The organism is Rhizobium sp. TAL182, from assembly GCF_002117725.1.
Taxonomy (GTDB): domain Bacteria; phylum Pseudomonadota; class Alphaproteobacteria; order Rhizobiales; family Rhizobiaceae; genus Rhizobium; species Rhizobium esperanzae.
In genome coordinates, this window is record NZ_CP021024.1 from 2,421,410 (window position 1) to 2,646,653 (window position 225,244).

The 225,244-nt window shown below is 61.3% G+C and carries 223 protein-coding genes, 2 pseudogenes and 1 riboswitch (2 of these 226 cut by a window edge); of the genes and pseudogenes, 103 read left to right on the forward strand and 122 right to left on the reverse strand.

Translation table 11 applies throughout. The features are described from left to right. The 4 genes from gcvP to Tal182_RS12175 form a co-directional block, all read left to right on the forward strand. A protein-coding gene (gene gcvP, locus Tal182_RS12160; RefSeq protein WP_085859579.1) for an aminomethyl-transferring glycine dehydrogenase crosses the window boundary here: on the forward strand, positions 1-1,068 show its 3' end. The gene continues 1,797 nt to the left of window position 1, outside the view; 1,068 of the gene's 2,865 nt are visible here — the last part of the coding sequence; its start codon lies beyond the left edge, outside the window; its stop codon occupies positions 1,066-1,068. 208 nt (positions 1,069-1,276) lie between these two features. Further along, complete coding sequence (locus Tal182_RS12165) at positions 1,277-2,317, forward strand: GH25 family lysozyme (protein ID WP_085859580.1); 1,041 nt, start codon at positions 1,277-1,279, stop codon at positions 2,315-2,317. Positions 2,318-2,454: 137 nt separating this feature from the next. Then, the gene (locus Tal182_RS12170; RefSeq protein WP_085859581.1) at positions 2,455-2,760 is read left to right on the forward strand and encodes a flagellar basal body rod C-terminal domain-containing protein; all 306 of its coding nucleotides are present in this window, start codon (positions 2,455-2,457) and stop codon (positions 2,758-2,760) included. Between the two features lie 152 nt (positions 2,761-2,912). Next, positions 2,913-3,527, forward strand: a complete 615-nt coding sequence (locus Tal182_RS12175) for a hypothetical protein (RefSeq protein ID WP_085859582.1) — start codon at positions 2,913-2,915, stop codon at positions 3,525-3,527. A gap of 82 nt (positions 3,528-3,609) precedes the next feature. On the opposite strand, the gene sufA is transcribed toward Tal182_RS12175, so the two are convergent. The 8 genes from sufA to Tal182_RS12215 all read right to left on the reverse strand — a co-directional run bounded on the left by sufA (position 3,610) and on the right by Tal182_RS12215 (position 10,896). After that, positions 3,610-4,002, reverse strand: a complete 393-nt coding sequence (gene sufA, locus Tal182_RS12180; RefSeq protein ID WP_064802812.1) for a Fe-S cluster assembly scaffold SufA — start codon at positions 4,000-4,002, stop codon at positions 3,610-3,612. Positions 4,003-4,094: 92 nt separating this feature from the next. Continuing rightward, positions 4,095-4,475: an SUF system Fe-S cluster assembly protein gene (locus Tal182_RS12185; RefSeq protein ID WP_064705069.1), complete on the reverse strand. Its 381-nt coding sequence runs from the start codon at positions 4,473-4,475 to the stop codon at positions 4,095-4,097. Between the two features lie 12 nt (positions 4,476-4,487). Next, positions 4,488-5,729, reverse strand: a complete 1,242-nt coding sequence (locus Tal182_RS12190) for a cysteine desulfurase (RefSeq protein ID WP_085859583.1) — start codon at positions 5,727-5,729, stop codon at positions 4,488-4,490. 13 nt (positions 5,730-5,742) lie between these two features. Continuing rightward, positions 5,743-7,017, reverse strand: a complete 1,275-nt coding sequence (gene sufD, locus Tal182_RS12195; RefSeq protein ID WP_085859584.1) for a Fe-S cluster assembly protein SufD — start codon at positions 7,015-7,017, stop codon at positions 5,743-5,745. Positions 7,018-7,041: 24 nt separating this feature from the next. Further along, positions 7,042-7,800, reverse strand: a complete 759-nt coding sequence (gene sufC, locus Tal182_RS12200) for a Fe-S cluster assembly ATPase SufC (protein ID WP_085859585.1) — start codon at positions 7,798-7,800, stop codon at positions 7,042-7,044. 80 nt (positions 7,801-7,880) lie between these two features. After that, positions 7,881-8,114 (reverse strand): hypothetical protein, encoded by a 234-nt coding sequence (locus Tal182_RS12205; protein WP_085859586.1) that lies wholly within the window; start codon positions 8,112-8,114, stop codon positions 7,881-7,883. 1 nt (position 8,115) lies between these two features. Next, on the reverse strand, positions 8,116-9,585 hold the full coding sequence (sufB, locus tag Tal182_RS12210; RefSeq protein ID WP_064802824.1) for a Fe-S cluster assembly protein SufB: 1,470 nt from the start codon (positions 9,583-9,585) through the stop codon (positions 8,116-8,118). A gap of 144 nt (positions 9,586-9,729) precedes the next feature. After that, positions 9,730-10,896: a cysteine desulfurase family protein gene (locus Tal182_RS12215; RefSeq protein WP_085859587.1), complete on the reverse strand. Its 1,167-nt coding sequence runs from the start codon at positions 10,894-10,896 to the stop codon at positions 9,730-9,732. Positions 10,897-11,113: 217 nt separating this feature from the next. Between Tal182_RS12215 and Tal182_RS12220 the strand changes: the two genes are divergently transcribed. Continuing rightward, positions 11,114-11,791, forward strand: coding sequence for an alpha/beta hydrolase (locus Tal182_RS12220; RefSeq protein WP_064705075.1), 678 nt, complete (start codon positions 11,114-11,116; stop codon positions 11,789-11,791). A 33-nt stretch (positions 11,792-11,824) separates the two neighbouring features. On the opposite strand, the gene Tal182_RS12225 is transcribed toward Tal182_RS12220, so the two are convergent. Next, positions 11,825-12,361, reverse strand: coding sequence for a GNAT family N-acetyltransferase (locus tag Tal182_RS12225; protein ID WP_064802828.1), 537 nt, complete (start codon positions 12,359-12,361; stop codon positions 11,825-11,827). After that, on the reverse strand, positions 12,358-13,470 hold the full coding sequence (locus Tal182_RS12230) for an anhydro-N-acetylmuramic acid kinase (protein WP_085859588.1): 1,113 nt from the start codon (positions 13,468-13,470) through the stop codon (positions 12,358-12,360). The genes Tal182_RS12225 and Tal182_RS12230 overlap by 4 nt, the downstream gene beginning before the upstream one ends. A 131-nt stretch (positions 13,471-13,601) precedes the next feature. On the opposite strand from Tal182_RS12230, the gene tyrS reads away from it, so the two are divergent. Next, complete coding sequence (tyrS, locus tag Tal182_RS12235) at positions 13,602-14,858, forward strand: tyrosine--tRNA ligase (protein ID WP_085859589.1); 1,257 nt, start codon at positions 13,602-13,604, stop codon at positions 14,856-14,858. Positions 14,859-15,193: 335 nt separating this feature from the next. On the opposite strand, the gene Tal182_RS32730 is transcribed toward tyrS, so the two are convergent. Continuing rightward, positions 15,194-15,475, reverse strand: coding sequence for a hypothetical protein (locus Tal182_RS32730; RefSeq protein WP_064802834.1), 282 nt, complete (start codon positions 15,473-15,475; stop codon positions 15,194-15,196). 197 nt (positions 15,476-15,672) lie between these two features. Here Tal182_RS32730 and Tal182_RS12255 point away from each other — a divergent pair, with 197 nt between their 5' ends. Beyond that, positions 15,673-17,334 (forward strand): alpha-amylase family protein, encoded by a 1,662-nt coding sequence (locus Tal182_RS12255; protein ID WP_085859590.1) that lies wholly within the window; start codon positions 15,673-15,675, stop codon positions 17,332-17,334. Between the two features lie 12 nt (positions 17,335-17,346). Here Tal182_RS12255 and Tal182_RS12260 read toward each other — a convergent pair whose 3' ends face one another. After that, the gene (locus tag Tal182_RS12260; protein ID WP_085859591.1) at positions 17,347-20,745 is read right to left on the reverse strand and encodes an AsmA-like C-terminal domain-containing protein; all 3,399 of its coding nucleotides are present in this window, start codon (positions 20,743-20,745) and stop codon (positions 17,347-17,349) included. 125 nt (positions 20,746-20,870) lie between these two features. Here Tal182_RS12260 and Tal182_RS12265 point away from each other — a divergent pair, with 125 nt between their 5' ends. From Tal182_RS12265 to Tal182_RS12285, 5 genes are all read left to right on the forward strand, one after another. Further along, positions 20,871-21,344: a peroxiredoxin gene (locus Tal182_RS12265; RefSeq protein WP_064802838.1), complete on the forward strand. Its 474-nt coding sequence runs from the start codon at positions 20,871-20,873 to the stop codon at positions 21,342-21,344. Next, positions 21,341-22,168: a ferritin-like domain-containing protein gene (locus Tal182_RS12270; RefSeq protein WP_085859592.1), complete on the forward strand. Its 828-nt coding sequence runs from the start codon at positions 21,341-21,343 to the stop codon at positions 22,166-22,168. Before Tal182_RS12265 ends, Tal182_RS12270 begins: the two co-directional genes overlap by 4 nt. 104 nt (positions 22,169-22,272) lie before the next feature. Next, a complete protein-coding gene (locus Tal182_RS12275) occupies positions 22,273-23,586 on the forward strand; it encodes a peptidoglycan DD-metalloendopeptidase family protein (RefSeq protein WP_085859593.1) in 1,314 nt (437 codons plus the stop codon). Positions 23,587-23,743: 157 nt separating this feature from the next. Then, on the forward strand, positions 23,744-25,243 hold the full coding sequence (locus Tal182_RS12280) for a DEAD/DEAH box helicase (RefSeq protein WP_064810468.1): 1,500 nt from the start codon (positions 23,744-23,746) through the stop codon (positions 25,241-25,243). Between the two features lie 7 nt (positions 25,244-25,250). After that, positions 25,251-25,673: an NUDIX domain-containing protein gene (locus Tal182_RS12285; protein WP_064810469.1), complete on the forward strand. Its 423-nt coding sequence runs from the start codon at positions 25,251-25,253 to the stop codon at positions 25,671-25,673. Positions 25,674-26,023: 350 nt separating this feature from the next. Here Tal182_RS12285 and Tal182_RS12300 read toward each other — a convergent pair whose 3' ends face one another. Then, positions 26,024-26,344, reverse strand: coding sequence for a TfoX/Sxy family protein (locus tag Tal182_RS12300; protein WP_064802848.1), 321 nt, complete (start codon positions 26,342-26,344; stop codon positions 26,024-26,026). Between the two features lie 31 nt (positions 26,345-26,375). Continuing rightward, the gene (locus Tal182_RS12305; RefSeq protein WP_085859594.1) at positions 26,376-26,870 is read right to left on the reverse strand and encodes a flavin reductase; all 495 of its coding nucleotides are present in this window, start codon (positions 26,868-26,870) and stop codon (positions 26,376-26,378) included. A gap of 277 nt (positions 26,871-27,147) precedes the next feature. Here Tal182_RS12305 and Tal182_RS12310 point away from each other — a divergent pair, with 277 nt between their 5' ends. From Tal182_RS12310 to purB, 5 genes are all read left to right on the forward strand, one after another. Beyond that, positions 27,148-28,230, forward strand: a complete 1,083-nt coding sequence (locus Tal182_RS12310) for an ABC transporter substrate-binding protein (protein ID WP_085859595.1) — start codon at positions 27,148-27,150, stop codon at positions 28,228-28,230. A gap of 63 nt (positions 28,231-28,293) precedes the next feature. Continuing rightward, entirely contained in the window at positions 28,294-28,971 is a 678-nt protein-coding gene (rpe, locus tag Tal182_RS12315) for a ribulose-phosphate 3-epimerase (protein ID WP_064802854.1), read from the forward strand. Further along, the gene (locus Tal182_RS12320; protein WP_085859596.1) at positions 28,968-29,693 is read left to right on the forward strand and encodes a DUF2259 domain-containing protein; all 726 of its coding nucleotides are present in this window, start codon (positions 28,968-28,970) and stop codon (positions 29,691-29,693) included. Before rpe ends, Tal182_RS12320 begins: the two co-directional genes overlap by 4 nt. Before the next feature lie 2 nt (positions 29,694-29,695). Continuing rightward, complete coding sequence (locus Tal182_RS12325; RefSeq protein WP_064810471.1) at positions 29,696-30,196, forward strand: hypothetical protein; 501 nt, start codon at positions 29,696-29,698, stop codon at positions 30,194-30,196. Positions 30,197-30,324: 128 nt separating this feature from the next. Continuing rightward, positions 30,325-31,632, forward strand: a complete 1,308-nt coding sequence (purB, locus tag Tal182_RS12330; protein WP_085859597.1) for an adenylosuccinate lyase — start codon at positions 30,325-30,327, stop codon at positions 31,630-31,632. 55 nt (positions 31,633-31,687) lie between these two features. Here the strand turns inward: purB and Tal182_RS12335 are convergent, their stop codons facing one another. The 3 genes from Tal182_RS12335 to Tal182_RS12345 all read right to left on the reverse strand — a co-directional run bounded on the left by Tal182_RS12335 (position 31,688) and on the right by Tal182_RS12345 (position 33,582). After that, a complete protein-coding gene (locus Tal182_RS12335) occupies positions 31,688-32,098 on the reverse strand; it encodes a hypothetical protein (RefSeq protein WP_085859598.1) in 411 nt (136 codons plus the stop codon). Positions 32,099-32,154: 56 nt separating this feature from the next. Further along, positions 32,155-32,634: a low affinity iron permease family protein gene (locus Tal182_RS12340; RefSeq protein ID WP_085859599.1), complete on the reverse strand. Its 480-nt coding sequence runs from the start codon at positions 32,632-32,634 to the stop codon at positions 32,155-32,157. Between the two features lie 144 nt (positions 32,635-32,778). Then, positions 32,779-33,582: a DUF2189 domain-containing protein gene (locus Tal182_RS12345; RefSeq protein WP_064802864.1), complete on the reverse strand. Its 804-nt coding sequence runs from the start codon at positions 33,580-33,582 to the stop codon at positions 32,779-32,781. Positions 33,583-33,754: 172 nt separating this feature from the next. Here Tal182_RS12345 and Tal182_RS12350 point away from each other — a divergent pair, with 172 nt between their 5' ends. The 7 genes from Tal182_RS12350 (at position 33,755) to Tal182_RS12380 (ending at position 39,754) form a co-directional block, all read left to right on the forward strand. Continuing rightward, positions 33,755-34,309, forward strand: coding sequence for an alpha/beta hydrolase (locus Tal182_RS12350; RefSeq protein WP_064802867.1), 555 nt, complete (start codon positions 33,755-33,757; stop codon positions 34,307-34,309). Between the two features lie 94 nt (positions 34,310-34,403). Continuing rightward, a complete protein-coding gene (locus Tal182_RS12355; protein WP_085859600.1) occupies positions 34,404-36,701 on the forward strand; it encodes an EAL domain-containing protein in 2,298 nt (765 codons plus the stop codon). Positions 36,702-36,971: 270 nt separating this feature from the next. Beyond that, positions 36,972-37,736, forward strand: a complete 765-nt coding sequence (gene purC, locus Tal182_RS12360; RefSeq protein WP_011425538.1) for a phosphoribosylaminoimidazolesuccinocarboxamide synthase — start codon at positions 36,972-36,974, stop codon at positions 37,734-37,736. A gap of 15 nt (positions 37,737-37,751) precedes the next feature. Continuing rightward, positions 37,752-37,994 (forward strand): phosphoribosylformylglycinamidine synthase subunit PurS, encoded by a 243-nt coding sequence (purS, locus tag Tal182_RS12365; protein WP_085859601.1) that lies wholly within the window; start codon positions 37,752-37,754, stop codon positions 37,992-37,994. A 48-nt stretch (positions 37,995-38,042) separates the two neighbouring features. Continuing rightward, positions 38,043-38,597, forward strand: coding sequence for an RNA 2'-phosphotransferase (locus tag Tal182_RS12370; protein ID WP_064810476.1), 555 nt, complete (start codon positions 38,043-38,045; stop codon positions 38,595-38,597). Next, a complete protein-coding gene (gene purQ, locus Tal182_RS12375) occupies positions 38,594-39,265 on the forward strand; it encodes a phosphoribosylformylglycinamidine synthase subunit PurQ (protein WP_085859602.1) in 672 nt (223 codons plus the stop codon). The genes Tal182_RS12370 and purQ overlap by 4 nt, the downstream gene beginning before the upstream one ends. A 90-nt stretch (positions 39,266-39,355) precedes the next feature. After that, the gene (locus Tal182_RS12380; RefSeq protein ID WP_064802874.1) at positions 39,356-39,754 is read left to right on the forward strand and encodes a hypothetical protein; all 399 of its coding nucleotides are present in this window, start codon (positions 39,356-39,358) and stop codon (positions 39,752-39,754) included. Positions 39,755-39,775: 21 nt separating this feature from the next. Here Tal182_RS12380 and Tal182_RS12385 read toward each other — a convergent pair whose 3' ends face one another. After that, on the reverse strand, positions 39,776-40,030 hold the full coding sequence (locus tag Tal182_RS12385; RefSeq protein ID WP_064802876.1) for a DUF1127 domain-containing protein: 255 nt from the start codon (positions 40,028-40,030) through the stop codon (positions 39,776-39,778). Between the two features lie 81 nt (positions 40,031-40,111). Here Tal182_RS12385 and Tal182_RS12390 point away from each other — a divergent pair. The 4 genes and pseudogenes from Tal182_RS12390 to Tal182_RS12405 all read left to right on the forward strand — a co-directional run bounded on the left by Tal182_RS12390 (position 40,112) and on the right by Tal182_RS12405 (position 44,886). Beyond that, positions 40,112-41,528: pseudogene (locus Tal182_RS12390) on the forward strand (PLP-dependent aminotransferase family protein). 122 nt (positions 41,529-41,650) lie between these two features. Continuing rightward, the gene (locus Tal182_RS12395; RefSeq protein ID WP_085859603.1) at positions 41,651-42,229 is read left to right on the forward strand and encodes an acyloxyacyl hydrolase; all 579 of its coding nucleotides are present in this window, start codon (positions 41,651-41,653) and stop codon (positions 42,227-42,229) included. 172 nt (positions 42,230-42,401) lie between these two features. Next, complete coding sequence (purL, locus tag Tal182_RS12400; RefSeq protein ID WP_085859604.1) at positions 42,402-44,633, forward strand: phosphoribosylformylglycinamidine synthase subunit PurL; 2,232 nt, start codon at positions 42,402-42,404, stop codon at positions 44,631-44,633. Positions 44,634-44,652: 19 nt separating this feature from the next. After that, entirely contained in the window at positions 44,653-44,886 is a 234-nt protein-coding gene (locus tag Tal182_RS12405; protein ID WP_011425547.1) for a BolA family transcriptional regulator, read from the forward strand. Positions 44,887-45,059: 173 nt separating this feature from the next. Here the strand turns inward: Tal182_RS12405 and Tal182_RS12410 are convergent, their stop codons facing one another. The 10 genes from Tal182_RS12410 to Tal182_RS12455 are packed head-to-tail and all read right to left on the reverse strand — an operon-like array spanning position 45,060 to position 52,424. Then, on the reverse strand, positions 45,060-46,097 hold the full coding sequence (locus Tal182_RS12410; RefSeq protein WP_064810479.1) for a Gfo/Idh/MocA family oxidoreductase: 1,038 nt from the start codon (positions 46,095-46,097) through the stop codon (positions 45,060-45,062). A gap of 2 nt (positions 46,098-46,099) precedes the next feature. Further along, positions 46,100-46,549, reverse strand: a complete 450-nt coding sequence (aroQ, locus tag Tal182_RS12415) for a type II 3-dehydroquinate dehydratase (protein ID WP_064802885.1) — start codon at positions 46,547-46,549, stop codon at positions 46,100-46,102. Between the two features lie 31 nt (positions 46,550-46,580). Further along, on the reverse strand, positions 46,581-46,949 hold the full coding sequence (locus Tal182_RS12420) for a 5-carboxymethyl-2-hydroxymuconate Delta-isomerase (protein ID WP_064802887.1): 369 nt from the start codon (positions 46,947-46,949) through the stop codon (positions 46,581-46,583). A gap of 15 nt (positions 46,950-46,964) precedes the next feature. Continuing rightward, positions 46,965-47,825 carry a shikimate dehydrogenase gene (locus Tal182_RS12425; protein WP_064802889.1) on the reverse strand — a complete coding sequence of 287 codons (861 nt, stop codon included), beginning with the start codon at positions 47,823-47,825 and terminating at the stop codon, positions 46,965-46,967. A gap of 18 nt (positions 47,826-47,843) precedes the next feature. Further along, on the reverse strand, positions 47,844-48,617 hold the full coding sequence (locus Tal182_RS12430; protein ID WP_064802891.1) for an amino acid ABC transporter ATP-binding protein: 774 nt from the start codon (positions 48,615-48,617) through the stop codon (positions 47,844-47,846). A gap of 7 nt (positions 48,618-48,624) precedes the next feature. Continuing rightward, positions 48,625-49,449, reverse strand: a complete 825-nt coding sequence (locus Tal182_RS12435; RefSeq protein ID WP_085859605.1) for a transporter substrate-binding domain-containing protein — start codon at positions 49,447-49,449, stop codon at positions 48,625-48,627. 43 nt (positions 49,450-49,492) lie between these two features. Beyond that, entirely contained in the window at positions 49,493-50,143 is a 651-nt protein-coding gene (locus tag Tal182_RS12440; RefSeq protein WP_085859606.1) for an amino acid ABC transporter permease, read from the reverse strand. A gap of 9 nt (positions 50,144-50,152) precedes the next feature. Further along, the gene (locus tag Tal182_RS12445; protein ID WP_064802896.1) at positions 50,153-50,821 is read right to left on the reverse strand and encodes an amino acid ABC transporter permease; all 669 of its coding nucleotides are present in this window, start codon (positions 50,819-50,821) and stop codon (positions 50,153-50,155) included. A gap of 47 nt (positions 50,822-50,868) precedes the next feature. Then, the gene (locus Tal182_RS12450) at positions 50,869-51,690 is read right to left on the reverse strand and encodes a sugar phosphate isomerase/epimerase (RefSeq protein ID WP_085859607.1); all 822 of its coding nucleotides are present in this window, start codon (positions 51,688-51,690) and stop codon (positions 50,869-50,871) included. After that, positions 51,690-52,424, reverse strand: coding sequence for a GntR family transcriptional regulator (locus tag Tal182_RS12455; RefSeq protein ID WP_064802900.1), 735 nt, complete (start codon positions 52,422-52,424; stop codon positions 51,690-51,692). Before Tal182_RS12455 ends, Tal182_RS12450 begins: the two co-directional genes overlap by 1 nt. Before the next feature lie 242 nt (positions 52,425-52,666). On the opposite strand from Tal182_RS12455, the gene Tal182_RS12460 reads away from it, so the two are divergent. From Tal182_RS12460 to Tal182_RS12475, 4 genes are read left to right on the forward strand one after another with little or no spacing between them, the layout of a single operon-like run. Next, positions 52,667-53,560 (forward strand): dioxygenase, encoded by an 894-nt coding sequence (locus tag Tal182_RS12460; RefSeq protein ID WP_085859608.1) that lies wholly within the window; start codon positions 52,667-52,669, stop codon positions 53,558-53,560. Between the two features lie 21 nt (positions 53,561-53,581). Continuing rightward, positions 53,582-54,364 carry a 2-oxo-hept-4-ene-1,7-dioate hydratase gene (gene hpaH, locus Tal182_RS12465; protein WP_085859609.1) on the forward strand — a complete coding sequence of 261 codons (783 nt, stop codon included), beginning with the start codon at positions 53,582-53,584 and terminating at the stop codon, positions 54,362-54,364. 7 nt (positions 54,365-54,371) lie between these two features. Next, complete coding sequence (gene hpaI, locus Tal182_RS12470; protein WP_064810482.1) at positions 54,372-55,136, forward strand: 4-hydroxy-2-oxoheptanedioate aldolase; 765 nt, start codon at positions 54,372-54,374, stop codon at positions 55,134-55,136. A gap of 13 nt (positions 55,137-55,149) precedes the next feature. Next, positions 55,150-55,830, forward strand: coding sequence for a transporter substrate-binding domain-containing protein (locus Tal182_RS12475; RefSeq protein WP_085859610.1), 681 nt, complete (start codon positions 55,150-55,152; stop codon positions 55,828-55,830). Between the two features lie 90 nt (positions 55,831-55,920). Here the strand turns inward: Tal182_RS12475 and Tal182_RS12480 are convergent, their stop codons facing one another. Beyond that, positions 55,921-57,111 carry a hypothetical protein gene (locus Tal182_RS12480; protein WP_085859611.1) on the reverse strand — a complete coding sequence of 397 codons (1,191 nt, stop codon included), beginning with the start codon at positions 57,109-57,111 and terminating at the stop codon, positions 55,921-55,923. 164 nt (positions 57,112-57,275) lie between these two features. Here Tal182_RS12480 and Tal182_RS12485 point away from each other — a divergent pair, with 164 nt between their 5' ends. The 5 genes from Tal182_RS12485 to Tal182_RS12505 all read left to right on the forward strand — a co-directional run bounded on the left by Tal182_RS12485 (position 57,276) and on the right by Tal182_RS12505 (position 61,178). After that, entirely contained in the window at positions 57,276-57,506 is a 231-nt protein-coding gene (locus tag Tal182_RS12485; protein ID WP_085859612.1) for a hypothetical protein, read from the forward strand. Positions 57,507-57,675: 169 nt separating this feature from the next. Continuing rightward, positions 57,676-58,011 (forward strand): Grx4 family monothiol glutaredoxin, encoded by a 336-nt coding sequence (grxD, locus tag Tal182_RS12490; RefSeq protein ID WP_009994514.1) that lies wholly within the window; start codon positions 57,676-57,678, stop codon positions 58,009-58,011. Positions 58,012-58,148: 137 nt separating this feature from the next. Then, a complete protein-coding gene (locus Tal182_RS12495; protein WP_085860920.1) occupies positions 58,149-59,354 on the forward strand; it encodes a multidrug effflux MFS transporter in 1,206 nt (401 codons plus the stop codon). A 35-nt stretch (positions 59,355-59,389) separates the two neighbouring features. Beyond that, the gene (locus tag Tal182_RS12500; protein WP_085859613.1) at positions 59,390-60,670 is read left to right on the forward strand and encodes a multidrug effflux MFS transporter; all 1,281 of its coding nucleotides are present in this window, start codon (positions 59,390-59,392) and stop codon (positions 60,668-60,670) included. Between the two features lie 34 nt (positions 60,671-60,704). Further along, positions 60,705-61,178 carry a GNAT family N-acetyltransferase gene (locus tag Tal182_RS12505; protein WP_085859614.1) on the forward strand — a complete coding sequence of 158 codons (474 nt, stop codon included), beginning with the start codon at positions 60,705-60,707 and terminating at the stop codon, positions 61,176-61,178. A 43-nt stretch (positions 61,179-61,221) separates the two neighbouring features. Here the strand turns inward: Tal182_RS12505 and Tal182_RS12510 are convergent, their stop codons facing one another. From Tal182_RS12510 to Tal182_RS12555, 10 genes are all read right to left on the reverse strand, one after another. After that, positions 61,222-62,046, reverse strand: a complete 825-nt coding sequence (locus Tal182_RS12510) for an inositol monophosphatase family protein (RefSeq protein WP_085859615.1) — start codon at positions 62,044-62,046, stop codon at positions 61,222-61,224. A 33-nt stretch (positions 62,047-62,079) separates the two neighbouring features. Beyond that, on the reverse strand, positions 62,080-62,907 hold the full coding sequence (locus tag Tal182_RS12515; RefSeq protein WP_085859616.1) for an inositol monophosphatase: 828 nt from the start codon (positions 62,905-62,907) through the stop codon (positions 62,080-62,082). 48 nt (positions 62,908-62,955) lie between these two features. Continuing rightward, positions 62,956-63,828 (reverse strand): tRNA 2-thiocytidine(32) synthetase TtcA, encoded by an 873-nt coding sequence (gene ttcA / locus Tal182_RS12520; RefSeq protein WP_085859617.1) that lies wholly within the window; start codon positions 63,826-63,828, stop codon positions 62,956-62,958. Positions 63,829-63,886: 58 nt separating this feature from the next. Then, the gene (locus Tal182_RS12525) at positions 63,887-64,816 is read right to left on the reverse strand and encodes a glutaminase (RefSeq protein WP_085859618.1); all 930 of its coding nucleotides are present in this window, start codon (positions 64,814-64,816) and stop codon (positions 63,887-63,889) included. Between the two features lie 72 nt (positions 64,817-64,888). Next, positions 64,889-65,506: a 30S ribosomal protein S4 gene (gene rpsD, locus Tal182_RS12530; RefSeq protein WP_011425572.1), complete on the reverse strand. Its 618-nt coding sequence runs from the start codon at positions 65,504-65,506 to the stop codon at positions 64,889-64,891. A 224-nt stretch (positions 65,507-65,730) separates the two neighbouring features. Next, positions 65,731-67,242 (reverse strand): ATP-binding protein, encoded by a 1,512-nt coding sequence (locus tag Tal182_RS12535; protein WP_085859619.1) that lies wholly within the window; start codon positions 67,240-67,242, stop codon positions 65,731-65,733. 71 nt (positions 67,243-67,313) lie between these two features. After that, the gene (murI, locus tag Tal182_RS12540) at positions 67,314-68,171 is read right to left on the reverse strand and encodes a glutamate racemase (protein ID WP_085859620.1); all 858 of its coding nucleotides are present in this window, start codon (positions 68,169-68,171) and stop codon (positions 67,314-67,316) included. Next, on the reverse strand, positions 68,152-68,982 hold the full coding sequence (locus Tal182_RS12545; protein ID WP_011425575.1) for an RNA methyltransferase: 831 nt from the start codon (positions 68,980-68,982) through the stop codon (positions 68,152-68,154). The genes murI and Tal182_RS12545 overlap by 20 nt, the downstream gene beginning before the upstream one ends. Positions 68,983-68,986: 4 nt before the next feature. Next, entirely contained in the window at positions 68,987-71,026 is a 2,040-nt protein-coding gene (locus tag Tal182_RS12550) for an FUSC family protein (protein ID WP_085859621.1), read from the reverse strand. A 95-nt stretch (positions 71,027-71,121) separates the two neighbouring features. Next, the gene (locus Tal182_RS12555) at positions 71,122-71,664 is read right to left on the reverse strand and encodes a hypothetical protein (protein ID WP_085859622.1); all 543 of its coding nucleotides are present in this window, start codon (positions 71,662-71,664) and stop codon (positions 71,122-71,124) included. Positions 71,665-71,855: 191 nt separating this feature from the next. Between Tal182_RS12555 and Tal182_RS12560 the strand changes: the two genes are divergently transcribed. The 3 genes from Tal182_RS12560 to Tal182_RS12570 all read left to right on the forward strand — a co-directional run bounded on the left by Tal182_RS12560 (position 71,856) and on the right by Tal182_RS12570 (position 74,299). Continuing rightward, on the forward strand, positions 71,856-73,067 hold the full coding sequence (locus Tal182_RS12560; RefSeq protein ID WP_020921416.1) for an NADP-dependent isocitrate dehydrogenase: 1,212 nt from the start codon (positions 71,856-71,858) through the stop codon (positions 73,065-73,067). Positions 73,068-73,137: 70 nt separating this feature from the next. Further along, the gene (locus Tal182_RS12565; RefSeq protein WP_085859623.1) at positions 73,138-73,584 is read left to right on the forward strand and encodes a GNAT family N-acetyltransferase; all 447 of its coding nucleotides are present in this window, start codon (positions 73,138-73,140) and stop codon (positions 73,582-73,584) included. 88 nt (positions 73,585-73,672) lie between these two features. Beyond that, complete coding sequence (locus tag Tal182_RS12570; RefSeq protein WP_064802942.1) at positions 73,673-74,299, forward strand: glutathione S-transferase family protein; 627 nt, start codon at positions 73,673-73,675, stop codon at positions 74,297-74,299. A gap of 52 nt (positions 74,300-74,351) precedes the next feature. On the opposite strand, the gene Tal182_RS12575 is transcribed toward Tal182_RS12570, so the two are convergent. Further along, the gene (locus tag Tal182_RS12575) at positions 74,352-75,203 is read right to left on the reverse strand and encodes an AraC family transcriptional regulator (RefSeq protein WP_085859624.1); all 852 of its coding nucleotides are present in this window, start codon (positions 75,201-75,203) and stop codon (positions 74,352-74,354) included. A gap of 285 nt (positions 75,204-75,488) precedes the next feature. Here Tal182_RS12575 and Tal182_RS12580 point away from each other — a divergent pair, with 285 nt between their 5' ends. Further along, on the forward strand, positions 75,489-75,866 hold the full coding sequence (locus tag Tal182_RS12580; protein ID WP_085859625.1) for a hypothetical protein: 378 nt from the start codon (positions 75,489-75,491) through the stop codon (positions 75,864-75,866). 320 nt (positions 75,867-76,186) lie between these two features. Here Tal182_RS12580 and alaS read toward each other — a convergent pair whose 3' ends face one another. Both alaS and recA read right to left on the reverse strand, forming a co-directional pair. Then, positions 76,187-78,841, reverse strand: coding sequence for an alanine--tRNA ligase (gene alaS, locus Tal182_RS12585; RefSeq protein WP_064802953.1), 2,655 nt, complete (start codon positions 78,839-78,841; stop codon positions 76,187-76,189). Positions 78,842-78,996: 155 nt separating this feature from the next. Then, entirely contained in the window at positions 78,997-80,085 is a 1,089-nt protein-coding gene (gene recA, locus Tal182_RS12590) for a recombinase RecA (protein WP_085859626.1), read from the reverse strand. 229 nt (positions 80,086-80,314) lie between these two features. Here recA and Tal182_RS12595 point away from each other — a divergent pair, with 229 nt between their 5' ends. Continuing rightward, on the forward strand, positions 80,315-81,259 hold the full coding sequence (locus tag Tal182_RS12595; RefSeq protein ID WP_064810490.1) for a carbohydrate kinase family protein: 945 nt from the start codon (positions 80,315-80,317) through the stop codon (positions 81,257-81,259). Positions 81,260-81,347: 88 nt separating this feature from the next. Then, positions 81,348-82,274, forward strand: a complete 927-nt coding sequence (locus tag Tal182_RS12600; RefSeq protein WP_064806159.1) for a pseudouridine-5'-phosphate glycosidase — start codon at positions 81,348-81,350, stop codon at positions 82,272-82,274. A gap of 265 nt (positions 82,275-82,539) precedes the next feature. Here Tal182_RS12600 and Tal182_RS12610 read toward each other — a convergent pair whose 3' ends face one another. Then, the gene (locus Tal182_RS12610) at positions 82,540-85,140 is read right to left on the reverse strand and encodes a PAS domain-containing sensor histidine kinase (protein WP_085859627.1); all 2,601 of its coding nucleotides are present in this window, start codon (positions 85,138-85,140) and stop codon (positions 82,540-82,542) included. Positions 85,141-85,444: 304 nt separating this feature from the next. On the opposite strand from Tal182_RS12610, the gene Tal182_RS12615 reads away from it, so the two are divergent. Then, positions 85,445-86,461, forward strand: a complete 1,017-nt coding sequence (locus Tal182_RS12615; protein ID WP_170965885.1) for a flagellar biosynthetic protein FliO — start codon at positions 85,445-85,447, stop codon at positions 86,459-86,461. 403 nt (positions 86,462-86,864) lie between these two features. Next, the gene (locus tag Tal182_RS12620; protein WP_085859629.1) at positions 86,865-87,500 is read left to right on the forward strand and encodes a DUF1062 domain-containing protein; all 636 of its coding nucleotides are present in this window, start codon (positions 86,865-86,867) and stop codon (positions 87,498-87,500) included. A 90-nt stretch (positions 87,501-87,590) separates the two neighbouring features. On the opposite strand, the gene dksA is transcribed toward Tal182_RS12620, so the two are convergent. Then, a complete protein-coding gene (dksA, locus tag Tal182_RS12625) occupies positions 87,591-88,010 on the reverse strand; it encodes an RNA polymerase-binding protein DksA (protein ID WP_085859630.1) in 420 nt (139 codons plus the stop codon). Positions 88,011-88,285: 275 nt separating this feature from the next. Here dksA and Tal182_RS12630 point away from each other — a divergent pair, with 275 nt between their 5' ends. The 4 genes from Tal182_RS12630 to Tal182_RS12645 all read left to right on the forward strand — a co-directional run bounded on the left by Tal182_RS12630 (position 88,286) and on the right by Tal182_RS12645 (position 92,168). Beyond that, complete coding sequence (locus Tal182_RS12630; protein WP_064802963.1) at positions 88,286-88,780, forward strand: histidine phosphatase family protein; 495 nt, start codon at positions 88,286-88,288, stop codon at positions 88,778-88,780. Between the two features lie 75 nt (positions 88,781-88,855). Further along, the gene (locus tag Tal182_RS12635) at positions 88,856-90,331 is read left to right on the forward strand and encodes a YcjX family protein (RefSeq protein WP_085859631.1); all 1,476 of its coding nucleotides are present in this window, start codon (positions 88,856-88,858) and stop codon (positions 90,329-90,331) included. Continuing rightward, positions 90,328-91,407 carry a TIGR01620 family protein gene (locus Tal182_RS12640; RefSeq protein WP_085859632.1) on the forward strand — a complete coding sequence of 360 codons (1,080 nt, stop codon included), beginning with the start codon at positions 90,328-90,330 and terminating at the stop codon, positions 91,405-91,407. Before Tal182_RS12635 ends, Tal182_RS12640 begins: the two co-directional genes overlap by 4 nt. Positions 91,408-91,616: 209 nt before the next feature. Then, positions 91,617-92,168, forward strand: coding sequence for a hypothetical protein (locus tag Tal182_RS12645; protein ID WP_064802969.1), 552 nt, complete (start codon positions 91,617-91,619; stop codon positions 92,166-92,168). Between the two features lie 62 nt (positions 92,169-92,230). Here the strand turns inward: Tal182_RS12645 and folK are convergent, their stop codons facing one another. The 3 genes from folK to folP are packed head-to-tail and all read right to left on the reverse strand — an operon-like array spanning position 92,231 to position 93,973. Further along, positions 92,231-92,749: a 2-amino-4-hydroxy-6-hydroxymethyldihydropteridine diphosphokinase gene (gene folK / locus Tal182_RS12650; RefSeq protein ID WP_064802970.1), complete on the reverse strand. Its 519-nt coding sequence runs from the start codon at positions 92,747-92,749 to the stop codon at positions 92,231-92,233. After that, positions 92,742-93,107, reverse strand: a complete 366-nt coding sequence (gene folB / locus Tal182_RS12655) for a dihydroneopterin aldolase (protein WP_008525873.1) — start codon at positions 93,105-93,107, stop codon at positions 92,742-92,744. The genes folK and folB overlap by 8 nt, the downstream gene beginning before the upstream one ends. Continuing rightward, entirely contained in the window at positions 93,104-93,973 is an 870-nt protein-coding gene (gene folP / locus Tal182_RS12660) for a dihydropteroate synthase (RefSeq protein WP_085860921.1), read from the reverse strand. The genes folB and folP overlap by 4 nt, the downstream gene beginning before the upstream one ends. Before the next feature lie 102 nt (positions 93,974-94,075). On the opposite strand from folP, the gene Tal182_RS12665 reads away from it, so the two are divergent. Next, positions 94,076-94,702 carry a DUF922 domain-containing protein gene (locus Tal182_RS12665; protein WP_064802972.1) on the forward strand — a complete coding sequence of 209 codons (627 nt, stop codon included), beginning with the start codon at positions 94,076-94,078 and terminating at the stop codon, positions 94,700-94,702. Between the two features lie 357 nt (positions 94,703-95,059). Here the strand turns inward: Tal182_RS12665 and Tal182_RS12670 are convergent, their stop codons facing one another. Beyond that, a complete protein-coding gene (locus tag Tal182_RS12670; protein WP_011425597.1) occupies positions 95,060-95,380 on the reverse strand; it encodes a 2Fe-2S iron-sulfur cluster-binding protein in 321 nt (106 codons plus the stop codon). A gap of 206 nt (positions 95,381-95,586) precedes the next feature. Then, complete coding sequence (locus tag Tal182_RS12675; protein WP_064802974.1) at positions 95,587-95,970, reverse strand: Hpt domain-containing protein; 384 nt, start codon at positions 95,968-95,970, stop codon at positions 95,587-95,589. A gap of 464 nt (positions 95,971-96,434) precedes the next feature. Here Tal182_RS12675 and Tal182_RS12680 point away from each other — a divergent pair, with 464 nt between their 5' ends. Both Tal182_RS12680 and Tal182_RS12685 read left to right on the forward strand, forming a co-directional pair. Continuing rightward, positions 96,435-103,409: a hypothetical protein gene (locus Tal182_RS12680; RefSeq protein ID WP_085859633.1), complete on the forward strand. Its 6,975-nt coding sequence runs from the start codon at positions 96,435-96,437 to the stop codon at positions 103,407-103,409. Positions 103,410-103,512: 103 nt separating this feature from the next. Continuing rightward, positions 103,513-104,073 carry a cysteine hydrolase family protein gene (locus Tal182_RS12685; protein WP_085859634.1) on the forward strand — a complete coding sequence of 187 codons (561 nt, stop codon included), beginning with the start codon at positions 103,513-103,515 and terminating at the stop codon, positions 104,071-104,073. Positions 104,074-104,154: 81 nt separating this feature from the next. Here Tal182_RS12685 and Tal182_RS12690 read toward each other — a convergent pair whose 3' ends face one another. Next, on the reverse strand, positions 104,155-104,904 hold the full coding sequence (locus tag Tal182_RS12690; protein WP_085859635.1) for an aminoacyl--tRNA ligase-related protein: 750 nt from the start codon (positions 104,902-104,904) through the stop codon (positions 104,155-104,157). A 369-nt stretch (positions 104,905-105,273) separates the two neighbouring features. Here Tal182_RS12690 and Tal182_RS12695 point away from each other — a divergent pair, with 369 nt between their 5' ends. Then, positions 105,274-106,149: a D-alanyl-D-alanine carboxypeptidase family protein gene (locus Tal182_RS12695; protein WP_085859636.1), complete on the forward strand. Its 876-nt coding sequence runs from the start codon at positions 105,274-105,276 to the stop codon at positions 106,147-106,149. A gap of 126 nt (positions 106,150-106,275) precedes the next feature. Here Tal182_RS12695 and Tal182_RS12700 read toward each other — a convergent pair whose 3' ends face one another. The 4 genes from Tal182_RS12700 to Tal182_RS12715 are packed head-to-tail and all read right to left on the reverse strand — an operon-like array spanning position 106,276 to position 110,308. Beyond that, positions 106,276-106,887, reverse strand: coding sequence for an ABC-type transport auxiliary lipoprotein family protein (locus tag Tal182_RS12700; RefSeq protein ID WP_085859637.1), 612 nt, complete (start codon positions 106,885-106,887; stop codon positions 106,276-106,278). Between the two features lie 25 nt (positions 106,888-106,912). After that, complete coding sequence (locus tag Tal182_RS12705) at positions 106,913-108,283, reverse strand: MlaD family protein (RefSeq protein WP_064802985.1); 1,371 nt, start codon at positions 108,281-108,283, stop codon at positions 106,913-106,915. A gap of 8 nt (positions 108,284-108,291) precedes the next feature. Next, on the reverse strand, positions 108,292-109,137 hold the full coding sequence (locus tag Tal182_RS12710) for an ABC transporter ATP-binding protein (protein WP_064802987.1): 846 nt from the start codon (positions 109,135-109,137) through the stop codon (positions 108,292-108,294). Between the two features lies 1 nt (position 109,138). Next, complete coding sequence (locus tag Tal182_RS12715) at positions 109,139-110,308, reverse strand: MlaE family lipid ABC transporter permease subunit (RefSeq protein ID WP_170965884.1); 1,170 nt, start codon at positions 110,306-110,308, stop codon at positions 109,139-109,141. Between the two features lie 100 nt (positions 110,309-110,408). Here Tal182_RS12715 and dgcA point away from each other — a divergent pair, with 100 nt between their 5' ends. Then, the gene (dgcA, locus tag Tal182_RS12720; protein ID WP_085859639.1) at positions 110,409-111,392 is read left to right on the forward strand and encodes an N-acetyl-D-Glu racemase DgcA; all 984 of its coding nucleotides are present in this window, start codon (positions 110,409-110,411) and stop codon (positions 111,390-111,392) included. Here the strand turns inward: dgcA and Tal182_RS12725 are convergent. Beyond that, the gene (locus Tal182_RS12725; protein WP_085859640.1) at positions 111,344-112,561 is read right to left on the reverse strand and encodes an MFS transporter; all 1,218 of its coding nucleotides are present in this window, start codon (positions 112,559-112,561) and stop codon (positions 111,344-111,346) included. The genes dgcA and Tal182_RS12725 overlap by 49 nt on opposite strands. Positions 112,562-112,725: 164 nt before the next feature. Then, positions 112,726-113,568: a UDP-2,3-diacylglucosamine diphosphatase gene (locus tag Tal182_RS12730; protein ID WP_064802994.1), complete on the reverse strand. Its 843-nt coding sequence runs from the start codon at positions 113,566-113,568 to the stop codon at positions 112,726-112,728. Positions 113,569-113,814: 246 nt separating this feature from the next. Here Tal182_RS12730 and Tal182_RS12735 point away from each other — a divergent pair, with 246 nt between their 5' ends. Continuing rightward, positions 113,815-114,147, forward strand: a complete 333-nt coding sequence (locus Tal182_RS12735) for a hypothetical protein (protein WP_064811699.1) — start codon at positions 113,815-113,817, stop codon at positions 114,145-114,147. 185 nt (positions 114,148-114,332) lie between these two features. Continuing rightward, positions 114,333-115,082, forward strand: a complete 750-nt coding sequence (locus Tal182_RS12740) for a phosphoglycerate mutase family protein (RefSeq protein WP_085859641.1) — start codon at positions 114,333-114,335, stop codon at positions 115,080-115,082. A gap of 167 nt (positions 115,083-115,249) precedes the next feature. On the opposite strand, the gene Tal182_RS12745 is transcribed toward Tal182_RS12740, so the two are convergent. Further along, complete coding sequence (locus tag Tal182_RS12745; protein WP_064811700.1) at positions 115,250-116,689, reverse strand: FAD-binding oxidoreductase; 1,440 nt, start codon at positions 116,687-116,689, stop codon at positions 115,250-115,252. Positions 116,690-116,928: 239 nt separating this feature from the next. On the opposite strand from Tal182_RS12745, the gene Tal182_RS12750 reads away from it, so the two are divergent. Beyond that, the gene (locus Tal182_RS12750) at positions 116,929-119,241 is read left to right on the forward strand and encodes an NADP-dependent malic enzyme (RefSeq protein ID WP_085859642.1); all 2,313 of its coding nucleotides are present in this window, start codon (positions 116,929-116,931) and stop codon (positions 119,239-119,241) included. A 21-nt stretch (positions 119,242-119,262) separates the two neighbouring features. Here the strand turns inward: Tal182_RS12750 and Tal182_RS12755 are convergent, their stop codons facing one another. The 6 genes from Tal182_RS12755 to Tal182_RS12780 form a co-directional block, all read right to left on the reverse strand. Beyond that, positions 119,263-119,556 carry a MurR/RpiR family transcriptional regulator gene (locus Tal182_RS12755; protein WP_085859643.1) on the reverse strand — a complete coding sequence of 98 codons (294 nt, stop codon included), beginning with the start codon at positions 119,554-119,556 and terminating at the stop codon, positions 119,263-119,265. A 54-nt stretch (positions 119,557-119,610) separates the two neighbouring features. Continuing rightward, positions 119,611-120,630, reverse strand: a complete 1,020-nt coding sequence (locus Tal182_RS12760; protein ID WP_085859644.1) for a Gfo/Idh/MocA family oxidoreductase — start codon at positions 120,628-120,630, stop codon at positions 119,611-119,613. Between the two features lie 28 nt (positions 120,631-120,658). After that, a complete protein-coding gene (locus Tal182_RS12765) occupies positions 120,659-121,453 on the reverse strand; it encodes a TIM barrel protein (RefSeq protein ID WP_085859645.1) in 795 nt (264 codons plus the stop codon). 87 nt (positions 121,454-121,540) lie between these two features. Next, positions 121,541-122,329 carry an ATP-binding cassette domain-containing protein gene (locus Tal182_RS12770; RefSeq protein WP_085859646.1) on the reverse strand — a complete coding sequence of 263 codons (789 nt, stop codon included), beginning with the start codon at positions 122,327-122,329 and terminating at the stop codon, positions 121,541-121,543. After that, positions 122,329-123,450: an ABC transporter permease gene (locus Tal182_RS12775; RefSeq protein WP_085859647.1), complete on the reverse strand. Its 1,122-nt coding sequence runs from the start codon at positions 123,448-123,450 to the stop codon at positions 122,329-122,331. The genes Tal182_RS12770 and Tal182_RS12775 overlap by 1 nt, the downstream gene beginning before the upstream one ends. Before the next feature lie 126 nt (positions 123,451-123,576). Then, positions 123,577-124,530 carry a sugar ABC transporter substrate-binding protein gene (locus tag Tal182_RS12780; RefSeq protein ID WP_085859648.1) on the reverse strand — a complete coding sequence of 318 codons (954 nt, stop codon included), beginning with the start codon at positions 124,528-124,530 and terminating at the stop codon, positions 123,577-123,579. Positions 124,531-124,708: 178 nt separating this feature from the next. Between Tal182_RS12780 and Tal182_RS12785 the strand changes: the two genes are divergently transcribed. Next, positions 124,709-125,704, forward strand: a complete 996-nt coding sequence (locus Tal182_RS12785; protein ID WP_085859649.1) for a LacI family DNA-binding transcriptional regulator — start codon at positions 124,709-124,711, stop codon at positions 125,702-125,704. Between the two features lie 465 nt (positions 125,705-126,169). Here the strand turns inward: Tal182_RS12785 and Tal182_RS12790 are convergent, their stop codons facing one another. From Tal182_RS12790 to Tal182_RS12805, 4 genes are all read right to left on the reverse strand, one after another. Continuing rightward, entirely contained in the window at positions 126,170-126,703 is a 534-nt protein-coding gene (locus tag Tal182_RS12790) for a ribonuclease H (RefSeq protein WP_085860922.1), read from the reverse strand. 166 nt (positions 126,704-126,869) lie between these two features. Further along, positions 126,870-127,241, reverse strand: a complete 372-nt coding sequence (locus Tal182_RS12795) for a hypothetical protein (protein WP_085859650.1) — start codon at positions 127,239-127,241, stop codon at positions 126,870-126,872. 76 nt (positions 127,242-127,317) lie between these two features. Then, positions 127,318-128,556 (reverse strand): DUF6596 domain-containing protein, encoded by a 1,239-nt coding sequence (locus Tal182_RS12800; protein WP_085859651.1) that lies wholly within the window; start codon positions 128,554-128,556, stop codon positions 127,318-127,320. Beyond that, positions 128,553-128,915, reverse strand: coding sequence for a YciI family protein (locus Tal182_RS12805; RefSeq protein ID WP_085859652.1), 363 nt, complete (start codon positions 128,913-128,915; stop codon positions 128,553-128,555). Before Tal182_RS12805 ends, Tal182_RS12800 begins: the two co-directional genes overlap by 4 nt. A 281-nt stretch (positions 128,916-129,196) precedes the next feature. Here Tal182_RS12805 and Tal182_RS12810 point away from each other — a divergent pair, with 281 nt between their 5' ends. Next, positions 129,197-130,294, forward strand: coding sequence for a DUF2865 domain-containing protein (locus Tal182_RS12810; protein WP_085859653.1), 1,098 nt, complete (start codon positions 129,197-129,199; stop codon positions 130,292-130,294). A 3-nt stretch (positions 130,295-130,297) separates the two neighbouring features. Here Tal182_RS12810 and bluB read toward each other — a convergent pair whose 3' ends face one another. After that, positions 130,298-130,987: a 5,6-dimethylbenzimidazole synthase gene (gene bluB, locus Tal182_RS12815; protein ID WP_085859654.1), complete on the reverse strand. Its 690-nt coding sequence runs from the start codon at positions 130,985-130,987 to the stop codon at positions 130,298-130,300. Positions 130,988-131,028: 41 nt separating this feature from the next. Further along, positions 131,029-131,215, reverse strand: a riboswitch (cobalamin riboswitch). Between the two features lie 376 nt (positions 131,216-131,591). On the opposite strand from bluB, the gene Tal182_RS12820 reads away from it, so the two are divergent. Beyond that, a complete protein-coding gene (locus Tal182_RS12820) occupies positions 131,592-132,656 on the forward strand; it encodes a 3-deoxy-7-phosphoheptulonate synthase (protein ID WP_085859655.1) in 1,065 nt (354 codons plus the stop codon). Here Tal182_RS12820 and Tal182_RS12825 read toward each other — a convergent pair. Further along, positions 132,653-133,480, reverse strand: a complete 828-nt coding sequence (locus Tal182_RS12825) for a TolB family protein (RefSeq protein WP_064810511.1) — start codon at positions 133,478-133,480, stop codon at positions 132,653-132,655. The two genes, Tal182_RS12820 and Tal182_RS12825, sit on opposite strands and share 4 nt — an antisense overlap. A gap of 26 nt (positions 133,481-133,506) precedes the next feature. Continuing rightward, a complete protein-coding gene (locus Tal182_RS12830) occupies positions 133,507-135,186 on the reverse strand; it encodes an NAD+ synthase (protein ID WP_085859656.1) in 1,680 nt (559 codons plus the stop codon). Positions 135,187-135,375: 189 nt separating this feature from the next. On the opposite strand from Tal182_RS12830, the gene Tal182_RS12835 reads away from it, so the two are divergent. Further along, positions 135,376-135,906, forward strand: a complete 531-nt coding sequence (locus Tal182_RS12835) for a DUF1003 domain-containing protein (RefSeq protein ID WP_064803015.1) — start codon at positions 135,376-135,378, stop codon at positions 135,904-135,906. Between the two features lie 17 nt (positions 135,907-135,923). Here Tal182_RS12835 and Tal182_RS12840 read toward each other — a convergent pair whose 3' ends face one another. Continuing rightward, positions 135,924-136,325: a GFA family protein gene (locus Tal182_RS12840; protein ID WP_085859657.1), complete on the reverse strand. Its 402-nt coding sequence runs from the start codon at positions 136,323-136,325 to the stop codon at positions 135,924-135,926. Between the two features lie 285 nt (positions 136,326-136,610). Between Tal182_RS12840 and Tal182_RS12845 the strand changes: the two genes are divergently transcribed. After that, the gene (locus tag Tal182_RS12845; RefSeq protein ID WP_085859658.1) at positions 136,611-138,449 is read left to right on the forward strand and encodes an ABC transporter ATP-binding protein; all 1,839 of its coding nucleotides are present in this window, start codon (positions 136,611-136,613) and stop codon (positions 138,447-138,449) included. 57 nt (positions 138,450-138,506) lie between these two features. On the opposite strand, the gene Tal182_RS12850 is transcribed toward Tal182_RS12845, so the two are convergent. Then, a complete protein-coding gene (locus Tal182_RS12850) occupies positions 138,507-139,880 on the reverse strand; it encodes a 3-deoxy-7-phosphoheptulonate synthase class II (protein WP_085859659.1) in 1,374 nt (457 codons plus the stop codon). 188 nt (positions 139,881-140,068) lie between these two features. Here Tal182_RS12850 and Tal182_RS12855 point away from each other — a divergent pair, with 188 nt between their 5' ends. Continuing rightward, positions 140,069-141,352, forward strand: coding sequence for a pilus assembly protein TadG-related protein (locus Tal182_RS12855; RefSeq protein WP_064810515.1), 1,284 nt, complete (start codon positions 140,069-140,071; stop codon positions 141,350-141,352). A gap of 6 nt (positions 141,353-141,358) precedes the next feature. On the opposite strand, the gene gor is transcribed toward Tal182_RS12855, so the two are convergent. Further along, on the reverse strand, positions 141,359-142,744 hold the full coding sequence (gene gor, locus Tal182_RS12860) for a glutathione-disulfide reductase (protein ID WP_085860923.1): 1,386 nt from the start codon (positions 142,742-142,744) through the stop codon (positions 141,359-141,361). Between the two features lie 188 nt (positions 142,745-142,932). Here gor and Tal182_RS12865 point away from each other — a divergent pair, with 188 nt between their 5' ends. Further along, positions 142,933-143,166, forward strand: a complete 234-nt coding sequence (locus tag Tal182_RS12865; RefSeq protein WP_020921455.1) for a hypothetical protein — start codon at positions 142,933-142,935, stop codon at positions 143,164-143,166. Positions 143,167-143,206: 40 nt separating this feature from the next. On the opposite strand, the gene Tal182_RS12870 is transcribed toward Tal182_RS12865, so the two are convergent. From Tal182_RS12870 to rpiA, 3 genes are all read right to left on the reverse strand, one after another. Continuing rightward, complete coding sequence (locus tag Tal182_RS12870; RefSeq protein WP_064803023.1) at positions 143,207-143,491, reverse strand: acylphosphatase; 285 nt, start codon at positions 143,489-143,491, stop codon at positions 143,207-143,209. A 95-nt stretch (positions 143,492-143,586) separates the two neighbouring features. Further along, positions 143,587-144,162, reverse strand: a complete 576-nt coding sequence (locus Tal182_RS12875) for a DUF2059 domain-containing protein (protein WP_064803025.1) — start codon at positions 144,160-144,162, stop codon at positions 143,587-143,589. A gap of 15 nt (positions 144,163-144,177) precedes the next feature. Then, positions 144,178-144,876 (reverse strand): ribose-5-phosphate isomerase RpiA, encoded by a 699-nt coding sequence (gene rpiA / locus Tal182_RS12880; protein WP_011425639.1) that lies wholly within the window; start codon positions 144,874-144,876, stop codon positions 144,178-144,180. Positions 144,877-145,120: 244 nt separating this feature from the next. Here rpiA and Tal182_RS12885 point away from each other — a divergent pair, with 244 nt between their 5' ends. After that, a complete protein-coding gene (locus Tal182_RS12885; protein WP_085859660.1) occupies positions 145,121-145,825 on the forward strand; it encodes an HAD family hydrolase in 705 nt (234 codons plus the stop codon). Positions 145,826-146,130: 305 nt separating this feature from the next. On the opposite strand, the gene Tal182_RS12890 is transcribed toward Tal182_RS12885, so the two are convergent. Beyond that, entirely contained in the window at positions 146,131-148,032 is a 1,902-nt protein-coding gene (locus Tal182_RS12890; protein ID WP_085859661.1) for a murein L,D-transpeptidase, read from the reverse strand. Between the two features lie 68 nt (positions 148,033-148,100). Further along, positions 148,101-148,436, reverse strand: a complete 336-nt coding sequence (locus Tal182_RS32240) for a hypothetical protein (RefSeq protein ID WP_164517745.1) — start codon at positions 148,434-148,436, stop codon at positions 148,101-148,103. Between Tal182_RS32240 and fumC the strand changes: the two genes are divergently transcribed. Beyond that, entirely contained in the window at positions 148,435-149,826 is a 1,392-nt protein-coding gene (fumC, locus tag Tal182_RS12895) for a class II fumarate hydratase (RefSeq protein WP_085859662.1), read from the forward strand. The two genes, Tal182_RS32240 and fumC, sit on opposite strands and share 2 nt — an antisense overlap. Before the next feature lie 200 nt (positions 149,827-150,026). On the opposite strand, the gene Tal182_RS12900 is transcribed toward fumC, so the two are convergent. Continuing rightward, entirely contained in the window at positions 150,027-150,854 is an 828-nt protein-coding gene (locus tag Tal182_RS12900; RefSeq protein WP_085859663.1) for a VCBS domain-containing protein, read from the reverse strand. A 246-nt stretch (positions 150,855-151,100) separates the two neighbouring features. On the opposite strand from Tal182_RS12900, the gene Tal182_RS12905 reads away from it, so the two are divergent. Then, positions 151,101-152,708: a fumarate hydratase gene (locus Tal182_RS12905; RefSeq protein ID WP_085859664.1), complete on the forward strand. Its 1,608-nt coding sequence runs from the start codon at positions 151,101-151,103 to the stop codon at positions 152,706-152,708. 213 nt (positions 152,709-152,921) lie between these two features. Here Tal182_RS12905 and Tal182_RS32245 read toward each other — a convergent pair whose 3' ends face one another. Next, entirely contained in the window at positions 152,922-153,086 is a 165-nt protein-coding gene (locus tag Tal182_RS32245; RefSeq protein ID WP_164517788.1) for a hypothetical protein, read from the reverse strand. Between the two features lie 349 nt (positions 153,087-153,435). On the opposite strand from Tal182_RS32245, the gene Tal182_RS12910 reads away from it, so the two are divergent. Further along, positions 153,436-154,503 (forward strand): GGDEF domain-containing protein, encoded by a 1,068-nt coding sequence (locus Tal182_RS12910; RefSeq protein ID WP_064803042.1) that lies wholly within the window; start codon positions 153,436-153,438, stop codon positions 154,501-154,503. A 198-nt stretch (positions 154,504-154,701) separates the two neighbouring features. Here the strand turns inward: Tal182_RS12910 and Tal182_RS12915 are convergent, their stop codons facing one another. Continuing rightward, on the reverse strand, positions 154,702-155,313 hold the full coding sequence (locus tag Tal182_RS12915) for a pyridoxamine 5'-phosphate oxidase family protein (RefSeq protein WP_064810520.1): 612 nt from the start codon (positions 155,311-155,313) through the stop codon (positions 154,702-154,704). Between the two features lie 36 nt (positions 155,314-155,349). Then, the gene (locus Tal182_RS12920; RefSeq protein WP_085859665.1) at positions 155,350-156,324 is read right to left on the reverse strand and encodes an alpha/beta fold hydrolase; all 975 of its coding nucleotides are present in this window, start codon (positions 156,322-156,324) and stop codon (positions 155,350-155,352) included. Positions 156,325-156,371: 47 nt separating this feature from the next. On the opposite strand from Tal182_RS12920, the gene Tal182_RS12925 reads away from it, so the two are divergent. Continuing rightward, complete coding sequence (locus Tal182_RS12925) at positions 156,372-156,839, forward strand: MarR family transcriptional regulator (protein ID WP_064803048.1); 468 nt, start codon at positions 156,372-156,374, stop codon at positions 156,837-156,839. Here the strand turns inward: Tal182_RS12925 and Tal182_RS12930 are convergent, their stop codons facing one another. Beyond that, entirely contained in the window at positions 156,840-158,030 is a 1,191-nt protein-coding gene (locus Tal182_RS12930; RefSeq protein ID WP_085860924.1) for a low temperature requirement protein A, read from the reverse strand. A gap of 28 nt (positions 158,031-158,058) precedes the next feature. Then, positions 158,059-158,433 carry a DUF971 domain-containing protein gene (locus tag Tal182_RS12935; RefSeq protein ID WP_064803049.1) on the reverse strand — a complete coding sequence of 125 codons (375 nt, stop codon included), beginning with the start codon at positions 158,431-158,433 and terminating at the stop codon, positions 158,059-158,061. 182 nt (positions 158,434-158,615) lie between these two features. Here Tal182_RS12935 and moaA point away from each other — a divergent pair, with 182 nt between their 5' ends. Continuing rightward, complete coding sequence (gene moaA / locus Tal182_RS12940; protein WP_085860925.1) at positions 158,616-159,662, forward strand: GTP 3',8-cyclase MoaA; 1,047 nt, start codon at positions 158,616-158,618, stop codon at positions 159,660-159,662. A gap of 182 nt (positions 159,663-159,844) precedes the next feature. On the opposite strand, the gene Tal182_RS12945 is transcribed toward moaA, so the two are convergent. Further along, complete coding sequence (locus Tal182_RS12945; protein ID WP_085859666.1) at positions 159,845-160,630, reverse strand: methyltransferase domain-containing protein; 786 nt, start codon at positions 160,628-160,630, stop codon at positions 159,845-159,847. 115 nt (positions 160,631-160,745) lie between these two features. On the opposite strand from Tal182_RS12945, the gene Tal182_RS12950 reads away from it, so the two are divergent. The 3 genes from Tal182_RS12950 to Tal182_RS12960 are packed head-to-tail and all read left to right on the forward strand — an operon-like array spanning position 160,746 to position 163,705. Next, positions 160,746-161,882, forward strand: a complete 1,137-nt coding sequence (locus Tal182_RS12950; protein ID WP_085859667.1) for an ABC transporter substrate-binding protein — start codon at positions 160,746-160,748, stop codon at positions 161,880-161,882. A gap of 6 nt (positions 161,883-161,888) precedes the next feature. Next, positions 161,889-162,959, forward strand: a complete 1,071-nt coding sequence (locus Tal182_RS12955) for an iron ABC transporter permease (RefSeq protein WP_085859668.1) — start codon at positions 161,889-161,891, stop codon at positions 162,957-162,959. Next, a complete protein-coding gene (locus Tal182_RS12960) occupies positions 162,953-163,705 on the forward strand; it encodes an ABC transporter ATP-binding protein (RefSeq protein WP_085859669.1) in 753 nt (250 codons plus the stop codon). Before Tal182_RS12955 ends, Tal182_RS12960 begins: the two co-directional genes overlap by 7 nt. 196 nt (positions 163,706-163,901) lie before the next feature. Here the strand turns inward: Tal182_RS12960 and Tal182_RS12965 are convergent, their stop codons facing one another. The 4 genes from Tal182_RS12965 to Tal182_RS12980 form a co-directional block, all read right to left on the reverse strand. Further along, the gene (locus Tal182_RS12965; protein ID WP_064810526.1) at positions 163,902-164,852 is read right to left on the reverse strand and encodes a sugar-binding transcriptional regulator; all 951 of its coding nucleotides are present in this window, start codon (positions 164,850-164,852) and stop codon (positions 163,902-163,904) included. Positions 164,853-164,873: 21 nt separating this feature from the next. Beyond that, the gene (locus Tal182_RS12970; RefSeq protein ID WP_085859670.1) at positions 164,874-166,340 is read right to left on the reverse strand and encodes an FGGY-family carbohydrate kinase; all 1,467 of its coding nucleotides are present in this window, start codon (positions 166,338-166,340) and stop codon (positions 164,874-164,876) included. 64 nt (positions 166,341-166,404) lie between these two features. Next, the gene (locus tag Tal182_RS12975) at positions 166,405-167,361 is read right to left on the reverse strand and encodes a transketolase family protein (RefSeq protein WP_064803060.1); all 957 of its coding nucleotides are present in this window, start codon (positions 167,359-167,361) and stop codon (positions 166,405-166,407) included. After that, entirely contained in the window at positions 167,361-168,170 is an 810-nt protein-coding gene (locus Tal182_RS12980; RefSeq protein ID WP_085859671.1) for a transketolase, read from the reverse strand. The genes Tal182_RS12975 and Tal182_RS12980 overlap by 1 nt, the downstream gene beginning before the upstream one ends. A gap of 211 nt (positions 168,171-168,381) precedes the next feature. On the opposite strand from Tal182_RS12980, the gene Tal182_RS12985 reads away from it, so the two are divergent. The 5 genes from Tal182_RS12985 (at position 168,382) to Tal182_RS13005 (ending at position 173,753) form a co-directional block, all read left to right on the forward strand. Further along, positions 168,382-169,362 carry an ABC transporter permease gene (locus tag Tal182_RS12985; protein ID WP_085859672.1) on the forward strand — a complete coding sequence of 327 codons (981 nt, stop codon included), beginning with the start codon at positions 168,382-168,384 and terminating at the stop codon, positions 169,360-169,362. A gap of 117 nt (positions 169,363-169,479) precedes the next feature. Further along, entirely contained in the window at positions 169,480-170,409 is a 930-nt protein-coding gene (locus tag Tal182_RS12990) for a sugar ABC transporter substrate-binding protein (RefSeq protein ID WP_085859673.1), read from the forward strand. A gap of 28 nt (positions 170,410-170,437) precedes the next feature. Further along, on the forward strand, positions 170,438-171,916 hold the full coding sequence (locus Tal182_RS12995) for a sugar ABC transporter ATP-binding protein (protein ID WP_085859674.1): 1,479 nt from the start codon (positions 170,438-170,440) through the stop codon (positions 171,914-171,916). A 77-nt stretch (positions 171,917-171,993) separates the two neighbouring features. Further along, positions 171,994-172,782 carry an SDR family oxidoreductase gene (locus tag Tal182_RS13000; protein WP_064803068.1) on the forward strand — a complete coding sequence of 263 codons (789 nt, stop codon included), beginning with the start codon at positions 171,994-171,996 and terminating at the stop codon, positions 172,780-172,782. Positions 172,783-172,970: 188 nt separating this feature from the next. Then, positions 172,971-173,753, forward strand: coding sequence for a glucose 1-dehydrogenase (locus Tal182_RS13005; protein ID WP_064806178.1), 783 nt, complete (start codon positions 172,971-172,973; stop codon positions 173,751-173,753). A gap of 206 nt (positions 173,754-173,959) precedes the next feature. Here the strand turns inward: Tal182_RS13005 and Tal182_RS13010 are convergent, their stop codons facing one another. Continuing rightward, the gene (locus Tal182_RS13010; protein WP_085859675.1) at positions 173,960-174,727 is read right to left on the reverse strand and encodes an SDR family oxidoreductase; all 768 of its coding nucleotides are present in this window, start codon (positions 174,725-174,727) and stop codon (positions 173,960-173,962) included. A 317-nt stretch (positions 174,728-175,044) separates the two neighbouring features. Here Tal182_RS13010 and Tal182_RS13015 point away from each other — a divergent pair, with 317 nt between their 5' ends. Genes Tal182_RS13015 through mobB form a run of 3 tightly spaced genes read left to right on the forward strand, consistent with a single transcriptional unit; the run spans position 175,045 to position 177,107 of the window. Further along, positions 175,045-175,953 (forward strand): DMT family transporter, encoded by a 909-nt coding sequence (locus tag Tal182_RS13015; RefSeq protein ID WP_085859676.1) that lies wholly within the window; start codon positions 175,045-175,047, stop codon positions 175,951-175,953. Between the two features lie 9 nt (positions 175,954-175,962). Then, positions 175,963-176,592 carry a molybdenum cofactor guanylyltransferase MobA gene (gene mobA / locus Tal182_RS13020; protein ID WP_064806180.1) on the forward strand — a complete coding sequence of 210 codons (630 nt, stop codon included), beginning with the start codon at positions 175,963-175,965 and terminating at the stop codon, positions 176,590-176,592. After that, positions 176,589-177,107 carry a molybdopterin-guanine dinucleotide biosynthesis protein B gene (gene mobB / locus Tal182_RS13025; protein ID WP_064803075.1) on the forward strand — a complete coding sequence of 173 codons (519 nt, stop codon included), beginning with the start codon at positions 176,589-176,591 and terminating at the stop codon, positions 177,105-177,107. The genes mobA and mobB overlap by 4 nt, the downstream gene beginning before the upstream one ends. 29 nt (positions 177,108-177,136) lie before the next feature. Here mobB and Tal182_RS13030 read toward each other — a convergent pair whose 3' ends face one another. Then, positions 177,137-178,030 carry a LysR family transcriptional regulator gene (locus Tal182_RS13030; RefSeq protein WP_085859677.1) on the reverse strand — a complete coding sequence of 298 codons (894 nt, stop codon included), beginning with the start codon at positions 178,028-178,030 and terminating at the stop codon, positions 177,137-177,139. A gap of 126 nt (positions 178,031-178,156) precedes the next feature. Between Tal182_RS13030 and Tal182_RS13035 the strand changes: the two genes are divergently transcribed. Further along, complete coding sequence (locus Tal182_RS13035; protein WP_085859678.1) at positions 178,157-178,552, forward strand: cupin domain-containing protein; 396 nt, start codon at positions 178,157-178,159, stop codon at positions 178,550-178,552. A gap of 13 nt (positions 178,553-178,565) precedes the next feature. Beyond that, entirely contained in the window at positions 178,566-179,555 is a 990-nt protein-coding gene (locus Tal182_RS13040) for an aldo/keto reductase (protein ID WP_085859679.1), read from the forward strand. Positions 179,556-179,603: 48 nt separating this feature from the next. Here the strand turns inward: Tal182_RS13040 and maiA are convergent, their stop codons facing one another. The 5 genes from maiA to Tal182_RS13065 all read right to left on the reverse strand — a co-directional run bounded on the left by maiA (position 179,604) and on the right by Tal182_RS13065 (position 184,292). After that, on the reverse strand, positions 179,604-180,239 hold the full coding sequence (gene maiA / locus Tal182_RS13045; RefSeq protein ID WP_085859680.1) for a maleylacetoacetate isomerase: 636 nt from the start codon (positions 180,237-180,239) through the stop codon (positions 179,604-179,606). Positions 180,240-180,470: 231 nt separating this feature from the next. Further along, positions 180,471-180,887 carry an organic hydroperoxide resistance protein gene (locus tag Tal182_RS13050; protein ID WP_064810535.1) on the reverse strand — a complete coding sequence of 139 codons (417 nt, stop codon included), beginning with the start codon at positions 180,885-180,887 and terminating at the stop codon, positions 180,471-180,473. Positions 180,888-181,065: 178 nt separating this feature from the next. Beyond that, positions 181,066-182,388, reverse strand: a complete 1,323-nt coding sequence (locus Tal182_RS13055) for an ATP-binding protein (RefSeq protein ID WP_085859681.1) — start codon at positions 182,386-182,388, stop codon at positions 181,066-181,068. Beyond that, entirely contained in the window at positions 182,385-183,125 is a 741-nt protein-coding gene (locus Tal182_RS13060; RefSeq protein ID WP_085859682.1) for a response regulator, read from the reverse strand. Before Tal182_RS13060 ends, Tal182_RS13055 begins: the two co-directional genes overlap by 4 nt. Positions 183,126-183,239: 114 nt before the next feature. Then, positions 183,240-184,292 carry an alpha/beta hydrolase gene (locus Tal182_RS13065; protein ID WP_085859683.1) on the reverse strand — a complete coding sequence of 351 codons (1,053 nt, stop codon included), beginning with the start codon at positions 184,290-184,292 and terminating at the stop codon, positions 183,240-183,242. Between the two features lie 356 nt (positions 184,293-184,648). On the opposite strand from Tal182_RS13065, the gene Tal182_RS13070 reads away from it, so the two are divergent. Beyond that, entirely contained in the window at positions 184,649-186,424 is a 1,776-nt protein-coding gene (locus Tal182_RS13070; RefSeq protein WP_085859684.1) for a cytochrome c biogenesis protein DipZ, read from the forward strand. A 54-nt stretch (positions 186,425-186,478) separates the two neighbouring features. After that, entirely contained in the window at positions 186,479-187,237 is a 759-nt protein-coding gene (locus tag Tal182_RS13075) for an alpha/beta hydrolase (protein ID WP_064803092.1), read from the forward strand. 85 nt (positions 187,238-187,322) lie between these two features. On the opposite strand, the gene Tal182_RS13080 is transcribed toward Tal182_RS13075, so the two are convergent. Beyond that, positions 187,323-189,503: an OmpA family protein gene (locus Tal182_RS13080; protein ID WP_085859685.1), complete on the reverse strand. Its 2,181-nt coding sequence runs from the start codon at positions 189,501-189,503 to the stop codon at positions 187,323-187,325. 332 nt (positions 189,504-189,835) lie between these two features. Here Tal182_RS13080 and Tal182_RS13085 point away from each other — a divergent pair, with 332 nt between their 5' ends. From Tal182_RS13085 to Tal182_RS13100, 4 genes are all read left to right on the forward strand, one after another. Further along, positions 189,836-190,609, forward strand: a complete 774-nt coding sequence (locus tag Tal182_RS13085) for a transporter substrate-binding domain-containing protein (protein ID WP_011425675.1) — start codon at positions 189,836-189,838, stop codon at positions 190,607-190,609. A gap of 113 nt (positions 190,610-190,722) precedes the next feature. Further along, positions 190,723-191,529, forward strand: coding sequence for an ABC transporter permease (locus tag Tal182_RS13090; RefSeq protein ID WP_085859686.1), 807 nt, complete (start codon positions 190,723-190,725; stop codon positions 191,527-191,529). Next, positions 191,526-192,356 carry an ABC transporter permease gene (locus Tal182_RS13095; RefSeq protein WP_085859687.1) on the forward strand — a complete coding sequence of 277 codons (831 nt, stop codon included), beginning with the start codon at positions 191,526-191,528 and terminating at the stop codon, positions 192,354-192,356. Before Tal182_RS13090 ends, Tal182_RS13095 begins: the two co-directional genes overlap by 4 nt. A gap of 210 nt (positions 192,357-192,566) precedes the next feature. Next, positions 192,567-192,833, forward strand: coding sequence for an usg protein (locus Tal182_RS13100; RefSeq protein WP_064803099.1), 267 nt, complete (start codon positions 192,567-192,569; stop codon positions 192,831-192,833). Here Tal182_RS13100 and Tal182_RS13105 read toward each other — a convergent pair whose 3' ends face one another. Then, the gene (locus tag Tal182_RS13105) at positions 192,834-193,559 is read right to left on the reverse strand and encodes a DUF2270 domain-containing protein (protein ID WP_085859688.1); all 726 of its coding nucleotides are present in this window, start codon (positions 193,557-193,559) and stop codon (positions 192,834-192,836) included. A gap of 113 nt (positions 193,560-193,672) precedes the next feature. Between Tal182_RS13105 and Tal182_RS13110 the strand changes: the two genes are divergently transcribed. The 4 genes from Tal182_RS13110 to Tal182_RS13125 all read left to right on the forward strand — a co-directional run bounded on the left by Tal182_RS13110 (position 193,673) and on the right by Tal182_RS13125 (position 196,091). After that, a complete protein-coding gene (locus Tal182_RS13110) occupies positions 193,673-194,491 on the forward strand; it encodes a methyltransferase (protein ID WP_085859689.1) in 819 nt (272 codons plus the stop codon). Positions 194,492-194,593: 102 nt separating this feature from the next. Continuing rightward, entirely contained in the window at positions 194,594-195,280 is a 687-nt protein-coding gene (locus Tal182_RS13115; RefSeq protein WP_064803104.1) for a glutathione S-transferase family protein, read from the forward strand. Then, complete coding sequence (locus tag Tal182_RS13120) at positions 195,277-195,618, forward strand: metalloregulator ArsR/SmtB family transcription factor (protein ID WP_085859690.1); 342 nt, start codon at positions 195,277-195,279, stop codon at positions 195,616-195,618. Before Tal182_RS13115 ends, Tal182_RS13120 begins: the two co-directional genes overlap by 4 nt. Then, positions 195,615-196,091 carry an SRPBCC family protein gene (locus tag Tal182_RS13125; RefSeq protein ID WP_064803107.1) on the forward strand — a complete coding sequence of 159 codons (477 nt, stop codon included), beginning with the start codon at positions 195,615-195,617 and terminating at the stop codon, positions 196,089-196,091. Before Tal182_RS13120 ends, Tal182_RS13125 begins: the two co-directional genes overlap by 4 nt. Positions 196,092-196,108: 17 nt before the next feature. Here Tal182_RS13125 and Tal182_RS13130 read toward each other — a convergent pair whose 3' ends face one another. The 7 genes and pseudogenes from Tal182_RS13130 to Tal182_RS13160 form a co-directional block, all read right to left on the reverse strand. Then, the gene (locus Tal182_RS13130; RefSeq protein WP_064810545.1) at positions 196,109-196,564 is read right to left on the reverse strand and encodes a DUF1801 domain-containing protein; all 456 of its coding nucleotides are present in this window, start codon (positions 196,562-196,564) and stop codon (positions 196,109-196,111) included. A gap of 35 nt (positions 196,565-196,599) precedes the next feature. Beyond that, positions 196,600-197,070 (reverse strand): DUF1801 domain-containing protein, encoded by a 471-nt coding sequence (locus Tal182_RS13135; protein ID WP_064803112.1) that lies wholly within the window; start codon positions 197,068-197,070, stop codon positions 196,600-196,602. Positions 197,071-197,080: 10 nt separating this feature from the next. Next, a complete protein-coding gene (locus Tal182_RS13140) occupies positions 197,081-197,302 on the reverse strand; it encodes a hypothetical protein (RefSeq protein WP_085859691.1) in 222 nt (73 codons plus the stop codon). Positions 197,303-197,350: 48 nt separating this feature from the next. Next, positions 197,351-197,761: an SRPBCC domain-containing protein gene (locus tag Tal182_RS13145; RefSeq protein ID WP_085859692.1), complete on the reverse strand. Its 411-nt coding sequence runs from the start codon at positions 197,759-197,761 to the stop codon at positions 197,351-197,353. Continuing rightward, on the reverse strand, positions 197,758-198,081 hold the full coding sequence (locus tag Tal182_RS13150) for a metalloregulator ArsR/SmtB family transcription factor (protein ID WP_011425688.1): 324 nt from the start codon (positions 198,079-198,081) through the stop codon (positions 197,758-197,760). Before Tal182_RS13150 ends, Tal182_RS13145 begins: the two co-directional genes overlap by 4 nt. A gap of 264 nt (positions 198,082-198,345) precedes the next feature. Continuing rightward, positions 198,346-198,534 (reverse strand): annotated as a pseudogene (locus Tal182_RS13155) (alkanesulfonate monooxygenase); the annotation flags it as partial. A gap of 15 nt (positions 198,535-198,549) precedes the next feature. Then, the gene (locus tag Tal182_RS13160; RefSeq protein ID WP_085859694.1) at positions 198,550-198,921 is read right to left on the reverse strand and encodes a hypothetical protein; all 372 of its coding nucleotides are present in this window, start codon (positions 198,919-198,921) and stop codon (positions 198,550-198,552) included. 161 nt (positions 198,922-199,082) lie between these two features. Here Tal182_RS13160 and Tal182_RS13165 point away from each other — a divergent pair, with 161 nt between their 5' ends. From Tal182_RS13165 to Tal182_RS13180, 4 genes are all read left to right on the forward strand, one after another. Beyond that, positions 199,083-199,952 (forward strand): NAD(P)-dependent oxidoreductase, encoded by an 870-nt coding sequence (locus tag Tal182_RS13165; RefSeq protein ID WP_085859695.1) that lies wholly within the window; start codon positions 199,083-199,085, stop codon positions 199,950-199,952. Beyond that, the gene (locus tag Tal182_RS13170) at positions 199,949-200,632 is read left to right on the forward strand and encodes a DNA alkylation repair protein (RefSeq protein WP_085859696.1); all 684 of its coding nucleotides are present in this window, start codon (positions 199,949-199,951) and stop codon (positions 200,630-200,632) included. Before Tal182_RS13165 ends, Tal182_RS13170 begins: the two co-directional genes overlap by 4 nt. A 286-nt stretch (positions 200,633-200,918) precedes the next feature. Further along, positions 200,919-201,203 carry a hypothetical protein gene (locus Tal182_RS13175; protein ID WP_245344766.1) on the forward strand — a complete coding sequence of 95 codons (285 nt, stop codon included), beginning with the start codon at positions 200,919-200,921 and terminating at the stop codon, positions 201,201-201,203. 611 nt (positions 201,204-201,814) lie between these two features. Further along, entirely contained in the window at positions 201,815-202,252 is a 438-nt protein-coding gene (locus Tal182_RS13180) for a CBS domain-containing protein (RefSeq protein WP_085859697.1), read from the forward strand. Positions 202,253-202,866: 614 nt separating this feature from the next. On the opposite strand, the gene Tal182_RS13185 is transcribed toward Tal182_RS13180, so the two are convergent. The 5 genes from Tal182_RS13185 to Tal182_RS13210 all read right to left on the reverse strand — a co-directional run bounded on the left by Tal182_RS13185 (position 202,867) and on the right by Tal182_RS13210 (position 207,679). Then, positions 202,867-203,763 carry a LysR substrate-binding domain-containing protein gene (locus Tal182_RS13185; RefSeq protein WP_085859698.1) on the reverse strand — a complete coding sequence of 299 codons (897 nt, stop codon included), beginning with the start codon at positions 203,761-203,763 and terminating at the stop codon, positions 202,867-202,869. Positions 203,764-204,162: 399 nt separating this feature from the next. Further along, positions 204,163-205,203 carry a porin gene (locus tag Tal182_RS13190; protein ID WP_085859699.1) on the reverse strand — a complete coding sequence of 347 codons (1,041 nt, stop codon included), beginning with the start codon at positions 205,201-205,203 and terminating at the stop codon, positions 204,163-204,165. Between the two features lie 723 nt (positions 205,204-205,926). Then, positions 205,927-206,415 (reverse strand): Lrp/AsnC family transcriptional regulator, encoded by a 489-nt coding sequence (locus Tal182_RS13200; RefSeq protein WP_004678404.1) that lies wholly within the window; start codon positions 206,413-206,415, stop codon positions 205,927-205,929. A gap of 69 nt (positions 206,416-206,484) precedes the next feature. Beyond that, positions 206,485-207,117, reverse strand: coding sequence for a uracil-DNA glycosylase family protein (locus tag Tal182_RS13205; RefSeq protein WP_085859701.1), 633 nt, complete (start codon positions 207,115-207,117; stop codon positions 206,485-206,487). 4 nt (positions 207,118-207,121) lie between these two features. Next, on the reverse strand, positions 207,122-207,679 hold the full coding sequence (locus tag Tal182_RS13210) for a thermonuclease family protein (protein ID WP_085859702.1): 558 nt from the start codon (positions 207,677-207,679) through the stop codon (positions 207,122-207,124). A 106-nt stretch (positions 207,680-207,785) separates the two neighbouring features. Between Tal182_RS13210 and Tal182_RS13215 the strand changes: the two genes are divergently transcribed. Then, positions 207,786-209,321, forward strand: a complete 1,536-nt coding sequence (locus Tal182_RS13215; RefSeq protein ID WP_064810556.1) for a HAMP domain-containing sensor histidine kinase — start codon at positions 207,786-207,788, stop codon at positions 209,319-209,321. A gap of 105 nt (positions 209,322-209,426) precedes the next feature. Here Tal182_RS13215 and Tal182_RS13220 read toward each other — a convergent pair whose 3' ends face one another. Together Tal182_RS13220 and cobT are read right to left on the reverse strand one after the other, a co-directional pair. Beyond that, positions 209,427-209,810 (reverse strand): diacylglycerol kinase, encoded by a 384-nt coding sequence (locus tag Tal182_RS13220; protein ID WP_064803139.1) that lies wholly within the window; start codon positions 209,808-209,810, stop codon positions 209,427-209,429. A 115-nt stretch (positions 209,811-209,925) separates the two neighbouring features. Continuing rightward, the gene (gene cobT / locus Tal182_RS13225; protein WP_085859703.1) at positions 209,926-210,942 is read right to left on the reverse strand and encodes a nicotinate-nucleotide--dimethylbenzimidazole phosphoribosyltransferase; all 1,017 of its coding nucleotides are present in this window, start codon (positions 210,940-210,942) and stop codon (positions 209,926-209,928) included. A gap of 157 nt (positions 210,943-211,099) precedes the next feature. Here cobT and Tal182_RS13230 point away from each other — a divergent pair, with 157 nt between their 5' ends. From Tal182_RS13230 to Tal182_RS13240, 3 genes are read left to right on the forward strand one after another with little or no spacing between them, the layout of a single operon-like run. Beyond that, on the forward strand, positions 211,100-211,882 hold the full coding sequence (locus Tal182_RS13230) for an adenosylcobinamide-GDP ribazoletransferase (RefSeq protein ID WP_085859704.1): 783 nt from the start codon (positions 211,100-211,102) through the stop codon (positions 211,880-211,882). Between the two features lie 18 nt (positions 211,883-211,900). Next, complete coding sequence (locus Tal182_RS13235) at positions 211,901-212,116, forward strand: DUF1289 domain-containing protein (protein ID WP_085859705.1); 216 nt, start codon at positions 211,901-211,903, stop codon at positions 212,114-212,116. Next, positions 212,113-212,808, forward strand: a complete 696-nt coding sequence (locus tag Tal182_RS13240) for a TIGR02281 family clan AA aspartic protease (RefSeq protein WP_085859706.1) — start codon at positions 212,113-212,115, stop codon at positions 212,806-212,808. Before Tal182_RS13235 ends, Tal182_RS13240 begins: the two co-directional genes overlap by 4 nt. Before the next feature lie 13 nt (positions 212,809-212,821). Here the strand turns inward: Tal182_RS13240 and Tal182_RS13245 are convergent, their stop codons facing one another. Next, the gene (locus Tal182_RS13245; protein WP_085859707.1) at positions 212,822-214,105 is read right to left on the reverse strand and encodes an MFS transporter; all 1,284 of its coding nucleotides are present in this window, start codon (positions 214,103-214,105) and stop codon (positions 212,822-212,824) included. 428 nt (positions 214,106-214,533) lie between these two features. Here Tal182_RS13245 and Tal182_RS13250 point away from each other — a divergent pair, with 428 nt between their 5' ends. After that, positions 214,534-214,971, forward strand: coding sequence for an EamA family transporter (locus tag Tal182_RS13250; RefSeq protein WP_085859708.1), 438 nt, complete (start codon positions 214,534-214,536; stop codon positions 214,969-214,971). Positions 214,972-214,994: 23 nt separating this feature from the next. On the opposite strand, the gene Tal182_RS13255 is transcribed toward Tal182_RS13250, so the two are convergent. Further along, entirely contained in the window at positions 214,995-215,561 is a 567-nt protein-coding gene (locus tag Tal182_RS13255; protein WP_245344767.1) for a hypothetical protein, read from the reverse strand. Here Tal182_RS13255 and Tal182_RS13260 point away from each other — a divergent pair. Next, positions 215,560-216,483 carry a LysR family transcriptional regulator gene (locus Tal182_RS13260; RefSeq protein WP_085859709.1) on the forward strand — a complete coding sequence of 308 codons (924 nt, stop codon included), beginning with the start codon at positions 215,560-215,562 and terminating at the stop codon, positions 216,481-216,483. The two genes, Tal182_RS13255 and Tal182_RS13260, sit on opposite strands and share 2 nt — an antisense overlap. Here Tal182_RS13260 and Tal182_RS13265 read toward each other — a convergent pair. The 8 genes from Tal182_RS13265 to Tal182_RS13300 form a co-directional block, all read right to left on the reverse strand. Then, the gene (locus Tal182_RS13265; protein ID WP_064810561.1) at positions 216,446-217,174 is read right to left on the reverse strand and encodes an SDR family oxidoreductase; all 729 of its coding nucleotides are present in this window, start codon (positions 217,172-217,174) and stop codon (positions 216,446-216,448) included. The two genes, Tal182_RS13260 and Tal182_RS13265, sit on opposite strands and share 38 nt — an antisense overlap. Positions 217,175-217,291: 117 nt before the next feature. Continuing rightward, the gene (locus tag Tal182_RS13270) at positions 217,292-218,053 is read right to left on the reverse strand and encodes an ABC transporter permease (RefSeq protein WP_064803152.1); all 762 of its coding nucleotides are present in this window, start codon (positions 218,051-218,053) and stop codon (positions 217,292-217,294) included. After that, positions 218,050-218,976 (reverse strand): ABC transporter ATP-binding protein, encoded by a 927-nt coding sequence (locus Tal182_RS13275; RefSeq protein WP_064803155.1) that lies wholly within the window; start codon positions 218,974-218,976, stop codon positions 218,050-218,052. Before Tal182_RS13275 ends, Tal182_RS13270 begins: the two co-directional genes overlap by 4 nt. A 702-nt stretch (positions 218,977-219,678) precedes the next feature. Further along, positions 219,679-221,292: a glycoside hydrolase family 43 protein gene (locus tag Tal182_RS13280; RefSeq protein ID WP_085859710.1), complete on the reverse strand. Its 1,614-nt coding sequence runs from the start codon at positions 221,290-221,292 to the stop codon at positions 219,679-219,681. A 225-nt stretch (positions 221,293-221,517) separates the two neighbouring features. Next, positions 221,518-222,549: an L-glyceraldehyde 3-phosphate reductase gene (gene mgrA, locus Tal182_RS13285; RefSeq protein ID WP_085859711.1), complete on the reverse strand. Its 1,032-nt coding sequence runs from the start codon at positions 222,547-222,549 to the stop codon at positions 221,518-221,520. A 287-nt stretch (positions 222,550-222,836) separates the two neighbouring features. Beyond that, positions 222,837-223,970 (reverse strand): Gfo/Idh/MocA family oxidoreductase, encoded by a 1,134-nt coding sequence (locus Tal182_RS13290; RefSeq protein ID WP_085859712.1) that lies wholly within the window; start codon positions 223,968-223,970, stop codon positions 222,837-222,839. A gap of 8 nt (positions 223,971-223,978) precedes the next feature. Continuing rightward, a complete protein-coding gene (locus Tal182_RS13295) occupies positions 223,979-224,740 on the reverse strand; it encodes a sugar phosphate isomerase/epimerase (protein ID WP_085859713.1) in 762 nt (253 codons plus the stop codon). Positions 224,741-224,778: 38 nt separating this feature from the next. Beyond that, on the reverse strand, positions 224,779-225,244 hold the 3' end of the coding sequence (locus Tal182_RS13300) for a glycoside hydrolase family 2 protein (RefSeq protein ID WP_085859714.1). 1,994 nt of this gene lie beyond the right edge of the window; the window shows 466 of its 2,460 coding nt (coding positions 1,995-2,460); its start codon lies beyond the right edge, outside the window; its stop codon occupies positions 224,779-224,781.

Here is a 225,244-nt window from a genome sequence, read left to right on the forward strand (position 1 = left end):
GCGCACGGCACCAACCCTGCCTCGGCGCAGATGGCCGGCATGAAGGTTGTCGTCGTCAAGGTGCGCGAAAACGGCGACATCGACATGGAGGATTTCCGCGCCAAGGCCGAGGAGCACGCGGCCAATCTCTCCTGCTGCATGATCACCTATCCCTCGACGCACGGCGTGTTCGAAGAGACGGTCAAGCAAATCTGCGAACTGGTGCATCAGCACGGCGGCCAGGTCTATCTCGACGGCGCCAACATGAACGCCATGGTCGGCCTGTCCCGCCCCGGTGACATCGGCTCCGACGTTTCCCACCTCAACCTGCACAAGACCTTCTGCATCCCGCATGGCGGCGGCGGCCCCGGCATGGGTCCGATCGGCGTCAAGGCGCATCTGGCGCCGCACCTGCCCGGCCACCCGGAGACCGACGGCCGGCCGGGTGCCGTTTCGGCGGCAGCCTTCGGCTCGGCGTCGATCCTGCCGATCTCCTGGAGCTACTGTCTGATGATGGGTGGCGAAGGTCTGACCCAGGCGACCAAGGTGGCGATCCTCAACGCCAACTATATCGCCGCCCGGCTGAAGGGCGCTTATGACGTGCTCTACAAATCGAAAACCGGCCTCGTCGCGCATGAATGCATCATCGACACCCGCCCGCTGGTCGACAGTTCAGGTGTCACCGTCGACGACGTCGCCAAACGGCTGATCGACTGCGGCTTCCATGCGCCGACAATGAGTTGGCCGGTCGCCGGCACGCTGATGATTGAGCCGACGGAAAGCGAGACCAAGGCCGAGCTCGACCGCTTCTGCGAGGCGATGCTGGCGATCCGCGAGGAAGCCCGTGCCATCGAGGACGGCCGCATGGACAAGGCCAACAACCCGCTGAAGAACGCCCCGCACACGGTGGAAGACCTTGTCGGCGAATGGGATCGGCCTTACAGCCGGGAACAGGCCTGCTTCCCGCCCGGCGCCTTCCGCGTCGACAAATACTGGTCCCCGGTCAACCGCGTCGACAATGTCTACGGTGACCGCAACCTGATCTGCACATGCCCGCCGGTGGAAAGCTACGCAGAGGCTGCGGAATAACAGCAATTGTACAGGCCCTCCCGCGCCGTTCGGGAGGGCTGACACGCCGCCTTGCGCAGGTTGCAACCGGCGCAATGAACCAATGTACCTTTCGCGGCATTGGATTCAAATTTAACCTTTCTTAGCAAGTCTCTGTTAGCAATTCAAAATGGGCAGTTTTCCTTGCCGAAAACGTCACCGTCGATCTTGGTCTTGCGTGCAGGTTCTTATGCGTTCATCGGCTGTATCAGCAATTCTCCTCGCCGCCGTGATCCTGTCGGGATGCTCCACGAGCTCTGGCGCCGAAGACGTGCTCACCCCTGTACCGTCCAAGGAAACCACAAACGCCATCGCGAAGCCGAGCGGTCCGATACCGGCCGCCGCCGTTGGCGAAGCTGCCCCACAGGCAAGCCCGCCGCAGGAAGCATTGAGCTGGACGGGACCGGTTCCGGAACCGCAGGCGCTGGTGCCGGCGGAAAGACCAGTCGGCATGCCGATGCCGACGGAAAGGCCGGTTGCGATGTTGATGCCCGCGAATCCGGGGATCGACCCGGATCCAGGCTCGAATTCACCGACGCGCTCGCGGATTTATAGCCACCGCTTCCGCGACGCCAAGCCGATCAACTTCGGCAGGACGTCACCGAGAAAACTTGCCGTGCATGGCGTCGACGTGTCGCGCTGGCAGGGCGAGATCGATTGGGAAACTCTCAGGCAGCAGGGGGCCAACTTCGTCTACATCAAGGCGACGGATGGCGGCGATCACCTCGATCCGATGTTCAAGAAGAACTGGCGCCGCGCCAGGGAAGCCGGCCTGAAACACGGCGCCTATCACTTCTTCTACTGGTGCCGGACGGCCGGCGAACAGGCCGACTGGTTCATCCGCAACGTTCCGAAGGAAGCCAACGCGCTTCCGCCGGTCATCGACGTCGAATGGAACGGCGAATCGAGCTGCAAGCGGCGCATTTCCCCGGCCCGCGTCCGGGAAAAGATGCAGGTCTTCATGGACAAGCTGGAGCGTCATTACGGCCAGCGCCCGATCATCTACACGGCGCCGGACTTCTACCGCGACAATTTGAAGGGCCAGATGCTCGACTATCCCTTCTGGCTGCGCTCGGTCGCCGCCCACCCCTCCAAGGTCTATCCCGGCCGCAAGTGGCTGTTCTGGCAATATTCCGGCTCCGGCCTCTCCGACGGCGTCGACGGTAAGATCGACCTCAACGTTTTCAACGGCAGCGAAAGCGACTGGCACGACTGGGTGGCGTCGCGATAGCGACGGCCCGCCGTGCCACTCCGGAACAGGCGAAACGACCGAACGCGTATCCGCTAGGTCTTTGCTAACGCAATGCCTTCAGCATTCCCTAAATGCTTGCAGGTAAAAGACGATCATCCAGTTCTGGGAAACGGCTGATGAGCATATCCGGGATAACCAACACTGCTCTTTCGGGAATGCGGGCGCAGACGATGCCGATCGGCGCGATCGCCAACAACGTCGCAAATAGCAGCACGCCTGACTACGCAAGGCTGAACACCAGCCTCACCGCCGCTGCATCAGGCGGCGTCCAGGCGACAGTCAGCCCGACGGCGTCGGATGTCGACCCGGCCACCGAACTAACCGATCTCATCGAAGCCGAACAGGCCAACAAGGCGAACGCAGTGGTCTTCGAGACCGGCGCGGACATGTGGGAAATGCTGATGAGCATTAAGCGCGACTGAGTGCGACTCTCAAAGTCGTCGTGCTGTTATAAATCTGCTTTGCATCGGACCTATGTCGATCTGCCGATTGCGCCGGCCGTCGCGAAATCAGCCGCTCTGTTAGCGGAATTGCCCTTTACGCGCTTACACATCATCTCAGGAAAGAATTCCGCTTGCGCCGCACCACCTTATCAATTCTTCTGAATTTGGCCCTGATAACCAGTGCTGGCGCTAACGAAGGTGTTTGGCGTGACCTGTTCACACGCTGTCGAATTGCCGTGGAGACGGGCAAAGACTTTGATGCAACAGGATTACGCGACCTTGGGCGTGACGTTAGAACGGCGGCCCCGGTGACCGCACCTGGGGTACCCTTTCCACTTCTGCATGGGTACAAAATGGCTGAACAGCGCTGGGAGGTTCCCGGAGCTCGATTCGTTGTCGTCGAAACCGAGTATCCACCCGATCATGGCAAATCGCGACGTGCGTGCAAACTCGAACTCGCTCAGGGAGCAAAGCCGATCTCGGCAGACGAAGAAAACCAACTGAGGACGGCATTTCTTGCCGAGCGAGATGTACTCCTCGGCACTGGGCGCTACGAGCGCTGGAATCCGGACCCCATATTTTCCACCAACCTGGGTGTTCGGTTAGCCGAGAAAAATCCTTCGGACTGCCGCGTCGTTTCTCTCATGCAAATCGAGACCCGATCCCAATCGCCATCGTTTTTCGCGACAGGCACCGCCGAACAAGACGCAGCCTGTGGTGCAGCGCCTCGTTTTGCTCATCCATAAAATAGAAAGCCGCGATCTTAACGGAGCCAAACCGGCTTCATCAGGAACGGATAGCGGCTAATTTCAGCGTGTGTGAGCGATGTCAGGAATGCGCCGGCTCGTTTTGGCGCTGTGCAGCAAGGGCGGCGAGATCGGCGGGCTTCAGTTCGACGGATTCGCCGCAGCCGCAGGCCGATGTCTGGTTGGGGTTGGTGAAGGTGAAGCCGGAGCGCAGCGTCGTCTGCTCGAAGCCCATTTCGGTGCCGAGCAGATAGAGCACGGCCGATGGCTCGACCCAGACCTTGGCGCCGTCGCGCTCGATCAGGTCGTCCTTGGCATTTGGCTCGGTCACCAGGTCGATGGTATATTCCATCCCGGCGCAGCCGCCCTTCTTGATACCGACACGAACGCCTTTGGCTTCCGGCCCGGAATTTTCGACGATCGCCTTGACGCGGGCGGCAGCCCCGTCCGTCATGCTCATCACTGCAAAGCCCATCGGCTTCATCTCCTTCCGCAACCGGGGTCAAGATCCGGTGCTTCGTGACTCAAATGTAGTCGTCCGGGGTAAACGGATCAATACCGGCCGGCTTAATACCAGCCGACCGCGACCTGCGCCTCTTCCGACATACGATCCGGCGTCCACGGCGGATCGAAGGTCATTTCGACCTCGACGCCGGACACGCCTTCGACGGCGCCGACGGCGTTTTCCACCCAGCCCGGCATCTCGCCGGCGACCGGGCAGCCGGGCGCGGTCAGCGTCATCATGATCTTCACCATCCGGTCGTCCTCGATGTCGATCTTGTAGACCAGGCCGAGTTCGAAGATGTCGGCAGGAATTTCCGGGTCGTAGACGGTCTTCAGCGCGGCGATGACGTCATCACTGAGCCGCGCCAGTTCATCGGCCGGGATGCTGGAATGCACGATGCCTTCGCGCACGTCGATCTTCTGTTCGCTTTCGTCCAGGCTCATCACGGACACTCCTCAGGCAAAGAACTTGCGCGCATAATCAAGCGCATCAGCCAGCGCATCGACCTCGGCGCGGGTATTGTACATGCCGAACGATGCACGGCATGTGGAGGTGACGCCGAAGCGTTTCAAGAGCGGCATGGCGCAATGCGTGCCGGCCCGCACGGCAATTCCCTGCCGGTCGATCACCATCGAGACGTCATGGGCGTGGAGGCCGGCAAGCTCGAAGGAAAAAATGCTCCCCTTGCCGGGCGCCGTCCCGAACATCCGCAGCGAATTGACCGACCGGAGGCGCTCGGCTGCGTAAGCTGCAAGATCGGCCTCATGCCGGGCGATCGCCTCGCGGCCGATCTTCTCCATATAGTCGAGCGCATAACCGAGCCCGATCGCCTGCACGATCGGCGGCGTGCCGGCTTCGAAGCGATGCGGCGGATCGTTGTAGGTGACCGCGTCCTCGGCGACCTCGAAGATCATCTCGCCGCCGCCCTGGAATGGGCGCATCTGGGCAAGCCGTTCCTTCTTGCCGTAGAGCACGCCGATGCCGGATGGGCCGTAGAGCTTGTGGCCGGTCATGACGTACCAGTCGCAATCGATATCCTGCACATCGACCGGCAGGTGCACGGCACCCTGGCTGCCGTCGATCAAGACCGGGATGCCGCGCTCATGGGCGATGCGGCAGACTTCCTTGACCGGAACGATCGTGCCGAGCGCATTTGACATATGGGTGATGGCGACGAGTTTGGTGCGCTCCGTCAGGCTCTTCTCGAAATCCTCGATATGGAAGGCGCCTTCGTCGTCTACCGGCACCCAGACCAGCTTGGCGCCCTGACGCTCGCGGATGAAGTGCCAGGGCACGATGTTGGAATGGTGCTCCATGATTGTCAGGACGATCTCGTCGCCTTCGCCGATCTTCGGCATGCCCCAGCCATAGGCGACAGTATTGATCGCTTCCGTCGAATTTTTCGTGAAGACGATGTCATTGACCGAGGGCGCGTTGAGGAAGCGACGGACCTTCTCGCGCGCTGCCTCATAGGCATCCGTGGCGACATTGGAGAGATAGTGCAGTCCGCGATGCACATTGGCATATTCATGGGCGTAGGCATGCGAGATCGCGTCGATGACTGCCTGCGGTTTCTGCGCCGACGCACCATTGTCGAGATAGACCAGCGGCTTGCCATGCACCTTCTCCGCCAGGATCGGAAAATCCCGGCGGATGGCTTCGACGTCGTACTCAGTGGCCGGCACTATCTTGTACATGGCATTTATCCGATCAGGCGTGCTTTTCGAGCCAGGCCGAAATCACGCCTTCCAGCGCCTCGACCAAGGCCTCGTCTTCCAGTTCCTCGACGATCTCGGCGACGAAGGCGTTGACGAGCATCGCCCGCGCCTTGTTCTCCGGAATGCCGCGCGCCATCATGTAATAGAGATGATTGGCATCGATATCGGTGACCGTGGCGCCGTGGCCGCATTGCACGTCGTCGGCAAAGATCTCGAGCTCCGGCTTGACCGAAAACTCGGCGTCGTCGGACATCAGCAGCGTGTTGCAAGCCATCTTGGCGTCGGTCTTCTGCGCATCGGGCGCGACCCGGATCATGCCCTGGAAGATACCCTTGGCGCGGTCGAAGACGACGTTGCGAATCACTTCGGTCGAACCGGTATGCGGGACGTCGTGGCCGAGCACCATCGTCACATCGGTATGGCTTTCGGCCCCGAGCAGGTTGATGCCGCGCAGCGTCAGATCGGCACCCTCACCCGTCACCTTGATATTCAGTTCCTGGCGCACCAGCTTTCCGCCGGCGTTGATGACGAACAGGCGAAGCTTGGCGTTAGCGCCAAGATCGACGCGGATCTGACCGAGATGCGTGTCGTCGGCGCCCTGCTGCTGCAGGATGATCCAGGTCAACTCCGTGCCCTCGCCGATGGTGATGTCACTGACGTGGGACACGAAGGCGGCATCGCCCGTCACCGCACGGTGACGCTCGATGACAGTTCCCTTGACGCCGGCGCCGAAGGAAACCGGAAGACGCGTATGCGTCTGCCCGCCGGCATGGATGAACTGGATTTCCAGCGGATTTTCAAGTTCGGTTTCATCAGGCACGTCGACCACATAGCCGTCGCGCACGAAGCTGCCGTTGATCCGACCGACCGCATCGTCGCTGCCCAACGCAGCGAGCCTTTCGACAGCGGAACCGTCGATCAGCCGTTCGGAATAGGCCGAAAGGCCAAGACCATCGACGGCCGCCTTCTGATTGGCATGGCCCTGAATGACCGCCAGCACCGAGGAACCGGCAACGACCGGCTCAAGCGCGTTGGAGCCCGCATCACCCACTTGCGCCGGTACGGCGCGCAGCAGATTCTTGAGGTCGGTATAGTGCCAGGCTTCTATTCGGCGCGTCGGCAAGCCGGCTTTCTTGAGATCGTCGAGAAGCCGGTCACGCAGCGCCGTCACTGCACCATTGCCGGGCAGGTCACCGATCTGATGGTTGAAGGCCTCGATCAGCGCCGTTTCGGCCGCGGTGAGACGGCTCGTCGTCTGCATGTTCATGGACGTTGTCCTTTCCACCCGAACTCAGGCCGCTGCTGCGCCGATGATGTCGGCGTAACCATTGGCTTCCAGCTCATGCGCCAGGGTCTTGTCGCCGGACTTGACCACCTGGCCCTTGTAAAGGACGTGGACGGTGTCAGGCACGATATAGTCGAGCAGGCGCTGATAGTGGGTGATGACGACGACGGCGCGATCAGGCGAACGCAGCGCGTTGACGCCGTCGGCAACGATCTTCAGCGCGTCGATGTCAAGGCCGGAATCGGTTTCGTCGAGCACGCAGAGCTTCGGCTCCAGCAGCGCCATCTGCAGGATCTCGGCGCGCTTCTTCTCGCCGCCGGAGAAGCCGACATTGAGCGGCCGCTTCAGCATTTCGGTATTGATCTGCAGCCTGGCCGCAGCGTCCTTAACGCGGCGCATGAAATCCGGCGTCGTCAGCTCGTCTTCGCCGCGCGCCTTGCGCTGCTCGTTCATCGCCACCTTCAGGAACTGCATCGTGGCGACACCCGGGATTTCGACCGGATACTGGAAGGCGAGGAAAATGCCCTTGGCGGCGCGCTCGGAGGGATCGAGCTCGAGAATGCTCTCGCCGTTATAAAGGATGTCACCCTCGGTCACTTCATAGTCTTCGCGGCCGGACAGCACGTAGGAGAGTGTCGACTTGCCGGAGCCGTTCGGCCCCATGATCGCCGCAACTTCGCCGGCCTTCACCGTCAGGTTCAGGCCACGGATGATCTCGGTGCCATCTTCGGCGATGCGGGCATGAAGGTTTCTGATTTCAAGCATCTTTGGTTCCTGCGTTTTCTCTGCGTAGCTCACCAGAGCCTCGCGTAATTTCTAAGGACATCGACCTGTTGCGCTCGGCGCTATCGCGCCAAAAAACGAATGACACGGAAAACCATGAGCGTTACGAACCAAAACCATTCGAGAATCTGAATAATCTTTCCTGGTTTTTCCATGCGCTGCTGGAGAAACACATAAGGCTGCTCCGGAGGCTTTTCTGTCTCGTATCTGATTTCGCGGGGGCGAATTTTCGCCAATATTTCTCCGCGCATATTCTCCAGACGTTCAAGAATGCGCTTCTTGTCCGTCTCGTCCATATCAGCCAACACTCCCTTCCAGCGAGATGCTGATCAGCTTCTGCGCCTCGACGGCGAACTCCATCGGCAGCTCCTGCAGCACTTCCTTGACGAAGCCGTTGACGATCAGGGCGATCGCCGCTTCGGTCGGGATGCCGCGCTGCAGGCAGTAGAACAGCTGATCCTCAGAGATCTTCGAGGTCGTCGCTTCATGCTCGAACTGCGCCGTCGAATTTTTGGCTTCGATGTAGGGCACGGTATGGGCGCCGCACTTGTCGCCGATCAGGAGCGAATCGCACTGGGTGAAGTTGCGCGCGTTCGACGCCTTGCGGTGGGCAGAGACCTGGCCGCGATAGGTGTTGTTGGAAACGCCGGCGGCGATGCCCTTGGAGACGATGCGGCTCGACGTGTTCTTGCCGAGATGGATCATCTTGGTGCCGCTATCGATCTGCTGATGGCCGTTGGAGACGGCGATCGAATAGAATTCGCCTCTGGAGTCGTCGCCGCGCAGGATGCAGGACGGATATTTCCAGGTGATCGCCGAGCCGGTTTCGACCTGCGTCCAGGAAATCTTCGAGCGGTGACCGCGGCAATCGCCGCGCTTGGTGACGAAGTTGTAGATGCCGCCCTTGCCTTCCTTGTCGCCCGGATACCAGTTCTGGACGGTGGAATACTTGATCTCGGCATCGTCGAGCGCCACGAGCTCGACCACGGCCGCATGCAGCTGGTTTTCATCGCGCTGCGGCGCCGTGCAGCCTTCGAGGTAAGAGACGTAGGCGCCCTCTTCGGCGATGATCAGCGTGCGCTCAAACTGGCCGGTGCCCTTCTCGTTGATGCGGAAATAGGTGGAAAGCTCCATCGGGCAGCGAACGCCCTTCGGCACGAAAACGAAGGAGCCGTCGGTGAAAACGGCCGAATTCAGCGTCGCGTAATAATTGTCCGAGGTCGGCACGACCGAGCCGAGATATTTGCGAACCAGATCGGGATGTTCGCGAATGGCTTCGGAGATCGACATGAAGATCACGCCGGCCTTCTTCAGCTCCGCCTTGAAGGTGGTGACGACCGAGACGCTGTCGAAAACGGCGTCGACGGCGATCTTCGGCTTCTCGACGCCGGCCAGGATTTCCTGCTCGCGCAGCGGGATGCCAAGCTTCTCATAGACCTTCAAGAGCTCCGGATCGACCTCGTCGAGCGACTTCGGACCCGGCGCGCTCTTCGGCGCGGCGTAATAGTGGATGTCGTTGAAATCGATCTTCGGATAATTGACGCGCGCCCAGGTCGGCTCTTCCAGCGTCAGCCAGCGCCGATAAGCCTCGAGACGCCATTCCAGCATCCACTCCGGCTCCTGCTTCTTGGCCGAAATGAAGCGAATGATATCCTCGGACAGGCCCTTCGGCGCCTTATCCATTTCGATGACGGTCTCGAAACCGTATTTGTACTGGTCCACATCGATCAGGCGGACCTGGTCGATCGTTTCCTGCACGGCAGCCATTTCATTCTCCAATCTCGCCGGATACAAGGTCCGGCAGCTTGTAGCGCAAGGGCAAATCTCTTTGCCCTGATGTAAGAGGCCAAAAGGGACTTTTCAGCCCGATTGGCAAGCAGAAATTTGCGTTTCCGCAAGTTTATGATGCGGTCAGGCCGCCTCGCCCGCCGACCTGCGCCGGCAGGCGATCTTCGCGAAGGCGGCAATCGCCCTATCGATATCCTCTTCCGTTGTGGAAAAGCCGAGCGAGATACGCAATGCCCCCAGCTTGGCGTCACGCCCCATCGCCGTCAGCACATGGCTTTCGCCGACCTTGCCGGATGAGCAGGCGGAGCCCGCCGAAAGGGCGACGCCTTCAAGATCGAAAGCGATCTGCCCAGTCTCCGCCTTCAGGCAAGGGAGCGTGAAGAAAATCGTGTTGGCGACTCTCGGACCACCGGCGCCGTGGATGATGACATCGGGCGCGGCGGCGTGCATGCCGGCTTCCAGCCTGCCGCGCAGCGCAGCAATCGCAGCGTTCCGTTCCTCAAGATCCTGAAGCACCGCTTCCGCTGCAGCTCCGAAGCCAATCAGCGCCAGCGAATTCTGCGTTCCCGAGCGGTGACCTTTCTCCTGCCCGCCGCCGCGGATCAGCGCCTTCGGCATCAGCGCCTCGCCGCGCGCGATCAATGCACCCGCCCCCTTCGGTCCACCGATCTTGTGAGAGGAGACGATGATGAAATCCGCGCCGATGCGTTCGATTTCGATCGGCAGACGACCGGCGGCCTGCACGGCGTCGACAACAAAGAGACCACCGTGCGCCCGCACAATCTTGGCCGCTTCTTCGACCGGCTGGACGATGCCCGTCTCGTTGTTGACGAACATGATCGCCACCATCGGAAGACCTGTCGATTTGTCATGGGCATCGAGCAATGCGGCCAGCGCTTGCAGATCGACGATACCGGCGTCGGTCACCGGGATCTCGGTCGTGCGGTCCTTCGGGAATCGACCTCCCTCTCGTACAGCCAGGTGCTCGACGGCGGAAAAATAGAGGTGCCCGAGTTGAAGCGGCGTGCGGCCCATAAGAAAATCCGGCGTCAGCACCAGATTGGCGGCTTCCGTCGCGCCACTGGTGAAGATCACGTTGCCCGGATCGGTGCCGGCAAGAGCGGCCACCTTGCGCCGTGCGCCTTCGATGGCGGCGCGGGCGGCACGCCCCTCCCCATGCACGCTGTTCGGATTGCCGAATATGTCGATGGCGCGCATGATCGCCTCGCGTGCTGCGGGGTGCAGCGGCGCTGTGGCATTCCAGTCGAGATAAAGGCGTGGCGGCGCCATGATCTTCAGTCCTGCGCTTGACGAGCTTGCTTCAGCGGCCGCGGTGCATTTTTCTTGAAATTTCCGCCGGGCTTGCCTTATGACACGTTCCACGACGCGTGGATCGCCATGCAAGTTTCGAATTGTTCTAAACTGCGTTTTAGAAAAGCTGACAACATTAGTCAAGTCATGTTGTCGTCCAACGCAGCGCGAACGCGAAATAAAACCCGGAGTACCAATGCCCGAAGTTATTTTCAACGGCCCAGCCGGCCGTCTTGAAGGCCGCTACCAGCCCTCCAAGGAAAAAAGCGCGCCCATCGCGCTCATCCTGCATCCGCATCCGCAGTTCGGCGGCACGATGAACAACCAGATCGTCTACCAGCTCTTCTACATGTTTCAGAAGCGCGGATTCACGACCCTGCGCTTCAACTTCCGGGGCATCGGCCGCAGCCAGGGCGAATTCGACCACGGCGCCGGCGAACTGTCCGACGCCGCCTCCGCGCTCGACTGGGTGCAGAGCCTGCATCCCGATTCCAAAACCTGCTGGGTCGCCGGCTATTCCTTCGGCGCCTGGATCGGCATGCAGCTTCTGATGCGCCGGCCGGAGATCGAGGGCTTCATGTCGATCGCCCCGCAGCCGAATACCTACGACTTCTCCTTCCTGGCGCCCTGCCCCTCATCCGGCCTGATCATCAACGGCGAGGCCGACAAGGTGGCGCCGGAAAAGGATGTCAACGGCCTTGTGGAAAAACTGAAGACCCAGAAAGGCATCCTCATCACCCATCGCACCGTCGCCAACGCCAATCACTTCTTCAATGGTCAGGTGGAGACGCTGATGAGCGAATGCGAGGATTATCTCGACCGTCGCCTCAACGGCGAGCTGGTGCCAGAGCCGGCGGCCAAGCGGATCCGCTGACCACATAACCCCGGCGTCTGCCCACCGCCATCGTCACAACGCGCTGGGCTTCCACGACCGCATGCCGGCAGTCAGCTCGAATGCCGTGTCGAGCACTCCATCGATCAAGATCGGCGCGCGTTCGCGCATGCCGATCTTCCTGAGGACCTGCTGCGAAGCAATGTTTTCGGGATGCGTGAAGGCGATGAAGCCCGACGCGAACTCCCTTGCGAAGAACCAGTCGGCCAGCGCGCTCGCCGCCTCCGTCGCCAGGCCTTTTCCCCACGTCTCTTCGCGCAGAGAATAGCCGAGTTCGAATTCTTCGCTCCCGAACCGAGAAATGCCGGCGCGGCCAACGAAGCCGCCGTCCTCGGCAAGAAGCTTATATTTGGTCGTGCCGTCGCGCGCCTGCTCCTCCAACCAGCCGCGCAACCGGGTCTCGGCCTTATCGAGACTCCAGGGAGCGTTGCCCGGAAGGTAGCGCGTCGTCGCCGGCGTTGAATGCAGTTGCTGCAACAGGGCAGCGTCGCCTTCGTCCCACATGACAAAGCGCAGCCGCGGCGTCTTCAATATCGGGCTTTCGCTTGTCATGGCATTGCCAGCACGCCGCCGCTGACGGGAGCCGCAACTCCCGTCGTGCCGGGAAAGGTCAGCGGCAGCCCGTCCAGCGAGCGTACGGCGAGATAGGCCCAGGCCTCGGCCTCCATCGCATCGCCGTCGAAGCCCGCGGCCTCGGCGCTCAACACTCTCGATCCCTCGGCCATCGCCGAGAGTTCGGCCATCAAGGTGCCGTTCAGCCGCCCGCCGCCGCAGACGATATAGGCCGAGGGACATTCGGGCAGAAATCCGGCGGATTTGACGATCGATGCGGCGGCGACATGCGCAAGCGTCCGGGCACCGTCTTCGAGGCTCGCCTCATCAGGCCGAAGCGGCACGAAATCGCCGCGATCGAGCGAGCGGCGAACATTGCCGCGGAAGAACGGGCTGTCGAGATACCGCTCCGCCAAAGCGGGGATCACCTTGCCGCGTCCGCCGATCTCGCCGCCGGGATCGTAGGTTCTGCCGGTCTGCATCTCTATCCATTGGTCGATCAGCGTATTGCCAGGGCCGCTGTCGAAGGCGGCGATCCGGCCGTCAGCGCCGATATAGGTGAGGTTGGAGATGCCGCCTATATTGACGAAGCATACCGCCTCTCCCGCCTGCTGGAATTTTCCCGCCAGTGCTGCGTGATAGGCCGGCACCAGCGGTGCACCCTGCCCGCCATGCACCATGTCGTTGGCACGCATGTCGTAGACCACTGATACGCCCGTCCGGCACGCCAATTCCCGGCCGTCGCCGATCTGGATCGTCAGTCCTTCGTCCGGCCGGTGAAGCACCGTCTGGCCATGGAAACCGAGAATGTCGACGCCATTGGCAGCGAGCCCGAAACGCTCGAGAAATGCCGTAACGGCAGTTGCATGCCGTTGGGTCAGCTCGAGCTCGATCTCGCGAAGTTCTCCCGGCCGTTCGTTCCTGTCGCGGAGCGGCCGTGCCAGTTCCAGCGCCCGTTTGAGCCGTCCGCGAAACTCTGCATCATATGGCATGCCGAGAAACGGCCCGCGCTCGATGAAGCCGCGGCCGTCGGTCCTGATCAGCGCGACATCGATTCCATCCATCGACGTGCCGCTCATCAGGCCGATTGCGGTTCTGACCACATCCATGAGGCTTGCCTCCCATGCGATTCCCGGATGCACTTTTGTAAAAACAGTGCTAAACGCGCCGCGACAGATCAACAACAACGAAGTTGCGTGAAGCCTCGTGGGCGCTGCGCAGGCACGAAGAGACGAAAGCCATGTCCGAGTTCAAGTCCGATTTCCTCCGCACGCTGAAAGAGCGCGGCTTCATTCATCAGGTTTCCGATGAAAGCGGCCTCGACGACCTGTTCGCTAAGGAGGTCGTGACGGCCTATGTCGGCTACGACGCAACGGCGACGAGCCTGCATATCGGTAATTTGATCTCTGCCACCATGCTATACTGGCTGCAGGAGACCGGCCACCGGCCGATCACGCTAATGGGCGGCGGCACCTCGATGATCGGCGACCCCTCCTTCCGTGACGAGCAGCGCAAGCTTTTGACGCCGGAGGCGATCAACACCAACATCGAGGGCATCAAGAAGATCTTCTCGCGCATCCTGCGCTTCGGTGACGGTCCGACCGACGCCTTCATGGTCAACAATGCCGATTGGCTGATGAAGCTCAACTATGTCGAATTCCTGCGGGATGTCGGGCGGCATTTCTCGGTCAACCGCATGCTCTCCTTCGACAGCGTCAAGCTGCGCCTCGACCGCGAGCAGTCGCTCTCCTTCCTCGAATTCAACTACATGATCATGCAGGGCTACGACTTCGTCGAACTCAGCCGCCGCTACGGCTGCCGCCTGCAGATGGGCGGTTCGGATCAATGGGGTAACATCATCAACGGCGTCGATCTCGGCCATCGCATGGGAACGCCGCAGCTTTATGCGCTGACGACGCCGCTCCTGACGACGAGCTCTGGCGCCAAGATGGGCAAGTCCGCCTCCGGCGCCGTATGGCTCAACGAGGACGTCTTCAGCCCCTATGATTTCTGGCAGTATTGGCGCAACACCGAGGATGCCGATGTCGGCCGCTTCCTGAAGATCTTCACCCGCCTGCCGCTGGCCGAGATCGCCAGGCTCGAGGCCCTCGGCGGCGCCGAAATCAACGAGGCGAAGAAGATTCTCGCCACCGAAGCGACCGCGATCGTCCACGGTCGCGTGGCGGCCGAAGCATCCGCCGAAACGGCCCGCACTACCTTCGAGGAAGGCCGCGTCGCCGAAAACCTGCCTTCGGTCGAGATCCCGGCCACCGAACTCGACGGCGGCATCGGCCTGCTGTCGCTGATGGTCCGCGCCGGCCTGGCCGGCTCCAACGGCGAAGCCCGTCGCCACGTCCAGGGCGGCGCAGTGCGCATCAATGACGAGGCTGTCAGCGACGAACGCCGCCTGATCGGCAGCGGCGAAATTACCGCCGACGGCGTCATCAAGCTCTCGCTCGGCAAGAAGAAGCACATCCTGATCCGCCGCGCGGCCTAGAGCTTTTCCGGGTTAGATTGAAGCATTCTGCCGGAGCAGGTTTTCGTCAGGGCAGAGGCGATTGGCGACGGACATACCCCTCGGTACGTCCGAGCCGATCGCCTCTGATCCTGGCGGAAAGATGCCCGGCCCTCCGGGTTGGCTGAAACGGGCCGGCTGATCGACCGGCCGGCTTGGCCGTAGAGCAGGGCTACGACGCGCGCCGGCCGGTCGACCATCCGACTCCGTTTGAGCCAACAGAATGCTTCAATCTAACCCGGAAAAGCTCTAGGTGGCTTCAACTGAACGTATCTTGAAGCCGGCGCCCACCGCGCCGGCTTTTCTTTTGGCGCGGATCAGTCGGCCCGCGATCGGTATTCCGCTTCGTCTTGTTTCGTCTCTCGAAGGAGAGGTCCGGGCGGATTGACCTCTGAAGCAGGTCGTACGCGCGACCACCAGCCGATCGAGAAAATCGGCGGCGACATCTTTGCGTCGAGGGGAACCAGGAGGACATGCTCGGAGGGGGTGCTCTTCACCGGCTTCAGCCGTCCGCCTTTTTCTGCAGAATTCGAGGCCTCGCCAACTGTCACGGCCATCACGGTGGCCGATAGGAAAGAGACTGTCCGGGCGCACTGCATGGCATCCTCCGACATTGCGCCGGCCGCTGCCGCAGCTGGCACCAACACTACATCAGAATTCCCTAAAATAAGCAAAGCATCAATGACCAGCCTGTCGCCATAGGTCGGAATTATCCAACTGGCCGCGACACGATATCGCCTTCCGGAACCTTTTCCCCCCGACGGGATTTGCGACCAGATGCATTTGGAGCGCCGGCATGATCAACGACCTCTGGTATAAGAACGCCGTCATCTACTGCCTGTCCGTCGAGACCTTCATGGATGCGAACGGCGACGGTGTGGGCGATTTCCAGGGCCTGATGCGCCGTCTCGACTATCTCTCCGGCCTCGGCGTGACGGCGATCTGGCTCATGCCGTTCCAGACATCGCCCGGTCGGGACGACGGCTACGACGTCTCCGATTACTATAATGTCGACCCACGCTACGGCTCGCTCGGCGATTTCGTCGAGTTCACCCATGGTGCCAAACAGCGGGGCATCCGGGTGTTGATCGATCTGGTGATCAATCACACCTCCAAGGATCATCCCTGGTTCGAAGACGCTAGGAGCGACCCGCATTCACGCTATCGCGAGTGGTACGTCTGGTCAGACAAAAAGCCCGCAAACGCGGATCAGGGCATGGTTTTCCCGGGCGTCCAGAAGACGACCTGGACCTATGACGAAAAAGCTAAAGGCTATTATTTTCACCGCTTCTACGATCACCAGCCCGATCTCAACACGTCCAATCCCGAGGTGCAGGCGGAGATCCTTAAGATCATGGGCTTCTGGATCCAGCTCGGCGTCTCGGGCTTCCGGATGGACGCCGCCCCCTTCATCATCGCCACAAAGGGCGCCGAGGTCACCAAGCCGGTCGAGCAGTTCGACATGCTGAGGAAATTTCGCGAATTCCTGCAATGGCGCATGGGAGATTCCATCGTGCTGGCGGAGGCCAATATCCTGCCGAAGGACAATTTCGAATATTTCGGCGACGATGGCGACCGCATGCAGATGATGTTCAATTTCCAGGTCAATCAGACGCTGTTTTATGCTCTCGCTACAGCCGACACGCGACCTCTGAAGAAGGCGATGGAGGCCACGAAGCCGCGCCCGGCGACCGCGCAATGGGGGCTGTTTCTTCGCAACCACGATGAACTCGATCTCGGTCGCCTGACGGATAAGCAGCGCGACGCAGTATTCGCCGCGTTTGGACCCGAGAAGGGCATGCAGCTTTACGACAGGGGCATTCGCCGGCGCCTGGCGCCCATGCTCGGCGGCGACCGTCGCAGGATCGAGCTGGCCTACAGCCTGCTGTTCTCGCTGCCCGGAACGCCGGTCATCCGCTACGGTGATGAAATCGGCATGGGCGATGATTTGTGCCTGCCAGAGCGCAACTGCGCGCGCACCCCGATGCAATGGTCGACGGAACCGGAAGGCGGTTTCACCAAAAGCGCAAAGCCCGTTTCGCCTGTTATCAAGGACGGCCCCTACGGCTTCGAGCATATCAATGTCGCGGTCCAGCGGCGCGATCCGAATTCGCTCTTGAACTGGACCGAGCGGATGATCCGGATGCGCAAGGAGGCTCCCGAGATCGGCTGGGGCGATTTCTCAGCGGTCGACACAGGTGACGACGGCGTACTGGCGCTGCGTTATGACTGGCGCGGCAATTCGGTGCTGATCCTGCACAACCTGCATCCGCACCCGACGGAAGTGACCTTCGATCCTGATGTTGGTGAACTCGGGCGATTGCTGATCGATATTGCCGATGGGGCAAGTAGTGAAGCCGACGACAAAGGGCGCCATACGGTCATGCTCGATGCCTATGGCTACCGCTGGTATCGGGTCGGCGGCCTCGACTATCTCCTCAGGCGGAAAGAAATCTAAGTCTCGCTTCCCTCACTGGAATTCGAAAATCTGCCGGAAAACACCAGGCGCGATGATCGACAGCGGATTGATCTGCAGGTTCGGCTGGTCGAACTTGCCGGTGAGCTTGAAAGTGATGCCGATCAGGCCGCGGTCGCTGCCATTGCCGAGGATCACGCCGATCAGCGGCAATTCGGCAAAGAGGCGATTAAGGCCGTAGGCCGGCATGAAGGTGCCCGTCATATCCATATTGCCCTTGCGGTCGCGCACCACGCCCTGGAAAGTCGCGCCGATTTGGTCGCCGCGCAGCACGCCGTTCTCGATACCGACCATGCCGTTGCGCGAGATGACGCGGGCAAAGCCGCGCTGGAAGCGTTGCGACGAGGTGTCGATGTCGCGTTTGACCGCCTCGTTGAGGCTTCGCTGCTCGTTGCCGACAGGTGTCGAGACGATCGAATGCAGGCGCTGTTCGTTGACGATCGAGAAGCGGCGCACATCGAGCGAGCCGTCCCATCCGCCCTGCGGCGAAAGCCGGATCGCCAAGTTGAGCAGGCCGCCCTGTATGTGCTGATAGAGATCGGCAAAACGCGATACCGCACCGGCATCGCCGCTGGTGATATTGATGACACCTCCGTCCTTCATCTGGCTGACTACGGCCTCGCCGCTGCCGGTGACGCCGGAAAAATTCAGCGTCTGCAGCTTGTCGCCGCGCAGCGACACCTGCGCCTGGAAATTGCCGATCTTCTCGTCGTTGAAGCCGACGACGTTTTTCAGCTTGGCGCGCACCGATACTCCGGTGTTATCCTCGCCGCCGTCCTCACCGCCCTCCGAGCCCGATTTTAATCGGGCGATGACCGGCCGCGCATCGGCGCTGTCGCCGGAAACGGAGACGTCGAAATTGCCCTTGCTGCGCTTGACCGACAGAGCGAAATCGTCGAGCGAGGAGAGCCTGACACTGTCGAAATCCGCCGAAATAAGGCCGGCCTTGCCGACAACAAGCGATCCGCTGGCGCCGAAGCCGTCACCCTTCAGCCGGAAATTCTTGATCTCGGCATTCTCGGGCGGGCCGGACATCTCGAATTCGGCGGAGGCGGCAATGCCGCTGCCTTTCGACCAGCCGATCCAGGGCAGGTCGAGCATCGTTTTGGTGAGGTCGAGTTGAACGTTTTGCCGGTCGTCGTCGATCCGCGTCAGCACCATCTTCAGGTTGCCCCTGACGATATCGGAAAGCCCGGGCATTACCTTGCTGCGCTGCTCATCGGAGAGCGTCGCCGTGATTACGCGCTGCCGCTGCACGCCAGACGACGCCTCGACCGGCTCGGTCAGATCGATATTGGCGGGAATGCCGTCGATTTCGCCTTTGGCGTCGAGCGTGATCTGCTTCGGATCGCCGTTCAGCATGCCGCTGACATTGCTGATCGTGCGGCCGGAAAACGGTTTGGCAAGATCGACGTCAGCGAGCTTCAGGGCGGCCTTCCACTCGGCCGGCGGCGGGTTTTGCGAAGAGAGCAGTCCGAAATGCGCCTTCACGTTCGCGTCGATATGTCCCTTGAAATCGTCGGGCGTAAAGCCGGCGCGCTGCAGCACCCGGACCGGCTTATAGGTGAGGAGTTCGCCTATGGCGTCCGCAGCACCCGATACCGCAAGATCGATATCGGCCATCAGCGGTTTGTCGTAGGCGGACGGTATGACGAACGTCCCCTGCCCGAGGCCGACGGACCGACCGGAGGGGAAATAGGACATGCCGCTCTTGATCGAAATCGTCGCAACGGCACCGGTCAGATCGAAATGCGCCGCCGTATCACGGACCGGCGGAATGTCGCCGGCGACGTTCATCCGCGCGCCGGCAATATCGAAGCCGATGCGGATCTGATTGGCGTCGAGCTTCAATCCTTTACCGCCGGCTGCCTCGTCAAGCCGGCCGAAGGGAATGAAGACTGAAATCGAAGCATCGGTGACGGTGCCGCCGAAGAGATTGCCATGCACCCAGGTGCGCACCTTGGGCGCCATCCAGAACGGCCAGAGCTGCTTGATCGCCGTCGTCTGCAGCTCTCTGGACTGGCCGGCGAAGCTGATTTCCGGTGATTTGTCACCGAGCCTGATGTGCAACGCCCCGTAAAGCGCGCCGAGCGGGCTGGAGACGGTCATGTTGGGGAACAGGAATTCCCGGCCGGCGACCATATAGCGTCCGGTCGCCTGGATGTCGAAGGCAACAGGCTGTTCGCCGGAGCCGCTCGGGGCGGCGGTGCCGCCGCTGACGAGCAGATCGATGCCGAAGCCCTTGCCGGCTTTGGGGTCGAGTTTGTCGAGATCGATCAGCGCGCCATTGAGCGGCAGCGTGGTCGCGCCGAACCGGAGATTCGATTTAGCAATCTCGACTGTCTGCTTGACGAAATCATAGGCCAGATTGATTTGCCCGCCCGACAGCTCCTGCGGATCGCCATCGGCATAGATCAGACCGGGATCGATGTCGATCGTCGCCGCGAGGGCCGGTTCGACGCCATCGCGCGTCCTCGTGGCCGACACCGTCAGGTCGGCAAAAGTGTTAAGCCCCTGCCGTATCACGCCCTGATCGTTGCGTTTCAGCGTAAACGGCGTGAGGTTCGCGTGCTTGAGCGTCGCCACCACCTTCGATACCTGGCCGTCTTCCTTCTCGGCCAGCACGTCGAGTTCCGCCACCTCGCCGTTAAGCGCAACCTCGCCTCTCAATTGCAGCGAGGATGGTCCGCCATGAGCGAACACCAGATTGTCGACGACAAGCGACAGCGGACCGTTCGCCGTATCGGCAAGCTTGATGTCGATACCGGAGATGCGCACGGAATTCGTCGAGCCGCGCGTCACGATGCTGTCGAACATGTCGAGTTGCTCGAAGATCGTCTCCATCGCCGCCGGCATGGCGTCAATGCGCAGATCGTCGAGCTTGACCGGGTTGCCGGAGGGCAGAAGCGCGGTGTCGAGTGCGATGTCCTCCGCTTCGATGTCCGCAACGGCGATACGGCCGCGGAAAAGCTGCAGCGGATCGAGACCCAGGCGCACCGAACCCGTCGTCGACAGGTGCTGGCCGCTCTTCTGATCGATCATGTTGACGTTGCGCGCTTCCAGCGCCAGCCGGAAGTCGGAGGTGAAACGGATGACGGTGGAGCCGACTTCGGCACGGTAGCGCGGCCCGGCCACGCCATCTAGCGCCGCCTGCGCCTGTTGCGACAGCGGCTTGTCGAACATGCCGCTTTCGACGGTGAAGACGATGACAGCAAGGATAAGGAGAATCAGTCCGAGAAAAACCGACGTCAGCTTCGCCGTCCGTCGCATCGGCGAACGCGGCGGCGGGCAATGAACGATGATCGGATCCTCGGCCTGAGCGGACGGCAAGCGGTCCAGCGCAACGATATCCTTCTTGCGAAACGTGACCTTTTCGCCGCGGATGGCTGACATGCGCCCTCGGGCTCTCCCTTAAATCGAAGAATTGAACCCGGCCATGCTGGACGGGTTTCCGTCCACTATATAATTCGGGGAGAGAGAGTGTCATCCACAAACCCGGCAAAAGAAAGGTTTTCCCAATGGCGGTTCCCGGCATCGGTGCCCTGGCCCCCGACTTCAACCTCCCCCGCGATGGCGGCGGCCGTGTCTCGCTATCCGATTTTCATGGCCGGCCGCTCGTTATCTTCTTCTATCCCAAGGATGATACGACGGGCTGCACCGCCGAATCGCTGGCTTTCACTGCGCTGGCGCCGGAGTTTGAAGCAGCAGGTGCCGCCGTTATCGGCATGTCGCCCGATTCGGCCGCCTGCCATGACAAATTCATCAGAAAGCACCGTCTTTCGGTCGCGCTCGCCTCGGATGAGGATAAGACGACGCTGCAGGCCTATGGCGTCTGGAAGGAAAAGAGCATGTACGGCCGCAACTTCATGGGCGTGGAGCGCACGACTTTCCTCATCCGCCAGGACGGCACGATCGCGACGATCTGGCAGAAGGTGAAGGTACAGGGCCATGCCGAGACCGTGCTCGAGGCCGTCAGGAATCTGGCCGCGTGACCGGTGATCTCGCGATAAACTCGCTGCGCGGCGGCGCTATAGACGCCATCCGCTCGGCCGACCTCGACCGCAAGACCGCCCTTGCGCAGGAAAGCGCCACCCGCTGGTTCGCCCGCCGGGTGTCGCTGCGCTCGCCGCTCGACGCAGCCCTGCCCGAGAGGCCCGGCCGTCCCGAGAAACCGGTGCTGACGCCGCCGACCCAGGTGGAAAAGCGCTCGCTGCACACGCTGAAAGGCCGGATCGCCCTCCTCCATGCCATTGCCCATATCGAGCTCAACGCCGTCGATCTCGCGCTCGATATCGTCGCGCGATTCGCGACCGAGCCGGTGCCGAATTCCTTCTTCGACGGCTGGATGCAGGTCGCCTTCGAGGAGGCGAAGCATTTCCGCATGGTGCGCGCCCGCCTGAACGATCTCGGTGCCGATTACGGCGATCTTCCCGCCCATGACGGGCTGTGGCAGGCCGCCCATTCGACGCGCAACGACCTGACGGCAAGGCTGGCGGTCGTGCCGCTGATTCTCGAAGCCCGTGGTCTCGACGTCACTCCGTCGCTGCAGGCAAAGATGCGTGAGACCGGCGATCTCGAAAGCGCGGCGGTGCTCGATGTCATTTACAACGACGAGAAAGGTCATGTCGCCGTCGGCGCCAAATGGTTCCGCTTCCTCTGCGCGCGGGAGAAACGCGATCCGGCAAAGGCCTTTCAGGAGCTGGTGCGCGCTAATTTCCGCGGGCCGCTGAAGCCGCCTTTCAACGATCTTGCCCGCGCCGAAGCCGGGTTGACGCCATCCTTCTACCGCTCCCTGGCATCGATCAGCCATGCCTGAGCTGATTGATTTTCTAACGTAAACGGCGACGACGAAAGCATTCATTAACCATAAACGTGTCTAATTTCCGAAAGAGGCGTAGAGCATCAATCGGGAGAGCCTGCGTGAACGGCGGACATCAGCACCGGGTATTCGGCAAGCGGGCGCAGGAACATATTCTGATCCTGGCAAGCGGTGACAAGGTCCGCCACATGACGGTTCGGCCGTGGATGGCAGCACTTGCCTTCTGCTTCGTCGGCGTCTTCTCGATCGGCTATCTCCTGGCGACCTCCTATCTCGTGCTGCGCGACGACCTGATCGGCGCCACCATGGCACGCCAGGCCCGCATGCAGCACGACTATGAGGACCGCATCGCCGCCCTTCGCGCCCAGGTCGATCGCATCACCTCCCGCCAGCTTCTCGATCAGCAGGTGGTGGAAGACAAGGTCGACAAGCTGATGGAGCAGCAGATGGCGCTCACCTCACGCCACGGCAAGCTCGACAATCTGCTCGACCGCGCCGAAAGCTCCGGGCTCACGGATAAGGACAGCGCGCCGTCTTCGCCTGCGCAATCCTATGCCCCCGCCATCAAGGACAAGCGCGCTTCGCTCGGCGAAAGCGGCATCGAGGCGATCGAGAAACAGCTGGCAGGCGGCGCACCGGCCGACGCCACTCCCGACAATACGACCCTCGCCTACGTGCCGGCCACCGAGACGGTCGGCGATCGCGCCGACCGCATCTTCTCCAAGGTGACGCTGTCGCTGAAGGATGTCGAACAGGACCAGCGCAACCGCGTCGAGCAGCTGACGAGCGACGCCGGCAACGCCGCCAACGCCATCGAGAGCGTGCTGACCCGGTTCAAGATCCCCATGCCCGAGACCGCTGCCAAGCAGGACTGGGATGACAGCGCCGTCGGCGGTCCCTATGTCGAGCCGGAGAGCAATGACGATTTCAACAATTCGCTGATCGCTCTCGACGGCGCGCTGACACGGCTCGAAGCTGTACGCAGCACCGCCGAATCCCTGCCCTTCCGCAACCCCGCCCTCGGCAAGGAAATGACCAGCCCCTTCGGCAACCGCCGGGATCCTTTCCTCGGCCGCCTGGCGCTGCATTCCGGCATAGACTTCCGCTTTTCGCCGGGTGAAAAGATCCGGCCGACGGCGCCCGGCAAGGTGATATCAGCCGGCTGGACAGGCGGTTACGGAAATATGGTCGAGATCGATCACGGCAACGGCATCTCGACGCGTTACGGCCACATGTCCCAGGTCCTGGTCACGGCCGGCGATACTGTCGACCGCAACGACGTCATCGGCCTTGCCGGCAGCACCGGTCGCTCGACGGGCACGCATCTGCACTATGAAGTGCGCCAGAACGGCCGTGCGGTCGATCCAGTATATTTCATGAATGCCGGCCTTAAACTCGCCACCTATATCAAGTAATACCCACCCGGTAACCAAAGCTTCACTCTGCACAGGGTGCGGCCTCTCTATTTCTTGACTTGCCGGCCATTCGGGGCTATGTCGCGCTGCATTGCGGCATGCAATCCCGCCGACTCGTTCAGAGCTCGGCCGAACCGGAACGGAAACTGTTTTCCCTTTGACGACATTCGCTGACCTTGGCTTGAGCCAAAAAGTGCTATCCGCTGTCACGGACGCGGGCTATACGATCCCCACACCTATCCAGGCGGGGGCCATTCCCTTTGCGCTCGAGCGTCGCGACATTTGCGGCATCGCGCAGACGGGCACCGGCAAAACGGCATCTTTTGTCCTGCCGATGCTGTCGCTTCTGGAAAAGGGCCGCGCCCGCGCCCGCATGCCCCGCACGCTGATCCTGGAGCCGACGCGCGAACTCGCCGCCCAGGTCGCCGAGAATTTCGAGAAATACGGTAAGAACCACCGCCTCAACGTCGCCCTGCTGATCGGCGGCGTTTCCTTCGAGGACCAGGATCGCAAGCTGGAGCGCGGCGCCGACGTGCTGATCTGCACGCCCGGTCGCCTGCTCGACCATTTCGAGCGTGGCAAGCTCTTGATGAGCGGCGTCGAAATCCTCGTCATCGACGAAGCCGACCGCATGCTCGACATGGGCTTCATTCCCGACATCGAGCGCATCGCCAAGCTCATTCCCTTCACCCGCCAGACGCTGTTCTTCTCGGCCACCATGCCGCCGGAAATTCAGAAGCTGGCCGACCGATTCCTGCAGAATCCGGAGCGCATCGAAGTGGCAAAGCCCGCTTCGGCCGCAAAGACCGTGACGCAGCGCTTCGTCGCCTCGCACAGCAAGGATTACGAGAAGCGCGCGGTTCTGCGTGAACTCGTCCGCGCCCAGACCGAACTCAAGAACGCCATCATCTTCTGCAACCGCAAGAAGGATGTCGCCGATCTCTTCCGTTCGCTCGAACGCCACGGCTTCTCCGTCGGTGCGTTGCATGGCGACATGGACCAGCGTTCCCGCACGACGATGCTGCAGAACTTCCGTGACGGCAACCTCCAGCTGCTGGTGGCCTCCGACGTTGCTGCCCGCGGTCTCGACATTCCCGATGTCAGCCACGTCTTCAATTTCGACGTGCCGATCCACTCCGAGGACTATGTCCACCGCATCGGCCGCACCGGCCGCGCCGGCCGCTCCGGCGCCGCCTTCACTCTCGTCACCAAGCGCGACACGAAATTCGTCGACGCGATCGAGAAGCTGATCGGCGAAAATGTCGAATGGCTGAATGGCGACCTGAACTCGCTGCCACCGGCGGAAGAAGGCAAGGACAGCGACCGTCCGCGCCGCAACGGACGCGAACGTGGCGACAAGGATCGCGGGCGCGGGCGCGGCAGGCACAGTGCTGCGAGTCATAAATCTGATAACGACATACAGGATAATGACGTCCAAGTGATCGCAGCAGCACCAGCAAAGGCCGAAGTCGTGAAGAACGAGCGCAAAGCAGAGCAGAAGCCGCAAAACAATGCGCGCAACAATCGGCCTTACCCGGCAAACGACGACAGCCGCGACCGCCGCCGTCATCGCGATCACGACGACGGCCCAACCCCGGTCGGCTTCGGCGACGACATCCCGGCCTTCATGCTGATCGCCGGCAGCGCCAAGGTCTGAGCATCCAATGAGCAGGCCCGGCGTCGACTTCCCGGGCCTCGGCGTCGGTTTGGTGATCCTGCGCCAAGGCAGGATCCTTCTCTATAAGCGCATGCGCCCGCCTGAAGCCGGCTACTGGAACATCGTCGGCGGCAAGGTCGATCACATGGAACCGGCTGAAGAAGCCGCGCGACGCGAAGCCGAAGAAGAAACCGGCCTCAAGATCGGTCGGATCGAACGGATCGGCGTGACCGAACAGATCATCGATGCCGACCGCCAGCACTGGATCTCCATCCTTTATCTCGCCCACGACATTGGCGGCGAGCCGCAATTGACAGAACCGGACAAGCTTTCCGATTTCGGCTGGTTTGCCCTGACGGATTTGCCCACGCCGCTGTCGGCCTTCACCAGGGCGGCGATAGCAGCCTTGCCGACTGCCGAACGCGGTTAGAGCCTTTCCTGGTTAGATTGAAGCATTCTGTTGGCTCAAACGGAGTCGGATGGTCGACCGGCCGGCGCGCGTCGTAGCCCGGTTCTACGGCCAAGCCGGCCGGTCGATCAGCCGGCCCATTTCAGCCAACCCTCCCGCAGATTTGCCAGGCAAATCTGCAAGACTCAAAAGCGCCGGACGCACTGATCGCTTCGCCGCGGCGAAGCGGTGCGGCCGGTGGGCCGGGCATCCTTCCGCCAGGATCAAAGGCGATCGGCTCGGACGTACTTGGGGGTATGCCCATCGCCAATCGCCTCTGCCCTAACGAAAACCTGCTCCGGCAGAATGCTTCAATCTAACCAGGAAAGGCTCTAATCCTCTGCGCGCAGCGCCGCCTCATAGGCAAGCCTTACCCATTTCGCCATCAGATCGGGATCGTCGTAGGCCTCTTCGGGGATCGACCAGTAGGGCATTTTCACCGGTTTACCCTTCTTGCCCTCATAGGCCCATTGCGTGGCGCCGGCGGCGGCAAATTCCGGAGCGCTTTTCTCATCGGCCTTCAGCAGCATCTCGTCGCGCACTTCGACGGCGACGATGCGCCCGAGATGATAAATGCCCTTGCCGCCGAACATGCGCTTGATCGTGACGGGGCCGAGCCCCTGAAACATTTCCTCGATCCCGGCATTATCCATTCTCTGTTTCCTCGCATCCCCGCCAGCCGCATTACAGCGTGTGATAATCCCGATTCATATAGATGAGCGCCGGGTGCTTCTCGCTGAAGCGGACGGCGGCAACCTCACCGAAGATGACATTGTGCGTCGGCATTTCCTTGATGTCTGTCACCCGGCAATCGAAGGCCGCGAGCGCATCGGCAAGAACGGGGGCGCCGGTGACGAGCGTATCGAACCGGCCGCTGGCGAAGCGCTCGTCATTGGCAATCGCGGTGCGCCCGGAGAAAGCGTCGGCGACGCCCTGGTGGTGGGCGCCGAGCGTGTTGAGCACGAAGATGCCGCTTCGGAAAAAGATCTCGTTCTTCGGATTGGTGTTGTTGAGGCAGATCAGCACCGAAGCCGGATTGTCCGAGACCGAGCAGGCGGCGGTGATGGTCACGCCGCGGCGCAGACCTTCCATCGCCGTCGTCACGAGCTGCACATGACCGGCATAACGGCTCATGGCATCGCGATAAAGGCCGGGGTCGATATGCTGCCTGTTCAACACGTGCTTCTCCCGCGCGCTCTTCTGCCTGCGTCGTTCCTTAAATCGGGATCGATTTAGGAGAACTATGCAGCAATTCAAAATGCTACAGTGTCCTTTGCGCGACTGAAATGACGTCCGACACCGTAGTTCGACTTGCTATCGCGCCAATATGGCGAGCATCGGTTACCTTTTCTACAATAGGACCGGTGAAAAGCGTCGGGTTCGGCTTGTTTTTCTTTGACGATTGCGGCCTTGCGGATAAAAGGGCATGGACGATGGCTAGGGATCTTCGCCTTTCATGATCAACCTGCGTGGCATAGCAGCCTTTCTGACGCTGCTCGGAACGGCGGCGCAAGGCCATGCGGCCGGCGTGACGATCGGCGTCGTCGCCCCGCAGGGCGGGCCGCTCGGCCTCCTCGGCGCGCAGATCGCTGCCGGCGCCGGTTTCGAGATCCAGCAGTCCGGTAATACACTCGTCGCCGTCAACGAGACCTGCGAGGACAATAGCGGCGCGGCGGTCGCCGATGCGCTCGTCAATGCCAAGGTTCAGATCGCAATCGGTTTTCTCTGCAGTGAGACGCTGGAAGGCGCACTGCCGAAGCTGAAGGACGCCAATATTCCCGCGATCACCGTTTCGGCACGTTCGCGCATTCTGATGGAGGATGCGCTGAAAAACGGCTGGCCGCTCTTCCGCTTGGCACCGGCCGATGGCACTGAGGCAGCAAAGATCATCGAGGTGATCCTCAAGGACTGGGCAGCCGACCCGATCGCGCTGATCGAGGACGGCACCATTCATGGCCGCGAACTGACGGAAGCTGTGCGCAATGCGCTGGAGCAGAACGGCCTGAAGCCGGTTTTCACCGATACCTACCGGCCGGGACAGGAGCAGCAGATCGCTCTGGTGCGCCGCCTGAAACGGGCCGGCGCCACAAGGGTCTTCGTTGGCGGCGATCGCAACGATGTTGCCGTCATGGCCCGCGACGCCAAGGCGGAAAACATTCCGCTGTCGATCCTCGGCGGCGATGCCATGCGCGCCGCCGATCAGCCGCTGCCGCTCACTCCCGGCGTGCGTGCCGTCGCCCTGCCCGAATATGCGCTTTTATCGGAAGGCGCGCCGGCGGCCGGCGCTTTGCGCGCCAAGGGCACCGAGCCTGAAGGTTATGTCCTGCCATCCCTGGCGGCGGCCCTGATTGCCGGCCGGGCGGCCGAAGCCGCCGCTGCCGCCGGCAAGCCGCTGCGGGAGACACTTGTCGGCACGACGTTCCAGACACCGATCGGCGCCGTCGCCTTCACCGGCGCGCATGAGCTTTCGCAAAACCCCTACCGCCTGCTCGAATGGCGGGGCAATGGCTTTTTTCCACCTGCTGCGCCGACGCAATGAGCGGCTGCCAGCCCTGAATTTCGGCGCCGTGCGCAAGTGGCGCCCATACGGGAGTAAGACTTGATGACGCTGCCCATTCGCATTGCCCCTTCGATCCTCGCGGCGGATTTCGCCAGGCTCGGCGAGGAGGTGCGCGACGTCACCGCCGCCGGCGCCGATTGGATCCACCTCGACGTGATGGATGGGCATTTCGTGCCGAACATCTCCTTCGGTCCCGATGTCATCAAGTCACTGCGTTCCTACACTTCAGCCACTTTCGACTGCCATTTGATGATCTCTCCGGTCGATGATTATCTCGAAGCCTTCGCCAAGGCCGGCTGCGACCGCATCACCGTCCACACCGAATCCGGGCCACATCTGCACCGCTCGCTGCAGACCATCCGCAATCTCGGCAAGAAGGTCGGCGTGACGATCAATCCGGCGACGCCGCTGAGCGCCATCGAGAACGTGCTCGACGACGTCGACCTCATCCTCATCATGTCGGTCAATCCCGGTTTCGGCGGACAGAAATTCATTCCCGCAATGACGGCCAAGATCGCCGCGGCAAAGTCTCTGATCGGTGACCGGCCGATCGAACTCGAGGTCGACGGCGGCGTCACCGTGGAAACGGCGCCTGATATCGCGCGAGCCGGCGGCAACGTGCTCGTCGCCGGCTCGGCAATTTTCAAGGGTGGTACGGTCGACAGCTACCGTAGGACCGTCGCCGAATTGCGTCAGGCAGCCGAAGGGGCACGAACATGAAGAAGTGTCTGATCATTGGCGGCATGCTTGCCGCCGCATTGGCCGGCCTGCCCGGCTTGTCGCTGGCCGGCGACATTGCCAGCATCCAGCCAATCGGTTTTTCCGCCGACGGCAAGATCTTTGCATTTCAGGAATTCGGCATCAAGGAAAGCGGCAGCGTCCCCTATTCCGAAACCTACTTCATCAATACCGACAGCGGCCAATATCTCGAAGGCACCCCCTTCCGCACCGAACTGACGGATAAGGACGCCAATCTTTCCAAGGCCCGCCGCCAGAATCTGACGGCGGCGCGCAGTCAGATGGATAAGTACGACCTTCTGACAAATCCGGGTCTGATTGCCGCCTTCAACCCGCCAACCGAGCTCGGTTCGCCCTCGAAGACGCTTCGCTACACCACACTTGCGATCGATGGACCGCCGAAGACGCCCTATACGCTCTCACTCGGCGAGATGCCGGTGCCGACGCCGAAGGAATGCGCAACGGTCGACAAGCGGATCCTTGGCTTCAGCCTGCAGATGATCGAGAAGGAAGGTGTCCCGAACCGTCAGGCGGCGCGGCATGCAACAGCTGTTCCGGCCGAGCGCACATGCTCGGTCGAATTCAGGATCGGCGGCGCGGTGGTCTACCAGCCGGAGGGCGGAAATCAAATTCACATTGCACTCGTCCTCGCCTTCGATGCTGAGAGGAACGGACGCTGGATCGCCGTCCCGGTCCATCCCTGAGCATGGATCGCCCCAGGACGGATCGTCTAAGGGCGGCAAAGCCGCCCTCCTCCGATCTCTTTGCCGGCGCACTGCTCTGGGGCGTGCAGATGCTGGCCGCCGCGATGCTCGGCCTGTACCTCCGCAACGGCCTCGAGACGAGCCGGCTCGCCGAGCTGGCGGCACTCTATTTTCTCGGCGGCCTGCTCTCCTGGCCCTTCGCCCTGCCGGTCGCTCGCTTTTTTGCCTATAACAGACCGCCGGAAGCGCGGTTCGCCGCCTTTTTCGTGACGCTGACGGCAGCCACGATCCTGATGACCGCCTTTCTCTTCGCCATGGAATACCGGATCTTCTATTCGCGCTGGCACGCGCCCTTCGGCAGCGTCGCCTGGGCCTTCCAGTTCGTCTTTACCGGCATCAGCGCCGTCTACCAGTTCCTGGTGATCGGCCTTCGCCTTTTCCTGCCGCTTGGCCTCGTCTGCCTTGTCGTCAGCAGCTATCATCTTGCCAAACGCATGCGTTGAGATTGCCGCCCGTCTTTGCTACAGGGGCGCTGAAGCAATTTCAGCAAAAGTGTTCAGCGGTTTTGCGCCCGAAATTGCGCAAAAACAAAACATCGATGCTTAACCTCTTGAAGTGAAGGCAGCCGCCCATGATCCCGCGTTATTCCCGGCCCGAAATGGTCGCCATCTGGTCTCCCGAAACCAAGTTCCGCATCTGGTTCGAGATCGAGGCGCATGCCTGCGACGCGCTGTCCGAACTCGGCGTCATCCCGAAATCGGCAGCGAAGACCATCTGGGAAAAGGGCGGTGCGGCCACCTTCGACGTCGCCCGGATCGACGAGATCGAGGCTGTCACCAAGCATGACGTCATCGCCTTCCTGACCCATCTCGCCGAGATCGTCGGCCCGGATGCGCGCTTCGTCCACCAGGGCATGACCTCGTCAGACGTGCTCGACACCTGCTTCAACGTCCAGCTGGTGCGCGCCACCGATATTCTGATTGCCGATCTCGACCGGCTGCTGGCAGCGCTGAAAACCCGCGCCTTCGAACACAAGGACACCGTCACCATCGGTCGCTCGCACGGCATCCATGCCGAGCCTACCACCTTCGGCGTCAAGCTGGCGCTCGCCTATGCAGAATTCGAGCGCTGCCGCCAGCGCCTCGTCGCCGCCCGCGAGGAAGTCGCGACCTGCGCCATCTCCGGCGCCGTCGGCACCTTCGCCAATATCGATCCGCGCGTCGAGGAACATGTCGCCGAGGCGCTCGGCCTGAAGGCCGAGCCGGTCTCGACCCAGGTCATCCCGCGCGACCGCCACGCCATGTATTTCGCCACCCTCGGCGTCGTTGCCTCGTCGATCGAGCGGCTCGCAACCGAGATCCGCCACCTGCAGCGCACCGAGGTTCTGGAAGCCGAAGAATATTTCTCGCCCGGCCAGAAGGGCTCCTCGGCCATGCCGCACAAGCGCAACCCGGTTCTCACCGAGAACCTCACCGGCCTCGCCCGCATGGTCCGCTCCTACGCCATGCCGGCCATGGAAAACGTAGCCCTCTGGCACGAGCGCGATATCTCTCACTCCTCGGTCGAGCGCATGATCGGCCCCGACGCTACCGTCACCCTCGATTTCGCCCTCTCACGTCTGGCCGGCGTCATCGAAAAGCTGTTGGTCTACCCGGAGAACATGGAGAAGAACCTCAACAAGTTCCGCGGCCTCGTCCACTCCCAACGCGTCCTCCTGGCGCTGACCCAGGCTGGCACCTCCCGCGAGGACGCCTACCGCCTGGTGCAGCGCAACGCCATGAAGGTCTGGGAACAGGGCAAGGATTTTCTGGAAGAGCTGCTGGCGGATGCGGAGGTCCGCGCTGCGCTATCCGAGGAGGATATTCGCGAGAAGTTCGACCTTGGCTATCACACCAAGCACGTCGATACGATCTTCCGGCGGGTGTTTGGAGCTGTATAAGGATTCTTTTCTACGTCATGGCGGCGCCTTCCGGCGCCGTTGTCTCCTGTGCGGCCTACCCGACGCTCCGTCTTAGCCGCAGCCTGATCATGACCGGGAAGTAGATGCATGTCGCAAGGAGAGAAGGAGCGGACACAATCAGGATAATCTCCAATATTGTCATGTCCTTCCGTGTGAGATCATTTATCCCGCCGCGCATCAAAAAGAACGACGCAACGATTAACACCAACGTTGCGATAAAGATGATGGATCCCCACAAAAATGGCCGTGAATTTACTGCGGCATATTTAATGCGATAAAAAACAAACAATAAAAAAACGATCGGCAGCGAAAGAAAAAACTTCGCGAACAGCAGACCAAGGCCTAGATCACTGAAGAAAAATGGCAAATGGCCCAATGGCAGCCCTATGAGATAGGCCTGAAAAAACAATTCGACCTGCGGTTCTCTGAGAAAGGAATCGCGCATTTCCCCCTGCAAAACAGCTTTAGACCCGACATGCGTTATAAAGCATATTGCGGAATTCAGCTCTTCTCAAGCGGTCGTTGCTTCATCTTCGAGCCCTTAGCATTCGCCGATCGCTTACGCGCATCGGTCTTTTTCGGCGCAGCGGCTTCCGCGGTCTCCGCAGTACTGCAAGCCTCCGTCTCGCCCCTGCCCTTGGCAGCCTTGGCGACCAGCTGGTCGAGATGTTTCAGCTCCTCCTCGTCGAGATTTTCGATGCCGATGAAGCGGTTCTCCGCATGGCTGGTCAGAATGATTTCGTTGAGTTTGGCCTGGATTGCCCGGGTGTCGCGCGTCTGGGCGTTCTGCAGCACGAAGACCATCAGAAAGGTGATGATGGTCGTACCCGTGTTGATGATGAGCTGCCAGGTTTCCGAATAGTTGAAGAAGGGGCCGAGCAAGGCCCAGATAATGACGACGCACAGCGCCAGGATGAAGATGACGGGCTTACCCGCCCATTCCGATGTCTTGGTTGCGAAGCGGGCAAACAGATGCGTCATCGTCACCTCTGAACTCTCTCCTCGGAGTCTCGGGAGCATGATGTTGCTACAATCATGCTCTCGCAAAAAACTCCGAGGCAGGTTCGAGGTTCCCGAAAATCGGGGATCGCACGGTATCAAGGTTTTCCGCGGGCAGGATCGAAGCTATACAGCTTCCCGCGCAATCAGCTTGCGGTAGAGATGCCAGGTCGCGTGGCCGAGGATCGGGATGACGAGCGCGAGTCCGGCAAAGACCGGGATGGTGCCGACGACGAGGAGCGCTGCGACGATCAGGCCCCAGAGCAGCACCGGCACCGGATTGATGACCGTCGCACGGATCGAGGTCACGACGGCGGCGACCGCCCCGATATCACGATCGAGCAGCAGCGGGAAGGTGATGACTGAAATCGCCAGCACGACCAGCGCGAAACCGAATCCGATGAGATTGCCCCAGACGATCAGCTGTAGGCCTTGCGCCGTGCCGAAAACCTGGCGGGTGAAGTCCGTCATGGTGCGCGGAAACACTTCGCCGAGAAGATTGGCGTACAGCGTCTGTGCCGTCACCAGCCAGACGACGAACAGGCCAAAGAGCATCAGCCCGACCGCGATGATCGAAGGCAGCGCCGGCGAATGGCGCACCTCGAGCGCATGCGTCCATGACGTATCGAGGCCTTCCTCGCGCCGGCGGCTGATCTCATAAAGACCGATCGCCGCAATCGGGCCGATGAGCACGAAACCGGACATCAGCGGGAAGACCATTGGCAGAAGATTGGCGCCGGAGGTCCACAGCGTCAGGAAGACGCCGGCAATCGGATACATCAGGCACAGGAACACGTAATGGGAAGGCTTCTCACTGAAATCGTCGAGCCCGCGCTTGAGCGCATCGAAGACGTCGGCGATGCCGATGCGATTGACCACGGGCCGCGCCAGGTTTTCACTGGCACCCGTCATGACATGAAATGCCGCCATGGCTTTCTCCTCCTCAGCCGAGACTTGGTCGGCTGCGGACATGCATCGGCGGGTAAGCCGATACGAAATCCGCAACCGGCACTGGAGTAACATAACAAATTTCAGCGCCCGTGTCGCTCCCTTGCCGCCCCCTCTTGACATCTTGGTCAAGCCTTCTCACATCGGCGGCACTATGAAAGCCTCAGACGCAGATATTCTCATCATCCCCGGCTACACCAATTCCGGCCCCGGCCACTGGCAGAGCCGCTGGCAGGCGAAGCTCAGCACAGCGCGGCGCGTCGAACAGGCCGAATGGACGAAGCCGGTCCGCGAGGACTGGATTGCCCGCATCGCCGAAGAGGTGAACGCCTCGACCCGCCCGGTCGTGCTCGTCGCCCATTCGCTCGGCGTGCCCTCGGCGATCCATGCCATCCCGCATTTCCGCAAACGGGTGGCAGGCGCTTTCCTTGTCGCTCCGCCTGAAGTCACCAATCCCGACATTCGCCCCAAGCACCTGATGACCTTCGGGCCCTATCCGCGCGACCCGCTGCCCTTCCCTTCGATCACCGTCGCCAGCCGCAACGATCCGTTCGGCAGCTACGACCATGCCGACGATATCGCCAGCAGCTGGGGTTCCTTCCTCGTCGATGCCGGCGAGGCGGGGCATATCAATGCTGAGTCCGGGCACGGCCCGTGGCCCGAAGGAACAATGGTCTTCGCCCAATTCCTCAGCCGCCTCTCTGCCTGATTTGGAACCCCCGACCCTCGCCATTTCAGCGACCGCTTTCTAAGCATTTCTTAATAGAAAGCCCCCAGACTGCGCCGAGATGAAATCAGCGAGAATGCCCGTGAAGAAAGCCCGCCCGGAGGCCGACAAACCGCATGGCGATCTCGCAGCGGCTGAGGCTGGCGTCGGTAACGGGTCGACCGACGATTCCGATCTGGCCGAGCGCGAGAGCCGCTGGAACCATGCGCTTGTTGGTTCCGGCCTCGGTGTATGGGATCACAATTACCGTCTCGACCGGAAATATTATTCGCCGACGTGGAAAATCATCCGCGGAATGGCGCCGGACGAGGAGGTCGCCGGCGACTACGAGGCTTGGCTGCAACTCGTCCATCCCGACGACCGCGACTTCGTCGCTCATGCGATCGAGCGGCAGAATGCCGGCGATCCGGATTATCAGATCTTCCAATATCGTGAACGCCACAGGGACGGCCACTGGGTCTGGATCGACTGCCGTGGCGCCTGCGTCGAATGGGATGAGAACGGGGTACCGACGCGCATCGTCGGCACGGATATCGATATCACCGCCCGCAAGGAAGCCGAGGAGACGCTGTCGCGCCTGTCACGCCGGCTCGACCTGGCGCTGGAAATTTCCCGCATCGGCGTCTTCGAGGCCGACATCGAAAACGACAGCGTCGAATGGGACGATCGCCTGATTGCCATTTACGGCTTGCAGGGTGCGGCGCGCAAGATCGGCGGCGAGGCCTGGGCCGAAAGCCTGCATCCGGACGACCGCGAACGCGTGCTCGGGCTGGCCGACCGCAGCGTCGAAAGCGGCAGCGACTTTCAGCAGGAATACCGCATCATCCGCGGCGACGGTGTCGAACGCATCATCCGTGCCCGCTCGGCCTTCTTCGTCGACGGCAACGGCCAGCGCAAGCTGATCGGCGCCAATTGGGACGTCACCGAGGAGGTCGCGCTTCGCAACGAGCTGCAGCGTGCCAAAGAACTGGCGGAAGCCCGCAACCGCGAACTCGAAGCCGCCAAGGAAAGCATCGAACACCTGGCGCTGCACGATTACCTCACCGGCCTGCCGAACCGCCGCTATCTCGACAAGATGCTCGACGACGGCGCGGCGCAATGCCGGGCTAAAGGCCTAGCTTTGGCGGTTCTGCATATCGATCTCGACCGCTTCAAGCAGATCAACGATACCCTCGGCCATCGGGCGGGCGACGCCATGCTGCAGCACACCGCAAATGTGCTCAGACATTCCGTCCGCGCGGCCGATTTCGTCGCCCGTATCGGCGGTGACGAATTTGTCATCCTCTGCGCCGTCGATGCTGGATCGAAGAAGATCGCCAGCCTGGCCGAACGCCTGATCCGAGAATTGCGCCGACCCGTCAGATATGAGGGGCATGACTGCCGTTTCGGCGCCAGCATCGGCATCGCGGTCAATGGCGGCGCCAAGCTCGACGCCAAGCAGACGCTGCTCGACGCCGACATCGCACTCTATCGCGCCAAAGGTCTCGGCCGAAACCGTTTCGAATTCTTCTCGGCATCGGCCCGCAACGATATCGTCTCTGCCAAGCAGCTCGCCGATGAAATCCTGATCGGCCTGGAGCGCAATGAATTCGTGCCGTTCTATCAATTACAGTTCGACGCCCGCACGCTCGATGTCACAGGCGTCGAGACGCTCGCACGGTGGCAACATCCCGTGCACGGCCTGCTGACGCCAGACCGCTTTCTCGATATCGCCGAGGATCTCGACGTCGTCTCGACGATCGACGCCTTGATCCTCGAGCGCGCGCTGGCGGACCGCCGTGCCTGGATCAAGGATGGCCTGTCGATCCCGAAAGTATCGGTCAACGTTTCCGCCCGGCGGCTGACCGATCCCGATCTTGGCAAGAAGCTCCGCGCCCTGAAGATCGAGCCCGGCGCGATCGCCTTCGAACTGCTGGAATCGATCCCGCTCGATGATTGCGACAAGGTGGTGGCGGCCAATTTGAAAAAGATCCGCAAGCTCGGCATCGACATTCACATCGACGACTTCGGCACCGGCCACGCCTCGATCGTCAGCCTTCTGCGCCTGAGCCCGAACACGCTGAAGATTGATCGCGAGCTGATCCGCATGCTGCCGCAGTCGGCCGAGCAGCGTAAACTCGTCGGCTCGATCATCGATATCGGGCGCTCGCTCAATATTCTCGTCATTGCCGAGGGCGTCGAAACGGCTGATCATGTGCGCATTCTGGAGCAACTCGGCTGCGACACGCTGCAGGGCTATGCGCTCGCCCGGCCGATGCCGGCCATGCAGATCCCCTCCTTCATTCGCGTCGGAAGCTGGCGACACGGGCTGACCGCCGCGCGCGGCTTGCAGACGCATCTTCTCCGCGCGACGCCAAGCAGAACCGCCAAATAAAACCTGTATAAGCGGCCCGCCATTTCGCCTTCATTCCACCGTAGAGAAAAAGCCGCTAGACTCGTAACGCGAATTCATTCGATTCTCTTGGCGCTATTCCGTAAAATCCGGAAACAGGGCCATGAAATCCGGGAACCGGGCCACGAAATCCGGAAACCGGGGAAGGAGCGACAGGCGGATTGTGAAACACTCTCTTTTCCTTTAAGGGGACGCCACGAGATCGATCCACTCGCGCTATCCCGAGAGCGCCAACAACAGAGAATGACCAAGATGAACCGTCGCCGCCGTATCTACGAGGGCAAGGCAAAGATTCTGTATGAGGGCCCGGAGCCGGGCACTTTGATCCAGTTCTTCAAGGACGATGCCACCGCCTTCAACAAGAAGAAACACGAAGTCATCGACGGCAAGGGCGTTCTCAACAACCGCATTTCCGAATATATCTTCAGCCATCTGAACAAGATCGGCATCCCCACCCATTTCATCCGCCGGCTCAACATGCGCGAGCAGCTGATCAGGGAAGTGGAGATGATCCCGCTGGAGATCGTCGTGCGCAATGTCGCCGCCGGTTCTCTCGCCAAGCGCCTCGGCATCGAGGAAGGCGTCGTGTTGCCCCGCTCGATCATCGAGTTCTATTACAAGTCCGACGCCCTCGACGATCCGATGGTCTCCGAAGAGCACATCACCGCCTTCGGCTGGGCCAATCCGGCCGAGCTCGACGACATCATGGCGCTCGCCATCCGCGTCAACGATTTCATGACCGGCCTCTTCCTCGGCGTCGGCATCCAGCTTGTCGATTTCAAGATCGAATGCGGCCGCCTCTTCGAAGGCGACATGATGCGGATCATCCTCGCGGACGAAATCTCGCCCGACAGCTGCCGGCTCTGGGATATCGAAACCCGCGAGAAGATGGACAAGGACCGCTTCCGCCGCGATCTCGGCGGCTTGCTCGAAGCCTATTCCGAAGTCGCACGCCGTCTCGGCATCATCAATGAAAACGAGCCTGTGCGCGGCACCGGCCCGGTTCTCGTCAAGTAAGGCAGGAAAGACAAAGTGATCAAGGCTCGTGTCACCGTCACGCTGAAAAACGGCGTTCTCGATCCGCAGGGCAAGGCCATCGAAGGCGCGCTCGGCGCCCTCGGCTTTTCGGGCGTCGGCCATGTAAGGCAAGGCAAGGTCTTCGACCTGGAGCTCGAAGGCGCCGACAAGGCCGTGGCCGAGGCAGACCTCAAGGCGATGTGCGAAAAACTGCTCGCCAACACGGTCATCGAGAATTACGCGATCGCGATCGACTGACCATTGCAGACCTGCTCGTCATCCGACGGGTCTTATGGATTGAGCGTCATGCTGAAGGCAAAGCTGGAGACGGAAGTCTCGAAATTCATGAGCTATGTTTTGCGCCATGCGCCGGATGCCGCAGGCTTGACGCTTGATGCCGAGGGTTGGGTATCGTTCGATGATCTCGAAAAGGTGCTGACGTCGAAATACGGCGTCTCCCGCGCCGATATCCTCGAGGTGATCGACAACAGTCCGAAGAAACGCTTCACGCTTGTCGATAACAGGATCCGCGCCAATCAGGGCCACAGTGTCGAGGTCGACCTGGCATTGACCCCGGTTGAACCGCCGGCAGTTCTCTTTCACGGCACGTCACTCACGAACTGGCCGTCGATCGAGCGCGAAGGCCTGAAGAAGATGGAGCGGCACCACGTCCATCTATCGGCCGACATCGATACGGCGAAAATTGTCGCCGTGCGCCGCAAGGGCGACTATATCATTCTGCGTGTCGACGCAGCCGCCATGTTTTCAGAAGGCCATTCTTTCTTTGTCGCGGACAATGGAGTATGGCTCGCCGAGAGCGTTCCAGTCCAATATCTTTCGCGAAATGCGGGGACTCTATGAAATCAGCCGTCGTTCAACTTCCGGGCCTCAACCGCGATCGCGACATGATCGCCGCTCTCACCAAGATCACGGGTCACCAACCGGTGACGATCTGGCAGACGGAGACGGAAATCCCCGACGTTGACCTGATCGTCATCCCCGGCGGCTTTTCCTATGGCGATTATCTGCGCTGCGGCGCGATCGCCGCCCGCATGCCGGTCATGCAGGCGATCATCGACAAGGCTGCGAAGGGCGTGAAGGTGCTCGGCGTCTGCAACGGCTTCCAGATCCTCGTCGAAGCCGGCCTGCTGCCGGGCGCGCTGATGCGTAACGCCTCGCTGAAATTCGTCTGCCGCGAGATCAAGCTCGAAGTCGTCAATGCCGAGACGGATTTCACCCGCGCCTACGCGCAAGGGCAGGTCATCCGTTGCCCTGTCGCCCACCACGACGGCAATTATTTTGCCGACGAAGCGACGCTGGCGAAGATCGAGGGCAATGGTCAGGTGCTGTTCCGTTATGCCGAGGGCACCAATCCGAACGGTTCGATCAACGACATTGCCGGCGTGATGAACGAAAAAAGCAATGTGCTCGGCATGATGCCGCATCCCGAAAACCTGATCGAGGCCGCCCATGGCGGTTCGGATGGCCGGGGCCTCTTCGCCTCGGCGCTCGACGTCGTCGCCGCCTGACCCCCACCTCAGCCATGCCGCCCGCGGGCCTACCGCGGGCAACGGCGTGCAGCCGAGAAGACCTTCATCCGGATCACTGGAGCAAGATCAATGCGTCCCCGCCTCTCCGTCGCAAACGCCGCCTTGTTGACTGCTCTGGCAAACATTGTCGCCGCCTGCCAATCACCGGCACCGGCAGCAGGTCCAAACCGGGCGGCGTTGCCGACGATGGAGCGCGTAGCGCTCGGCGCCAATGCCTGCTGGTTCAAATCGGGCGATCCGGCCTTTGCAGCCTATAAGCTCGCTCCGGAGCTCAATTCCTTCTCCGGTCGGCCGCGCATCCTGCTCGTCCACAAGGCCAGCCCGGAAAGCCGGCCGCTGCTCGTCGTCCAGGCCGAGGGAAGCCCTGCCCGTCTGCAGGCCTTTGGTCCGATGATGTCGGACCCCGTCGCCGGCCGCATCGCCGCCGACGTCAATCGTTGGTCCGGCGGCAATAGAGCCTGCAATTGATCGCCGCGCTCACCCGCAGCATCAGTCCCAGAAAAATGACTTGCCGATTTCGCGTGCGGCTTCGGACTGCGATACCCCGATATCCTTGAGCCCTGCCGCCGTAAGCTCCCTGAGCGCGCGCCGTCCCTCCCGCTTCTGATGCCAGAGACGAATGGCGGCCCAGATCCGTCCCAGAGGCATCGTCGCCTCGGCAGGCGGGCTGGGAAGAATGACGCGCCTGTCCTCATAAGAGACAATCGGCACAATTGGCGTATTGATTTCGGGCAATGCAGACATTCCAGGAATCCTTTCGGCTCATCCGTGGAATTGACTCTTAATCTTGACAGGCACACAGTGACAATATAAGCAATTGTCACCATGACAAATTGGCTTCCTGATCTTTCCCGCGGCTCCGGGCCGGTCTATCTCCGGCTTGCCGACAGCATCGAATCCCATTGCGAGCGGCGCCCTGCCCGCCGGCAGCAAATTGCCGCCGCAGCGTAATCTTGCCTATGATATCGGGGTGACGATCGGCACGATCGGCCGCGCCTATGCGCTGGTGCACGAGCGCGGCCTGGTTGCCGGCGAGGTCGGCCGCGGCACCTACGTGCTGAACCGCGCCGAGACGCCGCCCGGCGAACAAACCGATGCACTGGCCGTCTCGCTTGGCGGCACTCGCTTTCAGGACGCGCCCGCCGACAAGATCCGTTTCGATACGACAGCCGCCCCCGATCTCGGCCAGGGCAAGATCATCTCAGCCATCCTCGCCGAGATCGGCGAACAGCATCTCACCGAGATTTCCTCCTATTCCCGTAGCTTTCCGCGGAACTGGTTCGACGCAGGCCGCCGCTGGCTTGCCCGCAGCGGCTGGACACCGGAGGTCGAAAACATCGTACCGACGCTCGGGGCCCATGCCGCGGCGGTTGCCGTTATTGCCGCTGTCTCGGCGCCGGGCGACAAGATCGTCTTCGAAAATCTGACCTATACCCAGGTCAGCCGCAGCGCCCGCCTTCTCGGCCGCCGTACGGTGACGGTCGATTCCGACGAATTCGGCGTCATTCCCGACGATTTCGAACGGCTCTGCCAGCAGCAGCATCCGAAGATCGCCTTCCTGATGCCGACCGTGCATAATCCGACAGTGACGATCATGCCCCACGAGCGGCGCGCGGCAATTGCCGCAATTGCCAGAAAGCACAGCGTCTGGCTGATCGAGGACGACCTCTACGGCGGCATGGCCGACGATGAGACGCCGCTCATCGCCGCGCTTGCGCCCGACCGCACCTTCCTGGTCAACGGCCTGTCGAAATCGGTCGCCGCCGGCGTGCGCGGCGGCTGGGTCGCCTGCCCGCCGCATTTTGCCCAGCGCATCAAGGTAACGCACAGGATGGTCACCGGCGGCCTGCCTTTCATCCTGGCAGAGACCTGTGCCCGCCTGGTCGAAAGCGGCCGGGCGCACGAGATCCGCCAGGAAGTTATCGGGGAACTCTCCCGGCGTGCCCACCTCGCCCGCGAGCATCTGCAGGGTTTCGACTTCGCGTCGCACCCGCATGCGCCCTTCCTCTGGCTGAAACTGCCGGAGCCCTGGATGTCCGGCACCTTCAAGAATGCCGCCTTTCGCGACGGCGTGCTGGTCGATGACGAAGACGAGTTTAAGGCGGCCCGCGGCGAGAAAACCTACTACCGCATTCGCATCGGCTTCTCCTCACCCAAAACGGGCCAGGAATTGACCGCAGGCCTGATGATCCTGCGCCGGCTGCTGGAAAATGGCGGTTCCGCCTATGACGGCGAAATATGACCTGTTGCAAATACACGCCATAATTCCGAAAAAACGCACACGCCTGACGAGAGCGCTTTACCGCTCCGACCCCCGTGCTACCTCTTTGTTATTCCCGCTTGGTGCGAATCAAAGGACGGCAGATGAGGGTCGAGTTCGGAAAGATCGCGTTACGCTTCTTGGGGCTGGCATCCGTGGCGGCCGTAGCCGTCACTTCGATGGCGGGTTCGGCCAATGCCGGCGAGCAGATATTCGATGAATTGCGTTTCGGGGCCTCCGCCTCGGTGCAATCGGGTCGTGCCGGGGAAGATGGCGTTTTTCCGGAGATTACCGCTCTCTTCGATCCTTTCGGATATGAGGAGGCCGTCGGCTGGCAGCAACAGCTGTTGCATCCCCGCGTCCATCTCGGCACCTCGATCGGCACCTCGGGTGAAGCAACGCAATTCTTCACGGGCTTCACCTGGACGGTCGATCTCAGCGAGAAGCTCTTTGCCGAAGCCGGATTCGGCGGCGTCATCCATACCGGCGAGTTGGACGACAATGATGACGGCCCGGAACTCGGCTGTCGCGTTCTGTTCCACGAATATGTCGGCGCCGGCTACCGTTTCACTCGCAATTGGAACGTGATGGCCCAGATCGCCCACTCCTCTCATGCCGATCTCTGCGACGGCCCGAACGACGGTATGACGCGCGCCGGCATCCAGATCGGCTACAAGTTCTGAGCGATTGCCGCCTTCACGAGAACAAAAGCCTGCCCGCCCTGTAAACTGAACCCCGAAGTTGGGTGTCCAACTTCGGGGATCAGTTCACTGTGTTGACGGTGGTTTTTTTCTGTCGCGCGCCGCCGCTACATAAGCTAAAGACAGCGCAAAACGCGCCAGGGACTTTCCGCTCATGACCATTCCAAACACCATCCCGATCACGTCGGAACTCATCGCAAACCACGGCTTGAAGCCGGACGAGTACCAGCGCATTCTGGATCTGATCGGCCGCGAGCCGACTTTCACCGAGCTCGGCATCTTCTCGGCCATGTGGAACGAGCACTGCTCCTACAAGTCCTCGAAGAAATGGCTGCGCACGCTGCCGACCAAGGGGCCGCGGGTCATCCAGGGGCCCGGCGAGAATGCCGGCGTCGTCGATATCGATGACGGCGATTGCGTGGTTTTCAAGATGGAGAGCCACAATCACCCCTCCTACATCGAACCGTATCAGGGTGCTGCGACCGGCGTCGGCGGCATCCTTCGCGACGTCTTCACCATGGGCGCCCGGCCGATCGCCGCGATGAACGCGCTGCGCTTCGGTGAGCCGGATCACCCGAAGACCCGCCATCTCGTCTCCGGCGTCGTCTCCGGCGTCGGCGGTTACGGCAATTCCTTTGGCGTTCCCACGGTCGGTGGCGAAGTCGAGTTCGATGCGCGTTATAACGGCAATATCCTCGTCAACGCCTTTGCCGCCGGCATCGCGAAATCGAACGCCATCTTCCTGTCCGAAGCCAAGGGCGTCGGCCTCCCGGTCGTCTATCTCGGCGCCAAGACCGGCCGCGACGGCGTCGGCGGCGCGACCATGGCATCGGCCGAATTCGACGAATCGATCGAGGAAAAGCGCCCGACCGTTCAGGTCGGCGACCCCTTCACCGAGAAATGCCTGCTCGAAGCCTGCCTCGAGCTGATGCAGACCGGCGCCGTAATCGCCATTCAGGACATGGGTGCGGCCGGGCTCACCTGCTCGGCCGTCGAAATGGGCGCCAAGGGCGATCTCGGCATTCTGCTGGAACTCGACAAGGTACCGGTCCGTGAAGAGCGGATGACCGCCTATGAGATGATGCTGTCGGAAAGCCAGGAGCGCATGCTCATGGTGCTGCAGCCGGAAAAGGAAGAGCAGGCCAAGGCGATCTTCGTCAAATGGGGCCTCGATTTCGCCATCGTCGGCAGGACGACCGATGATCTGCGCTTCCGCGTCATGCATCAGGGCGAAGAAGTCGCCAACCTGCCGATCAAGGATCTCGGCGACCAGGCGCCTGAATATGACCGCCCTTGGCGTGAATCCGGCAAGCCGGCGCCCCTGCCCGCTAATCTCGTCGCCGCCCCCAAGGATTACGGCCAGGCGCTGCTCCAGCTCGTCGGCTCCGCCAATCAGTCGAGCCGCCGCTGGGTCTACGAACAGTATGACACACTGATCCAGGGCAATTCTCTGCAGCTCCCCGGTGGCGACGCCGGCGTCGTGCGCGTCGATGGCCACAAGAGCAAGGCGCTTGCCTTCTCCTCCGACGTGACGCCGCGTTATGTCGAGGCCGATCCCTTCGAGGGCGGCAAGCAGGCGGTGGCTGAATGCTGGCGCAACATCACTGCGACAGGCGCCGAGCCGCTTGCCGCCACCGACAATCTCAACTTCGGCAACCCCGAAAAGCCCGAAATCATGGGCCAGTTCGTTCAGGCAGTGAAGGGCATCGGCGAAGCATGCCGCGCGCTCGATTTCCCGATCGTCTCCGGTAACGTCTCGCTCTACAACGAGACCAATGGCGTCGCCATCCTGCCGACGCCGACGATTGCAGGCGTCGGCCTGCTGCCGGACTGGCGCAAGATGGTCCGCATCGGCAGCGCCAATGTCGGCGACAAGGTGATCATGATCGGCGTCGACGGCAGCCACCTCGGCCAGTCCATTTACCTCCGCGATGTCCTTTTCAGCCGCGAGGGTCCGGCGCCGGAAGTCGATCTCTTCGCCGAGCGCCGCAACGGCGATTTCGTCCGCTCCGTCATCCGCAACGGCCAGGCGACCGCCTGCCACGACATTTCCTCGGGCGGCCTGGCCGTTGCCCTTGCCGAAATGGCCATGGCCTCGGACAAGGGCATTCAGATCGATCTCGCCGAAGGCAAGGGTGCTGCGCATGCGCTGCTCTTCGGCGAAGATCAGGCCCGTTACGTGCTGACTGTGCCGGCCGATGTCGCCGATTTCGTCTGCGTCAATGCGGAAGGCGCTGGCGTTCCCTTCCGTCGCCTCGGCACGGTCGGGGGCGATACACTTGATGTCGGCGATCTTATTTCACTGCCGATTCAGCAATTGCGCGATGCCCATGAATCGTGGTTCCCTGATTTCATGGAAGGCCGCGGCGAACTTGCCGCGGAATGATGCGCAAGGAGTAACGATCATGGCCATGAAACCCGGCGATATCGAAGACATGATCAAGGCTGGGATTCCCGGTGCCAAGGTGACGATCCGCGATCTGGCGGGCGACGGCGATCACTACGCCGCCGAAGTCGTCGCCGAAGCCTTCCGCGGCAAGAGCCGCGTGCAGCAGCACCAGATGGTCTACGAGGCGCTGAAGGGCAATATGGGTGGCCTATTGCACGCTCTCGCTCTGCAGACCTCCGCGCCGGATTGATATGCCGGCTTCGCCCGGTTGAAGCTTTGAAATGAAACAAGACCCGGGTGGAAGCATTCCTTCCTGCCGGGTCTTTGGTTCTCTGCAAAGCGGTTCTGGATGACAAAGGTGCCCGAACTCGTATGCACCCTACGTCAAACAGTTGCGACCGCCTTGAGCTGGCGCGCAACCATTTAGGTCAGGCTGATACGCTTGCCCGCTGCGGCGGATCGCTTCACGGCATCGATAACCTTCAAGGTTTCTAGTCCCTCACGTCCGCTGACCAGCGGCGCTTCTTCGCCTCTGATGACCCTGCAAAGCTGGCGTATCTGCAAGATGAGCGGGTCTTCATTCTCGACTTCGGCGCGATTGCATTCGAATGGTTCCGTCCAACTCCGCTTGCTGGGATTGCTCCACATTTCGAGTGACGGCACCGACAGCGACCCGCGGGTGCCGCCGATCATGTAGCAGGCCTCCCCAGTTTTAGGATAGGCGGGATTTTCGCCGGTCGTCATTTCCCAACTCCATGGGGCGACGACGCAATCCGAAACGGAAGCAGTGCCGAGAATTCCGTTCTTGAACTCGATGAGGATCACTGCGGTCTCCTCAACGGCGTTTCCGCGAACTGCATTGGATTCGCATGCCTGGACGGCAGCGATATCTCCAAACAGGTAACGAAGGTTGTCGATGTCGTGGATCAGATTGAGAAAGACTGGTCCCGCGCCGCGTTCGCGCCGCCAGGAAGTGTCGAAGTATTCCTCCGGTTTGAATAGCCAGAACATGGCATTTACGACCAGTATTCGCCCGAGCTCTCCGCTTTCGATAATCTGTTTAGCCCTTTGCATCATCGGATTATGTCGGCGATGATGTCCGGTCAGCAGCGGAACGCCTTTGGCCTCGGCTATCTGAACAAGCTTCTCGCCAGCGGCAATATCGTCGGCGATTGGCTTCTCGATCAAGGCCGGGATGCCGGCCTCTACGGCCTCAAAGCCGTTTCTGACATGGATCTGGTTGGGCGTCGCGATGATGACGCCGTCGGGGCGCCCCGCGGCGACCAGTTCAGCGAAGCTCGAAAACCATTTGGTGCCGACCTCGCTTGCGATCGCCTCTCCAGCCGGGGTCGGATCGACGATAGCGATAAGCTCTGCCATCGGTTCGTCCAGCACGTGTTTGATGTGACGCCTTCCGATAAGCCCCGCTCCGAGGACCGCCAGTCTGACTGCGGGAGCCATTGTCACTCCTTCTTCGGCACCTTGAGCATCGTCGCGACTCGGCGGATTCCGAGCTGATAGCCCTCCGTACCAAGACCGGCGATGACTCCATCGGCGCGGTGGGAAACGAAAGAATGATGACGGAAGCTTTCACGCTTATGCACGTTGGAGATATGGATCTCGATGACGGGACCTTCGAATGTGTTCAAGGCGTCGAGAATTGCCAGCGACGTGTGCGTGAATGCGGCCGGATTGATGACGATGCCGGCTCCGTCTTCGCGCGCTTCGTGGATCCAGTCGATGATTTCATATTCACGGTTGCTCTGGTGGAAACGGATCTCGTGGCCGAGTTCCGAGGCCAGTTTCCGGCAGTCTGCTTCGACGTCGGCCAGCGTCTCGTGACCATAGATGTGAGGCTGACGCTTGCCGAGCAAATTGAGGTTTGGGCCATTGAGAACGTAGATCAAGCTCATTGTAATTGTCCTTGTGAGGGCGTTGCCAGGCTCAGGCGAACGCTATTTGCTGGAATGCGAAGTCCGGATCGGATTCGTAAAGATCTGCCCGCAGCCCCAGCCGGCCCGCTTGCAGCGCGGGGGCCGCTACATCGCACGCGGCTTCGAGGACCGCCTTCAACAGCCGCCGCTTCGTTTCTGCCGGCCGGCCAGGCGCCATGCGCACGATTATCTGGATGAAGTGATTGTCCGGATGCTCGTCGCCGACGCAGGAGAAGGTCGCCTCCCTGGCAAACGTCCGCACGGCTGTGGGTTTCACCAGGCCTCCGTCGCGCACTCGATGATGGACCGCTCTGGTCAATTCGTCGATCGCTACCCGTTCGGCAGCACCTCGGCTGTAGTCGATGATAATGTGCGGCAAGGCATGTCCTCCCGGTCAGGCTGGAGCTCGGCACAATTCTTCGAAGTGACGCGACATGCGTTCCGCATCCGGTTTTACACACGTGAATAGTTCAAAGGCAGCCGCGGCCTGGAACACGGTCATGCCGCCGCCCGGCAAGGTCCTGCACCCCTTCTTCTCTGCCAGGGCCAAAAGTTCCGTCACGAGCGGCATGTAGACGATATCGGCGACCCAGTGACGTGGGTGAAGCCATTCCGGTTCGATCGGGAGACCCGGATGACTTCGCATGCCCGTCGGCGTCGCGTGAATCAGCCCATCGGCCGAAGCGAGCGCCGCACCGACTTCCCTGACCGGCTGCGCGCAGGTTCTTGAAAAGCGCCGGTTGAGCTGATCGGCAAGCGCGGCGGCGCGATTTGTGTCCTGGTCGAAGATCGAGAGCATCTCGATACCGAGCTTAATTGCCGCGTGCGCGACCGCCACCCCTGCGCCGCCGGCTCCGAGCAGGACGGCATGCGTTTTGGCGACACCGGGCATGCCGCGCTCGAAATTCTTGTAGAAGCCATACCAGTCCGTATTGTGCCCGATCCGCTTTCCGTCCCGAAGCACAACCGTGTTGACCGCTCCGAGCATCTCGGCGTCCTCCGACAGGCTGGTAAGATGAGCGATGACCGTCTGCTTGCAGGGGTGCGTGATGTTGCTTCCCGCGAATCCGCGGTCTTCGAGCTCTACGAGCAATTCAGGCAGCGCAGAAGCGGGTAAACTGCGCTCGGCGAAATCGACGAGTTCATAATGGTAATCCAGCTTCAGGTGCCGCGCCTCGATTTCGTGCAGGGCGGGTGACTTCGACATCTGGATGTCGGCTCCGATGAGACCGACGAGGAATTTGTTATTGTTCATCTCAAAAACCCAATCGGCTCAGTGATGTGCGAGGATCTCGCCAAGGAAAGCCTTGGTGCGCTCATGCTTCGGAGACTTGAAGAAGACCTCGGGCTCGGCCTCCTCTATGATCTCGCCGGAGGCCATGAAGATGACCCTGTCTGCAACCTGACGGGCGAAGCCCATTTCGTGGGTGACGCAGATCATGGTCATGCCGTCGCGTGCGAGTCCGATCATCGTGTCCAGCACTTCCTTGACCATTTCCGGATCGAGCGCCGATGTGGGTTCGTCGAACAGCATCGCCTTGGGTTCCATGCAGAGCGCCCGGGCAATGGCGACACGCTGTTGCTGCCCTCCGCTGAGCTGCGCGGGATATTTCTCCGCCTGATCAAGGATTCGAACTCGTTCGAGGTATTTTCTCGCCAGCCTCTCGGCGTCGGCCCGGCTGGTTCCGCGGACCCTCATAGGTGCAAGCGCGCAGTTCTGCAGAACGGTCATGTGCGGGAACAAATTGAAGTTCTGGAACACCATCCCGACTTCACGCCGAATGGCATCAACCGCCTTACTTGTGCCGTCGAGCAACTGCCCCTCGACGATGATCCTGCCTTCCTGGATCAGCTCGAGAGCGTTGATGCAGCGGATCAACGTCGACTTGCCGGAACCCGAAGGTCCGCAAAGGACGATCTTCTCACCTTTGCGAACCGACAGGCTGATGTTTTTCAGCGCATGGAAGGAGCCGTACCACTTCTCCACCTGATTTAGAGATATCAATGTCGACTGATCATTAGCGGAACTGAGCACGGCGCCCTCCATGTATGCTTTACTTAACGGTGAACGGAATGTTGGGGATGGATTCCGGGAACGTCGGCAGATCGATCTTCATCCACTTCTTGGTGATGGCTGCAAGTTCGCCATTAGCCTTGATCTTGTCGAGAAAGGCATTGACGGCCTCGTTCCAGTCCTTCTCGCCCAGTCGCGTTCCAACGCCATTGTAAGTCGTCAGAAAGTCGATCTTGCGCTCGTAGGTGCCGGCGCTGGCGGCATCGAGCCGCTGTCCGTAGAACATGTTGCCTCCGACGGCCTTGACCTGTCCGGAGACCAGCGCCTGAATGGTTGCGGCGTCGTCGTCGAAACGGCGGACGGTCGCCGTTGATCCCATCGCGTCGGTAATAGCCTTGTCCTGCGAGCTGGACTTCGGCACGCCGATTTCCCAGCCGGCTACATCGGCAGGCGTTTTTGCGGTATCGGCCCTTGCCGCATAAAGTGAGATCGTGTTCGCCGCGTATGGCTTGCTGTACTGGATCGATTTGGCGCGCTCTTCCGTCATGGCCATGGTGGCGAACAGGATGTCGACCTTGCCGGTGGTCAGGGCCGGAATGCGGTTGGCGACAGCGAGCGGCTGGAACTCGACCTTAACTCCGAGTTCCCTAGCGAAGAGTGTCGCGACATCGGCATCGAACCCGTCCTGCTTGCCGCTCGTGTTGACGAAGCCCCATGGCGCGTTGTCGCCCTGAATGCCGACGACGATCGTGCCCTTGGCCTTGATCTCCTCGACGGTCGCCGCGGAAGCCGCAGCAGCGCCTACCGTGGCGAAGGCGGCCGTAGCCAGGGCCATTCCAAGAAATTGTCTGCGATTGCTATACATTCCATTCTCCTCCTCTGTGGTCTTTGCTTCGAGCGAAGCAAGGTTAGCGGGCAGCTTTTGCCATCCGTTTTTCGAGGCCGCTCCCGATGTGGGAGAGAGGCCAACAAATGATGAAATAGACTATTCCGACGATCCCAAAGACGAGCAGCGGGCGGTAGGTCTGGTTCGAAATGATCTGTCCGGCACGGGTCAGCTCGATGAAGCCGACGATTGCTGCGAGCGATGTGCCCTTGATGAGCTGAACGAGAAATCCGATGGTTGCAGGCATCGAAATCTTCAGCGCCTGTGGTAGGACAATGTCCTTCAATCGAGAGACGTAATGCAGCCCGAGCGCGTTCGCGGCTTCGGTCTGTCCCTTCGGAACGGCCTCAATCGAGCCGCGCCAGATCTCGCCCAGGAAAGCGCTCGCATGCAGGGTGAACGCTATGGCCACAGCGATCCATGCATTGACGTCGACGCCCAAAAGCGCGACGCCGTAGTAGACGACGAAAAGCTGCATCAGGAGCGGCGTGCCCTGGAAGAGCGCTATGTAGCCCGACGATACGAAGCGTGCGACACGGTTCTGCGACGTGCGCACCAGAGCGATCAGGATTCCGAATATGCCTCCGCCGAGGAAGCCGATGATGGCCAGCAGCACAGTCCACTTCAGACCCTGCAAGAGGAAGAACAGCTCGTTTTCGCCGATGGGACCCATGAACGCCTCCTATCGGGTCGGGTAGTTGAAGTAGGAACGGGAGATAAGGGCGAAGATGCCCATCATCAGGCTCGAGATGACCAGGTAGATTGCGGTCACGCTGAAATAGACCTCGAAGCTTCGGAAGGTGTCGGATTCGATCCGCTGCGCCGCCGAGGTCAGCTCGTAGGCGGCGATTGAAGTGCAGACCGAAGTCGTCAAGGTCAGCATCACGAACTGGCTGGTCAGGGACGGATAGATCGCCCGCAGAGCCGGCTTCAAAACGATCAGCCGGAAGACATCGGCCTTATGCAACCCCAACGCAAAGCCTGCCTCGACCTGCCCCTTGCTCACGCTTTCCACGCCGCCTCGAATGATCTCAATCGCATAGGCGCCGCCATTGATCCCCAGCGCGATGATGGCAGTAGCTGTAGGGTTTAGACGGATGCCCATAAGCGGAAGGGCGAAGTAGATAAAGAATATCTGCACCAGGAACGGTGTGTTTCGAACGATCTCGATAAAGGCAATTACCGGAGCTCGGACAAGTTTGTTCTTGGACGTTCTTGCAGCGACGCCGAGAATACCGATCGTGAGCGCAAGGATCATTCCGGCAACCGCGAGACCGAGCGTCCCAAGCGAACCCCAAAACAATTCCGGGGCGCGGTCGAAGACCGCACCAAAATCGAACGTATAGCCCATATGTTGACTTCCTCCCTCCGGCGCGGCTCACGCCTTGCCGGCGCCGATCAGCGATCCGGCCCGAATAATTCTTCGGCCCTGTCGTACAGATGTTTCAAATGCGTCTCAGGCGGGGCAGACCCTGCGAGTGGGACTTCCACCGAGATCGCCGCGGAGCTATCGACCGCTGCAACGAGTTCCTTCAATGGCAATTCACCCTCCCCCGGTGCGAACCGCCCGCCTCTAGCTTCAGTGATCATCTCCTCTGGTGTCACCGGCGCTGGTCCAGTGACATCGCACAACTGAACGTGCCTTACCCTGCCAATCTCGGTTCGGAGCGAGGCGAGCGTACCGCCATTCCTGAAGAAATGTACTCCGTCGACGAGGGCGCCGGCATTGCGGGCACCGCTCGCCTTCACAAGATTGACGCTGTCCTGAAAGGTTTTAATCACCCGCCAACCCATGTTCTCGATATCGACAGCCAAGCCGTAGCGGTCCGCAAGGCCGCAGAGATCCGAGAAGTTCGATGCCAATCTGGCTTGATCAGGATCATCTCCGCAGACACTGAGCCGGCGTGCTCCAATGTTCGCAGCCGCAGCGACTGTCGCCTCCACCGACGACGCGTCGAACGAGGGGTCGATTACGAAGAACTCGATATCGAAAACCTCGATGCCTTCACCGGCAAGCACGGTTTTCAGCTCGCGCGCAGCCGAACCACCGACAGGCAACTCGTAGTAGGGCGCACCAGGGAACGCCGGATTCAGTCTGAGCCCGACCCTGGAAAATCCCGCGCACGCAGCGGCCTTCGCAAATTCTATGGGAGACAGCAATATCGCTGAGAAGTGCGCGACGCCAATCAGTGGCGCCGATTTCGATGTTACGGCGGCCATCACGCGATCCCCTTCGCCGCGAGATGGTTGCGCAGATTGGTGCCGGTGCGATGGATGTGCTGGCGGAGCTTCTCGCAGGCATAGTCGACATCACGCGCGACCGCTCCCTGGGCAATCTCGCTGTGCTCCTGCCCTACATTGCGGTCCCCCGACGTACGGATCAAGAAGACGCGGCGATATCGGTCGTTGAGATTCAGCAGAAGACTGCAGAAGTGAAGTAGCAGAGGTTTGCCACAGCCCGAGATCAAGGTGAGGTGGAATTCGCGGTGAAGCGCCTCCCATTGCTCCAGCGTTTCGGGACGCGCAGCGTCGCGCTCCGAGCGGTTTAGACGATGAAGCGCACGCATAATGTTGCCCTCCCATTCGACGTCGCCAAGACGCATGGATTCACGCAGCGCAAAAACCTCGAGCTCCTCGCGCAGGCTCGTGACCTCTTCCAGATTAGCCAGCGAGATCGGGGCGACGCGATAGCCTCTGTTGTCCTGAAACTCGACCAGGCCGTCTGAAATGAGCCGGGCCAAGCCCTCCCGCAACGGGCTCAGGCTGACGTTGAAAGTCTTCCGCGCCTTGTCGAGATTGATCTTGCTGCCCGCTTCCAGCTCACCGGAGATGATCGCCTCCCGAAGGCGCGATGCGAGCTGGCTGCCGATGGTGTTCTTACCATCGTCGAGAAAGCCGGTTGACGGCACATCTTCTGTTAACGGCCCAAGAGAGCTGTCGTCGGCCGTGTCCATTCTTCCTCCAGCAATCTAGCGCAAGTTTCGATTATCGGTATAATAAACGATTATTTATGTCAACTTAGAAAAGTGTCGAGCTTCCCATCTCTCGCCTTCAGAAGCCTTTTAATCACGTCATTTCCAATGCTTACGGCATCCTTCTGGCCATGCTTTCATTGGCAGCCAGCATTGAGCGCATAGTGACAGCTTGACAAATAATCGATTATTTTGATAGTCGAACCTCATTGGGAGGTAGCCTTATGGCAATAAGAACGGAAAGCGAGTTGACGCCGGCCGTCCTCGCCGTGATGAACCGCACGGAAGATCCACGGTTGCGGGATATACTCGTTGCAATGGTGAAGCACCTCCACGCATTCGTGCGGGAAGTCAGGCTGTCGGAAGTCGAGTTTCGCGAAGCGACCGCCATCCTCAACGAAATTGGCCAGCTGCAGACCGACAGCCACAACGAATTCGTGCTCATCGCCGGATCGCTTGGCGTCTCGTCCCTTGTGTGCCTGCTCAACAACGGCGACAACGGGCAGACCGAGACTTCACAGTCGCTACTCGGGCCGTTCTGGCGGCTCAACTCTCCACGGGTGGAAAACGGCGGAACCATCATCCGGTCGGAAACGCCGGGAACACCCCTGTTTGTCCACGCGAAGGTGGTTGATCGAGGAGGCAAGCCCATCCAAGGCGCCGAGATCGACGTATGGCACGCCTCGCCTGTCGGCCTTTACGAGAACCAGGATCCTGATCAGGCGGAAATGAACCTGCGCGGCAAGTTCACTACGGACGACGAGGGTCGATTCTGGTTTAGAACGGTCAAGATGGTGGGCTATCCCATCCCTGTCGACGGAGTCGCCGGTCGGCTTCTCCAGGCGCAAGGTCGCCACCCTTACCGACCTGCGCATCTGCACGCCCTGATCTTCAAAGAGGGATACAAAACCCTCATTTCCCAGGTCTTCGACCCGAGCGATCCGAACATTGATTCCGATGTGCAGTTCGGCGTCACCGCGGCTTTGACAGGCGACTTTGTCCGTCATGATGAGCCGCACCCGTCCGACGCGGACGTCACTGGCCCGTGGTTCTCGCTCGACTACACCTACGTCATGGAGCCAGGCGAGGCCATCCTGCCGCGTCCCCCGATCAAATAACGAAACAAGCAGAGCCAAATCATGATTACGCAAAAGGAACGCCAGGCGGCAGCCGACGCACTGCTGAAGGCAGAAACCGAACGCAAGCCCATCGTCCAGCCGAGCAGGACATATCCGAATTTGGAACTCGAAGACGCTTACGAGATCCAAGCACTCTGGGCGCAGGCCCGGATTGCAAAGGGCGCGCGGATCGCGGGTCATAAAATCGGACTGACGTCGCGGGCGATGCAGATGGCCTCGAAAATGACCGAGCCCGACTACGGCGTGATTCTCGACGACGCCCTCTATAACGACGGAGCGCAGATCAGGGCGGATCTCTTCATCAAGCCTCGCCTCGAAGTCGAACTCGCCTTCGTAATGGGCGAAGATCTCGAGGGACCAAGCGCTCGGATCTATGATGTCATGCGCGCGACTGAATTCGTCGTTCCTGCGCTTGAGATTATCGACTACCGAACCGAGGTGCCCAGAGCGATCACCGACACGATCGCCGACAACGCCGCCTTTGGAGCGATTGTCGTGGGCGGCCGTATCATCCGGCCGATGGATATCGACATCCGCTGGGTCGGCGCGACACTTTCGAAAAACGGCATCATCGAAGAATCAGGTGTTTCCGCCGCTATAATGGGGCATCCGGCCGCGGGTATCGCCTGGCTCGTGAACAAGCTCCATTCCGTCGGAGGCGGCTTGAAGAAGGGCCAGATCGTGCTTGCCGGCTCGTTCACCCGCCCTGTGGACATCGTCAAGGGCGATGTCATCCAAGCCGACTATGGTCCGGTCGGCTCCATCGGCGTCTCGTTTGTGTGAGGCGCCGATGGAACTTCCCGTCAATCACTTCAAACGGAAACTGAGAGCCGGCAAAAGCCAGATCGGTCTCTGGTGCGGCCTTCCCGGAAGCTACGCGGCAGAAATCGTCGCGCCGTCGGGCTTCGATTGGGTGCTGTTCGATACAGAGCACTCTCCGAGCGACGTCCTCACCGTCCTACCGCAATTGCAGGCGGTCGCGCCTTACGACGTTTCCCCGGTCGTACGCCCGGCATTTAACGATCCCGTGTTGATCAAGCGCTTTCTGGATATCGGCGTCCAAACGCTCCTCGTTCCCTATGTTCAGAACGAAGAGGAAGCGAAGGCGGCGGTCGCCGCCATACGGTATCCGCCGCACGGGGTCCGCGGGGTCTCCGCTCTAACGCGCGCCACCCGCTTCGGGCGCGTGCCGAACTACGCGCGAATTGCCGAACAGGAGATCTGCCTGCTTCTGCAGATCGAGACCCGAGAGGCACTCGGTCAGCTAGAGGCCATCGCAGCGGTCGAAGGCGTCGACGGCGTGTTCATTGGCCCCGCCGACCTGGCGGCCAGTTTCGGTCATCCCGGCCAACCGGGGCATCCCGAGGTGGTCGCGGCCATTGAAGACGCGATCGGACGCCTGAAAATTCTTGGAAAACCGGCAGGCATCCTCACGCCGGACGAGACGTTTGCAGCCCGCTGCATTTCGCTCGGGACGTTGTTCACCGCCGTTGGCGTAGACGTCGCCCTCCTTGCGAGAGGATCGGAGGCGCTCGCAGCACGGTTTGCATCTTAGGGAGTTCGCGCCGATGTCGACGCGGAAGAAAGTTCTGTCCGAGATAGCGCCCGCGGGTGTGATCCGGGCCGCCGTCAACATGTCGAATACAGCGTTGGTCCAGTGGGACGATCAGGCGGGCACCTTGGTCGGTCCAAGCGCTCGGATCGGTCACAAAATTGCCGAGCAACTGGATCGCGGCCTCTCGCTGATTCAGTACAGCTCGGCCGCCGACATCCTCGCCGCTGCGGACCGCGGCGAGTGGGACATTGCTTTTATTGCCTCGGATGCATCGAGAGCCGACCGGTTCTCCTTTTCACCTCCCTACATCTCCGTCAGAGCGACCTATTTGGTGCCGGAGGACTCAGCGCTTCGAACGGTCGGAGACGTCGATGCTGAAGGACTGCGGATAGCCTCCGCAAGAAGCGCCGCCTATACGAAGCAGCTCGAGCGTATTCTTGAAAAGGCGACTGTCTCGCATACGGACAGCCCGGCAGCTGCCATCGATCTCCTTATCGGGTCGCAATGCGACGCGGCTGCGGGATTGACCGAATTCCTCGTTCAGAGTTCGGAGCGAATTTCCGGCTTCAGGCTGGTGGAGGGAGCGTTCTCTGAAATTCCCCAGACGATCGCCGTGCACCGAAGAGCCATTCATGCCTCAGCCTTCTTTGCGGATTTCGTACACCGTCTGAATGCAAGCGCTGGAGCGCCGTAAAGTAACGTCCTCGGCTCTTGGGCGCGTGCTGGCCTTGGCGGGATCAGAACGGCAATATCGTAACCAGCCAACACCGCTGGAGCCCAGCCTTCAAGCCGGCAGCTTATTCTGCTCCGGAGAGGCAAAGACCGAGGCCGGCATCGGTCCTGACGTCATCAGGGTGAAATCAAAGGGCGCCTTGAGATCTGGGCCGAGCACATATTGCCGATGGACCCGCAGTTGGTCCTTGCGGATCTTCCGGTAATGTTCGCTCGTCAGCATCTGCTTGACGCGGATAAGAAGGATCTTTGCCGGCGGCGCATCTGCATGGCCGGAGACGGCAACGACCGGCACCTTGTAGAAATTGATCGAATCCGTCAGGCATTGCACGTCAAGCCAGGAGATCTCCGGACAGCGGGCGATCAGGCCAACGCGGGCGCGAAGCATTGTTGCCGATGACAGCAAGGCGCATTGCAGAACGGCGCTGCCGAGTGTGGCGAATACCACTCGCTTGCCCGCGAAGATCCCCGGCTCCCTTTCAAGCAGTATGCCGATGACATGGGCGGCGACGCTCGATCCCATGCTGTGCGAGGAGATCACGTACTCGTCCGCCTCCTCGGCGAGCGCCTTGCGCACCGCAGTCGCCCGCTCTTCCAGCCAGTCGTTGAAGTCGGCCCGATCCATACGGCCGAGCGCCACTGCCATTTCCCAATCGGCAAAAAGATGCAGCGTATGGAAACGCTCGGAAAAAGGCAGGAAGGCGAAGATGAAGAAGCAGAGCGCCAGTGACCCACTCCAGAGCACGTGCCAGGCGGAGAAGCCGAGACTATAGGGCAGGAAGACGATCTCGGCCGTCAGCGCGATCGCCAGCGCCGTCAGCAGGAACGGAAAGAGGAAGAACAGGCCGAAACGCCACGCATGCCTGAAATATCCCCGCATGCCACCTTCCAGCATGATCTCGGCGCAGCTCCGAAAGCCTGCAATGATCCGGCTCAGTGTGTTGCGGCCGCGCAGCCGACGCACGAACATGTCGTGATCAACCATATGGATCCGGCTCTTCGTCCGCCAGCCGGCGGAACCGGTCTCCGCCGCAGGCGCCGTTTCGCGGGCTCCCGCGCTGCCCGTCGTGACCTCGAAGCTGAGAGGATCGCTTCCCGCCTCCGGCACGCCGATTTCGACGGAGTAGCCCCAGACGGCAGCACTCTGTCTGGCAGAGCGTTCGTACCGCGCCCTATGGGCAAGGCCGTCGAGCGGCTCGAAGCCCGGGAAATGCAGGACGACCCGCTTCTTTATCAATGTCATTCCGCTGTTCCGGCCGGGGCAAATAGCCGGCATATTGCTGCAAACCACCTGCTGACCGCCGATATCGCGAAAAAGCAGGTATCATTTCGAAGCCGTCTTGCTAACCGAACTCATCCGGAATTCAATAGCAGGCACGTCGTTTTCACCGCAAACGGAGGGGTTTTGTGGCCGATCTTGTAAAAGAATTGATATCGGGTGTCGTCGACAGCGTGCTGAAGGAAATCCTGAAGAAAACCACAGGTCGCGTCTCGACGAAACGCAAGAGGCGCAAGGCGCGCCCCGGCGCGACGACGACGGCTGTCAGGAAGACGGCTACGGCCAAGCGCAAGCCCGCCCGCAAACAGGTCAGCAAGCTCCGCACCGCCGCAGGCCGCAGCCGTCAGCGTCGCGTCTGAGACGCGAGGCAAACTTCCCACCGTAACGCGACAGCAACAATCGCAAAGTGGTCTGACCAGATGGTCTTTTTTTGGCTCGGGCGGCTGGAATTCCTGCTGTCACATGCTATCTAAGGGAAACGATTGAAACGGCGGGCCTTTAACTCGCCTGTTGAAAGGATCAGATCCCATGAGCGGCATTCACGAATTCATCGACAACGAAATCAAGAGCAACGACGTCGTCCTCTTCATGAAGGGCACGCCGCAGTTTCCGCAGTGCGGGTTCTCCGGCCAGGTCGTGCAGATTCTCGATTACATCGGCGTCGACTACAAGGGCATCAATGTGCTCGCCGATTCGGAAATCCGCCAGGGCATCAAGGATTATTCCAACTGGCCGACGATCCCGCAGCTCTACGTAAAGGGCGAATTCATCGGCGGTTGTGACATCGTCCGGGAAATGTTCCAGGCCGGTGAACTGCAGCAGCATCTCCAGGAAAACGGCGTCACCGTTCGCGGCGCCGCCTGACCGGTCACCGGACGTCCGCCCGGTTTCCAAATCTGTTTCTCGAGTCCGAGGCGCTGCGGTGAGCAGCGCCTTGGCCTGTTTATGGGAATTTCATTGTGACAGATTCATCACAAGCCGTGTCCGCGGGCCGCCTGCCCATGGGCAAGCGTGAGTTCATCGCGCTTGCCGCCTTCCTGATGGCCATCAACTCGCTTGCCATCGACATCATGCTTCCGGCGCTGCAGCAGATCGGCGCGAGCCTCGGCGTCGAAAGCGAGAATCACCGGCAGTTCGTCGTCTCCTCTTATCTGCTCGGTTTCGGCTGCGCCCAGCTGTTCTACGGTCCGCTCTCCGACCGTTTCGGCCGCCGCACGCCGCTGTTGATCGGCCTCGTCGTCTATATCACGTCCGCCATCGGAATCGTTTTCGTTCCCTCCTTCGCCGACCTGCTGGTGCTGCGCTTCGTCCAGGGCGTCGGCTCGGCCGCCACCCGCGTCATCACCATCTCCATCGTCCGCGACATCTATGGCGGCCGGCAGATGGCGGAGGTCATGTCGCTCATCATGATGGTGTTCATGATCGTGCCGGTGATTGCGCCCGGCACCGGCCAGGTCGTCATGTTCTTCGGCAACTGGCACCTGATCTTTCTCTTCATCGCCACAATGGCAACGGCGATCGGCGTCTGGGCCTATGTCCGCCTGCCGGAAACCCTGCATCCGCAGAATGTCCGCCCCTTCACCGCCCGCTCGATCTTCGGCGCCTTCAAGCTGGTGCTGACCAACCGCGTGGCGCTCTGCTACACCATCGCCAGCACCTTCATCTTCGGCGCGCTGTTCGGCTTCATCAATTCCGCCCAGCAGATCTATGTCGGCATCTACGGCCTCGGCGTCTATTTTCCGTTCGCCTTTGCCGGCGTGGCGATCTTCATGTCATTGTCGTCCTTCTTCAATTCCCGTTTTGTCGGCAAACTCGGCATGCGCCGCCTGTCACACGGCTCGCTCCTCGGCTTCATCGCCATCAACACCATCTGGCTGATCGTCCAGATGGCAAGCTCCGAGCCGATGCCGTTTGCGCTGTTCATCTCCTTCTTCGGCCTTGCCATGTTCCAGTTCGGCTGGATCGGCTCGAACTTCAATTCGCTTGCCATGGAGCCGCTCGGACACGTCGCCGGTACCGCCTCCTCCGTTCTCGGCTTCATGAGCACGGTCGGCGGCGCCCTTATCGGCGCCGGCATCGGCCAGGCCTTCGACGGCACGGCGCTGCCGATGGTCGCCGGTTATTTCATCGTCTCGATCATCGGGCTCATCTTCGTGCTGATCGCCGAAAAGGGCCGCCTCTTCCATCAGCACAATCCGGCCGTTTGAGCGGCCGGTCCCTTCCGCATCCAGGATTTCACCGCATGACGCCGCCGCATAAACCGCACCAGGAAAACCAGGGTTCCCGCCGCATCGGCATGGGCTTCGGCGAATTCGTCGTCACCATCGCCATCATGACCGCCAGCATTGCCATGGCAATCGACAGCATGCTGCCGGCATTGCCTAATATCGGCCATTCCCTCGGCGTCACCAACACCAACGACGCCCAGCTTATCATCGGCGTGTTCTTCCTCGGCTTCGGCGTCTCGCAGATATTCTTCGGCAGCCTTTCCGACACCTTCGGCCGCCGCAACATCCTGCTTGGCGGCCTTGCCTGCTATGTAGTCGCGATGTTTGCCGCTGCAGCAACCGGCAGCCTCGAAATGCTGCTCCTCATGCGCTTCATTCAAGGCGTGGGCGGCGCGGCCGTGCGCATCACCACCATGGCCATCGTCCGCGACTGCTTCGGTGGCCGCGAAATGGCCCGCGTCATGTCCTATGTCATGATCGTCTTCATGATCGTGCCGATCGTTGCCCCTTCTGTCGGCCAGCTCATTATCCTCTATGCCAACTGGCACTGGATCTTCATCCTGCTCGGCGCAGTCGCCAGCATCCTGTTCGTCTGGGCTCTTCTGCGGCTGAAGGAATCGCTGCCCCCGGCAGAACGCCTGCCGCTGTCGGTCGGCTCTGTCGCAGACGGCTTCAAGACCGTGCTCACCAACCGCATCACCTGCGGCTACATGATCGGTCTGACCATGTTTACAGGCGTCATCAGCGCCTATGTGATTTCCGTGCAGCAGGTTTTCGGCGAAGTCTATGGCCTTGGCGACTGGCTGCCGATCGCCTTTGCGGCGACCGCCGGCGGCATTGCCGTCGCCAATTTCGCCAACGGCTTCTTCGTCCGCAAATTCGGCATGCGCCGCATCTCGCACGCCGCGCTGCTGATCTTCACGGCACTGTCGGCTCTCGGCTTCGTCATCGCCTTGGCGGGCAAGCCGGACTTCGCCACCGCCTACAGCATCTTCACCATCGTTCTGATGATGTTTGCGGTGATCGCCACCAATTTCACCGCCATCAGCCTCGAGCCGATGGGCAATCTCGCCGGCACGGCGACCGCCATCACCGGCTTTGTCTCGACGACCTTCGGCGCCATCCTCGGTGGTCTGGTCGGCCAGATGTTCAACGGCACGGTGCAGCCGCTCTTCGGCGGATTCGCGCTGTTCGGTCTCGTGACGATCACAGCCACGCTGTGGGCTGAGAACGGCAAGCTCTTCACCCATCCCGGTGACAATCCGCAACTCGATCCGGGCGCGGCTCACTTCTGAGGCAGGAGCACCGGATCAACTCAAGGCATTCTCGATGAACGAGCGAATTCTGATCAGGCCTTATGTACCGGGTGACGTGGACGCCACGATCGAGATTTTTCTACGCTCCATCCGGGAAGTCTCGTCAAAAGACTATTCCGCCGCTGAGATCGAAGCTTGGGCAAAGGTGGAGGATCGCGCCCTATGGGCGGAACGAAGGATAAGCAGGCCGGCCTGGATGGCAGAGATCGCCGGAAACCCCGTGGGTTTTTCGGATCTCACCAGCGACGGGTGCCTCGACATGATGTTCGTGCACCCTGGCTATCAAGGGGTCGGTGTAGCAACCTGCCTGCTGGGCAGCGTCGAAGAAGAAGCTCTCAAGCTGGGATTTCGCCGAATATATACGGAAGCAAGCAGAACTGCTCGTCCGTTCTTTGAACGCAAAGGATTTCGCGTGATAACCCGGCAAACCGTCGAGAAGCGCGGACAAGGCCTGGAAAACTTCCTGATGGAAAAGTTCTACGCCTAAATTGTCATTTGCGACCGGCTTTGCGATGGCCGGTCGCATCGGTTTAGATGGTAACGACCTCACGCCGCAGCGAATCCCACGATGCCTTGTCAGGCGCGATCAGCAGTCCGCCATCGAGATGCTGCGGTAAATAGGGCGAGCCGTCGAAGCGGGCCGCATAGGCGCCGGCCTCCTGCGAGATCAGCGTGCCGGCAAGATGGTCCCAAGGCATCAGCTTGTTGTACATCAGGTAATGGACGTGCCCGCCGGCAAGGGTACGGTATTCGTGAGCAGCACAGCGGTAGTTGGTGAGGAAGCGCACCTTGGCGAGATTGCCAAGGACCTCGGCGCGCTTCTCGACCGGCAGGTAGCCGGTGGAAGCCATGCCGACCATCTGGGCGAGCGCGACAGGCTCGGCTGCGCGCAGTCGTTGCGCCTCACCATCCGGTCTGCGCAGCCAGGCACCACCGCCCTTCTCTGCCATGACCCAGTCGTCGCCCATCGGGTCGTAGATGATGCCGGCAATGGTCTCGCCGCCTGAAATGACCGAGGCCATGACGCCGAAGGCCGGGATGCCGGCGGCGAAGTTGAACGTTCCGTCGACCGGATCGACTACGATCGCGAGATCGGCATCGGCAAGCCTGCCAAGCAGCGTCGGGTCGGCCGCGACCGACTCTTCCCCGAGGAACAGCGCGTCCGGCCAGAGCTGTTGCGCTTCCGCCTTGATCATCCGCTCGGCCTGCTCGTCGGCCTCGGTGACAAGATCGGTCGCTTCGCTCTTGGCGCGCACTTCATCCCGGCCGAGCCGGCGGAAGCGCGGCAGGATCTCGGCCTTTGCCGCGCGGCGCAAGAGATCGGCAAGAACGGCCACGTCAACGCTTGTTGTCATATCAAATCCTCTCACTTCGGCCGAGGCCTTATATCAGATGCCGACAATCTCGCGCCGGATCAGCTGCCAGCTTTCCCTATCAGGCGCAGAAATGATGCCGCCGGTCGTCTCGCCCGGACGATAGGGTGTGCCATCGAATTTCGCCGTGTGGCCGCCCGCCTCCTGGTGCGCGAGCACGCCGGCCAGGTGATCCCAGGGCATCAGCTTCGCATGACCAATGAAATGCATCTTGCCGGATGCGACCATCCAATATTCATAGGCCGAGCAGTTGAAAGCGAAGGTCATCCGCGCCTTTGCCATGTTGGCGCAGATGCGCGAGCGATCGGGCTCCTCCATATGGCCCCATGACATGCCGCCGACCATCTGGTTCAAGGCGGCAGGCTCAGCCACCCTCAGCCTGCTCGATTGTCCATCCCGGCGCATCAGAAAGGCGCCCGCCCCCTTGATCGCCGTCACCGTGTCGCCGAGAGCGGGATCGTGAATGATGCCGGCGACGGTTTCGCCGCTGACGGTAACCGCAAGCATCGTTCCGAAAACGGGAAGCCCGGCGGCGAAATTGAACGTGCCGTCGACAGGATCGATGACGAAGGCAAGCTCGGCATCGGCAAGCGCCGGCACCACCGATTTATCGGCGTCGTAGGCTTCCTCGCCGACGACGAGTGCCGAGGGAAAGCGCGCCTTCAGGGCCGCGGTGATCCGGTGTTCGGCAAGCAGATCCGCCTGCGTCACCAGATCGGTTGCCGAGGTTTTTTCCGAAACATCCGTGTCGCCAAGGTTGCGAAAACGCGGCATGATCTCCGCACGCGCCGCCTCCTTTACGCATTCGCCGAGAAAGAGAATATCCTGATCTGAAATAGTCATGCGAATTGCTGTCCTTCATGCAAAGAGCCAGCCTGCTTAGCCGGCCTTTCATGAAGGATCGGTGACACCAAGGCTGGAAAAGTCGAAGAGTTTCGGATCGAGCAGATGCGACGGGTTCACGTGCGAAAGCGCTCGCAGCATCGTGTCCTTGCGTCCAGGCATGCGCCGTTCGATATCGGCGAGCATGTCCTTCATCGCATTGCGCTGCAGCCCGTCCTGGGAGCCGCAGAGATCGCAGGGGATGATCGGGAACTGCATGGCGACGGCAAACCTGGCAAGATCGTCCTCGGCGGCATAGGCGAGCGGCCGAAGCACCATCAGGTCGCCCTCGTCGTTCAGAAGCTTTGCCGGCATCGAGGCAAGCCGTCCGCCGTGGAAGAAATTCATGAAGAAGGTTTCGAGAATGTCCTCACGGTGATGGCCGAGCACCAGTGCGTCGCAGCCCTCCTCCCGCGCGATGCGGTAGAGATTGCCGCGCCGCAGCCGCGAACAGAGCGAGCAATAGGTGGCGCCTTCCGGCACCTTCTCCTTCACGATCGAATAGGTGTCGCGATATTCGATCCGATGCCGGACGCCGATCTTCGTCAGATAGTCCGGCAGCACATGCTTTGGAAAGTTGGGCTGTCCCTGGTCGAGATTGCAGGCGACGATCTCGACGGGCAGCAGCCCGCGCCATTTCAGATCAAGCAGCAGCGCCAAGAGGCCGTAGGAATCCTTGCCGCCGGAAAGGCCGACAAGCCAGCGCTTCTGCCCCTTCAGCATGTCGAAGTCATCGAAAGCCTGACGTACTTGCCTGAGCAGGCGCTTGCGCAGCTTGTTGAAGGAAACCGAACGTGGCGCATCGGCAAAGAGCGCCGGACCGGCGCCGTCGTCGATTTCGCCAATTTCCGGATCATCAGCGATGTTGGCTGCGATATTCATTGCTCCGTCCTATCGAAGGTCTGCCTGGCTTAGCAGAAACTCATCCGGCAACACAGCCTCAATCGCCGAAAACCGACCAGCCGGTGCGGGCCGCAAGCATCTCAAGCGCCACGGCGCCAAGCTGCGAATTGCCGACCTTGTTCAGCCCCGGCGACCAGACCGCGATCGAGGCAATGCCGGGCGCTACCGCAAAGATGCCGCCGCCGACGCCGCTCTTGCCGGGCAGACCGACATGATAGGCAAAGTCGCCCGAGCCGTCATAATGGCCGCAGGTCAGCATCAGCGCATTGATGCGCCGCGCCCGCTTCGGCGAGACCACGGAATGACCGGTCATCGGATTGCTGCCGCGCGCCGCCAGGAACAGCCCGGCCCGGGCCAGCTGCTCGCAGCTCATCGCGAGCGCGCATTGATGGAAATAGACTCCGAGCACGTGGTCAACGGGATGGTCGAGATTGCGATAGGCACGCATGAAGTTGGCAAGCGCAACATTGCGGTATCCCGTCTGCGTCTCGGAACGCGCCACCTTGTCGTCAATGGCGATCGACTCGTCGTCGGCGAGATACCGCACGAAACGCAGCAGCTCGCCAATCGCCTCGCGCGGCGCATGGCCCGCCATGACGACGTCGGTGACGGCGATCGCGCCGGCATTGATGAAGGGATTGCGGGGAATGCCGCTCTCGTGTTCGAGTTGCACGATCGAATTGAAGGCCGATCCCGATGGCTCGCGCCCGACGCGCTTCCACAGTCCCTCACCGACCTTGCCGAGCGCCAAGGTCAGCGTGAAGACCTTGGATATGCTCTGGATCGAAAAGGCGATATCGGCATCGCCGACACGAAAGACCTGGCCATCGACGGTGACGATCGCCATGCCGAACCGCCGCGGGTCCACCTTGGCAAGCTCGGGAATATAGTCGGCGACCTTGCCCTCGCCGATACGCGGCAGGATATCGCTGTAGATGCTATCGAGGGTCGCCTGCAAATCCGCCATCGCCTCTCTCCGGATAACAAAAAAGCCGCCCTAAAGAGCGGCTTTTCCATATGCGAAAACGCCTGGGTTTTCTTAACGCGAATAGAATTCGACGACCAGATGCGGTTCCATGACAACAGGGAACGGAACGTCGCTGAGCGTCGGGACGCGGCCGAAGGTAGCAACCATCTTGTTGTGATCGACTTCGATATAGTCGGGGACGTCACGCTCGGCGAGGCTGACGGCCTCCAGAACGGTCACCAGCTGCTTCGACTTCTCGCGAACTTCGATGACGTCGCCAGCCTTGCAGCGGTAGGAACCGATGTTGACGCGCACGCCGTTGACGGTCACGTGGCCATGGTTGACGAACTGACGGGCAGCAAAGACCGTCGGAACGAACTTGGCGCGATAGACGATCGCGTCGAGGCGGGATTCCAGCAGACCGATCAGGTTTTCCGAGGTGTCGCCCTTGCGGCGGGCAGCTTCTGCGAAGATGGCGCGGAACTGCTTCTCGCGCAGGTCACCGTAGTAACCCTTGAGCTTCTGCTTGGCGCGCAGCTGCACACCGAAGTCCGAAAGCTTGCCCTTGCGGCGCTGGCCGTGCTGGCCCGGGCCGTATTCGCGGCGGTTCACCGGGGACTTCGGACGACCCCAGATGTTTTCGCCCATACGGCGGTCAATTTTGTACTTGGACGATTCGCGCTTGCTCATCGTATTTCCTTTCAAAGGTTTATGGCGGCTTGTTGCCAAACCGCGCGAAGGAAACACGCCCTCCTCTGACCTCTGCCGAGACCTGACAGGATGTTTCGGTTACGCGAACAGAAACGATCCACGGGACATGTCAAATGAAACACCGGACATTACTGCCCGGTGCTTGGCGCGGTCTTTAGAGGCCCGTCATGAAAATGTCAACTGCGCCAAAGCCAGAAACGCCGCTATTCCGCCGCCAAAGGCTGATCGCCCGTATCCGGCGCGTTTGCGTCGCCAGGCGCCGTCTGACAATTCATGTCGGGGAACGCCACGATGCGCTTGCCGGAGAAATCCGTATGCACGACGACGATGCCCTGTTCCTCGAAATAACCGAGCAGCCGTCGGGCGCGCCGCGCCGAATGCGTGCCGTAGGCGCGGGCGATGCGCGCGTCGGACGGGCACGCTTCGCCGCGGACGGCCGCCTTGGCGAGCATCAGGAAGACGCCCTGCAGGTCATCGGTGACGCCTGCCGACAGCAACAGCGCCGTCGCCCACTCATCGCTCGCCGCTGTTGCCGCATCGACGCCGGAGCGCGAGATCGCCACGCGCCGGCGGAAATCCGGCAGCGCGATCGGCGGCCCCGGCACGCGGCGCATGCGCAGCCGGACAAGGAAATCCTGGTAAAGCACGGAATCGCTCCGGAAGGCGGATGCGGGATCGTCGAGTATTTCGGCGAGCACGCCGGCAAGGCGCTCCTCCCGCTCCTCGGGCGAGATCTCCGCCTGGCTCGCCCTCGCTTCGACCGGCGCCGGGGATGCCGCCGGCGTCGAGCGCGAGAGTTCGGCCAGGATATCGGTCGTCGGTCGCGGCACCGGCGGCGCGCGGCGCACGAGCGGGCGCTGGAACTCTTCCGGGTCGGGCGTGAAGATCAGGTCCTCGACGTCCTGCGGCGCATCCGGCAACGGCATCAGCTTTGGGCTGGAGGAGCGCGCCGAGGTCTCCACCGCGCCGATCTGGATCGGCAGCGGCCGGCGCGACAATGCCGGCCCAAGGGCAACAAAATTGCCGCGCTTGAGATCGCGGAACATCTCCGCCTGGCGCCGGTCCATGCCGAGCAGATCGGCGGCGCGCGCCATATCGATATCGAGGAAGGTGCGGCCCATCAGGAAGTTCGAGGCTTCGGCCGCGACGTTCTTGGCGAGCTTGGCGAGCCGCTGCGTTGCGATCACCCCCGCAAGCCCGCGCTTGCGGCCGCGGCACATCAGGTTGGTCATCGCTCCCAGGGACATTTTGCGTGCATCTTCTGAGACGTCTCCGCCGACGGAGGGCGCAAACATCTGCGCCTCGTCGACGACGACGAGGACCGGATACCAATATTCGCGATCGGCATCGAACATGCCGTTGAGGAAAGCGGCGGCGGCGCGCATCTGCTGCTCGATATCGAGGCCTTCGAGCGTCAGCACGCAGGAGACGCGATGCTGGCGGATACGGTTGGCGATGCCCGCCAATTCCGCCTCGGTGCGCTCGCCGTCGACGACGACATGACCGAACCTGTCGCTAAGGGTGACGAAATCACCCTCGGGATCGATGATGACCTGTTGCACCCATTGCGCGGATTGCTCGAGCAGGCGGCGCAGGAGATGCGATTTGCCCGAGCCTGAATTGCCCTGCACGAGCAGGCGCGTCGCCAGCAACTCCTCGATATCGAGTGTCGCCGGAGCGCCGGACGCCAATCCCATATCGATGCCAACCTGCAATGCTGATCCTCGCGGCGAAGAGACTCACATGAATGAAGCGCCATTCTTCCGAAACGGCAAAGCCCCGTCTATCAAAGAATGCGCAGTTTTTCAGGACCGGATTTCGCCAACCCACAGGACAATTCCGCTCGTGCCCTCAAGCCGAATCCCTGCATCAGCCGCCGCGTGGCAAAATCGGGATTGCCAGACGTGAAGACTGCAAAGTCGAAATTATCCGGATGCACAGCATCGGCAACCAGCGGCACCAGCGTGCGGGCGCGCCGCGCGATTGCCTCGGCCGGATCGAGCCAGTCGACCGGCCAGGGCGCAAGACGGCGGAAGAGATTGGCCATGAACGGATAGTGCGTGCAGGCAAGCACCACGATATCGGTCTTGTGCCCTTCTTTCTCGACGAAGCACTGGTCGATCTCGGCAAGCACGGCCTCGTCGGAAACCGCGTCGCCGCGAATATAGGCTTCGGCCATGCGCGCAAGGTTTTCCGAGCCGACAAGCCGTACGTGGCATTGCTGTGCAAAGGACTGGATGAGATCGCGCGTATAGGCACGTTTCACGGTACCCGGCGTCGCCAGCACCGAGACCAGGCCCGAACGCGTGCGCTCCGCCGCCGGCTTGATCGCCGGCACGGTGCCGACGAAGGTCATTTGGGGAAAGGCCGCGCGCAGGTCGGCGCCGACAAGCGTGAAGGCGGTGTTGCAGGCGATGATGCAGACTTCGGGATCGTAATCCTGAAGCAGCTTGCCGAAGAGCCCGATGATGCGCTCCTTCAGCGCCTGCTCTTCCCAACCACCATAAGGGAATCCGGCATCGTCGGCGACATAGACGAAGCCGCGCTCCGGCATCAGCACGCGCGCCTCGCGCAGCACGGTCAGCCCGCCTATGCCTGAATCGAAGACGAGGACGGATTTCAGCTCATTGGTCGGCGCTGTCATCGGTTGGCGCTTCCTTGCCGGATCTGGTGAAACCGCCTTTGCGCGGACTGTTTCGCGAAAAGCGATCGAGGGAGGAGATGACGCCGCGCAGCACGCTGATTTCCTGTTCCGTGAAGGCCCGGCGGGAGAGAACTGCGCGAAGGTTGTCCACCATTTTCGGCTTTTTCGAGGGCGGATGGAAATAGTTGCGTGAATCGAGTGCTTCTTCCAGCTGGTCGAACAGGCCGAAGAGCTGCTCCTTGGTGGAAGGCCGCTGCTCGAGCGCCTGGAACGGCACCGCTTCCAGATCTTCCATGCCGGACTTCATCCATTCATAGGACATCAGAAGCACGGCCTGAGCAATATTCAGCGAGGCGAAGGCGGGATTGACCGGAAAGGTCACGATCTCGTCCGCCAGCGCCACTTCCTCATTGGTCAGCCCCCAACGCTCGCGGCCGAAGAGAATGCCCGTTGCTTCGCCCGCCCGAAACCTTGTGCGCAGCGTTTGCGCGGCAAAGACCGGGGAGCGCACCGGCTTATAGTTGTCGCGGCTGCGCGCCGTCGTGGCGTAAACGAAATTGAGATCGGCAATTGCCTGCTCCAACGTGTCATAGACTTTGGTGCCCTCGATCACGTGGTCCGCCTTGGAGGCCGTCGCCTGCGCTTTCTCGTTCGGCCAACCGTCGCGCGGATTGACGAGACGCAGTTCGGCCAGGCCGAAATTCGCCATGGCGCGCGCCACCATACCGATATTCTCGCCCATCTGCGGCTCGACCAGAATGATGGCCGGCCCTTCGGCCAGAAGTTGACGCTCGCTGTTCGTGCCTGCCATGGTCTTATCCCTGTTTCGAGCGCGCAATAGCCTCGCCCGACGCAAACGGCAAGGTGTCGGCCTGCGGATAGAGCCTTTCCAGCGCCGAACCGATCATCTCGAGCCCCACCCGGGCGCCCTCTCGCGACACTGGCAAATGCCTTCCCGTCGTCCGCGACGCCTTACGTTCGATAAAGAAACAGCTCGCACCGCGCGGCGCCGCGTCATCGATCAGTGCCACATCCGCTGCGATCAGCCTCTTCTGATCACTGCCGGCAGGCGGTGCTTCGTAGCTCCTCGCCAGGACGCGCGCCCAATAGGTGCAGGAAAGGAAGATCGCCAATGTCCGGCGGATCTGGCCGGGTCGCGTCACCACCGACCAGGAGGAGCCAAGCGGGCGGGCCGCCACCGTCACGTCGCGGTAGCAGGCATCGATCTTCTGCGATAGTGCGATCAACTCGAAACCGCCCTTGCCCTCGCCGATTGAGCCGAGTAGCTCGCGCAGCGCCTGGAACCAACGGGCGAGCGCAGCATCGAGCGCGCCGCGCGTGCGCGCCGGGAAAACGACGAAAGCAACTGCCGTTCCGGCCGCCGCGCCGATCACGGTCTCCCCGATGCGCAGTTTGAGCAGATCAAGCGTCAATACGCCGGTCATGCCGTAGACCAGACAGAGCACGATCGAAATGAAGAAGGTCATCGTCGCGTACGAAACCTGCAGGAAGTAGAAAGCGAGAAAGATGCATATGGCCATAACCGGGATAGCGATATCAGGCTCGCCCGAAATCAAGGTCGCCAGGACGAGGCCCATGGCGATGCCGAACACCGTGCCGAGCGAACGCGATAAAGCTTTCATGGCTGTGTCGCCGCGCGAATTGGTGTTGGTAAAGACAAGGAAAGAGGCAAGCACCGCCCAAAACCAGCGCTCGCGCGACAAGAGCAGACCGAAGCCCATGGCGATCGCCGAGGCGAGCGTGATCTGCAGCGCGGAACGCAGCAGCGGATTGGCCAGCGAAAAATCGATCGCCTGAGCTTGCGCTGTTTCCTTGGCCGCATCAATGCCGGAGAAACCGGAAGCGCGTCCCGTGTTGATCGCCTCGGTCAGTTGCCGCCGCGCTTCGCCCAGCCAGAGTAACGCCCGTATGGTTTCGCCCTGCGGCTGATCCTTGATGGCCTCGGTCGTTCCCTCATATCTTTCGAGTTCTGCCGCATCGGCCTCGATCACCGCGTGAACGAGTGCAAAGGGCGGCGGGCTCTGGAAGCTCAGCACGATAGCGCTTTCGGCGGCAAGATGCGCATCGAAGAGCCGGATCGCCAGCTCTGCAGCGGGATTGGAAGCGCCGTCGAAGACGCCCGCTGATGGGCGCGGGATGAAGGTCTCGGCCATCAGCACCACTTCCTTCAGCCGGTCTTCCAGCTGGCGCAGTTCCTGCCGGTCGGCATCGCCGATGTCGCCACTGGCGGCAAGGGCAGCGAGCTTGAAGAGGATCTGATTGATCCGCCCGCTGACACTTTCGAGCGAGCGCAGCAGATCGCGCCGCCAGTCATCAGGTAGAAGCACCGCCCTTACCACATGGCCGACAAGCACGGAAACGACCGGCCCGATCGCCACCTCAGGCAGTTCGGCAAACGGCGGCTGGAAATAGGCCCCCATGAAATAGGAGGTGAAGGCGAACATGCCGATCGCAAAGCCGCGCGGCCCGAACACCCGGCCTGCCGATGCGAGCAGGATGATGACGAGAAAAACGAGATCGGAGAGAACGCGCTGATCCTCGAGCCCTGCGGCAATGGCGACGACAACAAGGCTTACGGCACAGCCGAACAGCCGCGTCACCAGCTGGCGCGCATTACCCTTGTCGCGCACCGCCACCCCACCTTCGATCGACAGTACGATGCCGAGGCCGAAGGCCGCCGTCGGCAGCGGCAAGATGAAAGCCTCTATGGCAAGCAGGATCAGGAATACGAGGACAATGGTCAGCGTCACCCGCGAGGCCATGCGCAGGCGCGAAAGCGCCGGATCATTGGCAAGCAGCCAGTCGCGGAACTGAAAGCGGGAAAACAAATGCATGAGCCCCTCATGCCATGAAGCATCGATAGATACCGCCGCGGGAGCGGAAATCAAACCGCTGACGCGCGCCCCCGATACGATCGGATGTCGCCCGCTTACTGGCCCTTGGCGATCAGCATCATGGTTTCCTTGAGCGAGGTCGGCCCCTGCCCCTCTTCACCCTGAACCACGATGTCGTCGATGACGGATTTGCCGTTCTCCTCAATCACCTCGAAACGCACAGTCGTGACGTCATCCTTGTTGGGGGCGCCTTCCATGCAGGTCGCCGCCTTGAATTTCACGGTCACCTCTGTCGTGCCGTTTGCCGGCTGGCCGCTTTCGATGGAAAGGTCCTGCAGCGGACAGGCATCCTGGCCGTTGACGATCACGTCATAGTCGAAGGGCGAAATGCCATCCTCGTCGGCCGCCGGGTTCTGGGCCGCTACTTTGTATTTGTCGCCGAAGTCCTTGCTGTAGAGCCGGCCGAGTACGCTTTCCTCGAAAATATCGATCCAGTCACTGACGTCGCTCGCCCAGTTTGTCTGCGTGTCCTTCATGATTTCCTTGACCGGCTCGGTCGCATCGGCTGCAAGCAAAAGCCTAGGTGCGACAGACACGGCGGCAATAAGGCCGGCGAACAGAACGGCGATCTTCTTCATGGCAAAATGTCCGGGACTCGGGCGGGCTTATGCCGCGGAGGTTAGCCAATTTCCGCCACTTGGCAATGGCGGCAAAAACGTGATGTCCCTGCCCGTTGCAGCTTTGCGTTCCCGGCTCACAATGCTATAGCGCTCCGGATTAAACACCCAGCCGGGACAATATCCCCTTCCAAGCTTAACGAGGCAGATACATGAAGAAGATCAAGGTCGCCAATCCCGTCGCCGATCTCGACGGCGATGAAATGACGCGCATCATCTGGCAGCTCATCAAGGATAAGCTGATCCATCCGTATCTCGACCTCGACATCGACTATTACGACCTCTCGGTCGAAAATCGCGACGCCACCAACGACCAGGTCACGGTCGACGCCGCCAACGCCATCAAGAAATACGGCGTCGGCATCAAGTGCGCGACGATCACGCCGGATGAAGCCCGCGTCAAGGAATTCAACCTCAAGGAAATGTGGAAGAGCCCGAACGGCACGATCCGCAACATCCTCGGCGGCGTCATCTTCCGCGAGCCGATCATTTGCCGCAACGTGCCGCGCCTTGTCCCGGGCTGGACGCAGCCGATCGTCGTCGGCCGTCACGCTTTCGGCGACCAGTACCGCGCCACCGACTTCAAGTTCCCCGGCAAGGGCAAGCTGACGATCAAGTTCGTCGGTGAAGACGGCACCGTCATCGAGAAGGAAGTCTTCAACGCGCCGGGCGCCGGCGTTGCCATGGCCATGTACAATCTCGATGAATCGATCCGCGAATTCGCCCGCGCCTCGATGATGTACGGACTGATGCGCAAGTGGCCGGTTTACCTGTCGACCAAGAACACCATCCTCAAGGCCTATGACGGCCGCTTCAAGGACATCTTCGAGGAAGTCTACGAGACCGAATTCAAGGATCAGTTCAAGGAAGCCGGCATCACCTACGAACACCGTCTGATCGACGACATGGTCGCCTCGGCCCTGAAGTGGTCCGGCGGGTACGTCTGGGCCTGCAAGAACTACGACGGCGACGTCCAGTCCGATACCGTCGCCCAAGGTTTCGGCTCGCTCGGCCTGATGACCTCGGTTCTGCTGACGCCTGATGGTAAGACGGTCGAAGCCGAAGCCGCCCACGGCACGGTTACCCGCCACTACCGCCAGCATCAGAAGGGCCAGGAAACCTCGACGAACTCGATCGCATCGATCTTCGCCTGGACCCGCGGCCTCGCTCACCGCGCCAAGCTCGACGACAATGCCGAACTCGCCAAGTTCGCCTCGACGCTGGAAAAGGTCTGCGTCGACACCGTCGAATCCGGCTTCATGACCAAGGACCTGGCGCTTCTAATCGGCCCCGATCAGCCGTGGCTCTCGACCACCGCTTTCCTCGACAAGATCGACCAGAACCTGCAGAAGGCGATGGCGTAAGCCAGCCGTTTCGGGATAGCATTGAAACGGCGGGGATTTCCCCGCCGTTTTCATTTTGGGAGAACCGCAGATGACGGCGTCCGTGCGCCCGCTCGACCCCTCTGATCGTACCGCTTGGGAGCCACTATGGAAGGCGTATCAGCGCTTCTACGAGGTGGTCATCCCTGCCGAAACCACGGATCTCACCTGGGCCCGCTTCCACGATCCTGACGAACCGATGCACGCGCTCGGCGCCTTTGATGAAGACGGCCGCCTCGTCGGCATCGTGCATGCGATTTTTCACCGCTCCTGCTGGCTGCCGCAATGGACCTGCTATCTGCAGGATCTCTATGTCGCCGATAGCCAGCGCTGCCTCGGCACCGGTGCCGCACTGATCGATGCGGTCGCCGCTCTTGCGCGCGCAAACGGCGCAGGCCGGCTCTACTGGATGACGCACGAAACGAATGCAACGGCGCGGCGGCTGTACGACCGGATCGCCGAACGCTCAGGCTTCATCCAGTATCGCAAAGCTCTCTGACGATCGGACTTGCACAAAGACCCCACCGCGCTTTTGATTCCGGGCGACGGCAATGCCTGACCAGCACGACAACAGGAGGAGGAATGTCATGGCCGAAGAACTGGTATTCTACACAAACCCGATGTCGCGCGGCCGCATCGCGCGCTGGATGCTGGAGGAGATCGGCCAGCCCTACCGCACCGAACTCCTGACCTTCGGTGAAAGCATGAAGGCGCCGGAATATCTCCGTGTCAATCCGATGGGCAAGGTGCCGGCAATCCGCCACGGCAACACCGTGGTCACCGAATGCGCGGCAATCTGCGCCTACCTCGCCGAGACCTTCCCGGAAAAGGGTCTGGCCCCAAGACCGGAGGAGCGCGCCAGCTATTACCGCTGGATGTTCTTTGCTGCCGGTCCACTGGAATCGGCGGTGACGATGAAGGCGCTCGGTTTCGAAATTCCGACGGAGCGCCTGCGCATGGCCGGCTGCGGCGGTTTCGGCGACGTCATGAACACGCTCGAAATGGCCGTTTCCGGCTCGACTTATGTTACCGGCGAGCGCTTCACCGCCGCCGACGTCTATGTCGGCGCGCATATCGGCTGGGGCCTCGGCTTCGGTTCCATCGAAAAACGCCAGGCGTTCGTCGATTACTTCGGCCGCGTCAGCGAGCGTGACGCCTATAAGCGCGCCAATGCACTGGACGACGAGGCCGGCAAGACGATGCAGGCCGCCTGAGCGTTCAGGCACGATCGACGACGCGGCAACTCCGCCGCGTCCTCGCGCGAGCTCAGGCAAGCGGCATGTGGATTTCTGTCGGCAGCTCGGTTGGCGGCACGTCGCGTGGGTTGTTGAGATATTCCTCGAACATAACGCTGTCCTTCAACTGCCGTCCTGATTTGGGCAGCCATTCCGCATAAAGCCACTGATAAGCCTTGTGCATGTCGGCATAGGGACCTTTGTGACGCAGCACGGCATAGGTGCCGCCGTCGATCCTGCGTCTCTCGAACGGCGCTTCGGCCGGAACGTCGGCGGAGCCGGTTACACAGGCGATCGAGCGCAACTGTTCGGGCGGCACGATATCGGGATCGTCGAGATAGACGCCGATTATCCTCATGTCGGGCCTGGCGAGGCCGCGGGCGTAAAGTGTACCGAACAATGTCTCGAAGGCTTTGCCGATCTGCATATAAGAGCCGGTATGGGCGACGCCGATCAGCTCGGTTGGTGCGATCTCACGTATGGTAACGTCGAACATGATTTGGGTCTTTCCGTTAGGTGAGGGTTTAAAGGCTGTGTGGCTTCCCTCTTTTCGATAGCGGGCCGGCGGCATGCCGTAGACCGACTTGAAAATGCGATTGAAGGATTGGAGATTGGGATAGCCTGATCGTTTCGCAATCTCACTGACGGCAAGCTCCGTGCCGACGATCTCGCCCGCCGCGCGATGCAGCCTCAGCCGCTTGACGGTGGCCGCCAGCGTCTCGCCATAAATCGCCCGGTAGATCCTGTGCCAGTGATAGCTCGACAGGCAGGCGATCTCAGCCAGGCGCTCCATATCCAGCTCCTCGTCGAGGTGGTCGTGAATATAGGCAGAAACCCGTCTCAGACGGCTTTCATAGAGTGCCCATGCCGTTTCGCCATTCATGTCAAACCTCATGCAAATCGATCGGCTGCAACAAAGCATAGCCCGATTTGATAAATCCTGCGGACTTGCGGGCGCTCCGGAGCGCCAACGCTACGCCATCACCCGCTAAGCGAGGGCTAGGAAATTGCTGATCGCTAGGTTGACTTTCCCTACCCAACTGGCAGCTTTCGCAGGGAATGGTTGATATTCATAATGTTGGTCGCTCTGAGCAAGTGACTTGAGGATTAAATCAGAACCCTGAGAAAATGCACGCTATCGCAAATCAGTCGAATCCACAGGTATACAATGAAGTTTCCGCTTGGTAAGACTCTATTTGTCGGGACATTAGTGTCATCTATATTTTTTATACTGCTTATCTATATTTATGGAGAAACTCTCCAGTCACATAAGAGCCCGGAAGAGCAGGCGATGGATATATTAAAAAAATACCTTACGGAATCCGGAGAAGTCGACCGATTGCGTTTTGCGACTTGCTTCAGAATCGAAGAGTCAGAAATCGATCCAATTCCAAACGTCAGCTTCTTCATTGGGTGCGAGATAAAGAAACCGCTTTCGGCAGAACCGATTGCCCTCTCGGTGGCGTTCGGTGTTCGCGGGCAGGTTGAATTTATGGATATGGCGAGGGGCGAGAAATGGCGGGGTTTAGGTTCGCAACTCCTCTGACGAGTGTTGGACGACAGGAAACGCGGAAGTATTGCGAAGCCGGCAACGAACCATTGTCTACTTTGATATGCCGGCTCCGCCGCGCCTCTCGTCACAATTCCTGTGCCCTTCACAGAAATCTAGCCACCGCGCCTCTGCGCGGTGAATGAACCTATGCGACATTGAAGAGAGTCTCCCGCGCCCAAGGATGCGGGCGCGCTGGATTCCTGTGACAGGAACGAGGAGCGCTGGGGGAACCACGAATGAAGAACAAGCCTGTCAGCAAACAAAGGCGGAAGCCGAGCTTCCGCCTTTTCGAAACTTAGGAATGAACCGGCAGCTCACCCGGCGAGTGCTACGGCCACTGCCTCGATCGCTTCATCTGCCTTCGATCCATCGGGGCCGCCGGCCTGGGCCATGTCGGGACGGCCGCCGCCTCCTTTGCCGCCGAGGGCGGCAGAGGCGATGCGGACGAGATCGACAGCGCTGTAGCGCTCGATGAGATCCGGCGTCACCGCGACGACGGCGCTTGCCTTACCGTCATCGGACACACCGATCAGCGTGACGACGCCGGAGCCGATGCTGGTCTTGCCATCGTCGGCAAGCCCCTTGAGGTCTTTGGGATCGACGCCCGATATCGACTTGCCGAGGAACTTGACGCCGGCAACCTCGCGCACGGCATCGCCCGAGCCGCCCTGCCCGCCGCCCATGGCGAGTTTACGTTTGGCATCGGCCAATTCTTTCTCGAGCTTGCGTCGTTCATCGATCAGCGCTTCGACGCGCGACAAGACTTCCGACGGCTGCACCTTGAGCGACGCCGCGAGCATCTTCACGCGTTCGTCCTGCTCGGCAAGGTATTCACGCGCCGTTTCACCGGTCACGGCTTCAATTCGGCGGACGCCGGCGCCGACTGCACTTTCGCCGAGGACACGAACCAGGCCGATCTGGCCGGTCGCCGACACATGCGTACCACCGCAGAGCTCGACCGAGTAAGGTTTGTCGGTCTTCGCGCCGTGCAGACCCGTGCCCATCGAAACGACGCGCACCTCATCGCCGTATTTCTCGCCGAAGAGCGCCATCGCGCCTTCGGCGATCGCGTCATCAACGCTCATCAGGCGGGTCGTGACGGGCGCATTCTGCAGCACGATCTCGTTTGCCATGTGCTCGACGACCTTCAACTCCTCGGCCGACATCGGCTTGGGATGCGAAACGTCGAAACGCAGGCGCTCGGGCGCAACCAGCGAGCCCTTCTGGGCAACGTGCGTACCGAGTACTTCGCGCAGCGCCTCGTGCAGCAGGTGGGTTGCCGAATGGTTGGCGCGCAGGCGCGAACGGCGGGCGTGGTCGACAGTCAGAACGACAGCATCGCCGGTCTTGAATGCACCTTCGACGACAGTGCCGGAATGCACGAAGAGGCCCTCGCCCTTCTTCTGCGTGTCCGATATCTCGATCTTGCCGTGGTCGGAGGAGATGACGCCGGTATCACCCATCTGACCACCGGATTCTCCGTAGAACGGCGTCTGGTTGACGACGATCTGCACCTTGTCGCCGGCCTTGGCTTCTTCCGCCACGGCGCTGTCTTTGACGATCGCCTGCACCACGCCTTCAGCACTCTCTGTGTCGTAACCGAGGAACTCGGTTGCGCCATGCTTTTCCTTAAGCTCGAACCAGACGGTTTCGGTTGCCTTCTCGCCGGAGCCGGCCCAGTGCGAGCGGGCTTCGGCCTTCTGGCGCTCCATGGCATCGGTGAAGCCAGCAATGTCGACGCCGATCTCGCGAGCGCGCAGGGCGTCTTGCGTCAGGTCGAGCGGGAAGCCGTAGGTGTCGTAAAGCTTGAAGGCGGTCTCGCCATCCAGCATGTCGCCCTTGTCGAGATCAGCGGTCGCATCCGAGAGCAGCGACAGGCCACGCTCCAGCGTCTTGCGAAAGCGGCCTTCTTCTAGCTTCAGCGTCTCCGAGATCAGCGCCTCGGCGCGCACGAGTTCCGGATAGGCGCGGCCCATCTCCTGCACCAGCGTTGGCAGCAGCTTGTACATCAGCGGCTCCTTGGCGCCGAGAAGCTGGGCATGGCGCATGGCACGACGCATGATACGGCGCAGCACATAGCCACGGCCCTCATTCGACGGCAGCACGCCGTCGGCAATCAGGAAGGCCGAGGAGCGCAGATGGTCGGCGATGACGCGGTGGCTGGCGCTGCCTTCCGCCTTGACTCCTATCGTATCCTCGATGGTGCCGGTCAGCGTGCGGAAAAGATCGGTATCGAAGACGCTCTGAACGCCCTGGAGGATGCAGGCCATGCGCTCCAGACCCATGCCGGTGTCGATCGACGGACGCGGCAGCGGATTGCGAACACCCGGCTCGGTCTGCTCGAACTGCATGAAAACCAGGTTCCAGAATTCCAGGAAACGGTCGCCGTCTTCCTCGGGCGAACCGGGAGGGCCGCCCCAGACATTCTCGCCCTGGTCGATGAAGATTTCCGAGCACGGGCCGCAGGGGCCGGTATCGCCCATCTGCCAGAAATTGTCGGAGGTCGGGATGCGGATGATCTTGTCGTCGGAGAAACCGGCGATCTTCTTCCACAAAGCCGCGGCTTCCTCGTCTTCGGAATAGACGGTCACCAGCAGACGATGCTTCGGCAGGCCGAACCCTTCGGTCACCAGCTTCCAGGCAAGCTCGATCGCATTCTCCTTGAAATAATCGCCAAAGGAGAAATTGCCGAGCATTTCGAAGAAGGTCAGGTGACGCGCGGTATAGCCGACATTGTCGAGGTCGTTATGTTTGCCGCCGGCGCGCACGCACTTCTGCGAGGTTGTCGCCGTCGCATAAGGACGTTTCTCAAGGCCGGTGAAGACGTTCTTGAACTGCACCATGCCGGCATTGGTGAACATCAGCGTCGGGTCGTTGCGCGGCACGAGCGGACTGGACGGAACGATCTCGTGGCCGTTCTTCTTGAAATAGTCGAGGAAGGTCGACCGGATATCGTTCACGCCGCTCATTCTATGCCCTTCAATGCGGCCCGAGGCCGGTAAATACAAATCCATCGGCTTTTAACGTTCGCCTCCGCCACTGTCCAGCAGACAAACAAAACCGGCGGTATTCTGATGAGGGAATGCAGCCGGCTGAAATATCAGATCAAGTTCAAGCGCGAAAATTACATTTCCACGGCGGCATCGCCGTCATCGGCATCCGGACCGCCATTCTGCAGGAACCGGTCGGCGATCAGACCGGCATTCTGGCGCAGCGCCAGCTCGATTTCGCGGGCGAGATCCGGATTGTCGCGCAGAAAGGTCTTGGCGTTTTCGCGGCCCTGGCCGAGACGCTGGCTGTTATAGGAGAACCAGGCGCCTGACTTCTCGACGATACCGGCCTTGACGCCGAGATCGACGAGTTCGCCCGTCTTCGACACGCCTTCGCCATACATGATGTCGAACTCGACCTGCTTGAAGGGAGGCGCCATCTTGTTCTTGACGACTTTGACGCGGGTCTGGTTGCCGACCACCTCTTCGCGCTCCTTGACCGAGCCGATGCGGCGAATGTCGAGGCGCACGGAGGCATAGAATTTCAGCGCATTGCCGCCCGTCGTTGTCTCAGGCGAACCGAACATGACGCCGATCTTCATGCGGATCTGGTTGATGAAGATCACCATGCAGTTCGACTTGGAGATCGAAGCGGTCAGCTTGCGCAGCGCCTGGCTCATCAGGCGGGCTTGCATGCCCGGCAGACTGTCGCCCATCTCGCCTTCGATTTCGGCCCGCGGCGTCAGGGCGGCGACCGAGTCGACGACGAGAACGTCGACGGCGCCGGAGCGCACCAGCGTGTCGGTGATTTCGAGCGCCTGCTCGCCGGTGTCTGGCTGCGAGATCAGAAGGTTCTGCAGATCGACGCCAAGCTTGCGGGCATAGACCGGATCGAGCGCGTGTTCGGCATCGACGAAGGCGCAGATGCCGCCCTTCTTCTGCGATTCCGCAATGGTCTGCAGCGCAAGCGTTGTTTTGCCCGAGCTTTCCGGCCCATAGATTTCAATGATACGGCCCTTCGGCAGGCCGCCAATGCCAAGCGCGATATCGAGGCCAAGCGAGCCCGTCGAAACCGTCTCGATCTCGACAACGTTCTCGTTGGAACCGAGTTTCATGATCGAGCCCTTGCCGAACGACCGCTCTATCTGTGAGAGTGCCGCTTCAAGCGCCTTGCTTTTGTCCACCGATTTGTCCTCTACCAGCCGCAATGAATTCTGAGACATCCGATCCACCTTTAGGTTATTGAAGCCGCTCAAGCAATGTCGAGTTTGTACCCGATTTGTTCCATTCCCGCAATAGGCGTACAAACATTTGAAAGAGAAAGGCAAAACGGTCCGTGTTCTACTTTTGTTTAATCGATGCAAAGCAACGGCTTAGACCATATAAGCCGGCTTTGTCGCAGCCAGGCGGAACGCTTCGATTCGCCCTTCGCGGGTTATGAGAGCGGGTGAGTTGATGAAAAAGATTCTCGTTCTCGGCGGTGCCCATGTCGACAGGCGTGGCCGCATCTCCGGCGAAACGGCGCCAGGCGCCAGCAATCCCGGCACCTGGTTCGAGGAGCCGGGCGGCGGCGGTTTCAATGCGGCGCGCAACCTTGCAAGACTGGGCTTTCACGTGACGATGATCTCGCCGCGCGGCGGCGATCCCTTCGGCGAAATGGTCGGCGAAGCTGCCGATTTCGCCGGCATTGACGACCGCCCGTTCGTCTTCCTCGACCGCAAGACACCGAGCTACACAGCGATCATCGAGAACAACGGCGACCTCGTGATCGCCCTTGCCGACATGGATCTCTATCGGTTCTTCGTGCCGCGGCGCCTGTCCATCCGCTGGGTGCGCGAGGCCTTCGCCGCCCATGATTTCATTCTCGTCGACGCCAATCTGCCGGAAGAGACGATCGCGGCGATTGTCGCCAAGGCGAACTTCCTGGCCAAACCCGTCGCGGCCATCGCCATCTCGCCGGCCAAGGTGGTCCGGCTGAAACCCTGCATTGGAGATATCGACTATCTGTTCCTGAACGAGGCCGAAGCCGCTGCCGTTACAGGCGTGCAGCCGGAGGATTCGGGCGGCTGGCTGCCGCTCCTGAACGAGATCGGCATCAGAAACGCCGTCGTCACCCGCGGCCGGCGCGAGCTCGTTGCGATTTGCAAAGACCGCGCCGTGGCGCTGCAGCCGCCAATCGCCGATACCGTCGCCGATGTCACGGGCGCCGGCGATTCCCTTGCCGCCGGCACGCTCGCCGCCTTGATATCAGGCCTGCCGCTTGAAGAGGCCATTCGCCACGGCGCGGCGGCGGCAGCGCTCACGGTGCAGTCGCGGCACGCCGTCAACGAAAATCTGACGCCGGACCTCTTGAATGAGGCGCTTGCCCTTGTTCCCGAGGTCAGAATTCTACATTGAAGCGACTGAATTAAAGAGTTGAGCATGATGCCGTTCGAGAGCCGCCACGCTTTTCGCTATCATGCTCTGCCGATCACAGGACAAGATCATGACCAAGCCAATCTCCCCTCTTCTGCCGATCGCCTATTCGAAGGAGGTCGCCAGCGCCAAGCAGCGCGGCGCACCGCTGGTGGCGCTGGAATCGACCATCATCACCCATGGCATGCCCTATCCCGGTAATATCGAAATGGCGCGCAGCGTCGAGACGATCATTCGCGAACAGGGCGCGGTGCCGGCGACGATCGCGGTCATCCACGGCACGCTGCATATCGGCCTTGAAGCCGCGCAACTGGAGCAGCTTGCCAAGGCAACCGAGGTGATGAAGGTGTCGCGCGCGGATCTTGCCTTCGCGATCGCCGAGCGCCGCACCGGCGCCACCACGGTCGCGGCGACGATGATCGCGGCGGCCCGCGCCGGCATTCGTGTCTTTGCCACAGGCGGCATCGGCGGCGTGCATCGCGGCGCCGAGGAAAGCTTCGATATATCAGCCGATCTCGAGGAGCTAGCGCGCACCGGCGTTATCGTCGTCTGCGCCGGCGCCAAGGCGATCCTCGACATTCCGAAGACTCTCGAAGTGCTGGAGACCCGCGGCGTGCCTGTGGTCACCTATGAGAGCGAAGAATTCCCCGCCTTCTGGTCGCGCTCCTCAGGCATCCGCAGTCCGCTGTCGCTGAACAGCCCAGCGGCCATCGCCAATTTCCAGACGGTGCGCGAGCAGCTCGGTATCGACGGCGGCATGCTCGTCGCCAATCCGGTGCCGGAAGCCGACGAGATCGCGCGTGAAGAGATGGAGATCTACATCGAGCGGGCCTTGGACAGTGCCGAACGCGACGAAGTGACCGGCAAGGCGGTGACGCCCTATCTGCTCTCGACCATCTTCGACCTGACGGACGGCCAGAGTCTCAAGACGAATATTGCGCTTGTTGAAAACAATGCGCGGCTGGCGGCAGAGATTGCCGTGGCGCTGGGGGAGTGAGGCCTACGGGGCTGGCCGGAACCGCCTTGCCCAGATAGGTGGTGCCGTTCCAGCCCCCCTCTGCCCTGCCGGGCATCTCCCCCACAGGTGGGGAGATTACAAGCTGCGAAATCTTCGGTTCACATCAACGTTTCGCCAAGCTGCAATGGATACTTGGTTGGGGAAGCCGCTGCGCCCAGCCGATCTCCCTCCGTGTGGGGGAGATGCCCGGCAGGGCCGAGGGGGGTGCGGCACGGCACAGCGTGCCCTCCAACACTCACTTCCCTCACCCGTCCAGCGTCTCTTTCACCACAACAGCCAATTGCTTCAGCGAGAAAGGCTTCGGCAAAAATCCGAATTTCGCATCCGGCGGCAGATTGCGGGCGAAGGCATCCTCGGCATAGCCGGAGACGAAGATGAATTTCAGATCGGGGTAGTTCTTACGCAGCTCCCGCAGCAGCGTCGGGCCGTCCATTTCGGGCATCACGACATCGGAAACGACGATGTCGACCTTGCCCTCAAGCTCCTCCATGATGCTCAGAGCCTCGACGCCCGAGCCCGCCTCATGCACGGTGTAGCCGCGCGTTTCCAGCATGCGCTTGCCGCCGCGGCGCACCGCTTCCTCGTCTTCGACGAGAAGGACGACGGCCGAGCCGGTCAGGTCCTCCGGCTGCTGCGCGGCCACCGCGGGGGCGGCTGGGACTTCATTGATCGCGTTGTCGATCGAACCCGCCTCCGCGGCAATCGCCGGCTCGGGGATGTGGCGCGGTAGGAAGACCCGGAAGGTCGTGCCTTTGCCGACTTCGGATTCCGGCTGGATGTAGCCGCCAGACTGTTTGACGATACCGTAGACCATGGCGAGACCGAGCCCGGTGCCCTTGCCGACATCCTTGGTGGTGAAGAAGGGCTCGAAAATCTTGTCCATGATCTCGGGCGCGATGCCTGTACCGGTATCGGCGACTTCGACCAGCACCATGTCCTCGGCCGGCATGTAAGAATAGTTGAAGGCCGCGACGTCGGCAGCGGTCAGATTGCGGGTGCGCAACGTCAGCGTTCCGCCGTCGGGCATGGCGTCGCGCGCATTGACGCAGAGATTGATCAGCACCTGCTCGAATTGCGAAAGGTCCGTTTTGACGGGCCAGAGATCGCGGCCATATTGCACATCGAGCTTGACATTGGTGCCCGAGAGCAGCCGGTCGACCAGCATGCGCAGGTCGCCGACGACATCGGTGAGGTTCAGCACCGAGGGCCGCATCGTCTGCTTGCGCGAGAAGGCGAGCAGCTGGCGCACCAGCACCGCGGCGCGGTTGGCGTTGCGTTTGATCTCCATCAGATCGGCGAAGCTTGCATCGGAAGGACGCGCCTGCAGCAGCAGATGATCGGAAGAAAGCAGGATCGCCGTCAAGACGTTGTTGAAGTCATGCGCAATACCGCCGGCGAGCGTTCCGACAGCGTTCATCTTCTGCGTCTGCGCCATCTGCGCTTCCAGCGCCTTCTGCTCGGTCACCTCGACCGCATAGACGATCGCCGCCTCTTCTGGCGCTTCGTCGCTCTGATCGATGACGGCGTTGACATAAAAGCGGAAATAGCGCGCCTCGTCGGTCGGCGTGCGGGTATCGAGTGGCGGGATGTCACCCTGCCGGTCCTTGGCGGCCGTCAGCGCCGCGGCCAGTTGCGGCCGGTCGCTCTCCTGCACGATCGTTTCGAGATACGGCGCCTTTTCCAGGTCGTCGCGCGAGACGATGCCGGAGAACAGCTTCAGGAACGGCGCGTTGGTGCGCAGGATGCGTCCGTCGCCGTCGACCGAGGCGATCGCCATCGGCGTATTGTTGAAGAAGCGGGTGAAGCGCATGGCCGCAGCCGAAGCGGACTGGCCGCTCTCGCTGCTCTTTCCGCGCGCCAGCACGATCGTCCGGCTTTCGCCCGGCGCGCCGTCGCGCATCGAGGTGACGCTGTGGAGGATCTGCACCGGCAGACTCTGGCCGTTGGTCTTGCGCAGATCGAGATCCAGCGTCACGGTTTTTTTTAGGCCGGGCTCGGCCTGCACCGACTGGATCAGCGCCAGCCCCTCGCCCGCCACCAAGTCGCCGATCGACATCGAGCCCGGCAGGAACTTGGTCAGGTCGAGACCCAGCCACTCCGCAAGCGTCGCATTCAGGTAGAAGATCTCGCCCTTCCTGCCGGCGGAGAAGAAGCCGGCCGGCGCGTGGTCGAGATAGTCGATCGCATTCTGCAGCTCCTTGAAGAAGCGCTCCTGATCGTCGCGTTCGGCGGTGATGTCGGTGATTTGCCAGATCTGCAGCGGCTTGCCGCCATCATCCTCCGGCTGCAGCAGCCGCACCTTCAGCCGGTACCAATGCGCGCCCGAGCTGTTGCTGCCGGGCCCGACGGCGCGCAGCAGGCGGAATTCCTCCCGACCCTCCTTGCCCTCGCGCAGACCATTGACCAGCCGGTAGAGCGCCTCGTTGGATTCACGGTGCCGCGACAGCAGCGTTTCCAGCGTCTGCACTTCTGTTGCCTTGCGCGCGCCGGTCAGCGCGCCATAGGCGGCGTTGGCATAGATGATCCGGCCCCTATCGTCGGTGATCAGCGTGCCGTCCGGGTGGCTGTTGAGGAAGGTGCGCGCCAGGCTGTCGGACTGGCGCTGCGGCATCACTTCGATGAAGCCGATAACGGAAGATACCAGGAAGAAGATGCCGACCATGGCGAGAACGCCGAGACCGCCGAGCACCATCTCGTTGTCGAGCGATCGCTTGAAGACGACAAAAGCCCCGGCGGCCGCGATCAGCACGAGCGCCAGAAGAAGAATGCGCAAAACCGTGCCAGAACGCCCCCCACGATCCACAAGCGGTGCGTTATAGTCGTCGACCTGACGCGGTTTCGTCATATATTCCTCGCATAAGCCCCTCCCACCTCGTAGCACGAACAAGAAGCGGGAATCAGGCGCTCTTTCCTTCTTAGCAATTTGCCACGCCGGCAAAAACACCGGTCGCCGGCAAGATCGCTTGAATTCACAGGCAAGAGCGCCATCTGCGCCTGATGCCCGCGGCAAGTGCTCGCGCCAAGCCGGCAGCTGCAATTCGGCATAACACGAAATCGCCTTCGTGCATGGCTGGACAGGACCGGCTGCCCTTGCCTAAGGAACGGAAAAGTCGTCAATATGTGCCGAATGTGAAATGGAGTGAGTGACTATGTTCGATGATCTTGTCGCAGCCTATGGCAGCCGTTTCCTGCTTGCGGCCGGTGGCGTCGGCTTGGCGCTCCTCCTGCTCATTCTGGCACTCTGGCTGATGCGAGGCCGCGCTCCGTCTCCCTTCGTGCGCGGCGGCCGCAACCGTCAGCCCCGCCTGCAGGTGCTGGATGCGGCAGCCGTCGATGCCCGCCGCCGGCTGGTGCTCGTGCGCCGCGATGATGTCGAGCATCTTATCATGATCGGCGGGCCGACCGATATCGTCATCGAAAGCCGCATCCTCCCGGAGCCGGCCGAACAGCCGGAAAGCCTCTCACGCCCGGAGTCTGCCGCCGACCGGCCGATTGCAGTCCCGCGGCCGGAAACACCGCCTGTTTCCGCCGCCCGTGCGCCGGTCACCCCCGCCGCCGAGCCCTCCTTCACTGCGCCTGCCGCCGCGGAGCCGCGGCCGCGTCCCGAGCCGCCGGCACCACCCACCATGCCGCCGCCGGTGGCCACCAGCCCTCTTCCGCCAGAACCCGCGACGACACCTCTATCGGCCGAACGCGACCAACCCCTACGAGCTGTCCCGCCCCAGGCGCGCGCGCCGGAGCGTCCCTCTGCTCCCGCCGGTGTGCAACCGGCATCGTTCCGCGATACCGCAAGCGCCGCCGAAATCCTGGATGCCGCCCGCCAGCGCGTGCTGCCGCAGCAGCGCATCGAGCCCGAGGTCTCTGCCCCGGACATGCCGGCGCCCCGCGCCGCAGCCGCTACGGCCGAGGACGACGCGGCTGCGCAATCGGCAGCGGCGATCCGCCGTGATTTCCAACGGGTGCTGGAAGAGGAAATGTCGAACAATCTGACCGCCGAGCGCATCGTGCCGGCCCCGGCAAACCAGGCCCCTCGCCAGGCCGCACCGCAGCCAGCCAACCTGCCGCGCCGCGATCCCGAGCTTGCCCCCATCACTGGTGCCGACACCGACCTGCAGAAAGAAGTTGCCCGCATCTTCGGCGAAATGAGTGTCAATCGCGACAAGTAAGACAGCGCTTACATCCGGTTGCCGTCGCTCAGCCTTCGTCATGAAGTTGCATAAATGCCGCAATGCTGCGGCTTTCACGTCGCCGATGCCCCGGGGACTCCCTATCTCACTGATCATTTGCTATCGATCAGGCTGAAGAGCGTTGGCGCATTCGAGGTAGACTTTGCCTAAGTAAATACCGGTCTCACCCCAGTTTCACCCGTATTGTCGCAAGCGACGCGCTGGCGGCATGCGAATATGTTCATCGGGTGGTGGCGAGAGACCGGTTTGGCATTGTTACAATGTGCCATGTGCAGCTCCGCTGTCTCAGCTCTTCAGCCGCCCAAGACATCGCCATACCGCGCCCGCAAGGGTTTTCTCATGCACCATCTTGGTGGACTTCCGAATGGAAGACCAAGACGATATGTGCAAGACACTTCGGGTCCGATGGACCATCACTCCCAAGACGGCGCCCCAGCCATGGATCGCCTGCGGCGGATGCGGGGGCCTCAGAGCTTTCCGATCCAGCGGCAAGATCCGGGTCAATGCCAACGGTCGCAAGCTCGACGCCTGGCTGATCTACAAATGCCTGATCTGCGACAGGACGTGGAACCGACCAATCTTCGAACGCCGAAATATCCGAGACGTCGATCCGATGATTCTCGACGCGCTGCAGTCCAACGACCCGGACTGGATTCGGGCGGAAACCTTCAATCTTGATGCGCTGCGGCGCAAGTCACAGCGCGTGGACGAGTTCGCCGAATTCGAGATCGCCAAGGAAATTCGGCACGAGACCGAAGGCTGGACGAGCCTGGAAATCGAACTAACGGCCCCGTTTCCAACAAGCCTACGCCTGGACCGGTTGCTGGCCGGCGAGTTGAAGATGTCACGCTCCCGCCTGCAGGCTCTTCACGATCGGGGCCTCTGTCGAACGGAACCCGAGCGGGCCGACATCATGCGGCGGCGGATCATGAATGGCACCCTCGTCACAATCGATCTCGCCACGCAGGCGGCGCGGGAGCCATTCTGGAAAGCTCTGGCGACCGACGCTTTCCCGTAACCGCCTCTTCGACACGCCGGAGATGGCTCAACAAAAAGCGCCGCGATCGGATCGCGGCGCTGAATGTGTCTCATCTCTGCATGGGAAAGGTCATTCGTCGCGGTAGACCTTTTCGCGACGTTCGTGGCGTTCCTGCGCCTCGATCGACAGCGTCGCGATCGGACGGGCGTCGAGACGCTTGAGACCGATCGGTTCGCCAGTTTCCTCGCAATAGCCGTAAGTGCCGTCTTCGATGCGCTGCAGCGCCGCGTCGATCTTGGAGATCGATTTTCTCTGCCGGTCGCGGGCGCGAAGTTCGATCGCCCTGTCGGTTTCCGACGACGCCCTGTCGGCGAGATCGGGATGGTTTGCGCTTTCCTCGGCCAGATGGTCGAGTGTTTCGCGCGCTTCTCTAAGGATATCGTTTTTCCAGGCGACCAGCTTTGCCCTGAAGTAGGCACGCTGGTTTACGTTCATGAATTCTTCCTCTTCCGAGGGAACGTAATTGCTAAGATCGATCTTCTCACTCAACGCGATTCTCCTGAAGAACATCTCATCTGGCGGGGTGTATATCCCAAGCGCTAGCCGCGATTCAAGCCAAATACGACAGCTAAACAGATTTTTAAATCTGTTACAATTTTCGGCTAACGGACTATTTTCTCATGATTATTCGCGTTCGCAATTTTCGTTCGGTCTTCAAAACGCCGTGTTGTCGGCCACGTTTTGGGCCGTTGCGGCATGGCTGGCGGTTGACGGCGGATGATCGCAACCGCTACTGAAAAGACCCGCCGATCCTGGATTTGCCCATGACCGTACCGCTGCCTCCGCCCAATCGCATCTATCTCCTGCGTCATGCCGAGGCCGCCTGGGCCGAACCCGGACAGCGCGATTTCGACCGGCCGCTCAACGAAAAAGGTTACGGCGATGCCGAGGTTATCGCCGACAAAGCCGCCGATAAGGGCTACCGTCCCGATCTTCTGATCAGTTCGACGGCGCTGCGCTGCCGCGATACCGCCGATGCCGTCCATCGGGCGATGGGTGTAGCACTGGACGTGAGTTACGTCGATGCGCTCTACAATGCCACCGTCGATACCTATGTCGAAATCGTCGACGCGCAGGATAATGCCGCCGTCATGCTGGTCGGCCACAACCCGACGATCGAGCAGGCGCTTGAGGCGCTGATCGGCCACGAGGCCATGGTGAACGCACTTCCCGCCGGCTTTCCGACGGCAGGTCTCGCCGTTATCGATTTCGACGCTTCCGCCAGCGGCTGGCGCCTTATCGATTTCCTCGTCGTCTGAAGTCTTTCGCTCCGCTTCTTTTGCGAGCAGCACAGTCTTCCTATATTGCCGGCAGTCATCAACCGGAATTGCGCCTTGCCGCCACGCCTGACATCCCTCGCCGACGACGCCCGCATCGCGTTTGACAATCTCGCCGACAGGGCAAGCGGCCTCGTCAATCCGACCGTACGGCTCGGCGTCACCGGCCTCTCCCGTTCCGGAAAGACGGTCTTCATCTCCTCGCTTGTCCACAATCTCCTGCATGGCGGCCGACTGCCGCTGTTCGAGCCGGTGCAGTCGGGCCGCGTTTCAGCCGTGCGGCTGGAGCCTCAGCCGGATGACGCCGTGCCCCGTTTCCAATATGAGGATCATATCCGGGCGCTGGTGAAGGACCGCGTCTGGCCGGATTCCACTCGCGCCATTTCCGAACTGCGCATCACGCTCGATTATCAGAGCGCCAGCGGCTGGAATCGCCTGTTCTCGCCCGGCCGGCTGTCGATCGATATCGTCGATTATCCAGGCGAATGGCTGCTCGACCTGCCGTTGCTCGGCAAGGATTACCGCACCTTCAGCGAGCAAACGATCGCGCTTGCGCAAAATGGCGTGCGCTCCGAACTGTCGCGGGAATGGTTGGCGCTGACCCGTGCCGCCGATATAAATGCCGGCGCCGACGAGATGGCAGCCCGCGAGCTTGCCACCGCCTTTGCCGATTACCTCAAGGCCTGCAAGGCCGACGAACGCTCGCTCTCCACCTTGCCGCCCGGGCGCCTGCTTCTGCCCGGCGATCTCGACGGCTCGCCGGCGCTGACCTTCGCCCCGCTCGTCCTGCCGCCGGGCGCGCGTCCCGATCGCGGCTCACTCTGGACGATGATGGAGCGGCGTTACGAGTCCTATAAATCGGTCGTCGTCAAACCTTTCTTCCGCGAGCATTTCGCCCGGCTCGACCGGCAGATCGTGCTGGTCGACGCACTGCAGGCGATGAACCGCGGCCCCGAAGCCGTCCAGGATCTGGAGCGCGCGCTGACCGACGTGCTTGCCTGCTTCCGCCCAGGCACCAATTCGCTGCTCTCGTCGCTGCTGGGGCGCCGCATCGACCGTGTGCTGGTCGCCGCAACCAAGGCCGACCATCTCCATCATGAGAGCCATGATCGGCTCGATGCGCTGACCCGCCGCCTCGTCGATCGCGCCATCGCCCGCATCGGCATGGCCGGAGCCGGCATCGACGTGATGGCGCTCGCTTCCGTGCGCGCCACGCGCGAGGCATCGGTCAAGCGCGACGGCCATGAATTGCCTGTCATCGTCGGCACGCCAATGGAGGGCGAAACCATTGCCGGCGAGCGATTCGACGGCCAGAGAAAGACCGCAATCTTCCCCGGAGACCTGCCGCAGGATCCGGAAAGCCTGTTCAATCGCATCGCCTCGGGCGAGACCGCCGATACCCTGCCCGAGGTCAACGTCGTCAGGTTCCGTCCGCCGCATCTCGAGGAGACCGGCGGCGGCATCAAGCTGTCGGTGCCGCATATCCGCCTTGACCGCGCCATGCAGTTCCTGTTCGGAGACCGTCTCGCATGAGTAAGCCCCCCTCCGATTTGCCGCACCGCCCACCCGCCGCCTTCGCCTATGAGGATGAGGCTGCCGTGCCGCGCGACAATGGTCGGAAACAGCAAGGCCGGCGCAAACCGGAAAGCTTCTCGGACGAGATCATCTTGACGCCCGACGACGAGGATCCCTTCATCAATCCTGACAGGGATGCGAGCGCAGTGCCGGTGGCAACACCGCGCAAGCGGCGCACCTCTTTTGGCAAGATTGCGCTAGGCGCCTTCGGGATCCTGCTATCGCTCGGCATCGGCCTCTGGACCGACCGCCTGATCCGCGATCTCTTCACCCGCGCCGACTGGCTGGGTTATGCAGCTCTTGGCGTGCTGGCGATCGGCGTCCTCGCCGTGCTTGCCCTCGTCATCCGCGAGACCGCGGGCATGATGCGCCTTGCCGCTGTTCAGGCGATCAAGGCGGAAGCAGAGGCGGCGATCCTCGAAACACGGCCGGCGAAAGCGCGCGCCGTCGTTGCGCGACTCACCACGCTTCTTGCGGCCAATCCCGAGACATCGAAGGGTCGCGCGACGCTGAAGGCGACCGAGGGTGAGGTCATTGACCCCCCGCATCTGATCGTCTTGGCCGAACGCGAGCTGCTGGCCCCACTCGACCGCAAAGCGCGGTCGCTCATCGTCAACGCCTCCAAGCGCGTCTCGATCGTCACCGCCGTCAGCCCGCGCGCGATCGTCGATCTGCTTTACGTGCTCTACGAATCCGTGCGCCTTATCCGCGCCATGGCCGAGCTCTATGGCGGCCGCCCCGGCACGCTCGGCATGTTCCGCCTCCTGCGTGACGTGCTGGCCCACCTCGCCGTCACCGGCTCAATCGCCGTCGGCGACAGTCTCGTCCAGCAGGTGCTCGGCCATGGACTTGCCTCGAAGCTATCGGCCCGACTCGGCGAGGGCGTGATCAACGGTCTGATGACTGCTCGCATCGGAATCGCGGCGATGGATCTCTGTCGCCCGCTTGCCTTTCGTGCGGTGAAGCGACCGGGAATCGGCGATTTTATCGGCGATCTCACACCTTCAATGTCGCCGCGCGGCAACAATCCTTAACTGACGAGGCGATTCCGCAGCTCTCACCTTCCCCTAGGTGAAGTTGGCGAAGTTAAGCAGATTCAACACTGTAGCCGCCGGATCCTAAAATCCGCGAGGCGCGACAGAAATCCAGGTCCCTCGCATTCGGCACAATCGAAAGGAAGGATTAACCATTTTTCGGCAAAACTTGGCACCAGTTCGTGAGTGGTGTTTGCCAAGGAAAATCCATGTATTCGCGCCAGTTTCTCTTCTTATGCGGCCTCGCCGCCGCGGCATTGTCTCCTGTCGCAGACGTCGCTCCGGCAGCCACTGCCGCAACCCGCGACAAGGCCTTTTTCGAATCCGTCACCGGCTCCTGGAAGGGCCCCGGCGAGATCGTCGCCGGCAAATACAAGGGGACGAAATTCACCTGCAATCTGACCGGTGAACCCACCGGCGACGGCACTGCTGGCATCAAGCTCGATGGAACCTGCCGCGTCGGCGTCTTCAAGCAGCCGATGAGCGCCGTCATCTCGCAGTCGGGCTCCACCTACACGGGCAAGTTCCTCGACGGCGCCGCCGGCAAGGGTCTTGACGTCGTCTCCGGCGCCGTAACCGAGGATACCGTCGTGGTCGGCATCAACCGCGCCAAGCTGAATGGCGCGATGATCGCTCGCGTGCGTGACGACAAGACGATGAACGTCACCGTGTCGGTCAAGGTCGAAAGCCAGATGATCCCGGTTATCGGCCTGACATTGACTCGTCAGGTCGACGAAATGGCGGTCGGCTCCATCCAGTAGACGGACTGCATGACGGGTTTTCCTGAAGCGGCGGGTTTCCCGCCGTTTCGCATTTTAGGGCCTTAGGCGTTCCGCCACCAGTCGCCGCTGTCATCGGCGACCTCGATGCCGGTCACGTCAACATCGAGCAGCCAGTCGCTTACCGGCCGGCCCCTGACGAGAAGGCCTGGGGCGATATCGGCAAGCGGCATCAGGACGAAACCGCGATCGGTCATACGGGGATGCGGCAACTCCAGCCGCGGCGCCTGCTGGACGACGTCGCCATAGGTCAGCACGTCAATATCGAGCGTGCGCGGCCCCCAGCGTTCGACACGCTCGCGTTTCATCTCGCGCTCGATCGACAGGCAGACGTCGAGCAGCGCCTCTGGAGGGAGCCGGGTTTCGACGGCGGCGCAGGCATTGAAGAAGAACGATTGGTCGGTTTTGCCCCACGGCGGCGTGCGATAGAGCCGCGACACGGCGGTGACACGACAGTCGTCGCGCCCGTCCAGTCTCTGTAGCGCCGCGGCCATCGCCTTTACCGGATCGCCGATATTGCCGCCGAGGCCGAGTGTGGCTGATTGCGATGCAGCCTCAGGCAAAATGTTCAACACTCACCTGCACGAAATCGAGCACGCCGGGCACCGGCGCATTCGGCTTGCGCACCGTGATCTTCGCCCGCCGCACCTGCGGGAACGTCTGACAGAGGCCCTTGGCGATATCGAGCGCCAGGGCTTCGATGAGATAGCGTCGCTTGCCGGTGACGATCTCCTCGATCACCGTGAAGGCAATGCCGTAATTGACGGTGTCGTTGATCGAATCGCTTTCCAGCGCCTCGCCCGCGACGACATCGAGCTCGGCATCGACGAAGAAGCGCTGGCCGAGGAATTCCTCCTCGTCATGCACGCCGTGGCGCGCGAAGAAGGCGCAGTTCTGCAGCGTGATCGTGTAGGTCGTCATGTCGGCCGCTTCCTCTCGAATTCCTGGCGCGCATTGAGCATAGCATCGGCGATAGCAAGCGCATCCCTGTTGATTGCGACATTGTGCACCCGGAAAACCGCAGCCCCTTGAAGCCTGAGCAGCGCGCTTGATGCGGCCGTCGCCGCATCCCTCTCCGGCGCCTCGCGCCCTGTGACCGCGCCGAGGAAGCGTTTGCGTGAGGTGCCGGCAAGCAGCGGCAGGCCGAAGCGCGACAGTTCGGAAAACCGCGCCATCAGCTCCAGGTTCTCCTCCGCCGTCTCCTTGGCGAAGCCGAAACCCGGATCGAGCACGATCCGGTCGCTGTTGACTCCGGCCGCGGCGGCGATCGCCAGCGACCGTTCGAGGAAATGCGCCTGGTCGGCGATCACATCGGCAAGTTTGGCCCTGTCGCGCCCGGTATGCATGATGCAGAGCCCCGCCCCCGTGGCCGCGGCCAGATCCGCGATACCTGCATCTTTCTGCAGTCCGAAGACGTCGTTGACAATATGGGCGCCGGCGTCGACGGCCAGCCGCGCCGTCTCGGCGCGATAGGTATCGATCGAGATCAGCGCCTCGTTGCGACCGCGCAGCGCCTCGATGACCGGCAACACCCGCGCCTGCTCTTCCGAAGGGCTGACCGACGCCGCACCCGGCCGGGTCGATTCGCCACCGATGTCGACGATCGCAGCACCGTCGCTGACCGCCTGCAATGCGTGTTCGACGGCGGCATCGACGGTTTCAAAACGTCCGCCGTCGGAGAAGGAGTCCGGCGTCACATTGACGATCGCCATGATCGCCGACCGACGGCCGAGTTCGATTTCCCGGCCATGGCCGACACGCCAGAAACTGCCTTCGAGCCCTGTCACCAGACTTGTCCTATTGATGACGAAAAAAGCCGCCATCCGATATTGCGCTTATGGTGGCTATGCCCCAAGCTCCTGCCGATTTCAACATGGGTTGCCTTCAGAATGCCGCTTGCAATGCGTTATATGTGCCTTCCTGTCGCCTTTTCCATTGCTCTTTCTCTCAGCAGTCCAGCGGCAGCTGAAGTGATCGCATCGAAAAGTTATTCCTATTTCGACATCCGCGGCAAAACCGCCGATGAGCTAGACCGGGAACTCGGCCGGCGCGGCCCGACGGCGAGCGGTTCGTCGGCACGCCATCCCGGGGCCACCAAGATTCGCTTCGGCGGCGAGGCCACCTATATCCAGGATAATGGCAGATGCCGCGTCGGCAATGTCAAGGTCACCGTTCACACCCAGATCATCCTGCCGCGCTGGAATAGCCGCAGAGGCGCCAGTAAGGAGCTGTCGATGATATGGGACGCACTGTCGAGTGACATCAAGCGCCACGAGGAGCGTCACGCCGAGATCGCCAGAGATCAGGCCCGCGCCATGGAGCGCGCCATCCGCGCATTGCCGCAGCAGCGCAGCTGCGAGGCCATGCAGGAGCTCGTCTCCAACGAATCAACTCGCGGCATAGAGGAGCACGATCGGCTGCAGGCGCGATTCGACCGGGTTGAGGCGGTCAACTTCCAGAAGCGCATGCTGAGATTGCTGAGAAATCGAATCAACGGTCGAGCCGGCGGAAAATAAGGCTTTTTCGAACTGGTGACGAGCGGAAAAACTTAGCTGCGCAACGAAACTTGTGCGAAACTTACCCCTTCCCCAGCGTTTTAATGGTCATTTTTCATCCTGGCCGACTCAACCGTAACGCGTTAATATGAACACATTCGAAAGTTCAGCTACGGCGTCTGGACTTTCCTCGCTGGGTTCTCCTGGCGCGTTCCGAAGCCGCGGATGTTCCTCCCTCATCCGTTGGTAATGCGCCCGCCTCGCCTCGCTCGCACCAGCGCGCGAGGCGTCTTTTTTGTGGTGATGGTGTCGGTTATTCAACTCCGAAAATCGGTTCCGATTTTCGGGCCGGTGCGCTGGCGCGAAACGCGGGGCGCCTCAGGCCTGGCGTTCAGGCACGTGCACGACGAGCCCGTCATAAGCGGCCTTCATCCGGATCTGGCAGGAGAGCCGCGAGGTCGGGCGCACGTCGAAGGCGAAGTCGAGCATATCCTCTTCCATCGCTTCCGGCTGGCCGACCTTCTCCGTCCATTCCTCGTCGACATAGACGTGACAGGTGGCGCAGGCGCAGGCGCCGCCGCATTCGGCCTCGATGCCGGGCACCGAATTGCGCACGGCATTCTCCATAACGGTAGAGCCTTGGTCGACGTCGAGGTCGAAGCGCGTGCCGTCGAAGGCGACGATGGTAAGTTTGGGCATCAGGACTATTTCCGGTCTTCAAATGGGTGGGCGAAGTTTCTTCCGACAATTCGACGCGTCAGTCAACATTCGGAAATCCGCCATAACCTCGCAGATCGGGCCTTCGCCCGCCGTCTTCAAAGCGTCATCCGGAACGTCGCAAAAAGACCCGTGGTTCCGCAATGAAACAACGGGCCTCGTTCAATCAACGAAAGAAGACTTGGAGGTCAGCCGCGGCAGAGCTTGAGAATGAAGTTCTCGGCATCGAGGACGGCAGCGCCGAGCGCCGCCATTGCGCTGGCATCGCCGCCGGTCTCCTCTACGACCTCAGCCGTCTGCGACACGCGGAATGCGCCGACCGAGCTCGCCGCGCCCTTCAGCCGGTGCGCGGCCGCGCCGACACGCACGGTCTCACCGCTCGCCATGTCCTGGAGGCACGCCCGCGCCTGGCGCGCAAACATTTGAAGGACTTCGATTTCCAGAGACTTGTCGCCCATCGTCTGCTTTGCGAGATGGACGAGATCGATCGGCCGGACCTTCGAGGGGCACGACCCCTTTGCATTATCAGGCGCCTCGAATACGATCTTCAATGCTGCCAGCTGGGCCGCCATTTGCCATTTCTCCCGTCTCAGATCGTCCGCACTTGCTACAGTTCTGCGTCAGAAGGGTGGCCATCGCGTTAAATTCCGGCACATCGGGCGCGGAAATCTCACCATATGGTTAACATCCGTTAAATATCCCTAAATTATTGGTTTTTAAGCAGGGCCTCGGATTCAAAGATGTTAACAACAGGTTAACGAGCCATGAATCTCAAGCCTTCATTAATTGTGTGCAGAGCCCAGATGTGTCACTACGATACTGGTGGAGCGGGTTTATGGTACGCGCCTTTGCCGAGTGAGTGGATAATGGTAGTGTTTTGATACCTTCCGTTTGAAAAAGCGGCTATCTACTCTGAAATGACATGCTTATCCGTCCGCGGTTGGGATGGAGGGCCGTTACGGCAAAGTTGTTCCCGGACAAGGTGGAAGCCGGGGATGTGCTGCCGGGCCGGCCGACAGTAACGAGGCGTAACCGAATGGCGAATAACAAATATAACGAGTCGATCGAGGACAAGGCGTTCAAGGCGTTGGACGAGGCGCTCCAGATCGACTTCGGCAAGGATAACGTGCCGTCTCGCCGCGGCGACGCGCCCCAGGCGCCGGAGGGTAATGTGTCTGATCCATCGAATGCGCGCAATCAGCAAGCCCAGGAAGAAGCGCAGCGCCGCAGCCGCCGCGGCGCCGGGGCCGAGCAGGCTTCCAGGGCTTCGTCCTTCGCGCCCGCCAATGATGCCAGCCGCAATACGCCCGCCTCGATCCTGAAATCTTTCGACGGCGCTTCCAGCCGCTCGGCCATGCGCACCGCTACCCTGTTTTCCGTGCTTTGGGTCATGGCGGGCCTCGGCCTGATGTCGCTGCTATATGCGCCGCAGATCTGGCAGATCCGCTCGATCGCCGATCTCGTCGCCCTGCCCGGCGTCATTGCCGGCCTGGTCGGCATCATCATTCCGGTGATGATGTTCTATGCTTTCGCCATCATGATCTCCCGCGCCCAGGACATGCGCAACGCCGCCCGCTCGATGGCAGAGGTGGCATTGCGCCTGGCGGAGCCGGAAACCATCGCCTCCGAACGCATCATGACCGTTGGCCAGGCGGTGCGCCGCGAAGTCTCGGCCATGAACGAAGGCATCGAGCGCACCATCGCGCGCGCTTCCGAGCTGGAAACGCTGGTCCATTCCGAAGTCAACGCTCTCGAACGCTCCTATGCGGACAACGAGTTGCGCGTGCGCGGTCTTGTCCATGAACTCGGTTCGGAGCGGGAGGCGATCGTCAACCATGCCGACCGCATCCGCACCTCGATCGGCAGCGTCCACGACCAGCTGAAGGAAGAACTGTCGCTGGCGACCGAAGAGATCGCCGTGCGGCTCGCCACATCGGGCGAAGCCTTCGCCTCGCTGATCGACACGCGGGCGGCGACCATCCTGGAAAAATCGGACAGCGCCCTGCAGTCCATGGGCAGCCTGCTTGCCGCCAAGACCGACAGCCTGCTCCAGACCCTCAACGCCTCCGGTTTTGCGCTCGCCACCGAATTCGACAACCGCCTCGAGGCGCTCTCCGTCAACCTCAACGAACACGGCGAAAAACTGCTAAGCCAGTTCGAGACGCGCGCCTCGACCATGGACAGCAGCACCGAGAAGCTGAACGCGGCGCTGAACGAGCGCACGCATCAGCTGAACGAGATCCTGATCGCCCGCACCCGCGAGATCAACGAGAGCCTGACATCGGGCGAACGCACCATCGGCGGGACGCTCGACGATGTGCTCTCGAAGCTGAACAGCGCGCTCGATGAGAAGGGCGCAAGCTTCCGCCAGAGCCTGCAGAGCACCGCCGACGACGCCGTCATGGATCTCGACCTGCGCTCCGGCTTCTTCGAAGAGCGGCTGCAGACGACCGTCGCCCAGCTGTCGACCGCCTTCGACGAGCGGGTCGCCGAATTCACCAGCGCTTTCGACAAGCGCACCGGCTCGCTCGACACCAAGTTGATGGAGAGCCTTGCCCGCATCAACGAAACGCTGACCGGCGGGTCGGATTCGATCGAAGGCATTTTGAGCTCCAGCATCGACCGGCTCGGCTCCTCGATGACCGACCAGTCGCTGACGCTCGCGGCGGCGCTCGCAACCGGTCATGAAGTGCTGGAGAGCACGCTCAGCAGCCGCACCGAAGAAATCACCACCGCACTCACCAGCCGCACCGGCGAGCTGACCTCGGCGCTGCAGAGCGCCACGTCGGACATCGCGCTGGCGCTTGCATCCGGCACCTCCGACCTGCAGAACAATCTTCAGGCCCGCTCGGCCGAGTTCCGCGATACGCTGCGCACAACCACCACCGATTTGACCGCCGCCGTTGCCGCCGGCACCGAGCAGGTCACGACGGCTTTCGGCGGCCGCGCCGAGGAACTGACCAGCGTATTGACAGCGCGCGCAGCAGAAATCCGGGACGCGGTTGGCACAGCCCATGAGCGTATCGACAGCGTCATGGCGGAGCGCGGCGGCGCGCTGATCGATGCGCTGACCACCCATCACGGCCGCTTCGAGGAAGCGCTGACGACCCGCTCCGACGCCATCATCAACGCCGTTTCCGGCACTCATGACCGCCTCTCCGAGACGCTCGACGAAAAGGCAATGGCGCTCGCCATCTCGTTGAACGAAAGCCAGAGCCGCATCGAAGACACGCTGGAGACCCGTTCCGCAGCCTTCCTCAACGCCGTCTCGGGCACACATGATCGGCTGTCGGAAACGCTGGATACCAAGGCAGCGGCCCTGACGACCTCGTTGGACGAGCGCCATGCCCGCATCGAGGACGCGCTCGGAACCCGCGCCGAAGCATTGTTGAACAGCGTGTCCGGCACGAGCGACCGGCTTGCCGAAACCCTTGATGAAAAGGTGATGGCGCTTGCCATTTCCTTGAACGAGAGCCAGGCCCGGATCGAGGAAACGCTGGAAAATGGTTCTGCAGGCCTGCTGAACGCCGTCTCCGGCACCCATGACCGGTTTGCCGAGACGCTGCAAGATAAGGCGGCAGCTTTTGCCAACTCGCTAAATGAGACCCAGGCACGCATCGAAAATACCCTCGAAACCCGCTCCGCGGCCCTACTGAATGCCGTATCCGGCACTCATGACCGTCTCTCCGAGACGCTCGATGAAAAGGCGATGGCGCTTGCCATCTCGCTGAGCGAAGGCCAGGCCCGCATCGAGGACACGCTGCAGACCCGGTCGTCGGCGCTGCTGAATGCCGTTTCCGGCACGCATGACCGCCTGTCGGAAACGCTGGACGAGAAGGCGATGGCGCTCGCAATCTCTCTCAACGAGAACCAGACGCGGATCGAAGACACGCTGGAAGCCCGCTCCGAAGCTTTCCTCAAGGCCGTCTCCGGTACGCATGAGCGTATCGCCGAAACCCTTGATGAGAAGGCATCGGCGCTGACCGCCTCCTTGAGCGAAGGTCAGAGCCGCCTGCAGGACACGCTGGAGAGCCGCTCGGAATCCTTCCTCAGTGCGGTTTCCGCCACCCATGACCGCCTGTCCGAGACGCTCGACGATCGGGCGATGGCCCTTGCCATTTCGCTGAACGAAAGCCAGAGCCGCCTCGAGGAGACGCTGACATCAGGCGCCGATGCGATCACCAATGCGGTCTCCGGCACACATGAACGCCTGAACGGCGTGCTCGACCAGAAGGCCAGCGCCCTGGCCGCCTCGCTGAACGAAGGGCAGGTCCGCCTCGAGGAAGCCCTGGGACACCGCGCCGCCGCGCTCGTCGGTGCCGTAACGGCAAGCCATGACCGGCTCACCGATACGCTCGATGAAAAGACCATGGCGCTCGCCATTTCGCTCGATGACAACCAGAGCCGCTTCGACAGCGCCCTCGAAGCCCGCAGCAATGCAATCATGGAGGCCGTCACCAGTGCAGAGGCCCGCGTCGCCGGCGCCTTTGCCGACAAGACAGACGCCATCCACAACGCCTACGCCGACAATCAGCGGCGGCTTGAATCCGCCCTCGCCGAGCACAGCGCGGCGCTTTCGGGCGTTCTCGATGCGGGCGGTGCCCGCTTCGAGGATCTCGTCGGCGGCTTGAGCGGGCGCATCGAAGGCCGCCTCAGCGATGCCCATGCGCGGCTCGGGAGCTTGGCCGAGGAAGCCGCGGCGCGCATCGAAGGCGGGCTCGCTTCTGCCCACGAGCGCATCCGCACGACGCTTGAGGATCGCGGCAATGCCATCGAGCTGTCGCTGAGCCAGGCGCATGCGCAGATCAGCGATACGCTGACCGAACAGGCGACCAGCATCGGCACTTCGGTGGCGACAAGCGTCAGCATGCTCGAAATGTCGCTTGAAGATCGTGAAGCCTCGATCCGCCAGGCGATCGATGCCGGTGCCCAGACACTGGAAGATCGCATGCGCGCCGGCGCCGGCCAGATCGCCGGCCGCTTCCAGGAGGCGGCGAACACGATTTCGAGCTCCGCCCAGAACCTTTCGGCCCATCTCGATCAGTCGGTCGAGAACCTTGCGGGACGTCTTGAAGAAACCGGTTCTCGTATGGAAGCCGGCCTTACGGCGATCGAGACCCGCATCCGTGACGGCGTCGGCGGCGTTGCCGAAAAGGTCGAGGCCGCCAACAGCCAGCTCTCCGGCGTGCTTACCGACGGCATTTCCCGGCTCGGCGCGCTCGGTGACGACGCCACCCGGCGCATCTCGGCGACGCTCGAAGGCAGCGCCGCCAATCTTACACAGGCAATCGACAGCCGCACCGCCAATCTGGCCGAGACGCTGGACAGCCGCACGACCACGCTTGCAGGCGCCATCGAGGGCCGCACGGCAAGTCTCGGCGAAACCTTGGACCGCGGCAACGAACGCATCGAGGAACGCCTCTCCACCATGGATCGCGCGCTGACCGTCGGCCTCGACGCCGTCAACCGCACCATCGAGGGCAAGGCCGCCGGCCTCGCCTCGACGCTACGCAGCGCGGTGGCCGAAGCAGCCCAGGGAATGGAAGGCGAAGCGACGAGAACCACGGAACTGCTCGGCAAGACCGGCCAGCAGTTCGCCGAGGATCTCAATGCAAAAAGCGACGAATTCACCCGCACCATGGATGAGCGCTCGTCGCAGATCGTCACGCGGGTTGCCGAAGCTCAGAACCGCCTGGCAACCCAGGCCGCTGCCGTCGCCCAGACCTTCTCGGAAGCCGGCAATGCCATCGTCAACAAGGTCGCCGAGGCTGAGACCGTTGTCGGCACGCAGGTCAATGCCATTTCTAGGGCCCTGTCGGACGCCGGCCAGTCTCTCGAGGCGCGCGGCAATGCCATCCGCACGACGCTGTCGGGGGCCGGCAGCGAGATTTCCGCCACCATGGCGGATGTCGAGCGGGCGCTCGAAGCGCGCAGCAGCGCCATCCGCTCCAATCTCGAGGAGCGTGTCCGCGAGATCGATACCTCCCTCTCCGATGTCGACCGGGCGCTCGAAGCGCGTGGCAACTCGATCCGCTCGACGCTTGAGGAACGCACCCGCGACCTCAACTCGATGCTATCAGGCCGCTCTGTCGAATTGACCCGCATACTCGATGAAACGGCCCGCCCGATCATCGATCGCTACACCGATGCCGGCGAGCAGGCCGCTGCCCGCATCACCGCCGCAGCCAATCTCAGCGCCGATCGCCTGCGTGCCGAGAACGAAGCGCTCGCCAGCGCCGTGGCCGCCCGCACCGAGAATGTTGCCAACGCCGTCAGCGCCATCGAGAACAGCCTGGTCGGCAACGTCAACGGCCTGGTTCAGCGCATGTCGGAAAGCAGCGCGGCAATGGCAATGATGATGAACCGCGCCGCCGAGCAGCTGACGAGCGTCGACGGGCGTCTCGGCGAAACCACGACCCGCTTTGCCGACTCCGCCACCAAGGCTGCCGAAATGGTCAGCGCCTCGACTAGGCTTCTCGAAGGCAAGGTCGACCGCCTCTCCGACATCTCTGGCCAGACTCTGGCCCAGGTCGGCAGCATCATCGGCCGCTTCGACGAACACTCCAAGGTTCTGACCCAGGCCTCGCAGCTTCTGGGTGCCGCCCAGTCCAACCTCGCCTCGACGCTCGAAGAGCGTGAAGGCGCGCTGCAAGCCCTCTCCGTCAGCCTGGTCCAACGCTCCGACGAGATCGAAAAGACCATGCGCGGGCTCGGCGGCATGATCGAGACCGTGTTCGAGCGGGCCGAGCAGCGCTCCAACCAGGTCACCGGCAACCTGCGCCAGGGCGTTCAGTCCTCCTTTGCCGATATCGGTCGCGTTCTGACGGAAACCGAGAAGCGCGCCCAGGAAGCGGCCGAAACCATGCGCGAGGCGATCACCCGCGCCGGCGACGAGGCCAATACGACGATCGACAGCACCTTCGCCAATGTCGAGCGCCGTTCCGATGATCTCTCCAATCGTATTCGCGGCGGCCTCACCGCCTCGCTGTCGGAAGTCGAGCGCATGCTCGGCGAAGCCGGCCGCGCCTCCGACGGCGCCGCCCAGCATATGCGGGAATCGCTGCGTGAGGCGATCGAGGATGCCGTCGGCCGCTTTTCCGGCGCCACCGAGGACATCCGCCGCTCCGCTGCCGACATCCGCAGCGAACTCGACGCCACCCGCGCCGAACTGAAGCGCGGCGCCTTCGACCTGCCGGAGGAAGCCAAGGAAAGCGCCTCGGCCATGCGCCGCGCCGTCGCCGAACAGATCAAGGCCCTGCAGGATATCTCGCAGCTTGTCGGCCGCTCCAGCCAGCAGCTCGAAATCTCAGAGCCCGCCGCCCGCTCGCTTGCCCAGGCGCAGCCGGCTCCGCGCCCGACCCCGCCGATCGCAGCCCAGCCGCCGCAGCCGGCAGCGCCTCCGCCGATCGAAGCCACCGGTCTGCGCGGAACGATTGCGCCATCCGCTCCGGCCGCCGCTCCTCAGCGGGCCGCCCAGCAGCCAGCCCCCGCTCGCCAGGAATTGGGCCGCCAGGAACCGGCGCGGGAAAGCGGTGGCTGGATCAGCGATCTTTTGCGAGGCGCATCCCGCGAAGACGCCGCGGACGTGGCGCCGGCCCGTGCTCCCGCGCGCCCGACGGAAACCGCCGCACCGGCCGCACGCAGCAACGACAGCCGCAATCCGCGCCATGTCGTGGAATCGCTGAATTCGCTCTCCGTCGATATCGCCCGCGCCATCGATCACGATGCGTCGGTCGATCTCTGGCGCCGCTACCAGCGCGGCGAGCGCGACGTCTTCACCCGCCGGCTCTACACGCTGAAGGGCCAGCAGACCTTCGACGAGATCAAGCGCAAATACGACCGCGAACCGGAATTTCGCACCGCCGTCGACCGCTATATCGGCGATTTCGAAAAGCTACTCGCCGACGTCGCCCGAACCGACCCGAACCAGACAGTCACACAGTCCTATCTGACCTCGGATACGGGCAAGGTTTACACCATGCTCGCCCATGCAGCGGGCAGGCTGAGATAGAGTCTGGCCGATATCGTGGAGCTGAAGCCGCCTGAACATGTGTCAGGCGGCTTTCCCTGATGATGGGGATATGATCTGCTGCCCAGCCCGGAACCGCGAAGAAATGACCAAGGCCCTTCTTATTATCGACGTACAGAACGCAATTCTCTCCGGAAAGGCCACGCCGGAGCGCCAGCCCGAGGTCGATTCCGCACTTGATGAGACCGTCGCTCGATTGGCGTTGCTCAAGGAAAAGGCGCGTCAGGCCGGCGTACCGGTCGTGCTGGTGCAGCATGATGGCGACAGCGGTCACCGATTGGCCGTGGGCACGTCAGGATGGGCGCTGCGCGGGGAGATTGCGCCGCAAACAGGTGAGGTCATCGTGCGCAAGAAAAGCGCCGACTCCTTCTTCGGGACCGATCTTGCCGACCGCTTGCAAGAGCGATCAGTTACCCACCTCATCGTCGGCGGCTGCATGTCGCAATTCTGCGTCGACACGACCGTCAGGCGGGCCGTTTCGCTCGGCTATGACGTGACCTTGGTTGCCGACGGCCATACAACTGGCGACACGGCGACCCTTAAATTCTCCGCGATTGTCGCCCACCACAACGAAACGCTTGATGGTTTCGATGCGGGCAAGGCGATTGTGGATGTCCGCCCTGCCGCCGACATTGCCTTTTCATAAGGCTCCGGCAACAACCGCTTATATCTTCCGAACAACTGCAGCTAAAACCGGGATCGCCATGCGGTCCCGGTTTTCCGTCCCTCACGCCTCGGCCGCCATGCCCCAGTTGTACACGCAACGGTCGAGGCCGATGGCGATTTCGAGCACGAGGACGTTGTGATCGACGGCCGCTGCCTTCCGGGGCTGCGACCGGTAACGGTATGGAAAGTCGGTACGCCGCGAGATCGAGCAAACCTCCATCCACTTGTCGCCATTATCGACCTCGACATCCATCGTCACCTCTGAATAGGCCGGCAGCCGGTCGGAGGGCACGACCCGCGTCGGCAGATGGATCAGCGAGGCGATCATGCGGCGCACCGGCTCAAGGCACGCCGCGTGATAGTCGTTGCCGCTGTCGGCGGTGAAGGCGCATTGAAATTCGAGCTGCCAGAATTCCTTCAGCCGCATGTGTTTCGTCGGCTGCTCCTGCTCGCGGCGGTAGGACCTGCCGGCCTGCCAGACACACAGAGGCAACCGCGTCTTTGAATGGTTTCCAAGAATATGCTGCATGTAGACATAGGTCGAAGGCGTGGTCTCCGGCCTCAGCACCAGCGCAGTATCGCCGGCCGCGAGCTGTTCCTGGACCCAGATGTCGGCATTCGAATAGGCACTTGAAACCAGCGACCGCGGCGTCAGCGCCGGCGCCTCGACCCTTCGCATATCCCAGGCTGGATTGACCGATCTGAGAAAGCTGCGGACCTCTTGGGAGAAAAAGCCGATCATATGATCGCGCAGATTGATCTCGCGCTCCTCCCAATGGACGAGCGAATTGACATGATAAATATTGAGCATGCTGCCTGTCTCCCGGGCAACCCTGTTGACGTGGTGAAGGGCTTTACGTCCGGCGGCGCGCCGGACGCATGCAGCGCCCGGACGTCACAGCAGGACGCGGAGACCTCGTCCGCCAATGGCGCGCGCGATCGCGACCTGCGGGCAGGTGCGGTCATGGTGGGAGAAAGGCGCGCGCTTCATGCTCATGACAAATTTCTACGTGCCATGCGCGCGATTGTCAAAACCGCAGGGGCCGAGACAAAAGGTATCATCTGTGGATAGGCCTTTTTTATTGCCCACCTTCCTTCATTCCGTCACAAACTTTTTCGATCCGCTTGCGTTTAAAGCCAACGGCGCCTCGGCCGTGCAACGAAAGAGACAGCAATACCGATGACCACGACGACATCCCGGCTCCTTGCCATCGCGCTCTCGTCCACCCTGCTGATGGGCGCTTTCATTCCGGCTAAGGCCGGTCAGGCAAGCTTCGTCATTGATGCGCAATCCGGTCAGGTCCTTGAAGCCTCCAACCAGGATGATCTCAACTATCCCGCGTCGCTGACCAAGATGATGACGCTTTATCTCGCTTTCGAGGCGCTGCACGATGGACGCCTCACCTGGGATCAGAAGCTCACCATGTCGGAAAATGCCGAGAGCAAGGAACCCTTCAAGCTTGCCGTCGGCGCCGGCCGCAAGGTAACGCTGCGTGAAGCGGTCGAAAGCATCGTCGTGCTGTCTGCCAACGATTCCGCCGTGGCGATCGCTGAACAGCTCGGCGGCTCCGAACCGGCTTTCGCCAGAACGATGACCGACAAGGCGCGCCAGCTGGGGATGAAGGACACGGTCTTCAAGAACCCGTCGGGCCTTCCCGATCCGGAGCAGGTTACCACGGCACGCGACATGGCTACGCTCGGCCTTTCGTTGATGCGGGACTTTCCCGAGGAGTTCAAGCTCTTCTCGATGCGCGGCTTTCAGTTCCGCGGCATGAAACTGCGCGGCCATAACAATCTGATGTATCGTTATGACGGCGTCGATGGCATCAAGACGGGCTATACCGATGCATCCGGCTACAATGTCGTGACCTCGGCGCTGAAGGATGGCCGCCGCGTCGTCGGCGTCGTCATGGGTGAAAAGACTGCAAGCCTGCGCGACGACAAGATGGCGAGCCTCCTCGACAGCACCCTGCCGTCATCACCAACCGCCACCGCCTCCACCATCCCAGGCAGCCAGCCTGCAGCGACGATGACGGATGCGCAGCCGACGAAGTAGCCGGCAAGTCAAGCTCACAAATTCATGAAGAAATTTAAATAGGGTGGCCGCTCCAACCTGATGGGGCCAATATTTTCCGCAATCAGCAATTTTTGACGTCGGCGCAGCGTTTAACAAACGTCCATGTCAGATTGAGCGCAGCGTCCAGCTGACGATCTCCGAAACCACCGTCGAAAAGGCGCGGTCGAGACTCTTGACGAAGCCGATATTGTCGCCGCCGGCCGGCGTCATGGCGCGGAACACCTTCTGGGCGCGCACCGAGCCGTTTCGGTCGTTCAGAATCTTGGCGGAGATTTCGACTACCGCCTGGTTGCCATTCGAAGCGTCGATCTCGAATGCGCGGATATCGGTGACGATCTGGTAGTCGATCGCCAGCCCCTGCCCCGGCATGCCGACCCCGCCGAGCTTGCCGGAATTCTCGAAGGCCTCGACCAGTTTCGATTGCACGATGCGCGGCAGCTTGTCGCCCCACTGCGCCCGGGACAGGTACTGGATTTCCGACGAGGAGACGCGGATGACGATCTGCTCGCTATCGAGCGATCTGAGTGCCGTCGGGCCGGCGATCAGGATCTGGCGGGATTTGGCAGCAGGCCCATCGCCATCGACGGCCGCAGAGAGATCATAGGTATCGTTCTTGGCTGAAGTGCCACACCCCGACAGGATCAACGCAGTCAGCGGCAGCGCGATCGCCGTTCCCCTGATCCACGAACGGCGCGACAACAGATGCGATGCGACCATACTGGGCTACCCCTGACTTTCCCTGTTAACGCCGCGTCCGGCCGTCGTACTGTTTGACCGTGTCCCCGCCGAAGATCAGGCGTTGCGGATTGCGGTCGAAGTTGCTGATCGTATCGTTGAGATTGCTCACGGTTCCGCGCATGTCGTTGATGAGAGTCTGCACGTCGCGCAAGCCGCCGCTCGAGAACTTCTGAAGATTATCGGCGATCGGACCGATTCGCGAGTTCAGATTGTCGGCCACCTTCTTGAAGGATTCCAGCGTACCGCGCGCCTCGGCGAACAGCGATTGCGTGTTGTCGGTTCCAAGCAGCGCATCGACCTTGATGAGAATGCCGTCGACGCGTGTCGAGGCCGAATTCAGCTTGTTGGCAAGCTGCGACACGTCCTGGATCGTCTGGTCGATATCTTTCTGGCGCAACGAAACGGTGTTGGCGACGTCGCGGATCGAGGCGACGGCCGCACGCGCATCCTTTGTGGCTTGCGAGATATCGTCGACCGAACCCTTGATCTTCGCCGGGTCGATCTGGGCGACGAGCGTGTCGACGCGGTCGAGCGTTGCCTGCGCCTGCTTGCCGAAATCGTTGAAGGTGGTGGCGGTCTCGTCGAACTTCTGGATCGCGCCCTTGAGATCGCCCGAGGCATCGGCGACATTGGCGGTGATCTTCTCGGCATTGGAGACGATATTATCGACCTTCTGCGCGTCGACGGCCCTGACCAGCGATTCCACGGCCTGAAGCGTCGAATCGACACGCCCGGAAACCGCCTTCACCGTGTTGGAGAGCTCACCGACGCTCTGCAGGAAGGCGTCGATATTATCGGAATTCTTGGCCAGCGCATCCGAGAAGGTTTCGGCATTCTTGAACGTCTGGGTCAGCGGAGCACGCGAATCTTCGATGAAACCCTGAAGTTCGCCGACCGCGTCATTGGCGCGATCAAGAATCTTGTCGGCGGTCGCCAGAAGATTGGTGACGCTCGACTGGTCGGCGACGATAACGGCGCGTTTGCCGTTTTCGATCGCATGTTTAAGGATACTCTCCTCACCCTTACGGCCACCCGAGAGTTCGATATAGGCGGCCCCCGTCAGGCCCTGAATTTCCAGCGCGGCCTTGGTGGAGGGATAAATCGGTGCGTCCGTGCGCACCTGGGTGAAGGCGAGCGAATATTGCGGATCGTCGGCATCGATCGACAGCGTCTGCACCGAGCCCACCTGGATACCGTTGAAGCGCACCGGCGAGCCGACGCTGAGCCCGTTGGCCGAGCCGGGAATACGCACGATCAGCTCCGTCATCGGGCCGCCGCGGCCATATTCGGCCATCCAGTAAACGAAGCCGAAGGCGGCCGCGATCACCAGCACCGTGAAAAAACCGACAATCGTATAATTGGCTTTGGTTTCCATCTATCCGATCACTTCCCGCCGCTGCCATTATCGTGCCGCGCGCCATTGTCCTGCGGCACGATCGACCGTGCTCGCTTACCTCTAAAATAGGCCTGCACCCACGGATCGTCATAGGCCAGCATGTCGTCGATCGTGCCTTCCACCATTACCCGCTTCTTTCCGAGCACGGCAATACGGTCACAAACCGAAAACAGGCTGTCGAGATCGTGCGTCACCATATAGACGGTCAGTCCGAGACTATCGCGCAGATTGGCGATGAGTTCGTCGAACTCGGCCGCCCCGATCGGATCGAGACCTGAAGTCGGTTCGTCCAGAAAGACGAGCTCGGGATCGAGCGCCAGGGCGCGGGCAAGCGCGGCACGCTTGATCATGCCGCCCGAAAGCTCGGACGGATATTTGTCGGCGGCATCGGCCGCCAGCCCCACCATGCGGATCTTCAGATGCGCCAGCTCATCCATCAGCGAGTGCGGCAGATCGAGATATTCGCGCATCGGCACTTGGATGTTTTCCTTGACGGTCAGCGATGAAAACAATGCGCCCTGCTGGAAGAGCACGCCGAGCCGCATGTCGAGCGCGTTGCGCTGCGGCTCGTTGAGCTCGTCGAAATCCTGGCCGAGGATCTTGATCGTGCCGGACCGGCGCGGCAGCAGCCTCAGCACCGTGCGCATCAGCACCGATTTGCCGGTGCCCGACGCACCGACGAAGCCGAGGATCTCACCGCGATAGATATCGAGGTTCAGTTTGTCGAGCACCACCTTGGAGCCGAAGGCGACGGTGACGTCGCGCGCCGAAAGCACGACATCCCTGCCCTGTCCTTCGTTTTCGATCGGTTGCTCGTCCACGCTGCCCGCCATGCTAGAAGTCGATCGCTGCATAGAACATCGCAAAAAGCCCGTCCATCAGGATGACGACGAAAATCGCCTTCACCACCGAGGCCGTCACGTGCTGGCCGAGCGATTCCGCACTGCCGCCGACCTTCAGCCCTTCGACGGCGGCGACGATACCGATGACGAGCGCCATGAACGGCGCCTTGATCATGCCCGACAGCACGGTCGACAGCGTAATCGCCTCATGCAGCCGCGACAGGAAATTGGCGAAGGTGATGCCGGAATAGCCCCAGGCGACAACCGCCGCACCGGCGAGCGACGCGAAGTTCGCCAGCACCGTCAGAAGCGGCAAGGCAATGGTCAGCGCCACTAGCCGCGGGAAGATCAGCACGCCGATCGGGTTCAGCCCCATCACTTTCAGCGCGTCGATCTCCTCGCGCATCTTCATCGAGCCGATTTCGGCGGTGATCGCGCTGCCGGAGCGGCCGGCAATCATGATCGAGGTCAGCAGCACGCCGATTTCGCGCAATTGCAGAATGCCGACGAGATCGACGACGAACACCTCCGCCCCGAAATACCGCAGCTGGAAGGCGCCCTGCTGGGCGATGATCGCACCGATCAGAAACGACATCAGCAGGATGATCGGAACGGCGCGCACGCCCATGTGATCGATCTGGTTGACGATCGAGGCTGGCGAAACGCCGCTGCCGCGGCCGAGCTTCATCTGCGCCCCGCGCACCGCCGAGCCGAGGATATACATCGAGGCGGCGAGATTGTCCCAGATGTCGTAGGTCATCTTGCCGACCGGCGCCAAGATACGCGCGGCAATCGAGACCTTTTCCTTCTGTTCAGGCTCCGGTTTGGCCGGTTCCTCGGAAAACATCTCCAGCATTTCGTCGATATGCGGATTTGTGCCGACGAAGCGCACCGTGCGTCCGGCCGCCTCCGCCTCCTTCTTTAGCCGGCACAGAAGCCAGATACCGGCGGTATCGATGTCTGATACATCGGAGAGATCGAGCGTCAGATTGCCGGTCTTCTCTCGCTGAAGCTTTTCGAAGTCGCGCAGCACAAGATGCACATAGGCGCTGCGCCAGTTGCCGCTGAGACGAACATGCTGCCCCGAACCATCTGACCGGTCGTCCACTTGCAGCGAGGCGGCGTTGCGATTCCCGGCGTTCAAGATACTTGTGTCTTTCAAGGCTTACGGCGACATTGCCGACTCGCGAAGCGGATCGTCGCCGCCGGCGCGTCAATATACAGAAGCAACGTCCAATTTCCATGCTCGCAGGATAGCAATAATGCCGCGCACCCTCGATATCCAGATGAATTCCTTTCCGATTGCCGGGACCTTCACCATCTCGCGCGGCGCAAAGACCGAGGCCGAGGTCATTACCTGCACAGTCACAGAAGAAGGCGCGCAAGGGCACGGCGAATGTGTGCCCTACCGCCGCTACGGCGAGACCATGGAGAGCGTCTTCGCACAGATCGAGGCAGCGCGCCCGCTGGTCGAATCCGGCATTTCGCGCGACGATCTCTTGTCGGCGATGCCGCCGGGTGCGGCACGCAACGCCGTTGATTGCGCTCTCTGGGATCTCGAAGCAAAACGGACGGGCCAAACGGTCGCTGCCCGCCTCGGCCTCACCGCCCTCAAACCGCTCACGACAGCCTACACCATCTCGCTCGGTGAGCCGGAAGTGATGGCCGCGCACGCACGCGAACATGCCGGTCGCACTCTGCTCAAGGTGAAGGTCGGAACCGGCGACGATGAAAGCCGCATCCGCGCCGTCCGCGCGGCCGCACCCGACGCCGCCATCATTCTCGACGCCAATGAGGGCTGGCCGGAGGCGGTGCTGGAACGTCATCTGCAGATCGCCGCAGAGGCGGGCGTTGCCCTCGTCGAGCAACCGCTGCCGGCGGGCCGCGATGCGCTGCTTGCCGAAATCCGCCGCCCGCTGCTGGTCTGCGCCGACGAGAGTGTGCATCACACCGGAGACCTCGCAAGCCTTGCCGACCGTTACGATGCGATCAACATCAAGCTCGACAAAACAGGCGGCCTGACCGAGGCCTTGGCGATGAAGGCCGAAGCCGGGAGACTCGGTTTTTCGATCATGATCGGCTGCATGGTCGGCACCTCGCTGGCCATGGCGCCGGCCGTGCTGCTTGCGCAGAATGCCGATTTCGTCGATCTCGACGGACCGCTGCTGCTTGCCCGCGACCGCGAGCCCGGCCTGCGCTACGCCGCTTCCCTGGTCTTTCCACCGGAAAGCGCCCTCTGGGGCTGAAGATAATAGGCTGAGATGACGAGTCCGAGGCCGGAAAGCGCGACGAGCGCCATGACGTAATAGCTGACGAGGCCGAGCCAGGCGTAAAGATAGCCCGAAGCGATGGTCATCAACCCCATCGCCATGCCGACATAAAAGAAATAGGCGCCCTGCGCCGAGGCCTCCTGCGTTTCCTGCACCGTCGCCATGATCCGCCGCTGCACGCCGGTGTGCACGAAGGCATAGGTGAAGCCGTGGAAACATTGCAGCAGGAAGAAGCCGGCAAAACCGGCGTTCATGGGAAACAGGATCCAGCGGCAGACGCTGACGGCGCAGCCGAAGCGGATAAGCGTCCAAGCGCTGAAGCGCCGATTGAGACGCTTCGACAGAAAGAATACCGTCACCTCCGAGGCAACGCCGGCGCTCCAGAGCAGGCCGACTTGCGTGCCGGAAAAGCCGAGCTGATGCCAATAGATCGAGGAAAAAGCATTAAGCACCGCATGGCTCGACTGCTGGATGGCGACGCCGATCAGAAGCAGCAGCAAATGCGGCTCGCTCAGACCGCGCCCGGTGGCGGCCGGAAGATCGATCGGCTGGCCGCGCCGCCGCGTCGGTCCGATCCGCGGACAGAAGATCGCCATCACCACGGTCATCGTGAAGCCGAACACCATCACAACGAGCACCATGCCGCCGCCCCACCGGCCGATCAGCTGACCGCCGAGGAGCGTCGAGATGATGAAGGCGATCGACCCCCACACCCGCATCGATCCATAGTCGAGCCCCCAGCGGCGCACACCCGAAATGACGATCGATTCGACGACCGGCAGATAAGGCGCGAAGGTGGCGCCCTGCAGCGCGAAGACGATCGTCACCGGCCAGAAGCTCGTCGTCCAATAAAGTGCGATTGCGGTCAGCAGCGACAGGCCGCCCGACCACAGCAACACGTCGGCGCGCTCCTTCAGGCGGTCGGCGATCATGGCGACGACAGGCGCCACCAGAACACGAACCACCATTGGTATGGCAAGGATGATGCCGATTTCATGGTCGCTGAAACTGTGGGTTTCCAGCCAAACGGGGAAGAACGGCAGCACGACGCCGTTGACGAGCAGCGGCGCGCAATAGGACAGCGCGCTGAGCAGCCGGAAGCGCTGCGGCGCTCCCTCACCCGAGGAATGTTGAGCGGGAATCATGGGTGGACCTGAAGGAAACTGGACGTTGTCCTAACACACCACCCGGAAAGCGACTATTGCGAGAAATAGCCGTCCGGAAACGTTTTAAGAAATAAATTGGGCCTGTCACCTCGCGGTAACGGCTAAATTGCTGGAGAGCCGCCGCGACTGCGACGGCGCCAAAATCAAGCCGCCTGCGGGGCGAGTTCCGCCTCTTCGGGACGCTCGACGGCGGTAAGCGCCGGTACGGCGGTGGCAAGCGCCCGCCAGGTGATCAGTTCGAAGGTGCCGTCGGCATGTTCGGCAACCGCCGTGCAGCTTTCCACCCAGTCACCCGTGTTGATGTAGCGAATGCCGTCCATGTCCTGGATGATGGCGTGGTGGATGTGGCCGCAGATCACGCCGTCGGCGCCGCTCTTGCGGGCCTCTTCGGCCACGACGCGCTCGAACTCGCCGATGAAATTGACCGCATGCTTGACCTGCAGCTTCGCCCAGGCGGAGAACGACCAATAGGGCATACCGAGGCGGCGGCGTACGGCCGCGAGCAGGATATTGATCCGAATCGCCGTATCATAGGCCCAGTCGCCGAGATAGGCGAGCAGGCGGGCGTTGCGGACGACGACGTCGAACTCGTCGCCGTGCAGGATCAGGTATTTCTTGCCGTCCGCGCCGTCATGCATCATACGCTCGACGACCTCGATGCCGCCGAAATGCATGCCCGGGAAGTCGCGCAGAAATTCGTCGTGATTGCCCGGGACGTAGACGACGCGCGTGCCCTTGCGCGCCTTGCGCAGCAGCTTCTGAACGACGTCGTTGCAGACCTGCGGCCAATACCAGCTGCGCTTCAGGCGCCAGCCGTCGACGATGTCGCCGACGAGCACGATCGTGTCCGCCTCGTGGTAGCGCAGGAAATCCAGCAGGAAATCAGCCTTCGCGGCCTTCGAGCCGAGATGGACATCGGAAATGAAGAGCGTGCGGAAATGTCTGGGTTCCATCATGTCTATCACGAGCTGCCGCTCATGCCCCATCTTTCATCTAGCCTTCCAAAACCAGACTCGTGTTTCAGGAAGATGACAAGCTGGGGAAAAGCCCTTCAGACCCCACCCATTCCGTCCGGATGGTAAACGCCGATCTCGTCGGTGGCGAAGCTCGCAATACCGACATCGGAAATCCGATCATCATAATTTCTCGCCGCGATGTTCCGGATCTTTCCCGTATACCGAGAATCAAATTAACAGCAGCTGCCGATCAAGGCGTAACCTGGGGGATTGATGATGCGCGCCCACACCGCGACAATAATGATTTCTATTGCACTGCTTGCAGGCTGCGCACCGACGCAGCAGGACTATGATGCGACAGTCACGCTGCTGCAGGGCAGCGCGAGAGCGAGAAATGAGTTCGTCAAAGTGTGCGCAAAGGATTTCGATGCAAATGCGCGTCGCACCGCAGGGATCGTGACAAACGCCTCCGACAAGGACGCTCCGAGGGTCGCCTGCCAGCGATATCTGACGGCCGCGACCTCCGGTCGCGCCACGTATCAGGATCTGCTCGACATCAAGGCTCACCGGTTTACGCCAAAGCTCATCAAGATCTTCCAGGGCCGCTGATAGCCCGGAAGACGCCCTCTCGCTCGTCGATTTTGAAACCGACGTGAACAAGTTCGACGGGCCAAGCGGATTGGGGGGAAAGCGGCCACGGGACGCTCGCCCCTCTTTCGGCCGGCGATGTTGCCCTGCCGATCGAGCGCGTTCATGATGACGACGATTTCATATCCGAAAAAGCGGGATGGCCGATGCGTCTCTTTCTCGTTCGCCATGGCGAATCCCTCGGCAATATCAACGAGCAGGCCTACCGCCAGTTCGGCGATCATAACGTGCCGCTGACGGAATGGGGCTATCGCCAGGCGGCGGAGGCAGGCGCTGTCATCGCCTCGTACCTGAGCGGGTTGCCGAGCCAGGGATTTCAGAAGCTGCATATCTGGTATTCGCCGTTTCTGCGCACGCGCCAGAGCAAGGATGCGCTGCTCGAAGCGCTGCCGGAAAACTTCGTCGGCGATGTCAGGGAAGATTATCTCCTGCGCGAGCAGGATTTCGGCCTCTTCACCGAAATATACGACCATACCGAGCAGAAACAGAAATTCCCCGAAGAATTCGAAAAATGGGCGAGGCTGCGCAATAATAGCGGCAAGTTCTATGCGCGGCCGCCGGACGGCGAAAGCCGGGCAGATGTGGCGCAGCGGGTGCGTCTCTTCCTCCAGACCGTCATGCGCGAGGCCGAAAGCGGCAACCAAAATGTCGCGATCGTCGGCCATGGCGTCACCAACCGGGCGGTCGAAATGAATTTCCTGCAGCACTCCGTCGATTGGTTCGAGCGCTCCGACAATCCTGGGAATTCCGACGTCACGCTGATCGAGGGAACGCGTCTGCAAGGCTACGACACCACACTGCTGCACCAAGCCGCCGACCGGCAGCCGGGACAGGAGGACAGACTGCGCGATGCATACGGCGCCGATGTGACGATGACGCCGAAGCGCGGCGGATAGACCCCTCCCCAACCCCTCCCCACAAGGGGGAGGGACTAACGAGCGGCATCAACGGTGATAAACCCCGGCCTCTCCGCGGATGAAACGGTGAGTTAAAGAAGGACGGTGCGGCATGCTAACCCCTCCCCCTTTGTGGGGAGGGGTTGGGGCGGGGTTTTCTACGCTCTTCACGCAGCTCGCACCGCCGCCATCGGCTTCACGTTCTGATTCATCCGGAACAGGTTGTTGGGATCGTAGCGCAGCTTGATTTCCGAAAGGCGCGCATAATTGGCCCCGTAAGCCATTTCGACCCGGTCGGTCTCGTCCTCCGGCATGAAGTTGATGTAGGCAGTACCCACAGCATGCGGCTTGGTTGCCTCGAAAAGTTCGCGCGCCCAGCCAACGCAGTTTCCGTCCATCTCGGTTTCCCGCCAGCGTGCATGGACATTCATGACGAAATGCGAACTGCGCTGTGGAAATGCCGTGGCTTCGGTCGGCACGCGACCGGCGGCGCCGCCAACATGGCCGATGAATATTTCGCATTCCGGCCCCGGCAGCTTCCGCACCGCATCGATGAGAACTTCGATCGCCGCGTCGGAAAGGGAGGCGAAATCCTGGCTCTTCCAATAGTTACGGGCGCCTGGCGTTAGAAGCGGGTCGAATGCCTGCTGCCAGCCGATGAACGGCATTGGGCCGACGATGTCGGCGATCGGCTTTCCGATCCCGCGCAATCCAGCCGCCGCCTTTTCGCCCGCTGCCATGTCCCCGCAATAGCACATGGCGAGCACCACGATCTCCTTTCCATGCCACTCAGCCGGAAGGAACGGCAGCGGCGGCGCCTGGCGCATCACCACCCAGCAGGTCAGCTCGTCGGGTGCTGTTTCCAGCGCCTCCCGATACTCCCTGAGAACTTTTTCCGCATCGGCGAAGGGATGCACCACCAGTCCTGCGAAAACTTCGGGATGGAGTGGGTTGAGCTGGAATTCGAATGAGGTCACGACACCGAAATTGCCGCCGCCGCCGCGCAGCGCCCAAAACAGGTCCGGCCGCTCCGTCTCGCTCGCCTTCACCAGTTCGCCATCGGCCGTCACCACATCGACGGAAATCAGATTGTCGAGCGTCAGACCGAATTTCCGGGTGAGCCAGCCGAAACCGCCGCCGAGCGTCAGGCCGGCTATGCCGGTCGTGGAATTGATACCGGTTGGCAGCACCAGTCCGAAGGCCAGCGTTTCCTTGTCGACATCGCCGAGCGTGGCGCCGGGCTCGATCCTGGCGCGGCGTATCTCGGGATCGACCCGCACGGACTTCATCGGCGATAGGTCGATAACGACACCACCTTCGCAGACCGCATTGCCGGCAATGCCGTGCCCGCCGCCGCGCACCGAAACGAGCAGATTGTTGTCACGTGCAAAGCGCACCGCGCGCACCACATCAGCCGCCCCTGCGCAGCGCGCAATCAGACCCGGCCGGCGATCGATCATCGCATTCCAGATCGCCCGCGCCTCGCCGTAATTCATGTCTTTGCTGGTCAGGAGACTGCCGCGAAAACCTGCGGCAAACGCATCCATGGCCACGTCATTGACCATCGTCTGACCCCGTTGCAGGGTCGTGAGGTTCAAATTGTCCATGATTTCCTCCATGCGACCGGCGCCCCGCACCGTCGCGGCCGGCATCTTGCGCTCGCAGAGGGCGTCAAACAAGTTTTCCAAAAGGATTAGTACCGGCGATGACGGTACGTCAGGCCTACCCGCAGTACACGGCACTCGCTCTCGACGAAAACTTCTACCATCCCTCATTTCCATACTGTCGCCCGTATCTGATTGATGTATGGAGGGAACTCCAGAAAAAGACGTGCACGGAGGCGGCAATGGATCACCAGGATAAATCCAAGACGGACAAGAACCTGCCGGGCGGCGATCTCGACGAGCAGGCGCTCTTCTTCCATCGCTATCCCCGCCCCGGCAAGCTGGAGATCCAGGCGACCAAGCCGCTCGGCAATCAGCGCGACCTGGCGCTCGCCTATTCGCCTGGTGTTGCCGCCCCCTGCCTTGCCATCCGCGACAATCCGGAGATGGCGGCCGAATATACCTCGCGCGCCAATCTCGTCGCCGTCATTTCCAACGGCACCGCCGTGCTCGGTCTCGGCAATATCGGGCCGCTGGCTTCGAAGCCGGTCATGGAGGGCAAGGCCGTGCTCTTCAAGAAATTCGCCGGCATCGACGTCTTCGACATCGAGATCGACGCCGCAAGCGTCGATCAGATGGTCTCGACCGTTTCCTCGCTGGAGCCGACCTTCGGCGGCATCAACCTCGAGGACATCAAGGCGCCGGAATGTTTCGAGGTCGAGCGGCGCCTGCGCGAGAAGATGAAAATCCCCGTCTTCCACGACGACCAGCACGGCACGGCGATCATCGTCGCCGCCGCGATCCTGAACGGTCTGGAACTCGCCGGCAAGGCCATCGACAACGTCAAGATCGTCGCCTCCGGCGCGGGTGCTGCCGCCCTTGCCTGCCTCAATCTGCTGGTGACGCTCGGCGCTAAACGCGAAAACATCTGGGTCCACGATATCGAGGGCCTCGTCTATGAAGGCCGCACCGAGCTGATGGACGAGTGGAAGTCCGTCTATGCCCAGAAGAGCGACACGCGCACGCTCGCCGAAAATATCGGCGGCGCCGATGTCTTCCTCGGTCTCTCGGCCGCCGGCGTCCTGAAACCGGAGCTGCTGGCGCAGATGGCGGACAAGCCGCTGATCATGGCGCTTGCCAATCCGACGCCGGAGATCATGCCGGATCTCGCCCGCGCCGCCCGCCCGGATGCAATGATCTGCACCGGCCGCTCGGATTTTGCCAACCAGGTCAACAACGTCCTCTGCTTCCCCTACATCTTCCGCGGCGCGCTCGATTGCGGCGCCGAGACGATTAATGAGGAAATGAAGATGGCGGCCGTGCGCGCTATCGCAGCGCTTGCCCGCGAAGAACCCTCCGACGTCGCTGCCCGCGCCTATTCCGGCGAGACCCCGGTCTTCGGCCCCGACTATCTGATCCCTTCCCCCTTCGATCCGCGCCTCATCCTGCGCATCGCCCCTGCCGTCGCCAAGGCCGCCGAACGGAGCGGCGTCGCGCGCCGCCCGATCCAGGATTTCGACGCCTATCTCGATCAGCTGAACCGTTTCGTCTTCCGTTCCGGCTTCGTCATGAAGCCGATCTTCACGGCGGCAAAGACCGCCGAGCGCAAGCGCGTCATCTTCTCCGAAGGTGAAGATGAGCGCGTGTTGCGCGCCGCCCAGGTGCTGCTCGAGGAAGGCTTGGCCAAACCGATCCTGATCGGCCGCCCGCAGGTCATCGAGACGCGCCTCAAACGCTACGGGCTGCGCATCCGGCCGTTGCAGGATTTCGAGGTCATCAATCCGGAAGACGATCCGCGTTTCCGCGAATATGTCGATCTCTATTTCTCGCTCGTCGGCCGCCGCGGCGTCATCCCGGAAGCCGCCCGCACCATCGTGCGCACCAATACGACCGTCATCGGCGCGCTGGCGCTGAGGCGCGGCGAGGCCGATGCGCTGATCTGCGGCCTCGAAGGCCGTTATGAAAAGCACCTGCGCGACGTGCGTCAGATCATCGGCAAACGCAAGGATGTCCGCGATTTCTCGGCGCTGAGCCTGATGATCTCGCAGCGTGGCGCCACCTTCTTCACCGACACCTACGTCACTTTCAATCCGAGCGCCGAAGAGATCGCCGAGGCGACTGTCATGGCGGCCGAGGAAATCCGCCGCTTCGGCATCACGCCGCGCGCTGCCCTCGTCTCGCATTCCAACTTCGGCTCGCGCGAGTCCGAAAGCGCGACAAAGATGCGCAACGCGCTACAGCTTGTACGCGACGCTGCGCCCGATCTCGAAGTCGATGGCGAAATGCACGGCGAAAGCGCCATCACCGAAGCGCTACGCAAGCGCGTCATGCCGCACACCACGCTGCATGACGAGGCGAACCTCCTCGTCTTTCCGAACCTCGATGCCGCCAACATCACGCTCGGCGTTGTGAAGTCGATGACCGACGGCCTGCATGTCGGCCCGATCCTGCTCGGCGCCGCCATGCCGGCCCACATCCTCGCACCCTCGGTCACCTCTCGCGGCGTCGTCAACATGGCCGCACTCGCCGTCGTCGAGGCATCGCAGCCGGCATAAGCCTGCTTTGCGACCAAGAGATTACGGATAACCAGCACTCGCCGAGATGTTCCGCAAGTGCTGGCGGAAGCACGCCTGGAACTCCTTAAAGCTGTCGAAGCCGAGGGAGGTGGCGACACGCGCAACCGTCGAGGGAGAAACGTGACACTCGACGGCGACGGAGCTCATGGTTCCGAAGGCGATCATTACGGGCCGGGCGAGAGCGATCCGTGCGACCCGCTCCTGCTGCTCAGGAAGCCGCAGACCGGCGGCGACGATCATGCTCTTCAGTTCACCGATGTCGCTTGGCCTCTTCAGCGTGCTGTTCAGATCCATTGACGTGCTCCGCTTGGGAATGAGATGCGCCGCGGAAGCGGCGCATCGACGTGCTCAGGCGATGGTGACCGGCTGTTTCCGGGAAGCCGACTCGATACTGGCGAGCGCAATCGCCAGCGCGTTGCGCGCATCGCTTCCGGTCGGTCCTTGGGTTAGTTTGCCGTTGCGAACGGATTGTACGAACGAGGCGAGCTGCGCCGTATAGCCATGGATGAAATGGTCGGTATCGCGCCGCCAGGTATCGCTGGATACACCGCTTTGATCGAACAGGGTCATGCTGGAACGCCTGACGTCGCCCATCGTCACCATGCCGGCGGAGCCAAACACCTCACCACGGATATCGTAGCCATAAAGCGCCGAGAAATTGGCTTCGGCAACCGCGATGGAGCCGTTGTCGAAACGAATGGTCACGACGGCCGTATCGAGGAAGCCTTTCTCCTTGGCGTCCGGGCGAATGAGCGCGTCCGCGACGGCAAAAACCTCGACTGGTTTTGCCCCCGGATTGAGCCAGAGCAAGGTGTCGAAGTCGTGGATGAGCGTTTCGTAAAAGATGGTCCATGGCGGGATGCGGTCGGGATCGGTGCCGAAGGGACCGGGATCGCGCGTGAGCGAGCGGACAAGCTGCGGCGCGCCGACCTTGCCGGCATCGATCGCGGCGCGTCCTTCCGCGAAGGACTGATCCCAGCGCCGATTGAAGCCTACCTGAAGCGGAACCTCGGCGGCGCGTGCCGCGGCGATCGCGCGATCAGCATCCTCGAGCGTCAATGCCATTGGTTTTTCACAGAAGATAGCCTTGCCTGCTTCGGCAGCCTGCACCAAAACATTCGTGTGGAATCGTGCCGGTGTCGCGATGATCACCGCATCGAGACCGGGATGCGACAAAAGCTCGGCGACATCGCTGTAGGCTGTGTCGACGTCGAGCGTCTCTGCCAGCCTGCTGGCAGCGCCCGGCGCAGGGTCTGCGATGGCAACGAGCTCTGCATCGACCAGGCGGCGGGCAATGGTTTCGCCATGAAAGGAGCCGATGCGGCCGGCACCGATGAGGCCGACATTGATGGCATTGGTCTTGGGCATCTAATGGGTCCAGTGTGATTGTGATTGATCAGAGAGTGAATACAGCGCGGAAGGCTTCGAGCGCGGCGTCCGCATCGTCGGCGGCCCAGGCCTCCATGCCCACCGGGCCGGAATAACCCATGGCGCTCAGTGCCTTGGCGATGCCGTTCCAGTTCACCTCGCCCGTTCCCGGTTCGCATCGGCCTGGTACGTCGGCGACCTGAATCTCGCCGATCCAGGGCAGGCATTTTCGGCAAAGCTCGATCAAGTTTCCTTCGCCGATCTGAGCATGGTAGAGGTCGAGGTTAAGCCGCAGCCGGGGATGATCGACGCTCGAAACCAGCGCTAGCGTGTCCTCGGCGCGGCCGAACGGCACGCCGGGATGGTCCACCGGCAGATTGAGGTTTTCGAGCGTAAACGTGACGCCCTCTTCTTCGGCCATGTCGACGATGCGACAGAGCGTATCGCGTGCCTTCAGCCACATTGCCCCCGTAACGACTTCGACCGGCTGAACCGGCAGTCCTCGATCTCCGAGCCCCGTGCCATGCAGATTGAGCCGTTGAACGCCGAGCCGCTTTCCGACCTGCGCCGTTTCTCGCGCCGTCCTCAGAAGTTCGTCAGCGCCGTCGTCGTCTGTCAACCGACCGGTCAGATATCCATTCATGATCGTGAAGGTCGCACCGGTCGCCTTGAGCTTGTTCAGGTCGTGCTCCGGCCAGTTCCAGAGACCGACACCGAAGCCCATTTCCTTGAGGCGCGACGCGCGCCACTCGATCGGTTTGTCGCGCCACAGCATTTCAGCGCAGGCTGCTAGCGGGAAGGAAGAGTTCCTGGCAGTCGTCATGCAGATGTTTCCCTGTGTTTCGGGTATGAGTTTTGGTGGCGCGGCACCGGGGCGCCGCACCGAATGAAGTGCGTCCGGAGGGGGCGCTCAGATGGTTCCGCCGAGTTCCTCCGACAGCGACTGCAGTTCTTTGCCGCCGGCCATCAAATTCTGCAGCGCTTCGATGCCGATCTCGCTTTTCGCATAGGTGCCGAGCGTCTTGCCCCGATTGAGCACGGTGAAGCGATCACCGACCGCATATGCATGGCGGACGTTGTGGGTGATGAAGATCACACCGAGCCCCCTGCTGCGTACCTGGCTGACATATTTGAGAACCATCGATGTCTGTGCGACGCCGAGTGCGGAAGTTGGCTCGTCGAGGATCAGAACCTTGGCGCCGAAATAGACCGCACGTGCGATCGCCACACACTGGCGTTCGCCGCCGGAGAGCGTGCCGACCGCCTGCTGGGGGTCACGCACGTCGATACCGATCCGATGCATCTCATCGCGCGTTACGTTGTCGGCCAGCTCCATATCCATTCTCTTGAACGGACCAAATCCCTTCAACGGCTCCCGTCCCATGAAGAAATTTCGCGTCACCGACATCAAGGGGATCATCGCAAGGTCCTGATAGACGGTCGCAATTCCGGCATCGAGAGCTTCTCGCGGACCGGAAAACAGCCGGGGCTGGCCTTCAATCAGAAAATCACCGGAGGTTGGCTTATGCACGCCGGCCAGCGTATTGATGAGGGTGGACTTGCCGGCGCCATTATCGCCGAGCAGACAAAGCACTTCGTTTGCGTTCACGCTCATGGAGACGCCGTTGAGGGCGATGACCGATCCGAAATGTTTGACGAGGTTTCTGACCTCGACGAGTGGCGTCTGAGACGTGCTCATCAGCGTTCTCCCGTGACGCGTTTACGAATGACGTTGTTGAAGATGACCGCAATCAGCAGCATTCCACCGAGGAACACGAGATACCAATCCTGGTCGATCGAGGTGTAGGTCAGGCCGATCAAAACCATGCCGAAAACAATGGAACCGAAGAAGGCGCCGATCGCCGAGCCGTAACCGCCGGTCAGCAGGCATCCGCCGATGACCGCAGCGATGATCGCCTCGAACTCCTTCTGAAAGCCGCGGCGAGCATCGGTGGAGCCGGCATCCAGCACGGTGAGGATAGCAACCAGCGTCGCGCAGAGCGCCGTTATGATAAAAAGCGTGGTTTTCACGCGGGCCACCGGAACGCCCGACTTCCGGGCGGCCCGCGGATCGCCGCCGGCGGCGAAAATCCAATTGCCGAAACGTGTTCTTAGAAGCACCCAGGTCGCAACGAGCGCGATTGCAATGAACCACAGGATCTCGACCGGTATGCCCGCCACTTTCGGAAGCCCGTTCGGGAAGGTCTCTATGATGCCGCGGCTGCCGAGCCAGGTGAAAAGCCCGGTGAAGGCATCGCCCGAGAAGATCGGCGCGAGCGGACTGCCCGCCGCGGCCTCCTTCATTCCGCGCAACTGGGTGGCGCCGCCGCTCGCCCACTTCAGACCGACAAGGGTCAAGCCGCGAAGAATGAAGAGAAAGGCAAGCGTGACGATGAACGACGGAAGTCCGGTACGCATCGTAATCTGGGCGTTGGTCACGCCGATCACCACGGCAAAACCCAATGCGATAAGGATTGCGACGCTCAAAGGAAGGTGCAGCACGACAAGGGCGGTGCCGAAGACGAGGCCGGCAAAAGCCACCATCGATCCGATCGAAAGGTCGAATTCCCCTCCGATCATCAGTAAGGCCGCGCCAATGGCAAGGATTCCAAGCTGGGCGGCCGGAGCCATGAAATTGATCACCCCTGCCAGCGTGAACATCGCCGGGTTGGCGGTGAAGAAGAAGAAAATGGTTACAAGTACCAGACCGGCGACCGCGCCAAGTTCGGGCCGCCGCAGCAGCGCGGTCACGGTCGAAACCTTTTTCAGGCGCTCATCGGATCGGGTCGCAGTCCCGTTCTGCTCGTTCGCCAGCGTCATGGTTGTTTCCTCTGAGATTATCGTTGTCCGTACGGACCGGTCGTCGGGCGGACAGTGTCGTCACGCGTGTACCGGCCTGCAGTGATGATGGCAGCCCCGGGTCATAGGGGCTGCCGTGGGTTCCGCTTAGCGGATACCCTGGGAGGATTTCTCGATGACCTGCGCGGCTGTGTCCTTCTCGACGAAGCTCGGACCGGAGGCGACGTTCCCTGCCGGGATCGTGCCATAGCGGGCGTTGAGCGCGAGGAATGTCACCGGCAGGTACCCTTGCAGGTAGGGCTGCTGATCCACCGCGAACAAGGCCTTGCCGTCGGCGACCGCCTTGAGGAAGCCGGCCGAGAGGTCATAGGAAGCAACTTTCACCTTATCGGCAGCGCCCATCTTGTCGACGACGGCGACGGCACGCTCGCCGACGAGCGGAGCGGAAAGGCCGAGCACGACATCGACCGAGGGATCGGAGGTGAGTGCCGCCTGAATCTTGGATTCGATCTCGGCAGGATCGGCGGTGGTCGGCAGAACGGTTACCTTACCGCCTTCGAATCCCTTCTCAGTGCCGGCGCAACGCTGGTCGAGCGCCGCATTGCCAACCTCCTGGTTGACGCAGAGGACATGCTTGAGCCCGAGCGATTTCAGCTTTGCTCCGACTTTGATGCCCGCTGGCAGCTCGTCCTGGCCAACATGCAGCTTGATGCCGAGCTTTTCGGCGGCGGAGATGCCGGAGTTCATCGAGATGACGGGAATGCCGGCGGCGACCGCTTTCTCGATTGCCGGGCCAAGCGCATCCGGATCAGGATTGGAGACAATGATGCCGGCCGGGTTCTGGTTCACCGCAGCCTCGATGAGCTGCGCCATCGCCACCATGTCGAAGGTCTCCGGCGCGCGGTAGTCCACCTTCACATTGCTGTCCTTGCCCGCCTGCATCATGCCGTTCTTGACGATCGACCAGAACGGATCGGAAGCCTGGCCGTGCGTAACGGCGATAATGCTCGGCTGTTCCTGTGCGTTCGCGCCGACGGACCACGAGGCCGCGATCCCGACCACAACGACGCTATAGGCAAGCCTTTTCAAAATAGACTTCATGTTGTCCTCCTCCACACCGCCCACTCCAACGTGCGGCTAAAACGATTGCTACCGGGTGCAAAATCTTTGCTACCGGGTGCAAACAGGTGCATGATATTCGCGAATGAATTAAAATCAAGCAATCATTTCACCAGAATCGGAAAATGGAATTTTTGTTCCATTTTCTTCGGGAGGCGTAATGCGCAAGCGGGCGACTGCAAAGCAGGTGGCGGAAGCGGCCGGTGTTTCGAAATGGACTGTTATCCGAGCCTTCACACCCGGCGCGTCGATAACTGAGGAAAGCAAACGTAAGGTCTTGGAAACAGCGGCGGCACTCAACTATACGCCGAACCTTCTTGCCCGCAGTCTTGCCACTAACGCAACGCACCAGGTTGCCGTCTTCGTCGACGACTTTGCCAACCCGCAAAAGCTACCATTTCTGGAGACGCTCACCGAACGGCTGCAGGCGGCCGGATTGGTCGTCATGCTCATCAATATCAACAATCATTTCGACCATGTTCATGCCCTGCTCCATGCCGACCAACGACAGGTGGATGCCATCATCCTGTTCGGTACGGCGTTTCGCGATGAAACGTTGACGGATCATCAGCTCGGACGCGGCATGCCGCCCATGTTCGTTTTGGCGCGCGACAGCCAGATCGATGGGGTCCCGGCAGTGGTTTGCGATGCCGAACGGGCGCTCAAGGACATCGTGGATCACCTGCATGAACGCGGCTATCGGCGGCCGGGCTTCATGACCGGGGCAACCGTGCTTTCGACCGCGCTCCGGCGCCGGCAGCATTTTGCCGATTTCTGGGAGGAAAAGGGCGTGCGCGACATCGCGGTGCTGTCAGCGGAAAGATACAGCGCGCAGGCGGGAGCAGAGGCGGTTCGCCAGTATCTGAACAATACGAACGCGGCCGACCGCGTCGATGTCCTGATGTGCGAGAACGACATTCTTGCGATCGGGGCAATGGATGAAATGCGAGGGAAGTACGGCCTGAGAGTGCCGGAAGACATGGCGATAGTCGGCTTCGACAACTACGAACTCGGCGGATCCTCCGCCTATAGCCTCACCACATACGAGCAGCCGCGACACCAGATGGTCGAACTGATCGTCGGGATGATAACGGGACGCGTCGATGCGGAGACCGTTTCCCTGCCCGGCAAGCTCGTCATCCGGGGCTCCACATGATCCCCGATCTCAACGCCGATTGGCCCTCGATCACTCGAAGTTTCCACGAGATGCCGCAGTCACGCCTTCCAAAGCAGCCGTGCTGCATGCCTTCAATCATATCGGCGGGACCTTCGCCCAATGATCGCATCCGGGGTCTCCGAGCTTGCCAGGAGAAACACCTTGGCCAAGAAGAAGGATCAGTCGTCGCGCCCGCATGAACGAAGCTGACGCGCAGGCACATTCTTCAAGCTTGATTGGCTCCAATGACGCCGTCAGCTGATGCTGGACCTAAACGGACGAAGGAACCATGCCGAACCCTCTCCGTTCCCAGGGCACGTCCGTCGCCCCGTTTGCGGGGGCCGCAGGATGGGTCGAGACCAGTGGCTCGACCCCGGCAAGGATCAGGGTAAGGGGCAGTCGCTGGGCCCGAACCAGACAGCCATAGGGATGTCCCAAGCATCAGCAGCCCGTTCATATCCCGGATCACGTGCCCCTTGCCGACAGCCGCCCTCCATCAGCAAGCTCATCCGCGCGTTCGTTGCCGGCTATGCCGGAATGGCCCTTGCACCAGGCAATGGTTACCAGGGCATTCTGTGATAGTTGAAGATCGACCGCTTTCCAGAGTTCCGCATTGGCGATGGTCCGGCTTCGGGCGTTCCCATTCGGACCGCTTTTCTTCCAGCCGTTATTCTTCCAAATGTGCCGCCTGTCGTTGCAGCCTTTGACGGCATAGATCGAATCCGACCAGATGGTCGCGGCTTCGCCCGTTGCTTCGCTATTGATCCACATGACTGCCTGCAAGACGGCGGTCAATTCCATCGAATTATTGGCGGAATCACGCACACCGCCGAAGCTGGACGCGATTTCCGCCGCCTCGCGATAGACGACAAAGGCCCAGCCTCCGTGCCCGGAACAGGGGTCATAACAACCGTCCACGAAGACGTGGAGCCCGTGTTGAGCTTCCGGCACCCCGGCTGTCATTGCGGGGGAGCATAGCTCGTTGGAAATGACTGCCATTTTCGCCTTCGCTAAGCCCATTGCCCGAAGCGGACATTGGAATTGTACCTTCCGTTGTGTCAACTATTGATGTCAGCGACGCCGATGGTCTGGCAGCCGCTTCTGGCCTTGGCCCAAAGCAGGCATTGCTCTGAGCCAAAGGCTGAACGGTCTGGAGACGGCGACGTCAGTTGTTCGCAGATCGTTTGGGAGGCTCGGCCAGGTTGATCCGGTTGCCCTCACCGTCGAATATCTGAGCCACGCGCCCAAAGTCGCCTTCGATTTTGTTGGCGAGTTGCAAGCGCTGACGCGAAAGCCTTTCGAGCTCAACCTCGAGCTCGGGGACGACGATCGTTATGATCCCGTTGCCGGCGCGTTCGTCATCCTTCCAGACCTGCAGGCCGGCTCCGCCCATATTACGCCACTGAGCCATGCCCGGTATCGGTTTGCTATCTGCGGGACGTCCCATGAGCTTCTCATACCAGATGAGCGCCTCGTCAAAGTTGGAAACGGCGGCGGAGGCGAAGATGCTCTGGACAGTTATTGAAGTGGTGGTCATGTCGTACTCCTTGGTTGGACAAACGGATGTCGTGAAGGAGTGGTCGATTTCGACAGGCCGCGCAAAAAAGCTCGCATCAACACAAAACTTTTGAGCGCTGTTCTTCGAGGTGGCGTCGTTCTGCCTCCGACCAACACAATCCGATAGCGATCGTGAAAGCTTCCGCCGCCTCGACATGCCTGCCTAGATCGGCGCAAATCTGCGCGCGGGCCGTCCAATACGGCAGGTAGTCGGCCATTCGTGGATCGCGGGCAAGCGCATATATGTCATCAAAAGCCGCGTCTACCTGCCCTATCCGCATGAGGGCCACGCACCGATTGAGTGTCACGACAGGCGACGGGGCAATCCTGCCCAGCACGTCATAGAGAGAAACGACGGCCTGCCAGTTTGAGATACCGCTCAAACGGCGCGCGACATGAGCAGATTGGATGGCCGCCTCGATCTGGTAGCGGCCGGTCGGACCGTTTGCATTTGCTTCTCTGAGGAGTCCTTCGGCGAGGCGCAATTGCTTGCGATCCCAAAGTCCGACATCCTGGCTGTCCAGCGGTACGAATGCGCCATCGGGCCCCCTGCGGGATAATCGCCGCGCCTCTGCATAACGCATCAGCGCGAGAAGACCTTTCGGTTCCGGCTCTTGCGGAAGCAGGGATACGACCACGCTTGCAAGCCAGATTGCCTCTTGTCCGAGCGCTTCCGCCCCGTCGATGTCCATCCACCCGCTGGTATAGGCGGCATAGATGGAGGCGAGTACCGGCGGCAAGCGGTGCGACAGTTCCTCCTTCTCCGGCACAAGGAACGGAATTTTCTCATCTCTGATCCTCGCTTTGGCTCTTACAAGCCTCTGCCCCATGGCCCCAGGAGAGACGAGAAACCGTGCGCCGATATCTGCAGCGGTCAGGCCCAGCACGGTCTGGAGGATCAGCGGCGTTCGCGCCGAGACATCGATGCCAGGATGTGCGCAGGCAAACATGAGCGCCAGTCGCCTGTCCGCAATCTCCTCGTCCATTTCCGCCGCGGTCGAGAGTTCCTCGGTAATGAGAGCAAGATGATCGGCGCTCTTCGCCTTCACTTTGTGCCTGCGCCAGTCATCGAGCTTGCGCCTGCGGGCGATGGTCAACAGCCAGGCATCGGGGTTGTCGGGCACGCCATCGACAGGCCATTTTTCGAGAGCCGTGAGGAAAGCCGTCGCGAGCGCATCCTCGGCGGACGCGATATCACCCAACCGCCCGCCAAGATAAGCGACGAGTCGGCCGTAGCTCTCGCGCGCCACCCGCTCTGCTACACCTCGGGCAACGCTGGAACCAGAAACCGTCATTCCGCATATTCCGACGCGTCCCTGATGCGACGAACCTCAACGGTTCCCCAGGTCGCGGCAGGGCAGCGTGCCGCCCATTTGTTGGCCTCGTCCATATCGGCGACGTCGATGATAAAGTACCCACCGAACTGTTCGCGAACATCGGCATAAGGGCCGTCCAGAACGCTGACCTCGTTTCCTTGAACACGAACGAGATTGGCCTCAGAGGAGCTGACGAGCGCATTGCTCGAGACGAACGCAGCCGCCTTCTCCAGCGCTTGTTGATAGGCATACATCTGCCCCATGAAACGCGCCATGTCCTCGGGCGCTATGGAGTTCCCGGCAGTTTCGTCCGCATGCAGCATCAGCATGTAGCGCATTGCTTCATCCTCAGTGAAAGCCAATTCCCCACAGGAACGAGCGCCGAGAATAACAATTCGTGTGAAGAAGGGAACTGCTGTTGACGGCTGCAGTGTCCGCCTCCGGGTGCAATGCTGCGCCGACTTACCTGACGGAAGATTATCTGCGTCTTCTGGATAAAATCTCGAAAATGCGCTAGGAATTGATCCAAGCTTATTAAGAGAAACACGTTAAGAGACAAGGTACGGCGGATGGACGCCACCTTTGACCGATCGACACTTTCTCATTCCCGGACAACGCCGTGAAACGCCGAAACCTGTCTCTTGCTCTTGTGCTTGCGCTGGCATCGCCGGCCGCCGCACAGAGCAGCGCTATTTGCAACGACTTGCGCGGTCGCCTTGCCGACCTACCACGATCGATCGGCAACAATAACGGTCCGGAAGCCCGCCAATACGCCAGCGCAATCGCCGAGCAAAACCTCGAATTGCGCAAAGTCCGCAACGATCTGCGCAGCTATGGCTGCACCTCAGGCAGCATGGTCGTGATCGGCGGTGAGAATGCCGATTTTTGCGCCGAGCTTTCTGACGCCGAGGCCCGGATGATCGATAATATCCGCTATCTCCAGGACCGCCGCAACGAGCTGCGCAGCCAGGCCGGCGATGACGACGCGCGCCGAGAATTGACGGCGGCACTCGAACGCAATGGCTGCAACAGCGAAAATTTCTATACCCCGACAGAGCGCAGCGCCAGCGAGCCCGCCCCAAGCGTCGAGGAACAGGCGATGCGCACCGACACATTCATCCCGCTCGGCGGCGGTGAAGAGGCCGATCCGCGTTACGGCCTGCCGAGGACCGAAATGTTTTCGCCGGTCAGTACCATCTGCGTTCGCAGCTGCGACGGCGGCTTCTTCCCGATCAGTTCGAACACCACCTCGGTCGATTTCGGCCGCGATGCCCAGACCTGCGCCAAGATGTGCCCCGGCATCGAGACCGAGCTCTTTTATCGCGACGTGACCAGCACCGAAGCCTCGAACATGATTTCGGCCGCAACGGGTGCGCCCTATAGCGCCATGAAGAACGCCTTTGCCTACAAGAACCGCGCGCCTGGCGAAAAAAATTCCTGCGCCTGCAATCTCACCGCCTATTACGAGGAGATGCGCGGCAAGCAGGCCCTGAGCGAACCGCCGCAGCAGGGCTCGATCACGACGGTCCGCACCAATCCGCCGGCGAAAGATACCGCGGCAGCATCAGCCCCGCCGCAGCCATCCGTTCCCGAACGTCCCTACGACCCCACGCAGAACAAGGTCCGTCAGGTCGGCCCGCAATTCCTTGCCGGCGACCAGGGCTCGATCGACCTTGCCAATCCGGCAACGCCGGGCCCGCAACCACAACAGCAGTAATCGCTAAGGGTCGTTGCGTCCCCATCCATCATGGAACACGAGTTCCTCGAGCGGTAGCCGCTGCCGCCAACCTTTGACCGAGAGTTCCGGTTCATCATAAAGCCGGTCGACAAAGCCGGCACAGAGCCACGCGACCACCTCGATATGCTCGGGTATGCCGAGAATTGTTTTCAGGTCGCCTTCACGAAAGATGCTGACCCAGCCGATGCCGACCCCTTCGGCGCGGGCCGCAAGCCAGAGATTCTGGATTGCGCAAACGGTCGAATAGGAATCCATCCGCGGATTGTGCGTCCGTCCCAGCACCACGCTGCCGCCGCGGGTGGGATCGCAGGTCACGCATATGCCGAGCGACGCCTCCACGATGCCTTCGAGCTTCAGGGAGCGGTACGCCTGCCGCCGTTCGCCGTCGAACATCAGTGCCGCCTCTTCGTTGGCCTTTGCAAAAGCGTCCCGGACACGCGCGCGCACGGATTCGCTTTTCACCAGGATGAAGTTCCACGGCTGCATGAAGCCGACGGAGGGAGCGTGATGGGCGGCCATCAGAAGCCGCGCCACGACATCGTCCGGCAACGGATCGGGCAGGAACTGGCTGCGCACGTCGCGTCGGGTCAGGATCGCGTGATACACGGCCTCGCGTTCGGCCGGAGAAAAACCGGATGCCTCCGACAGGGCATCCTCAACAAAGGGTCGCATCGTCAAATCCCCAACAACGCAACCGCCCGCCGTCCGCGCGGGTTGGGTCTATCTTGCCAGGCCGGTCTTCTGACTTGGCGTCATCCGTCTGCCGCAGCCTTCCCGGCAAAAGCCAGTGGCATGATGAAGCGGCGGGCGTCGGCCTTACAGCGTTGGGCACGTTCCGGTCTTGCACCGGATTCCCGATTCTCCCGCGTGAAAGCGGGCACCTGACGAGGTATCTATTTCAGGAAAGCGCTTCGCGGGCAAGCGGAGGCAGCCGAGCCCGATGAGGCCGTTAGGCAAACAGCGATTTTTCCGCCTGACGTGCCGGTGAACAGGCGGCGGCTGGTCACGACCACGCTCGCAAACGCATTGGAGACTGCTGCACGCCCAAGCCCTCTTTCAGGCCGCAGATTCTGCGTGACAACGGAAGGCCGCCACGCTAAATACGCCGCATGTCGATCACTTCTGTCTACGCCTCGCGATTTTATTGGTACCGCTGCTCCCAGCGGATGCGGGCCCGTGCGTAACTGAATTCGACGCGACGACCACCCGAACAGCCGCTAGTCTACCTGGCGGCTTTTTTTGTTTCCGCACGGTATGACAAAACAGGAGCCACACCGTGCCCGATACCATTGATGATCTGCGTATCCTCGAAATCACCCCGCTGACCAAACCCGCAGATATCATCGCGGAAATCCCCCGAACCGTTGCCGTCAGCGAGACGGTGACCAGCAACCGTCATGCGATCCATCAGATCCTCGAGGGAGAAGACGACCGCCTGATCGTCGTCATCGGCCCCTGCTCCATCCACGATCCTGCTGCAGCACTCGAATATGCCGAGCGCTTAGCGGAACAGCGGCAGCGCCTCTCCAGCGATCTCGAAGTAGTCATGCGCGTCTATTTCGAAAAGCCCCGCACCACGGTCGGCTGGAAGGGTCTGATGAACGACCCGCATCTCGACGGCAGCTACCGCATCGAGGAAGGGCTTCGCATTGCCAGGCGCCTGCTGCTCGACATCAACGCAATGGGCCTGCCCGCTGGCGTTGAATTCCTCGAGACGATCACGCCGCAATACATTGCCGACCTTGTCAGCTGGGGTGCGATCGGCGCGCGTACGACCGAAAGCCAGATCCATCGCCAGCTCGCCTCCGGCCTCTCCTGCCCGATCGGCTTCAAGAACGGCACCGACGGCGGCGTCCGTGTCGCGCTCGACGCCATCCTGGCCGCATCGCAGCCGCATCACTTCCCGGCCGTCACCAAGGACGGACAGGCGGCAATCGCCTCGACAAAGGGCAATGAGGACTGCCACATCATTCTGCGCGGCGGCAAGCGGCCGAATTACGAGGCGGCCGATGTCGAAGCCGTCACAGCGGAATGCCTTAAACTCGGCGTCGCCCCGCGCATCCTCATCGACGCCAGCCATGCCAACAGCGGCAAAGACCCGATGAACCAGCCGCTCGTCGTCCATTCCGTGGCCTCGCAGATCGCCGCCGGAAACTATCATATCAAGGGCATGATGGTGGAAAGCAACCTCGTCGCCGGCCGCCAGGATCTCGTTCCCGGCAAGCCGCTGGTCTACGGCCAGTCTATCACCGATGGCTGCATCGACTGGAACATGTCGGTGACGGTATTGGAAGACCTGGCGAAAGCCGCTGGCGCGCGGCGCAAGGCGGCAGCGGCTTAATCAGCCGGGAAATAGCGCACATAAGCGAATTCTTCGCCATCAGGAGACCAGCAGGGCACATTGATCGTGCCCTGCCCACCGAAAAGTTCGAACAGCGTTTTCAGGTTGCCGCCATCCATGTCCATCAGCCGCAGCCGCACGTCGAGATCGCGCGGATGATCGAAAACCGAGGGGTCATAGGACAGGATCAGCACCTTGTCATTTTTCGGTGACGGATGGGCGAACCAATTGCCCTGATTGTCCGAGGTCACCTGCTCGAGGCCCGTGCCGTCGGGGTGGATACGCCAGATCTGCATCAGCCCGGTGCGGCTGGAATTGAAGTAGATCCATTGTCCGTCGGCCGAATAATCCGGTCCATCGTTGCGGCCTTCGCCATGCGTCAGCCGCGTCTCGGCGCCGCCGTCAACGGAAATGGTATAGATGTCAAAGAGATCGTCGCGGATGCCGCAATAAGCGAGCTGACGCCCGTCCGGCGACCAACCATGCCAGTAGGAGGGGTGGTTTTCAGTGACGAGCCGCGGCGTGCCGCCTTCGATCGGCAGGATATAAATGGCCGACTTGCCGAATTCGGTCTTGTCCGAGATGACGATTTCGGTGCCATCAGGTGAAATGCCGTGATCATTGTTGCAATTGACGGCAAAGCCCGTATCGACCCTGACCACCTCGCCGCCATCGAGCGGCAGCCGGAAGAGCAGCCCGTCGCCGTTGAGCAGCAGGTAGGAACCATCAGGCGAGAAGTTCGGCGCTTCCACCAGCCTGTCCGTTTGCCAGACCTCGCGAGCCCTGCCCGTCCCGACATTGTAGATCTCGACCGAGCTGCGCATATTGCCTCCCTGACATGTCGATTGGGTCAGCGATCCCGGAATCGATTGGTAATCGGATAGCGCCGGTCGCGGCCGAAATTCTTCTTGGTAATCTTCACGCCCGGCGCCGATTGCCGGCGCTTATATTCGGCGAGATAGAGCAGATGCTCGACCCGGTGAACGGTCGCTACGTCATGGCCGCGCGCGACGATCTCCTCAACAGCCATTTCCTTCTCCACCAGGCACTCGAGAATATCGTCGAGAACGGGATAAGGCGGCAGCGAATCCTGATCCTTTTGATCGGGACGCAGCTCGGCCGATGGTGCCTTGTCGATGATATTCTGCGGAATCACTTCACCCGACGGGCCTAGCGCGCCCGGCGGCACATTCTCGTTGCGCCAGCGGGCTAGCGCATAGACCTGCATCTTGTAGAGGTCCTTGATCGGATTGAAGCCGCCGTTCATGTCGCCATACAGCGTGGCGTAGCCGACCGACATTTCCGACTTGTTGCCCGTCGTCACCACCATCGCGCCGAACTTGTTGGAGATCGCCATCAGGATGACGCCGCGCGCGCGGCTCTGCAAGTTCTCCTCGGTGATTCCGCTCTCCGTACCCTCGAAGAGGTTGGACAGCGCGCTGCTGAAGCCGGTCACCGGCTGCTCGATCGGTACGATGTCATAGCGGCAGCCGAGCGCCTTGGCGCAGTCGGCTGCATCCTTCAGTGAATCTTCCGAGGTGTAACGATAGGGCAGCATCACCGTTCGCACCCGCTCCTCTCCGAGAGCATCGACCGCGATCGCTGTGCAGATCGCCGAGTCGATGCCGCCGGAAAGGCCGAGAACGACGGTTTTGAAGCCATTTTTATTGACGTAGTCGCGGAAGCCGAGCAGGCAGGCGCGATAATCGGCCTCCTCACCCTCGGGGATAGGCGCCATCGGCCCTTCGGCGCAGTGCCAGCCGGCTTCCCCACGTTTCCATGTCGTCACTGCAAGCGCTGTCTCGAACTGGCTCATCTGGAAGGCGAGCGATTTGTCGGCGTTGAAGGCGAAGCTCGCCCCGTCGAACACGAGCTCGTCCTGCCCTCCGAGTTGGGCGGCATAGATCAGCGGCAGGCCGGTCTCGATCACCTGCTTCAGTACCACCTGGCGACGGATATCGACCTTGCCGCGATAATAGGGGGACCCGTTCGGCGACAGCAGGATCTCCGCCCCGCTTTCGGCCAGCGTCTCGCAAACGCCGAGATCACCCCAGATATCTTCGCAGATTGGAATGCCGAGCCGCACGCCGCGGAAATTCACCGGCCCCGGCATGGCCCCCTGCACGAAAACCCGCTTCTCGTCGAACTCGCCGTAATTCGGTAGATCGACCTTGTCGCGCACCGCGACGACCTTGCCGCCGTCAAGCACGGCGACGGAATTATAACGCCCCCTCTCGTCCTGCCTGGGGAATCCGATGACGACGCCCGGCCCACCATCGGCGGTGTCCGCCGCAAGGCTTTCCACCGCCTTCCAGCAGGCGCGGATGAAGGCCGGCTTCAGCACCAGGTCCTCCGGCGGATAGCCGGAGATGAAAAGCTCGGTCAACACGAGCAGATGCGCGCCCTCTCGGCCTGCATCAGCGCGTGCTTCACGTGCCTTGGCAAGATTGCCGGCGACATCACCGACCGTGGGATTGAGCTGGCCGATAGCAATGCGGAAGATATCGGAGAGAGCGTTTTCCTGTGTCATGTCATTTGTTTAGCCTGCGGCTCCCGTTACCGCAACACGTTCGCGACCAAAGCGTTGCACCGAGCTCACGAATTTTTCGTGAACAGGCGCGCTGGAGGCTTACGGCACCGATGCATTGCAATTTACCGGCGGAGCGGAATACTGACGCACGAAAGCGGCAGCATCGTTAACGGTCATCGGAAACAGGCCATGAATAATTTTTCGAACTTCGTGCACCATCATTTCGACAAACCGGCCGACGAACTCGGCGACACGGAAAAGCGCGTGCTGGCGAAAGCGCACGAGCGCAAGATCATCTCGACCGATGTCAACGCCGCCTTTTCTGCCGAGGCCTCTTTTGGAGAACGCATCGCCGACAGCATCGCCCGTGTCGGCGGCTCATGGTCCTTCATCCTCGGCTTCCTGGCCTTCCTCGTCGTCTGGACGATAATCAACACCATCGTTTTGGCGAGTGGCGCTTTCGATCCCTATCCGTTCGTCTTCCTGAACCTGATCTTGTCGATGCTCGCCGCCATCCAGGCGCCGATCATCATGATGTCGCAGAATCGTCAGGCTGAGCGCGACCGCTTCGAGGCAGCCAAGGATTACGAAGTCAATCTCAAAGCCGAACTCGAAGTGCTCTCCCTGCACCAGAAGATCGATATGCGCGTCCTGACCGAGCTGACGGCGCTGCGCGAAGACGTCGCTCGTCTCAACGCCGCGCTCGCAGCCAAGACCTGACGCGGGGCATCCTCAAATCAACGGGGCGGATACCTGTCATATTGCGGCAGACCATCTGATATCTCGTAGAAATCCCCCTTGTCGATGCAATAAATGTGATGGCTGAAGGCTAGGTCGCTCGGTTCGTCGAAAGCGCCTGCCAGGACCGAAACCTCCACCGCTTCATCCCCCTGCCAAAACAGCGCGGAGCCGCAATTGGCGCAGAAGCCGCGTTGCGCCTCACCGCTTGACCGATACCAGCGGACGGCGCCGGGATTCTCCACCGAAAGCGCCACGCGCGGCACGTTGACCGCGGCATAATAGAGTCCCGTCTGCCGGCGGCATTGGGAACAGTGGCAACCGACGACAGGCCCTGGCTTTGCCCGAATTGAAAATCGCACGGCGCCGCAAAGACAACCGCCTGTATGGTATTCGCTCATGATCGCTCTCCCCTCGCTCCTGGAGAAACTTGCGGCCACGAGACCTCGTCGTCAAATCCATTCCCCTGAACGAATGATCAGAAATCTTGAAGCGTTCACGGGTGGCGGCGGCCCTCGGATGTTGCCCGTTGACAACACCCGCCGATCTCCTCTCGTCACCGCGTTGAACCGGACGTTATTCTCGGTGATACTAAAGGCTCAATTTATTCAACCGCCGGGAGACTGACATGAGAGCGACCCTGTCCAGACAGAAAGGAAACATCGCCCACAAGGACATTCTGCTTCATGCACACGCCATTCTCTCGCGCGAGGAAAAGCTCGCGACGCCATAACCTCTTTCTGAACTTCTTCCGCGACTATTCGAGCGCCACTGAACGCGAGCAGCGCTGGTCGCGCATGCGCAAGTTCATCTCCTATTACCGCCCGCATCTGCCTTTGCTGCTGGCGGATCTGCTTTGCGCCATACTCGTGGCCGGCACCGCCGTGGCATTGCCCCTCTGCGCCAACATCGTCACGAGCCGGCTTCTGGCTCTGCCTGATGCCCCCGAGGCCTTCGCGCAGATCCTTGCCATGGGCGGTGTGATGCTGGCCGTTCTCGCTGTCCAGATAGCGGCGATTTTCTTCGTCGATTATCGCGGCCATGTCATGGGCGCCCGCATCGAAGCGACGGTGCGGCAGGAACTCTTCGAGCATTGCCAGAAGCTGTCCTTCAGCTTCTATGATCGCCAGCGCACCGGGCAATTGATGAGCCGCATCACCAACGATTCCCTCTGGCTGGGCGAGCTGTTTCACCACGGCCCCGAGGATCTCGCCATCGCCGTTCTGAAATATGGCGGCGCCATGCTGGTCCTGTTCTTCATCGACCCATTGCTGGCGACCCTCATTCTGCTGCTCACCCCGGTGGCGGTGGCCTATGCACTCTATTTCAACCGGCGCATGAACCATGCGCTCGAAGCCAGCAAGCGGCAGATCGCCGCCGTCAACGAGCGCGTCGAGGATGCGCTCGCGGGCATCCGTGTCGTCCAGTCCTTCGCCAACGAGGCGCTGGAAAGGCAGCGTTTCGCTGCGCAGAACCAGCGTTTCCTGCAAAGCCGCGCCGAGGGCTACCGCAGCGAGGCTTGGTTTTCCGTCGGCACCGAAACCTTCGCCCAGCTCGTCACCATATTGGTGATCATCGCAGGAGGCCTGCGCATCCTGACGGCAGACCTGACCGTCCCGGATATGCTGACCTTCCTGCTCTGCGTCGGCGTGCTGGTCGATCCCGTGCAGCGGCTCGCGAATTTCGTGCGCCTCTGGCAGGAGGGATATACCGGCTTCATCAGGGCCATGGAAATCCTCGAGATCGATCCCGATATCACCGATCGGCCGAATGCGCGTCCGATGCCGGCGCCGAGAGGCGAGATCAGCTTTTCCGACGTCGCCTTCGGCTACGAAGCCGATGGTCCGAGGGTGCTGGAGCGGCTTTCCCTCACCATCGCCCCCGGAGAGTTTGTCGCCCTGGTCGGCCCTTCGGGAGTGGGCAAGAGCACGCTTTGCGCGCTGATACCACGCTTCTACGATGTTGAGGCGGGCGCAATTCGCATCGACGGAAGCGATATCCGCGACATCACGCTGGCGTCACTGCGGCGCCATGTCGGGGTGGTGCAGCAGGATGTCTATCTCTTTGCCGGCACTGTTGCGGAAAACCTGCGCTACGGCAGGCCGGACGCGACCGATGCCGAGCTCGAAGCGGCGGCCCGCGCCGCCAATGCGCATGATTTCATCATGGGCCTGCCCAATGGCTATGACACCGACATCGGCCAGCGCGGCGTCAAGCTCTCCGGCGGCCAGCGCCAGCGCATCACCATCGCCCGCGCCTTCCTGAAAGATCCGGAAATCCTGATCTTCGACGAGGCGACCAGCGCGCTCGACAATGAGAGCGAACGGGCGGTGCAGCAGGCGCTCCTGAGCTTGGCGAACGGCCGCACCACCCTGGTCATCGCCCACCGCCTCTCGACGGTCCGCCATGCCGACCGCATCCTGGTCCTGACGGGCGATGGCATCGTTGAACAGGGAACACATGACGCGCTCATGGCGCAAGGCGGCGTCTACGCCAACCTGCACAGCGTTCAGGCGAGTATCTGAAAAGCAATAAAAAACCCGGCGTCACGCCGGGTTTTTGTCATCCGTTTCGGCCTGTCCTCAGCCGTTGGCGACCATGCGCTTCTCGTCGCGGCCGCCCTTCATGCGCTCGGCAAGCAGGAAGGCGAGCTCGAGCGCCTGGTCGGAGTTGAGGCGCGGATCGCAGTGCGTGTGATAGCGGTCCTGCAGGTCGTCGGCGGTGACTGCGCGAGCACCGCCGGTGCATTCTGTCACGTCCTTGCCGGTCATTTCGACATGGATGCCGCCGGGATGCGTGCCTTCGGCGCGGTGGATCTGGAAGAAGCTTTCGACTTCCGACAAAATCCGTTCGAAGGGACGGGTCTTGTAGTTGTTGAGCGTGATCGTGTTGCCGTGCATGGGATCGCAGGACCAGACGACCTTGCGGCCCTCACGCTCGACAGCGCGAATGAGACGCGGCAGATTTTCGGCGACTTTTTCATGACCGAAGCGGCAGATCAGCGTCAGGCGGCCAGCTTCATTGCCCGGATTCAGGATGTCGATCAGTTGCAGCAGATCGTCGGCCTGTAGCGATGGGCCGCATTTCAGGCCGATCGGGTTCTTGATGCCGCGGCAATATTCGACATGCGCATGGTCGGCCTGGCGCGTGCGGTCGCCGATCCAGATCATGTGGCCTGACGTGGCATACCAGTCGCCGGAGGTGGAATCGATGCGGGTCAGTGCCTCCTCATAGCCGAGCAGCAGCGCTTCATGGCTGGTGAAGAAATCGGTCTCGCGCAGGCTCGGATGGTTTTCCGAGGTGATGCCGATCGCCTTCATGAAATCCATGGTTTCGCTGATGCGGTCGGCAAGCTTGCGGTAACGCTCGCCCTGCGGGCTGTCCTTGACGAAGCCGAGCATCCACTGATGCACGTTTTCGAGATTGGCGTAACCGCCCATCGCGAAGGCACGCAGAAGGTTCAGCGTCGCGGCCGACTGGCGATAGGCCATGGCTTGGCGTTCCGGGTTCGGAATGCGCGACTCCTCGGTGAATTCGATGCCGTTGATGATGTCGCCGCGATAGGCGGGCAGTGTCACGTCGCCTTGCTTCTCGACGTTCGACGAGCGCGGCTTTGCGAACTGGCCGGCGATGCGGCCGACCTTGACGACCGGCAGCTGCGCGCCGAAGGTCAGCACCACAGCCATCTGCAGGAAGGCGCGGAAGAAATCACGGATATTGTCAGCGCCGTGTTCGGCGAAGCTCTCGGCGCAGTCGCCGCCCTGCAGCAGGAAACCGTTGCCTTCGGCCACATTGGCGAGATGCTTCTTCAGGCGGCGCGCTTCGCCTGCGAAGACGAGCGGCGGATAGCTGGCGAGCTGGGCCTCCGTCGCCGCCAAAGCAGCTGCGTCGGGATATTCGGGAACCTGCAGTATCGGTTTCTGCCGCCAGCTGCTCGGGGTCCAGTTCTCTGCCATTTCACTAACCTCACTCACATCCATTCCTCGGATGCCCTGTCTTAATATTCGGCGGCTTATAGACCTTTAGATCAAGCTTGCAAAGGCCAATCACCGGAAGCTTTAAACCAGCATATACCATGTCGATTTCCCCATATTTCAGACTTTGCATGTAGAAGCTGAAGGAGTTTCAACATCGGGGACATGTCATGGCGATCCTTTCGCCCGGCTTCATATTGGACCGCTCGGGTAATTTCGGCATCATGACGGCATTGCTGATGGTGCCGCTCGTGGGTGCGGCCGGCATGGCGGTGGATGTGGCCCACGCACTGAGCCTGAGAACGCAGCTCTACGCCGCCGCCGATGCTGCGGCCGTCGGTTCGATCGCCGAAAAATCGGGCGCAGTCGCCGCCGCAATGACAATGAGCGGCAACGGCACGGTCTCGCTTGGCAAAACCGACGCTCGTAACATCTTCATGTCCCAGACGTCGGGTGAGCTGACCGACATTCATATCGATCTCGGCATCGACGTCACCAAGACCGCCAATAAGCTGAACTCGCAGGTTTCCTTCACCGCGACCGTGCCGACGACCTTCATGCGCATTTTTGGCCGGGATTCGATCACCATCTCCGGCACGGCGACAGCCGAATACCAGACTGCCGCCTTCATGGATTTCTACATCCTCCTCGACAACACGCCTTCCATGGGCGTCGGCGCGACCGCAACCGACGTTTCGAAGCTGCAAGCCAAGACCGGCTGCGCTTTTGCCTGTCACCAGATGGACCAGAGCACCAACAACTACACCATAGCCAAGAGCCTCGGCGTAACCATGCGTATCGACGTGGTTCGCCAGGCAACTCAGGCGCTGACCGATACGGCCAAGGCCGAGCGCGTCAGCAGCGATCAGTTTCGGATGGGTGTCTACACTTTCGGCACCAAGGCCGAGGACGCGAAGCTGACGACGATTTCCGGCCTTACCTCCGACCTGACAAAGGTCAAGAATTATACCGACGCGGTCGACCTGATGACAATTCCTTACCAGAATTACAACAGTGACCAGCTCACGAGCTTCGACAGCGCGATGACGCAGATCAACACGATCATAGACCCTGCGGGCGACGGAACCTCGAATATCAGCCCTGAAAAAATCCTGTTTTTCGTCGCCGACGGCGTCGGCGACAGCTACAAGCCCTCGACATGTACCAAAAAGACGACCGGCGGTCGCTGCCAGGAGCCGATCGACACGAGTTTCTGCAAGCCGCTGAAGGACCGCGGCGTCAAGATCGCCGTGCTCTATACGACTTACCTGCCGCTGCCCAGCAACAACTGGTACAACACCTGGATCAAGCCCTTCCAGAGCGAGATACCGACGAAAATGCAGGCCTGCGCCTCACCCGGCCTTTATTTCGAAGTCACGCCGACCGACGGCATTGCCGACGCGATGAAAGCACTTTTCCTCAAAGTCATCCGCGCGCCGCGCATCACCAGTTGACAGGGCTCAGAGGCGCTGCGCATCACGGATACGGTAGCTCGGCGCATACATGGTGACGAGCTCTTCGGCCGCGGTCGGGTGCAGCGCCATCGTCCGATCGAAATCATCCTTGGTGCAGCCGGCCTTGAGCGTGACGCCGAGCAGCTGCGCCATCTCGCCGGCATCGTGCCCGAGAATATGAGCCCCGACCACCTTGCGGCTCGCAGAATCGACGATCAGTTTCATGATCATCCGCTCGGACCGGCCGGAAAGCGTCGCTTTCAGCGGTCGAAACTGGGCGCGGTATACTTCGAGCTCACTGTGCCGCTTGCCCGCCTCCTCTTCCGACAGGCCGACGGTGCCGATCTCGGGCTGTGAGAAGACGGCGGTGGGGATCAGTTCATAGTCCGGCCGGGTCGGATTGTTCTTGTACTCGGTCTCGATGAAGCACATCGCCTCGTGAATCGCCACCGGCGTCAGCTGTACCCGATTGGTGACATCGCCGAGAGCATAGATATTTTCGATATTGGTACGGGAATAATCGTCGACGATGATGGCGCCGCGCTCGTCCATGGCGACGCCGGCTGCCTCGAGGCCGAGACCTTCCGTATTCGGATCGCGCCCGAGCGCCAGCATGACGACATCGGCCTGCAACGTGCCGCTGTTCAGCGTCTCCAGCACGAGCCCGTCCTCGGCGTTCGAAACCTGCTGCAGCGTGTCATGGCAGAGGATGCGGATGCCCTTGGCGACCATTGCCTCGTGCAGGCCCCGCCTCAGATCCTCGTCGAAGCGAGACAGGATTTCGGCGCCGCGATAGATCAGCGTCGTCGCTACGCCGAGGCCATGGAAGATATTGGCGAATTCGACGGCGATGTAACCGCCGCCTGCGATCACGATCGATTTCGGCAGTTCGTCGAGATGAAAGGCGTCGTTGGAGGAAATGCAAAGCTCGTGACCGGGAAGCGCGACATGCGGGTTCGGGCGTCCGCCGGTCGCGATCACGATCGTCTTGGCCGTCACCGTCTGCCCTGTTTTCACGAGCCGCACCGTATGGGCATCGACGAGCTCGGCGCGCGTTTCCAGGATCTCGGCATTGGCGCCGGCGAGCCCCTTCTTGTAGAGGCCTTCCAGCCGCGCGATCTCCGCATCCTTGGCGGCCACCAGCTTCTTCCAGTCGAAGCTGCTTTGGCCGACCGTCCAGCCGAAACCCGCTGCATCCTCGAAGTGCTCGTGGAACTGCGAAGCATAGACGAAGAGTTTCTTCGGCACGCAACCGCGGATGACGCATGTCCCGCCATAGCGATATTCCTCCGCGATCGCCACCTTCTTGCCGAGCGAGGCGGCGACGCGCGCAGCGCGCACACCTCCGGAACCACCGCCGATGACGAAAAGGTCGTAATCATAGGAAGACATGAGAAGCTCCGGAAGGGGAATCGCAGGAAGGACGTTCCTGATATAGGGGCGATCATCATGAAAACAAAAGCCCTGCTCCTGCGTCTTCCCGTACTCCATTGCCGAATCTTGATCGGAAGTTGCCTCGGTCAGCGTTTACGGTTGACCGCGTCGGCAGAGGCTGGCAGGCAATGCACGAGACTGAAAGGATGCCGGAGCAAAAGATGGATCAAACTCTCTTCGCCAACCTGTGCAGGGCCGGCAAGTTCAAGGAAGCGCTCAACCTCGCCATCCAGGGCCACGAGGGCGAGAAATTCACGCCCAGCCGCTTTGCCATGGACAAGAAAACAGGGCTGCCGATCTTCTACCGCGGTAACAAGCGCGTAGAGCCGGATGAGACTGGCGTATGGCAGTTGGCCAAGAGTTCGAAGGACTGGGGCTGATCACCCTTGACGTATTTTCTCTCTCGGGGATTTGCCGCTCTCAGCCGGTAATGCGGAAATCCCTCGGCATATTATCAAGCTGAGCCGCTTCCGTCTCGACGCTTGAGACCGATGCCCCTGCAGGTCCGCGCCTCAAACGCTCGATCATTGTCGAAATCGCGTTGTCCGCTCCAGCGATCAAGGCGGAGACAGATCCGTCCGCTTCGTTGCGCACCCAACCCGTTACGCCGAGCCGCAGCGCCTCATCGCGTGTCCACATGCGAAAACCGACACCTTGGACTCTGCCCGATATCCGCACTCGCACCGCCTCGTCATGATCGGACATATCGCCTCACCAAAACCTAGCCGCTATTTGCCGGGTCCATCATAGCAAAAAAGCCCGGACGATGCCGGGCTTTTGCAAATCTGCGGAGGCAGCCCTTACTTCTGGGCAGCCGGGGCCGGCGCCGGAGCGGGTGCCGGAGCCACTGGGCTGTCGGTTGCCGGCGGCGGCGCCTTGATGACCTTGGACAGTTCGGCATTGCTCTGCTTTTCCAAGTCTCGCGAAATGCCTTGCGCCCAGATGTCGGCAGCCTTGGCCGTTTCGCGGGAGGCGACCGGACCATCGCGCAGCAGCTTCTTGCCGACGTCGGAATTATAGAAATCCGCAATCGCCTTCAGCTCGTCGACCGTGAAAGCCTTGGCATAGGTGAGCGCCGCCTCCTTTTCGAGATCCCCGCGGCGCGGCGCCAGCTTCAGTGCCTGCGCGTCGACCGTCGATGAAATGATGTCCTGATAGTTCGGCGAATCCTGGATCAGGCCGGCCTTCAGGCGCTCGGCGAGGCCAGGCAGGATATTGTCGAACTGGGCAGTGGCGCCGATCGCGTCGATCGCGGCACGAGACGCCTTGAGCTGCTCCTCGGAGACCTCCTGCGCCTTGACGGCGGAGCCGAAGGCAAGCCCGGAAAGAACGAGGGTCGCAGCGGCGAGACGGCCAAGACCTGCAATGTTCATCATGAGTGTATGCTCCTGTTATCTGTTTGCCTGCAGTGTGCGCGCACCCGCAGGACCGGCGATGATCGCAAGTGCCGCCATATTGATAAAGAGCCCGTGTTCAACGACGCCGGGTATGGAATTCAGCTCGCTCGAAAGCGCCTCTGCATCAGGAATGCGGCCAAAAGATGCATCGATGATGTGATGGCCGCCGTCCGTGGTAAACTCTCCGTCACCGGACTGGCGCAGGTTGAGTTCGCCGGAAAGGCCGAGCCGGGCGGCAACCTTTTCGATGGCGATCCGCGTCGAGACGAGACCGAACGGATTGACCTCGATCGGCAGCGCGAAGGCGCCGAGTGTTTCGACCAGCTTGCTCTCGTCGGCGATGACGATCATCCTCTGCGACGCGGCAGCGACGATCTTTTCGCGCAGCAGCGCGCCGCCGCCGCCCTTGATCAGCCTGAGCGCCGGATCGACCTCGTCGGCGCCGTCGACCGTCAGATCGAGCGCCGGCAGCTCGTCAAGCGACTTCAGCGGAACACCGAGCTCGACACATAGCCGCGCCGTTCGCTCGGACGTCGGAACACCTTCGACCTGGAAGCCGCCTGCGACCTTCTCCGCCAGCAGGCGGACGAATTCTTCCGCTGTACTCCCAGTTCCGATGCCGAGACGCATCCCGCTTTCGACATGGGCGAGCGCGGCCTCGGCGGCCTTGATCTTCATTTCGCGCGCATCCATGCGCCGCCAGCTCCGAATTATTACGTTGGATGTGCTGTTTACACGGCTCGCCTGGCAAACGAAAGTCAAAATCATCACGGAAAATGAAAAGCCGAAACAAACGCCTGCGGCTTCCCGCTAATCCTCAGGCCGTTGCTTTCCGCCCCGCGATCGCCTACCTCAGGAAAAATATCATCATTCCCGGAAATGACGCGTTCCATCGACGCCGCTCGCAAGACGCCCATCGCACAAAGAGGCAAACCCCTTGACCCCTGCCCCCGCCCCGCTCGTCGTCTTCGATCTCGACGGTACCCTTCTCGACACCCATGCCGATCTCGTCGAAAGCCTGAACCATACGATCGCAGCGCTCGGCCTCGAACCGGTCAGTTATGACGACCTCACCCATCTCGTCGGCCAGGGGGCGCGGGTGATGATCGAGCGCGCCTGTCGGCTGCGCGGCCATTCGCTCGCGGAAGATGGCCTGCCGCTGCTGGTGGAACGCTTCGTCGCCCATTATGCCGGCAGCATGCCCGGCCATACGGAACCCTATCCCGGTCTGGTCGCTGCGATGAACCGCCTGAAATCCGCTGGCTACCGCCTCGCCGTCTGCACCAACAAGATGGAGAGCCTCGCGCTCGGTCTGCTCGACAAGCTCGAACTCGTCAACTATTTCGAAGCCGTCACCGGCGGCGACACCTTCCAATACCGCAAGCCCGACGCTCGCCACCTCACCGGCACCATCGAGCGCGCCGGCGGCGATATTTCCCGAACCGTGATGATCGGCGACAGCATCAACGATATCGCAGTGGCCAGGAACGCCGCCGTGCCGTCGATTGCAGTGCCTTTCGGCTACTCGGATGTTCCGGTCTCAAGCCTCGATCCGGATGTCATCATCACCCATTACGATGAACTGACGCCGGAATTGGTGGAAGGTTTGCTGAAGGGTTCTGCGGCCAAAGTTGCCGTTTAGAGACGAGGCTGGCTCTTGTCCTCTGGCGGCATTCGGTGAGGCACCCCCCTCTGGTCTGCCGACCATCTCCCCACAAGGGGGAGATTGGCCAGAAGCCTAACCTTCGCGCATCACTAACGTTGCGCAGCTTGCGGCGCCGATTGCTTGGGGAAACCGGTGCTCCCAGCCAATCTCCCTCCTTGTGGGGGAGATGTCCGGCAGGACAGAGGGGGATACCACACGGCACATCCTATCTGAAGCACCGCCACCCAAAAACAAAACGGGCGGCCCAAAGACCGCCCGTCAAAATCACCACAAATCAGGCGTCAGATCTGCGCCCCACGCGCCTTGGTCGTCGCATCGAAAGCCTTGTCGACATAGGCGTCACGGCCGTAGACGTCATCGAAATACTCCACCACGCCATCCTTGTTCGGCCAGGCGGTGAAATAGGAGACGTAGACCGGGATCTTCTGCGGCACCTTCACCGCATGATTCTGGCCGCTCGCGATCTGCCTGGCGACATCGTCGGCCGTCGTGCCGAGCACGGCGGCTGCCATCGCGCGCGGATTGGCAAGGCGCACGCAACCGTGGCTGAGCGCCCGCATGTCGCGCTTGAAGAAGCTCTTCGAGGGCGTATCGTGCATGTAGATCGCGTGGCTGTTCGGGAACAGGATCTTCAGTTCGCCGAGGGCGTTATCGCTGCTTGGCGGCTGGCGCACCGAAACATTTGCGGTCGAGCCGTACCAGTCGACGCTGGACGAGGCGACGGCATGGCCATTCACCTCAACCTCATAACCGAGCTGATCGAGGTAGTTCGGGTCCGACCGCAGCTTCGGCAGCATTTCGTTGATGATGATCGACTGTGGCACGCCCCAGAACGGGTTGAACTCCACCGTCTCGATCTCGTCGTTGAAGAAATAGGTCTGGTTGTTCTTGCCGCCGACCACCACGCGCATCGACAGCTGTTCCTTACCGTCATTATGGTAGTAGGCCATGTAGGCCGGCTGATTGATCATGACGTAGCGGGAACCCAGGTCTTCCGGCAGCCAGCGCACCTGTTCCATGGCGACAACGAGCTTGTCGATCTTCGAGGCATTGGTGTCACCGCCGGTCATGGCGCGCACGGTCGCCTGGCCGATGACACCATCGGGCTTCAGACCGTGCTCCTTCTGGAAGTCCTCCACCAGCGAGACGATGTCGGGCGAATAGTCGCTGCCGCCCACATAGGCTGCAAACGTCGCCGCATGATCGGTCTTCAGCGTCTCGGACCCGTTCTTCTGCAGCGCCTTGACGATATTGGCGATCTCGGACGAACTGTCGCCGGGTTTGAGCAGCCCTTGGAGCGAAATGACGATCTGCTCCTCATTGCTATCGGCGGCGCGAAGCTTGGCAAGCTCCGCCTTCAGCGCCTCGAACTGCGGGCTATCGGGCGAACGGCTGGCGATATAGGCGCCGGCATTCGGGCTCATGCGCGCAAGCTTCAGCACCGGTGCCAGATTGACGACCTTGCGCTGGAAATCGTGATAGCCGGAAATCTTGTTCGGATCGATGCGGCCGCGGACCGTGTCCTGCACGAAGGCAAGCACCTTGGCCGAAAGTTCCAGCTCGAACTGCGTCAGCGCTCGGTCGCGCGCGGCAGGATCGGGATTGGCCGGATCGACCGCCGGCGCCTGCACGGCGTAATCGGCAGGGTCGAGGCCCACGGAAGCCGCATCGGCCAGCGCCGCCATTGCCGACTGGGCGCGCTCGTTGATCCGGTTGCCGTCGACCCAGACGAGCGGATTGCGGCTATCGCTGTAATAGGTTTCCAGCGCCTTGGCGACGTCGGCATTGGCGCGAACCTTGGCCTGCGCCAGGAAGCGGCGCTGCACCACCGGTTCGGAATCGCTCCCAGGCGAAACCTCGGCAACCGCACCCGTGACGATGGGATCGGCGAACTTGCTGGTATCGACGAACTGCAGGGCTTCGGTCTTGTAGGTATAATAACGCGGACCGCTGACCTTCGGCAGCGGCGCCTCCGGGTCAAGCCCGCCAAGCGATCCGCCTTCGCCGCCACGCGGCGCCACACGCCCGGGCGGCATCTGATCCATGAAAATGGTGCTCTGAGTCCGCTGCCTGTCGCCGCGCAGCATATCCATCAGCGTATAGGCATGCGCGGGAGCGGCCATCATTGCCAGGCCGCAAGAAACTGCCAATGCGGATACCGCGCTTTTCAAAACGAACGTCATATATATTCCAGTCCCGATGTCATGCTGTTCTCAGCTCAAATCCCGCGAAACTCAAGCAGCGTAGGGCCTCATTGATCAGAAACCGGCCTTCGCCGCCAGCGCCGGCGGACTAATTTCATGTGAGAGGAATCCTGCGCGGCGCCGCACAGCAGTTCACACAAAATTATGAAATTATTAGTTAATTTTTTACCGAATTTTCGCCGCCGGGCCAGTACGGCAAAAACCTGCCGATGCATAAAATTTCCAACGTGGCCGAAAAAGCACGCCGCCTGGCAGGCACAAACATGACTGTGATCATCAATATTTCGCACCGCATCCGGTTTTCTTGCCCTGGTTTCCAACCTATAAGACCACATCTTTCGAAGATGCCAGAAAACAGCATGTGATAGGAAGGCAAGGCTCATGACCGCAACCCGCATCGAAACCGATACTTTTGGCCCCATCGACGTCGCCGCCGACCGATATTGGGGCGCCCAGGCGCAGCGTTCGCTCGGCAATTTCAAGATCGGCTGGGAAAAGCAGCCGCTGTCGATCGTCCGCGCGCTCGGCATCGTCAAACAGGCGGCCGCCCGCGCCAACATGTCACTCGGCCAGCTCGATCCGGCGCTGGGCAAGGCGATCGTCGACGCCGCCCAGGAAGTAATCGACGGCAAGCTCGACGAGCACTTTCCACTGGTCGTCTGGCAGACCGGTTCCGGCACGCAGTCCAACATGAATGCCAACGAGGTGATCTCCAATCGTGCCATAGAAATGCTCGGCGGCGTCATGGGTTCCAAGAAGCCGGTCCACCCGAACGATCACGTCAATATGAGCCAGTCGTCGAACGACACCTATCCGACGGCCATGCACATTGCCTGCGCCGAACGGATCGCCCATCACCTGCTGCCGTCGCTGAAGCACCTGCATGCCGCCCTGGACATGAAGGTCACCGAATTCAGCCACATCATCAAGATCGGCCGTACCCATACCCAGGACGCGACGCCGTTGACGCTTGGCCAGGAATTTTCCGGCTATGCCGCCCAGCTTGGCTCCGCCATCAAACGCATCGAGATGACCCTGCCCGGCCTCTGCGAACTCGCCCAGGGCGGCACCGCCGTCGGCACAGGCCTCAACGCACCGGTCGGTTTTGCGGAGAAGGTCGCGGACGAGATCGCCGATATCACAGGCATGCCCTTCGTCACCGCGCCGAACAAGTTCGAGGCGCTTGCCTCGCATGACAGCATGGTCTTTTCGCATGGCGCCATCAATGCGGCGGCTGCCGCTCTCTTCAAGATTGCCAACGACATACGCCTGCTCGGCTCCGGCCCCCGCGCCGGTCTCGGCGAACTGGCGCTGCCGGAGAATGAACCCGGCTCCTCGATCATGCCCGGCAAGGTCAACCCCACCCAATGCGAAGCGCTGACGCAGGTTTGCATCCACATCTTCGGCAACCACGCCGCGCTGACTTTCGCCGATAGCCAGGGCCATTTCGAGCTCAACGTCTACAATCCGATGATGGCATACAACTTCCTGCAGTCGGTGCAGTTGCTGGCCGACGCCGCCGTTTCCTTCACCGACAATTGCGTCGTCGGCATCGAGGCGCGCGAGGACAACATCAAAGCCGGCCTCGAACGCTCACTGATGCTGGTCACCGCCCTCGCCCCCAAGATCGGCTACGACGCCGCCGCCAAGATCGCCAAGACGGCTCACAAGAACGGTACAACGCTGAAGGAAGAGGCGCTTGCCAGCGGCCTGGTGACATCGGAAGAATATGACGCGATCGTGCGCCCGGAAACGATGATCGGGCCGAAGTAAAAGGGCCGCGATACGCAGCCCCTGATCCGCCTGCCGGCACCTTCTCCCCGCTTGCGTCCGCTTGCGGGGCGAAGGGAGATAGCCGCAACCTCCCCGTCCCTCGCCAACCTCTCGCAGGGCACGTCCCCTCGCCCCGTCTTTGCGGGAGAGGGTTAGGGTGAGGGGCGATCTTCGTCTGCCTGGCAGACAAGGGAGCAATGTCAAACCAACAACGAAAAATTGTCCATCACGACAGAATTGCCCATGAAGTCGAACCGGATTTCTTCGATGTCCTCGATATCGACCTCGAGACTGGGGCCGGCGACCTCGAGCTCCTGCTGATAGACGATCTGGCCGTCGTTCAGGGCTGTGAGCGTCAGGTGAAAGGGCGATGCCGACAATTCGGCGATCGAGACGCTCTGAAAGGTGAACTCCCCGCCATCGAGCAGTTTCAAGCTTACGGGGGCAGAACCGGGGGATAGAACGGTATCGCTGAAACCGTCTTCGGTAATGGCGTCGACGCCCGGGATGCTATCATAGACGATGCCGTTCAGAAGCGTCACGTCGTGGCTGCCGTTCACCGAGAGCGCAAAGCCCCGGTAATTGGGAAGAGAGAAATTATCCGCCCTCGATAAGACGCCCATATCATCGAAATCCAGGACTTCGTGATATTTTTCGCCTTCGTTGACGCCGTCGATCGCCAGCGTCAGCACGCCGAGATCCGTGCCTCCCCAGCCGTCGGACATCTTGTAACTCAGCTTTTCGATGAGCTGATCGTACTTCCCCAAATTTTTCACCACGTCGAGCGTATAATCCAGCTCATATGTGAAGTGACCATCAGGTTTCACTTTGAAGATTCCGTACTCGCCCTGAATGATCGTTTCGTGGTCAGGCCCATGTTTGGCGTCGATGCGGACGCCATTGACGAAGCGAACATACATGTCCGCTCCTTCGGGATCGCTGGCAAGGCGCAGCAGATCGCCCCTGATCCAGTCATGTTCGAAAAAAACGAGAAGGTCGTCGACAGCAGTTGGCTTTGCATTTGTCATTGGAAGCCCCGGCAGGTTAACGCTGCCGGGAATATGAACTGGGCTCGAGTTGAAGGCAACCTGAAGTCGGCCGTTTCGCGACAAATGTCGATTTCTTCTCTCTTATTGCGTGTGCCAAGCGGGTTGCAAATGTGGCACGACATAGCCCCAGCTCCAGACTCCACCGTTCCCAATTGCATTTGCTTCGCAGCAGATTTAGACCGGTTCCAATTTTAGCGACGCACGCCCAGCAGAAAGGTCACTTGGATGGCTGACGATCTCTTCCCCCTTGGCGAGGATGCCACCCCTTACCGCAAGATCAGCAGCGACTACGTCTCGGTCGACAGTTTCAAGGGCCAGCAAATCCTGACGGTCGATCCCGAGGGTATCCGGCTGCTTGCCGAAACCGCCTTTGCCGACATCAATCACCTGCTGCGCCCCGGCCATCTGAAGCAGCTTGCCGCCATCCTCGACGACCCTGAAGCGACCGACAACGATCGTTTCGTCGCCTACGATCTGCTGAAGAACGCCAATATCGCCGCCGGCGGCGTGCTCCCCATGTGCCAGGACACCGGCACGGCGATCATCATGGGCAAAAAGGGCCGCCGGGTCTGGACCGAGGGTGAGGATACGGCAGCACTCTCCAAAGGCGTTCTCGACGCCTATGAGAAGAAGAACCTGCGCTACTCGCAGCTTGCGCCCATAAAAATGTTCGAGGAGAAGAATACAAAGAACAATCTGCCGGCACAGATCGATATCTATGAGGAAGGCACCGACTCTTACGACTTCCTCTTCGTCGCCAAGGGCGGCGGTTCAGCCAACAAGACCTTCCTCTACCAGGGTACGCCCTCGCTCCTGACGCATGACCGGATGATCCACTTCCTTAAGGAGAAGATCCTGACGTTGGGGACGGCAGCCTGTCCTCCCTACCATCTGGCGATCGTCATCGGCGGCACCTCGGCGGAGATGAACCTGAAAACGGTCAAACTTGCCTCTACCCGTTACCTCGACGAGCTGCCGACCGAAGGCTCCGAGAGCGGCCATGCCTTCCGCGACATCGAAATGGAAAAGGAAATCCACAAGCTGACGCAGCAGATGGGCGTCGGCGCTCAGTTCGGCGGCAAGTATTTCTGTCATGACGTGCGAGTCATCCGCCTGCCCCGCCACGGCGCCTCGCTGCCGATCGGCCTGGGCGTCTCCTGTTCCGCCGACCGCCAGGCCAAGGGCAAGATCACCCGCGACGGCATTTTCGTAGAGCAGCTCGAAACCGATCCGTCGAGATACATGCCCGAGATCGACGAGGCGAAACTGTCGGAATCGACCGTGCATATCGATCTCAACAAGCCGATGGCCGAAGTGCTCGCCGAACTCTCCCGGCATCCCGTCAAAACGCGCCTTTCACTGACCGGCACCATCATCGTCGCTCGCGACCTCGCTCATGCCAAGATCCGCGAACGGCTGGAAAAGGGCGAGGGTATGCCCGATTACCTGAAAAATCATCCGGTCTACTATGCCGGCCCCGCCAAAACGCCGGCCGGCTATGCCTCCGGCTCCTTCGGCCCGACGACGGCTGGCCGCATGGACAGTTATGTCGACCAGTTCCAGTCCTTCGGCGGCTCGATGGTAATGCTTGCCAAGGGCAACCGCTCGCGCGCCGTGCGCGAGGCCTGCAAGAAACATGGCGGCTTCTATCTCGGCTCGATCGGCGGCCCCGCCGCCCGTCTCGCCCAGGACTGCATCCGCAAGGTCGAAGTACTCGAATATCCCGAGCTCGGCATGGAAGCGGTCTGGAAGATCGAGGTCGAAGACTTCCCCGCCTTCATCGTCATCGACGACAAGGGCAATGATTTCTTCCAGGAGTTGAATCTGGGGTGACTGGGCGTGCCGTGCAGCCCCCTCATCCGGCCACCTTCTCCCCGCAGGGGGCCGCAGGGGGAGAAGAGGGTGCAAGCCGCCGACCATCGTTTCCTATCGTAAAGGTCTCAATGGGAGTGAGGCGCTGCCACGAGTCCCTTCTCCCCAGCGGGGAGAAGATGCCGGCGGGCAGATGAGGGGGCCGCACGGCACCCCCTTCCGATACCTGCACCATTACTGAATATCTGCAGCGCTTACCATGTCCCCATCATCCACCCTCGCCAGAATCTCCGTCCGGAATGCGCCGGCAAAAAAGCCGGTGTGCTCCAGCAGCAAGGCGCCGCCTGCGAGGATGGTGAAAACGACGACGGCGAAAGAAATGGCGCGGGGCCTTTCCATGAGCTTACGCCGTGGTTTTCTGGCAGCAGTCGGGTTTAATGCTGGAAATTATCTTTCCGAAACATTCACGCTGAAATAGGAGACGACCAAAACCTGATGTCGACAAGATGAATACGATCTCCAGCGAGAAAAAGAACTGTAAGTTTTTTTAAACACCATTCCCGCAAAGCGGGTAGGACTACTCGACAGAAGATACATTTTTCTACGGAAAATCATAGGCATGGTCGATGTATTGCCCCACTTCTGAGTTTTCATATGTAATCTTTGGTATATGTCGCTTTAATCTTTTCCCAAGAAATTTAAGCTAACAACTAAAATATTGCCTTTGAATATATGAGGAGTTCGCCGGATGAATACGGCTGTCGCGCCCAAGGTGCAGGTTCCCGACGTCGCGGGTCAGATCACCTATGCCATGCGCTCGATGGGCGTTGCGCCGATACCGCGCAATTACGAACTCTTCTACGAGGCCTATATCGGCTCCAATCCCGCCCTCACCCGCGAACTCGCAGCCCTTGGCAGCCAAGCTACACAGGCCGAACTCGATGCGCTGGGCGCTCAGTATTTCACCGGCAGCCCCGCACGCGTCTTCGACGATGCCCATTCGCGCATATCAGGCGAACTCGACGGTCTGCTGCGGATTTTGAGGCAGGAGCAAAGTTCACTCGAAAGCTATACAAGGCTGCTCGGCGAGACCCATAAGCGCATTACCTCCAAAAGCAATGCCAGCGTCGAACTGATCGAAAGCGCCATCGAACTTTTGAGCCAGGCGACTGGCGACACCATGGCGCATGGCGAACGCACCGTCGAGGACGTCGTCCAGCGTTCGCAGGAGATGGACCAGGTCCGCAAGGAACTCGACGAATACAAGCGCATCGCCAACACCGATTCGCTGACGCGCCTTTCTAACCGCCGCGCTTTCGACGACCGCTTGGCAGCGGTCTTCAACAATCCCGGCATGCGGCCGGTGACGGCCCTGCTGCTCGCCGACATCGACAACTTCAAGAAGATAAACGACACCTACGGCCATCCCGTCGGCGACAAGATCCTCGCCACTGTCGCCTCCGTCATCCGCAGCAATGTTCGGCGAGACGTCTTCGTCGCCCGTGCCGGCGGCGAGGAATTTGCCCTGATCATCGAGGGCAACACAGCCGAGGAAGTGACGGCGATCGCCGAACGCATCCGCCGCACGCTCGAAACCACGCCGTTCAAGAATTCCCGCACCCGGGTGAATTACGGCCCGATCACCGTTTCGATCGGCATCTGCATGGCCTCGAATGCGGAGGATGCCGGCGAACTCTACAGCAAGACCGACATCGCCCTTTACGGCGCCAAGAACGCTGGCCGCAACTGCATCGTCCTTTATCAGGACGGCATGCAGAAGGACTTCAGCAAGAGCTGGCTGATATACAAGGCCTGACGCGGAACCCTCATGATAAGCACGCTGTCGCCATCAGGTGGCGGCATCAGCTGTTGTCCGGTTCACTCCACGGCTATTACTTTTTCGATATCAGGAGCGGGAGGTGGCCGCTTCTTCCCTCATTCCTCTGCTCGTCACAGGAATGAGGGAGGAGAGGTGCGTGGCCACCTCTCGCCATCACGGCCTCTCGGCATCCCCTTACCACATCGTCTTCGCCGCCCGTCCCGGCCATTCCCGGTCGTAGGTTTCCTGATCGAAATCACCGACCGCGGCCTTCAGCATCTGGCCCGGCGTCGGCAGCGCCGCGAGATCGGCAAAGTGCTCGGCATTCCAGAGTTCGGCTCGCATCACCGCACGCGCACACTGGAAATAGACCTCGTCGATCGAAATGACGATGACGGTGCGGGGATGTTTGCCGTCCATCTCGAAGCTAGAAAGCAGCGCCTCGTCGTCGGAGACGACGCCGCGGCCGTTGATGCGCATCGTCGTATTCGAGCCGGGGATCAGGAACATCAGCGCAAGCCTGGGGTCGCGCACGATGTTGGAGAGCGAATCGACGCGGTTGTTGCCGCGCCAGTCCGGCAGATGCAGCGTCTCGTCGTCGACGACGCGCACCACGCCGCCGAGATCGCCGCGCGGCGAACAATCGAGCCCTTCCGGCCCGACGGTCGCAAGCGCGGCAAAGGGCGAGATCTCGATCATCTCGCGATAGAGCGGCGTCAGCCGCTTGGTCACCTTGTCGACAGAGGCCTGCGACAGGCCGGCGCCATAGATCGTATTGAGCTCTTCGATGCTGTCGATGATTTTCATGAGGCGTTCCGCAGCGGCTGGATATTGCGGTGGACGCTACAATGCCGCGCGCCTCGCCGGAAGGTCAAAAAATGGAATGATCTCCGCATCTTTTTTGATGCTTTCGCCGGCTTCCTCGCCTGCGCCGTCTGCGAGAAAGGCTGCGATCGCGCCAAGCACGGGAGCCGCGCCGATGATGCGCCGGTGACCGAATCCGTTTGCCCAGAACAGCCGCACTCTATTTCCCGCCGCGCCGTAACGCCGGGCATGGTCCGCTGACACCTCCTTGTCGTCCTCGGCATGGATCACCAGAACCGGCCGGCCGATCGAGCCCGCCGTATTGCTCGCGTCGAAATCCTCGAGTCTCCGTCCAGTGACACGATGTACCTCAATCTCCAGCGCGGCCTGGGCAACGGGGCGAAGGCCGACCATCCGGCCGAAATCGGTAAAGAGCCAGGCCATCTCGCTCGGCGAGCCGATCAGGACCAGTCGCTCGCCGGTAACGGGCACCGCATCCGGGATCAGACCCGCCGCCGAAACCATCAGCGCCGCGCCCCCGAAGGAATGGCCGATCGCCGCATCGAATGCACCGAACCGCTCGCCTGCCGCCGCGATCGCCTCGACCGCGAGCCCCATATGCAGGAAGCGTCCGCCCGCGCACCCGTGGCCGGGAAAATCGAGCGCTATCACCTCGGCACCCGTCGCCGCCAGCATCGAAACGAGATCGGCCATGTAGACGGCGCTCGAGCCCCAGCCATGTGTGACGAGATAGCGCTTGCGCTGACCGAGCGCCCCGCCGTTCAACCGGTAGGCATGTGCTTTGGCGCCGCCGGCAAGCCTGAGGACGAAGCGCTCGGCGCCAGCAAGCCGTGCCGCGCCCGCCGCATGCGCCGCCTTCGCTTTCTCGCCCTTCGGCCGCGGCGATGGTGTGCGGCAGAACAGCCGGAATGCAACCCTGCCCGCCAGCCGCTGCGAAATTACCTGCAGAAGCCGAAATCCGAGGCGGGTGACCTCAAGCGCGAAATTTGCCATAGTGGGAATCCAAAAGACTGTTCAACACTGAACAATAAAGTACAACGATGAACAAAAATCAATCCCTACCCTGGGATCATCCGCGTTTTCGCAGCTGGATCGCGGTGGCTCGTGCCTGCCAGCTCATGCAACAGTCCCTGGCGCGCTCGCTTGCCGATCTCGACATCAAGCCGCCGCATCTCGATATCCTCGTCAATCTCTACCGTTTCGAGGCCATCTCGCAGCAGGAACTGGCGCGCAAGCTCCTCGTCGGCCGCTCCAATATGAGCATGCTGCTGCCGCAGATGGAGCAACGGGGTCTGATCGAGCGGCGCGGCGACGAGCGTGACAAGCGGGTGCTACGCCTTTATCTCACCGGAGAAGGCCGCAAAGTAACCGAGGCAGCGATGGCGATCCAGACCGACCTCATCGAACGTACGCTCTCGGAGGAGCCGATCGAGCAATGCATGGCGACCGCCACCTCGATGGAGCGCATCATCGCCGTACTGCTGAAAGATCTGCGCGACGACGATTGATCAATGCAGCGACGGCGCCGCCGATGTGCCGCTCAGCGAGCGGTATTCCCAGGCAGCGACGATGATCAGCACCAGCGTCGCCAGAATGCCGAGCAGGTAGACCTCGATGAAGGGGGCTGCGAAGGCCAGCAGGATCACCAGCACGAGGCCGGCAAGATGCGACAGCGGCATCTGGCCGCTGGTCGCGCCCTTGAACCACAGATTGCCGACGAGGAATAGGCCGGAGCCGCCGAGCACCGCCGCGGCGATGCCGACATCGCCCGTCTCGTGCGGATGCGAGAACATGAATTCAACCGCCACCGCATGCACGATGATGCCGGCCAGGATCGGGATATGCCCATAGGTGAAGGCCTGCCGCGCCAGGGCACCCGGCGTCTCCTCATGTTCGATGCGATGGGCGGCGCGCCCGTGGCCGAAGTGGAAATAGAGCCACCACATGGCGACCGTGCCGACGAAGCCGGTAACGAAGACGATGCTCGTCAGGCCTGAGATCGGCAATTCGGAAAACGTACGGCCGGAAACGAGAATCGCTTCACCGAGGCAGATGATAACGAAGAGCGCGCAGCGCTCGGCCATGTGCGCGCCGGACACGTCCCAATCGCTTGGGACCGAACGGCCGAGCCCGGGCACTGCAAAGCCTGCGGCTGGCCCGGCATATTCGATGACAAGTGCGATCACCCAGGCAATCAGCCGGGCTTCATGCTCCATGAGCCCGCCGGCGATCCAGAAGACGGCGGCGACCGCAAGCCAACTTGTGATGCGCACGAAATTCAGCGTATTGGCCCGGTCGACGCGCGTCATCGCATAGGTCGTAAACAGCGAGCGCCCGACCTGCATCGCCACGTAGGCGCCGACAAACAGCAGCCCCTTGTCGCCGAAGGCTTCGGGAATGGAGGCCGACAGCAGCAGCCCGAGCATCATCAGCACCACCAGCATGCCGCGCACCGGCATTTTCTCGGGATCGAGCCAGTTCGTCACCCAGGCGGTGAAGATCCACACCCACCAGACGGCGAAGGTCATCAGCGCCGCTTCGGCAGCACCCAGCGGCGTATAATGGGCGGCAAGCGCATGCGAAAGCTGCGAGATCGAAAAGACGAAGACCAAGTCGAAGAACAGTTCGAGGAAGGTCACCTTGCTGCCGGCCGCACTTCCCTTGGCGCGCAGCCAGTTCTTGCTATTCGCTTTCGCCATGTGTCCCCCGATGGCCATGGATTGAAATTCAGCGTGGCTTTTCCGACGTGTCGCGGTTCATGCCCTTTTCCCGGAGCTCGTCCTCATAGGCCGAAAACAGCTCCGCCCCCCGTTCGCCGAGTTCGCGCAGATAAGTCCAGGTGTAGATGCCGGTGTCGTGCATGTCGTCGAAACCGATCCGCACGGCGTAATTGCCGGTTGGCGTCATCGAGATAATCGCGACATTGCGTTTGCCTGATACCGTCACCTTCTGTCCAGGCCCGTGGCCCTGCACCTCGGCCGAGGGCGAGAGCACTCGCAGCAGCTCGGCCGACAGGTCGAAGCTCTGGCCGTCATTGAAGGTCACCACCAGCCGCTGCCGGTCTTTCGAAACGCGAAGTTCGCTCGGCCAGATATCGCTCATCTCAATCACCCTCTTTCCCCTGGAGAAGTAGGCGTTCGGCTTTTTCGAGGCAAGCGCAAATTAGCGTGTGCGAAATCCGTTTCCCTTGACGGGGCAATCACATATGCACAAATAGAAAGATGTCGCTTGAAAACGGGCTGGTGTCCGGCTTGCACTGCTACAATCCCGCCGCGGAGGAATTGGTGAATACGAGAGTGGGAACGATAGGTAACGCATCGCCGCTCGCGGCAGATGCACATCCGATGATCGACCCTTTCGGCCGGGCGGTCACCTATCTGCGCGTCTCCGTTACCGACCGCTGCGATTTCCGCTGCACCTATTGCATGGCCGAGAATATGACCTTCCTGCCGAAGAAGGATCTCTTGACGCTCGAAGAGCTGGACCGGCTCTGTTCCGCCTTCATCGCCAAGGGCGTGAGGAAGATCAGGTTGACCGGCGGCGAGCCGCTGGTGCGCAAGAACATCATGTATCTGGTGCGCAAGCTCGGCGAAAAGATCGGCGCCGGCCTCGATGAGCTGACGCTGACGACCAACGGCTCGCAGCTTTCCCGCCATGCCGCCGAGCTTTATGATTGCGGCGTACGCCGCATCAATGTCTCGCTCGATACGCTCGATCCCGACAAGTTCCGCAAGGTCACCCGCTGGGGCGATTTCGCTAAGGTCATGGAAGGCATCGACGCGGCGCAGAAGACCGGCATCAAGATCAAGCTCAACGCCGTGGCGCTGAAGAATTTCAACGATGCCGAGATGCCCGATCTCCTGCGCTTTGCCCACGGCCGCGGCATGGACCTCACCGTCATCGAAACCATGCCGATGGGCGAGATCGAAGAGGACCGCACCGATCAATATCTGCCGCTCTCCGAGCTGCGCGCCGATCTCGAACGTCAGTTCACGCTAACCGACATAGATTACCAGACCGGCGGCCCGGCGCGTTACGTCAGGATTACCGAGACCGGCGGCCGCCTCGGCTTCATCACGCCGATGACCCATAATTTCTGCGAGAGCTGCAACCGTGTGCGCCTCACCTGCACCGGCACGCTCTATATGTGCCTCGGCCAGAACGACGCCGCCGATCTCCGCGCCGCACTCCGCGCCACCGAAGACGACGCCCTCCTCCACGCCGCCATCGACGAGGCCATCACCCGCAAGCCGAAAGGCCACGACTTCATCATCGACCGCACCCATAACAGGCCGGCCGTGGCGCGGCATATGAGCGTCACCGGCGGGTGAGCCCCGGTCTGCGCAAAGCGGGGAGCGCTCGATCCAGTGATGATCCCAGGGCCAACGCCTGAGCCCAACCGAAGGGCCAGGGTGCGCCAAACTCCACTAGTATCCAGAAGTGTCCAGCAACACCTGCGAGAGCCTCACGGCACGACGGTCAGCGCCTAGCCACCCGGTGTTGCTCCAACCCATCACCCAGGCTTACGCGCGCAAATCGCAAACCGCTCCTGCACCATGCGCTCCAGCCCCCGCAGGAACGGCATCTTGCGCGCCTGCGCCCAGTGGATATCCGCGAGCTTGCGATCGACCACGATATCCGTAAAGCCGGCCTTGCTGAGAAGATCGACCACTGCTTCGGCCGGCATCTCCTTGGCGAAGTGCACGCGGGAGCGGATGTTCTGATGGCGCGCCATCATTTCAGCTGACATGTGGCTCGTCGGCGGCTTGCCCGTAATTTTCGTCCAGAGCTTCTGCAGGCCCTTGACCCACGTCTCCTTGCCCATATTGCCGTCGAGGATCAGCACCTTGCCGCCCGGCTTCAGCACTGAAAACCATTCCTTGAAAGCCGAAGCCGGGTCCACCAGCGTCCAGACGAGATGGCGGTTGGTGATGGCGTCGTAGCTGTCCCGCGGCTCCATGGTATTCTCGGCGTCGCCGGAAACGAAGCGGATATCGGTGCCGCGCTTCTTCGCCTTGGCGCGCGCCTGCGCCAGCATCGCGTCCGACCAGTCGAGCCCCGTCACCTTGAAGCCGGCATCGTTCATCAGATGCGAGATGACGGCCGTGCCGCAGGCGAGATCGAGCGCCGCACGCCCCTGCCCCTCGCCGAGATGCTTTCGGATCAGCCGCTGCCAGCCTTTCCGTTCGGCCTCCGAAAAAATTTCATGGCCGACGCTCTGGTCGAAGGTCGCGGCCCTTTCCGACCAGAAATCGCGGATTTCATCGCGGATGGAGTAGTTCGTGTTCATTGAATTCATCGCAGGCACCCCGGCATGGCATCAGTTTGGAAATGCTCTAAAACATATAACTTGATTCACAAAGTCATATTTCTTATGCCTGCGGACATTATTCAGACCTCGGGGGAATTTCCAGATGAATTTCGTGAAAATGCTCGCAGTCTCCGCTGCTGCGATTGCGAGCCTGATGCCGCTGTCGGCGCTCGCCCAATCCTTCACCGTCAAGGATGTGGCCGGCCGCGAAGTGAGCTTCGACAAGCCGGTCGAGCGTGTGATCCTTGGGGAAGGCCGCATGCTCTATGCCGTCGCGCCGATCGAGAAGGAAGACCCCTTCGCCAAGATCGTCGGCTGGCGCAACGATCTCTGGACCACCGACAAAGACGGCTTCAATGCCTATGTCGAGAAGTTTCCCAAAGGCAAGGACCTGCCCTTCCTCGGCAACTTGACCGACGGCACGCTGCAGACCGAAACGGTCGTCAAGCTGCACCCGGACGTGCTGCTGCTGCCGATCGGCAACAAGACGGCCGCCGACGAGGTGAAGCTCGAAGACATGCTCTCCGGCATCGGCGTCAAGATCGTCTACATCGATTTTCGCGAACATATTCTCGCCAACACCGAGCCGAGCTTGAAGATTCTCGGCAAGCTCTTCGGCCATGAGGACCGCGCCGAGGCCGTCGCCAGCTTCTGGAAGGAGCAGATGGCGCGCGTCACCGACAGGCTGAAGGCGGCCAATCCGCCGAAGCCCAATGTCTTCATGTATCGCGCCGCAGGCCTGGTCGAATGCTGCGGCACCTTCGGTCCCGATAATTTCGGCCTGATGGTCGATTTGGCCGGCGGCCACAATCTCGGCTCCGATTTCCTGCCGGGTTACACCGGCTCCATCAATGCCGAACAGGTCGTCGCTTCCAATCCGGAGGTCATCGTCGTCACCGGTTCCAACTGGAGCCAGACCAAGGATGCCAAGGATTTCGTCAATGTCGGCCCGAATGCCGCAGCCACCCTCGGCGATAGCCGCAAGGCGCTCAACACGCTGATGGAAAACCCGGCCTTCACCGGCTCCAAGGCAGTGGCCGGCGGCAATGTCCATGCGATCTGGCACCAGTTCTATACCAGCCCCTATCAGTTCGTCGCCGTCCAGCAGCTCGCCAAATGGTTCCACCCGAACCTCTTCGCCGATCTCGACCCGGATGCCACCTTCAAGGAGTTCCACGAGAAGTTCCTGCCGGTCGCCTATCAGCCGGGTTACTGGGTCGACGCCAAGGCGGGCAAGTAATCCGCGATGGCCGAGATCGCCGCCATATCGATCGAAGCCGAAGCCGGGCGGGAGCGCTACCGCGCCCTCGCCCGGCGCAAGCTGCTGATCCTTTTCGCCATGACAGCAGCACTTTGTCTGTCTTTCGCCGTCGATCTCGCCTGGGGGCCGGCCCGTTATAGTCTCGGCGAGGTCGTCTCCGCCCTCCTTGACCCCGCCTCCGTTTCCGATCAGATCCGCGCCGTCGTCTGGGACATCCGCATGCCGGTCGCTGTGATGGCGATCGTCGTCGGCGCCTCGCTCTCCGTCGCCGGCGCGCAGATGCAGACGATCCTCGCCAATCCGCTCGCTAGCCCCTTCACCTTAGGCATTTCGGCGGCGGCAAGCTTCGGCGCGGCGCTTGCGATCGTCACCACCGTTCCGCTTCTGCCTGTCGCAGCCGGCTTGCTGGTGCCGGTCAATGCCTTCATCATGGCGCTGATCGCCACCCTCTTCATCCATTTCGTCTCGCAGGCCCGCGGCGTTTCGGTGCAGACGGTGGTGCTGCTCGGCATCGCGCTGGTCTTCACCTTCAATGCCGCCCTCGCCTTCCTGCAATATCTCGCCTCCGAACAGGCGCTGTCGGCCGTCGTCTTCTGGACGATGGGTAGTCTCACCAAGGCCACCTGGCCGAAGATCTGGGTGACGCTCGCCGTCCTGCTGGCAGCGTTGCCGCTCTTTGCCCGCAACGCCTGGGCGCTGACCGCCATCCGCCTCGGCGAGGACAAGGCGGCAAGCTTCGGCGTCAATGTCCGCCGCATCCGCCTGGAAACCATGCTCGTCGTCTCGCTGCTTGCCGCGGTGCCGGTGAGCTTCGTCGGCACGATCGGCTTTGTCGGCCTCGTCGGCCCGCATATCGCGCGCATGATCCTCGGCGAGGATCAGCGCTTCTTCCTGCCGGGTTCGATCCTTTCGGGCGCCCTGCTGCTGTCGCTGACCTCGATCGTCTCGAAGTCGATCATCCCAGGCGTCGTCTTCCCGATCGGCATCATCACGGCGCTGGTCGGCGTGCCCTTCTTCTTCTCGCTCATCCTCTCGAACAGGAGGCGGTCATGGTAGCGCTTCAGTTGCAGTCGGTCGGCGCCTTTCACGGCCGCAAGCTCTTCGTCGAAGACGTAACGACGCCGGTGATGAGGTCAGGCGAGGTCGTGGCGGTGATCGGCCCGAACGCCGCCGGCAAGTCGACGCTCTTCAAGCGCATCACCGGCCTGCTCAAGGGGCCCGGTCATGTCGTCGTCGAAGGCTCGACGGCGAAAAACGCCATCAGCTACATGCCGCAGGATACGTCGGCAAATGCGGTGCTGACCGTCTACGAATCCATCCTGCTTGCCCGCAAGCAGGGCCAGTCCTGGGCCGTCGGCGATGGCGACCTGCGCTTCATCGACGAGATCATGGCAGCGCTCGATATCACCGCGCTCGCCTTCCGCGATCTCGGCGCGCTCTCCGGCGGCCAGCGCCAGCTCGTCTCGATCGCCCAGGCGCTCGTGCGCGAACCTGAAATCATGCTGATGGATGAACCCACAAGCGCCCTCGACCTCCACCGCCAGGTCGAAGTCCTCGACTTCATGCGCCGCAGGGCCCGCGCCAAAGGCATGCTCGTCCTGATTGCCATCCACGACCTCAACCAGGCCCTGCGCTTCGCCGACAAGGTGCTGGTCATCGCCAACGGCCGCATGCGCGCCTGCGGAGCGCCAAGAGATGTCGTTACCGCCGAAATGCTGCGGGAAATCTACAGAGTCGAAGCCCGGGTGGAGAGATGCTCGCTGGACCACGATCATGTGATCGTCGATGGGACGGCGCATTGACCCAGGGGAGCCTGTCCGGAGGGCGTCAATACCCGAGAGAGCCCATCCTTGAACGTTGCCGTTGCTGTATAGTGGGTTATGCGACGAGGATGCCTATTTCAGGATGAGAGTGGATGGGCATGCCGTCACGCCAAGAGGGCCTCGTAGCCCATCGGGCGAAGCCTCGAAGGACGAGGCGGGCACTCCACCCTGCCCGTCAGTCGATCAATCGCTGCGCGGTAAACTTGTCGGTCACAAGCATATCGATCACCCCGACGCGGAGCGCGCCGGCAATCGCGTCGGTCTTCTTGGCCCCACCGGCAAGGGCAATCACCCGGTCCACCCGCTCCAGATCCTCGAGCGGCAAGCCTATGACCCGGTCGTCCAGCGGAGTCTTGACCGGTTTGCCGTTCTTATCGAAGAAGCGAAGCGAGATATCGCCGACGGCGCCTGCTTCCGCGAGATCGGAGAGTTCGCGGGAGGAAAAGATATTGCCGGAGCGTGCGAGAAGTTCGGACGGTTCAACGGCGCCGATGCCGACGATTGCAAGCGTTATGCTGCCGAAGAGGTCCATCGTCTCACGGACGAACGGGTCGGCCTGCATCAGAAGCTTTGCTTCCCTTGACGTCGTCACGCCCTGCACGGGAAGCAGTTTCGGCTCGGCCCCGGTCAGCCGTGCAAGCCGCGTGGTCAGCTGCGTCGCATGCGTCTGCACGGAAGGATCGCCCATGCCGCCAAGGGTCTGGACGACATACTTCGCCTGAGCGCTCTTCTGCGGGTGAATGTTCTCGACCATCTTGAAGATGGTCTGGCTCCAGCTCGAAACGCCGATGATCTCCCCCGGCGCAAGCGTCACCTCCAGGAGATGTGCCGCCGCCTCGCCGATACGGGCCATGATGGCGCCGTCCCGGTCTTCCGTGCACTCGACGACGATCGCCTCCGGCAGACCGTATTTTTCGCGAAGCGCGCCCTCGAGCTCGCTATAGGTACCGACGGGCGGGATCACGCTGGTTCTCACGATATCTTCAGCTTCGGCACGCTTCAGCATGCGCGACACTGTCGCCTGCGACAGGCGAAGGTGCTCTGCGATCTCCGCCTGCCGCCGTCCCTCTATGTGGTACATCTGGGCGACCCTTGAAATGAGGCGGAGTTCGTTGAGGCGAGTCATCGCTAATCCCAGATTGAATTTTTATTCACCTTTAGCCTTTGTTTCGCGGGACGTCGAGCGGGCGAGCGCATCATTCCAGGTATCGAGAAGCACCCCACGATCCACGGGTTGCGGCTCGATGGTTTGCGTGTTTCGCGGCAACGCCGCGACAATTTCGAGATCGCTCCACAAGCCGAGTGACAGCCCCGCCAGATAGGCAGCGCCCAAAGCCGATGCCTCGGGTGCTTCGCATTGGATCACGGGATGTTCGATAAGATTCGAGACACACTGCATCAGGAAGCGGTTCTGGCTCGGTCCGCCATCCACATAGAGCGCGCCGAGTTCGCCGCCGCTCTGCGTCCGCATGGCCGCGATCACGTCATGCACCTGGAAAGCGATGGAATCGGTCACCGACCGGGCCATTTGCGCACGTGTCGTATTAAAGTTGATCTGGGAGAACAGGGCGCGGGCATCGGCATTCCAGTAAGGCGCCCCCAGCCCCACGAATGCCGGCACGAAGCCGGGTCCGCCCGGCTCGGCGCTCGCCGCAAGCTCGACGAGGGCCGCCACATCCGCAAGGCCGAGAATATCGGCCATCCAGGGAAGACTGGCGGCGCAAACGAGAATATTGCCTTCGAACGCGAAAGTCGGCTTTCCCCCAATACGCCATGCGACTGTGGTCGTGACGCCGTTGCGTGGAGGAATGAATTGCGAAAGCGTCGTCATGACCGAAGAGCCGGTCCCGAAGGTCACCTTGCCGTCGCTCGGCTTGAATGCCCCATGGCCGAACAGGGCGGCGTGGCTGTCACCGATCGCGGCCATGATCGGAGTGCCATCCGGCACCCCCGGCAATCCTTGCGTTCTGCCGAAATCGGCGGAGCTGTCGAGCACCTCGGGCAGCAGCGCGATATCCACGCCGAAGATCTCGCCGAGTTCCTCGCTCCATCTCTGCTCCCTGAGATCGAACAACTGGCTCCTGCCGGCATTCGAGGCGTCGCAGGCGTGCCGGCGCCCACCCGTCAGGCAGTGGACGAGCCAGCTGTCGATCGTGCCGAGCCGCACCGATCGCCCGGCCGGAATACGGTCGAGCAGCCAGCGGAATTTCGAACCCGGAAACATCGGGTCCAATGGCAGGCCGGTGAGCGCCTGCACCCGGTCAAGACGGCCTTCGGCAATCAGACGTTCGCAATCCTGCGCCGTTCGGCGGCACTGCCAGCTGACCACCGGCCCAAGCGCCTCTCCCGTTTCGGCGTCCCAGGCGGTGACCGATTCGCGCTGGTTGGAAATGGCCACGGCCTCGATAACAACATCGGAGCCGGCCTTCAGGCAGGCATCAACCGCTTCGCAGACCGAGGCGTAGAGCCGGCGCGGGGCTTGTTCGACCCAGCCCGGCTTCGGATAGGAGATGCCGACAGGCGCCGATCCTCTGCCGACGATTTCTCCCTTTTCGGAAACGAGAACTGCCTTTGAATTGGTCGTGCCCTGGTCGATTGCCAGAATTGCCCGCATTCTATCCTCCCCGGATCAGGCGACGGCCGAAACCGCAAAAGCGTTCGGCCAGTCTTGATCCCAGTTACTTCCGCTTGATCAGGGCCTGCGCGGCGTCGGCGATTGCGGACGGCGCCATCCCGAATTCGTCGAGCAGGAACTCTGCCGAACCTGTGGGGGCATAGACGCCGGGAACGCCGAGACGTTTCATCGGCACCGGGGCATTGTCGACCACCACTTCGGCGACCGCCGAGCCGAGCCCGCCAAAGATCGAATGCTCTTCGGCTGTGACGATCGCTCCGGTTTCCCTGGCTGCGGCGATGATCGCCTCCTCATCGATGGGACGAACCGTCGCAAGGTTGAGCACCCTGGCACTGACGCCGCGCTCAGCGAGGATTTCGGCAGCCTTCAGAATGCGATGCGTCAAAGTACCGTTGGCGATGAGGGTGATGTCGGAACCCTGGCGAAGGAGATTTGCCTTGCCAAGTTCGAATTTATGGCCTTCCGGAAGCAGGTCGGGCACGCCGACCCGTGACAGGCGCAGGAAACAGGGCCCGTCATAAGTCGCGGCCCACGCAACCGCAGCGGCGGTTTCGATGCGGTCGCAAGGCGCAATAACCGGAAGATTGGGCAAGACCCGTGTCCAGGCGAAGTCTTCGATCGAGTGATGGGTCGGACCGAGTTCGCCATAGGCCATGCCGGAGGAGATGCCGACCAGCTTGACGTTGGCATTCGAGTAGGAAATGTCGGCCTTGATCTGCTCCAGCGACCGCCCCGTCAGAAACGGAGCGGCAGCGCAGACGAATGGAAGACGTCCGCCGTTGGCGAGGCCTGCTCCGACGCCCACCATGTTCTGCTCTGCAATTCCGACATTGACGAGGCGTTCGGGAAATTTCGACTTGAAGCCGCCGAGCTTGGAAGAACCGACCGAGTCGTTGCAGACAGCAACGATCTTCTCGTTTTCAGTTGCCAGCCGCTCAAGCGTGGTGGCGAATGCGTCGCGGCAATCGTGGAGCTTGGGTGGGTTGATTGGCGCGTTCATTACAGTGCCTCCGACAATTCTGCCAATGCGATTTCGTATTGCTCTTTGCTCGGCACCTTATGGTGCCAGTCGACCCGGTCCTGCATGAACGAGATCCCATGGCCCTTGTTGGTGTGGGCGACGATGCAATGCGGTCTTGTTCCCCGGTATTCGAGAGCAGGAACGATCTCACTCATAGTGTTGCCGTTGATCTCGGTGACTTCCCAATCGAAGGCTTCAAGCTTCGGACGAAGCGGCGCGAGATCATTGGTTTCGGCGAGCGCCGCGCCCTGCTGAAACCTGTTGTGATCGATGACCAGCGTCAAGTTGTCGAGCTTGAATTGGGCTGCCGCCATGATCGCTTCCCAGTTGGAGCCCTCCTGCATCTCACCGTCGCCGGTGACGACGTAGGTGTGAAATTTCGCGCCCGAGAGCTTGGCGGCTTTCGCCATTCCGACTGCGACCGGGAGACCATGGCCGAGCGGCCCGGTATTCGTCTCGACGCCCGGAACCTTATTGCAATTCGGATGCCCGTTCAGCCGCGAATGCGGCTGCAGGAACGTGGAAATCTCCTCCTCCGGAATGAAGCCGCGTTTTGCGAGAGTCACATACAGGGCGCAGGCCGTATGTCCCTTTGAAAGAACGAACCTGTCGCGGTCGGGATGCTTGGGCTGATCCGGCCAGACATTCAGCACACGAAAATAGAGCGCCGTCAAAATGTCAATGACCGACATTTCCCCGCCAATATGGCCGGCGCCCGCTTCAAAGACCGCCTGAAGATCGCGCAATCGGATCTCGCGGGCGATGCGCTCAAGTTCTGTCGTATCCATCGATTCCTCGTGTGCATAAATATTCACTAATCAATATTTTTGCATAAGAAGCGGATTAGTCAACCCCCTTGTACTCAGCATCACAAACATCCGGTCAACGAAATCTAGTTGACAGCTTGAAAGCAAGTTGTTAATGAATTTTCCAGCAGCAGTGAATAATTATTCGCTCCTGAACCAATATCGGATACAGGCCTACGCAGAGGGAGGAGTAATGGTGGCGCTCGATATCAATGAACACAGGCTTTCGTCCGGTGCGTGGTTGAGCAAGCTCAAGGGAGCGACCGGCCCGCTCGTCGGATTGCTCGTGCTGTGCGTCTTTCTGAGCGTCAGCACAGACACGTTTCTTTCTGTTCGAAACGGGCTCAACATCCTCGACCAGATCACTGTTCTCGGCATCATGGCGGTCGGAATGACGTTCGTCATTCTGATCGGCGGCATCGATCTCTCCGTCGGCTCGGCACTCGCTTTGGCGATGATGGTCATGGGCTGGACAGCCAACGTCGCCGGCCTGCCGCTTCCCGTCGGGATCGCCTTTGCGCTGATCGCCTCGGCGGTATCGGGCCTGATTGTCGGACTGCTGGTGACGCAGTTCAGGGTTCCGGCCTTTATCGCCACTCTGGCAATGATGTCGGCTGCCCGCGGCGTTGCAAACATGATCACCGACGGCCAGCAGATCGTCGGCTTCCCCGACTGGTTCATGATGCTGGCGATCGATCGCCATTTCGGCGTCATGACCGCCACGGTCTTTCTGATGCTGGCGGTGGTTCTGGCGGCCTGGCTTTTCCTGCACTTCCGCTCCGAAGGCCGCATGCTCTATGCGGTGGGCGGAAATTCCGAAGTCGCACGCCTCGCCGGCATCAACGTCCCGCTCGTGACGATCGGCGTCTATGTCATGAGTGCCGGCCTTGCAGGCCTTGCCGGCGTCGTGCTCGCCGCCCGGCTGGATTCCGTCCAGCCGTCCAGTGGTCTCGGTTATGAACTGGACACCATCGCTGCGGTCGTCATCGGCGGCACCTCGCTCTCCGGCGGCGCCGGCGGCATCGGCGGAACGTTGATCGGCGTTCTGATCATCGGTGTGCTGCGCAACGGTCTCAACCTTCTCAACGTCTCGCCGTTCCTTCAGCAGGTGATCATCGGCATCGTCATCGTGCTTGCGGTCGGCGCAGAGACCATTCGTCGGCGTCGCGCCTGACGAGCGGGATCCGCCGCACTGGCGGACCTGGAATTCCGCCCCGGAAAATCGGGACGGATCTATACCCCGAGGGGGAGGACATACCCGAGGGTTCCATTAAACAACGGAGGAAATACAATGAAAATAGCGCGCACCATGCTCGCGTCTGCCGCACTGCTCGGTCTTATGCTCGGTCCCGTACACGCGGCGGAACTGAAGAAGCTGGGCCTCGCCGTTGCCAACCTTCAGGCAAACTTCTTCAACCAGATCAAGCAATCGGTCGAGGCCGAAGCCAAGAAGCGCGGCATCGAAGTCATTACGGTCGACGCCAAGGGCGACGGGCCGACGCAGGTCAACCAGATCCAAGATCTTCTGACCCAGAAAATCGACGCGCTGATCTATATTCCGGCCGGTGCGGCCGCGGCGAGCGTTCCGGTCAAGCTCGCGAAGAACGCCGGCATCCCGGTCGTAAACGTTGACCGCAATGCGGAAGGAGCGCCGGGCGATACGTTCCTTGCAACGGATTCCGTCGCCTCCGCCAAGGCTGTCTGCGACTACATCCTGAAGGAAGCCGGCGGCAAGGGGAAGATGGTCATCATCCACGGCCAGAAGGGCACGACGCCGGAAGTGGATCGCTCGAAGGGCTGCGCTCAATCTCTCAAGGCCTCCCCGGATGTAAAGGTCGTCGCTGAGCAGTACTCCAACATTTGGAGCCAGGATGAAGGCTTCCAGATCATGCAGAACATGCTTCAGGCCAACCCCGACGTCTCGATCGTATTCGCTCAGGCTGACGCTCTTGCACTCGGCGCCGCCCAGGCAATCAAGGTCGCGAAACCTTCCGGGAAAATCGTGGTCGGGGGCTTCGACGGCGACACCGCAGCGCTCGAAGCTCTCAGCAAGGGCGTCTTCGACGTTACGGCTACCCAGCAGACGCAGAAGATGGGCCGCGACGCGGTTGAAAATGCCGCCAAGCTTGTTGCCGGAGAGAAAGTACCGCCGATCCAGCTCATGGATGCCACGCTGACCACCAAGGAAAACGTTGCAGGCTTCATCGCCAACCATCCCTGATGAAGCCGAGGTCTTGAGGAGGTGTGCCATGACTGATCCCGTTCTTTCCCTGAGGGGCATATCCAAGTGGTATGGGCCGCTCCAGGTTCTGAAGAATGTCAGCCTGGACGTCTATCCGGGCGAAGTGGTTGCACTTCTCGGTGAAAACGGAGCGGGCAAGTCGACGCTGTCAGGCATCATTGCCGGATCCCGCACGCCCTCCGAAGGATCGATGACATGGCTGGGGCAACCTTACGCCCCGGCCACCCCGAGGGAAGCGATCGACAAGGGCGTTGTCCTGATCCACCAGGAGCTGCAGCTTCTGCCGCAGCTCTCGATCGCCGAAAACGTCTTCATCGGACGCTGGCCGATGAAGAACGGCGCCATCGACCGTGCCCAGATGGTTCGCCGAGCCCAGGACCAGCTCGCTCGCTTGAACCTTCACATACCTGCAACGCGAACGGTCGCCGGCCTCTCCACGGCAAATCAGCAACTTATCGAGATCGCCAAGGCGCTGGCGCTCAACGCAAAGCTGCTGATCCTCGATGAACCGACAGCCGCCCTTGGCGGTGCCGAGACCGAGGCTCTCTTCGAACAGGTCCGCAAGCTTCGCTCGGAAGGCGTCGGCATCGTCTACATTTCCCACCGCATGGAAGAGATCAAGAAAATCACCGACCGCATCGTCGTTCTTCGCGACGGCGAGCGGGTGCAGGAATTCTCGGACAGCGCGACCCCGGTGAGAACGATTGTCGAGAGTATGGTCGGACGCCCGCTCGACCGCTTGTTCCCCACCCTGCCCGTTCCAACAGACCGCCCGGTACTTCAGGTGTCCGGCCTGAGCTCGCCGGACAACGCGTTCCGCGACGTTACCTTCGAGGTGCGGGCCGGCGAAATTCTCGGCATCGCCGGATTGGTCGGCGCCGGGCGCACCGAACTGGTGCGTGCGATTTCGGGAGCAGATCCGATCAGCGCCGGTTCGATCAAGCTGGAAGGCGAGGAACTCAGGCTGCACGACCCGGCGGACGCGATCGCCAAGGGGATCGTGATGGTTCCGGAAGACCGCAAGGAACAGGGCCTGATCGTCGGGCACCGGATCAGCGAGAACATTGTCTACGCTAATCTCGACAAGCTGGGCCGTGGCTGGATCACGCCGCGCATCAAGCGCTCCTTTGCGGAAAAGGCGGTGGCGAAGTTCGGTGTCAAGGGCCGTGCCGAGCAGTACGCCTCGGACCTATCCGGCGGCAACCAGCAGAAGGTCGTGATCGCCAAGTGGCTCATGCGCGATCCCAAGGTTGTCGTGCTCGACGAACCGACGAGAGGCATCGACGTCGGCGCCCGCGCCGGCATCTACGACATCATCGTCAATCTTGCCAAACAGGGCGTGGCGGTCATTGTCGTAAGCTCGGACCTCGAGGAAGTTCTCGGCGTCTCCAATCGCATTCTCGTGCTTGCGCAAGGCAAGCAGGCGGGGATCCTCGATCGTGACCAGGCCAATGACGTTTCGGTCATGGAACTGGCTACCATCTAAAGCAATTCTAGCAAAAGTGTGCAGCGGTTTTGCGTCAGGAATTGCGTGAAAACAAAACAACAGAGAAAGGAAGAGCGGTGTCCGACATCACTCTGAATGCCCCGAAGCTTTTCGATCTCAGCGGCCAGGTTGCCATCGTTACCGGCGCCGGGAGCGGCATCGGGCAGCGCATTGCCATCGGCCTCGCGCAATGCGGCGCCGACGTGGCCCTGCTCGACCGCCGGACCGACGACGGACTGGCAACGACAGCCGAACATATACGCGCCGCCGGCCGCCGCTCGATCGAGATCGCGGCTGACGTCACGAACAAATCTTCCCTTGCAGATGCCGTCGCACGCACCGAAGCCGATCTCGGTGCACTGACGCTTGCGGTCAATGCAGCGGGCATCGCCAACGCCAATCCGGCAGAGGAGATGGAGGAGGATCAATATCAGACGCTGATGGATATCAACCTCAAGGGCATATTTCTGTCCAGCCAGGCCGAGGCCCGCGCCATGCTGAAGAATGGACGCGGCTCCATCGTCAACATCGCCTCCATGTCCGGTGTGATCGTCAACCGCGGGCTGAGCCAGGCGCATTACAACGCCTCCAAGGCGGGCGTCATCCACATGTCGAAGTCACTGGCGATGGAATGGGTCGGCCGTGGCATTCGTGTCAACACCATTTCCCCCGGATATACGGCAACGCCGATGAACACCCGTGCGGAGATGGTCCACCAGACCAAGCTCTTCGAAGAGCAGACGCCGATGCAGCGCATGGCGACGGTCGACGAGATGGTAGGGCCGGCGGTGTTCCTGCTGTCGAATGCGGCAAGTTTCGTGACCGGCGTCGATCTTCTCGTCGATGGCGGTTTCTGCTGCTGGTGATGCCTAAGAAGGCTCATTGCCGGGCCACTGGAAAATGAACGGTCTCGCCTCCTCCCTGGCTGAGACCGAGGCGCCGGAGGGTAACGGGCATGACGGCGTGCGATATCGTCGTCTGCCCGCCCTTCGCGCCGATCGAACGGGCGGTTGCGCCGAGATTTGCTGTTTATGTCAGGATACGAGGAAAGAGCATGAAACGCTTTGATCAAAAGACTGTCGTCATCACCGGGGGCAGCCGCGGCATCGGCGCTGCGATCGCCAGGCGCTTTGCGCGTGAGGGCGCCAATCTCGTCGTCTCGGCGAATGAAGACCTGGTCCACGGCGTTGCCGAAGGGATCAGGGCCGAAGGCGGCAAGGCGCTCTCCTTCATCGGCGATGTCACCGACAAGGCGAGCGTCACCGCGCTCTACGATGCGGCCGAAAAGGAATTCGGCACGGTCGACGTCTCGATCCAGAATGCCGGCGTCATCACCATCGCCCGCGTAGAGAACTTGACGGAGAACGAGTGGGACAAGGTCATGGCCGTCAACACCAAGGGCGTCTTCCTCTGCGCCCAGGAGGCCATTGCAAGAATGCGCAAGCACAAGCGCGGCGGCCGCATCATCAACACCGCCTCCGGCCAGGCACGCGACGGCTTCATCTACACGCCGCATTACGCCGCCTCGAAAATGGGCGTCGTCGGCATCACCCAGAGCCTGGCCAAGGAAGTCGCCACCGAAAACATCACCGTCAACGCATTCTGCCCCGGCATCATCGAGACCGACATGTGGGCCTATAACGACCAGGCCTGGGGCAAATTGCTCGGCAACTATGCCCCCGGCGAACTGATGAAGGAATGGGTCGAAGGCATCCCGATGAAACGCGCCGGCTCCGGCGAGGACGTCGCCGGTCTGGTCACCTTCCTCGCCAGCGACGACGCCGCTTACATCACCGGCCAGACGATCAATGTCGATGGCGGGTTGATCATGTCCTGAGCCCTCCGCAAGCGCAGGCGCAATGGTGGCCAGCCCCGTCCTTTCCCCTTGCGGGGCACCTCAGCAAGGATGATGCTGGAGAGAGGTCACAGTCCGCGACATCCACGATTAGCCCTCGTCCTGGAGGTGTGGAGGCCAAAGGCCGGAGCCTCGAAGGACGGGGGCGGGTGGCTCTACCTCCGAGATACGCTGGCCCCTCACCCATCCTACGTCCGGCTAATCGAAACCCCACCATCCGCCAGCATCGCCGTCCCCGTCACGAAACTCGATAGATCCGACGCCAGAAACAACGCCGCATTGGCGATCTCTTCCGGCCGAGCCATGCGCTTCAGCGCATGCAATCCCTCGACGAAGGCAAGCACTTCCGCCGTCGCGTCGGGCGCGTTGGTGATGCTGGCGGGCGTATCGGTGCCGCCGGGCAGAAGGGCGTTGACGCGGATGTTGCGCAACGCGAGCTCGGCGGCCAGCACCTGCACGAGACCGATCAAGCCGGCCTTGCTCGCCGCATAGGCCCCCATGCCGGGCATGCCGGCGGTGTAGCCGACGAAGGTGGAGGTGAAGATCAGCGAACCGCCGCCCTCTCCCATTGCCGCCGACTGGTGTTTGGCGCCGAGGAAGGCGGCGGTGAGATTGGTCTCGATCGTCTCGCGCCAACCCTCCAGCGACAATCCGGCAACCGGCCCCATCTCGCCGAGACCGCCGGCATTGTTGAAGGCGATATCGAGTTTGCCGAAACGGGAGACCGCCGTTTCGGCCAGTCTTGCCTGCAGCGCCTCGTCCCTGACATCGCCGGCAACGGCGACAGCCTCTCCGCCTTCTGCTTCGATTTCGGCGACGACGGCATCGAGTGCATCCTGCCGCCGACCGTTGATCACCAGCTTCGCGCCTTGCCGTGCAAAAACCTTCGCCGCCGCGCAGCCGATGCCCGAGCTTGCACCGGTGACGATCGCGGTTTTACCATTAAGAAGTGTCATATCCGTTTCTCCTCAGCTGTTGAGACATCCCAGATCTCAAACATCTGACGGTGCAGCCACCCGTTTCCCGCGCGCAAAAACAAAATCCGCCGATGACAGATGGTTTTGGCCGGATCAGTGCCCTCGGTGTTCATATCCGAAATACCGGATTCGTCAGATAAAACGGTAAGTTGCCGCGGTTTCCGCAGAGGCGCCTGCCGTCACGTCAGCACCATTGTGCGTCACATCATCGATTTATCCTGGGTGTGACATTCATTCGATTCCCTTCACGTATCTTCCCGACTAAGAAGGGGCGCACAGGTAAAGGGAATCTCTTCATGCCGCGGTCACGCAATACTGAGGGCGCCATCTATATGAGCATGGCGATGGCCGGCTTTTCGGCGAGCGATGCCCTCTCCAAATCGGTGGTCGCCTCTATGAATGCCGGCGAGATCATGTTCCTGCGGGGCCTCTTCACCAGCCTGCTCGTCTATCTCATCGCCAGGAAAATGGGCGCTCTGCGCTCCTGGCGCGTCGTGCTGCAGCCGATCATTATCCTGCGCATCATCTGCGAGATGTTTTCCGCCGTCACCTATATCACCGCACTCGGCATGATGCCGATCGCCAATGCCTCGGCGATCCTGCAATCGCTGCCGCTGATCGTCACCTTTGGCGCCGCGCTCTTCTTCAACGAGCCCGTCGGCTGGCGGCGCTGGTCGGCGATCCTCGTCGGCCTCCTCGGTGTCATGATCATCATCCGCCCCGGCCCCGAAGGCTTCACCCCCGCCGCTCTCCTCTGCGTCGCCGCGGTGCTGACGACGGCCGGCCGCGATCTCGCCACCCGCTCGATCGATCCGGAGATTCCGTCGTTGATGATCACCGTCATCACCGCGACCTCCATCTCCTTCTTCGGCGCGCTTCTCATCCCCGTGCTCGGCGGCTGGCAGCCGGTCAGCGCGACTTCCCTTGGACATCTCCTGCTCGCCTCGGTGCTGGTGCTCGTCGGCTATCAATCGGTCATCCTCGCCATGCGCACCGGGGAAATTTCCTTCGTCGCGCCCTTCCGCTATACCAGCCTGATCTTCTCCTCGCTGCTCGGCTTTTTCTTCTTCGCCGAAGTGCCCGACAGCTGGACGCTCCTGGGTGCCGCAATCGTCATCGCTTCCGGCCTCTATACGTTCTATCGTGAAGCCAAGCGCCGCGTGCCCCCGATCGCGCAGGAATCGGCGCCGCGCTCACCGGTTTGAGGCAGGATGATGACTGAATTCCCGCTCGACAGATCCGTAATAGCAGGCGTCGTGCTGGCCGGCGGCCGCTCGCAACGCATGGGGCGCGACAAGGCGGAGGTGATGCTCGGAACCGACAGCCTGCTCCGCCATGTACTGCTCCGTCTCTCGCAGCAGGTCAGCTCCGTTGCCGTCAATGCCGACGCAGTCGCCGAGGACGTGCCTGCTATTCCCGACCACATTCCTGGCAAGGCCGGGCCGATGGCCGGCATCCACGCGGCCATGGTCTACGGCGCCGGCCTTCCGGCGATTACCCACGTCGTCACCGTCTCTGTGGATTGCCCGTTCTTTCCCATCGATCTCGTCGCCCGCCTGGCCGCAGCCCTGGAGCGCCCGCCGCAGATCGCCATTGCCGCCTCCGAGGGCCGCAGTCATCCTGTCTTCGGTCTCTGGCCGGTGACACTGGCGGCCGATCTGGAAGCCTGGATCGCTACCGACGAGAAACGCCGCGTGCGCGACTTCCTGTTGCGGCATGACGTTACGGAAGTGGCGTTTCCACTGCATCCGACCCGTGCCAGCCTGCTCGACCCCTTCTTCAACATCAACACGCCGGATGATCTCATCGAGGCGCAACGCTGGCTGGAGGCCCTGCGCACATGACCGCACCGAAAATCTTCGGCATCGCCGGCTGGAAGAACTCGGGCAAAACAGGGCTCGCCGTCCGGCTGGTGACGGAATTCACCCGCCGCGGCTACCGGATCTCGACGATCAAGCATGCGCATCATGATTTCGACATCGACAAGGTCGGAGCCGACAGCTACCGCCACCGCCAGGCCGGCGCCCACGAGGTCACCATCGTCTCCGGCACCCGCTACGCCATCATGCACGAACTGCGCGGCGCGCCAGAACCTGCATTCGAAGAAATCCTCGCCCGTCTCGCCCCCTGCGATCTCGTCCTGATCGAAGGCTACAAGCGCGAACCGATCCCGAAGATCGAGGCCCGCCGCCTGGAAGCCGCCAATCGCGAGCCGCTGGCGCCGAGCGATCCTCATATCTGCGCGATCGCCGCCGATCACGCCGTCATGGACACGTTCCTGCCCGTCTTCGATCTCGACGACACAGGCGCCATCGCCGATTTCATCGCAGCGACCGTCGGGCTTGAGGAGATCCGATAGAGGGTCTCGAATCCGGCCGGCGACGAGATCTATCCTCTATAGCGAAGCGCATCGATGACAAGAGCAAATGCCGGGGAGGTATGCCGGCGGCTCGGATAGTAGAGATGGTAGCCCGGAAACGGCGGACACCAGTCCTCGAGGACGCGCACCAGCCGGCCCTCGGCCAGCGGCGCCTCGACCAGGTCCTCCGGTAGAAAGGCAAGTCCCATCCCCGCCGAAACCGCGCTCAGCCGGAGCGCTATATTATTGAAGACCAGTTGCCCGTCGACTCGAACCTTGAGCTCACGTCCGTCCTTCTCGAACTCCCACGCATAAACGCCGCCATAGGTCGGGAGGCGCAGATTGATGCAATTATGATCGGTCAGATCCTGCGGCGTCAGCGGCTTCGGCCTGTGGGCGAAATAGGCGGGCGTGCCGACCACAGCCATGCGCATGTCGGGGCCGATGCGGACGGCAATCATATCTTTCGCCACCTGTTCCCCCAGCCGCACGCCGGCATCGTAACGTTCCGCAACGATGTCCGTCAGGCCATAATCGACGATGATCTCGACATTAATGTCGGGATAATTCGGCAGGAGCTTTTCCAGGACTGGCCATAGGACGAAATCGGCTGCGTGTTCGCCCGCATTGATGCGGATCGTGCCCGCCGGCTTTTCCCGAAAATCGCTCAATGCGGCCAGCTCGCTTTCGATCTCATCCAACCGCGGCCCGATGGAGACGAGCAGGCGTTCGCCGGCCTCCGTCGGCGAGACGCTGCGCGTCGTCCGTGTCAGCAATCTCAGACCCAGCCGCTCCTCAAGGCCGCGAATGGTGTGGCTGAGCGCTGATTGTGAAACACCCAGCTTGCCCGCGGCCTTGGTGAAGCTTTGCGCCCGGGCAACGGCGAGGAAAGCGATAAGGTCGTTGACGGCAGGGCGCGACATTTATGAAAATCCCTCATGGGTCCTTGTCGTTTATACCATCTAATCGAAACCAAGCACACGCGCTAACTATCCTGTCACCGCAAGTTCGCCGGACGGCGTCATTCCGATAAGGGAAGGAAGAAAAAGATGGATATCAAGCGAAATGGCTCGCAGCCTTCGGCCAAGGGACCTGTCGAGTGGTTTACGGGCAACGTGCGCATCGATCCTTTGTTTGCGGCGATCGAGCCCGCCCGCGCCGCCGGCGCCAGCGTTACTTTCGAGCCTGGCGCGCGCACCGTCTGGCACACGCATCCGCTCGGCCAGACGCTGGTCGTCACATCGGGCTACGGACGCGTCCAACGCGAAGGCGGCCCCATCGAGGAAATCCGCCCCGGCGACGTCATCCGCTTCGCGCCGGGGGAGCGCCACTGGCATGGCGCAGCACCGACGACGGCGATGACCCATATCGCCGTCCAGGAACACCTCGACGGCAAGGTCGTCGACTGGATGGAACCTGTCACCGACGCCCAATATCAGGCTTAGAAAGGAAACGACTATGCAGACTCGTGAACTGGGAAAGAGCGGGCTTGAGGTCTCGGCCATCGGTCTCGGCTGCATGGGACTGAGCTACGGCTACGGTCCTGCGACCGACACGCGCGAAGCGATCGCGCTGATCCGAGAGGCGTTCGAACGCGGCGTAACCTTCTTCGACACCGCCGAGGCCTATGGACCTTATAAGAACGAAGAGCTTTTGGGAGAGGCGCTCGCTCCCTTCCGCAGCGAGGTGGTGGTCGCCACCAAATTCGGCTTCAACTTCGATGCAAACGGCGGCCAGAGCGGCATGAACAGCCGGCCGGAGCAAATCCGCGCGGTTGCCGATCAGGCGCTGAAGCGCTTGAAGACTGACGTCATCGATCTGTTCTACCAACATCGCGTCGATCCCGATGTTCCGATCGAAGATGTTGCAGCCACGGTCAAGGCACTGATTTCAGAAGGCAAGGTGAAGCATTTCGGCCTCTCGGAGGCCGGCGTGCAGACGATCCGCCGCGCCCATGCCGTCCAGCCGGTGACGGCGCTGCAGAGCGAATATTCGCTGTGGTGGCGCGAGCCCGAGCAGGATATCCTGCCGGTACTCGAAGAGCTCGGCATCGGCTTCGTCCCGTTCAGCCCGCTCGGTAAGGGTTTCCTTACCGGTGCAATCAACGAAGCGACCACCTTCGACAGCAAGGACTTCCGCAACATCGTGCCGCGCTTTTCGACCGAGGCGCGCAAAGCCAACCAGGCGCTCGTCGATCTCCTCGCGGAAATCGCCGCGCACAAGAAGGCCACCTCGGCCCAGGTCGCTCTAGCCTGGCTGCTGGCGCAAAAACCTTGGATCGTACCGATCCCCGGCACCACCAAGCTGCATCGCCTGGAAGAAAACATCGGGGCCGCCGAGGTCGAATTGACGGCTGAGGATCTTGCCAATATCGAAAGCGCGCTCGCCAAGATCAAGGTGGAAGGCGACCGGTATCCCGCGCATCTGCAGGCAAGGGTCAACCGCTGAGAAGAGAAACGGCCGCCTTCGTTGACGGCCGCTTCTTCATTGACCGCATCACCGTCGCGGCGCCGGGGCGTTCTCCTGGAAAGCCCGTACCCCCTCCAGCTTGGCCACAATCCCCGCGATATTCGGCCACCGGGCGAGATCGAAGCCCATGCGCCGAGCGCTGATCGCTTGCGGAAAAAGGAAGATATCGGCAATGCTTGGCCGGTCGCCGACTGCGAAGGCGCCTTGCCGGCGGCCGGCAATCATCGTCTCCACAGCCGCCATTCCCTCGTCGACCCAGTGACGGCTCCACGCGGCGACCGCATCGGCATCGGCATTGAAGGTGGTCTTGAGATGTAGCCCGATCCGCGGCGGCAGCAGCGCATGGATCTCGGCTGCGATCGCCAGCGCGATCGAGCGGGCCAGCGCCCTGCCCTCCGCCGTTTGAGGCAACAGCGGCGGCTCAGGCTTGATTTCGTCGAGATACTCGATAATCGCCAGTGATTGGGTGATAAGCACGCCGCTATCCGTCAGCAAGGCCGGCACCAGCCCCTGCGGATTGATCTTGCGATATTCGGCCTGCCGGCTCTCGGCCTCCTCGCCAAGAATGGTGACCGGCAAGGCCTCGGCCGTCAGCCCCTTCAGGGCCAGCGCGATCCTGACGCGCGACGTCGCCGAGGAGATTTCGTTTTGATAGAGCTTCATTGTCTTTCTCCCTGATGGTCTCGGATGAATGGCCGCCCTTGCGCCGCAGAAGTTGGCGATGCCGCTTTTACGAGGCCTGCAAGCGGCGAAGGCTCCTGCGAGCGAATGTCGTAGATGCAAGGCGCGGCAAACACTGCCGCCCCCAAGGCGCAGATGATCATCAATCTCATTTAATCCTCCGTCGGCGACGCCACGACCGGCCTCGCCCCTTTTGCTTTCGGCTCCTGCCAGTCAGGCAACGCTCAATTCGACCTGGATATTGCCGCGTGTCGCCTTCGAATAGGGGCATGTCCGGTGCGCCTCATCGATCAACGCCTTTGCGACATCCGCTTCGATGCCAGGCAGGCTGACCTTGAGACGGGCCTGCAGGAAATAGTCGCCATCGGCCGTGCCGAGATCGACCTCTGCATTCACGGCGGTCTCTGCCGGCACCTTGACCTTCAACTTGCCGGCGGCAATGCCGATCGCGCCGATGAAGCAGGCCGACCAACCGGCTGCGAAAAGCTGTTCGGGATTGGTGCCGGGGCGGGCGCTGCCGGGAGGCGAGAGCCTGATGTCCAGCTCTCCGTCATCGCTCTGCGAGGCGCCGTCGCGCCCGCCGGTTGTGCGGGTCCTGCCGGTATAAAGAACCTTGTCGATCTTGATCATGGAAACACTCCTTGTTGCGTCGCTTCATGCGACTGGCCGCCGACGCGACCGGGTTGACGGAGTGTGGTTTGACGGATCGATATATCCGGCATGTTTCCGGAAACGGCCGAAATGTCACAAAAGGTAGCATCCGGCGTCCATGACATTTTCCCGTACAAAACATTCCGACATTTTGACGTCACCGAATGGTGACTTCAGCCACCAGTCCGCCACCCGAGCGATTGTAGAGCCTCAGAGATCCGCCGATCTTCGCCGTCAGCTGCTGGGCGATTGCCAGCCCGAGACCTGTGCCGCCCGTCTCCCGGTTACGGGATTGCTCGAGCCGGAAGAAGGGCTGCATTGCGGCTTCGAGCATATCATCCGGAATGCCGGGTCCGCGATCCATGACGCTCATGACGACGGAATTGTCGGCGCCGCGCTCGACGCTGATCTCGGCGGCGCCGGCAAACTTCAAGGCATTGTCGATGAAATTCGACAGGATGCGGCGAAGGGCGTGCGGCCTGGTGAAGGCGGCGCCTTCAACCAGCCCGACGACGGTCACGGCCTTTCCAGTGTCCTGATAGTCGTAGGCTATGCTGTCGATGAACGATGCGAGGTCGATGCGAGCGTTCTTTTCCCCGCTGCCGTGGGCGCTGCGCGCATAGGCGATGCCGTCCTGGACGAGGCGCTGGATCTCGGAGAGATCATACACCAGCTTGTCCTTCTCGGGTGACTCCTCCGCCATCTCGGCGCGCAGCCGCATGCGGGTGATCGGCGTCTGAAGATCATGCGAGATCGCCGCCAATATCTGGACCCGTTCCTCGAGATAGTGGGCGATCCTCTCCCGCATCGCATTGAATGCTCTTGCCGCATGCGCCACCTCGCTCGGCCCGGCCTCACTCAAAGCCTGACCGTCCTTGTTGGGATCGAGCGCATCGGCGGCGGCGGCGAGCTCGCCCAGCGGCCGGATCGCCTGGCGGACTGCAAACCAGGTGCAGAGAACGAGCAGCGCCATCTGGATTGCGAAGACATAGGGCAGCCATGCGGCGATCGGCATGACGCCTCTCGGCGTGACATCGATCGTCAGAGGAGTGCCGTCACTCAGCGTCAGATGCGCCTGCAGCCGGTTCACCTCACCCGGAATCCGTTCGACGCGGATTGGAAAGCGATGCCCAGCGGCCGCCTCTATCTTTCCTGCAATCTCCCGCGCCTTGCTGGAGCTGTCGGGCACACCGCGTAGGCCAGGTCCAAGTTCGAAACGGTAGTTGCCGCGGCTCAGCCAGTCCAGGAGGTCGCCGCGCTCGCTTGCCGGAAGGCGGTCGAGGACCGCAATCGATGTTGCGACGTCATTCTCCAGCGTGCCCAGCATCACCGCCTTGGCCGACATGTAGCGCTCCATGTAGAGAACGCTGAAGGAAAGCCCATAGGCGAAAGCCAGGCCGATCAGCAGGATGAGAAAGATCCGCGATCGCAGCGTTCTCGGCCACATCAGGCCCGACAGGATAGACATGCTCGCGCTCATCGGCGCGGCTCCGAAATTTCGACCGGAACAGAGAAGACATAACCTTCGCTGCGCACCGTCTTGATATAGGTCGGCTCGCGCGCATCGTCCCCGAGACGCTGCCGCAGGCGGCTGACGAGAAGATCGATCGAGCGGTCGAAGAGTTCGGCGTCACGGCCCTGCGTCAGGCTCAGAAGCTGGTCGCGATTGAGCACGCGCTGCGGGTGGTCGATGAAGACACGAAGCAGGCGGTATTCGGCGCCGCTCAGAGCAATCGCGGTCCCGTCCTTATCGAAAAGATGACGGGCGACCGTATCGAGCCGCCAGTCGCCAAAGGTCAGCAATTGCCCCGCCTCGCTGATCTGCAGGTTGGGCGGCAGCATGCGCGTGCGTCGCAGCACCGCCTTGACGCGGGCAAGAAGCTCGCGCGCGGCAAAGGGCTTGGCAAGATAGTCGTCGGCGCCCATCTCCAGCCCGAGAATCCGGTCCATCTCGTCGGTGCGGGCCGTCAGCATCAGGATCGGGATTGCCTTGTGCCGGCCGGCCCGCAGTTCCCGGCAGAGCACCAACCCATCGTCGCCCGGCATCATGATGTCGAGCACGATCAGGTCGACGGCATTGGCTTCCAGAAAGCTGCGCATCTGGCGCCCGTCGGCCGCAACGCTCGTCCTGAGGCCATTCTTCTGCAGATAGCCCGAGACCAGCTCGCGGATTTCACGATCGTCGTCGACGATCAGGATGTGGTCGACATGATCCATATTGCCCATTCCTCAACGATTGCGGCCGCGCCCACCGCCTCGTTCACCATGTCGAAGCGCCAGACGCGACCTACGCATATTCCGCCCGTTCGAGCAACGAGCCTCTGCTGCCGATCAGAAGCGATCGACGTCGATGACCGCCTGGGCGAAGGCCTGCGGCGCCTCCTGCGGCAGGTTGTGGCCGATACCGCCGCCGATCGTGCGATGCTCGTATCTGCCGGAAAATTTTCCGGCATAGGCCGAAGGCTCGGGATGCGGCGCACCGTTTGCATCGCCTTCCATCGTGATCGTCGGCACCGAGATCATCGGCAAGGCGGCAAGCTTCTTCTCATAGGCATCATACTTCGCCTCGCCTTCGACAAGCCCCAGGCGCCAGCGGTAATTGTGGATGACGATCTCGACATGGTCGGGATTGTCGAAGGCGGCAGCGGATCTGTCGAAAGTCGCATCGTCGAAATTCCACTTCGGCGATGCCGTCTGCCAGATGAGCTTTGCAAAATCGTGCGTGTTGCTCTGATAGCCCAGGCGGCCGCGTTCGGTGGCAAAGTAGAACTGATACCACCAGGCAAGCTCAGCCTTGGGCGGCAGCGGCTTCTTGTTGGCCTCCTGGCTGCCGATCAGGTAACCGCTGACAGAGACCATCGCCTTGCAGCGCTCGGGCCACAGCGCAGCCATGATGTTGGCGGTCCGCCCGCCCCAGTCGTAACCGGCAACGACAGCCTTTTCGATCTTGAGCGCATCGAGCAGGGCGATCATATCGGCGGCAAGCGCCGAAGGCTGGCCGTTGCGCGGTGTCCTGTCATCGAGGAAGCGGGTCGTGCCGTAACCACGCAGATAAGGCACGATCACTCTGTAGCCGGCGGAGGCAAGCAGCGGCGCGACGTCGACAAAGCTATAGATGTCATATGGCCAGCCGTGTAGCAGCAGCACGACCGGAGCATCGGCCTTTCCGGCCTCGGCATAACCGATATCGAGCACATCGGTCTTGACCTGCTTCAGCGCTTCAAACGACGTATTGGTCCCGGCCTTTACGTCAGGCAGCGCTGCGCTGGAAGACTGCGGCTGTTGGGCTGCGGCCGCGCCGGCCACGCCGAATTCGACGGCTGCAAGCGCGATTGCCGTCATGCCGAAAAAACGGCGGCGGTGATGATTGATTTGCTCTGACATCGGTCTCTCCTGTCGAATGGATCATGGCGCTCAGATGACGTTCGGCTTGTATCGCCCATATGTCACAGGCTGCGGTTTTTGAATGCGAGTGTAACCTCCGCCTGCCGAGATACATTCTGATACAAACGCGCCACCTCGGCAGGGCATCCGGCGGGCTATCGCAGTTTTCGCCGCCGCCTCCGCGGAGAAGGCAGTTTGTATTCTTTTGTATCGCCCGCGCTCAGCGCAATAGTTCGGTACATTTTCCCGTCAAACCAGACACATCGGAGATACCTCCGCCCGGCTATCTCCCGGCCGTTGCTGGTTCAGGCCCATCGCCGTCCAGAGCCCGATCAATCGGTTCAAAGGAAACGATGATGACACTTCTGATCATTGCCTATCTCGGAGGCGTGCTGACCATTCTCAGCCCTTGCATCCTCCCTATCCTCCCCTTCGTCTTCGCCCGAGCCGGCCAGCCTTTCGTCAAGAGCACGCTGCCGATGCTGGCGGGCATGGCCGCCACTTTCGCGTTGGTCGCCACGCTCGCCGCGGTCGGCGGCGGCTGGGCGATCCGTGCCAATGAATATGGCCGTCTCGCCGCGATCGTCCTGCTCGCGCTGTTTGGAGTGAGCCTGCTGTCTCAGCGCTTTGCAAGTACGCTTGCCCGCCCGATCGTCGATTTCGGCAACAATCTTCTGAACGCCAGCGGCGGCGGACGCACTGCGCCGACGGTCAGGAGCGCGCTCATCCTCGGCGTCGCCACCGGCCTGCTCTGGGCGCCCTGCGCCGGACCAATTCTCGGCCTCGTGCTGACCGGCGCGGCATTGCAGGGCGCCAACCTGCAGACAACCGCGCTCTTGATCGCCTATGCAGCCGGTGCTGCGACTTCGCTTGCCGTCGCCCTTCGTGTCGGCGATAAAATCTTCGCCGCGATGAAACGCTCCCTCGGCTTTGGTGATCGAATTCGCCAGGCGGTCGGCGCTGCGGTGTTGGTGGGTGTGGCAGTGATCGCGTTCGGTCTCGACACCAGCTTGCTGGCGCGCCTTTCCTATGCCAGCACCGCCTCGCTGGAACAGGCCGTGCTGGACAGGCTGCATGCCAAGTCGGTCGGCGGCACGCCCTCTGGGGCGGCGAGCAGCGACACGACCATTCCAGCGGCCGATGGAAAGAAGCCTCTCCGCAGTGATCTGCCGGTCGAAGCTTATGCGCCTTCGTTCGACGGCGCGGTCGAATGGCTGAACTCGAAGCCCCTGACCAAGGAGCAGCTGCGGGGCAAGGTGGTGCTCGTCGACTTCTGGACCTATTCCTGCATCAACTGCATTCGCACCATTCCCTATGTCAGGGCCTGGGCGGAAAAATATGCGGATCAGGGCCTCGTCGTCATCGGCGTGCACGCCCCGGAATTTGCCTTTGAGAGGAAGATCGACAACGTCAAGAAGGCTGTCGACGACTTTCGGATCGGCTATCCGGTTGCGATCGACAATGACTACAAAATCTGGCGCGCCTTCGAGAACAGCTACTGGCCTGCCGCCTATCTGATCGATTCCAAAGGTCAGATCCGCTATCACCATTTCGGCGAAGGCAATTACGGCAGAACCGAAAAAGCCATCCAGGATCTGCTGCGCGAAGCCGGCAGCCAGATGGCGGAAACGGCACCGGTCGTGCCTAATGCCAAGGGCGTGGAAGCAGGTCCCGACCTCGCCGATATCGGCTCCGGCGAGACCTACCTAGGCTACGCACAGGCCGAAAATTTCGTCTCGCCTGAAGGGCTGCAGGCCGATACTTCGCAGAACTATTCGATCGCCGAGCCCGGCATCAACGCATGGGGCCTGTCCGGCACCTGGACCATCGGTAAGGATCAGGCAACGCTCGACCAGGCGGGCGGCGGCATCGCCTATCGTTTCAGCGCCCGCGATCTGCATCTCGTTCTCGGGCCCGGCGCCGACGCCAAACCGATCCGCTTCCAGGTGCAAATCGATGGAAAGGCGCCTGGAGCCGATCATGGCTCGGATATCGATGCCGATGGCAACGGCACGGTCACCGCAACGAGGCTTTACCAACTCGTTCGCCAGTCCGGCACCGTCGCCGCCCGTACCTTCGAAATCCGCTTCCTCGATCCGGGCATCCAGGCCTACGCCTTCACCTTCGGCTGAACCCAGAACCATTTCGCATCCCGACCTTCAACATCAACTACAAGGAGTGACCCCATGAACAAGCATCTGACTTTCATCGCAAGCCTTGCCTTTGCCACCGCCGGAATCGCCTTTGCGGCCGAGGCCGCCGCGGTCAAGAACATCGTGATCGTCCACGGCGCCCTGGCCGATGGCTCGGGCTGGCGCAAAGCGACCGAGATCCTCGAAAAGCGCGGCTTCAACGTCACCATCGTCCAGGAGCCTCTCACCTCGCTCGACGACGACGTAGCGGCGACGAAGCGGATTCTCGACCTCCAGGAAGGACCGACGCTGCTCGTCGGCCACAGCTATGGCGGCATGGTCATCACCGAAGCCGGCAACAATCCAGGCGTTGCGGCCCTCGTCTACGTCGCCGCCTTCCAGCCCGACAAGGGGGAAAGCCTGCTGAGCCTCGCCAGCTCGAAGCCGGCCGGCAGTATGGACATCAAGGAAACGAAGGACGGCAAATATCTTTACCTCGATCCCGGCGCCTTTGCAGCGGCTTTCGCGGCCGACCTGCCGAAAACCGAAGCTGATTTCCTGGCAAGATCGCAGGTCTTCGCCGCCAAGCAGGCCTTTTCGGCCAAGATCGGAGAGCCGGCATGGCGGACGAAGCCGAGCTGGTCGATCGTCGCCACGGAGGATCGCTCCATCAATCCCGAGCTGGAGCGTGACATGGCCAAACGGGCCGGCAGCGACGTGACCGAGATCAAGGGCAGCCACGCCGTCTTCGCATCCCAGCCGGAAAAAGTCGCCGACGTCATCGAAAAGGCGGCTGCAAAAGCCGGCCGATAGAGACGGGTAAGACAAGGCGACTCCCCCTTCTCCCGGCCGGAGGAGGTCAGTGCCCCTCCCTGACGCCAGGGAGGGGCGGAAGCAGCTACCGGTTGGCGGCGACGGGACGCACCAGCGGAGTGACGCGGCGGATGGTGACGCGGCGGTTTTCCTGTTCGGGGCCTGACGTATTGACCTTCAAGTAACGTTCGCCGTAGCCCTGTGTCGCCATGTTTTCCGGCGGAATGCCATAGACGTCGGAGAGCACATTGGCGACCGATTCCGCCCGCTGGTCAGAGAGAACCAGGTTGCTCTGGTCAGAACCGACAGCATCCGTATGGCCCTCGATCAGGAAGGTCTCGCTCGGATCTTTCTTCAGCACCTGGCTGATCGCGTCGGCGACCTTGCGCAACGTGCGTGCCTGGGTCATCGGGATCTCGGCGCTGCCGGTCGCGAAGGTGATCGTATCGAGGTCGATACGGCGCACCTTATCGCGAATACGGGCGGAATATCTCACCTCGTCCAGTGAATAGACACGTTCCACCTGCTCGACGGGCGGCTCGCTGAGGAATTCGTAATAGTCCCGGTCAGGATCGCTGCTGGTGTCGATGATATAGTCGTTAAGCGGGACGCGCAGCCGCATCGGCGGCAGATCAGCGCCCGGGTCATCGAAATAGCCGCGATTAGGATCCTCGTAGAGATCAGGTGAGTAGTAGAGCACGTATTCGCGCCCGCGGGCATCGACGCGCGACCGCTGGATGATGTCGCCGTAGCGGTTGCGGATGGTGACGATCCGATAGCCTTCCGGCCGGGTGATGATCTCGCGGTAGCGATTGTCCGGGAGCTCTTCATAGATCGGCCGTTCGCCGTCGCGCAGGAACCTTCTGTCGTCGTCGCTACGCACGATCACCTGATTGTTGTACTGGATGATCACCCGGTTATCGTCCGTTTGATCGTCGATGCGCGCTCCCTCGGGACGGGCAAATTGTGGCCGGGTGTCAAGCCTCGTGCCCTTCTCGCTGGTGACCGCCTCGAGCTTGATCGCCGGCGCCGCAGCGGCGGCAGGAGCCTGCGCATCCGCATCCGAGGTCGGCACCTTCACCTCCTGGCTTTCGGCCCGAAGCTTGTCGCGGTCACGGCGGCTTTCCCGCCCCTTGCTGCGATCGGCATCCTTGTCGCTGTCAAGCACGGCGGCACCGTTCTCGACCGGCAGCACGACGGTCTCGTTGCTCTTGGCCGGATCTGCGGCGATCTTTTTCCGGCGCTCCAGTTCCTCAGGAGAAACCTTTTCCGGCGCAGGAAGAGCCTGCTCCACCTGCTGTCCGCCGCTGGCATCCGGCAGCGGCTGGGCCGTGTCGGTGGCGGGCGCAGCGGGCTGTTCGCCGGCGGGCTGTTTGGCGACGGGTTGCTCACCGGCGGGCTGTTTGGCGGCAGGCTTTGCAGCTGTGCCCTCCGTCGGCACTTCGGCGGGCGCAGCTTCAGGAGCGGCCGCCTTGTCTTCGGCTGGCTTCACCGCCGGTGCTGCAGCCTCGCCTTTCTTCGGCTTCTTGGCTGGCGCTTCGGCAGCGGGTTTTGCCTCCGGCTCGACTGCGGGTTTGGCCTGTTCCTCGGTGGGCGTCACCGCCTCGGGAGCGGCGGTCTCGGTCTTAGCCTTGCCCTTATCTCGGCTCTGGGCCTTGTCCTGACCCTTCTTGCCACCTTCCGGCTTGACCTCGGGCTGGGCCTGTTCCGTTTCTGGCTGGGCTTGCTTTGCGGCCGGCTGCTGTTCAGGCGCCGGCTGAGCCTCTGGCTCGGCCTGCTCAGTCTGCTGCTTCTTCGGCTTTTTCGGCTTTTCCTGCGTTACCGGCTGCTGTTCTTCCTGCTGCGGCTCGGCCTCCGGCTGGGCTGCCTGCTTGGCTTTCCGCTCCGGCTTGCTCTCAGCCTTGGGCGCCGGCTCCTCCTTAGGCGCTTCGGCCTTCGGCGGTTCCGGCTCTGCCTTGGGTTCCGGCGCAGGCGCCTCCTTGCGCTCGGCCTTCGGCTTCTCGGCAGGCGCCTCCTTCGGCTGCTCGGCGGCCGGCGCTTGTTCGGCCGGGGCTTCCTGCTTCTGCTTGCGCTTCTTCTTCAAGAGCTCCTCTTCGGAGGGCGCGTCCTGCGCCACTTCGAAGCTGCCCTGTTCGATCTGCCGCACGGCCGCAGCCTCGGTCGTAGCGCCGCGTGCGGCCGCCATTGCCGATACCGGCTGCAGAGCCAGCGAGAGAGAAAGCAGCGGAAAAGCCGCGCTTGCGAATAACCTTGATTTTTTGCCCATCGGGTTTCCTCGATCCTGTTTGAGCTTCCTGAAGGCCGACAGGCCCTGCTTCCGCCCCTAGCGTCGCATTGAGGCGAAACGGCGAAATGGCTAAGCGCCAAACCGCCGATTTGTTCCGGTTCTAGGAAGCTGGGGATTAACCTCAGGTGAATGTTGCAGTCTGCCGCCGTTCATCTCGCCTGTTGTTTGCACCGCAAACCGAGCGGGAATTTCTGTTGCATTTCCATGAAAAAAAGTCTGATTATCGCCGCAAGGCGGTGCCTGTCACCGTTGAACAGCAGCCGTCAGCCCAAGAGAAAAAAGCGCGACGGCTACCAACTGAGAGGATCCTCATGCATATCTCTACCCGTATCTTCGCGGCAGCCTCGATCGCGGCAATGTCGCTCTTTGCCGGTTCGGCCATGGCCGATGGCGAGAAATACGTGATCGGCACCGATTCGACCTATCCGCCCTTCGAATTCGTCGATGCCAGCGGCACCATCCAGGGCTTCGACATCGATATCGCCAAGGCGCTCTGTGCCGAGATGAAGGCCGAATGCTCCTTCGTCAGCACCGATTGGGATGGCATCATCCCGGCTCTGAACGCCAAGAAGTTCGACATGATCGTCTCCTCCATGTCGATCACGCCGGAGCGCCTGAAGCTCGTCGACTTCTCCAACAAGTACTACAACACCCCTCCGGCCATCGCCGTACCGAAGGATTCGAAGATCACTGACGTTGCCGGGCTGAAGGGCAAGGTGATCGGCGCACAGACTTCCACGACGCATGCCAACTACGCCGAGAAGCACCTGGCCGACACCGAGCTGAAGCTCTATCCGACCGCCGACGAATACAAGCTCGACGTTTCCAGCGGCCGTGTCGATGCGGTCATCGACGACGTTGTCGTTCTCTCTGAATGGGTCAAGTCCGACGCCGGCGCCTGCTGCAAGATCCTGACGACCCTGCCGGTCGACAAGGAAATCAACGGCAACGGCGCCGGTATCGCCATCCGCAAGGGCGATCCGCTGAAGGAAAAGCTCAACACCGCGATCGCTGCGATCCGCGCCAGCGGTGAGTACAAGAAGATCCAGGACAAGTACTTCGATTTCGACGTTTACGGCGAATAAGAAATTCGGTATCTGGCCGATCAAGCGAATGGCGGAAGGCTTGCTCTTCCGCCATTTTTGTTTGACAAAGGTGGCAAGATCAAAACGGCAAAAGCCGTGAGGGGAATTCTCGCATGGGCGGATTGTTTTCCGCGCTCGGCTCCTTCTGGAGCTGGATTGTGCACATTTTCGATCCGCTTTGCGGACCCGTCGGCATCTTCACCTGGTTAGGTCAGTCGACGATTCTTGCTTGTGGCGATACCGGCTGGGGCGACGAAATCGCCCTTGGTCTGCAGGTCACAGTATCGGTGGCGATCGTTACCCTGCCGATCGGCCTTGTCATGGGTTTCCTCGTGGCTCTCGGCCAGCAGTCGGAAGAAAGGTCACTGCGGCTGGCGGCCGGCATCTACACGACGATCTTCCGCGGTCTGCCGGAGCTTCTGACGCTCTTCATCATCTATTACGGCATGCAGATGCTCATCCAATCTCTCCTGGAGCTTGCCGGCTATGTCGGGCCGCCTGTCGAGATCAACGCCTTCCTGGCCGGCGTGATCGCTCTGTCGGTCGTCTTCTCCGCCTACTGCTCGGAAGTGTTGCTTTCGGCCTTCCGCGCCATTCCCAAGGGCCAATATGAGGCGGGAGAAGCGCTCGGCCTGCATCGCGGCCGCACGCTGCGGCTCGTCATCCTGCCGCAGCTAGTTCGCATCGCCCTTCCCGGTCTGACGAACCTCTGGATGGTGCTCCTGAAGGACACCTCCTACGTCTCGATCATCAGCCTTGCCGACATCCTGCGCCAGACGAGCGTCGCCGTGCGGGTGACCAAGGAGCCGTTCTTCTTCTATGGCATCGCCTGCTGTCTCTATCTGGTGCTCGCCATCCTCTCCTCCTTCCTGCTTGTCTATGTCGACCGCTGGGCCAAACGTTCGGAGGTCCGCCGATGAGCTATGCTGAGACATTGATCCCGCCGCAGCCCGCACCCCGCGAGGTGGCAAAGCCGGTTACGGCGGCACGCCTGTGCGGCTACGTCTTCGTTGCGGTCTGGGCGCTGTTCGCCGCGCTGCTGATCTTCACCGTCATCAATGGCTGGGATCCGGACAAATTCACCCGCTACGGACCGCGTTATCTGCACGGTCTCGAGGTGACGCTCAGCCTGGTTGCAATCTCCGTCGTTTGCGGCGCCATCCTGTCCCTGCCGCTCGCCATGGCGCGGCTGTCGAAGAACCGGGCGCTTAACTGGTTCGCCTATGGTTATATATATTTCTTCCGCGGCACGCCGCTGCTGGCGCAGTTGTTCCTGGTCTATTACGGCCTCGGCGTCTTCCGCCCACAGCTGGAAGCCGTCGGCATCTGGTGGTTTTTCCGCGAAGCCTGGTATTGCGGCCTCTTTGCCATGACGATCAATACGGCGGCCTATCAGGCGGAAATTCTACGCGGCGCAATCGAAAGCGTACCGCACGGACAGCGCGAAGCAGCGGCCGCCCTCGGCATCCACAAGAGCATCGCCTTCCGCAAGATCATCCTGCCGCAGGCCTTCATCGTGGCGCTTCGCCCCTACGGCAACGAGATCATCCTTTTGATCAAAGGCTCGGCGGTCGTCGCCATCATCACCGTGCTCGATCTGATGGGCGAAACCCGCTACGCCTTCTCCCGCACCTTCGACTACCAGACCTATCTTTGGGCAGCGATCTTCTACCTCACCATCGTCGAGGCGCTGCGCCATCTCTGGGCCTGGATCGAGCGTCGACTGACGCGGCATCTCAAGCGTTGAGCTTGATGGCCAAAGTGTATTGCGGTTTTGGGATGACGAATTGCTAAAGCAGCTTGGCAGCACTCGTATCATCATGCTGCCAAGCCATTGAAAATAAAAAGAATACTTCCTTCGCAACGCATCTGTTAAGCTTGCGTTAACCACTCGCATGCTTCCATTTCATGTAGCGCTAATAAAGCGCTGAGTGGGAACGAGAAGAAGCTGAATACGATGCACAAGGACCTGGAAAAGCAACTGCAGGGTTACGGTCTGACAACCGCGCAGATCCTCTACCACCTGCCGGATCACCCGACGATCCTGCAGACTTACGTCTGGCAGGATTATGACCTCGCCCCCGATTTTCCTGAGATGCGCGGTTTCCTGAAATTTTGGCAGGAGAAACTCGATGGGCCGTTACATTCGGTGCGCTACGTCCACCGCAAGCTGATTTCGGCAACCGAGTGGCGGGCGCTGAAGGGTGAGTTCATCCTGCACTGATCAGACATGCGCCTCGCCATGGCCGAATTCGCCCTCGTTGCGATCCGGACGCAGCGCGAAATAGAGCATGCCGAGATAGAAGACGGCGACTGCTGCGATGACCGCAAGGCCGGGAACCGGCCCGAGCACGGCATTGTCTATGACATAGGTCCACGACTGCGCCTGTAGCGCCGGTACACCCTCTGTTTGCAGTTTCGGCGTCGAAATCTTCAGGCACCAGGCAAGCAGCAGAATAAAATACATCGAGCCGTAATTGCGTTTCAGCCGCCGATGCATTGCTTCCCCATAACTGAGCAGGAAGCGTGGATGACGCAGGCTGTTGGCGATCACCCCAGCCCATTCGCTGCCGGCCGAAGCGTTCGGCGCCATGATCTGCGCGAAATAGCAGCGCTCGATCTGCCGGATTCGGGCGCGGTAGATATCAAAGAAGCGGTAGCGCCGCGCCTCGATTATCAGCAGCAGCGTCACCAGCATCATACCGAACAGCAGCACGCCATGATGCGAAGTCGGCGTTGACAGCGACACCGAGAGCAGCGCCGCCACCACGGTAATCGCCCAGTTGGACGTCCGGTCGATGCGGTCGCGCCAGCTCGTCATCCGCCCGAGTTCGCCGCGGTAATAATGGCTGAGCGTATTGGTGATCTCGCCCGGCGTCGTAGGCAGCAGCAAGGGGCGCTCACCCTCTTCTTCCCTTGCCGTCAGCAGCCTGTCTTGCTCCGCTTTCATGGCATTCCTCCCGTCGTGTTCTTTTTTGCCATTCTGCGCCTGTTGCCGCGCCATTGCAAAACATCGAAAGCCGCCTTAGAGCCATGACTGAAGACAGAAGGACATGAACCGCGATGGCAAAGAAGATCGACGAAGAAGCCCTTGCCGAGGCCTATAACCGCGCGCTTGCGCTGGAGAAATCCGGTGATGTCGATGCGGCCGTGGCGGCCTATGAGCACGTTTTGGCGATCGATCCCGAGGACCACGGCGGAGCCGCCGTGCGCATCGCCGCGATGGGCCGCGGCGAAACCCCGGTCAAGGCGCCCGACGCCTATGTCGAGACCCTGTTCGATCAGCATGCCGAGGTCTTCGAGGACGTGCTCGTCGAGCAACTCGGCTATCACGTGCCGATGCTGGTGCGCCAGCGCCTGCAGGCATTGAAGCTCGGGCCATTCAAGCGGCTGCTCGATCTCGGCTGCGGTACCGGTCTCACCGGCGGCGCGCTACGCGACCTGTGCGAGGACATGACCGGCATCGACATATCGGAGAAGATGGTCGAGATCGCCCACGAAAAAGATCTTTACGAGACGCTCTTCGTCGCCGAGGTCGAGGATTTCCTCGACGACAATGACGAGGACGCTTTCGACCTCATCACCGCCACAGACGTGCTGCCCTATCTCGGCGCGCTCGAGCCGCTCTTCTTCGGCGCCGCCGAAAACCTGACGCCGGGCGGCCTGTTCATCTTCTCCTCCGAAACCCTGCCAGAGGAGACGCTTGCCGGCCGCGCCTATATGGTTGGGCCGCATCAGCGCTTCGCCCATGCCGATGCCTATGTCAGGGAACGTCTGACGGCGACCGGTTTCGAACTCGTCGAGGTATCGGACATCAACGTCCGCATGGAAGACGGTCAGCCGACACCGGGTCACCTGGTGATCGCGCGGTATATCGGTTGAGTGAATAGTTTCACAATTGGCGAACTATTTGTTGCGCATTCTGTTTCGACCTGATACTTAGTCTTTCGGTAAAGTTTTCTACCGGATAAGAAAGGTCGCCGCATGTCGCTCGTGCTCTATGGGCATCCGCTCGCCTCCTTCTGCCACAAGGTGCTGATCGCGCTTTATGAAAACGCGACGCCCTTCGAAAATCGCCTCGTCGATCTGTCCGACGAGGCTTCGCGTGCCGATCTCTTCCGCTTCTGGCCGATCGGCAAGATGCCGCTACTGAGGGACGAGGCGCGAGACAGCACCATTCCCGAAACCACGATCATCATCGAATATCTCGACCATTATTACCCCGGCCCCGTGCGCCTGCTGCCGCTGGAGATCGATCGGGCGCTGCAGGTCCGCCTCTGGGACCGCTTCTTCGACCAATATGTCCAGGTGCCGATGCAGACGCTCGTCAGCCATCGCCGGCGCCCCGAGGGCACGGCAGACGAAATAGAGATGGCCGCCTGCAAAGCGACGCTCACTACTGCCTATGCGATGATCGAAAAGCAGCTGGGCGAAAGTCCTTGGATAACAGGCGAGGCCTTCACCATGGCCGATTGCGCCGCAGCCCCCGCCCTCTTCTATGCCGAGACGCTGGTCCCGTTTTCACAGGAGCAGCCGAAACTTGGCGCCTATTACGATCGTTTGCTGGCGCGCCCGTCCTTCGCCAGGGCGCTGGAAGAGGCCCGCCCTTATTTCAAGTTCTATCCCTATCAGGACAGGCTGCCCGCCCGCTTTCGGGATGCGGCGGAATGATCGAAAGCCAGGCGGATCTCGACCGCATGTTTCACGCCCTTTCCGATCGCAGTCGCCGCGGCATGATCGACCGCCTCGGCCGCGGCCCCGCTTCGGTCACCGAACTGGCCGCACCGCTCGCCGTCGCCCTGCCGACGGTGATGAAACATCTGCAGGTGCTGGAGGAGAGCGGCCTCGTGCTATCCGAAAAATCCGGCCGGGTGCGAACCTACCGCCTGCAGCAGGATGCGCTTGCCGCTGTCGAGCGCTGGGTGGAACAGCGAAAGACCCGCTGGACCGCTGCCTTCGACAAGCTGGATCAATTTCTCGCCGATGAGCCGGAGACCCTCCCCGAATGACGACACGCTCTGCCGAACATACCACCTTCGTCATCGAGCGCCGCCTGACGGCGCCCGTCGCCCGGGTCTTCCGCGCCTGGTCGACCCCGGAGTCCAAGCGGCAATGGTTTGCCTGCCACGGCGAATGGGTGCCGCTGGAATATGCGCTCGATTTCAGGCCGGGCGGTACAGAGAGGAACTATACCGCCGACACCGATGGGCTTCTGCACGCCTATGACGCCCACTACATCGATATCGTGCCGGATACCCGCATCATCTATGCCTATGAGATGAAGCTCGGGCAAATCCGCATCTCAGCCTCGCTCGTCACCGTCGCCTTCGACGTCGAACCCAGCGGCACCAGAATGGTCTTCACCGAGCAAGTGGTTTTCCTCGACGGTTACGCCGACAACGGCGCCCGCCTTCAGGGCACCGAGATCGGCCTCGACAATCTCGAACTCTTTCTCGAACGCGAGACGAGCCCGATTCACTAACGCGGCCCGATGACCTGTCACACGCTGCTTGATTTCTTCCGCGAACCGGCCGCCCGCACCGACGTATTCAGCGCTGCCGCGGCTCGAATAAGCGCCTTCAACGCCTCCTCGTTGATCTCGTCGCCTTCATGAAAGTCGATGGCACGCCGGGTGTTGCCGTCGAGGCTGGAGTTGAAAAGGCTGTTCGGATCCTCAAGCGACGCTCCTTTGGCGAAGGTAAGCTTGACCACGTTCTTATAGGTCTCACCGGTGCAGATGATGCCGGCGCGCTCCCACACCGGAACCCCTCGCCACTTCCATTCCTCGACCACCTCGGGTTCGGCTTGCTTGATGAGCGCGCGGACCCGCGCGAGCATGTCGCCGCGCCAATCCTTGAGCTCCTCAATCCTCGCATCGATCAATTGAGAGGGAGAGGCTTGCCCGCTTCCTTCTTCGGAATCGGTCGTCTTCATGGTTGCCGTCATCTTCTTCATATTTGTCGTTCTCCCGTCGCCGCGCATCAAAAATCTCACATCCGTTCGCCGGGCAACCGGCTCGCCTGCTCCACCCAGGAGGCAATCTGCGCCTCGTCGAAGGGATCGTCTTCGCGGATGTCGAGATAGCGCACCTCTTTCTGCTTAGACTCGCCTGGCGGCAGCGGATGCAGCGACGCGCCCTTGAAGAAAGCCACCTTGACATAGCTGGCGTAGCAATGGATTCCGAGGAACCAACCCTGCCCTTCCACGCCGTAAAAGGGCGAGTTCCATTTGACCGCCTTGCAGACGCCCGGCACGGTTCTGGAGATCAGCGCATCGAGGCGACGCCCGATCTCACTTTTCCAGTCCGGCATGGCGGCGATGTAGGCTTGCACGGGCGCATCGCCATAACCCTTGGGAATTTGCGGGTTGCCGCCCGACAGAAGCTTCGGTGTCGCCCCCGCCGGTTTGGCGGCGGTGTTTTTCGTGACCTTCTCCGCGTCTTTCGACGTTCTGCCCGCCATAGATTTCCTCCTATCCGCCGATGCCTCCGACGCCGCGCCGTTTCGTGGCATAGGGCAGCACAAACAAGATGAGACCGGTAACGAGAAGCAGGCCGAGCGGCAGCAACCCTAAGAGCCCAATCCAGACCGCCGACTTCTCCTGCACCATGGCGATGATATTGACGATGACGGCCAGCGTAAAGGCAATGGACAGCCAACGGTGGACCTGCCGAAACCAGTTGTTCCAGTTCAATGAAGCCTCCTCGAAGTGAGCCCGACGGGCCGCCCGCTCGGCGACGGATCAGTCAACCCGCGCCAACACCTGTTCCAGTCTGTCGAAGAACTGCGGCCACCCGCTCCTGGCGCCGCCATAGGCCTGCCGCTGATCCGCCCGGAAACCTGACTGCTCCATGCGCAGATGCGTACCCGCGCCCGTCGGCGTGAGGGTCCAGGTCACGACGGTTTCGAGGCCATAGGCGCCCCAGCTGTAAGCAAGGGCCTTGTGTGGCTCGACTTCCAGAACTCGGCATTCCACCGCGCCCCAATCGGCGTTGAAGTTGAAGCGATGGTCGACGACCGCCTTGAAATCGCTTTTCATCAACCACTCCTGGATCAGGTGCGGCTGGGTCAGCGCCCGCCAGATCTTTTCCGCCGGAAAAGGCATCTCCCGCTCGATGACGACGGAACGTGTTTCGGTCGATATATCTGTCATTGATCCATCCTCTTCAACAAATCTTCGAGGGCATTGAAGCGGCTTTGCCAGAAGCCGGCCATCTCGCTCGTCCAGTCGACGAGCGGCGCAAGCGCGCCGAGCTGCGCGCTATAATGCGTCTGCCGCCCCTCATGACGGTCGCGCACCAGGCCGGCTTGCTTCAGCAGCCCGAGATGTTTCGAAACGACCGGCTGTGAGACCCCGGCCTGCGCCGTCAACGCCCCTACCGTCTTCTCCCCCTCCCGGCACAGCCGCTCGAAAAGCGCGCGCCGGGTGGGATCCGCAAGCGTCCTGAAGAGGACGTCCTGAACGTTCGACATCGAAGACCCATACCTATAAAGCTATGAGTAAACCTATAGCCATCGAGGTATACGTATGTCAAGCCAGAAGGCGGCAAACCGATTGGGAAAACCAATAGCCCACTCGCCAGCGGATACAACTATCGAAAAGACCACGACACATCTATAATAGCCCATTGGCTATGCATAATTGCGACCCGCCAGCCTCAGGGGCAATCAGAAAAACGCCGAAAGCCGCAGACGGCTTCCGGCGATACATGCTCTGCATCTTGTTTGAACTCAGGAGTCGCGGCGGCCGCCGTGAAGAGCGGCCATGCGCTTCTGTCCGACCGAATCGGATTGGTGGACGAAGCATTCCTGCGCCTCGCGGATCGTATCGTCATCGAGATGGCGGATCAGCCGCTCGGCCGCCTCCCAGGCTTCTTCGTCGATTTGCCGCACAATGAAATGCAGGCGGATGCCGAAGGTCACCTCCTCTCGCCTGCCTCGCTATCTCTCTCGGTATTCGGCGGCCAATCGCTCGCGAATGAAGGCGGGACCGCCGGCAAGACGTTTCGCAAGCAAGCTCGCCGGATCCACCATGCGCCAATATGGCGTCACCACCGAAACCGGTTCGCCCTTCTCCATCGCGCCGAAGGATAGTTCGGCGATCGCACGCAAATGCCGCTGCACTGTCACCGGGCAGCAGGCATCCGCTCCGTATTGGGCAGCGAGACGGCGGCGCAGGACGCCGGTCTCGGTGAGAACACCTTCAGGCGCCAACCGAATCTGCTCTTCGATCATCTGCCGCGACGGAATAAGCATCGCCTGCGTGCCGCTGCGGCCTTTGCGGCGCGGCTCGATCGTTGGAATTTCGTTCATGTCACCCCCGGAAACATTATCCTCGTTCCCATCTAGGGCTCGGCCGAATGGCGACCAGCCTCATATGCGCCAACCGGAAGGAAGTCCGTCTTCACGGCTTTTCTGCTTGCGCCGTTTCGGTTAATCCTCAAGGCCTCTCACTCAGGATAAGGATAGGACATATGGCAAAAGTCGCGTTCATCGGTCTCGGCGTCATGGGCTTCCCCATGGCCGGTCATTTGAAGACGAAGGGCGGCCACGATGTCACCGTCTACAATCGCACGGCCGAGAAAGCCGCTGCCTGGGCCGAGAAATTCTCCGGCAAATCCGCCCCCACCCCTGCCGAGGCTGCCGCCGGCGCCGATTTCGTCTTCGTCTGCGTCGGCAATGACGACGATCTCCGCTCGGTGATCTCAGGCGAGAACGGCGCTCTGCACGGCATGAAGCCGGGTTCGGTGCTGATCGATAATACCACCGCCAGCGCCGAGGTCGCCCGCGAGCTTTATGCCGCGGCAAAGGAAAAAGGTGTGGATTTCATCGACGCTCCGGTCTCCGGCGGCCAGGCTGGCGCCGAAAACGGAGTGCTGACTGTCATGTGCGGCGGCGATGAGACCGTCTTCGAAAGAGCCCGGCCGGTGATCGACGCCTATGCGCGCATGGTCGGCCTCATGGGGCCGGCCGGTTCCGGACAGCTTACCAAGATGGTCAACCAGATCTGCATCGCTGGCCTTGTCCAGGGGCTTTCCGAAGCACTGCATTTTGGCAAGCGCGCCGGATTGGATATCGAAAAAGTCATCGAGGTGATTTCCAAGGGTGCAGCGGGCTCCTGGCAGATGGAAAACCGCCACAAGACCATGAATGCTGGCAAATACGATTTCGGCTTCGCAGTCGACTGGATGCGCAAAGATCTTGGCATCGTGCTCGCCGAAGCCCGCAGCAACGGCGCCAAGCTGCCGGTCACCGCCCTCGTGGACCAATTCTATGCCGATGTGCAGGCAATGGGCGGCAATCGTTGGGACACATCTTCGCTGCTCGCCCGGCTTGAGAAATGATCGGTCCCTCCTCCGATCCGGCTGAGCTGATCGCGCATCTCAAAACACTGCGCTCGGAGGAGAATGCCGCCGGAATGGCGCGATTCGGCATCGTTACCGACCGCGCCCTCGGCATTTCCAATCCCGACATCAGGGCTGTCGCCAGATTGGCGAAGAGGGATCACATCAGGGCAATGCAGCTCTGGCAAAGCGATATTCGCGAAGCCCGCCTGCTTGCTCTCTGCACAGCTGAGCCGAAGCGGCTGACGGCGGAAGAGGCCAGAAGCTGGGCCAATGATTTCAATTCCTGGGAGATCGTTGACTGCGCCGCCGATCTCTTCGTCGAGGCGGGCCTGGCCGAGCTCATTCCGGAATTCGCTGCCGACGAGCGCGAATTTATCCGTCGCGCCGCTTTTGCCATGATCGCCGGCGCCGCCGTCCATCGAAAGGGCGAGACCGGTACGGCCATCCTCTCCTGGCTGCCGCTGATCGAGGAGCATTCCGGCGATTCCCGAAACTTCGTTCGCAAGGCGGTCAATTGGGCATTGCGCAGCATCGGCAAGCGCAATCGCACCTGCCATGGGCCGGCGCTCGGGCTGGCGAAGCTTTTAGCCGAAAGTCCGGATAAAACCGCGCGCTGGATCGGCAGGGACGCGGTCAGGGAGCTGAGCGGCGAAAAACTTATGGCGCGGCTAAAATAGCGCGATGCAGCCCTTCATCTTGAGGCTGTTGCGCATGTTAGGGCAAGCTTCGTGATGTTCGTAGTATCCGCGATGAGCTCGAGTGTCTGCACTGCATAAAAGACGGTCGCGAACTTCGCGCTAGCGCCTTGACGAATATTGGCAAGTACTGCAGAGCATCTTCCCGGCGCAGCCCTGACGCGCAACCTTAGAGCTCATACGTCGTAACAATTTCGCGGAAAGCCTGGCCTCGAAAAGCTGGAAGTCGCCCACATGGTCGGGCACTAGGCTTGAGCCGGTGCCTAAAATGGAACCTATCGCTGCGCGCGAGGTTGGTAAGCAGGAGGATTCAGCTATGGCCAAATGCGACCAGTGCGGGAACGATTATGACAAGGCCTTCCAAGTAAATTTGGGGAATGAAATCTACACATTCGATAGCTTCGAATGCGCTATTCAGAAACTCGCTCCCGCCTGCCCGCATTGCGGCGTCCGAATCATCGGGCATGGCGTCGAGCAGGGCGATATCATTTATTGTTGTGCGCATTGCGCCGAGCAGGAGGGAGCCGACGCTCTTACCGATCGCGCGCCTTGAGACCGACTTCGGTCTCTGACTTATTCCGGCGGCCTATTCGGGAGCCCTTTGTCGTTTGGGTTCGGTGCCGGCGTCTCTCTTGTATCTCGTGGCGGATGTTGGCGATCGTCGGGGTCTGCGGGCGCCACCTGGTCGTCGGAACGGTGGATAGGCTTCTCTTTCGGGTCGATCCGTTTGGCGGAGGCAGCAACTTTTCTAGGCATAGCCAATTCCTCTGGCTTCACCGACAAGAACCCACTCCCACACTGAAGGTTCCGAATCCAGAAGCGCTGCTTGGATCGGAATCGATGTCACCAACCTCCGTAGCGCGCGAGAACATGCTCAAAGAATTCATCGAGCAGATGGCCAGTCGCAAGGCTGCGTTCAGTGCGACATCAACACCGGCATCGAAATGTTATTCAGCAGATCACACGTCGCACCGCCGAACATAAGCGAGGAGAAAGAAGAGATAGACTCCCACACAATTTTCACGGTTCGCGTCGAGTCGATTTCAACGACAGCACTCCGGCATGCAATCAGACGACCGGGTCTTGGCAGGAACGTTTCCGAATGGTGCGCGTTCACTCTTTTTATCCCGTGCGAGAGGCGCGGGCAGTACCAGGGAGGTTATCATGAAAGTTAGCAATTGCATGACCACAGACGTGCAGATCACCGATCCGGAGCACACATTGCGAGATGTCGCCTTAATGATGGGACGTCTCGATGCCGGCGTTCTCCCGGTGGGCGAGAATGACCGACTGGTCGGCATGATCACCGATCGCGACATTGCCATTCGTGGCGTGGCAGAGGGCAAAGGTCCCGACGCAAAAGTCCGCGACGTGATGAGTACCGATGTCAAATACTGCTTCGATGACGAAGATGTCGAAGACGTCCTTCACAACATGGGGGATCTTCAAGTGCGGCGCTTGCCGGTGCTGAACCGAAGCAAGCGGCTGGTCGGCATCATCTCGCTTGGCGATCTCGCCATGAAGGGCGAGACCATGGAAACAGGCAAAGCACTAACCGGCATTTCGCAACGCGGCGGTGCACATTCACAGACGGCTCACTGACGGTCCGCGTCGCGCCACACTGTCCACGGGTTCGGCGGTATCTGCTCATCAACTCTCAACTCTCGCTCCATTGCCTTTGGCGCGAGAGTTCTGCAATTGGCACATCAGGACGCTTTACGCAGCTCCGTTGTTATGGATCGAGCGCCAATTGGAACGAGCTTGGTTTGCTTCTGTTTTACCGAGACCTCGGCACCTCAGCCGAGGTTGAACTACTATTCGGCTCCGGTTGTTGAATCACCGGTGGTGGCGCGTCGCTGCCGCGATCAAATGGTTTGATCGCCAGGATACCGAGTATTGAAGCAATCATTGCTCCGATTATGACGATCATCAGCATTCGCATCATCAGGGACTCCACCCAAGATTCAACATTGGTCGAGGCGGATCGTTCCATTGATTGTCCGTACCGCATGGTTGTCCGTGCCGCAGTAACCGCCAGCTTCGGTGCCAGCTGCCCGACTTGAACGATGACAGGCCGCCGCTCGAGCTTTTTCCCGCCTACCTAAGACATGGTCGTCTGAGGGCGCTACCCCATGTCCGGCTGAAGCCCCAGGATTAGATCGACGGCCAGATCTTTGGTAAAGCATCCCTGTAGGGCCGAGGCTTTCGCCTGGCCGTCAATGATGCCTGGATTTTTCCACCAGAAAATCGATCAGCACTCTGACCGCCGGCGGCATGCCCTTGGCGGTCGTGAAGACGATATAAAACTGGCTTTCCTCCGACTGCCATTGCGGCAGCACCCGCACGAGCCTCCCGGCCCGCAGATCCGCCTCACACGCACTTTCGAGCAGAAGCCCGAAGCCGAGGCCGGCGCGGGCTGCATCGAGAATGGCGGTCATGCTGCGGCAGGTCAGCCTCGGCTGATGCCGGATTACCCGTCTGTCGTCATTCGGACCGATGAGTTCCCAGCTATGGAACGACACCCACGGGGTCATCGCCAGCGTCGGAAGATCGGCGAGCTCGTCGACGCAATTTAAACCGCCGATACGTTCGATGAGCGACGGACTTGCGACCAGGATTCGCCGCGCCCGGTCGAGCTTGCGCATCGTCAGGCTCGTCTGTGTCTCCGGCTCGTTGGTCGCCCTCACCTCAAGATCGATCCGTTCGTTGATGAGGTCGGCACGCCGCTCGGAGCCGATAATCTGCAGCTTGATCTTAGGGTAGCGTTCGAGGAATTCAGGCAGAATACCGCCGACGGAAATGTCGACCAGACCAAGCGGGCAGCCCATCCGCACCACACCCTGCGGGTCTGCTTGGGCTTCGGTGACGATCGATTTGGCGCGGTCGGCCTCCTGCAGGATGGTCTGGCATCTTTCGTAAAAAGCTTGTCCGATCTCTGTCACCCGGAAGTGACGGGTCGAACGCTCTATCAGCCGTGCACCAAGCCCGTCCTCGAGCCGGCTGACCCGCCTGCTCAATTTTGAGCGCGGTATTTTCAGATTGCGACTGGCAGAAGCAAAACCACCGCTGGAGACGACGGCTGCAAAATAATAATAGTCGTTGAGATCGTCCATGCGAACAAGCTATCCGAGCGTAGGAATGAATGCCGCCCCGAAAGGGTTGTATCCTCTCTCCAGCAAAGCTGTAATCACATTGTCGGCATTGGATCTTCTTTACGCGACCCGTCGCGGCAAAGCCAACCAATGCCCAACGGTCAATCCAAAACTCTCTTGAGAAAAGAATGGCCTCGATCAAGGCCTGCAGGATGCCGACGTGCGATACACAACATGCCGGTTCGGCTTACCTGGATGGCGCTCCGAAAATACAGCCACAACAGCGCGTGTCAAAAACACTGCAAGGACGGTCCGGCAGGGAAGACCGGACCCGTCCCCGTAGCTGATCGGAGGTCACTCGGATCAGAAACTGATTTGAAGTGTCCCCGGTCCGAAGACCGGGGACACTCACCAAGTGGATTAGAACGAACGCTGCAGGCGGAAGTAGCCCGAGGTGGAGTCGTCGCCATCATCCGGATCGAGGTACTGAACCGAAGCCTTGGCATAGAAGTTGTCGACGATCTGGTAATCAACCGTCAGGCCAACCTTCCAAGCATCGCCGAGATCGTCGAAGTCGTCCGGAACAGCCTTGCCACCACCGAAGTAGTTGCCGTAGTACTGAACGGCCGGGGTGATCTTCAGCTTGTCGGTTGCCTTGATGGCGTATTCGGCAGCAACGGCCCATTCAGCCGAAGAGTAGTAGGAGTTCGGGCCGGAGGAGTATACGGCAGCGAGGCCGAGCGTACCGGGACCGATGTCAACCGTACCCATTGCACGGATAGCGCCGTCTTCGTTGTCGAAGTCCCAGCCACCGGTGAGCTGGTAGCTGAATGCACCAGCCTTGCCGCCAAGACCGAAGGCAACGCCCACGTTATTCGGGCCTTCGTCGGCCTTGAAAACGCCGTCTTCCAATTCGTCGACGCTGAGGCCGGCGTAGAAGTCGCCGCTTTCATACTGATAGCGGATGGAGTTATGCAGCGTTACGACAGAACCGATGTCGTCGGTTTCGCCGGAGAGGCCATCGTCCCACCAGCTGTAGAACAGACCAGCGCGGAAGCCCGCGATGTCGAGGTAAGCGGAGTCGAGAATGGCGTCCTGGTCGGTGGCATTGTCAGCATTGAACTGCATGACGATGACGCCGGTCAGCGGACCATACTCGGTGTCGCTCTTGGCCGTGAACTGAACCTGGCCACGGGTGACTGCATCCCAATCGGAGTCGTTGGGAGTAGTTGCCGAATTGCCCGGACGATCGCCAACGTTAACCTGGAAACGGATGTAGCCTTCGATCTTGAGGCAGGTTTCGGTGCCCGGGATGTAGAAGTAGCCGGTGCCGTAAGCGTCGCAGACGCGAACATATTCAACCGGTTCCGGCTCAGCAGCAACGATAGCGTCAGCTGCAAGAACCGGCGTCGATGCAGCAAATGCTGCTGCTGATGCTAGCAAAACCATTCTGATGTTCATTTACCAATCCATTCCTTTGTCGATCGGGGCTGACGTCTCATCGGGTAGTCAATTTGAAGCCGGCCCAGTTTGAACAGCCATCTCGGCGTGCGGATCGATCGAACCGCCAAACCGTCATCCCATACCGGGCATTATCAAGCAATTCTCGATATACGCGGGAGGGGTCCGATCGAGGCACTTTCCTCGAAAGCGTGATTTTTATACAACAATTTCAATTGGTTACAGCAGAAAAACGCACAAACGGCCCGGCGACGGAAACCCTCCATCGCAAGCCGCAAACGCTATATTCTTTCATCAAAATCCCCACCGTCCGATCTTCGTCGGACATAATGGTGAAGCTCATAAAACTCTACCGCCGGCCAATGAACACATACAAGGTGACGGCTTAGAACATAGTGTCCTGAATTCGATACCAATGCGTCAAAATGATGACATGATGCCCACTGGTTGTACGCACCATAGCCTCTTAATCGTTACTAGGCTATGTATTTCTTCAGGATTTCGCCGCGATTCGAGCGCTTTTCGGCTATTTATGAGACTTTTCTGCAGTCAGAACCCTCTCTCGGCCCTGCTTGCGGCCTCATTGCGGACATTCTCACGGATGATGAGAATGCCGCTCGAAGCCCATTTCTTGGGGAGGATACCCTCTGCGGTAGCAGACCGTGCCTCGATATTTCGATTATCGACCGCCATTCCAGGCGGCCGCAGATCGCACGCTCGGACTCAATCCTCGTTGGATTTGGCGTTCTCGAGAATCATATAGTCCAGCGGCAACTGCGTCGAATACTTGATCTGCTCCATCGCAAAGGCGGAGGAGACGTCGCGAATCTCGATCTTCGCGATCATCCGCTTATAAAAGGCATCGTAGGCGGCGATATCGGGCACGACGACTCGGAGGAGATAATCGACATCACCGCTCATCCGGTAGAATTCGACCACTTCGGGGAATTCGGCGACCACCTCGGAAAAGCGGCGCAGCCACTCGATCGAATGGGTGGCCGTGCGAATCGATACGAAAACCGTGACCTTGGTGTTAACCTTCTCCGGATCGAGGATGGCGACCCGACGCTTGATGACGCCATCTTCCTCCATTTTCTGAATGCGCCGCCAGCACGGCGTCGTCGACAGCCCCACCTTCTTGGCGAGGTCGGCAACGGCAAGGGTCGAATCTTCTTGCAGCAGACGCAGTATTTTTCGGTCGAGGCGGTCCATGCGCACGTCAGTCCTTTCGAATTATTTTCTTTGTATAACCCGATTCCGCGCGAGGAAAAGAATTTTGTTTCAGGAAAGCAGTGTTTTCACCCGCTCCTGCAACACAGGAAGCAATTCTTGCTCGAACCAGGAATTGCGTTTCAGCCAGCCGCTGTTGCGCCAGCTCGGATGCGGCAGCGGCAGCACCGTCGGCGACCGGCCGGACAGCAGGCTGTCACGCCAAGCCCGCACCGTCTCGGTCATATTGCCTCGCCTCTCGTCAGCCATATGCCAGGCCTGCGCATATTGGCCGATGACCAGCACCAGCTTGATCTGCGGCATTGCCGCGATCACCCTTTGCCGCCAGACCGGAGCGCATTCACGGCGCGGCGGCAGGTCCGCGCCCTTGTCGTCGTAGCCAGGAAAGCAGAAGCCCATCGGCACGATGGCGAATCGGTTGCGGTCGTAAAAGCTTGTTCTGTCAACGCCGAGCCATAACCGCAGCCGGTCGCCCGAGGCATCGTCAAACGGCAGACCGCTCTCATGCACCCGAAGGCCGGGTGCCTGCCCCGCAATCAGGATGCGAGCGCTTGACGAAATCACCGCCACCGGCCGCGGCTCGTGCGGCAGCCGGTGCTGAGGTCCGCTTGCCGGAGCGTCGCGACAGATGCGACAGCCGGCAATTTCCCGCCGCAGCGTTTCCAGCTTGGCTTCATCCGTCATCACCTTACTCCCATCCGACGATCCGCCTGACGAAGCGCAGCGCGTCGCCGTAACCGGATTCGTGACGGGCACGGTCGCGCACATCGCGCGGCGGCTCGAAAGTCCCGGCCCACAGCCCCGCTTTCGCCCCTCTCGCCTCGGCCTCCTCCTTGCCGTAGCCACCATAGGAGACGGCCATGCCTCGGCGTACCATGCCGGCATTGATGTCGCCGCCCGTCGCGCTACGACAGACGACAAGCAGCCTGTCGTAGCGGTCGCGCCGGTCGCCTTGGCAAAGCGTTCCCGATGCCAGCACCATCTCCTGCAGCGCCTCCCGCGCCACGCGCCCGCAAGCCCAGGCCTTTCCCGCCTGTTCACAGCTCTGATTAAACTCGGGCGCGTCAATGCCTTCGAGGCGGAAGCGCTCCCCGCCCAATGTCAGACTGTCGCCATCGGCAGCATGAAAGCCGCCGGCACGCTTGATTGTTGCTCGATCGTTGATCTTGGCGGCAATCAGCGCCAGCAGCACAAGCAGGGCAAAAGCGGTCACGCCGTCGCGAATCAGGCGCAGGCCCCGTGTCACGCTTTCGCCTCCTTAAAAAACAAATCCTTGGCAAAGATGGCAAACATCTTCTTAAGAATTGCCGGTTAAGCTCTTATCCACCCTGGGATGAAGTTTCAACGTGCACATGAGTACCGGCGTAAGCACATCGACCGACAAGATTATCGTCGACAGGTCGCGCAGCCACCGCAACAAGGCCGTTTCCAAGGCCGTGCGGCAGACGCGCGAACGTCTTCAGTCCGGTCATGCGTCCAATTCCGCCTTCGACCGTGACGTACTCAAGATGTATATAGCGTCGATGATGCAGGGCGCTACGATCATGCCGCTCTTCGTCGTCATCATTACCGCCCTCGGCGTCTATTTCACTCAAGATACCCAATTGCTCTTCTGGGCGCTGCTGACGCTCACCTGTCACACCGGCAACATCCTGCTCGCCCGGCGCGCGCGCCGACAGGAGATCACCTCCGAGAGCGCCCGCAAATGGCGCCGCCTGCTGCTCGCCGGCCAATTCCTGGTCGGCTGCTGCTGGGCCGTCTTCGCACTGCAGGGGTGCGACACCTGCGAGCCGTCCAGCTTCATTCTCTATAAGGGCGCAACATTGCTGATTGCGCTTTCCGTCACGGCGATGTCGAACTTCATGCTGACGCCAGCCGTGCTGGTCGCCTTCGCGCCGGCGGTCCTGGCGCTTGGCGCCAAGAGCGGCCTGTCACGCGACCTCCTCGAAATCAGCCTGACCGGGCTGTTCACCACCACCCTCGTCTTCTTCAACTATATCAGCGACCGCCTGTTCAAATCCAACCTCAGAATCCTCTCCTACCAGTCGGAGAAGGACGACCTGATCGCCGAGCTGGAAGTGGCGAAATCGATGTCGGACGAGGCGCGCCGCCGCGCCGAAGAGGCAAACCTCGCCAAGTCCCGTTTCCTTGCCTCGATGTCGCACGAGCTCAGGACGCCGCTCAACGCCATCCTCGGCTTCTCCGAGGTGATGTCGGCCGAAGTCATGGGACCGCTCGCCAATCCGACCTATAAAGAATATGCCGGCGACATTCATCGCTCAGGCCAGCATCTGCTCGATCTCATCAACGAAATCCTCGACCTGTCGCGCATCGAGGCCGGCAAATACGAACTGAGCGAGGAAGCGATCTCGTTGCTCGATATCACCGAGGATTGCATCGGCATGGTGCAGCTGCGCGCCCGGGCCAAGAATATCGCCATTTCGGATCAGTTCGAACGGCAGCTGCCGGCCATCTGGGCGGACGAGAAGTCGATGCGCCAGGTGGTGCTCAACCTTCTCTCCAATGCCGTCAAGTTCACGCCGCAAGGCGGCGAAATCCACGTCAAGGTCGGCTGGACGGCCGGTGGCGGTCAGTACATCTCGATCAAGGACAACGGCCCCGGCATTCCGGAAGAAGAGATTCCCGTCGTCCTCTCGGCCTTCGGCCAGGGCTCGATCGCCATCAAGAGCGCCGAACAAGGCACCGGCCTCGGCCTGCCGATCGTTCAGGCGATCCTTGCAAAGCATGACGGACAGTTCCTGCTGAAATCGAAGCTGCGTGAAGGCACCGAGGTCATCGCCATCCTGCCCGCCAAGCGCGTGCTCCAGAGCCTGCCGGCCGTCGAAGAGGCTCAGGCTGTCGCGCGCAAGCGCAAGAGTTTTGCCTAATGCACGTCGCCCGGAAGTGTGCGGCGGTTCCCGGATAACGACATGCATAAAAACAAGGAGCTAAAGCGCATCGCACGAATCAGGTTTCATGCGACGCGCTTTAGTTCAACTGAAAAACAGATGCTTGCCGAGCACGAATCCGAGATAAAGGCAGCAGGCGGCGATCATACAAGTCACCGCGAAGGAACCGAGATCCTTGGCATGTTTGCCGACGATCGAAATCTCCGGTGAAATCCGGTCGATCACTTCCTCGACAGCGGTATTCATCGCCTCCATCGAAAACAGCCCGAGGAACAGCAGCACCGCGATGACGATCTCACCGAAAGTGGCCCCCACCAGCGCCAGCCCAGCCAGCGAAATGAGGAAGAAACCGAGCTCCTGGCGGAAGGCCGCCTCTTTCAGCACGCGCAGGAAACCTGCCCAGGAATAGCTGGCCGCGGCGATGAAATGTCGAAATCCGGTCTGCTTCGTCACCGCGGGCTTCGTCAAGATTGATCCCCCAGAGCATGTCGCGCAAAAGTGTGCAGCGGTTTTGCGATAACGACATGCGTTAAACAAGGAATTAAAGCGCGGGCCAAGCGAATCTGAAAGATCGCGACGCGCTTTAATGCTTGTTGCTCACGCCTGCCTGGGCAAACGTCGCCATGCCGGAATGGCAGGCAGCGGCGGCCTTGACGATGCCGGCGGCAAGCGCCGCACCAGTGCCTTCGCCAAGCCGCATGCCGAGCGCCAGAAGCGGCGTCTTGCCGAGCATCTCGATCGCGCGCAGATGACCGGGCTCGCTGGAGACATGGCCGATCAGGCAATGATCGAGCGCGGAGGGATTGGCGGCTTTCAGGATCGCCGCCGCGGCAGTCGCGACATAGCCGTCGATCAGCACCGGTATGCGCTCCATCCGGGCGGCAAGGATGGCGCCGGCCATCGCCGCGATCTCGCGGCCGCCAAGCCGCCGCATGATCTCCAGGGGATCGTCGAGATGGTCGCTATGCAGCTCCACCGCCTTTTCCACCGCCGCGATCTTGCGCTCGAGCATCTCGCCTTCCGAACCGGTGCCGGGTCCGACCCAGTCGCGCGCCGAACCGCCGTAGAGCGCATAGTTGATCGCCGCCGCAATCGTCGTGTTGCCGATGCCCATCTCGCCGATGCAGAGCAGGTCGGTGCCGCCGGCGATCGCCTCCATGCCAAAGGCCATGGTCGCGGCGCAGTCGCGCTCGGAAAGCGCGGCTTCCTCGGTAATGTCGCCCGTGGGGTAATCGAGCGCCAGATCGAAGACTTTCAGCCCGAGATCATAAGCGACACAGATTTGGTTGATCGCAGCTCCACCGGCTGCAAAATTCTCGACCATCTGCTGCGTCACCGCGGGCGGAAAGGGTGTGATGCCCTGTCTGGTGACACCGTGATTGCCGGCGAAGATCGCCACCAGCGGCCGGTTGACGGCCGGTTGGCGGCCCGTCCAGGCGGCAAGCCAGAAGGCAATCTCCTCGAGCCGCCCGAGCGCGCCCGGCGGCTTGGTCAGCTGCGAGTCGCGTTCGCGTGCGGCCACCAGTGCGCGGGCATCCGGTCCGGGCAGGTCCCGGAGCAGGGTACGGAAATCGTCGAAGGGCAGGCCTGAAACGCTCATCGGTGCGTATTCCTATGAATCGGCTATTCTTGTTTTCACGCAAACCACTTGTTTGCGTCGAGCAAATCAGCTTCTTTGCGGTGGCTCTCTCTTAAAGCCGGCGGACGAAGCGAACAACATCAAAAGCGCCGCAGCCCCTCCGGCAGAACGAAACAGAATGAAGATCAAGGACTATGCGGTCGATACCGCCCGCGCCGTCGCCTTTTTGAGCCGTCTTCCGATGCCGCCGGCGCTGTTCGAAGGCTATGACGGCAGGCTCGGCCGCCTGGTGCGCGCCTTTCCCCTCGCCGGTCTTATCATCGGCTTCGTGCCGGCGCTCGCCCTCCTCCTTCTTTCAGGCCTGCGCGCCGATCCACTGGTGGCGGCCCTGATCGCAATTTCCGTCCAGGCTCTTGCCACTGGCGCACTGCACGAAGACGGCTTGGCCGACACGGCCGACGGCATCGGCGGCGGCAAAAACCGCGACCAGAGCCTCATCATCATGAAGGACAGCCGGATCGGCACCTATGGCGCGATAGCGCTGATCCTCTCCTTCGCGATCCGTGCGGCCGCACTCGCCGCCATTGTCCGCCAATCCTCGCCGCTCGCCGCAGCCCTTGCCGTTCCCGCCGTCGCAGCACTCAGCCGTGGCGCCATCGCCTGGCATTGGCAACGGCTGCCGGCCGCAAAGGCCGATGGCGTGGCCGCCTCGACCGGCCAGCCGAATGAGGCGGCGATGCATTTTGCGCTCGTCTCGGCCGGTCTGCTCGCAGCACTTCTGATCTGGCCGGCATTCGGCCTGCGGCCGCTCGTCGCCAGCCTCCTCGCCGCCGGCGTTGCCGGATTTGTCTTCACGACCCTCATCCGTCGCAAGCTTGCCGGCCACACCGGCGACACGCTGGGCGCCACGCAGCAGATTTGCGAAATCGCCACCCTTTGCGCCCTTGCCACCACTCTTTGAAACTCCGATATATCAGCCATGCAAACACCCTGCATTCACGTCTGCTCCATGGTTCCAGCCACCGGATTTTGCGCCGGTTGCGGCCGCACTCTTCAGGAAATCGGTGGCTGGATGAACTATACCGATGCCGAACGGCGCGGGATCATGGCGCAGCTGCCGGCGAGGATCGCAACCGCCGCGGCGACCAGCCGAATGAAAACAAGCCTCGCCGAGCCGCCGGGGCGGCCTTCATGATCCGTTTCACCGTCATTCTCGTCGTGATCGGCATCGGTCTTGCCGTGCTGATCCTCAACAGCGACAGCGGCCGCATTCTCGGCTTGCAAAGTGACGAGTTCGGCCGCTTCGTTTACCTGCTGCCGATCGCACTGATGCTATCGGCCGGGATTTGGGCGCGCAGCGTCGGTGAAACCATGCGCCAGATGATGATCTGGCTGGTCATCATCCTGGCGCTCGTGACCGTCTATCTCTATCGTCAGGAAGCGATCGGCGTCGGCAACCGGGTACTCGCCGGTCTCATTCCTGGCCGCGCTGTCGTCGTCACGACGAGCGAAGGTGGCGCGGAAATCATCCTGCACAAGCTGTTGAACGGCCATTTCGAAGCGGACGTCAATGTGAATGGCCGGACCGTCGAGATGCTCGTCGACACCGGCTCCAGCATGGTCGCGCTCTCACACGAGGATGCTGAACGCATCGGCATCGATCTCACGGGCCTCACCTACTCGATGACAGTCATGACCGCCAACGGCCGCAGCCGCGCAGCCCCCATTACGCTCGACCAGGTGGCGATCGGTCCGATCGTCCGCAACAATGTCGCAGCCAGCGTCGCCGAGGACGGCCGGCTTGACCAGAGCCTGCTCGGCATGAGCTTCCTGGAAACGCTGGGCTCCTTGCAAATGCAGACGGACGAATTGCGAATGCGGGATTGATCCGGCAGAACAATCATGCCCTCGATCCGCTCTCGGCCGACTCTCCATTGGGAATACGGACCGCAACTCGCCGGTCGACAAAAGCTGCAAAAAACGCTGCCGACAAGGCAAGTGAGGCCGATGTCAGCAACATCGCGAACAGCGTCGACACTGCGCCTGCCTCCCGGAGAAACAACCCGGCGATCGAAGCAATCAGCGCGGCGCCGGCGATCGACATGGCGGCGGCAAGGCCTGCAGCGGTGCCGGCGAGATGGGCGCGAACCGACATCACGCCCAGATTGGCGGCCGGAAAGGTCAAGCCATTGCCGATGCCGATGAACATACAGGGTCCGAAAAATGCCAGGACATGCGTGACGCCCGAGATCGACAAGATCAGCCCCAAGAGCAGCCCCATGCACGTCGATAAACGCGCAATGACGAGCGTGGTGCTGAGCGATTTCCTCGTCAATCGGGCAGCGAGATAACTGCCCAGAATGAATCCCGCGGGAACCATTCCCATTAAGAAGCCCAGTTTCGCGCTCGATCCTCCGAGCGAAGAACTGACTGCCAAGGATGCGCCTCCGAGGAAGATATAGAGAGTGCCGGTCGAGCAGGCCATGCACAGCGTATAGGCCCAGAACCGCGCCGAACCGAGAAGCTGCCGGTAGGAAGCAAAGTAATCTCCTTTCAGTCTCGACGCTGGGCCGGCTGTTTCCTTCAGCTCGCGCATGGAAATGGCGAGGATGGCCGCGCCTATCAGCGCAAGAGCGACGAAGATCGCCCGCCATCCGAACGTTTCGTCCAGAATGCCGCCGACGCTCGGGCCGAGCATCGGCGCGATAGCCCATCCCATGGCGGCGTAGCCGATCCTGTTGGCGGCCCCGCGCTCGCCCGCCGTCTCCTTGATGGCGACGAGTGCGACGCAGAAGCAGGCGGCGATCGACGCCTGCATCACGCGAAACAACAGGAAGATGCCGATATTGGGCGCCAGCGCGCAGCCGATCGACGCGACGATGAAAATGGAAACGGCGATCAGCGCGATCGGCCGGCGCCCATAACGATCCGACATCGCGCCGGCGACAATTTCCGTCAGGGCGTTGATGATCGCATAACCCGCAACCGAGAGATTGACGAGCGCGAAATCAGCCCGAAAAGTCGCGGCGATATTTGGCAGCGCCGGCAGATATATGTTGACCGGCAACACCGAGAGCGCCGTCAGCAGGAGAAGGATCGTGCGCCGCGGCGCCGCAGTCGAAGTCGCAGCCGCCTTCTCGGTCAGGCGGTTGCCGGAAGTCTGCGCAGAATTGTCGCGTGACATGGCTTTGTCCGGTGTGTCAGGGAGATTGTGGGAATCTGACGAGGCGCATCGCAAATTCAGGGCACAAAAAAAGCCCCGTCAGGAGCTTGTTTTACCGCGCATGGGGCTGATCGCCGGATGGTTACACCATCCTGCCCATGCGCGCTATCACCACGACAAGAACCATTGCGATCTTCATGACGGTACAGCTAGACAGAAATTTCCATCTCGTCAACGTGCGGTTTCAATGCTCGCAGAAAATGCAAGCCGACGAACCGTGCCGTGCGCGATGCAGCTTTACGGCGCCAGGCGGATCTGGCACCGTCAACGGCAAAACAACAAGACCACAAAGAGCAAAAAGAAACTCCTAGTCTGGTGGCACCCCGCATGTCCGATCGGCCCTCGCTTCAGTCGAAGGCTTTGCCCATGGGTGCGACAGGAGTTTCGCCATGAATTCACTCTGGCCGATCCTTATCGGCGGCATTCTGCCCGCCGTTTTCTGGGGCATCACCGCGATTTTCCAGAAGCAGAGTGCTGCGGCCGCTACCGGCTCTGCCGTCTATCTCATCGCCTTCGGCGCCGCCTGCGCCCTCGCCGGTCTGATCGCCGCGCTGATCTGGCGCCCTGTCGCCTGGACCGCCCAAGGACTTGGTTTTGCCGCAACCGCCGGCGCCTGCTTCGCCCTCGGCACCGGACTCATCAGCTTCGCGCTCTTTGCTTACGGTGTCCCGGTCTCGAAACTCGCCCCGATCTGGAGCTGCAACGTGCTGGTGACGCTGGCAATAGGCGCCCTCTTCCTCGGCGAGGCCTCTGATTTGAACATGGTCAAGCTCTCCGCTGGCACCCTCCTCATTTTGTCCGGCGCCCTGCTCGTCAGCAGCGCCTGAGGGGAATGAGCACGATAAGACGATCAAAAGGAGATGAGGACTTCGCCGATTACCGGTCTCTTCCTTGCAACGAGCGGAACCATGATACCGAAGTCAGGCTGGCCTAAAAACAGATCGGTCGTAACTCGCCGGCCGAAGAAATCGATGCGCGATCGCGAGTTCATGAAGGAACAGGGATCAGACCAGCAATCGATGCTCAGTTCACCACCCCCCTTCAAGGCCGAATACACCGTAATCGTGAGATGGACCGCGGGATCGGCATAGTCGACAAGGTCACAAGCAACATGCGGAACGCATGTTACCTCAGCGGAGATTGGCTCGTTTTGCCCCATGACCACGGCATAAGTAACTTTGACGGGCGCTGCGGCCTGCTGCGACCGGCATTCTTGTGGGGTCAAGCAGAGGAGCGTGGCAATCGCGATGTATGTGAACACGCTACTGGTGATCATGCCCTTACCCCCGCGACCGATGACAGCAACACTGGTCATTTCTGGTGTTAAAATTGCGGCACTCTTAGCCAAGCGCTGCTCCATTGCCGCCCGGTCCTCTTTATTGATATTCTGCACCTGCGCAATGCCGGAACCTGACATGACTCCACGACAACTGAAAACATTCCTTGCTGTTGTCCGGCACGGAAACCTTACGCGCGCCGCCGTCGAGGTCGGCCTTGCCCAATCAAGCCTCAGCGACCAGATACAGGCTCTGGAGGAAGAGCTCGGTGCAGAACTTTTCCTTCGCTCGCGTCAGGGCGTGGTTCCCACGCCGGCAGGCGATGCGCTGAAAGCCTATGCGGAAGAAATACTGGCGCTGAACGACGAGGCGAAGGACGCCGTCCGCTCCTGCGCCGGCAACACCGAGCAATCTGTTATATTGGGCACGCTCGAAACCATCGCCGCTCAAAAGCTGGCACCCTTGCTCTCCGTCTTCACGAGGCAGAATCCCGGCCTCGCTGTCAAACTTAAAGTCGGCGGCAGCGGGGAATTGCATGCGCAGTTGCAGCAGGGCGCGATCGATGTCGCATTCACCTTCGATCGCGGCCAGCAGGACCAGCGCTTCACCAAGCGCCGCATTTCCAGCGAGCAGTTGGTCCTGATCGCCGGCCGCGATTCGCAAGCCAGGCCACCTGCTAGCCTCGCAGCACTGAGCACCGCATCCTTCATCACGACCGAAACCGGCTGCGTCTATCGCCACCTCTTTAACATCGCCTTTGCCGAAGCGGGCCTGCCCGCACCACCCATCGTCACGCAAGCCGATAGCATCGCGACGATCATCAAGCTCGTCGCATCCGGCGCGGGCTATGGCCTCGTCCCGCGTCTTGCGATCGAGCCGTCTCCGGCGCGCGGCAATATCGTGGAACTGCCATGGCCGGGCGAACCGCCCGTCGCCTCGCTGGTGATGATGTGGCGACGCCGGCGCGTCCAGCCGTCGCACATCGCTTTCCTTCTGCAATCGGCCAGCGAAAATCTTTCGCCGGTCAGACCAGCCGATGCCCGCCTTCGACATGCAGGGTAGTGCCCGTGGTGAAGCCGTTGCCGATCAGGAAACGGATCGCATCGGCGATATCCTCGGGCTGCCCAACCCGCCCCACCGGCAGGCGCTGCGCCATCGCATCCAGCCTCGCCTGCTTGGCGTCACCGGCAACGAAGCTCCAGATCGGCGTGTCCACCCAGCCGGGCGAAACCGCGTTGACGCGGATCGGCGCCAGTTCGACGGCAAGCGCCCTGACGAGGCCTTCGAGTGCCGCGTTGACGGCCGCGACCACCGATCCGCGCGCGAGCGGCCGATAGGCCGCAATACCCGAGGTGTAGGTGATCGAACCAGACGACGGCAGTCGGGAGGCGCCGTATTTCGCCAGCAGTAGCGGGCCGTAGAACTTGCTCTGGACCACCTTTTCTGCCGCCGCCAGTTCGAGCGACGACAGCAGCTGATAGGCTCCTTCGATTTCCGCCGCCGTGCTGACGATATGATCGACCGGTCCGCACTCCCGAAACAGCGCCGCGACCTCCTCCTCCCGGCCTATATCGACGACATGGGTTCGGAGTTTCGGGTGGTCGCCGAGATGACGGCAAACTGCCGCAAGCTTCTCCTGACCGCGCCCGGCAATCGTCACCGACGCCCCCTCGTCGAGCAGACGCCCGGCAAGTGCCAGCCCCATACCGGAACTGCCGCCGACAATTATCACCTTCTGACCTTCGATGCTCATAACAGCTGTCTCGCCTCTCCATTGGGATGAGACAGCAGATGCCTCCATCGGACGCAAAAGAAAAACGGAAGAAGCCGATAGCACTATCGGCTTCTCCGATCATCGACGTTCAAGCGGTCAGTTGCGCAACCGGTATCCGGTCTTGAATATCCAGCCGAGGGTTCCCAGGCAGATCGCCAGGAACACTGTGATCATCGCCAGGCTGATCGCCGGGTTGACATCGGCGATCCCGTAAAAACTCCAGCGGAAGCCGCTGACGAGGTAGAGCACCGGGTTGAAGTGGCTGACCGCCTGCCAGAAGGGCGGCAGCATGCTGACAGAATAGAAACTGCCGCCGAGGAAGGTCAGCGGCGGCACGACAAGCATGGGAATGAGGTTCAGCTGCTCGAAATTGCCGGCCCAGATGCCGATCATGAAGCCGAACAGGCTGAAAGTGATCGCGGTCAGCAGGAAGAACAGGATCATCATGAAAGGATGTTCGATCCTGACGTCGACGAAGAGATTGGCGGTTAAAAGAATGATGACGCCGATGATCAGGCCCTTGGTGGCCGCCGCCCCGACATAACCGAGCAGTATCTCCGTCATCGCCACGGGCGCCGACAGCACTTCATAGATCGTGCCGGTGAATTTCGGGAAGTAGATTCCGAAGGAGCCGTTGCTGATGCACTGGCCGAGCAGCGTCAGCATGATGAGGCCCGGCGTGATGAAAGCGCCGTAGGACACGCCTTCCACTTCCTGAATGCGCGAACCGACTGCCGCCCCGAAGACGATGAAATAAAGCGAGGTCGAGATGACAGGCGAGATGACGCTCTGCAGCAGCGTGCGGCGCGTGCGCGCCATTTCGAAGAAATAGATCGATTTGACCGCTTCGAAGTTCATTTGCTCGCTCCCACCAGCGCCACGAAGATATCTTCGAGCGAACTCTGCCGCGTCGACAGATCCTTGAAATGGATATTGTTCTCGCCGAGCCGGGTCAGCAGCGTCGCGATGCTTTCCTGCTCGTTATCGGCGTCGAAATCATAAGTCAGGCGGCTTCCATCCGCTTCGAGGGTGAGGCCATTGCCGGCAAAACAGTCTGGCAGCCGGCTCAGCGGTTCCGCCAAATCGAGGATGAGCTGCTTGCGGCCGAGCTTGGCCATCAACGCCGCCTTTTCCTCGACGAGCAGCAGCTCGCCGCCATTGATGACGCCGACGCGGTCGGCGATTTCCTCGGCCTCTTCGATATAATGGGTCGTCAGGATGATGGTGACGCCCGAAGCCCGGAGTTCTTCGACGACGTGCCACATGTCCTTGCGCAGCGTCACGTCGACGCCAGCGGTCGGCTCGTCAAGGAAAAGAATATCCGGCTCATGGGAAAGCGCCTTGGCGATCAGAACCCGTCGTTTCATGCCGCCGGAGAGCTGACGCAGCATATTGTCCTTCTTGTCCCAAAGCGAGAGCGCCCGCAGCACCTTCTCGATATGCGCTGGATTGGCCTTCTTGCCATGCAGCCCGCGCGAAAAGCTCACCGTGTTGAACACCGTCTCGAACTGGTCGGTCGTCAGCTCCTGCGGCACCAGGCCGATCATCGAGCGGGTCGCGCGGAAATCCTTTACGACGTCGTTGCCGGCCACCAGCACGCGGCCGCCGCTCGGATTGGCGATGCCGCAGATGATCGAGATCAGGGTCGTCTTGCCGGCGCCGTTCGGCCCGAGCAGCGCCAGGATCTCGCCCTTCTCGACATCGAGGTTGATGCCCTTCAGGGCCTCGAACCCGTTGGCATAAGTCTTCGTCAGGTTCTGAACGGAAATAATGGGGGTCATGCAGGACTCTTGCAGATGCTCGAAGTATTTCGGCCCGCTATATAGTCCCTCTGTGACGCTTTGACATCCTTCGGGAACATGAACACTGCATTCACGCCTCGCCAACACCGTCGCCTTCGTCAAGCCGATCACCCATTGGTGACGGGCCTGCGATAGCCGGCTTCCGATTGCCGTCGCCAATTCTCCCTGAAAGAAAGGCAGCGGTCGGCTCCGGATGTCATCATCCGGTGATATTCATGCTCGATAAGAGAGCCGAGGCAAGCACCGGCATCCGCCCCGCCGCCCATTCCTTTGCGGAGCCGTCTTACCGGCGTTCTCGTTGCGCCCTTTTCCGCTGTCTCGGCATGTAATGAAAGTTATTGTTCAGTCACCAAGCGTTTGGAACCGGCCAGTATCCCTGTGCAGCCGCGTTCGTCTCAGCCGGCCTCTGCGCCGGCTTTTCTTTTGTGCGTGCGTCGTTGCAGCGGCCGACCTCGTCCTTCGAGGCCCTGCGGGCCACCTCCAGAATGAGGTCGGACAGAGGTCGCGGCCGTGTCGCAAGACATAGCAGCGAGCTTGGCAACAACGGATTTGGCGCAACCGAGCATGCCTATCTGGTCCGCAGCCAAATGGCACAACGACCAGCCTTTATCCTGAGGTGCATAGGCCAAAGGCCGAAGCCTCGAAGGACGAGGGCGGCTGGGAGGCAGTAGGTGCTACCCCTCACAATTCATCATAATTGAACCAGTCGAAATCCGCCGCCTTCCCTCGCCCAGACGTATCGAAGGCAAACACGCCGGCAAAGGCGCCGGTGAAGGAGCCGTGCTCCCCGCGCCCGCCCTCGTCGGAAATCACGCCGGCGTCGAGGACAGGGCCGATCCGTTGCCAGGCGCCCTTACCCTCCGTCTGCCAGGAGAATTGAAGGTCATTCTCGCGGATTTCCATGGCAAGCTGGACACGGCCCTCGGCCGGGATCGCGACACCGCTTTCGGCGGGAAAGCTGAGGCGGCCGTTCGGGTAGTCGCCGTTGCAGGAGAGGATGGTCACGCAGCGGCCGAGCGTTTCGTGCAGCGTCACGGCGATCGCGTGGAACTTGTGGCGGTTGTAATAATGCGTCAGCCCCGCGACCTGCTGATAGGTGTCAGGCGAAAATTCGATCACGGTTTCGGCGCGGAAACTATGATGCTCCTGCCGGCGCGCGACCAGCGACTGCTCGAACCAGGAGCCGATGCTTTCGCGACCGATCAGCCTGAGATGGCCGGGACGGTCCGTCAGATTGAAGATGCGCTGGGGTTCGGGCGTGCGCAGCCACTGGAAATCGGCCGGTAGCGCGCGCCCATCGAAACTGTACTCGCTGCGCATCGGCTTCTCCACCGGCGCAGCGCTGAAGGGAGCCGACACATCGACATCGGGCACTGAGGTGCCGTTTTCCAGATAGAGCCAATCATCGTCGCGCCAGACGCATTTCTGCAGGGACGTTTCGCGCCCCAGCGTGCATCGCCGTTTCGGCGGCAGCGGCCGGCCGCAGAGATGAGTGTGATAGGCCTGCCCCTCCGGTGTCTCGACATATTGACCGTGCCCGGCCCGCTGCAGCACCGCGCCCGGATGATCCTTCGAGGTGATCAGATGCATGTTCGGATGCATCTCATACGGCCCGTCGATGCGGCGCGAGCGCGCCATGGTGACGGCGTGGTCGTAGCCGGTGCCGCCCTCGGCGGTCGTCAGATAATACCAGCCGTTCTTCTTGAAGAGATGCGGTCCTTCGACGAGGCCGAGCGGGCTGCCGGCGAAGATGTTTTTGATCGGCCCCTTCAGCGCCTTGGTCGCGGGATCCCATTCCTGCAGCAGGATGCCGTCGAAGGCGGGCGATTTCGGCGAGCCGCCGAAGCTCTGGGTTCGGTGGTTCCACTGCATGTTGACGAACCATTTGCGGCCATCGTCGTCGTGGAAGAGCGAGGGATCGAAGCCGGAGGAATTGACATAGACCGGCTCGGACCATTCGCCCTCGATGGAAGGAGACGTCACGATGTAATTATGCGCATCCTTGAAATTGCCGTCGAAGCGCTTGACGTCGGTATAAACAAGCCAGAACTGCCCATCGGCATAGGAAAGACACGGCGCCCAGATGCCGCAGCTATCGGGATTGCCGCGCATGTCGAGCTGCGAGGCACGCTCTAGCGGCCGGCGCACCAGCGTCCAGTTTACAAGATCGCGAGAATGATGGATCTGCACACCCGGATACCATTCGAAGGTGGAGGTGGCGATGTAATAATCGTCGCCGACGCGGCAGATCGACGGATCGGGATTGAACCCGGGCAGGATGGGATTGCGGATCATGAACGGCCTCCTCCTAGATTATTGCGGTACGTACGTCAGATAGGTGCGGTTTAGCTAGCCTCTCCACCCTCATCTCTGTGCTTGTCACAGAGATCCAGCCGGACCAAGTCTTTAGGCCGGAAAGACCCCTTTTCACCGCGCGCACGCGCGGTGGCTGGATTCCTGTGACAAGCACAGGAATGAGGAGGGTGTGGCAACTACTGCCACATCCTCCGGTTGCCTTGCCTAATCCCGCTCGGCCGACCTCGCCCAGAGATTGATATCAGCCTCACGGGCATACACATCGATCTCCTTCAGCTCCTCAGCCGAAAACTCGATATTATCCAGCGCCTTGACGCAATCGACGATCTGCGAGGACCGGCTGGCGCCGATCAGCGCCGAGGTCACCCGCCCACCGCGCAGCACCCAGGAAATCGCCATCTGCGCCAGCGTCTGGCCACGCCGTTCGGCGATATCGTTGAGCTTCCTGATATTGTCGATGATCGAAGGGCGGATGAAATCGCGCTTCAGGAAATGATTCTGCGCCGCCCGGCTGTCGGCCGGAATACCGCCAAGATACTTCGTCGTCAGCATGCCCTGGGCGAGCGGCGAGAACACTATCGAACCCATGCCGACGTCGTCGAGCGTATCGAGCAGCCTATCGTCCTCGACCCAGCGGTTGAGCATTGAATAGCTCGGCTGATGGATCAGGCAGGGCGTGCCGAGGTCCTTGAGGATGGCGGCTGCTTCGCGGGTGCGCTGCGAATTATAGGAGGAGATGCCGACATAGAGCGCCCGGCCGGAGCGGACGATATGGTCGAGCGCGCCGCAGGTTTCCTCGAGCGGCGTCTCCGGATCGAAGCGGTGGGAATAGAAAATGTCGACATAATCGAGACCCATGCGCTTCAGGCTCTGATCGCAGGAGGCGATCAGGTATTTGCGGCTGCCCCACTCGCCATAGGGACCCGGCCACATATCGTAGCCGGCTTTCGAGGAAATGATCAGCTCGTCGCGAAGCCCGGAAAATTCCGTGCGCAGAATTTCGCCGAAAGCGGTCTCGGCGCTGCCGGGAGGCGGGCCGTAATTGTTGGCGAGATCGAAATGGGTGATGCCGAGATCGAAGGCCGTGCGGCACATGTCGATCTTGCGGTCATGCGGCGTGTCACCGCCGAAATTGTGCCAGAGGCCGAGGGAGACGGCCGGCAGTTTCAGGCCGGAACGGCCCGTGCGGTTATATTTCATCTTCGAATAACGGTCTGCGGCCGGTTGCCAGCTCATCTGAATGTCTCCTTGATAAAATATCTCTATGATCGTCATGCTCGGCCTTGTGCCGAGCATCTGCCGTGCTCTCGATAGATCCTCGGGACAAGCCCGAGCGCGCGATAACTATTGGAACAAGCGCGCTGGGTACGGCAAGCGAACGCGCGAGTTCCTACGGCTTCAAGAGTGCCCGCGACCAATCGATGCCGAGCATTCGCCGCCTGGTTTGCAGATCCTCGGCACAAGGCCGAGGATGACGTTCGGAGTGCGCACTTGGCGATCAGCAGACCTCAGGCGATACGTTATCACCTCAACAGCGCCAGCGCCTCTTCGATGCCAAGCGCGGCCGGCTGGGTGCAGGTCGTCGTCAGATCGATGAAGCGGCCCTCCTCGCCCGATTTCAGGATCGAGGTCATAACGTCGACGCCGTGCAGCGTGCGGTCGAGCGAGCAGCGCGCGTCGCGTCCCTCGATCAGCGCCATCGCCATATCGGCAAGGCCGGCCGTGCGGTAGTTGGCGCGCGCCCCGTTCGGGTTTTCCTGGTTGATCTTGCCGAAGGGGTGATCCCAGTCTTCCAGCGGCTTGATGTCCTTGTCGCGGCCGCTGGCCTCGACGGTGCCGCCGAAGAAGTTCGGGTCCGGCACGTAAAGCGAGCCGTCGGTGCCGTAGAGCTCCATATTGGCATGGCGGTGCGACCACACATCCCAGCTCGCCGACAGCGTCACGGTAGCGCCGCTGACGAATTCGAGCAGCGCCTGGATCGTCGTCGGCGTCTTAACCGGGATGATCTCGCCATGGCGCGGCTGGCTGGTGATCGTCCGGGTCGCCGATGCCATCGAGGTCATGGCGCCGACACGCTTCACAGGGCCGATCAGGTTGATCAGATTGGCGATGTAATAGGGGCCGAGATCGAGGATCGGACCGCCGCCCGGCAGGAAGAAGAAATCCGGATTCGGATGCCACATCTCCATGCCGGGGCTCATGACATAGCAGGCGCCCGAAGTGACCCGGCCGATGCCGCCGTCGTCGATGAACTTGCGGGCGAGCTGATGCGCGCCGCCGAGGAAGGTGTCGGGCGCGCAGCCGACGGCGAGGTTCCTCGCCTTGGCGATGCGGCGAAGCTCTTCGCCCTGCTCCAGCGAAAGCACCAGCGGCTTTTCCGAATAGACGTGTTTGCCGGCCTCGAGAATCGCCTTCGACACCGGAAAATGCGCATCCGGAATCGTCAGATTGACGACGACGTCGATCTCGTCATTGGCGAGCAGCGCGTCGATCGTCTGTGCCTTCACGCCATATTCCTTGGCGCGGGCCTCGGCGGCCGGTACGTTGATATCGGCGCAGGCCAGCACCTTCAGCCCCTTGAAGAGCGGTGCGAGCGAGAAGTAGGTGGTGGAGATGTTGCCGCATCCGATGATGCCGACGCCAAGTTCCCTGGTCATGATGTGCCTCAATAAGTCTTGAAGGATGCGATCGAACGGCTGATGTTGCGGTCGATGTCTTTGGGGTTGTCATGTTCGACGACGAAGTGCTTGGCCTTGGTGCCGCGAAGCGCCGCAATCAGCTTGGCCCACTCGACCTTGCCATGGCCGACATCGGCCCAGCCGTCCTCGTCCGTCGCCTCGCCTGCCAGCGCGATATCCTTGACGTGGACCGAAGTGATGCGAGAGCCGAGTTTCTCGATCCAGGCGAAGGGATCGGCGCCGCCGCGGATGACCCAGGCGATATCGGCTTCCCAGGAAATGTCGGGCGCGCCTTCGAAGATGCGCTCGATCGGCAGCGAGCCGTCGGCCAGCTTGACGAACTCGAAATCATGGTTGTGCCAGCCGAATTCGTAGCCGGCTTCTTTGTAAGGCTTGCTCATCTCCTGCAGCCGCTTGCCGAAGGCCGTCCAGCCAGCGGCATCCGAGGGGCGCTGTTCGGCCGCCAGGTGCGGCGCATAGATCGAGTCCATGCCGAGAATCTTAGCAATATTGAGCGACTTCTGAACTTCCTTCTCCAGGAAATCGGGGCCGAAGTGTCCGCTCGCCATCACCAGGCCATTCTTGTCGAGCTCGGCGCGAAGGCCTTTCAGGCCGGCATCATCGAGATCGGCGTAGATGCCGCCGAAGCCTTCGACTTCGGCATAACCTGCCTTGCCGAGCTTCTCGAAAATCGCCGAATAGGGCTGGAAGTTGCGCGCGCTATAGAGCTGGTAGCTTAGTTTCGTCATCATGTTCTCCTTGGGCCTCGTGCCCATGCTTGGGAAGATCAATCCGCCGATTGGCAGGAATGCAGGTCGTAGAACCGGAAGTCCGGCAGCTTGCCGCGTTCGAGCTGATGTGCCGGGGTGAAGGTGATACGGCGGCTTTCGCCGGCCGCGAGATCGAAGGCGTTGTCGGAATATTTGCCGTCCGTCTCGCTTTCGATCATCACGAAGAGCGCAAGTCCCTTCGCGGTGACGTTGATGTCGATGGCGCCACTCGCCTCGACATATTCATGGGTGACCGTCAGCCCTGAGGCTTCGAGCTCCAGCGCCTTATAGGTGCCGTTGACATAATGCCCCTCGCCGCCCATGCCGTTCGAGGCTGTGAATTGCCAGGCAAGCAGCGTTCCCTCGCCGATTTCGGCGACGTCGATGGTCGCAGCCGTCACCGCCGCATCCGGCGAGCAGACCGCCTGCACATCTTTCAGGTGCTTCCGCTCGCCGTTCATCGTCAGAACAGAAATTGAAAGA

Coding starts and splice junctions, on each gene's coding strand:
- Tal182_RS12165 (WP_085859580.1), top strand. CDS start 1,277: ATGCGTTCATCGGCTGTATCAGCAATTCTCCTCGCCGCCGTGATCCTG.
- Tal182_RS12170 (WP_085859581.1), top strand. CDS start 2,455: ATGAGCATATCCGGGATAACCAACACTGCTCTTTCGGGAATGCGGGCG.
- sufA (WP_064802812.1), bottom strand. CDS start 4,002: ATGGGCTTTGCAGTGATGAGCATGACGGACGGGGCTGCCGCCCGCGTC.
- Tal182_RS12185 (WP_064705069.1), bottom strand. CDS start 4,475: ATGAGCCTGGACGAAAGCGAACAGAAGATCGACGTGCGCGAAGGCATC.
- Tal182_RS12190 (WP_085859583.1), bottom strand. CDS start 5,729: ATGTACAAGATAGTGCCGGCCACTGAGTACGACGTCGAAGCCATCCGC.
- sufD (WP_085859584.1), bottom strand. CDS start 7,017: ATGAACATGCAGACGACGAGCCGTCTCACCGCGGCCGAAACGGCGCTG.
- sufC (WP_085859585.1), bottom strand. CDS start 7,800: ATGCTTGAAATCAGAAACCTTCATGCCCGCATCGCCGAAGATGGCACC.
- Tal182_RS12205 (WP_085859586.1), bottom strand. CDS start 8,114: ATGGACGAGACGGACAAGAAGCGCATTCTTGAACGTCTGGAGAATATG.
- sufB (WP_064802824.1), bottom strand. CDS start 9,585: ATGGCTGCCGTGCAGGAAACGATCGACCAGGTCCGCCTGATCGATGTG.
- Tal182_RS12215 (WP_085859587.1), bottom strand. CDS start 10,896: ATGGCGCCGCCACGCCTTTATCTCGACTGGAATGCCACAGCGCCGCTG.
- Tal182_RS12220 (WP_064705075.1), top strand. CDS start 11,114: ATGCCCGAAGTTATTTTCAACGGCCCAGCCGGCCGTCTTGAAGGCCGC.
- Tal182_RS12225 (WP_064802828.1), bottom strand. CDS start 12,361: ATGACAAGCGAAAGCCCGATATTGAAGACGCCGCGGCTGCGCTTTGTC.
- Tal182_RS12230 (WP_085859588.1), bottom strand. CDS start 13,470: ATGGATGTGGTCAGAACCGCAATCGGCCTGATGAGCGGCACGTCGATG.
- tyrS (WP_085859589.1), top strand. CDS start 13,602: ATGTCCGAGTTCAAGTCCGATTTCCTCCGCACGCTGAAAGAGCGCGGC.
- Tal182_RS32730 (WP_064802834.1), bottom strand. CDS start 15,475: ATGCAGTGCGCCCGGACAGTCTCTTTCCTATCGGCCACCGTGATGGCC.
- Tal182_RS12255 (WP_085859590.1), top strand. CDS start 15,673: ATGATCAACGACCTCTGGTATAAGAACGCCGTCATCTACTGCCTGTCC.
- Tal182_RS12260 (WP_085859591.1), bottom strand. CDS start 20,745: ATGTCAGCCATCCGCGGCGAAAAGGTCACGTTTCGCAAGAAGGATATC.
- Tal182_RS12265 (WP_064802838.1), top strand. CDS start 20,871: ATGGCGGTTCCCGGCATCGGTGCCCTGGCCCCCGACTTCAACCTCCCC.
- Tal182_RS12285 (WP_064810469.1), top strand. CDS start 25,251: ATGAGCAGGCCCGGCGTCGACTTCCCGGGCCTCGGCGTCGGTTTGGTG.
- Tal182_RS12300 (WP_064802848.1), bottom strand. CDS start 26,344: ATGGATAATGCCGGGATCGAGGAAATGTTTCAGGGGCTCGGCCCCGTC.
- Tal182_RS12310 (WP_085859595.1), top strand. CDS start 27,148: ATGATCAACCTGCGTGGCATAGCAGCCTTTCTGACGCTGCTCGGAACG.
- rpe (WP_064802854.1), top strand. CDS start 28,294: ATGACGCTGCCCATTCGCATTGCCCCTTCGATCCTCGCGGCGGATTTC.
- Tal182_RS12320 (WP_085859596.1), top strand. CDS start 28,968: ATGAAGAAGTGTCTGATCATTGGCGGCATGCTTGCCGCCGCATTGGCC.
- Tal182_RS12325 (WP_064810471.1), top strand. CDS start 29,696: ATGGATCGCCCCAGGACGGATCGTCTAAGGGCGGCAAAGCCGCCCTCC.
- purB (WP_085859597.1), top strand. CDS start 30,325: ATGATCCCGCGTTATTCCCGGCCCGAAATGGTCGCCATCTGGTCTCCC.
- Tal182_RS12335 (WP_085859598.1), bottom strand. CDS start 32,098: ATGCGCGATTCCTTTCTCAGAGAACCGCAGGTCGAATTGTTTTTTCAG.
- Tal182_RS12340 (WP_085859599.1), bottom strand. CDS start 32,634: ATGACGCATCTGTTTGCCCGCTTCGCAACCAAGACATCGGAATGGGCG.
- Tal182_RS12345 (WP_064802864.1), bottom strand. CDS start 33,582: ATGGCGGCATTTCATGTCATGACGGGTGCCAGTGAAAACCTGGCGCGG.
- Tal182_RS12350 (WP_064802867.1), top strand. CDS start 33,755: ATGAAAGCCTCAGACGCAGATATTCTCATCATCCCCGGCTACACCAAT.
- Tal182_RS12355 (WP_085859600.1), top strand. CDS start 34,404: ATGCCCGTGAAGAAAGCCCGCCCGGAGGCCGACAAACCGCATGGCGAT.
- purC (WP_011425538.1), top strand. CDS start 36,972: ATGAACCGTCGCCGCCGTATCTACGAGGGCAAGGCAAAGATTCTGTAT.
- Tal182_RS12370 (WP_064810476.1), top strand. CDS start 38,043: ATGCTGAAGGCAAAGCTGGAGACGGAAGTCTCGAAATTCATGAGCTAT.
- purQ (WP_085859602.1), top strand. CDS start 38,594: ATGAAATCAGCCGTCGTTCAACTTCCGGGCCTCAACCGCGATCGCGAC.
- Tal182_RS12380 (WP_064802874.1), top strand. CDS start 39,356: ATGCGTCCCCGCCTCTCCGTCGCAAACGCCGCCTTGTTGACTGCTCTG.
- Tal182_RS12385 (WP_064802876.1), bottom strand. CDS start 40,030: ATGTCTGCATTGCCCGAAATCAATACGCCAATTGTGCCGATTGTCTCT.
- Tal182_RS12395 (WP_085859603.1), top strand. CDS start 41,651: ATGAGGGTCGAGTTCGGAAAGATCGCGTTACGCTTCTTGGGGCTGGCA.
- purL (WP_085859604.1), top strand. CDS start 42,402: ATGACCATTCCAAACACCATCCCGATCACGTCGGAACTCATCGCAAAC.
- Tal182_RS12405 (WP_011425547.1), top strand. CDS start 44,653: ATGGCCATGAAACCCGGCGATATCGAAGACATGATCAAGGCTGGGATT.
- Tal182_RS12410 (WP_064810479.1), bottom strand. CDS start 46,097: ATGGCTCCCGCAGTCAGACTGGCGGTCCTCGGAGCGGGGCTTATCGGA.
- aroQ (WP_064802885.1), bottom strand. CDS start 46,549: ATGAGCTTGATCTACGTTCTCAATGGCCCAAACCTCAATTTGCTCGGC.
- Tal182_RS12425 (WP_064802889.1), bottom strand. CDS start 47,825: ATGAACAATAACAAATTCCTCGTCGGTCTCATCGGAGCCGACATCCAG.
- Tal182_RS12430 (WP_064802891.1), bottom strand. CDS start 48,617: ATGGAGGGCGCCGTGCTCAGTTCCGCTAATGATCAGTCGACATTGATA.
- Tal182_RS12435 (WP_085859605.1), bottom strand. CDS start 49,449: ATGTATAGCAATCGCAGACAATTTCTTGGAATGGCCCTGGCTACGGCC.
- Tal182_RS12440 (WP_085859606.1), bottom strand. CDS start 50,143: ATGGGTCCCATCGGCGAAAACGAGCTGTTCTTCCTCTTGCAGGGTCTG.
- Tal182_RS12445 (WP_064802896.1), bottom strand. CDS start 50,821: ATGGGCTATACGTTCGATTTTGGTGCGGTCTTCGACCGCGCCCCGGAA.
- Tal182_RS12450 (WP_085859607.1), bottom strand. CDS start 51,690: ATGGCCGCCGTAACATCGAAATCGGCGCCACTGATTGGCGTCGCGCAC.
- Tal182_RS12455 (WP_064802900.1), bottom strand. CDS start 52,424: ATGGACACGGCCGACGACAGCTCTCTTGGGCCGTTAACAGAAGATGTG.
- Tal182_RS12460 (WP_085859608.1), top strand. CDS start 52,667: ATGGCAATAAGAACGGAAAGCGAGTTGACGCCGGCCGTCCTCGCCGTG.
- hpaH (WP_085859609.1), top strand. CDS start 53,582: ATGATTACGCAAAAGGAACGCCAGGCGGCAGCCGACGCACTGCTGAAG.
- hpaI (WP_064810482.1), top strand. CDS start 54,372: ATGGAACTTCCCGTCAATCACTTCAAACGGAAACTGAGAGCCGGCAAA.
- Tal182_RS12475 (WP_085859610.1), top strand. CDS start 55,150: ATGTCGACGCGGAAGAAAGTTCTGTCCGAGATAGCGCCCGCGGGTGTG.
- Tal182_RS12480 (WP_085859611.1), bottom strand. CDS start 57,111: ATGACATTGATAAAGAAGCGGGTCGTCCTGCATTTCCCGGGCTTCGAG.
- grxD (WP_009994514.1), top strand. CDS start 57,676: ATGAGCGGCATTCACGAATTCATCGACAACGAAATCAAGAGCAACGAC.
- Tal182_RS12495 (WP_085860920.1), top strand. CDS start 58,149: ATGGGCAAGCGTGAGTTCATCGCGCTTGCCGCCTTCCTGATGGCCATC.
- Tal182_RS12500 (WP_085859613.1), top strand. CDS start 59,390: ATGACGCCGCCGCATAAACCGCACCAGGAAAACCAGGGTTCCCGCCGC.
- Tal182_RS12505 (WP_085859614.1), top strand. CDS start 60,705: ATGAACGAGCGAATTCTGATCAGGCCTTATGTACCGGGTGACGTGGAC.
- Tal182_RS12510 (WP_085859615.1), bottom strand. CDS start 62,046: ATGACAACAAGCGTTGACGTGGCCGTTCTTGCCGATCTCTTGCGCCGC.
- Tal182_RS12515 (WP_085859616.1), bottom strand. CDS start 62,907: ATGACTATTTCAGATCAGGATATTCTCTTTCTCGGCGAATGCGTAAAG.
- ttcA (WP_085859617.1), bottom strand. CDS start 63,828: ATGAATATCGCAGCCAACATCGCTGATGATCCGGAAATTGGCGAAATC.
- Tal182_RS12525 (WP_085859618.1), bottom strand. CDS start 64,816: ATGGCGGATTTGCAGGCGACCCTCGATAGCATCTACAGCGATATCCTG.
- rpsD (WP_011425572.1), bottom strand. CDS start 65,506: ATGAGCAAGCGCGAATCGTCCAAGTACAAAATTGACCGCCGTATGGGC.
- murI (WP_085859620.1), bottom strand. CDS start 68,171: ATGACAGCGCCGACCAATGAGCTGAAATCCGTCCTCGTCTTCGATTCA.
- Tal182_RS12545 (WP_011425575.1), bottom strand. CDS start 68,982: ATGGCAGGCACGAACAGCGAGCGTCAACTTCTGGCCGAAGGGCCGGCC.
- Tal182_RS12550 (WP_085859621.1), bottom strand. CDS start 71,026: ATGCATTTGTTTTCCCGCTTTCAGTTCCGCGACTGGCTGCTTGCCAAT.
- Tal182_RS12555 (WP_085859622.1), bottom strand. CDS start 71,664: ATGAAGAAGATCGCCGTTCTGTTCGCCGGCCTTATTGCCGCCGTGTCT.
- Tal182_RS12560 (WP_020921416.1), top strand. CDS start 71,856: ATGAAGAAGATCAAGGTCGCCAATCCCGTCGCCGATCTCGACGGCGAT.
- Tal182_RS12565 (WP_085859623.1), top strand. CDS start 73,138: ATGACGGCGTCCGTGCGCCCGCTCGACCCCTCTGATCGTACCGCTTGG.
- Tal182_RS12570 (WP_064802942.1), top strand. CDS start 73,673: ATGGCCGAAGAACTGGTATTCTACACAAACCCGATGTCGCGCGGCCGC.
- Tal182_RS12575 (WP_085859624.1), bottom strand. CDS start 75,203: ATGAATGGCGAAACGGCATGGGCACTCTATGAAAGCCGTCTGAGACGG.
- Tal182_RS12580 (WP_085859625.1), top strand. CDS start 75,489: ATGAAGTTTCCGCTTGGTAAGACTCTATTTGTCGGGACATTAGTGTCA.
- alaS (WP_064802953.1), bottom strand. CDS start 78,841: ATGAGCGGCGTGAACGATATCCGGTCGACCTTCCTCGACTATTTCAAG.
- recA (WP_085859626.1), bottom strand. CDS start 80,085: ATGTCTCAGAATTCATTGCGGCTGGTAGAGGACAAATCGGTGGACAAA.
- Tal182_RS12600 (WP_064806159.1), top strand. CDS start 81,348: ATGACCAAGCCAATCTCCCCTCTTCTGCCGATCGCCTATTCGAAGGAG.
- Tal182_RS12610 (WP_085859627.1), bottom strand. CDS start 85,140: ATGACGAAACCGCGTCAGGTCGACGACTATAACGCACCGCTTGTGGAT.
- Tal182_RS12615 (WP_170965885.1), top strand. CDS start 85,445: ATGTTCGATGATCTTGTCGCAGCCTATGGCAGCCGTTTCCTGCTTGCG.
- Tal182_RS12620 (WP_085859629.1), top strand. CDS start 86,865: ATGTGCAAGACACTTCGGGTCCGATGGACCATCACTCCCAAGACGGCG.
- Tal182_RS12630 (WP_064802963.1), top strand. CDS start 88,286: ATGACCGTACCGCTGCCTCCGCCCAATCGCATCTATCTCCTGCGTCAT.
- Tal182_RS12640 (WP_085859632.1), top strand. CDS start 90,328: ATGAGTAAGCCCCCCTCCGATTTGCCGCACCGCCCACCCGCCGCCTTC.
- Tal182_RS12645 (WP_064802969.1), top strand. CDS start 91,617: ATGTATTCGCGCCAGTTTCTCTTCTTATGCGGCCTCGCCGCCGCGGCA.
- folB (WP_008525873.1), bottom strand. CDS start 93,107: ATGACGACCTACACGATCACGCTGCAGAACTGCGCCTTCTTCGCGCGC.
- Tal182_RS12665 (WP_064802972.1), top strand. CDS start 94,076: ATGCCGCTTGCAATGCGTTATATGTGCCTTCCTGTCGCCTTTTCCATT.
- Tal182_RS12670 (WP_011425597.1), bottom strand. CDS start 95,380: ATGCCCAAACTTACCATCGTCGCCTTCGACGGCACGCGCTTCGACCTC.
- Tal182_RS12675 (WP_064802974.1), bottom strand. CDS start 95,970: ATGGCGGCCCAGCTGGCAGCATTGAAGATCGTATTCGAGGCGCCTGAT.
- Tal182_RS12680 (WP_085859633.1), top strand. CDS start 96,435: ATGGCGAATAACAAATATAACGAGTCGATCGAGGACAAGGCGTTCAAG.
- Tal182_RS12685 (WP_085859634.1), top strand. CDS start 103,513: ATGACCAAGGCCCTTCTTATTATCGACGTACAGAACGCAATTCTCTCC.
- Tal182_RS12690 (WP_085859635.1), bottom strand. CDS start 104,904: ATGCTCAATATTTATCATGTCAATTCGCTCGTCCATTGGGAGGAGCGC.
- Tal182_RS12695 (WP_085859636.1), top strand. CDS start 105,274: ATGACCACGACGACATCCCGGCTCCTTGCCATCGCGCTCTCGTCCACC.
- Tal182_RS12700 (WP_085859637.1), bottom strand. CDS start 106,887: ATGGTCGCATCGCATCTGTTGTCGCGCCGTTCGTGGATCAGGGGAACG.
- Tal182_RS12705 (WP_064802985.1), bottom strand. CDS start 108,283: ATGGAAACCAAAGCCAATTATACGATTGTCGGTTTTTTCACGGTGCTG.
- Tal182_RS12710 (WP_064802987.1), bottom strand. CDS start 109,137: ATGGCGGGCAGCGTGGACGAGCAACCGATCGAAAACGAAGGACAGGGC.
- dgcA (WP_085859639.1), top strand. CDS start 110,409: ATGCCGCGCACCCTCGATATCCAGATGAATTCCTTTCCGATTGCCGGG.
- Tal182_RS12725 (WP_085859640.1), bottom strand. CDS start 112,561: ATGATTCCCGCTCAACATTCCTCGGGTGAGGGAGCGCCGCAGCGCTTC.
- Tal182_RS12730 (WP_064802994.1), bottom strand. CDS start 113,568: ATGGGGCATGAGCGGCAGCTCGTGATAGACATGATGGAACCCAGACAT.
- Tal182_RS12735 (WP_064811699.1), top strand. CDS start 113,815: ATGCGCGCCCACACCGCGACAATAATGATTTCTATTGCACTGCTTGCA.
- Tal182_RS12740 (WP_085859641.1), top strand. CDS start 114,333: ATGCGTCTCTTTCTCGTTCGCCATGGCGAATCCCTCGGCAATATCAAC.
- Tal182_RS12745 (WP_064811700.1), bottom strand. CDS start 116,689: ATGGACAATTTGAACCTCACGACCCTGCAACGGGGTCAGACGATGGTC.
- Tal182_RS12750 (WP_085859642.1), top strand. CDS start 116,929: ATGGATCACCAGGATAAATCCAAGACGGACAAGAACCTGCCGGGCGGC.
- Tal182_RS12755 (WP_085859643.1), bottom strand. CDS start 119,556: ATGGATCTGAACAGCACGCTGAAGAGGCCAAGCGACATCGGTGAACTG.
- Tal182_RS12760 (WP_085859644.1), bottom strand. CDS start 120,630: ATGCCCAAGACCAATGCCATCAATGTCGGCCTCATCGGTGCCGGCCGC.
- Tal182_RS12765 (WP_085859645.1), bottom strand. CDS start 121,453: ATGACGACTGCCAGGAACTCTTCCTTCCCGCTAGCAGCCTGCGCTGAA.
- Tal182_RS12770 (WP_085859646.1), bottom strand. CDS start 122,329: ATGAGCACGTCTCAGACGCCACTCGTCGAGGTCAGAAACCTCGTCAAA.
- Tal182_RS12775 (WP_085859647.1), bottom strand. CDS start 123,450: ATGACGCTGGCGAACGAGCAGAACGGGACTGCGACCCGATCCGATGAG.
- Tal182_RS12780 (WP_085859648.1), bottom strand. CDS start 124,530: ATGAAGTCTATTTTGAAAAGGCTTGCCTATAGCGTCGTTGTGGTCGGG.
- Tal182_RS12785 (WP_085859649.1), top strand. CDS start 124,709: ATGCGCAAGCGGGCGACTGCAAAGCAGGTGGCGGAAGCGGCCGGTGTT.
- Tal182_RS12790 (WP_085860922.1), bottom strand. CDS start 126,703: ATGGCAGTCATTTCCAACGAGCTATGCTCCCCCGCAATGACAGCCGGG.
- Tal182_RS12795 (WP_085859650.1), bottom strand. CDS start 127,241: ATGACCACCACTTCAATAACTGTCCAGAGCATCTTCGCCTCCGCCGCC.
- Tal182_RS12800 (WP_085859651.1), bottom strand. CDS start 128,556: ATGACGGTTTCTGGTTCCAGCGTTGCCCGAGGTGTAGCAGAGCGGGTG.
- Tal182_RS12805 (WP_085859652.1), bottom strand. CDS start 128,915: ATGCGCTACATGCTGATGCTGCATGCGGACGAAACTGCCGGGAACTCC.
- bluB (WP_085859654.1), bottom strand. CDS start 130,987: ATGCGACCCTTTGTTGAGGATGCCCTGTCGGAGGCATCCGGTTTTTCT.
- Tal182_RS12825 (WP_064810511.1), bottom strand. CDS start 133,480: ATGCGCAGCTCGGTCGAGATCTACAATGTCGGGACGGGCAGGGCTCGC.
- Tal182_RS12830 (WP_085859656.1), bottom strand. CDS start 135,186: ATGACACAGGAAAACGCTCTCTCCGATATCTTCCGCATTGCTATCGGC.
- Tal182_RS12835 (WP_064803015.1), top strand. CDS start 135,376: ATGAATAATTTTTCGAACTTCGTGCACCATCATTTCGACAAACCGGCC.
- Tal182_RS12840 (WP_085859657.1), bottom strand. CDS start 136,325: ATGAGCGAATACCATACAGGCGGTTGTCTTTGCGGCGCCGTGCGATTT.
- Tal182_RS12845 (WP_085859658.1), top strand. CDS start 136,611: ATGCACACGCCATTCTCTCGCGCGAGGAAAAGCTCGCGACGCCATAAC.
- Tal182_RS12850 (WP_085859659.1), bottom strand. CDS start 139,880: ATGGCAGAGAACTGGACCCCGAGCAGCTGGCGGCAGAAACCGATACTG.
- Tal182_RS12855 (WP_064810515.1), top strand. CDS start 140,069: ATGGCGATCCTTTCGCCCGGCTTCATATTGGACCGCTCGGGTAATTTC.
- gor (WP_085860923.1), bottom strand. CDS start 142,744: ATGTCTTCCTATGATTACGACCTTTTCGTCATCGGCGGTGGTTCCGGA.
- Tal182_RS12865 (WP_020921455.1), top strand. CDS start 142,933: ATGCCGGAGCAAAAGATGGATCAAACTCTCTTCGCCAACCTGTGCAGG.
- Tal182_RS12870 (WP_064803023.1), bottom strand. CDS start 143,491: ATGTCCGATCATGACGAGGCGGTGCGAGTGCGGATATCGGGCAGAGTC.
- Tal182_RS12875 (WP_064803025.1), bottom strand. CDS start 144,162: ATGATGAACATTGCAGGTCTTGGCCGTCTCGCCGCTGCGACCCTCGTT.
- rpiA (WP_011425639.1), bottom strand. CDS start 144,876: ATGGATGCGCGCGAAATGAAGATCAAGGCCGCCGAGGCCGCGCTCGCC.
- Tal182_RS12890 (WP_085859661.1), bottom strand. CDS start 148,032: ATGACGTTCGTTTTGAAAAGCGCGGTATCCGCATTGGCAGTTTCTTGC.
- fumC (WP_085859662.1), top strand. CDS start 148,435: ATGACCGCAACCCGCATCGAAACCGATACTTTTGGCCCCATCGACGTC.
- Tal182_RS32240 (WP_164517745.1), bottom strand. CDS start 148,436: ATGAGCCTTGCCTTCCTATCACATGCTGTTTTCTGGCATCTTCGAAAG.
- Tal182_RS12900 (WP_085859663.1), bottom strand. CDS start 150,854: ATGACAAATGCAAAGCCAACTGCTGTCGACGACCTTCTCGTTTTTTTC.
- Tal182_RS12905 (WP_085859664.1), top strand. CDS start 151,101: ATGGCTGACGATCTCTTCCCCCTTGGCGAGGATGCCACCCCTTACCGC.
- Tal182_RS32245 (WP_164517788.1), bottom strand. CDS start 153,086: ATGGAAAGGCCCCGCGCCATTTCTTTCGCCGTCGTCGTTTTCACCATC.
- Tal182_RS12910 (WP_064803042.1), top strand. CDS start 153,436: ATGAATACGGCTGTCGCGCCCAAGGTGCAGGTTCCCGACGTCGCGGGT.
- Tal182_RS12915 (WP_064810520.1), bottom strand. CDS start 155,313: ATGAAAATCATCGACAGCATCGAAGAGCTCAATACGATCTATGGCGCC.
- Tal182_RS12920 (WP_085859665.1), bottom strand. CDS start 156,324: ATGGCAAATTTCGCGCTTGAGGTCACCCGCCTCGGATTTCGGCTTCTG.
- Tal182_RS12925 (WP_064803048.1), top strand. CDS start 156,372: ATGAACAAAAATCAATCCCTACCCTGGGATCATCCGCGTTTTCGCAGC.
- Tal182_RS12930 (WP_085860924.1), bottom strand. CDS start 158,030: ATGGCGAAAGCGAATAGCAAGAACTGGCTGCGCGCCAAGGGAAGTGCG.
- Tal182_RS12935 (WP_064803049.1), bottom strand. CDS start 158,433: ATGAGCGATATCTGGCCGAGCGAACTTCGCGTTTCGAAAGACCGGCAG.
- Tal182_RS12945 (WP_085859666.1), bottom strand. CDS start 160,630: ATGAATTCAATGAACACGAACTACTCCATCCGCGATGAAATCCGCGAT.
- Tal182_RS12950 (WP_085859667.1), top strand. CDS start 160,746: ATGAATTTCGTGAAAATGCTCGCAGTCTCCGCTGCTGCGATTGCGAGC.
- Tal182_RS12955 (WP_085859668.1), top strand. CDS start 161,889: ATGGCCGAGATCGCCGCCATATCGATCGAAGCCGAAGCCGGGCGGGAG.
- Tal182_RS12960 (WP_085859669.1), top strand. CDS start 162,953: ATGGTAGCGCTTCAGTTGCAGTCGGTCGGCGCCTTTCACGGCCGCAAG.
- Tal182_RS12965 (WP_064810526.1), bottom strand. CDS start 164,852: ATGACTCGCCTCAACGAACTCCGCCTCATTTCAAGGGTCGCCCAGATG.
- Tal182_RS12970 (WP_085859670.1), bottom strand. CDS start 166,340: ATGCGGGCAATTCTGGCAATCGACCAGGGCACGACCAATTCAAAGGCA.
- Tal182_RS12975 (WP_064803060.1), bottom strand. CDS start 167,361: ATGAACGCGCCAATCAACCCACCCAAGCTCCACGATTGCCGCGACGCA.
- Tal182_RS12980 (WP_085859671.1), bottom strand. CDS start 168,170: ATGGATACGACAGAACTTGAGCGCATCGCCCGCGAGATCCGATTGCGC.
- Tal182_RS12985 (WP_085859672.1), top strand. CDS start 168,382: ATGGTGGCGCTCGATATCAATGAACACAGGCTTTCGTCCGGTGCGTGG.
- Tal182_RS12990 (WP_085859673.1), top strand. CDS start 169,480: ATGAAAATAGCGCGCACCATGCTCGCGTCTGCCGCACTGCTCGGTCTT.
- Tal182_RS12995 (WP_085859674.1), top strand. CDS start 170,438: ATGACTGATCCCGTTCTTTCCCTGAGGGGCATATCCAAGTGGTATGGG.
- Tal182_RS13005 (WP_064806178.1), top strand. CDS start 172,971: ATGAAACGCTTTGATCAAAAGACTGTCGTCATCACCGGGGGCAGCCGC.
- Tal182_RS13010 (WP_085859675.1), bottom strand. CDS start 174,727: ATGACACTTCTTAATGGTAAAACCGCGATCGTCACCGGTGCAAGCTCG.
- Tal182_RS13015 (WP_085859676.1), top strand. CDS start 175,045: ATGCCGCGGTCACGCAATACTGAGGGCGCCATCTATATGAGCATGGCG.
- mobA (WP_064806180.1), top strand. CDS start 175,963: ATGACTGAATTCCCGCTCGACAGATCCGTAATAGCAGGCGTCGTGCTG.
- mobB (WP_064803075.1), top strand. CDS start 176,589: ATGACCGCACCGAAAATCTTCGGCATCGCCGGCTGGAAGAACTCGGGC.
- Tal182_RS13030 (WP_085859677.1), bottom strand. CDS start 178,030: ATGTCGCGCCCTGCCGTCAACGACCTTATCGCTTTCCTCGCCGTTGCC.
- Tal182_RS13035 (WP_085859678.1), top strand. CDS start 178,157: ATGGATATCAAGCGAAATGGCTCGCAGCCTTCGGCCAAGGGACCTGTC.
- Tal182_RS13040 (WP_085859679.1), top strand. CDS start 178,566: ATGCAGACTCGTGAACTGGGAAAGAGCGGGCTTGAGGTCTCGGCCATC.
- maiA (WP_085859680.1), bottom strand. CDS start 180,239: ATGAAGCTCTATCAAAACGAAATCTCCTCGGCGACGTCGCGCGTCAGG.
- Tal182_RS13050 (WP_064810535.1), bottom strand. CDS start 180,887: ATGATCAAGATCGACAAGGTTCTTTATACCGGCAGGACCCGCACAACC.
- Tal182_RS13055 (WP_085859681.1), bottom strand. CDS start 182,388: ATGAGCGCGAGCATGTCTATCCTGTCGGGCCTGATGTGGCCGAGAACG.
- Tal182_RS13060 (WP_085859682.1), bottom strand. CDS start 183,125: ATGGATCATGTCGACCACATCCTGATCGTCGACGACGATCGTGAAATC.
- Tal182_RS13065 (WP_085859683.1), bottom strand. CDS start 184,292: ATGTCAGAGCAAATCAATCATCACCGCCGCCGTTTTTTCGGCATGACG.
- Tal182_RS13070 (WP_085859684.1), top strand. CDS start 184,649: ATGACACTTCTGATCATTGCCTATCTCGGAGGCGTGCTGACCATTCTC.
- Tal182_RS13075 (WP_064803092.1), top strand. CDS start 186,479: ATGAACAAGCATCTGACTTTCATCGCAAGCCTTGCCTTTGCCACCGCC.
- Tal182_RS13080 (WP_085859685.1), bottom strand. CDS start 189,503: ATGGGCAAAAAATCAAGGTTATTCGCAAGCGCGGCTTTTCCGCTGCTT.
- Tal182_RS13085 (WP_011425675.1), top strand. CDS start 189,836: ATGCATATCTCTACCCGTATCTTCGCGGCAGCCTCGATCGCGGCAATG.
- Tal182_RS13090 (WP_085859686.1), top strand. CDS start 190,723: ATGGGCGGATTGTTTTCCGCGCTCGGCTCCTTCTGGAGCTGGATTGTG.
- Tal182_RS13095 (WP_085859687.1), top strand. CDS start 191,526: ATGAGCTATGCTGAGACATTGATCCCGCCGCAGCCCGCACCCCGCGAG.
- Tal182_RS13100 (WP_064803099.1), top strand. CDS start 192,567: ATGCACAAGGACCTGGAAAAGCAACTGCAGGGTTACGGTCTGACAACC.
- Tal182_RS13105 (WP_085859688.1), bottom strand. CDS start 193,559: ATGAAAGCGGAGCAAGACAGGCTGCTGACGGCAAGGGAAGAAGAGGGT.
- Tal182_RS13110 (WP_085859689.1), top strand. CDS start 193,673: ATGGCAAAGAAGATCGACGAAGAAGCCCTTGCCGAGGCCTATAACCGC.
- Tal182_RS13115 (WP_064803104.1), top strand. CDS start 194,594: ATGTCGCTCGTGCTCTATGGGCATCCGCTCGCCTCCTTCTGCCACAAG.
- Tal182_RS13120 (WP_085859690.1), top strand. CDS start 195,277: ATGATCGAAAGCCAGGCGGATCTCGACCGCATGTTTCACGCCCTTTCC.
- Tal182_RS13125 (WP_064803107.1), top strand. CDS start 195,615: ATGACGACACGCTCTGCCGAACATACCACCTTCGTCATCGAGCGCCGC.
- Tal182_RS13130 (WP_064810545.1), bottom strand. CDS start 196,564: ATGAAGAAGATGACGGCAACCATGAAGACGACCGATTCCGAAGAAGGA.
- Tal182_RS13135 (WP_064803112.1), bottom strand. CDS start 197,070: ATGGCGGGCAGAACGTCGAAAGACGCGGAGAAGGTCACGAAAAACACC.
- Tal182_RS13145 (WP_085859692.1), bottom strand. CDS start 197,761: ATGACAGATATATCGACCGAAACACGTTCCGTCGTCATCGAGCGGGAG.
- Tal182_RS13150 (WP_011425688.1), bottom strand. CDS start 198,081: ATGTCGAACGTTCAGGACGTCCTCTTCAGGACGCTTGCGGATCCCACC.
- Tal182_RS13160 (WP_085859694.1), bottom strand. CDS start 198,921: ATGAACGAAATTCCAACGATCGAGCCGCGCCGCAAAGGCCGCAGCGGC.
- Tal182_RS13165 (WP_085859695.1), top strand. CDS start 199,083: ATGGCAAAAGTCGCGTTCATCGGTCTCGGCGTCATGGGCTTCCCCATG.
- Tal182_RS13170 (WP_085859696.1), top strand. CDS start 199,949: ATGATCGGTCCCTCCTCCGATCCGGCTGAGCTGATCGCGCATCTCAAA.
- Tal182_RS13175 (WP_245344766.1), top strand. CDS start 200,919: ATGGAACCTATCGCTGCGCGCGAGGTTGGTAAGCAGGAGGATTCAGCT.
- Tal182_RS13180 (WP_085859697.1), top strand. CDS start 201,815: ATGAAAGTTAGCAATTGCATGACCACAGACGTGCAGATCACCGATCCG.
- Tal182_RS13185 (WP_085859698.1), bottom strand. CDS start 203,763: ATGGACGATCTCAACGACTATTATTATTTTGCAGCCGTCGTCTCCAGC.
- Tal182_RS13190 (WP_085859699.1), bottom strand. CDS start 205,203: ATGAACATCAGAATGGTTTTGCTAGCATCAGCAGCAGCATTTGCTGCA.
- Tal182_RS13200 (WP_004678404.1), bottom strand. CDS start 206,415: ATGGACCGCCTCGACCGAAAAATACTGCGTCTGCTGCAAGAAGATTCG.
- Tal182_RS13205 (WP_085859701.1), bottom strand. CDS start 207,117: ATGACGGATGAAGCCAAGCTGGAAACGCTGCGGCGGGAAATTGCCGGC.
- Tal182_RS13215 (WP_064810556.1), top strand. CDS start 207,786: ATGAGTACCGGCGTAAGCACATCGACCGACAAGATTATCGTCGACAGG.
- cobT (WP_085859703.1), bottom strand. CDS start 210,942: ATGAGCGTTTCAGGCCTGCCCTTCGACGATTTCCGTACCCTGCTCCGG.
- Tal182_RS13230 (WP_085859704.1), top strand. CDS start 211,100: ATGAAGATCAAGGACTATGCGGTCGATACCGCCCGCGCCGTCGCCTTT.
- Tal182_RS13235 (WP_085859705.1), top strand. CDS start 211,901: ATGCAAACACCCTGCATTCACGTCTGCTCCATGGTTCCAGCCACCGGA.
- Tal182_RS13240 (WP_085859706.1), top strand. CDS start 212,113: ATGATCCGTTTCACCGTCATTCTCGTCGTGATCGGCATCGGTCTTGCC.
- Tal182_RS13245 (WP_085859707.1), bottom strand. CDS start 214,105: ATGTCACGCGACAATTCTGCGCAGACTTCCGGCAACCGCCTGACCGAG.
- Tal182_RS13250 (WP_085859708.1), top strand. CDS start 214,534: ATGAATTCACTCTGGCCGATCCTTATCGGCGGCATTCTGCCCGCCGTT.
- Tal182_RS13260 (WP_085859709.1), top strand. CDS start 215,560: ATGACTCCACGACAACTGAAAACATTCCTTGCTGTTGTCCGGCACGGA.
- Tal182_RS13255 (WP_245344767.1), bottom strand. CDS start 215,561: ATGTCAGGTTCCGGCATTGCGCAGGTGCAGAATATCAATAAAGAGGAC.
- Tal182_RS13265 (WP_064810561.1), bottom strand. CDS start 217,174: ATGAGCATCGAAGGTCAGAAGGTGATAATTGTCGGCGGCAGTTCCGGT.
- Tal182_RS13270 (WP_064803152.1), bottom strand. CDS start 218,053: ATGAACTTCGAAGCGGTCAAATCGATCTATTTCTTCGAAATGGCGCGC.
- Tal182_RS13275 (WP_064803155.1), bottom strand. CDS start 218,976: ATGACCCCCATTATTTCCGTTCAGAACCTGACGAAGACTTATGCCAAC.
- Tal182_RS13280 (WP_085859710.1), bottom strand. CDS start 221,292: ATGATCCGCAATCCCATCCTGCCCGGGTTCAATCCCGATCCGTCGATC.
- mgrA (WP_085859711.1), bottom strand. CDS start 222,549: ATGAGCTGGCAACCGGCCGCAGACCGTTATTCGAAGATGAAATATAAC.
- Tal182_RS13290 (WP_085859712.1), bottom strand. CDS start 223,970: ATGACCAGGGAACTTGGCGTCGGCATCATCGGATGCGGCAACATCTCC.
- Tal182_RS13295 (WP_085859713.1), bottom strand. CDS start 224,740: ATGACGAAACTAAGCTACCAGCTCTATAGCGCGCGCAACTTCCAGCCC.